Source organism: Paenibacillus sp. Marseille-P2973 (assembly GCF_018101095.1).
GTDB lineage: Bacteria > Bacillota > Bacilli > Paenibacillales > Paenibacillaceae > Fontibacillus > Fontibacillus vini.
Genome location: NZ_JAGQEH010000002.1, coordinates 1 through 230,686 on the forward strand (window position 1 = coordinate 1; position 230,686 = coordinate 230,686).

Genomic DNA, 230,686 nt, shown 5'->3' on the forward strand with positions numbered 1-230,686 from the left:
ACCGGGATGGACGCACCGCTGGTGCACCAGTTGTTCCGCCAGGAGCATAGCTGGGTAGCTACGTGCGGACGGGATAAGCGCTGAAAGCATCTAAGCGTGAAGCCCCCCTCAAGATGAGATTTCCCAACTAGTAAGACCCCTTGAAGACCACGAGGTTGATAGGCCTGAGGTGGAAGTGCAGCAATGTATGGAGCTGACAGGTACTAATCGGTCGAGGGCTTATCCAAAAGATACCCCAAAAAGTGAAGCGAGGCTTCGAAGGTAATTCCGATTACTTTTCGGGGACCCCGGTGAACCAATTAGGGGCTAACACGCAAATTCACGTTTCGTATCCAGTTTTCAGGGAGCAAGATCTGATCGATAGCAATTCAAGTAGTTGCTACGTGAAGAGTTGCTGCACGGCATTTGGCGATGCCGCAACCTGAGCAATTTTACCCGTTTGGTGGCGATAGCGGAGGGGTTCCACACGTACCCATCCCGAACACGACCGTTAAGCCCTCCAGCGCCGATGGTACTTGGACCGAAGGGTCCTGGGAGAGTAGGACGCCGCCAAGCAACGAAGAAGAGCACAGCCGATAACCTCGGCGGTGCTTTTTTTGTTGTTGGTGCTATCTAATCAACAACTTAACTGTAAAACCTGCAGTTATTTTCGCAAGACAAGCTCATTCTAGACAAATAACTGTAAAACCTACAGTTAATTCTGCAATTTTAGCTCGGAATGGCCCAAATTCTCCAAAATAACTGTAGTTTTTGTAGTTAATTTAACCCGGGAAGCCGAGGAAGCAAAATTAGATGTAGTGATTACAGTTAATTAAGCAGGGGAAAGGTGCTAAGCTGCTTAAGTGCTGGGCTACAGGGCTGCAAAGTTGCAAATGATGCAAAGAAGCAAGGCTGCAAAGATGCAAAGATGCAAAAGAAGCAAAGAAGCAAAGAAGCAAAGAAGCAAAGAAGCAAAGAAGCAAAGAAGCAAAGAAGCAAAGATGCAAAGATGCAAAGACGGCTAGCTGCTAAGCGCTAAGGATCTTAGCTGTTTAGGCGCAAGCAGCTTTGTAGACCATAAGTACTTTGTCTACAAGGGTTTCTTGAAGCGAATTACATAAGGGTCCTGGGAGAGTAGGACGTTGCCAAGCAACGAAGAAAAGCACCGCCGAGATGATCGGCAGTGCTTTTGCTATTCTATGAGTTAAGACGAAACACGCTGGCCCCGCTTAAAGCCTCAGCGCCGCAGTTGCCATGTTTACATCGTTACAAAGGAGTTGTTCTAAATTATACGCAGGATAGTAGCCCTTGGAGCACATAAAGTTAAATATCATGGCATGAAGATCGATAGCACAAATTAATTGCTTCTGGAAGGTTTCTCTCAAAATAGGGGTGGCAGTTTCGGTAATTGCAATCGAATAGTTGCGGACTGCCGTTTTGGCAAAGCCAAGCAGGCTGGCAGCATCAAAGGCGGTCATATCGGGCATATGGCTTCGATTCATCGTCGGTGCCAGTGGATAGAACTTAAGGAGTTCCTGCAGATTTTGCTCCAGCATGCAGATCGTTTCCTTGTAAAGCGAGCAAAGGACCGGGTCTTTGATGGTGGGCAGTTTTTGTTTAAATGCAACTAAATTTACGGATTGAAAAGCTACCAGTTCGTGAAGTTCCATCGTTTCATGCCAAGCCAAATGCTTCGGGCTACCTTGGTATAGGCTCACGTTGTCACACTCCAATAGAGAAATTTGATTCAATATATGCATTCGCCCAGATTTGGTGATTCCAGTAACTGAGAATTAAAAGTAAAAACTTACCTTTATCAGAAAACCTAATCGGTTCTATAAAATGATTCGAATTGACCAATTTCGCGAGCTATGATAAGTTCAAGTAAGTATAATTCTGATCATATTAGTAGGAATTGAATTTATGGAAGCTACGTGAGGTGGATATGTTGGAATTTCAAGTTACGAACAGTCCTTTTAATCAAGAGCAAGCGGAATTGTTGAACCGTCTGTTGCCTTCGCTGACGGATACGCAGCGCGTATGGCTTAGCGGGTATTTGGCTGCGGTGCAGGGAACGGCAGCAGCTGCAATCTCGGCTCCGGCTGGAGGAGCCCAAGGGTTAGCAACAGCAGGATCGACAGTAGACCCGGGTCCTGTGGTATCCAAAGAGGTCACGGTATTGTTTGGCTCGCAGACCGGAAACAGCAGTGGATTGGCCAAAAAGCTCGGCAAGCGTCTTGAAGAGCAAGGGTTTCTGGTAACGCTTAGCTCAATGGGCGACTTCAAACCTAATACCCTGAAGAAAATCGAGAATCTCTTAGTCCTGGTAAGCACGCATGGCGAAGGAGAACCGCCGGATAGCGCGATTGCCTTCTATGAGTTCTTGCATAGTAAAAGAGCACCGCAACTGGACAATTTGAGATATTCGGTGCTTGCACTCGGGGATACGTCTTACGAATTCTTCTGCCAGACCGGCAAAGATTTCGACAAACGTTTGGCGGAGCTCGGGGGTAAAGAGCTTGCTCCTAGAGTCGACTGTGACGTCGATTTTGCGGAGCCGGCTTCGGAATGGATGAATCAGGTGCTTGGCGCATTGGCGCAAGGCGCGGGGAACGGAGCGGGAGCAGTTGCTTCCGGTGCGACACCAAGCTCTGTCGTAAGCGAAGCGGAATCGGAATACTCCCGGAGTAATCCTTTCCAGGCTGAAGTCCTGGAAAATCTCAATCTCAATGGTCGTGGGTCGGACAGGGAAACACGTCATGTCGAAATCTCCCTGGAGGGCTCGAATCTTCAGTATGAGCCGGGCGACAGCCTGGGGATCTATCCGGAGAACCATCCGCGACTGGCGGATGAATTGATCGAAGCGATGGGCTGGGATGGTAATGAATCCGTATCCGTCAACAAGCAAGGCGAAACGCGGTCCTTGCGGGAAGCGCTGCTGCGGTATTTTGAAATCACGGTGCTGACCAAGCCGCTGCTAAATCAGTTGGCGGAACTGACCGGAAACTCCGGTTTAAAAGACTTGCTCGATCCCTCCAAAACAGAGGAATTAAGAACCTATCTGAGCGAACGGGATCTGCTCGATCTGGTGCAGGATTACTCTCTAAAAGGAATTCCGGCCGGACAGTTCGTATCGTTGTTGCGTAAGATTCCGCCGCGCTTATATTCGATTGCGAGCAGCCTGAAGGCCAGCCCGGATGAAGTCCATGTGACCGTTCGCGCAGTGCGTTATGAAAGCAACGGCCGCAACCGCTACGGCGTTTGCTCGGTGCAGCTGGCCGAACGTATTCAGCCGGGAGATTCTTTGCCGGTGTTCATTCAGCACAATCCGAATTTCAAGCTGCCGGACAATCCGGAAACGCCGGTTATTATGATCGGTCCCGGTACGGGAGTCGCTCCATTCCGAGCGTTCCTCAGCGAACGCGAAGAGACAGGAGCGCAGGGGAAAACCTGGCTGTTCTACGGGGATCAGCATTTTTCGACGGATTTCTTGTATCAGGTGGAATGGCAGCGCTGGTTGAAAGAAGGCGTGCTGACCCGGATGGATGTTGCTTTCTCCCGCGATACGGAGCAGAAAGTATACGTTCAGCACCGGATGCTGGAAAAGAGCCGCGAGCTCTACGAATGGTTGCAGGAAGGCGCAGTGATATACGTTTGCGGCGATGAGAAAAAGATGGCCCACGACGTGCATGCGGCGCTTGCCACGATTCTTGAGCAGGAAGGCCGGTTCAGCCCTGAGGAAGCATCGGAATATTTGACCCGGATGCAGCAGCAAAAACGTTATCAGCGGGATGTCTATTAATTCCCTGACCGTGAGAGGAGAAAGATCGAATGTCTGAGAACAATTTATTGTCGCCGAACAGTGCGCCGCACAGCGACGTGGAAGATATAAAAGTCAGAAGCAATTATTTGCGCGGCCAGCTGGAAGAGGTACTCGAGGACCGTATTACGGCCTCGATTCCGGAAGATGAAAACCGGTTGATGAAATTCCACGGCAGCTACATGCAGGACGACCGGGACCTGCGTAACGAGCGTAGCAAACAAAAGCTGGAACCGGCATACCAGTTCATGCTGCGGGTACGGGCACCGGGCGGCGTGGTAACGCCGGAGCAGTGGCTGATGATGGACCGGGTTGCTCAAGCTTATTCCAGCGGGACGATTCGCTTAACGACGCGGCAATCGGTTCAATTGCACGGCATCCTGAAATGGAATATGAAGAAGACGATTCAGGAAGTGCATAACTCGATGCTGACCACTTTGGCGGCTTGCGGTGACGTCAACCGTAACGTAATGTGTAACCCGAATCCGAACCAATCGGATATTCACGCGGAAGTGTACCATTGGGCAAGCCGGCTTAGCGAGCACCTGGAACCGCAGACCAAAGCTTATCATGAGATTTGGCTGGACGGCGAAAAGGTATTGGACAGCCGGGACAACGGAACGGAAGAGGAGCAGGAGCCGATCTACGGCAAGGTCTACTTGCCGCGGAAATTCAAGATTGGCATTGCGGTACCGCCATCGAACGATGTGGATGTATTTTCCCAGGATTTGGGACTTATTGCGATCACCGAGAACGGCAAACTAAAAGGATTCAACGTCGCTGTCGGCGGCGGGATGGGCATGACGCACGGAGACGTGAAGACCTATCCTCAAGTGGCCCAGGTGATCGGCTTCTGTACGCCGGAGCAAGTCATCGATGTTGCGGAAAAGACCGTGACGATTCAGCGGGATTACGGAGACCGTTCCGTTCGGAAGCATGCCCGGTTCAAATATACGATTGACGACCGCGGCATCGATTGGTTCGTTGACGAGCTGACCCGCCGCCTGGGATGGACGCTGGAAGCTGCGAAGCCTTATCAGTTCGACCATCATGGCGATCGCTACGGCTGGGTAAAAGGTAACGGCGGCAAATGGCATTTTACATTGTTTATCGAGAACGGCCGGATTAAAGATGAAGAAAACTACCTGCTGATGACCGGACTGCGGGAAATCGCCAAGCTGCATACCGGGGATTTCAGGCTGACGGCGAATCAGAATCTGATCATTTCAAATGTAACGACCGCAAAAAAGAAAAAGATCGATGAACTCATCGCTAAGTATGGAATTACGTCCGGCGAGCATTATACTGCGCTCAAACTCAATTCCATGGCTTGCGTGGCGCTTCCTACTTGCGGGCTGGCCATGGCCGAGTCGGAACGCTATCTGCCGACATTGTTGGGCAAGATGGAGCCGCTGCTGGAGGAGAACGGTCTGCGGGAGGATGAGATCGTCATCCGGATGACCGGATGCCCGAACGGGTGCGCGAGACCGGCGCTGGCTGAGCTTTCTTTTATCGGCAAAGCACCGGGCAAGTACAATATGTACCTCGGCGGCGGTTTTGCGGGAGAGAGACTGAACAAGCTCTACAAGGAAAACATCGGGGAGACGGAAATCTTGGATTCTCTGCGGGTCCTATTTGCCCATTATGCCAAGGAACGGCGTGAAGGAGAGCATTTCGGCGATTTCACGATTCGTGCCGGGTACGTCAAGGAAGTCCGTTCAGGTCAGGATTTTCATGCTTAATGAACATGACGAGCATCATGAAATTTTAACTATCCAAGGGAGTCTTTGCCGGGTTTTACGGCGGGGCTCTCTTTTTTATAGGCAGATGGTTTATCAGTCATTTATGAGGGTTTTATCATTGTCCGGCGATTTTGTTAAAATAGGAGATAAGCTAAGATAAACGAAGACAGGGAGTCTGGAGGGAAATAAACTGGAAACTTACGCATGTCTCTATATCATCCGCGGGGAGCCGTACCGTCCGGGTACCTGCCTCAATCTGAGCCAACCGGAGACCGAAGTGGGCAGAGGCACTAAAGATAATGCGCCGGGCATCGCCTTTACGAATATTTTTGTATCCCGGCATCATTTGAGCATTCGGCAAGAGGGAGAGAAGGCAGTACTTTATGATTTGGGCAGCCGGCACGGAAGCGAGGTCAACGGGGTTCCCGTAATTCCACATGCACCTTATGTGCTGGAAAATAACGACCGGATTCAGTTGGCGCGGGGAACCATAATTATGCACTTTTCATATGCCTCGGCTGAACAGACACTGGAATTTGAATCCATCCGGGAAGTGCCTGAAGCGGAGGAACGTGAAATAGGCCAAGTATCCATCCTATGGGAAAAACGGGAGTGTCAGGTTGACGGACGCAAAATTCCGATGTCGGAAAAAGAATTTCTCTTGCTCCGCCTGCTCCATCAGCATATGAACCGGCTCGTGACCATCGCGGAAATCAAAAGTATCGTTTGGCATGACCGGACTTGGGGGACCGACGGATTGCCGGATGTGACGGCGGATGAAATCAATGCGCTCATGTACCGCATTCGGAAAAAATACGGTAAAGATACCTTTCAGATTACCTCTGTCCGCGGAAACGGCTATATTCTCGAAAGCGAGCCGAACCATTAGATCGGATTGGAGTAGTCGTTACGTGTTTCTATTTTGGAGGACACGAAAATGAACTTGTTAAAACGCTGGATCAGACGGAAGCGGTTTTGGATCGCGGTCGGATTGCTCCTGTTCATCTGGATCAATAATACTTCGCTGTTTATTGGAAATCATCATGAGGATGAGGGTCCCAAATTGCTGGCCCACCGCGGTTTGGCACAAACCTTTTCCATGGAAAATATTCAGAATGATACCTGCACGGCGGAACGAATTTATGAACCTGAGCATCCTTATCTGGAGAATACGATTTCTTCCATGAGAGCGGCGTTTCTGGCAGGTGCGGATATGGTGGAATTGGATGTCAAGCCGACAAAAGACGGCCAATTTGCGGTGTTTCATGATTGGACACTGGATTGCAGGACCAATGGGCAAGGAAAAACCGTGGATTATACAATGGCTGAACTGAAGCTTCTGGACATCGGGTACGGCTATACGGCAGATGGAGGTGCAACGTATCCGTTCCGGGGGAAGGGGATCAATTTGATGCCCTCACTGACGGAAGTGCTAAGACAGTTTCCCGATCAGAACTTTTTGCTACATATCAAAAGCAATGATGCGGAAGAAGGAGTTCAGCTTGCGGAGTATTTTAGCGGGATGTCTCGTGAAAAGCTGGAGCGATATACCGTGTATGGCGGTGACGAACCGATCGCGGCCCTAAAGGAGAAATTACCCGATATGCGGGCCATGTCCAAGGAGACGCTCAAGGAATGCCTTATCTCCTACGAGGCTTCAGGCTGGACCGGTTATATTCCTTCGGCATGCCGGAATACGGAATTGCATATTCCCGAGAAGATCGCCCCGTGGATTTGGGGCTGGCCGGATAAGTTTCTTAGCCGGATGGAACGCGCGGATACGAGGGTTATCGTGGTGGGGGGAGACGGAAGCGACTTTTCCAGCGGTTTTGACAGTCTGGAGGATGTAAAGCGGCTTCCTTCCTCGTATAGCGGTTGGATCTGGACGAACCGGATTGATCGTCTGGCAGGCCTCAAGGCAGATTAGACAAAGGAAATCGAATGCGCTCAAACCGCAGGTGCTGTTTCTACTTGACTAATTCGGATCGATCCTGTATTTTATCCAATAATAAACTCATATTGTTAAAATGCTTAGACCAAGGCCCCATCGTTCAACAATCGCGATAACAGAGAGGAATCCCGCAGGCTGAAAGGCTTCCCGCCGCGACCGGACGTTGACCCTACCTTGTGAGCAGTAACGGAGACTGGGGATTATACCAATTAGCCGTTGCCGGCAGCTGCCGTTATTTGATGAAGGACCGTTGCTATTCCGACGGTTAAACAAGGGTGGTACCACGACACATTCGTCCCTGACGAATGTGTCTTTTTATGTTGAAAGGGGAGTTTGATCATGCGCCAAAGCCAATTATTACTGAATACACTGCGGGAATCGCCGGGCGATGCGGAGGCTGTTAGCCACCAATTGCTGCTTCGCGCCGGTCTCATCCGACAGTTGGCCGCCGGGATTTACACGTATATGCCGCTTGGCAGACGGGTGCTGCGCAAAGCGGAGCAAATCGTACGGGAGGAAATGGACCGGGCCGGAGCACAGGAACTGCTGATGCCGGCCATGCAGCCTGCTGAACTATGGGAGGAATCCGGCCGTTATGAGGTATATGGTCCGGAGTTGATTCGTTTGAAGGACCGCCATGGACGGGAATTCGCATTAGGGCCGACTCATGAAGAGGTAATCACTTCGCTGGTCAAACAAGAAATAAGCTCATACCGGAGATTGCCTGTTACTTTGTATCAAATCCAGACTAAATATCGTGATGAGCGTCGCCCACGTTTCGGACTGCTGCGTGGCAGGGAGTTCCTGATGAAGGATGCGTATTCATTCGACCCGGACTGGGAAGGATTGGACCGTTCCTATTGGGAGATGTATCATGCCTATCATCGGATATTCGAGCGCTGCGGCTTGAACTTCCGCGCGGTGGAGGCGGATGCGGGAGCGATCGGGGGCGAAGGGGGAACCCATGAATTCATGGCTTTAGCCGATATCGGTGAGGATACGATTGCCACATGTACGTGCTGCGACTATGCCGCTAATCTCGAAAAGGCAGAATCGGGTTCTAACTTCAAAACTGTTATCGGAGCTGGAACTGAGGACTTAGGGCAGCCGGAAAAGTTCCATACACCGGCCATCAAAACGATCGATCAGCTTGTATCCTCGTTAGGAGTAAGGACAGCGGAGATCATGAAAACGGTGCTTTTCGCGGTTGACGGAGAACCGGTAGCTGTAGTCGTGCGCGGGGATCAGGAAATCAATGAGCTGAAAGTAAAAAGTTTCCTGGGCGCCGAGATGATTGAAATCGCCGATCCGGAGTCGATGCAGGCTTGGACTGGAGTTCAGGTAGGTTTCATCGGTCCCTACGGTTTGACTAATATCTCTGTTCTATTAGATCACTCAGCGGCAGAAATGGAACATGGAATTGCCGGGGCCAACGAGTTGGATTATCACTACCGGCAGCTTGTTCCTTCCAGGGATTTGACGCATTCCAAGGTGGGGGATTTTCGCACGGTACAGGAAGGCGAACCATGTCCTCGCTGCGCCGATGGAACCTTGAAATTCTACCGCGGCATTGAGGTGGGACATGTATTCAAGCTGGGGACCAAATACAGTGAAAAGCTGGGCGCGACGTTTCTTGACGCTTCGGGCAAGGCCCAAACGATGATTATGGGCTGCTACGGGATCGGGGTTTCCCGTATTTTGTCCGCTGTCATTGAGCAGAACCACGACGACAACGGGATCGTCTGGCCACTGGCATTGGCGCCATACCATGTGCACCTGGTGCCGGTTTCGGTGAAGGATGAAGAACAGGCTCGGCTCGCTGAAGAACTGTATCAACGCTTGCAATCGAAAGGTGTTGAAGTGCTGCTCGATGATCGCGATGAACGGGCCGGGGTTAAATTCAAGGATGCTGATCTGATCGGACTCCCGGTGCGAATCGTGATCGGCAAGGATGCCGCAGCAGGTCTGGTTGAATATGCGGAGCGTCATTCTCCTCGTGATAAAACGTCGCTTAGTGCCGATGACGCTGTGGAACGAATTCTGGGAATGCTTAATACGGCTAATATTGGACATTAGGATGAGCCTTTCCGGGCTGGCGCTTTTTTCTCAGCTGCTATATAATTTTAAGGCGATATGGATGGAGCCCGTCCATCGATCTTAAGTTTAGAGAGGTACTGCGAAGATGAATGCAATTGAAGTGAAGGATTTGCGCAAAACGTTCAAGGTTCAGAAGAACCGCGAAGGCTTGAAGGGCGCTTTTCAAGATTTGTTCAAGCGGCAGTACAATGAGGTCGCCGCTGTAAAAGATATTTCGTTCCAAATTCCTCAAGGAGAAATCTGCGGATATATCGGCGAGAACGGCGCCGGTAAGTCGACGACGATTAAAATGTTGACCGGAATTCTAGTTCCGACTTCCGGCCATCTATCGGTCGGCGGATTTGTTCCATATGAGGAGAGAGAGAAGTTCGTTCAGCATATCGGCGTGGTATTCGGACAGCGGAGTCAGCTGTGGTGGGATATCGGGGTGATCGAATCGTTCCAGCTGCTTCGCAAGGTATATAAGGTGTCGGAACAGGATTTCAAGCGCCGGCTGGACGAATTGGTGGAACGGCTTCAGCTGCAGGATCTGCTGAACCGTCCCGTGCGTAAGCTCAGTCTCGGCCAGCGGATGCGCTGCGAGCTGGTGGCTGCACTGCTCCATAATCCGTCCATCGTGTTTTTGGACGAGCCGACGATCGGACTGGACATTGTGGTCAAATCGGAAATCCGCGAATTTCTGAAGGATATGAACCGTGAGCATGGCACAACGATCCTCCTCACGACTCATGACCTTCAAGATATCGAGGCGCTTTGCTCCCGAGTCATTATGCTGGATGATGGCCGGATCATTTATGACGGCGGGCTGGAAGAACTGAAAAACCGCTGGGGCACCGGGCGGGAAGTCCAATTCCAGTTCGGAACCGGCACGAAGCTGGCTCAGCTTCAAGCCTGGACGGCAGGACTGCCTGTGGAATGGTCGGCGGAGAATGATTTAGGCGCCAAGGTCTGGATCCCGCTAGAAATCAATGTGTCCGACGTGCTCGGACAAGTCGTCGGGAAGGCGGACATTACCGACATCAAAATCGTCGAGACAAATACGGACGATATCGTTCGCAGCATTTATCAGTCCGGTTCCGCCGAGAAGAAAACGGACGCGAACGATGTGACCGAGGACGAGAGCGTGATGACTCATGTTTAGCGGAGCCAGCGCGTATATCGATTTTATCCGAATCCGGTTCTTGACGATGCTGGCGTATCGGGTTAATTACTACACAGGCATTCTAATTTATACGCTCAATATTGGAGTGTACTATTTTACCTGGAAAGCGATCTACGGAGGCGGCGGGGAGCTGGGCGGGTTCACCGCGTCGCAGATGACAACATATTTGGCTGTTTCGTGGATGGCCCGCGCGTTTTATTTTAACAATCTGGACCGTGAAATCTCAACAGATATCCGGGACGGAAGTATCGCGATCCAGTTTATCCGGCCTTATAACTACATCATGGTTAAAATGATGCAAGGCTTCGGCGAAGGCTTGTTCCGGTTCATGCTGTTCATGATCCCGGGGATGGCGATCGCCATGCTGCTCTTTCCGGTGAAGCTTCCGACCGCGCCCGAGGCGTGGGCAGGGTTTCTCGTCATGCTGTTTTTCAGCTTTCTGATCAATTCTCAGCTTAATGTGATTACCGGACTGATGGCTTTTTTCGTGGAAAATAATGAGGGCTTCATGCGCATGAAACGGGTTGTCGTCGACCTGTTCTCCGGCCTGATCATCCCGATCAGTTTGTTTCCGGGCTGGCTTGCCGACATTATGGGATTTTTACCGTTCCAGGCGATAACTTACTTGCCGGGTTCCGTGTTTACCGGACGGATTCAAGGCGTAGGCATCTGGCATGTGCTCGGGATTCAGGTGCTCTGGTTCCTGCTATTGCTGATCCCTATGGTCTTGCTGTACCGGATGTCGCGGAAACGCCTGTTTGTGCAGGGAGGTTAAGGAGATATGTCATATTACTTAGGGCTCATCGTAGAGTATTTGAAAAACTACATTAAAACCCGGATGACTTACCGGGCGGATTTCTGGGTTGAAGTCATTTCTGATCTGCTGTTCCAGGCGACGAATCTGATCTTCATCTTCGTAATCTTCATGCATACCGACAGTCTTGGCGGCTGGAGCCAGGGCGAAGTGGTGTTTGTTTACGGATTTTTTATGGTGCCTTTTGGCGTGTTCAGCTGTTTCATCAATTTGTGGGGCTTCAGCGAACGCTATATTGTAAAAGGGGAAATGGACCGGGTTATGACCCGTCCGGCGCATAATCTGTTCCAAATCTTCTTGGAAAATGTCGATCCGCCTGCGCTGGTAGGCTCCATCATCGGGATCGTGATCATGGCGATCAGCGGATCGCAGTTGGGCCTGCCGTTTGAATGGTGGACCATTCCCGCCATGCTGGTGCTGACGATTAGCGCGGTAGCGATTTATACGGGGATTTACACGGCTCTGACGTCGCTGTCTTTCTACTCCGATGCACCGACCGGCATTCTGCCGTTGATGTTCAACGTTCAAGGTTACGGGCGTTACCCGGTAACCATTTACAACCGCGCCATTCAGGTGCTGCTTACCTGGATACTGCCGTTTGCCTTCGTCGGCGTCTACCCGGCGTCGTTATTTCTGGAGCGCGAGGAGATGAGGAACATGGCGTTTCTCACTCCGGTCGTGGGCGGGGTGTTCCTCGCCATCGGTTTGACTGCCTGGAACTATGGAGTTCGGCGGTATCGGGGCGCAGGGTCTTAATAAATGATACGGACGCCGCAGAGGTCGCATTTGATTATCTAATCTGTTATGTTCCGTTTTATAGTGGACATTGAAGAAACACATTAGTCGCAAACTGGCGTCGGTACTCTACCGGCGCCAGTTTATTTATTTTACGCTGTGGCTTGTCGTCGGTTATAAAAAAGTGCATATGCCTTTTGGCGGAACTTTTAATAGGTTGCGGGCGTCTAATAATTTGGACCAATTTCACCTAATAAAGGGAGTTGTATATCATGAAGAAGGTATTGTTGGGGGTTTTCTTTGTAATTCTTATAAGTATAACATCTACAACTACTTATGCAGCAGGCATTCAAATTAAAGTTGATGGAGTCGCCATTGCAACTGATGTGAAGCCTGAAATGAAGAACAATCGCACAATGGTGCCTCTACGGGTTATTAGTGAAAATTTAGGAGCTACTGTCAATTGGTCTAATTCTGAAGTTACTCTCACAAAAAGCAATATGAAAGTAATATTGAATATGAACAGCTCTATAGCAAAAAAGAACGGTGAAGAGATTGTTCTCGATGCAAAACCATACATTAAAAATAGTCGAATCATCGTTCCGCTTCGCTTTATCGCAGAGACGTTTGGAAGTAATGTCAGATACAGCAACTCTACAGTATCAATCGATACAAAGCCATTGGTCATCGATGGAGTAGAAGTAAAAGCACTTCAACAGGAATACCATATGACCATGGGAGGCGTAATACAGCAAATCAAAGGGAACGCGTATAACGAAGCAATTTACAATATTTTTGTAGAAAATAAAGGAAGTAAAGTCGAAGCTCCTGTAAATTATTCGTGGATGTATACTATGGACATTCCCGGAACTTATTATAAAGATGGTCAGTATGACTTTTTGGATCTGAAAGGTCAAAGCCTCAAGCGGTATGATATTTACACTTTAATTAAAGCTTTTCCCGAGGAAACTTTGGTGGGATATCCAGAAGTGTTAATTTATGATGGTACTGAAGAACAATGGTATTTATTTAGCGATACGGCAAGACAATCTATTCTTCAATTACTAGATAGCGCCGCAAAGAACGGTTTTTTATCAATCATTAGTAATACTGTCGCATAAAACGCGGCTAATGGTCCCACGATGTGACCACATTTGTATCAATAATAATGACAAAACGGCAGGCCAGAATTTGGTCTGCTATTTTATTATTAAATAGTTCAATTTATAAGGTTTTTTCTTTATATACTGTAAGGGTTGGTTGCCTTTTGGAGGAATATGGATACGGATTGACGAATGTAGAAGTTGAATGAACACGATCAATGATGAATGGAGAAAAATTAATGAAAAGGTTAGTCGTTATAACCGTCGGGAAAACCCATAGCGGAAAATCAACCTTTGCCCAAGCATTAGAACAGCAGTTGCACGAATCTCTTGTAATTGATCAGGATAACCATGCTGAATTTCTCGGCACTTATTACAGACGTTTGCTTCCTAAGCAAGGCCCTAACACAATCAAATACTCCATTACCCGAGCCATTGTTGATCACGCTGTTCGGCAAACGGACGCGCACCTTATCCTATGTAATTCTAATAGTTATGGTCAAGGTCGCTCGGAGTTACTGGAATATTTCCATAAGGAGGGTTTTATTAGCATCCTGGTCTATTTTGACTTGCCTGATCTAGTTCTTGAGGAACGGGTTGCTCACAGTCAGCGCAGTAAAACCATCTTCAGGGCAGCTTCAAGTTTCAAAGAAGTCCTCGATCGGCAACAATATGAATCTCTGAATAATCCTAACGTGACGGCACCGGCAGAAGGAGAAGCCAATCATTTATTGGTAATTAAGAATAGCGATGAAGTCAGAGAAATTATTCGAAAGATCGTTACCATCGCCAATAACTAGAAAGGACTTTATTCTATGCTTAAAAATCCATCAGGAATCATTTTAATCACAGGCATCATGGCTAGCGGAAAATCGACCGTTGCCCAGCTGCTTTCCGAGCGATTCGAAAAGTCGGTGCATGTCAGAGGAGATATTTTTCGGAGAATGGTCGTTAATGACAGAAGAGAAGTAAGCCCTGATGCGGAAAAGGACGAGCTGGAGCAGCTGTTGCTTCGATATCGTCTGGCCGCCCACACGGCGGATACTTATTTCGATTCGGGATTTACGGTTGTCGTTCAGGATGTCGTCGTGGGTCCCATGTTAAACGACTTTATTTCATTTATACAGAACCGTCCGCTATATGTCGTAGTTCTTTGCCCGGATGCTGGGGTAGTTGCCAAGCGAGAAGCGGACCGGTCGAAAAAAGGATACGGAATCTGGACCGTGGAAGCGCTGGATGAGCTGTTGCGAAACGAGACTCCTCGGCTTGGGATGTGGCTTGATTCCTCGGAACTCACCCCTGAAGAAACAGTGGATGAAATTTTGAAGAGATATCAAAATGAAGCGCTTGTTATGTAGCAGCTAGCATAATTCATTACTAATATGAAAGGGAGTACGAACATGAACAAGGGATTTATTTCTTGTTTGCAGATATTTCCGACCCCTGATTTGCACAGAACTGCCGACTACTATCATCGCCTAGGTTTTAGGTTGGTTCCCTACTTGGATTCTGTCGAGCCGCATATTTGCCTGTATCGGGATGCCATAGAAATCGTGTTGACTCAATCTCCAAATCCTTCAATTACTCCGAACAGAGCCATTCACGGATATGGTTATGATGCCTACTTCATTGCCGAAAACCAGGAAGAACTGGAGAAAGAGCTAATTGAATCGGGCGTCCAAATTGTCCGGCCTTTAGATATCACGGATTATAGCAACAAGGAATTCGTTTTTGAGGATATTGACGGCCGATGGATTGCCGTAGGAAACAAACAATAAAAAGGAGACGAGAAGATGGGTGCGATTGAATTAAAATTGGAGAGCTTAGGAATTGAACTTCCCCAAGCCAGCAGTCCGGCGGCCAAGTACGCTAACTACGTCATTGTGAATGGCTTGTTGTTTATGTCCGGAAAGGGCCCCGGCAGTCACGCCAAAGGTAAGCTTGGGCAAGAGTATACGACGGAGGAAGGCTATCAATTTGCACGGGAAGTTGGATTAGAGGTGCTTGCTGTTTTGAAGGATGCCCTTGGCACATTGGACAAAGTTAAGAGAGTAGTGAAAGTGCAAGGATTCGTCAATACGGTGCCCTTATTCGAAGAGCATCATAAAGTGCTGAACGGATTTTCAGACTTGATGTTCGAAATTTTTGAAGACAAAGGAAGCCATGCCAGATCCGTATTCGGGGCGGTTTCCGTGAGAGACAATCTGCCTATTATTGTTGACTCCATTTTCGAAGTCGAAGAGATCTAACCAAACGCTTAGCATTTGGAGGGGACAGTATGGCTACCTGGGTGACGCATTTTAGAATCGCTGAGAAATTAATAGATTTAGGGCTTGATGTAAGCCCTGAAGAATTCCTGGTAGGAAATATCGGACCGGATTGCGGGCTTGCAAACGAGGAAGGAATATTTTATCCGCCAAAAGAAATCACTCACTTCAAAGTCGACGGCAAAATAAACGCGGACCTGTTTTATCATCAATACATATTGAACAAAGAGCGTGATTTATCTAAGGAACAGCTGTCATTTTACTTGGGTTATTATTTTCATTTACTGACCGATTTGGAGTGGAGCAGTTTCTATAAACAAAAAAAGATTGAGCCTGCCTATCAAGACATCTTGGGAACTCCTGAATATTGGTACCTGGTCAAAAGAGACTGGTACGTTGTAGATTTCAAATATTTAAAAATGAATGAGCACAGCCTCTTCTTCTCCATCTTTCAAAATATTAAGTCATTTCCGGACCTCCTGGATATTTTTCCGCAGGGCCAGATCAATGAGCAGGTAAGACGGATTACACAATTTTATTTGTATACCGAGGTTCCTGACGATTACGAACTGGTATACCTGATGTTGAGTGACGTTGAAGATTTTGTTGAGTCTACCGTCACTGTGATCAAGGAAGTCTTAAATGCAAAGCAGGAGTTAATCCAGACGATTTTCCGTTAGTAAGGAGGAATAATGTGAATCAATCCTATGAAAAACAATCTATAGAAAATAACCCCATGGAGGCCTCGTACGATCGTCCCATGGGAGTGACCCTTTTAGCGATCTTGCTGGTATTCGGAGGTTTGGCAACGCTTGTTACCCAAATGATTGCATTTAATAATCTCAACGAAACAGCCTCTTTAATAGGCGTATCCGGGTATTTTTTTCAAGGAGCTATGGTTTTTTTAGGTCTGCTTGGCGTAACGGCCGGGGTAGGAACCTGGCTCGGGAAAAAGTGGGGCTGGTGGCTGGCACTATTCTATTTTGCCTATGCTGTAATTCGAAATATCAACGTCATCATTTCTATAACGAGTATGTTAGAGCTGTATGCAGGAGCCTATGACGTATTAATACCAGCTTATTTAAAATATGGAGTAAGAATTATCTGGAATGGAGCGCTGCTCGTCTACTTGTGCGGAGAAACAGTTACCACCTTTTTTAAGAATGAGGCGGTTAAAAAGTGGAAGGCTCTGCTGATCGTCTTCGGTATTTGCGTGTTCATTTACATTATTGGAACGGTATTCAATGGATTGGTAGTATGAAGAAAAGCACATTAATCTCAATGGTGCTACTCATCGGTTATACCTTTTTACTGACTTACTGGATGATTTGGGGTTTTGGAAGAGGCGTGCAAGCAGACTATATGTATAACTTGAGACCTTTCCTTACGATCGGCAGTTATTTAAGAATTGATGATGTGGGCACTAAAACCTGGGTTATCAATCTCATCGGAAATATAGGTGTGTTCGTTCCTTTCGGCGTTTTGATTCCGCTGATTTGGGGAGGACGCTTATTAAAAGGATGGGTCTTGTTTATCGTAGGGGTGTTTGTTTTGGAGATGACTCAGTTGCTATCAAGGAGAGGAAGCTTTGATATCGATGATTTTATTCTAAACTCCTTTGGATTTTTGATCGGATATGGAGTATATGTTGGGTTGAAAAGGAGAGCGGAATGAGTGACTGTATCAATTTATACTTAGTTCAAAGTAAATCCGATCTGTTGAAGTTTTGGGGTTTGTTCAATACATACATCAATGAGCTGTCTCGCAACATTTCCATAGGAGATGAGTTTGACCGGGAATATTTTTATTCGGATGAATATAGGGATGCAGTGGAGAAGTTAAGAACAAGGGCTGTTAATCCTTTAAGGATATATCTCATAGAAACGAGTGGGTTTGTTGGCTTCTGTATGTATGTTACCTATTTCGATGAGCAAGGAAAATGCTTTTTGATGGAATATTATATGGAGCCGGCATACCGTAATCTGGGGTTTGGCAAAATGGCTTATATACAGATTGAACAATACATAAAAAAAGAGGGCGCCGCGTTCATTGAGCTAACTCCTACAAATGAAGCAAATCATAGATTTTGGAGCGGTTTAGGGTTCGAGATCACCGGGGAAATGGATGAAGACCATAAGTACTTTTATAGAAAAAATCTATGAATTTAACGATCTTGAACTGTCTGAAATACGAACGAAATGAGTTGAAGACCCATGACGGATGATAGTTTCAAAGGTATTACCTGGAGGGGGAGATGCGGCGACTTCCATACTCTTATTTCGGAAGCGGAACCAAAACAAATATCTCCTATGCCGAGCGGTCTGGAGGCCGACGTATACAAGATCAGCACAACGACTGCTGATTTGGTGTTAAAGGTGTGGAACAGAGACTCTAAGCCGGACATTGCCATGCAATATGAGCTGTTGCAAGGGATATTTAATCAGGGAATTCCCGTTTCAGAGCCACTAGGCTGGGGGATTAACTCCGATAATAACCAGGTGTTATTAACCGGTTACGGCGGCACACCTGTAGCTAAATTGAACAAATTGAAACTTGAAACGCTGGCCGACATTTTAATAGGAATTCATAGTGTCCCGATTGAGTCGGTAGCTTCGCTGGATGCCTTGCCGAGATATCATTTCGTAAGCTATTTCTTTCCTAGTATTGACGGACATGCAGATATAAAAGAAGTATTACTTCCGTTAGTGGAGGATTCGCAAGTGGGTCAGCATCGACTGATTCATGGGGATTTCAATCTAGGAAATATACTTGAACTGAATGGGAAATTCACCATTATCGACTGGACAAATATCCAACTTGGCGATCCAAGATATGATGCCGCGTGGTCGGTTTTTTTGATGCGGATTTATGCAAGCGAAAGGTATGGCTCATTGTACAGATCCTTCCTTTTAGCGAAGAATACTTACTTGGATGAGGACCTGGAGAGATTTGAAGCCATAGCTTGCCTGCGATGGATCCTGCTGAACAGAATTGCGGGATTGCCAAAGGGGAAGAATACGCTATCCGTGATAAGGGCTATTATCAAGAACAATGTCTATTTGGATGAAAAGCTGCTCTGAGATTTTGTATATAGTAAGGAATTAGTTGAAAGGAATGAAAATCATGAAAAGGTACAAGTCTAGGCAAGGTGAAGAACTGATCTTTACAAGCTATGACAGGCTGCTGCTGACCTGGGGCGTTGATTATGAACAAAGAGATATCCAAACTGTCTATGGAAGCACCCATGTCATCACGGCCGGTTCACCAAATAATCCTGCGTTAGTGCTATTTCATGGGACGGCGGATAATTCGGCTATGATGTGGGTTTATAATATTCGCGAGCTTGCGGAAAACTATTACGTCATTGCTGTAGATGCGGTCGGAGGATCGGGCAAAAGTGAGCCTAACGAGCTGTACTATCGTAAATTTGATCAGACAGCTTGGATCGATGAATTGTTAAAGGCTTTAGCCCTGAAATTAGTCCATATAGCCGGCGTTTCCTATGGAGCTTATTTGGCTTATCACTATGCCATAATGAGACCCGATAACGTGCAAAAAGTGGTGTGCATGGCGGGGAGAATTCCAGGGAGTCAGTTTGAAGTCATGAGTAAGATGATGATGGCGTTCATGCCGGAAGCGCTGTTTCCGTCGGAAGCAAATTGTAAGCGATTGTTAAGGAAACTGAGCGGACCACATTATACCGTTTTTGAAAATAACGAAGAGTTAATGAAGCATTGGTATTATCTGCTCAAATATTTTAATAACAAATCAATGATGCAGCACGGGATAACGATCTTTGACGGCGAGCAAATGAATTTGATCCGGAAGAAAGCCTTGTTTTTAATAGGAGATCAAGATATATTAAGCAATTATCCGAAGGCCATCCAAAGGCTGAACCAATACCAACTGAATTATAAAATTATTAAAGAAGCAGGTCACGCGATCAATCACGAGCAAGCGGAGTTAATAAACCGGGAGATCATTCATCATCTAAACTAGTGGCTTTTGTGTAAATTAGATTCAGTGAAGCCGAAGGTTGAAATTTGAAAAGGAGCGGCTGAATTGGAGAATACAAAATTTTGCATGGGGTTTGGAGACACCAACGTAGGCACAAACTCGAATGAAACGGATTTGGTACTGAATTTCATAAAAGTGGAGGAATTCGACCAAGACGTGGAAGAAGTGTTTTGGTGTACTTATTGCTAATGAGATCAGCGGAAAGATGTATAGTTATGTAAGAGTAAAAAATCACAATCATCTTAATACACATTTACAAAAAGATTCTTGAAGGATTTGTATACATATGGGGCTCGATGCTTATGTGGAATGTAATTGCCTGAAGGAGGGAAAAGCAAAACCGCCCCCTTTTGACATTAGCTTAGTGGAATGGACGGATGAGGGGATCGATGTATCGCCTACAGTAGATGACGAAACTTATTACTTGTTTGTGAACTGGCGGAAGCATGCCTGTGAGCATGAGAATTTCAAGTATTATCATAACAGAGTGGCCAATATTGCCGGGAGCAACTTCTTGTTTGGTGTTATGCAGAGATTGGGACGCGAAGATTACCCACTGTTAAACTCGATATGGAATAAACCTGTGGATGCCGTTCAGGCGGGTAAGGCTCTAGAGGAATTGAATACTTTGGAATCAAAGATCAACGTACTTCAAGGGGTTTTTCTTGTGGAATCCCAATCGCAGAAGGAATATGTAAAGGCTCTGCCTGGTGATGACAATTGGTTCTACGCCGCAGGCAGCGAGTATACTTACCGGTTGAATGAGAGAGGTTTCTATATCTTAGACCGGAATAGCCGTGAGTTATTTCGTTCAATGGCGTTCTCCCAGGAAGTGATCGATTCGCAAGAGGAAGGCCGTGCGCACCTGTTGGTGAGGTTTCAAGATTACGTTACGGGATACATTCATGAAGCGTCACATCCCTTCAGCACAAAGACCTGGGGAGTGGACCTGCTCTATTATCCCACCTCTTTGCAGGTCGGTATCAGGGAGCTTATGAGCTCCGATCTTCCCTCGGTTGAAGTATTAAGAGAACTGTTCGAGGCTTCCCTCACGACGGGAAATCCGATCATATGGACGTAAATAATTCAAACTAAAAACTGGAGGCGTACGAAATGATGAATATGGATCAAATCTATCTGATTACCGATATACCCGGGTATTCACCACAAATAAGTCGGTTGATATCTATGATGAATTATGCGAGACACACAACCCTTGCAGCGACCAAGGATTTAACCGTAGCTCAACTGGATTATTTGATGGATGCGGAGAGCAACTCGATCGGTTCATTACTGTTGCACTTTGCGGCTGTTGAATATGCCTATCAAGCTGAAACCTTTGAAGGAAGGGATCTAACGGAAGAAGAGTTAAGTGTATGGGGGCCGGCTTTAAGTTTGGGTGACGCAGGTCGGGAGCAGATCAAAGGGAATGACTTAAACTACTACTTACAACAAATGAATACGGTTCGAGCCAGAACCCTGGAATTATTCAAGACCGTAGGTGACGATTGGCTAAGCAAAGAAGAACCCTTCTGGCATGACAAGCCGACAAATTACTATTTCATGTGGTTTCACGTCTTTGAAGATGAAATTAACCATAGAGGGCAAATCAGATTGATTAAAAAGAGATTTAAATAATAGTCGATAGAATTAAAGGTCGCTCTGAAACGTTAATATGCAAATGGGGGAGACAACATTAAAGAAGTTATAAAGATGTCATCTGCTCCCATTTGTAGATATGCTCGCCTTTCCGGCTACGGATCGCAGTCCGGTACATTGCTTCTGCAATTTTCCGTGCTTGGATAGGTTTGTATTTGTTTAACTTTCCGATAAAAAGAGGTGAGAATACCGGACTCAACACAGCCGAAACCTTCTCTCCAAAGCGGAATTCATTTCTTTTGCCAAGAATCAGAGATGGCCGGAAAATATGTAAAGAGGGGAGCTGTAATTGGCTCAAGGCCGCTTCAATTTCTCCCTTGACCCGACTATAAAAAATAGAGGACTGGGGATCTGCTCCGATAGCAGACACAATTAGAAATTGCTGAGCTCCTTGCTTCGCGGACAATTTGGCCGCCTGAAGGGGATACTCAAAGTCAACTTTCCTAAAAGCCTCTTGCGAACCGGCCTTTTTTATCGTTGTCCCCAAGCAGCAGAACACATCATTTACCGCAAACTCATCCTCATAATTGTTCAATTCATCAAAATTCACCAGACATTGTGTAAGCTTGGGATGGTCGATGGATATTGGCGTACGAACCAACACCTTTACTTTCTCATATTCGTCGGACTCCAATAAAAGCTGCAAAAGCTCGTTTCCCACTAGTCCAGTTGCACCTACGATAAGTGCGCTGCGATTCTCCACATTCATTGTATATGCCGCCCCTACATCATATTTATTCAAGTATATCACAGTCTGAAATACACAGGATGTCTATGTGTCCGCCGCCGCCAATTCGAATGGAAAGACCGTCCTATTAGTTAAAATTTAAACTAATTACAAATAATAGTAGATTCAAGCCCGGAAAATGGTCGACATTTTTTGGGCTTTTTTGTGAACAGGGATTTTAAGGGGATCATGAGGGAATTCCCTTATGGGAAGTAAGGAAGAACACTTTCATACTGTAAGTAGAAGAATGAAGGCAATTGGATTCCCCTCTAATGAATTCATTCTAGGAAGAAGGAGTGATCACTTCGCATGAAAAAGAGATCAGGTCTAAAGTTTTTTAAACCTATTGAGAGTTATTCGGGAAACTGGTCGATTCTTGAAGAAAAAAGCCGGGAATGGGAGAACATGTACCGCGGCCGATGGTCCCACGATAAAGTGGTGCGCACGACGCACGGCGTGAACTGCACCGGATCTTGCAGCTGGAAAGTGTTCGTTAAAAACGGAATTATCACTTGGGAGAATCAACAAATCGATTATCCGTCCTGCGGACCGGATATGCCGGAATTCGAACCTCGCGGTTGCCCGAGAGGAGCGTCGTTCTCCTGGTATGAATACAGTCCGCTTCGGGTGAAATACCCTTATATGCGCGGCCGTCTGTTGCGGCTGTGGAAAGATGCCTTGGCTAGACATGATAACCCGGTCGATGCTTGGGCAAGCATTGTCGAGGATCCTGAAGCCTCTAAGTCGTATAAACAAGCTCGCGGTAAAGGCGGCCATGTCCGGGTGACTTGGGAAGTAGCATCCAAGTTAATCTCGGCGCAACTGATCTATACCATTAGAAAATATGGACCGGACCGTATTGCCGGATTTACACCGATCCCGGCTATGTCGATGATCAGCTACGCTTCGGGAGCACGCTTCATCTCCTTGCTGGGCGGCGAAATGCTTAGTTTCTACGACTGGTATGCGGATTTGCCACCGGCTTCCCCGCAAATCTGGGGCGAGCAAACCGATGTTCCGGAATCGTCCGACTGGTACAACTCGGGCTATCTGATCATGTGGGGCTCCAATGTTCCGTTGACCCGGACACCGGACGCGCACTTCATGACAGAGGTCCGGTACAAGGGAACGAAGGTCGTATCCGTTGCTCCCGACCATGCCGAGAACGTGAAGTTTGCGGACAACTGGCTTGCACCTCACCCGGGAACCGATGCGGCGATCGCTCAAGCGATGACGCATGTCATTCTGGATGAGTTCTACATGCAGCGCCAGGAGTCGATGTTTATCGACTATGCCAAGCAGTATACCGATATGCCTTTCCTCATTATGCTGGAACCGCATGAAGGCAAATACAAGGCAGGCCGATTCCTGCGAGCGAGCGATCTGGGAAATACCTCTGAGCACGCAGAATGGAAGCCGGTTATCTATGATGAAGCGGCTGGAGAAGTGATCGTCCCTAACGGAACGATGGGCCAACGCTGGGAGAAAGACACGAAATGGAACCTGATCCTTGAACGGGAGGATGGAACCCCGATCAAGCCGGCTCTCTCCGTGGAACATCACGGTGCGGAATGGACAGAGATCGTGTTCCCTTATTTTGACGCCAACGGAAACGGAACGTTCAACCGGTCAATCCCGGTGAAGACGATCACCCTGGCTGACGGAAGTACCCGTCTCGCAGCTACCGTATTCGATTTGATGCTCAGCCAATACGGTGTGAAGCGGATCGACAGCGGTTTGGAAGCGAAGGGGTACGACGATGCAGATTCCCATTACACGCCAGCTTGGCAGGAAAAAGTAACGGGTGTCAAGGCTTCGCTGGTCGTGCAAATCGCCCGCGAATTTGCCCAAAACTCGCTGGATACCGGCGGACGTTCGATGATCATCATGGGCGCGGGGATCAATCACTGGTTCAACAGCGATACCATCTACCGTTCCATCTTGAACCTGGTGGTATTGACGGCATCGCAAGGTGTGAATGGCGGCGGTTGGGCTCACTACGTAGGCCAGGAAAAATGCCGTCCGATCGAAGGCTGGTCCTCGATTGCGTTCGCTAAAGACTGGCAAGGTGCGCCGCGTCAGCAAAATGCGACCTCGTTCTTCTATTTTGCGACGGATCAATGGAAATACGAAGAAATGAACAATGAATCGCTCAAATCGCCTACAGGCGGTGAGATCAAATATAGCCATCCGGCGGATTACAACGTACTTGCGGCGCGGCTTGGCTGGTTGCCATCATACCCGCAGTTCAACAAGAGCAGCTTGGCATTTGCGGAAGAAGCGGCGGCCAAAGGTCAAACGACCAATGCCGAAATCATTCAGCATGCCTATGAGCAAGTCGTATCCGGCGAAACGAAATTTGCGGTAGAAGACCCGGATGCACCTGAGAACTTCCCGCGTTCCTTGTTCGTTTGGCGCTCAAATCTGATTTCGAGTTCGGCCAAAGGCCAAGAATTCTTCATGAAGCATTTGCTTGGAACTCATAACGGACTGTTGTCGACGCCGAATGAGGAAGAGAAGCCGGAGGAACTGGTTTGGCGCGATGACGTGGAAGGGAAGCTGGATCTGTTAGTCGCTCTCGATTTCCGGATGACGGCTACCCCAATGTACGCCGATATCGTACTGCCGGCAGCAACCTGGTATGAAAAGGTGGATCTGTCCTCCACGGATATGCATCCATTCGTCCATCCATTTAACCCGGCGATCGATCCGCTTTGGGAATCCAGATCGGACTGGGATATCTACCGGACGCTGGCGCAAACCTTCTCGGAAATGGCGAAGGATCATTTGCCGGGCGTGTACAAGGACATTGTGTCTTCACCGCTGGGCCATGACTCTATCGCAGAAATTTCGCAACCGTTCGGCCAGGTCAAGGACTGGAAGAAGGGCGAAGTGGAGCCGGTCCTCGGTAAAACGATGCCGAACTTCTCCATCGTGGAGCGGGATTATAGTCAAATTTACAATAAATACGTAACGCTCGGCCCGAATCTGGAAACCGGAAAAGTCGGTGCGCACGGCGTCTCGTTCCCGGTTCATGAAGAATACGAAGAGTTGAAAAAGATCAACGGCACGTATTTCGACGAATCGATCAAAAACGGACGTCCGAAGCTTCACACCGCGAAGCAAGCGGCCAATGCGGTACTGCATATTTCCTCGGCGACGAACGGGAAAGTGTCGCAGCGGGCATGGGAAGCCGCCGAACAAGATACGGGCGTGGCGTTAAAAGACATTTCGGCCGATCGTGCCGCTGAACGGATTACATTCGCAAGCATTACGGCCCAGCCGCGCGAAGTAATCCCTACGCCGGTATTCAGCGGCTCTAATAAATCGGGACGCAGATATTCACCGTTCACGACGAATATCGAGCGGCTGGTACCGTTCAGAACCTTGACGGGTCGCCAGCATTTCTATCTGGATCATGAAATCTTTATGCAATACGGCGAGGCCCTGCCGGTGTATAAACCGACGTTGCCGCCAATGGTATTCGGTCCGCGCGACAAGCAGATTACCGGAGGCAAAGACACCTTGGTGCTTCGTTACCTGACGCCGCACGGCAAATGGAACATTCACAGCACGTACCAGGATAATCTGCACATGCTCACCTTGTTCCGGGGAGGCCCGACCGTCTGGATGAGTCCGGAGGATGCGGAACCGTATCAAATCAATGATAACGATTGGGTCGAAGTATATAACCGAAATGGCGTCGTAACCGCAAGAGCCGTAGTCAGCCACAAAATGCCAAAAGGAACCATGTTCATGTACCATGCTCAGGATAAACACATCAATGTTCCGGGCTCGGAAATTACGAAAGAACGCGGGGGCAGCCACAATGCTCCGACGAGAATCCATTTGAAACCGACGCAAATGGTCGGCGGTTATGCCCAGTTGAGTTACGGATTTAACTATTACGGCCCGATTGGCAACCAGAGAGACGTATACGTAGCCGTCCGCAAAATGAAGGAGGTCGACTGGCTTGAAGATTAAAGCACAAATCGCCATGGTGATGAACCTGGATAAATGCATCGGCTGCCATACTTGCAGCGTGACCTGCAAGAGCACCTGGACCAACCGCGAAGGCGCCGAATATATGTGGTTCAACAACGTAGAAACCAAGCCGGGGATCGGCTATCCGAAGCGCTGGGAGGACCAGGAGCAGTACAAAGGCGGATGGACGCTCCGCAAAGGGAAATTGGAGCTGAAGGCAGGGACCAAGCTGTCCAAAATCGCGCTCGGTAAAATTTTCTACAACCCGGATATGCCGGAAATGAAGGATTACTATGAGCCTTGGACATATGACTATGAGAAGCTGACCAACTCCGGCGAGAAGAAACATCAGCCCGTCGCGCGACCTAAATCGGTCGTCAGCGGCGAGACGATGGATCTCGACTGGGGTCCAAACTGGGAAGACGATCTGGCCGGCGGACATATTACCGGTCCCAAGGATCCGAACATCGAGAAGATCGAAGAAGAGATCAAATTCAACTTTGAGCAATCCTTTATGATGTACCTGCCGCGTCTGTGCGAGCACTGCCTCAACCCGAGCTGCGTTGCTTCTTGTCCGTCGGGCGCCATGTACAAACGGGATGAGGACGGAATCGTCCTCGTCGACCAGGAAGCTTGCCGCGGATGGCGGTACTGCATGACCGGCTGCCCTTACAAGAAAGTTTATTTTAACTGGAAAACAAACAAAGCCGAAAAATGTACATTCTGCTTCCCAAGAATTGAAGCTGGATTGCCAACAGTTTGCTCCGAGACTTGCACAGGCAGAATCCGTTACCTGGGCGTGCTGCTCTATGATGCCGATAAGGTTCTCGATGCGGCTTCCACGCCGGACGAGAAAGATCTGTACAAGGCACAATGCGATCTCTTCCTGGATCCGAACGATCCGGCGGTCATCGAACAAGCGCGCAAAGACGGCCTTTCCGAAGAATGGATCGAAGCTGCTCAAAATTCGCCGGTATACAAACTCGCGATTGAGTATAAATTGGCTTTCCCGCTTCACCCGGAATACCGGACACTGCCTATGGTATGGTACGTACCGCCGCTTAGCCCGATCATGAGCCATTTTGAAGGCAAGGATTCCATCCAGAATCCGGACATGATCTTCCCGGCTATTGAGGAAATGAGAACACCGATCCAATACTTGGCCAACATGCTGACTGCAGGCGACACCAAGACGGTCAAGGAAGCTCTGCAACGTATGGCGATGATGCGTCAGTATCAGCGGGCTCAATTCTCGAAGAAGCCATTTGATGATAGCCGTTTGGAAAGAGTCGGCTTAACTGCGCATCAAATTGAAGAGATGTACCGTTTGCTCGCCATAGCCAAATACGAGGATCGCTTCGTAATCCCGACTTCGCATAAAGAAGGATATATGGACCCGTACCGTGCCCAAGGCATGGAAGGCTTCGGCATGGACTGCGATGGTTGCGGACCGGCTTCACCGAAGCCAAGCGCCAAGAGCGGTAGAGAGCAGTACGAAGAAAACTTTTATGGAGGGATCTGGCGTGATTGATCTGGTAAAGCTTACCGAATACAAGGAAGCCTTCGGCTTTTTTGCACGGCAATTGGCCTATCCCGATAAACAAGCTTTTTCGGAAATGACAATGGATGGGGCACTAGCCCCTTCCATTGATTCTCTGATCGACACTTACCGGGAAGAAATGCAGAAGCTCAGTATGGATGAAATCGAGGAATTGTATGTGCAAACCTTCGATTTCCAGAAAGCGTCGACCTTGTATATGACATTCGCCAAATACGAGGACAGCAAAGAGCGGGGCAACATGCTAACTGCTCTGAAGGCGATCTATGAAATGTTCGGATTGAATATTTCGGATACGGAATTGCCAGATTATTTGCCCTTGATGTGCGAGTTTCTATATGCGGCGGAATGGCCGGACAACGAACATGCCGAAGCGAGCATTAATACTTTGGTGAACATTGTGGAAGACGGAAGCTATGGTCTGATGAAATCTTTAGAGAAGTATAACAGCCCGTACTTTTACTTGGTAAAAGCATTAAGAGAAACGTTCAAACTATGTCTCCGGAAGGAGGTTGAAATTCATGAACATGATTGATCAATTTGCCTGGGTTATTTTCCCTTATTTATGCGTTGCCGTATTTATCGTGGGACACATCTTCAGATATCGTTACGATCAATTTAACTGGACCGCCAAATCCAGCGAATTTATTGAGAAGAAGCAGTTGATGTTAGGCAGCCTGCTGTTTCATATCGGCATTATTCCCGTTATTATGGGTCATGTCGCCGGTTTAGGGATTCCGAAGGAATGGATGAACGCCATCGGGGTCAACGAGCATTTGTACCACCTTGGCGCGATGTACGGCGGAGGACTGTTCGGGGTGATCACGTTTGCGGGAATGCTGATCCTTACTTCGCGTCGAATTACGAAGCGGACCATCCGTAAATTAAGCTCGACATCCGATCTGATCGTGAATGCATTATTGTTGTTCATTGTGTTTATGGGGGTATATTCCACCTTTGTTACTAACAATGTTCAACCGGATTTCGATTACCGTGACACGATTTCTATCTGGTTCAGAAACCTGTTCCTGTTCAAACCTGAAGCTGCTTTGATGGTTGATGTTCCGCTAAGTTTTAAAATTCACATTATTACAGGATTTCTTATTTTTGCCTTTTGGCCGTTTACGCGCTTGGTTCATGTATGGAGTGTCCCCTTGAATTATGCCCGGAGAAGCTATATTCTTTATAGAAAGAATCGCGGACAATCAGCACGGCATTAAGGAGTTCAAGTTAGGGAGACATTAAAATGAGTCAATCTTCCAATCAATACCAGATGAAAATAGATCAATTGAGAGAACAACTGGGCTATGACTTCGTTTCGCTCGCTTTTGCACAATCTGCCAGCGATGGATTCGTCATTACGTGGCAGTTTGCTTCCGGCAACCTGAACAACCGGTATAAGCGGATTGTGCTCCAGTCGGGCAAAGGGATCGCAGGGCTTGTTTTTAAAACGGGCAAACCTATGCTGGTATCCAATGTGAAGGAAGAGTTGAGTCCTCAAGATCTGTTCAACGACTATCCCATCATTATTTCAGAACGTTTGAACAGTCTTGCAGCCATTCCTTTGTATCAACTGGATCGGGTCGAGGGCGTGTTGCTGGCCGGATTCCGGGAAGGCAAGACCGTGACGAAGAATAATTTCCGGCAATTGTACGATTCCCTGAAGGGACAATTCGGAGATTTTCGGATAAAGGAGTCGACATTCCGATGATCCAGCCATCTGCCAAGGTCACGACCGAGCTTTTGCTGAAAATGTACGAGAAAAGCTCGGATGCGATCCTCTTTTTTGATGAAAACAATAACGTGATTGCAATGAACGAGGCGGCTTTAAGCATCATCGACCCGGGCATGCTGACACAAATCGGCTCCGGCGAGTCCAACTCCTTCTGTTTTACTTGCCGGGGCTATACTAGCGATGATGAGCTGATGTCTTGTCTGAATTGCTATTTGTCCAATTCAACGAAAGACTTCTCTTCTTTTCAGGTATTCCTGGAGACGAAGGATCGGGGAGTTATTCCATATTCCGCTAACTTTCAAGAGATTGAAGTGGAATCGGGCATCCGGGTGCTCATGCTTCGCGACTTAACGAATCAGTTGCTGACCCAGGAAAGTTTAAACCGGAACACCATGATGAAGAGCATTATCAAAGCGCAGGAAGACGAGCGAAAACGTATTTCCCGCGAGCTGCATGACAGCGTCGCCCAGGAGATTCTCAGTTCGCTCGTGGATCTGCGCGTGCTTAAGTATTTGAATGTCCAGGACGATGCGCTTCAGAAGATTCAGCAAACCGAGGCTTCATTAACCCGGCTGCTTGATCAGATACGCAATCTGTCCGTGGAGCTTCGCCCGGCGTCCCTTGATGATTTGGGCTTGGAGGCCGCATTCCGGTCTCATTTTAAATGGGTCCAGAAAAATTACGGGGTAATCGTCCACTTTACGGCGGAATTAAATGGGGTTCGCTTTAACAGCGAAATTGAAACCGTAGTTTATCGGATATGCCAGGAATCCTTATTGAACGCGTTGAAATATGCGGATGTTGACGAAGTTTCGGTGCGGTTATTCGAATCGGAGCAGATGCTGGAAATGCTAGTGATGGACCAGGGTGAAGGTTTTAATGTCAATATGCGGGATCCTAAGGGAACGGGGCTTGGCCTGTACGGAATGAAAGAGCGTGCCGAACTGGTGAACGGAGAGCTGACGATTACCTCTGAAATCGGCAAGGGCACGACCGTGCATTTGCAAATTCCGACCGGGACTGCGTCCTCGAATCGTAAATGGCAAGCGTCTGAATGAATCCGATAGATGGGGAGGATAACAAGTGAAAATCGTGATCGCAGATGATCATGCGGTGGTGAGAAGCGGCTTCGCCATGATTATTAACTTCCAAGATGATATGGAAGTCGTAGCCACTGCCGCGGATGGGATAGAAGCTTATAAGATGGTTTCAAAGCATAGGCCGGACATCCTTCTGATGGATTTAAGCATGCCTCCCGGAGAAAGCGGACTCATCGCTACCGCTAAAATTAACGAGGATTTCCCGGAAACGAAAATTCTGATCCTTACGATGTATGATGACGAAGAGTATTTATTTCATGTACTTAAAAACGGGGCGCGTGGGTATGTCTTGAAAAATTCACCCGACGAACAGCTGGTTTCCGCCATCCGTATGGTTCACCAAGGCGGGATTTATATTCATCCCCAAATCGCGACCTCGCTTGTTCGGGAATTTATCAACAAGGATCAGCGGGTGGACGAGAGCAATCCTTACCAGCTTCTGTCGACGCGCGAAATTGAAATTTTGCCGCTGGTCGCCAAAGGATACGGGAACAAGGAAATCGCGGAGATGCTGCATATTTCCGTGAAAACCGTCGAAGCCCATAAAGCCAAACTGATGGATAAATTGAATCTGAAGACGAGACCTGAGCTCGTTGAATATGCACTCAAAAAAAAGCTGCTTGATTTTTAGCGGAAGAGGGTTACAGCAAACATGGAGAACGATAAGCTGATGAACTCGGTCCCTGCCATGCGCATTCTTGAAAATGAGCATCACTATTTGTCTCATTTAATGAATGAGTGGCATTCGATCGTGCTGAACATCCAAAATGACCGGTATACCGAGGAACAGGCCGGGCCGGAATTTGCCAGGCTGCGCCAGCTCCTGACCGATTTTAAAGAGCCGTTGGCACAGCACACAAAGAAAGAAGAGACTTATTTCTTTCCTCTCTTAGGACGCCATATCGGTTATGAGCAAGGCCCTATTATGTCTATCGAGAACGAACACGAAGAAATTGTCGCCTACATTGATCACTTTCTTCACCATTCCGACGGTGAATTTTCGCTGGCCCAAATGAAGCAAATTACACGGGATGCAGGGGAAGCTTTTGAAATCCTGACCGTACACTTTGTGAAGGAAGAATCGGTCCTGTTCCCCATGACAGCGAGGGTTGTGAAGAAAGAAGAGCAGGAACGGCTGTTTGAGGAAATGCACACATTGATCGTGTAATCGCAGATTTATATGATTTAATAAGCCCCGGATCATCAGTGATGATTTGGGGCTTTTTTGTGACCATAGGGATTTCAGGAATCCGATTAGGGGAGTTCCCTATGCGGTTAGGGGGAATGTCTGCGATACAATACGGGTGGGGAATCTAGAATTGTGTCATTCATTAATATGGAAAAGAAAAGGTGATGTCGCTTGATTAAAAAAATGCAGTTACCATTACAAACCTTGAATCTTATTACAGGATTCGCAGTGTGGGTCATTATTTCATCTCTGCTGCCTTTCATGAGCGAGGATATTCGCATTCCCGCCAGCCAAACGGCCATCATCACGGCGATCCCGGTCGTACTAGGTTCCGTGCTGCGTATCCCGCTCGGCTATCTCGCCAACATCATCGGCGCTCGTCTGGTATTTTTAATTAGCTTTATTCTGCTGTTGTTTCCTGTATATTATATTAGTGAAGCTAATTCATCCGTAGATTTGATTATCGGCGGATTGTTCTTGGGGATCGGCGGAGCTATCTTCTCGGTAGGTGTTACCTCTTTGCCTAAATATTACCCGAAGGAACGTCATGGTTTGGTCAACGGGATTTATGGCTTGGGAAATATAGGGACTGCGGTAACCACTTTTTCCGCTCCCCTGATTGCCAATCATTTCGGTTGGGAGACCACGATTAAATTCTATCTCATTCTCCTGATCGTATTTGCCGCATTGAACTTCTTGTGGGGTGACCGGAAAGAACCTAAAGTAAAAACCTCCATGATCGATCAAATCAAAGGCGTATATAAAAATGAAAAATTGTGGCTATTCTCGCTGCTGTATTTTATAACATTCGGTTCGTTCGTGGCGTTTACAGTGTATTTGCCTAACTTCCTCGTTACGAACTTTGAACTCACTAAAGTTGACGCAGGCATTAGAACTGCAGGATTTATCGCACTTGCTACATTCTTGCGTCCTGTTGGCGGATGGCTCGCCGACCGTTTTAATTCTTTATTCTTGCTTGTCGGCGTGTTCTCTCTGTTTACCGTCGCGGCAATCGTATTGGCCTTTTCACCGACAATCGCGCTTTATACTGTAGGATGCTTGGCGATTGCTGTCAGTGCCGGTATCGGCAATGGCGTCATTTTTAAACTGGTTCCGCAATATTTTAATAAACAGGCCGGGATTGTCAACGGGATTGTCTCGATGATGGGTGGGCTTGGCGGATTTTTCCCTCCGCTCATGCTCTCGCTGATTCACTCCATGACTGGACAATACTCGATCGGGTTCATGCTGCTTTCCCAAGTGGCGCTGGCGAGCTTGATCCTCGTCATCTGGATGGTGTATCAAGATAAACTGAGCATTTCCGCGGAAGTGTTCAACTGCACTGGACAAGGGATTCTGGTTACGGATCAAAAAGGAACGATTACGGCGATCAATCCTGCCTTTACGGCTTTGACCGGTTTCTCGGAAGAAGAAGCGATTGGACAAAAGCCGAACATTTTGAGAGCGAATAAACAGTCGGCCGATTTTTATAAAATCATGTGGAAGAGCATCAAAGAAAATGGCATGTGGCAGGGCGAAATTTGGAACCGCCGCAAAAATGGAGAGCTCTATCTGCAATGGCTGAACATTAGCGCAGTAAAAGACGAGACCGGTGAGGACGTCCGTTATGTAGGAGCATTTTCGGAATTGACGGACAACCGGAGAAAAAGTGGTTAATAGATAGGATAAGTCAGTTTCGAACGGATAGGGGAAAAGTAAGGGATCACGCTAGCGAAAGGAACTATATATCATGATGACGTCGAAGACCAAGTTACTTGACCAACTTCAAAGACCTCTGCGCGATTTGCGGATCTCGGTTACGGACCGTTGCAACTTCCGGTGTACCTATTGTATGCCGAAGGAGATTTTCGGGGATGATTACGCGTTTCTGCCCAAGAATGAGCTGTTATCTTACGAGGAGATCAGCCGGATGGTTGAAATCTTCGTCTCGTTGGGTGTGAAAAAAATCAGGCTGACGGGCGGAGAACCGTTATTGCGCAGTGATCTCCGGGAGCTTGTCAAGAAGATCGCCTCGATCGACGGGGTCGAGGACTTGGCGTTGACGACGAACGGCTTACTGCTGCACCGGTACGGGAAAGAACTGTTCGATGCGGGTTTAAGACGGCTGAATATTAGCCTGGATGCACTTGATCCCAAGCTGTTTGGAACGATGAACGGAAGGGGAATCGAGCCTGCCAGAATCCTTGAGAATATTGATTATGCGGCTCGCCTCGGTTTTGAAGTGAAAGTGAATATGGTCGTGCAAAAAGGGATGAATGATCAAGAGATCATTCCTATGGCCGAATATTTTAAAGACCGGAATATCACGCTCCGTATGATCGAATTCATGGACGTGGGCAATGACAACGGTTGGAGCTATGACAAGGTCGTAACGAAAAAAGAGATGTTACAAAAGCTTGGCGAAATGTACGAGTTAAAGCCGGTTGATCAAGCTTATTTCGGAGAAGTGGCTAAATACTACCGGTATGATGACAGCACGGCCAAGCTGGGCTTCATCACCTCAGTGTCCGAATCATTCTGCTCCAGCTGTACCCGGGCCAGATTGTCCTCGGAAGGAAAGCTGTTCACTTGTCTTTTTGCAACCGAAGGCTTTGATCTGCGGGCGCTGCTGCGCAGCGGGGCAACCAATGAAGAGATTACGGATGCGATCAGAAACGTGTGGGAGCGCCGAACCGATCGGTATTCGGATGAGCGGACGGAATACACCGCGAAGCATCGCAATAAAATCGGGATGTCCTATATAGGCGGTTAAACCCGATAACGAAAGGAAGATCAGGATGGCAGTCGGACCTTCGCTACGGCAATTACATGCCCATAAGGCTATTCATAACGGAGGAATGGCGGGTGCGGTATCGAAAACGGATCAAGTTCTTGAATGTCTGGAGAATGGCGATACCGAGCTTGCAAATGCACTTGCGGATGACCTGCTCCAATATTGGGAGAATCGAATTATCGGTCATGCCGATGCGGAAGAGGAAGGGTTTTACCGGGAGATTGTTAAGGGAAATGCCTACATGCAGGAGACGATTACAAAACTGACCCGAGATCATGACTTGCTCCGAATTATCGTTGCGGATATTCATCAGCTGCGGCAATCGGAGGGACTAAGCCCGGAAGTGCTGCATAAGCTCCAGTCGCTGATCGTGGTGAATGAGATTCATAGCCGGGATGAGGAGCGTTTACTGTTTTAAGTCCGATATAATAACTTGCACTAACTTAAAAGGTTCCTACCTTGCATCTAAGATGCTGGATAGGAACCTTTTTTGTTGCGTAGATCTGTAGATTAGAAGACGGACAAGGCCGTGATGGCCATAATTAAGGAAAAGGCGATTTCGAGCATACCGCTTCTCTTGACGGTAATTTTAGTCCGCGGAAACCATATCGCTCTAAGGAGCAGCAAGAATAGCGGAATTAAGATTCCCGGAGGAAATAGGATGAGTGCAATAGCTATGGAGACAACATGATAACCGATAGAGAACCGGTAAAAGGCTACGTTGTTTTTTTCGCGGATAATAGTTTTTACATAAAAAATAGTGCCGGTAAAATATAGGATGCTAAGTCCAAACAATTCAGTGGCCAGTGTCCAGTTGTCGCCACCGCCGACATGATAAGCGACAAACACGATGAGACTGAACTGGATGACGGCCGCGAGATCGTTTAGAAAAGCACGCTCGCGCTTCTTCTTCGCATAGTAGCAGTTTACGATGAAGAGCGGAATGAACCAGGGGATCCATTTCCATAGCACCGGCCGGGCCAGAAGCAAACTTACCGCAACCGGGATCAGCAGTCCTCCGTAAAGCAGCAAGGGCTTGCCGTATACCTGCCATTTCTGGGTCCGGATCCATTGCAGGAACGGGAATGAGAACAAGTACACAAGCAGCCAGCCAAGAAACAATAACGCATGCACCCCATTCGGTTTGGCCGCAAACATGCCGAACAGGAAAGGAATCAGAAGCATAGCCCATGCCCCGTGCTGGTTGGGAATATAGCCTTTTTTCATCGGGAAAATCCTCACTTTCGCACATTGAACATACATCTATAATTTTACCTTGTCAGATAAGCTAACCCTAGTGATGGTGGTCACTCCAAAAGGATTTGTTTATAATTAACAAATAGAGATAAATAGGAGGGCTACTGCATGTCCAAGCTGCTAGACCACATCATGTCAATGGAACAAAAGGACGTGATTAAACCTGAAACACTTGCGCATCTGACCGTGGTAACGGGTGAACTTATAGCGTGCGATCCTTTGGTTCCGCATACGGAGTCTTTTTCCAGAACTATTTCACCGGGTGTATACCCCGTTGTGGCCTGGTGGCTTCAAGAAGAGCAAGCCATTGCTGCCGTTGAATTAAGACTGTCGGAGACGCGGCCTGTTCGCTGGGAGATGGCAACCCGTCCGGGTCAGGACATTGGCGATTTGGAGGATGGATACATATTCGGATATCCGGTAGATACAGGGCTGGGATGCTTTGCCGATGCGAAAGCTATTGCCCAAATGGAAGAATTGGAGGAACGATTGGCCCGTGAGTTGGGCGATCAGTTTATCAGCTTTTACGATAACAAAGTGGAATTTATACTGGAGGAGAATGACGATAACTGGGGTGACCTCGTCTTGAATGCCGAGGAAGGATTGAATGTCGTGATGTTTCGTTCCGGGTTTGGAGACGGATATTACGCATCTTATTGGGGATTCAGCGCGGAAGGAGAGGTGGTATCGCTGGTTACCGACTTTGGCCTCTTCCCGGTTCTTTAAGTGTAATCTTGGAAACTACATATTTTCCCGGGTTCAGTAGTTTTTTCATCGGGCGATATGGTGCTATAATAGATAACGTAAATTTTATAAAGAAAGCAGGTACACCATGGGTCGTAAATGGAACAATATTAAAGAAAAGAAAGCTTCGAAAGATGCGAATACTAGCCGGATCTATGCTAAATTCGGCGTGGAAATTTATGTAGCGGCCAAAAAAGGCGAGCCGGATCCCGAGTCCAACCGTGCTTTGAAAGTCGTGCTTGAGCGTGCCAAGACCTATAATGTGCCAAAAGCGATTATCGACCGTGCTTTGGACAAGGCTAAGGGCAGCGCGGAAGAAACTTATGAAGAGCTTCGTTATGAAGGCTTCGGACCGAACGGTTCCATGGTTATTGTCGATACTTTGACGAACAACGTCAACCGTACCGCATCGGCTGTGCGCTCCGCATTCAACAAGAATGGCGGCAATATGGGCGTGAGCGGTTCTGTGGCGTACATGTTCGATGCGACGGCAGTTATCGGCGTGGCGAACAAAACGCTGGATGAAGTGTTCGAGCTCATGATGGAATCGGATGTTGAAGTCCGCGATATCGTGGAAGAAGAAGAGAACATCATCGTCTACGCCGAGCCGGATCAATTCCATGAGGTTCAGGAAGCTTTCAAACAAGCGGGGATCACGGAGTTTACCGTTGCCGAATTGACGATGCTTGCCCAGAACTACATCGCACTTCCGGAGGATTCCGTGCCGCAGTTCGAGAAGCTGATCGATGCGCTCGAGGACCTGGAGGATGTGCAGCAAGTGTATCATAATGTGGAGTTTGAAGAAGAATAATAATATAAATACTATTGAGTGATTTATTTAACGTGGGAGCCGCAGAAATGCGGCTTTTTTGTTTGTCTTGAGGAATAGTGGACAGGAATAGATAAGTGGTGGAAGGTGTAGGCATAAAACCTAACAAAATGAAAAAGACTGTTCTTAGGATCTGATCCCGGAAGAGTCTTGTTATGCAATAGTATACACCTAATTGTTTTAATTTTAAATACTTTAATATTAAAATATATAGGATTATAATAGATCCGAAGGAGATGTGCACAATGACAAAACTCACAAACAAAGTAGCCTTAATTACCGGGGGGGCTTCCGGAATCGGAAAAGGAATGGCGATGGCGTTCGTCAAAGAGGGCGCCACGGTTGCAATCGCGGATTTAAATGAAGAAGTGGGCCAGCAGACATTGAAGGAGCTTCAGCAATATGCTCCTGATTCCATGTTTATTCCGGCTAACTTGGCGGAACGCGATAAACTGGCCGGTATTGTGCAACAGGTTGTAGACCGCCTTGGCAAGCTCGATATTCTGGTCAATAATGCGCACGCTTCTAGAATGGTCTCAATTGCCGAGATGACACAGGAGCATCTGGATCTTTCCTTTAATACCGGGTTCTACCCGACACTATATTTGATGCAGGCAGCATTGCCTTATTTGAAAGAAACCAAAGGCAACATCATCAACTTTGCTTCCGGCGCGGGCATTAACGGGGATGTCAACCAGGGCAGCTATGCGGCGGCCAAAGAGGCGATCCGGGGGATTACCCGGGTGGCGGCCAATGAATTTGGCGAGTTCGGCATTAACGTTAATATCATTTCTCCGATTGCTAATTCGCCTGGCATTCAGCAGTGGGGCGCAGAGCATCCCGAAGAATATCAAGCGATGCTGAATCGTATTCCGCTCAGACGTTTGGGCGAACTGGAAGGGGATATTGGACGGGTTGCAGTATTCCTTGCTAGCGAGGATTCGGCGTATATTACCGGTCAAACCATCATGGTGGATGGCGGAGCGACCAAACTCAGATAATCGGTAATGAGATGGGAGGACGATCTTGGAGCAAGCCGATCTTTTTAAGTTGATTCACATTGGAGAGCTGTTTACGAACGAAGCAATCATCCGGTGGATGAAATCATTTCCTCATAATATAGGGATTTCCCCAATCATTGTGCTAGGTGAGTTGAAGGCTAACGGCGCGCAAAAGCATACGATTTTGGCGAAAAAGTTAGGCTATACTCCGGGGGCGATGACGAACATCGCCAACCGGCTCATTAGGCTAGGGCTCGCGGAGCGCCAGTATAACGAGAGCGACCGGAGAAGCGTCTTTCTGACGATTACCGAACCTGGCCGGGAAATGTTTGAGGAAGCACACCGAAGAGGGCAGGAGCTGCGCTCTGAGCTGTTTCAAGTGCTTACTGATGAAGAGGTGCGGCAGTATTTGGCGATTCACGAGAAGTTGCTGGATAACCTGCAGCGCTTACAGACGCAAGAAGAAAATCTGGAATAGAAAACGTAGCAGAAAGGATGACTATTAGGTATGGGACGAGTACAGGGCAAGGTAGCATTAATTACGGGAGGGGCTTCAGGCATCGGCTTATCGGCGGCAACGCTGTTGGCCAAAGAAGGAGCCAAAGTCGTCATCGCGGACTTTAATACGGCGGGAGCGGAGGAAGCGGCTGCCGAGATCCAAAAAGCAGGAGGCGAAGCGACCGGCATTTTTCTGGATGCTTCCAAAGAAGAATCGATCCGGGACGCCGTTGAATTTACGGTTAACCGATACGGATTGCTAAACGTGCTTTACAACAATGTTGGGGTTACGAACTTACAAAAAGATCTTGATGTCGTAAATATCGACCTGGATGAATGGGACCGTTTGATGAACGTGAATACCAAAAGTGTTCTGCTCGGAAGCCGGTTCGCCATTCCTCATATGATTAAGGCGGGCGGCGGTTCTATTATCAATACCGCTTCCATGGCGGCATTTGCAGGAGACGCTTTGCGCTCCGCCTACGGCGCCTCCAAAGCGGCCGTTGTCAACTTGACCCGCTATATTGCTGCGCAGTATGGCAAAGACCGGATCCGCTGCAACGGAGTGGCACCAGGGCTCGTGTTGACGCCTGCAGCCAAAAACAACATGCCTCCGGCCGTGCTCGATATTTTCGAAAAGTTCAACGCCCTTCCTTATCATGGAGAGCCGGACGATATCGGCTATACCGTTTTGTTCCTGGCGTCGGATGAATCCAAATTTATTACGGGGCAAACCTTCCAGGTGGAAGGCGGCCATTATATGGCGAATCCGAGCATTGCCGATTTCAATGCTTATATGGCTCAAGCCCAGTCTAAGTAAACTTGAATGGAAGCCGCAGAAATGCGGCTTTTTTTTGTTGGTTAATATTTCAAAATTTTAATTCCAAAATATTGCATTGTGTGATAGGATATTTACGAACCTTTGTTCTCTATGACTCGTCGCGGACAAAGATTAAAACATCATGAACAGTCATACTGGCTCTATCTATCCCATTCCAAGATAAGGTGGTATTCCGATGGCAGTTCAACTGAACCAGATCTTTGTCAATTTGCCAGTGAAAAACTTAGAAACAACGAAAAAGTTTTTTAACGAGATCGGATTTCAATTTAACCCTCAATTTAGTAACGAAGATGGGGCTTGTCTCGTGATCAGCGAGCATATCTATGCTATGCTGCTGACTGAACAGCATTTCAAGACTTTTATAAACAAGGAAATTAGTGATACTTCCAGACATGCCGAAGTGATTCTTGCCTTATCCGCAGAGAGCAGGGAGCAGGTAGACGAAATCGTAAACCGAGCTTTGGCGGCCGGGGGAACGAAGTATAATGATCCGGTGGATCACGGCTTTATGTACGGCTGGAGCTTCCAGGACCCTGATGGACATCTGTGGGAAGTGTTTTACATGGATCCCGCCACGATTGAGTAATGATAGTACAGACCATCGCCCTGGGGCGGTGGTTTTTTTACTTGGACATCTTTAAACCCATCGAAAGAGTTGCTGAATTAAATTCACTATAAGTTTGGTTGATACGTACAGGAATCTGGATTATGCTAATAATGTTGTACTTAAATCATATTTTTACTAGTTCTGCTTATATAGCATAATGTCAATAGAATGGAGCTAATCCCGTATGTATCGCAATATGGAAGAATGTGTACTCGATCTGGAAAAACATGGCCACCTCGTCCGGATTCAAGAAGAGGTGGACCCTTATCTTGAAATGGCTGCGATTCACCTTAGAGTGTATGAGGCAGGCGGTCCGGCGTTATTGTTCGAACGTGTAAAAGGCTCCAGATTCCGCGCGGTGTCCAACCTATTCGGCACGATGGAGCGCAGCCAATTTATATTCCGGAAGACCTGGAATAACACGCAAAATATTATCGCCTTACGCAATAATCCGTTATCGGCACTTAAAAATCCGTTTAAAAGCGTAGGCACCGGATTAGCGGCTTTAAAAGCGCTGCCTATGAAAGGGTTCAGCCGCCGTCCGGTGACAGCCCAGGAAATACATATATCCGATCTGCCGCAGATCCAGCATTGGCCTATGGATGGAGGAGCCTTCATCACGCTTCCGCAGGTGTATACCGAGGATCCGGACAAACCGGGAATCATGAACTCCAATCTGGGCATGTACCGTATCCAGCTCAGCGGAAATTCGTACGATCAGGACCAAGAAATCGGAGTCCATTACCAGATTCACCGCGGCATTGGAATTCATCAGGATAAGGCGAACAAGAGAGGGGAGCCGTTAAAGGTAAGCTGCTTCGTCGGCGGCCCGCCGGCGCATACATTGTCCGCAGTAATGCCGCTGCCGGAAGGTCTTAGCGAACTGACGGTCGCAGGAATGCTGAGCGGGCGTAGATTCCGCTACAGTTACTTGGACGGTTATTGTATCAGCCATGAAGCGGATTTTGTCATTACGGGCGAAATCCATCCAGGTGAGACCAAACCGGAAGGACCTTTCGGCGATCATCTGGGCTACTATAGCCTGGTTCACCAATTCCCGGTCATGAAGGTACACAAAGTGTACGCCAGACCGAACGCGATTTGGCCATTTACCGTTGTCGGGCGGCCTCCGCAGGAGGATACCGCCTTCGGTGAGCTCATTCACGAGCTGACTGGTGATGCCGTCCGGCAGGAAATTCCGGGCGTAAAAGAGGTTCACGCGGTCGATGCGGCCGGCGTGCATCCGCTCTTGTTCGCCATCGGAAGCGAACGCTATACCCCGTACCAGAAGGTTAAGCGGCCTGCAGAATTGTTGACGATCGCCAATCGGATTCTCGGCACAGGCCAACTTAGTCTGGCGAAATATTTGTTTATCACGGCCGAAGAGAACATCCCGCTGGATACGCATCGGGAAATTGATTTCTTGACTTACATCCTGGAACGGATCGATCTGCACCGGGACATTCACTTTCAAACCCATACTACGATCGACACGCTTGACTATTCCGGTACCGGCTTGAACAGCGGCAGTAAAGTCGTGTTTGCAGCTTATGGCGACAAGAGAAGGGATCTGTGTCGTGAAACTCCCGTGGAACTACAAAACATTCGCGAATTCGTAAATCCGAAGCTTGTTATGCCTGGAGTCGTTGCGGTTCAAGGACCGAAATTTGAATCCTACATGCAATCCAAACAGGAAATGGAAGACTTCGGTAAGGCGATTCAAGAAAAAGGCGGACTGGACTCCTGCCCGATGATCATTGTTTGTGATGACAGTTCATTCGTGAGCGAGACGCTGAGGAACTTCCTTTGGGTTACTTTTACGCGAAGCAACCCGTCGCATGATATCTATGGTGTAAACAGCTATTATCAGGATAAGCACTGGGGCTGCGATAGCGTGATTATCGATGCCCGGTCCAAACCGCACCAAGCTCCGCCGTTGATTCCGGATCCAAGTGTAGAGAAAAGCATTGACCGGCTGTTTGCTAAAGGCGGCAGCCTGAGCGGTATCAAGTTGTAGAGACGAAACGCCCTTCATTGGGCGTTTTTTTATGTAATTTTAACATCGTAAGTATTATAGATCGCAGTTTATGGGATTTCGTTTGTCGCCAATAAACCGCTATGGTAAAATTTACTGAATACGAAGTTAGACAAATAAGAGGGTTGGGAGTGATGAGCTTGCAGCTGAAATACGATTTTGATAAGGAAGAGATATTGATCCTTGAAACTGAGGGCGACTCGGATGTGGAATTTGAAATCAAATTTATCGGGGAACAACCATTAGCTTTGAGATTGAAGGAAGTACAGAAAAAATTCGCGGAGAACGACGTATATACAGATGCATTATTCTACATGTACGAGGATCAGCACCATAAAATCATAGTCCGTAAGGAATATTATATTGATTTTATTATGGCCCTGATGAAGTATCAGCTTTTGACCCGGGTTCAATGGATATAGTAACAAATCGAAGAGGGGGAATCGTATTCCCCCTCTTCTGCATTGTAATTCATCCCTTGACCGCACCTTCGGTCAAGCCTTTTTGAATAAACTTGGATATAAATAAGTAAATTATCAGCACCGGGATGACGGTTAGGGAGACGGCTGCGGCCATCAGGCCGAAATCCGTGCCGTATTGTGAACTGATTTCATTCAGCAAGGCGACGATAGGACGGACATTTTCTTTGTTGACGAAGATAAATGCCGAGAATAAGTCGTTGTACGACCACAGAAAGACAAATATACTAGCCGATGCAAATACAGGTCTCGAAATGGGCATGAATACCTTGATAAACATTTGCATACGGTTAGCTCCGTCTATGAAAGACGCTTCTTCCAGCTCTTTTGGGATCGTCGACATGTAACCGGCCATAACGAGAATGGCGAACGTCAAATTTCCTGCCGTATGGGGGAAGATGAGCCCCCAGTACGTATTCACCATGGTGGTCTTAATCAGAAGTTCGTACACCGGAACCACTGTTGCGAAAGTAGGAATCAGCAGGGTGGCGTATAAAAGGGAATAGATAGCCCTTTTCCCCGCAAAGGTGAACCTGGAGAGTACGTAAGCTGCCAAACCGCCGAAAATTAACACCAGCAGCACTGTACTTCCCGACATGATCAAACTGTTGATATAGCTTTTGCCGATATTGATACGGTCAAAAGCATTCGTATAATTGACAAGGTCTACGTTCCAGGCGATGCCGAACGAGTTGTTCATGACATCTCTGGACACCTTGAAGGAGTTGTTGACGATCCAGAATAACGGGTAAATCGTAGTCATGGCCCAGGCCGATAATACAAAGTAGATCAAGGCCTTGCCGATTCTAAATCGCCTGAATTCACCCCGCTGGACATTGCGTTCCGCAGAAATCGTTGGCTGCATAACTGTACACCCCTATAAGGTTAGTAAGTAATCTCTTCTCTTTTCAACAAACGATTGGCAAGTAAAGCCAGAAGTACACCGAATACGACCATATAAATGGCAATCGTCGATCCATATCCAAAGTTTTGGTCAACCATCGCTTTTTTGTACATATAAGTGCCAAGCACTTCCGTGCCGTTCTGTCCGCTCGTAATAACCCACACGAATTCAAACACTTTAAGCGTACCCGTAATGGCCAGCGTGATAACAACCTTGATGTCGCTCATGATCAGCGGAATCGTGAGCATGGTCGTCCGCTTAAAGGCGTTAATGCCTTCCAGCTTGGCGGCTTCGTAATAGTCGGAAGGGATTTTTGACATCGCGGTAAGGAACAAAATGAAGTAAAAGCCGACATAATGCCATACCGTAGGGATGGATACCGCCGCGAGTGCATTTGATTCGCTCAGCCACAGTACCTTTTCAATGCCGAAATTAGCCAGTATGCCGTTCAAAAGACCAAAATTATAGTTGTAAAACAGAACGAACAGGAGAGAGATGGCCGTTCCGGAAATGACTACAGGGAAAAAGAATACACTGCGGTAAAAGTTCTGCAATCGGCCGATGCTTTCCACCAGGACGGCGAGAACCAGGGCAATTCCGACCTGAAAAATGATAACAAAAAGCATGATTTCCAACGTATGTAGCGTCGCCGCGCCTAATAACTTATCCGAGAATAAGCGGCTGTAGTTATCCCAGCCTATAAACTTCTTGTCAAAGAAGCCCTTGGTACGATAGAAGCTCAAGTACAAGCTCTTGAAGAACGGATAATATAAAAAGACAGCCATTAACACCGCGGACGGCAGGAGAAACATGAAGATATACTTACGATCACCCTTCATAATCATCACCTTTGTTGTGAATTTGTGACTTTGGCGGATAAACGGCTACGCCGCCCGAAGAAATCTTTCGGTGCGGCGCTGATCCGTTTATGAGCTCTGCCTTCAAAAATGAGATTACTTCTTGTTGGCATCCTCGACTTTTTTGGCGCTCTCGATCGCTTGAGTCGGCGTTTTCTTGCCGGTGACCACTTGTTGAACGCTAGCGCGAAGATCGGAGAAGGTTTCCGGAGCAACCTTACTGTCAACCGGAGCGCTGATTACGTTTGCTTTGGCAGCCATTGCGAATCCGTCAAGAGCAACTTGTGCAAGCCCTGTGACTTCAACGTCCGCGGCAGGAGTACCGCCGTTGGCGCTGGCGATCTTTTGGATGCTGGCAGGGGATGTCAGATGCTTCAACAGTTCAACTACCGCATCTTTTTTAGCAGCGTTGTCATATGCAGCTTTAGAGAGATAGAAGCCGGATCCGAAGCCGCCAATGATGTCGTTACCGCTTCCCACACCGCCAGGGACAGTCGGGAACGGAATTACCGTCGAATTGTTACGAGTTTCCTCGGTCCAGCTTCCAACTGCCCAGGAGCCTTCGAGGGTCATTGCGGCGAGACCTTCACTGTAGTAGTTTCCGGACATCCCCAGGTCAATCGTAGCTGCATCTTTCGGGAAAGCTCCGAGGTCATACAGTTCCTTCATAGCGGCATAAGCTTTTTCCCAGTTCGGATCGATGCCGTCAAGCAGGCCTTTGTTCTGACCTTCCGGGCCGGCAGCCGATAGAATCGTATGCTCAATCAGGTAATGCGATTGGTCGAAAGGTACGGAGAGCGGAATGATCCCTTTCGCTGAGAGCGTTTTCACGGCAGTCGTCAGCTTATCCCAATCTGTTGGAAGCTCCAGGCCGTTATCTTCGAAAATTTTCTTGTTTACGAATAATCCTTCATAGTATCCAGTAAGCGGAGCAGCGTAGATGTTGCCGTCTTTTTGTGTAGCCAATTTCAGAGCATCCGGAATAAATCCGTTCTTCCATTCCGCATTGGCATCCAGAATTTCATTCAATGGAACTACTTTACCGGCATTCACGAAGCCTTCCGCATCCGTTCCGATAAAGTAAAACAGCAGATCGGGCTCGTTACCGCTTGTCATATCGGTATTGACTTTGGTACGGAATCCGTCGTCGTTGGCCGACAGTGTGTCATTCTCAACGGTGACGTGAGGGTATTTGGCGGTAAACTCGTCGATTACACCTTGGAACGCCTCACGAGCAGCATCCGTGCCGCCGAACGTCGAGAACACGCGAAGCTTGACCGGATCAGGTGCTTTAGTTTCCTCAGGCTGCGGTTCAGTCGTGGCCGCGGAATTGTTTGTAGGTTCGGCCGGCGCTGGATTGTTAGCGCTTTTATTTCCGCACGCGGCAAGAAACATGGAGAATACTAACATGATACTGAGCAGTACTAATGAAGACCTTTTCAATTCAAATCCCCCCAGCGAAATATTAATAATTTATGTAATTCTGGTTGGTTACTAAAAGATTAATCTACGTTTCCAAATCCAGACAGGGGGATAATTCTATAATTCAGGGATAAAATTTTACAATTTGGATGTACTGGTACAATTTTCAACATTTATCGACAAAATGGAACAAGATCTCCTCGGTCACAGATTGCAATCTGGATAAGCAGCCTACATAATATACATTGTTGTATGTTAATGTAGGCATTTATTGTTTGCGCCTAGCATCAGGAAGGAGTTTCAAATGACATCTATGGAACTTGCATGTATTCAAAAGGACCAGCCCTTATCCCGATATTCAACCTATGAGATAGGCGGTAATGCAAGGTTTTTGGCATTGCCCCGTAAGGATACCGATGTGCTGGAAGTGTTGGAAGCCGCATGGAGACATGGTCTGAATCCGTTGTTTTTCGGAATGGGGTCCAATTTGCTGTTTCCCGACCACCCCAACCCGGATACCTTATTTATATCCACACGTTCCCATATAGAAATCACTCTGAATCAGGACCGGCTCCATGTAGCTGCGGGGACGCCTATGTCTTTATTGGCCCTGATGGGCGCAGTCGTCGGGACATCCGACTTTGATTTCTGTTTCTTGCTCCCCGGAACCTTAGGCGGCGGGATATATATGAATGCGAAATATTTCAGCAGCCATATCAGCGATTATATAGATAGGGTTTACTATGTGGATCTTGACGATCCCCGGCAAGGGATCAGAACGATAAGCGTAGAGCAGTGCGAATTTGCCTATAAGCGATCGATTTTTCAAAGAAAAAACTGGTTCATCGTGAGCGCCGATTTGAAATTGAAGCAGTTTCCGGTCCGCCCGGAAGCTCTCCAACCGTTTCTGGCCGAATTGGATAGCGGAATTCTCGAGAATTCCAGTTTGCAAGTATTCTCTAACTTTTATATGAGATGTTTAAATCGGCTTAAGCAGGAGGACGATCCGACAGCGACTCCAATGCGAGGCATCATTGCTGACCGGACCGGGAAAATGCATTTTGAATATCCTTCGTGCGGGTCGGTCTTCAAAAACAATTATTCCATTGGCGAACCCATCGGAAAGTTGGCGGATCGATTGAATCTTCGAGGCACGCAGCATGGCAACGCCATGATTTCACCTGTTCACGGCAATGTTATCCAAAACCGGGGTGGAGCCAAGGCGGAGGATGTCATTTACCTAATTCGGATAGTGCAGGAATCGATAGACAAGCATTTCGGCTTTGTTCCGGAAGCGGAAGTAGTCATTGTGTCATAAAATTTATCGGGATAATAAGCGAGCCTGGATCAACTGTGCTGATCCGGGCTTTTCTGTTATTGGAGAACAGGAGAATTCCTTGGAATATGAATGAATCAAATATACGGTACGGGGGTTTCGTAAATTGGTGTTGACGAATTATAGGGTAGGGGGGTATACTATGAACAAGAAATGAATGGAAGCCAGAATAAAGTCCAACATTAGAAATAAAACAATAACCCTTAGGATTAGGAGGAAGTGACGTGAACGATAGCACTGCAAATACAGCGAATCCCAGTAAGCAGGCCAATTTTCAAATTACAGGTATGACCTGCGCCGCTTGTGCCAACCGGATTGAGAAAGGTCTGAACAAACTGGAGGGAGTATCGGCGGCCAATGTCAACTTTGCTTTAGAGAAAGCAAGCGTAACTTTTGACCCGGCCATCGTTAATATAAACCGGATGGAGGAAACGATCAAAAAGCTGGGTTACGGGACAGCGAAAGAAGCCGTCGACTTTAAACTGGAGGGCATGACCTGCGCCGCTTGTGCGAACCGGATCGAAAAAGGGTTGCAGAAGCTTCCGGGGGTAACCGGAGCCTCCGTCAACTTCGCCCTGGAAACCGCGCATGTGGAGTATTCACCTGGTGAAATCTCCGTTACGGATATGCAGAACAAAGTCAAACAGCTCGGTTATAAGGCAATAACGAAACAGGAAAATGAAGAGAAGGGCGACCGGCGGGGAAAGGAAGTGCGGCGTCAGAAGCTGAAATTGCTCATTTCGGCGATCCTCTCTTTCCCGTTGTTGTGGACGATGGTCGGCCATTTCTCGTTCACTTCCTGGATTTACACGCCAGAGCTCTTCATGAATCCCTGGTTCCAGTTGATTCTGGCCACGCCTGTTCAGTTCATCATCGGAAGAACGTTCTATATAGGCGCTTATAAAGCGCTCCGTAACGGCAGTGCCAATATGGATGTGCTGGTATCTCTGGGCACCTCGGCCGCCTACTTCTACAGCTTATACCTCACGATCGTCTGGGCCGCTGAAGGGGGCGGTATGCATCACGGACCTTCGTTGTATTACGAAACGAGCGCAGTGCTGATTACCCTGGTCATCATGGGGAAATTGTTCGAATCGCTGGCGAAAGGGCGCACTTCCGAAGCGATCAAATCGCTGATGGGCCTTCAAGCCAAGACCGCTTTGGTTGTACGTGACGGCCAGGAGCTTACGTTACCGGTGGAAGAAGTTGTAGCCGGTGATATCGTCCTTGTTCGGCCCGGCGAGAAAATTCCGGTGGACGGTCAGGTGCTGGAAGGTTTGTCGTCCGTAGATGAATCGATGCTGACCGGCGAAAGTCTTCCCGTAGAGAAGAAACCGGGCGACACCGTCATTGGTGCGACCATTAACAAGAACGGGATGCTGCGAGTTCAAGCAACGAGAGTGGGCAAAGAAACGGCCCTGGCCCAAATTATCAAAGTTGTAGAGGAAGCCCAAGGTTCGAAGGCTCCAATTCAACGGGTAGCAGACGTAATTTCCGGAATTTTCGTGCCGATTGTTGTAGGCATCGCCATAGTTGCTTTCTTAGTGTGGTACTTCATGGTAACGCCAGGGAACTTTGCGGAAGCATTGGAAAAAGCGATAGCCGTGCTCGTTATCGCCTGTCCTTGTGCGCTTGGCTTGGCTACGCCAACCTCCATTATGGCGGGATCCGGTCGGGCTGCCGAACTCGGAATCCTGTTCAAAGGCGGCGAGCATCTGGAGCAAACCCACAAAATCGATACCATCATTCTCGACAAAACCGGTACGGTAACGAACGGGAAACCGGAGCTTACGGATGTATTGCCGGAAGGCGACGAGCAGGAATTCCTTGCTCTGGTCGGTGCGGCCGAGAAAAATTCGGAGCATCCGCTTGCCGAAGCGATCGTAGCGGGAATCCGGGAGAAAAATATTGAATTGGCAGAAACGGTCACTTTTGAAGCGATTCCGGGTTACGGCATTCAGGCGACCGCAAACGGTAAAACCATCCTTGTAGGGACTCGCAAACTGATGGAGAAACACGGGGTAGACGCCAAGCAGGCTTATGATACCATGTCCCGGTTAGAGGAAGACGGTAAGACCGCTATGCTGGTCGCGTTCGATAACCGTTATGCAGGTATGGTAGCTGTCGCGGATACGATCAAGGAAACATCCAAAGCCGCGGTAAGCCGTTTGAAAGAGATGGGTATTCAGGTCATCATGATTACGGGAGATAATGAGCGGACAGCCAAATCCATCGCCGCGCAAGTAGGTATCGATCATGTCCGCGCGGAAGTGCTGCCCGAAGGCAAAGCGGAAGAAGTTAAGAAGCTCCAGGAGCAAGGAAAGATCGTTGCCATGGTGGGAGACGGCATCAATGATGCTCCTGCACTGGCGACGGCAGATATCGGGATGGCCATCGGAACCGGTACAGATGTGGCTATGGAAGCTGCGGATGTAACTCTGATGCGCGGTGATCTGTCCAGCATTCCTGACGCTATCTATATGAGCCGTAAAACCATGACAAACATTAAGCAAAACTTGTTCTGGGCGCTTGGTTATAACACGCTGGGCATCCCTGTTGCAGCCATCGGTCTGCTTGCCCCTTGGGTTGCAGGTGCGGCAATGGCGCTCAGCTCAGTATCCGTTGTACTGAATGCACTCCGCCTGCAACGTGTCAAAATTCGATAATTAATGCAGTTAATTAACGGGATGAATTAATATGATTAATTATTTATTTAAAAGATCAAGTTAGGAGGCGCATATGGGAGAACACACAAGAATTGCGGTAGCCCCGGCAGTTCAGTTAGGCGGCAGCCTGTTTACTCCGGAGCAGCTGATGAAGATCGGAAGTCTTGCAGAACCTGATGCCATGATCGAAATGACTAATTTCAGACAGATCTATATCGAAATCGCCGAAAATGACATGAGGACCATCGAAGAGGAGCTTCAGCAATCTGGGCTTGAAGTTTACCCTGCCGGTTTTGTAAGCAAGAGCCTGATTGCATGTCAATTTTGCAGAGGAGCGGAGGAGGCCGGGCTGGATACGGCCCGGGCTTTAAACGAAGTCATCGCGGGAATCGAGACTCCGGCGCCGCTCAAGATCGGTTACGCCGGCTGTGCACTCGGAACTAGCGAACCATTGCTCAAAGATATCGGCGTAGTGAAGATGAGAGATACCTTCGACATTTATGTCGGCGGTGATCCTAAGGGAATCAAACCGAAGTTCGCCAGCAAGCTTATGACCGGCCTATCCGCAAATCAGCTCATTCCGGTCGTTAGTGCCCTCATCTATTTTTATAAAGAGCATGCGAAGCCGAAAGAGAAATTCAGTAAATTTGTCGACCGCATCTCGCTGGAAGAATTGCGGCAAGCTGCAGCGTAATTCAGAAATGATCCAAGAAAGGGGATATTCGTAATGACCAAACCGGTGAAGATTTATACGATTCCGACTTGCAGTGATTGTAATAACGCCAAACGTTTTTTTAAAGAACAGCAGGTGCCTTTTGAGGAATTCAATTGTGAGGAAAACGAGGAGTATCCGAAAATCATTTGGGAACTGACGGGTAAACAGATCGTACCAACCATCGTGATCGGCGATCAGGTATTCGTCGGGTTTGCGGATCATTTCTCCGAAATTCGTGAATTGGTAAGCCAGCAATAATATGAATATCATTATTCTTATAACCCGGATCGGTTTCGATCCGGGTTATAGTATGTTCAATCAATTCTAATAGTTTACATAATAATTATTTTGTAACTAAATTAAGCTCCTTACAAAGTTCAATCAGTTGATGTAGGCCAAAATATTGTTGTCTGTTGCGCTCATTTATTGAGAAGATGGCCTGCTCGGTAATTTTATTGCCTTGTCTATGGACTGGTTTTCTACTGCCTGAACGATTTCCTTCATGCTTTTCAGGAAATAAACCGTACCTCTCAGTGTTCGAATGAGCAAAATTTTACGCGCGTCTACCGGCGAGAAGAGACGATACCCGTTTTCAGGATCACGTTCGGGTGCGATTAATCCTTCCTTTTCCCAGTGGCGAATCGCAGATGGGGCTGAACCGGTAAATGCAGCAATTTCTCCGATAGTCATGCGCTGCTTCAATCTCCTGTTCGGCAAAGGAGGGAGTTCCAGTGTATCCATCATGGCCAGCGTCTGGTCGGCGGCGGCTTTTTCATGATGGAGAATAGCCTGCTCCTTGTTGACCAGCCAGAAGGCCGCATCGATATCACTCTTCTGGATGAGTCGAAGCACTTCACAAGTCACTTGCACTCCAAACCCCGGAAACATCGCGCGGAGACATCGGAAATAGGCCAGATGGATTCCGGTATAAAGCCGATAACCGTTTGCAGCGCGTTCGGGGGCCGGGACAACGCCCCAGGATTCGTAATGGCGGAGTGCGCTCGTACTGATTTGAAGTTCCCGGGCAATCTCGACGGGCTTGTAGTAATCCACGTTTCGCACTTCCCTTCCTGGCATCCTCTTGTCTGTCTGATCATGCTCACTATATCAAAAGCATCAATCCGGGACAAACATTCACAAAGAACCTTCAAGAAGCATGATAAGGTTGCTCTAAATCTAGTTCAGCTTTCCGATACTCTCAGGCTCAAATCTTCGCACTTGCATGAATGTTGTATATTCGTGGTATAACCTGGCCCAAAAGGAGAGATTCAAGATGAAGAACACATTTCATGAAACACCGACAGTAAAAGAATATCAGGAATTACGTCAGGAAGCCGGTCTTACTTCCCCGGTTGAAGAATTTGCAGCTACGGCCTTGTCGAATTCACTATTTTGCGTGACACTTCGAGGAGAAGACTCTGAAATTATCGGGATGGGAAGAGTGATAGGAGACGGTGCCTGCTACTTTCAAATTGTGGACGTGCTCATTAAACCGGCATTCAAGGATACAGATGCAGGCGATTTGCTGATTCTTGAAATTTTGGATTACCTTCATCAAAACGCTCCCCTGGAGGCGAATATCTTAACAGTTTCGGATGTTCCAGGCCTTAAGTTGTATCAAAAACATGGATTTAAGCTGATTTATCCTGACTTCTACGGCATGTCTCTGACTCGATGACTCCTTAAAAAGAGTATCTTTAACTCTGGTTCAGCCATGTTATCAAACCCGGGAACCACGCCTCCGTCAAAAACGGAGCACTGTGGTTCTTTTCATATCTTCCCCGAATGTGTCATGATGTTGTTGGAGGGAGTGCTGTTATGTTTAACGACTTCGAAATTCTGGAGGAGGACGTTCCGGTCCATCTTCAGGTTAAGCAATATATAAAAAGATTAATCCTTAAAGGCGCACTGCACGGAGATCAGAAGCTCGCGTCCACGCGCGAGATGGGCCAGTTGCTCGGCGTAAGCCGTAACACGGTCATTGCCGCTTATGAGGGTTTGGAAGAGGAAGGCTTTGTATATACCCTTCAGGGGAAAGGCAGTTACGTGGCGCCCTTGTCTGCGGCAACCGGCGATGCCGTTCCTCCCTGGAAGACCGATTGGTCTTCCCGCTTGAACGACTACGCGCGGCAGGCCGTGGATCTGGACCGGATGAAGAGCGGAATTCGCGCCGGCAGGAATACGATCTCTTTTACGAGCATCGCTCCGGACGATCACCTGTTTGACCTTGACCATGTGAAGCGGGCCTTTCTGGACAGGATGGCTATCGAGGGTAATGTGCTGCTGAATTACGGATATGCGAAAGGCTATAAGCCGCTGATTGAGTTGCTGATGAGATATATGGAACAAAAGGGCGTAGATCTGCAAGGCAAAGATATGCTCATCACCAGCGGGTTTACCGAAGGTTTCGATATGATTCTCGCTGCACTCGGGAAGAACAACGGCGGAGCTGTCCTTTGTGAAAATCCTACGCATCATACGGCCATCAAGAACCTCAAGCTAAACGGCTTCGAGATTAAGGGGATTCCGATGGAGCATGACGGCATTAACCTAAGGGAGCTGGAGCGGGCTTTGTCCGAACGGGCTTACGATTGCGCCTATTTCGTTCCGTCTTATCATAACCCGACAGGGATTGTAACCTCCCCCGGCAAAAGAATCGCTCTCATGAAACTGATGGCCGAGCATCAAATCCCGGTGATTGAAGACGGTTTTAATGAAGAGCTGCGCTATTCGGGCTCCCATGCTCTCCCCCTGATCGCTACGGCCGGACGGGGCAATGGCGTCATCTATATCGGCAGCTTCTCAAAAGTGCTGTTTCCCGGTCTACGGGTCGGGTGGGTACTGGCCGACAGGGAGCTTATCGATTATTTGGAAAGCATAAAGCGGGCCCGGAACATCCATACTTCGACGCTGGACCAGTCGGTGTTGTTTCAATATCTGCATAATGGTCATTTGGAGAAATACTTAAAAAAGGCACGGGCCGAGTATAAAAGGAAATATGAATGGACGCGGCTATGCTGCGAAAAATACATTCCGTTTGCCCGTGTAACGGGGGACGGAGGGCTTCATTTGTTCCTTGAATTCGAGGAGAACTTCGATACGCACCAACTGCTGGAGGCTTGCTCTGAGAATGGTGTGATTTTTACTCCGGGAGACCTGTTCTTTACGGACGGTGGCGGAGTCAATACGATGCGGGTCGGCTTCTCGCGGGTGAGTGATGAAGATATTGATAAAGGGCTTAGAATCATAGGCGGATTGGCCGCCAAACAACTTGAGGGGTAGAGGGGTGCAAAATATGATGAAGGTTGGCGTTGTGATGGGAGGCATGTCCTCGGAACGTGAAATATCGTTGATGACCGGAAAAGAAATGCTGGCTCGACTGGATCGCAGCAAGTATGAGGTGGTTCCGATCGAGATCGTGAAGCAGGAGGATCTTAGCGAGCAAGTCCAAGGTATCGATTTTGCGCTGCTTGCGCTCCACGGCGCATACGGGGAGGACGGAACGGTTCAGGCGGCATTGGAATCATTGAGCATTCCGTATTCGGGAAGCGGCGTAGAGTCCAGTGCTCTCTGTATGGATAAAAATAGATCCAAGCAATTACTTCGCGCTGCCGGAATCCCGACGCCGGATTGGCTTTGTTGGAGCGGAATGGAGGAATATGACGCGGAAGCCGTAGCACAGCTGGGATACCCGGTGTTTGTCAAACCGAATTCGGGCGGATCAAGCGTCGGAACGCTGCCGGTTTCCGATGAAGCTTCTTTGAAAGCAGCCGTTCAGGAGGCGCTGCGCTGGGACTCTTCCGTGCTCATCGAACAATTGGTGGAGGGAGAAGAGATCACCTGCTCCATTGTCGGCGAGGATTTGTTGCCAGTCATCGGCATCCGCTCTAAAGCCTCGGCGTGGTTTGACTATCATGCCAAGTATCAGGACGGGGGAGCGGAGGAACAGGTGGTCATTTTGCCGACAGAAATTCAAACAAGTGTGCAGGATGCTGCGATAAGCAGTTACCGGATTTTGAAATGCAGCGTGTATGCCCGCGTAGATATGATTTTGCGCAACGGGATTCCGTATGTTCTGGAAGTGAACACGCTGCCGGGTATGACGCCGAACAGTCTGCTGCCGAAAAGTGCGCAAGCGGCGGGCCTCAAATTTAACGAATTACTGGATCGGATCATCGAGCTGTCGCTGCAAGAACGGGAGCAGAACGGGATTCACAACTTGAGTCTGCAAAAGGAGAGTGTGACCGCTTATGGGAAGTGAGAGGATTGCACCTTTAGTTCGCGATATTCCGCCATCCGGCATCCGCGCTTTTTTTGAGACTGGCGCCGGCCGGAAGGATACCATCCAGTTGGGTGTAGGGGAGCCGGATTTTGTAACGCCGGAGCATGTTCGCGAGGCTTGCATTCGCGCCTTGAACGAAGGGAGAACAAGCTACACGCCAAATGCGGGTTTGCCTGAACTGCGGGAAGAAATCTCATACTATTTGAATGGGAGCTTCCGGTTAAAGTATGAGCCAGAACATGAAATCCTAGTCACTGTCGGGAGCAGCGAAGCGGTCGATTTGGCACTCCGAACGTTCCTGACGCCAGGGGACGAGGTGCTGATTCCGGCGCCCGGTTATATCGCTTATTCGCCGATCGCCCGCCTGCATGGGGCGGAGGTCGTAGAAATTCCTTCCTCCGCGGAGCGAAACTTCAAGCTGGAGGCGGATGAGCTGGCTGCACGGATTACGCCGCGATCCAAGATATTGGTGGTGAACTATCCGTGCAATCCGACAGGCGCAGTCATGACGGAAGAAGACTGGCTGCCGATTGCTGAGCTTGTCACCCAGCATGACCTCCTGGTCATCTCGGATGAAGTCTACGCCGAGCTAACATATGGCCAGCGGCATTTCAGCATCGCCGCGCTCCCGGGCATGAAAGATCGTTGTATTGTGATCGGAGGATTCTCCAAGGCGTTTGCCATGACGGGCTGGCGCATCGGATATGCGTGCGGCGACCGGGAGTTGATTGCCGGGATGCTGAAAATCCATCAGTATACGATCATGTGCGCACCGGTACTCGGCCAAATCGCGGCGCTGGAATCGCTGCGCAGCGGACTTGACGCCAAGGACCGGATGAAAGCGGAATATGACGGGCGCAGAGTCATGTTTGTTCAAGGGCTGAATGAACTTGGGATGAGATGTCACATCCCGGAGGGCGCTTTTTACGCCTTTCCTTCCATTGCGGATACCGGCCTTAGCTCCGAGCAGTTCGCCAGGGGACTATTGCAGGAAGAGGGAGTTGCCACCGTACCGGGTCATGTTTTTGGAGTCGGCGGCGAAGGGCATATCCGTTGCTCTTACGCAGCGTCCCGGGAGAAACTGTGCGAGGCGCTGGAACGAATTGAGCGTTTTAAGAAAGCTATCCAAAAGACATCGTTTACGCTTTGCCATTAAACTTGGCGATAAACAAAAACAGTCGTTTCCTCTCGGGAATCGACTGTTTTTTGGTAATTTGTAAAATACAAGTAATGACAATTGGACTTTAACCTGAAACAGGATTGCAGTTCATCTCCAATTTTGCCAAAACCTCATTAAACAAACGGACGGACCGCAATACCGTCTCTTTCTCGAATACCGTCAAGTGAGAAAACACTTCGTCCAGGTAATCGTTCATTTGTCGCTCAATCGAATCGGCGACAATCTGTCCTTCGGTTGTTAAAGAAAGGGTGTATACCCGGCGGTCTGTTGAATCCGGCGTCTTCTGAAGCAGGTTCAGCTTCATCAAGGACTGGACCTGGCGGCTAAAAGTCGTAATGTCCGTGCCCAGCGTTTCCGCGATTTCCTGCATCGACGGCTTATGCTGGCGGCTGACCTCGAACAGAATATGGCTTTGTACCGGGGAGATGTCGAGAGATCCGACACTGCAGCAATTTTTATTAAGCAGTGCGAACTGACGTGTCATAATCTGAAACAATTCGCGAGTATTTTCCATATTCGTTCACCTCATAAATCAGTTATATCTCTTTATGTTGCAGTTTGCAAATATCATTTCTTTCATTTAAGGACATATGTCCTTCCCAACTCTAAGGCGATAGCGATATCTTTTAATTAAGATAACTTAAGCTAACATTAGAGATATTAAGGGAGAGAAACCAACGATGAGAGGGTTGTTATTTGCATTCCTGGGAGGGGCTTTGATTACTTTGCAGGGGGTAGCCAATTCCCGAATCAGTCAGAGCATCGGGACCTGGCAGGCGGCCACGCTTACCCAATGGACCGGGTTTGTAACGGCGCTGCTGATCCTGCTATTTATCCGCGACCGCAAGTTGCGGGAGTTTAAGCAGGTTAAGCCTTTATACTTGACGGGAGGCGCATTGGCGGCGATTATTATTTTCGGCAACGTAACGGCGATTCAACAGATGGGGGCTACCTTTACAATATCCGCACTGCTGATTGCCCAACTGAGCCTCACTTTTCTTATAGACAGTAAAGGATGGTTTGGTGTAGCCAAGCAAAAAATGCAGGCACCTCAGTTTATCGGCATACTATTGATGGTGGCAGGCGTCATAATTTTAAGATTTTGAGGTGAGAAGAACCATGAAAGAGATTTTGGACATGGAAATCCTGAACTCGCATTTACAGGAATTTGATTTGGAACCGATCTTTACGGAATCGTTGAAACCTCATATGGCACTATACAGTTATGATGCAGGTGAACTCGTATGCTCACAAGGAGATCCATCGGGAACGCTTTACGTACTTGTTAAAGGGAAACTCAAAATTTATACGACCTCGGCGGAAGGAAGAACTCTGGTTCTCTGCTTCAAAACACCGCTTGAGCTCGTAGGAGACATAGAATACGTAAAAAACACGGACATCGTTAATACCGTTGAGGCAGTTACGCCGGTTCAACTGATCGGCATCCCATATCGCCAGTTAAAGAAGTATGTAAACGACCATGCGCCATTTCTTCAGTTTCTGCTGGACATTATAACTCAGAAGTTTTATATCAAATCCAATTCGTTCAGCTTCAATTTGATGTACCCCGTAGAAGTGCGGCTGGCAAGCTATCTTTTGTCGGTCTCTTCGGGCGAGTCGGATGAACTGCTTCATGAACAGTTAAGTACGGCGGGCCTGAAGGATGCGGCGAATCTGATCGGTGTCAGCTACAGGCATTTGAACCGGATCGTGTATCAGTTTTGTTCGGAAGGTCTGGTCGAGCGGAGCAAGGGCGGGATTATCGTCAAGAATCGTGAAGGGCTGCGGGCACTAACCAGTCATAATATCTACGAGTAAAAGGAAGGAGATTAAAGCCATGTTAATAGGTATCTTTTGGGCGCTGCTCGCCGGTGCGCTGGTGGGTCTGCAAAATATTTTCAATAGTAAAGTCAATGAACGCGCGAACTCCTGGGCGACGACCGCGTTAGTGTTGGGGTTGGGATTTTTAGCTTCCCTGGTGATCGGATTGATTGTAGAAGGAAAGAAGCTGTTTGCCGTTCAACATATGGAGCTATGGTTCTGGTTTAGCGGGATCATCGGCGTAGGGGTTGTCGTCTGCATGGTAAACGGAATCAAGCTGCTTGGACCGACCTATGCCATTTCGATCGCGATGACCTCACAGCTTGTTTTCGCCCTGTTATGGGACTCTCTTGGCTGGTTCGGATTGGAGCAAGTGCCGTTCACCTTCAAACAGTTCATTGGTGTTATAGTGATTGTATCGGGTATATTTGTCTTCAAATTCGGAGGGTTGCTGCAGGGTCGAAAGCCGTCAGTACAAGGGGAATAATTCGTACTATATAATTGTTATAAAACTAAAGATTGCGGAGGAATTGTGTTGGAAATCAAAATCGATGATTTATCCGGAGATCAGGTAGCCAGGTTAATAGAGGAGCATCTGCAAAGTATGGAATTGCATTCCCCGCCGGAAAGCATTCACGCCCTTAATCTTGAAAAGTTAAAAAAACCGGATATTACGTTCTGGAGTGTCTGGGAGCAGGAGGAATTGCTCGGATGCGGAGCCTTGAAAGAGCTTGACGCTCACCATGGGGAGATCAAGTCGATGCGCACTTCTTCGCAGCATTTAAAAAAGGGAGTTGCAAGAAAGCTGATGGAATTTATAATTCAGGAAGCCAAACGCCGAGGCTATCGCAGGCTTAGTCTGGAGACGGGCCCCATGGAAGCATTCGCTCCGGCCAGAAAATTGTATGAAAGTGTTGGATTTCAATATTGCGGTCCCTTTGCGGAGTATGTGGAGGACCCGTACAGTTTATTTATGACGAAGGAACTGTGAATCGGGTCCAAATTAATGATTAAAGGATCAAGGAGTAGGTGTTATTTATGTCTATTTGTCTAAAGCCTTATAACGACGATGAGACCGAAGCGTTGATTGCGTTTCTTGCGGGTGAAACCTGGCCGTATCATGGAATAGCGACGTTGACGGAAAGTAACGTGCGCGAGCAAGTTGCACAAGGAAGATATAACTCGACCGACGAGAAGAAAACATTCTGGATTCTGAACGATGAGGATACAAAACTCGGATTGCTGCGGGTATTTGATCTTCAAGATCCGACCCCAATGTTCGATATTCGCATTTCTGCGAAGTATCGCGGCCAAGGCATTGGTTTACAAGCGGTTAAGCTGCTTGTCGAATACGTGTTTACGAAGCATGACGATAAAATTCGGCTTGAAGGCCATACAAGGGTCGACAATTACGCAATGCGCAAAACATTTCACAATGCAGGCTTTGTGAAAGAAGCGGTACACCGATTGTCTTGGCCGTCGGAAGACGGGAAGCTTCATGATTCTATCGGATATGCAATTCTTCGAGAAGATTGGGCGGAAAACAAAACCACGCCAATTAACTGGGACGATTTCCCGTTTTGAGTGTGACGAAACATTGTCCATTTTAACAAAATTAACGCGATGACCTCCTAATCATGAACATTCTTCGAACAGCCTAGGCATAGGAACGAATGTTTGTTAATGTTATGGTAATTTGTAGGAGTGGAGGTGTACGCAATGAGTGTAAAAGAGCAAGTGCTTGAAGCGATGAAGGCGGCAGGTAAGCCGGTTAGTGCAGGCGAAGTGGAGCAGCTGTCCGGCTTGGACCGCAAGGAGGTCGACAAGGCCTTTAAAGAACTGAAGAAGGAAGAAGCGATTACTTCCCCGATTCGTTGCAAATGGGAGCCGTCTGTTAAGTAAGTGCTATCCTGACCTACATAATAATATCTGGAGACCTTGGACCGTTTGTATCGGGTCCGGGTCTTTTTGCCGTTCATTGTAATATTGACCTGGATGTTTCAATATAATATTATATCTACATACCATTCGGTATCTATATAACACAACTATCTATTTTTCATAAGATCCAGGGGTGAGCTATTGAGCGTTCGAACTCAAGTATTGAAATCGGCGGAGGAATTGGTGAAAAGCAAACCGTTCGATCAGATTACGTTTGCGGAAATCGCTAAAATGGCGGGAGTACATTGGACTGCCGTGCGCAGACATTTTGGAGATAAGCAGGGCCTGCGAAGCTGGCTGGCGGAGAGACAGAGTGACAATAACGGACCGCTCGCAGATACCCGAACCCGAATTTTAGAAGCCGCTGCCAAAGTGTTTGCGGAGCAGGGATATGCCACCGCTTCTTTGGAGAAAGCTGCGGCCGAGGCTGGAATGACCAAGGGAGCCGTCTATTGGCATTTTTCAAGCAAACAGGATTTGTTCCTTGCGATTATGGAACGGAATTTAATTCAGCAAAACCGGCAATTGCCATTGCAGATCGAAGATCTTCTGGAAGCGGATGATCCCGAATCGGCTTTGTACGCTTGGCTCAAATCACAGTTTGATTGCCTGGAAGCCGGAGACGGCGGTCCGCAGCTATTTCTTGAATTCATCACATCGAGCAGGGAACCGGAAGTACGCCACAAACTGCAAGCGATGTTCGGCCAAAGTCTAGAAGCTTTAGGCGGCTTTCTGGCACAAATGCAGCAGAAGGGCTATATCGCACAAGGATTGGACCCTCAATCTCTCGGCATTATGGTGGATGCGTTGATGAAGGGCATTGTCATCGAATGGTTAATCGATCCGGTGAGCTGTCAGCTGGAGCCATTATTGCAGACTGCAGCGAAAGTATTATGGCGGGGGCTAGCACCCGGCAAATAGAGAAATCATCCCGTAAAGTCGGCAGCCTCGACATATTTGCGGGTTAATTTTTGGATACAACATACCATGCAGTATGCGAATATTATATTTGAAGTACATAGTAAACAAGGGAGTGATAAGATGAAGGTAGAACGGCGTATTAAGAAATTCGATAAGCAAGCCAACATGTATGATAAAAAAAGAGAGAAGCTCGAGCTCGCAAGTTACCGCAAAAGCTTGCTGGGTTTTGCCAGAGGTCACGTATTGGAGCTGGGTATCGGGGCGGGAAGCAATTTGCCTTTTTACCGTTCAGACGTGAAGCTGACGGCGGTGGATTTCAGCCCGGCCATGCTTGAAAAAGCTAAATTGGCAAATGAAGCGCAATACGGGCTGGAAGCGGAATATATTCAAGGAGATATCGACGCGATAAGCCTTGAGGAAGACGGGTTCGATACTGTCGTATCCACACTCTCTTTGTGTGCTTACAGCGATCCCGGTAAAGTGCTGACTCATATAAGCCGGTGGTGCAAGCCGGAAGGGCAAGTACTATTACTGGAGCATGGCATTAGCTCGAACAAATTCCTTGCTGCTGCCCTTAAGGTTACCGATCCTTTAGCTTATCGGATCGCCGGCTGCCATTATAACCGCGATATTATGAAGTTAATTGCGGAGTCACCGCTCGATGTGATTAAAGCGGAGCATTACATGTCCGGGATGCTTCATTTAGTCTGGTGCAAACCGGGATCAGCCGTTTTGTTGTGAAGCCGTTTCCTGAAGTGATATACTTTTGCTGTCAAGACGAATACATAAAGATAAAGGAGCGATAACCCAAATGTATAGATCGATCAACGACTTTTTGGAAGACTGGAGTCAAGAGGAGGCTCTCACGCTCAAGGTGCTTGAGGCGCTTACAGATGATTCCCTGAAACAATCCGTCTCGGCCGCACAGCCAAGATCGCTTGGAGATTTGGGATGGCACCTGGTTGGCAGTCTGGATATCATGCTTGGTGCTGCAGGGCTGGTCATCGCCGGTCCGGAATATAAGCTGCCTACTCCTGAACGTGCTTCGGACATCGTTCAAGGTTATCGCCAAATGAGCGATGCTGTTACTAATGCGCTAAAACAGCAATGGAATGACGAGAAGCTGTCACAGGGGATTCTGTTATTCGGTTTTATTGATACGACCTACGGCGGTGTACTGAAAACCGTGGTACGTCATCAAATACATCACCGGGGGCAAATGACGATTCTTATGCGTCAAGCCGGCGTGGTACCCCCTGGCGTTTACGGCCCTAATGAAGAAGAGAGTGCGGCGGTACGGGCTGCTAAAGGCTAATCATAGACTAATGCAATGAATTCAGGCCATTGGAGAGGTTGATAAGGATGAGAGAGCGGATTCAAGAAATGGAGCTGGAGGAGCAGGAGCTTCAATTTCGTCAATTTACGAATGAGACGGCGCTTGAAGTCGGACTGGCAATCATTGAGGAGGCCAAGAGCCGGGGGAAGAGCATTACGACGGAAATATACCGCTCGGGCCAGCGTTTATTCGCTCATGCCATGGAAGGCACGTCGAAGGACAATGAGGATTGGATTCGGCGGAAGAACAATGTGGTAAACCGTTTCGGAGAGAGCTCCTGGCACGTCACGCTGCGGTTGCGGGAAGAAGGGAAGTCCTTGGATCAGGATTACGGCTTGCCGATTGAGGATTATGTGGGCGCCGGCGGCGGGTTTCCGCTTATCATTGAAGGGGAAGGACTGGCTGGTACCATCACGGTATCGGGTTTATCCGACCAAGAGGACCATGATCTGCTTGTGGCGGCGTTAAGAAGAATTAGGGTTTCTGCAACTTAACCGGGACGACTTTTTGAACAACCTCTAAAAGATTCAAAAATTAGGTTTACCTCTGACCGATAATTTGATAATATTATCGCAATATCAAATGCGATGAAGAGAGAAGTAAATAAATCGAATTCTTTCTCAGAGAGCTCCTGCTGTGCTGAAAGGGAGTAAAGAATGGTTTATCGAAAAAAGACTCAGAGCAGCACACCGGAACCGAATAGATCGGGGATGCTGTGCCAGGAGCTCCTGTTACAGAGCTAGAGTATAAGCATTGAGATTCAATGCCGTACTTGAAGAGGTCAATATGGCGACATATTGGCGAATCTAGGGTGGTACCACGGGTATACAATATCTCGTCCCTAAGACTAATAAGGTCTTGGGGGTGGGTTTTTTTTATTACTGTAAAGATAAGGAAACTTAGCAAGCGTGCATCATATAGTACACTAAATCTTACTTGAAGGGATTTGAATAGGTTATGTCGCAAAAGCTGAAAGTCGGAATTGTGGGCGGAACGGGTATGGTGGGCCAGCGGTTTATGCAGCTTCTGGATCAGCACCCTTGGTTTCAAGTAACGTCGATCGCCGCGAGCGCCAATTCTGCGGGCAAAACTTACGAGGAAGCCGTGCAAGGCAGATGGAAGCTGGCCGGGCCGATTCCTGAAGAAGTGAAGAATATCGTAGTCCAAGATGCTGCTCAAGTAGATAAAGTTGCCGGAGAGGTCGATTTTATTTTCTGCGCCGTTGATATGAAGAAAAATGAAATTCAGGCCCTTGAAGAGGCTTATGCCAAAACAGGTACACCGGTTATCTCCAATAACTCGGCACACCGCTGGACACCTGATGTCCCAATGGTTATTCCCGAGGTGAATCCAGGCCATATTGAAGTCATCGCTGCACAACGGAAACGACTGAATACTTCGACCGGATTTATCGCCGTCAAGCCGAATTGCTCCATCCAGAGCTACGTACCGGCGTTGAACGCGCTGCTCGCTTACAAGCCGACTACTGTGGTTGCCTCCACGTATCAGGCGATCTCCGGCGCCGGCAAGAACTTCACCGACTGGCCGGATATGCTGGATAACGTGATTCCCTATATCGGCGGAGAGGAAGAGAAGAGCGAACAGGAACCGCTTCGTATCTGGGGAAGTGTTGCAAACGGAGAGATTGTTAAAGCAAGCTCGCCTTTAATTACAACTCAGTGTATCCGTGTTCCTGTAACGGACGGACATTTGGCTACAGTATTTGTATCTTTTGAGAAGAAGCCTTCGAAAGAAGAAATTCTTCAGCTGTGGCAGCAATTCAAAGGACGTCCGCAAGAGCTTGAACTGCCTAGCGCGCCAAAGCAGTTCATCACCTACTTCGAAGAAGAGAACAGACCGCAAACGAAACTGGACCGTGACATTGAGCGCGGCATGGGTGTCTCTGTGGGAAGATTGCGTGAGGACTCTCTTTACGATTATAAATTTGTCGGTTTGTCCCACAATACTTTGCGCGGAGCTGCCGGTGGTGCCGTATTGATCGCCGAGTTGCTTAAAGCGGAAGGATACATCCAACCCAAAGCTTAAAACTTGAAATGCCGAACAAGGAATATTTAGCGAAATAGCTATCGTTTGCTAATTCATCCAACAGAATATGTAAAAGGGGCTTTCTCCAGGACATCCAGGTGCCGGAGAAAGCTCTTTTAGTATCGTTGTTCCCGCTCATAGAAACCCAACGGATTTAACTGCGTAATAAGATAAGACATGAATTTAAATCGCCGAATAAATCCTAAAGAGAAGTTGAGGTAATTCATCGAATGAATGAGTTATATACAGAGCGTGCCGATGCGGGATACCAGCGTGCTAAGCGGAAAGCTGAAGAATATTTTACATCGCTCTACAAGCAAGTAACGGAGAAAACATACGTATCCGCCCTGACGGAAGATTTTCACTTATGGAAACGAAACCATATCCACCGTCCTGCCTGGCTGTCTCTTTTCTCGCGGAAGAACAACAAGCCGGATTCTAAAGATTACCACAGATATATCAGTTGGTTGAATTATACAGGGAAGCTGGACGATTACTTAGAGCGGAGCGTTTCCTATATTTATATGAGGGATCTGGGTAAAGCCCTGGATTCCGCGCATACGCAGACCCGGATTCAACGTGTAATTGACGACGTTAAGAAGTTATTGCTCCGTTCCAATGATGCAAGCCGCGGATTTCAACCGGATTTTATAAGTTTATCCGGGATGTACCGATGGGCTCAAAAGGAAGGTGTAGAGAGCGCGGCGATCTGGGTGATCCATAAACTGAACCAAGTGGCCATACATATTCCGAAGGAAATGAACGCAGAGCATGCCCAGCGCAAATTAATCAAAATCATGATCGGGGTCATTATGCACGCGATCGAAGAGATGGATGAGGACACTACTGCTATCGAACGTGCACGAAGACTAGATGCCGCGATCCGGCTTGGTTATTCCTACGGCCTGACGTATCCTTTCATAGACGATCTATTGGATTCCGGAGCCTTGGATGCCGAGGAGAAAAAGCAATATACTTCACTGATCCGCCGCGCGCTGCTTACCGGGACTGTACCCGAGCCTGGCGAATGGTCCGGAAGTAATTCGGAGACGATGCAGTATATCCACTCGGAGCTTAGTGAAGCTTTTGAGTGTATTAAGGCTTATCAGGAGCCGGAAATGCAGCAGACATTTTTCGAGCTGTCGTACATGTTTTTTCATTCCCAGGAACTGGACCGAGATAAGGAGCTTTCCCATGCGGATTATACCAATGAAGAGCTGTACATCCCCGTCATTTTGAAATCTGCTGCTTCCCGCCTGATCGTCCGCTCGGTCATAAGCGCGCCCGAAGACGAAGGGTTTGATCAACGTTCGTTCTATTACGGGATCTATAATCAGCTGGCGGATGATTTTGCGGATATGTTTGAAGATATGAGAGAGGGTGCGGTTACCCCTTATACCTATTATTTAAAGTACCGTGATAGCCGTCCTGATCTGATTAATCCGTTTGAATTATACTGGGCGGTCATCTCTAATTTGATTCATAATGTCTATCATAATGACGCCAAGACGAGAGAAGTGATATTGGATCGGGCCATTAACGGATTAAAACGCTGCAAGGCTCGTCTCGGGTTGGCAAAATATACTGAAATTATGGGTATATTCGCTTCCGGAAACCCGGCATTCTATCGTCTAGTGGAGCAAATGGTTACAAAAGCGGAGGATGTTGACTTCTTAGACAAACTGCTTCGGGACCAGATGGTTAATGTTCTAATCAACGACCGGAAGGAAAAAGAATACTTTGCAGAGACGGTCAACAATGTCCGCGAGCAAATCAACAATCTGATGCGGATTACAAAGACCAGCGGGATGGCCCCGATTCAAGAGTCTCTAATCGATGCAGCAAATTATAGTCTCGAAGGGGACGGTAAGCGATTAAGGCCGATATTGGCTTGGGTCATGGGTGTAAACGAATATGGACTCTCTGCATCGGCAATTGAGCCGCTGTTGAGATCCTTGGAATATATGCATACCGCGTCTCTGATTTTTGATGATCTGCCTACCCAGGACAATGCCTCCTCACGCAGAGGACGTCCAACACTGCATCAGGTGCATAATAGCGCTACGGCTGAACTAACAGGGCTGTTTCTGATCCAGAAAGCGATCCAGGAACAAGCGTCGCTGCAGAAGTTCGATCCCGAAACCGTACTGGAGTTGATCCGATACTCTTCTCAAAAAGCAGGGGAGATGTGCATGGGGCAGGAGATGGATTTGCATTCAAGAGGAAAGGCTTTGACGCTGGAGCAATTGAATAGGATGTGTTTTTACAAAACAGGAATTGCTTTTGAGGCTTCTCTCGTTATGCCGGCTATTCTTGCTCAGGTGAAAGAGACGGAAATTGAGATTCTGAAAAAGTATGCTTACCATGCAGGCATTGCCTTTCAGATCAGAGATGATTTGCTTGATTTTGAAGGAGATACGAATTTGCTCGGCAAGCCTGTCGGCAAGGATGCCCAAAACAATAATTCGACATTTGTGAGCATCCTTGGCGTGGAAGGAGCCAAGCAAGAAATGTGGGAACATTACTGCCTAGCGATGGAATCGTTACAAAAGATGCCCCGTAGCCCCGTTTTCCTAAGGCATTTATTGACTTATATCGTAAGTCGGAACAGTTGAGACAGCCGGAAATCTCTTTCACGATTTTGTCATCTTCCAGTTCGTTATATTATGGTATGATCATTGGGAATAATTTACTCTATGAACAACATTTTTATAGAAAGGGTGTTTTAATATGCAGCGAAAACCAATAATTATAGGCATTGGACTGGTAGCCGTAGCCCTAGGAGTCTTCTTATTTACCGGGGGTAACGAAAAAACAGTGAAGAATGAAACTGCGAAAGACATCAAGCAAATGGTCCAGGATTACAGTCTGCGCAAAATCACCGCTCAATCGGCTTCCATCACTTCGCAGCAACTGATCGTGACCGACGAGAATTCAGCCAAAACTACGTATGAACTGCCTGAGGATGAGTTTTTTGTATCGATAGCTCCGTTCGTCGAAAATACCCATCCTTGTGAAATTCACAGTTTGACGGGATGCCAAGGCGAAATGGTTGAGCAAGAGTTTGATATCAACGTTGTCGATGAGAAAGGAAAGACCGTTCTGAATCAAAAGATGAAGTCTCAGTCCAACGGTTTTGTAGACCTTTGGCTTCCTCGGGATCAAACCTATCAAGTAACGATCGAATATGACGGGAAGACGGCGAAGTCCGAGGTCTCCACGTTTAAAGACGATAACACTTGCATTACGACCATGCAATTAAGTTGATTTTTTTCTTCGGAATTTCCCTCGTACCAGCGCCAGTAGCAAGTAATATAAGGGGATACTGTTGATGATTACCCAAAATGAGATAAAGCCGAGCTCGGAAAGATCCTTTTGATATTGCGTCGTATTTTGGGAATATTGAAAAGCGGCAACGGTCGCGGTCCCGGTTAGTATGGATATTAGCGGCCGGGTCTCCTTTAACTTGAAAAGATGACCGAGGCAAGAAACCCCGACATAAACGAGGAACGCATCGTGAATGATCATGGATATAGCCCAAATCCCGATAAATAGGGGGTCGGCATTGCCTAGCAGCCCGGTAAAGGAAGTTCCTCGGATTAATTGCAATATCGGGTATTTGACCTGACTCCCGTAATGAACACCAAAGTTGAGCAGGACGAGCAGCCAGGTCAATAGTACGGCAACCGTGACCATCGTATTGGCCAGCAAAAGGTTCCGAAGCGTCTTTTTGTCAAAATTAAGGTGGGGAAGGAGAAAAAGGAATATAAACCATTCTCCGATCCAGGAAATGACACTAAGCACATCCGTAAACAAGTTGGTAAAATTACGGTGGTTCAGCAAGGCAGGCAGCATCTGATAGTCCGCATCGCCGATGAATAGCAACAGCAAGAAGAGAACCCCTATGAGGATGAGGATAAAGGTACCATCCGCAATATAGATAAGGGTTGAGAACCCCCACCGGGCCGTAATCATAATCACCAAGCCGACCAACAGCAGAATGAACCATGGGGGCGTATCTTTCATATAGATGGAACCGTAAAACAAGGTGAACTGTTCCATATCCAAGGATACATAATAGATGCTCCAAAATGAGAGCAGGAGCAAAACTGCCCTATGTCCCCACTTACCTGCGATTTGTTCCCCGTAAACGACCCAGCTTTGCCCCGAATTTGAAGCTAATTTGCCTACGAAGTAGGTGCAGGAAATAAGCACGACATTGACGGCCCCTCCAATGAGCATGGCAATCCATCCCTGATAGCCGGATGTACTGATTAACGGCGGAATCATAAAAGCGAGCGGGATGGTGAGCATATAAATGCTGGAAAACCGGAATGTTTGAAATGATGTCGTTCGCATTTATGCACCATCCTTATTTATTGTCGTTGACTAGCACGGCGGAGTTAAATCCATCCTAACAAGTACAAGATAAAGCGATTCGGATTCGGCCACCAGGAAATGAAATTAGCCCCGATGTTCCAGACGAGCGTAAGAGAGAAGAGCCACCAGAAGGCTTTCTTTCCTTGAGCAGGCTTATTATGAAGCTGTTTCCATTCGAACAGGGCGATAGCCGCAAAGCAGATTGCCAGCATCGGACACCTCGCTTTCTTGAGCGATAAACTCTTTTCCGAAAAGTTATGGCTTGTTCGTAATCACGGATATTTCGACTTTGCTTTCCGTTTGAATGTGCTCACGGTCCTTATAATATTCCGGCCAATTCTCCCGGACCTTCCTCCAATAATCGGGGTAGTTCCATTCGAGAAGCAAACCAAGCCTCAGCACATCGGTGCCTAGTATTTTGGACTTATAAAGCGCGGAATTCAGTTCTTTATCAACTTTGACATTCAGCAGTTCGGTAACAATTCGTGATAGTTCGGTGTCGCTGCGCTGCTTCGCATCTTTCTTGTAAACTAAACTACCTACACCTTTTAGATGGATCGTGAATACCGGGCCTTCCCGGGTCATCCTTACTTTTCTCTCGGCTTTCAAATTATAGAACAGGACGCTGGCCCGGCTGCTGCCCCCGTCCCATTCGACGGTGTAGGCCTGTTTTCTTAATCGATCCGCTGCCCATGCTATTGTCCTTGCTTCATTTGTAGGCAGGGTTCCCGTCATTTTATCATCCTGGTATAGAGCTGTTCCCTGAATTCCCGCCCAATTTTCTTTCGCTTCATTTTCGTTGGGCAACGCTTTGGCTTGGATCGACATATAGTTCGTGGCAAAGCCGACCTTCGAATAATGCGCAATCAGAGACTCTTTCACTGTGGTTGTATACAAGGTGCGCTGCAAACTCATTCTCCTTAAAACTTCTGAAGGCATTTGTTCATACAGGGGTACCAGTTCGGCAATCTTTCTGGCTTTGCCAGGTGCCGTGATCAGAAAAGAGCTGATATGGAAAGTGGGCTCCCGGTCTGCCCAATCGAGTAAATCCCCGATGCCGGCCTCGGCATACTCCCGGCCGATTACCACAACACTGGTATGTCCGAAATTGATTTGGCGGCTAAGATCCTTCTGGATTAGTCGTATCGTGTCCGGCACCGATTCTCCGGTTTTGGAAATCATGGCATAAAATCTCCCGTTTGAAGATCCGCTCCCGGCTTGCTGACCGGACATCATCCGGTTGGGCAATGGACTGCTGATCGTCACCTCTACCGTTCCGGGTTGATCTCCTTTATCGATATATAGGGCAAATACAAAGACTTGTTCATCGACTTCCAGTTTGGACCAGCATCCCGAGAGCAAGAAGAGGGGGAGAAGAATCAACGGCCACTTTAAGCGTGTCATTTCGATTTTTGTCTCCTTAAGTTCCGGTTCGCATACGAGGTCGGTCTGGACTTCATTTCAGGGGAAGGAACGCGGACAAAAACATCCTTCCAGTCGCTAAGAACTAGCGGGGCAAGAGGTTGCATGTATGGCGTACCGAACGAATTCAGATTCACGAGATGCCCGAAAACAATGAAGGTCAGGATAAACACACCAAAGAGACCCGTCGTTCCCCCGATGATCAGAAGCGGAAATCTGAGCAATCGAAGCGCCAATCCCATTTCGAAGTGGGGAATGATATAGGAGGCAATACCGGTTATAGATACGACAATGACCATTGGCGAAGATACGATCCCGGCTTGTACGGCCGCTTGTCCGATAACGATTGCCCCAATGATGGAAATGGTTTGGCCCACCGGTTTGGGAATCCGGGTCCCCGCCTCTCGCAGGCCTTCAAAGGTCAGCTCCATAATAAAGGCTTCCGTCAAAGCGGAGAAGGGAATGTTCTCCCGCGCCGCGGCGATGGTCAGAAGAAGATCGGTAGGGATCATTTCAGGCTGGAACGTGGTGATCGCGACATAGAGTGAAGGAAGCAGCATGGAAAGAACGCCGAAGAACATTCGGACCATACGTACCCAGCTTGCGGCCATATAGCTTTGGTAATAATCTTCCGAGGATTGCATCAGCGAAAATAGCGTAACCGGTACGAGGAGTGCGGAAGGCGTTCCATCCTGCAAAATGCCGACCCTTCCCTCCAGCAGGGAAGCAGCAACGGAGTCAGGACGCTCCGTATACTGGAACTGGGGAAACGGCGTGTGATTGCCTTTTTTCATTTGCTCAGCCGTGTAACTGATGCCCAAAACACCGTCGATGGATATGGCCTGGATTTCCTTATCGAGCTCCTCTACAATGTTGGGGTCGCACAACCCTTCGATATACACGATATAGATTATCGTTTTCGAATATTTCCCGGCTTCGTATCGGATCGTTTTAAGATCCGGATGCTTGATTTTATGTCTTAGCAAAGAGAGATTTGTGGCTATATCCTCGATAAATGCCTCTTGCGGGCCAATGACCACCAATTCGTTTTTGGATTCCGAAACCGCACGTTTTTCATACTTAGCCAGGTCGAACAGATAGATTTTTCGGGCATCGTTGAAACAAAAAAGCGCTTTGCCCTGGACCAATTGATCGATCGCTTCCTCTAGGGTGGCCGCGGGAACATAGGGAAGAGGAAATAAGGTGCCCTGATCGAGCCGGGCGGCCAGTGATTCCCAATTATCCGCCTTTCCGGCTTGTTCGATAAAAACCTTGGAGACTTGGTCTTGTAATATAGGTATATTTATGATGGACTCGATATAAATCAGGGCGCAAGAGTGGCCATGGATCAGAAAATGCTGATACACGACATCCTCATTTGCCGACAACTGCTCCTTGATTTGTTCGAGAATTGAATTTTGATTATTCATGATGTTTCATTGCTCCTGACACAAATCGGGATTCTGTTCTTTATAGGGTGCCGGGAAATATTAGAAGTTATTCAGGTTCCGAGACGTTGAAATTACAAATGGGTTCATGTTATGATACAACTACTTTAATGACTGGAGTTGAAGAGGATAATGTAGATTTCTTGCTAAGAAATAAAACAAAAAAGCGATCTTTTTCGCAAGTTTTATTTTGTTATGCAAGAAAGTTACTTTACCTTTTTAACTCAACGGTATATCCTGATCTGACTCCGGTACTGGGGGCGGATTTGCTGTATATTTTTGAGCTACAAGAAAGTAACTTTCTTGTAGCTCTTATTTTTTTGTACAGGAGGTTATATTTCATGTCATTAATAAATGTTTCGAAACTGACGTTTGCCTATGAGGGCAGTTATGACAATATTTTTGAGAAGGTTAGCTTTCAAATCGATACCGACTGGAAACTAGGGTTTACGGGAAGAAACGGACGGGGTAAAACTACATTTATGAACTTATTGCTTGGAAAGTATGAGTACAGCGGAACGATTTCGGCCGATGTTCAGTTCGAATATTTTCCTTACCCTGTAAAGAATAAGGAGAATAATACGATTGACGTTATCGACGAGATTTACCCGGACTATGTACACTGGGAACTCATGCGAGAATTATCCTTCTTGCAGGTGTCCGAGGATGTACTGTACCGGCCATTCGATTCCTTATCCAATGGAGAACAGACAAAAGTGTTGTTGGCCACCCTGTTTCTGAAAGAGAATCGGTTCTTGTTAATTGATGAACCTACCAACCATCTGGACATGAACGCAAGAAAGCTTGTCAGCGAATATCTCAACAGCAAGAACGGCTTTATTCTGGTGTCTCATGACAGAGCGTTTCTCGATCACTGCGTAGATCACATTTTGTCCATCAACAAGACAAACATCGAGATCCAAAAAGGGAACTTTTCCGATTGGTGGGAAAATAAACAGAGACAAGATCAATATGAGTTAGCCGAGAACGATAAGCTTAAAAAAGATATCAAACGTTTGTCGAAAGCGGCAAAGCGAACGAGCGACTGGTCTGATGAAGTGGAGAAAAGTAAAAACGGGACGAGAAACTCCGGTTCCAAACTGGATAAAGGGTACGTAGGCCATAAAGCGGCCAAAATGATGAAGCGCTCGAAATCGATGGAGCAGCGACAGCATTCCGCGATTGAGGAAAAGTCAAAGCTTCTTAAAAACGTGGAGAGCTCCGATAACCTGAAGATTTCGCAGCTTGTTTATCATAAGAACCAGCTTGCCGAGCTTGAACATATTTCGATTTCTTACGGAGATAAGACCGTTTGCGAAGATATAAGCTTTACGATTGAGCAGGGGGAGCGAATCGCGCTGGAAGGGAAAAACGGCTCCGGTAAATCCAGCATCATCAAACTGATCTGCGGTGAGGACATCCCATATTCGGGCACGTTCAGAAAGGGAAGCCAGCTTAAGATTTCCTATGTGTCGCAGGATACCTCTCATTTACAAGGCAATCTAACGGACTTCGCCAGAGATCAAGATATTGATGAGAGCTTGTTCAAAGCGATTCTAAGAAAGCTTGATTTCTCCAGAATTCAATTTGAAAAGGACATGTCCGCATTTAGCGGCGGCCAGAAGAAGAAGGTTTTAATCGCGAAAAGTCTCTGCGAGAAAGCCCATTTGCATATTTGGGATGAGCCGCTTAACTTTATCGACATTTTTTCACGCATGCAAATTGAAGAATTGCTGCTTGAATATTCACCGACACTGCTGTTTGTGGAGCATGATCTTGAATTCTGCAACAATGTGGCAACGAAGGTCGTAAAGCTTTAATTGATACAAAATGAATCCCTTTCATCCCTTTAACAAGACAATTATTATTGTCCTGTCGTGGATGAAGGGGACTTTCTTTATTGGAGAGAATTTGATTTTTATAAGAAAATCAGTTATCTTGGTTATAAAGTATCTTGATGGTCAAGATATTATATTGAAAAGAGGAGCGGTGTCCTTTGTCCATTGAGAGGCAAGATCATGTTACAGAATTGCAGGAAGCCTTCACACTTCGTATGCGCGGGTTAGGAAACCGAACCATTCTCTATCAGCAAAATGTGGCCAGCTCTTTAGGGCTATACAATAATGATTTCTTATCTATCGATATCCTGCATGAAAAAGGTCCTGTCACTGCGGGGGAGCTTGCGAAACTAACCGGACTTACAACAGGGAGCATTACCGCATTAATCGATCGACTCGAAAAAAACGGGTTTGTTCGCAGAGAGCAAGACCCTAATGACCGAAGAAAAGTAATTATCGTCCCATTGTACGAAAATAATGAAGAGGTCCGAAAAACGTATCTTGCGCTTCACGCGGCCATGGTCAAATTGGCTTCTTCTTACAAAGTAGAAGAGCTTGAGCTCATAACGCAGTTTCTAAGCAAAGCCAGTACCTTATTGGAGGAGCAGATCCGGGATCTCCAATCGAATCCTCGCGGCGAAACTTCTTCTTAATGGTTTTCATCGACATTAAATGAGATAGGATATGGAGGTTATTTTATGGCTGTGCTGGTTCTTTACGCTACAAAAACAGGTGCGGCAGAACGATGCGCAAAAGTATTAACGGATGAACTTCCACAAAGTACGATGTGCAATATCGAAATGGACAAGCCAGATCTTGGGCAATTTGATGGAATTATTCTCGGTGCCGGAGTTAGAGATGGCAAGATATACAAACCGATCCGTGATTTTATCAAAAAAAATCAGGACGAGCTGCTGAAGAAGAAAATGGGGTACTTCATTTGCAATGAGAAACCGAAGGAAACCGAAGCGATTATTGAGCGAAACATTCCCGTCGGCTTAAAGGATTCGGCAGTCTGCATCGATTCGTTTGGTGGGTATAAAGCCTATGCAGCACCTAAGGAAGGCACCGACCTGTACAAGGGAATTTTCGTGGATCGAATCAAAGCTTTTTCCGATAAATTCGTTACCAGTACTCCTGATGATTGATATGAATATGTAATAACCTACAGCCCCATCAGAGATTTCACAATCTTTGACGGGGCTTTCTTTGTTAAACTTGACATTTTGCCAAACTATCGTATACATTTGTATACAAAGATAGTTCGTATACGAATGTATACGACAAACTCTGAGGAGGCGTTGTTAAGTTGCGCGAGGGAAGACATAAACATAGAGAGAATCACGGACATCGAGAGCATCCGGAAACCCGCGGTGGACAAGATCAAGATGCGACTGGCAAGCAACGGCCCCATAGCGCGCAAACTTTTCGCCGGGGCCGGGCCATAGCTTTTCTTGAAAAACTGAACATCAAGCGTTCGACTTTGCAGCGGCAGCTCGAGCAACCGGAATTTGAATCCATTAAGCAGGTCATCAGCGGAGAGCTGAAAGCGACCGATGCGATTATTCAGGAATTCATCCACACTTTCGAGCTTCGCGAAGCTATTTCAGATAACGATCCCAACAATAAAGGAGCCGATGAATCCCATGACAATAACTGAAGCCATCAAAAACCGCAGAACCATCAAAGCCTTTAAACCGGATTCCATTTCGGAGGATGATTTGCTCTCCTGGTTGGAAGCGGCAAGCTACGCGCCAAACCACCGCTTGAACGAACCGTGGGGAATTCTTGTCATTGGTCCAGAGACGAGATCCAAACTGAACCATAAAAAGGACTTTGGCGGAGCGCCTGTTGTCCTTGCCATCGTATCCAAGCCTGCAGGGACTCCATTCGAACGGGATGAAAATATTATGGCCGTTTCATGCTTCGTGCAGAACTTTATGTTAGCCGCGCATGAAGCCGGGGCGGGCGTCTATTGGTCTTCGATGGGGAACTTGCCGCAAAATCGCGAGATTCTCGGCGTGGAGCAAGATTATGATGTCGTAGGCGTTCTTGGTGTCGGTTATCCGGCGGAAGTACCGGCGGCCAAACCGAGAACTCCGATCTCTTCCAAGATCACACATTTAGCATAACGGCCGTACATGTGAGAAGGCCCGTCCGAACAACGAATCGTTCGGGCGGGCCTGATTTATGATTTGGATCAAATGACCTGAAGTACAAAATGAAGAACGAAGAGAAGGGATATAAAATAGAACAGTGGCTTCACTTCGCGCCATTTGCCAACTGCCACATGAAATAACGAGTAGCTGATGAAACCGATCGCGATTCCGTCCACGATACTATGCATGAGCGGAATGAAGGCGATGATGAAGAAGGCAGGCAATCCCTTTTCCATATTTTCAAAGGAAATGTTGCGCACCGAAGGCATCATCAAACCGCCGATGAAAATAAGGATCGGTGCGACGGCCTGATCCGGAACGAGCGTGATCACGGGCATCGCAATCAGCGAAATCAAGAACAGAATTCCCGTGAACGCCGATGTCCAGCCTGTTCTACCTCCGGATGAAATCCCTGCAGCGGCTTCAACAGTGGAGACGGTAGGACTTGTTCCAAAGATACCGCTTAGAAAAACGGAGAACGAAGTAGCTTGCATGGCTTGCTTAAAGCGTTCAGGTTTTTCGCTCATGTTCAGTTGAGCGTTAATGAGTCCTACATTCTCGAACACGATAACGAGAGTGAGTGAGAAGACGGCGACAATCAACGTGGTGACAGGCAAGCCTTTAAATGTCAGATGCCCGAAAACTTCACCGTAGGATGACCAGGTAAAGCCGCCAAGGCTGCTTCCTGCCGATGGCTTAATGCCGAACAAAAAGGCAAGCACTGTTCCGCCGATAATGGACAGCAGCAAATTTCCGGGCACCTTCCGCATGTACAAAATGCAGGTCAAGGCTAAAGTAGCAAGTGTAACGATGACACCGGGGTTCCCGAACGATTGCACGGCGATCACTGAAGCGCTATCCGGTAGAATTACGCCGCCTTTATGCAAGCCGATCAGGACCAGCATAAGTCCGATACCTACAGAAATTGCTTCTTGCAACGATGCGGGGATGGCTTCACGCAACTTCCCGACGAGAGAGGTCAAGCTAATAGCTAAAAAACAAATGCCCGACATCATAGACACCGCCAAAGCTTGCTGCCAAGTTAAACCCATACCTTGAACAAGCGTGTACGTGAACATGGCATTAATCCCCATGCCCGGAGCGATAATCAGGGGAGCTTTACCCCATAAAGCCATTACAAAACACCCAACCGCCGATGCAAGAATTGTTGCGATAATTCCCGCTTCCTGCGGGATGCCGGCATCCGCCAATATCGATGAATTGACGATTATAATATAGACGATCGCAAAAAAAGAAACGGTTCCTGCCAAAGCTTCCCGTCGCCAAAAGCTTGGGGCAAAGCGGGGAGTTGAATTAGGTGATACAGGCTCCTTTGTGTGCGATGGTGTCTGTTTCTTTTGGTGGACCAACCATAAACCTTCCTTTCATTGTAACCCCTCACCCAACCCTTTCAAGAAATATGAAAGAAAGACGGCTAAAAGCCGCATGAGATATATCATACCATATTAAATTTAGTCTTGACACTTCGGGGATATGTCGTATACATTTGTATACATAAGCGATTGTATACAAATGTATACATCCGAATAAAGGAGCGAAATGATGTACATAGAAGGTGAAATGAATGTGGAAGCTTAAGCGATTTATGAAGCCTTATTGGCTGTGGTGCTTATTGGCGCCTCTTCTGATGGTGGTCGAGGTGATTATGGATTTGATGCAGCCGGCGTTGATGGCGAGTATTGTCAATCAAGGACTCTTAACGAACAATTTGGAGCATATCAAATCCACGGGACTGATGATGCTGGGTGTGGCCCTTGTCGGCCTGATCGGCGGGGTAGGCTGTACCGTGTTTTCGAGCATCGCCTCCCAAAGTTTCGGCAACGATTTGCGAATCACGCTGTTTGAGCACATCCAGACCTTCTCGAATCGAAATCTGGACCGTCTGAAGACGGGTTCACTGATTACCCGATTGACGAACGATGTGGGGCAACTTCAGACGTTTGTGCAAATGATCCTGCGCACGTTAGTCCGTTCACCGCTCCTGCTTGTCGGCAGCCTGGTGATGGCGATAAGAATCAGTCCGTCGTTGACGCTTATCCTGTCCGTATCCGTCCCGTTGTTATTCATCATTTTGTATGCAATCATTCGGCTTTCCTTTCCTTTATTCTCAAAAATGCAGGAGAAGTTAGATAGCGTCAACACGGTGTTACAGGAAAATCTGTCGGGCATCCGGGTGATCAAAGCCTTCGTTCGGGCAAAAGAAGAACAAAAGCGGTTTAATGCGGCTAATACGGCCTACACCGGCAACGCGATCAAAGCGATCCGCCTCATGGCGCTGAATATGCCGCTTATGATGCTGGTCCTGAACGCCAGCATTGTAGCGGTATTGTGGTTCGGCGGGCTTAAGAATTGGAATGGAGAGCTTCCTGTCGGTGATTTGATTGCTTTCATTAATTACGTCACACAGCTATTGATGTCGATGATGATGCTGAGCAATTCGCTTACCTTTGTGTCCAGGGCGAAGGTGTCGGCGGACCGGGTGAACGAAGTGCTCGCCGCCGTCAGCGAAATTTCCGATGCGCCGTCGGCGAAGACCGAAGTGATCCGCTCCGGCCGGATTCAATTCAATCATGTATCTTTCGCCTATAACTCAACGGACGAAAATCTAGTTTTGGAGGATATCCACTTTACGGCCGAACCCGGCAAAACGGTGGCCATTCTTGGCGCTACCGGGGCAGGGAAGTCAACGCTCGTAAGCCTCATCCCCAGGCTCTATGAGGTTTCATCCGGTTCCATTATGATTGATGGAACCGATATCCGCGATATTAGCCTGGACCATCTCCGCAGCGAGATCGGGTTTGTGATGCAGCAGAGTATTCTGTTCAGCGGCACCATCCGCGACAATATCCGGTATGGCCGACCGGACGCTACCGAAGAGGAAGTGGTGCAAGCGGCTATAAGCGCCGAAGCTCACGGTTTCATCACCGGACTTCCTCAAGGGTACGATACCTTGCTTGGTCAGCGAGGCATCAATTTGTCCGGCGGGCAAAAGCAGCGGCTGTCCCTTGCGCGGGCTCTGTTGATCCGTCCTAGAATCCTCATCATGGACGACAGCACAAGTGCCCTGGATGCCGCAACCGAGGCCCGAATCAGGCAACTGCTGAGAGAGCAGATGCAAAACAGCACGAATATACTGATCGCTCAGCGGGTTTCTTCGGTCATCGACGCCGATGACATCCTGATCCTGGAGAATGGCCGCATCGTATCCCGAGGCACTCACGAAGAGCTGATGCAAAGCAGCGAAATTTACCGGGATATCCGGCAGTCGCAGCTGAAAGGAGAGGAGACGTCCCATGTCTAGCGTAAATAACCGCGCGGAGATCCCGATCCCCGGGCGTCCCGGCGGATTCGGAGGAGGTCCGCATGGCGGTCCTGGCGGAGGACCGGGGCGAGGTGCCGTACCGATTGTAAGAGCCAAAAACCGCGGAGCTACGATCAAGCGAATTTGGGCTTATTTAAATCGTCAGCGGGCAGGGCTGATTGTGGTATATGTGTTCACAGCGCTTAATGCGATCGTTTCCCTCGTCGGACCCTATCTGCTTGGAACCGCCATTGATACTGCGGTCATTCCCGGTGATTGGGACAAACTGGTCCGGTTTTGTCTGCTCCTGATCGGCATTTATTTGTTAGGGAGCGTTGTGGCTTGGGTGCAGGCGTATGTCATGACTTCCGTATCGCAGAATACGGTGTTTGAGCTGAGGCGCGATCTCTTTGCCAAGTATCAGGAGTTGCCGGTGCAGTTTTTCGATACCCATTCGAGCGGGGAACTCATGAGCCGGGCCACCAACGATATCGATAACGTATCGAATACGTTGAACCAAAGCGTGACCCAGCTGCTAAACAGTCTCATCACGCTGAGCGGCTCACTCGTGATTATGCTCACGTTAAGCCTCCCGCTTACGGTTGTCGCCTTGATTACGATTCCGCTTGTTCTGCTGGCGAGCCGAAAAATTACGGGATTGAGCCGGGTCTATTTCAAAAACCAGCAACGGCATCTGGGCGAGCTTAACGGATTTATCGAAGAGACGATTAGCGGTCAGAAAGTGGTGAAACAGTATCGCAGGGAAGAGATCGAGGTTCGGCGGTTCCGCAGCATCAGCGGGGAGCTGAACAAGGTCGGCATCAAAGCGCAGATCGTATCCGGCCTTGTAGGCCCGGTTATGAACCTGATCAACAATTTGAACTTTGCCCTCATTGCCGGGGTCGGCGGATGGATGGCGTTTCACGATATAGTCACTGTGGGCGTAATCGTCAGCTTCCTTAACTATTCCAGGCAGTTCGGCAGGCCAATCAATGAGCTGGCTAACCAATACAACCTGATCCAGTCTGCCATTGCCGGTGCGGAGCGAGTGTTTGAAGTCATGGATATGCCGTCCGAATACGGGGGTGACAAGGATAGCGAACTGCCTCGACTAAGCGGGGAAGTTAAATTCGACAATGTATCTTTCGGCTATAAGGCGGATGCGCCGATTCTGCGCGGGGTGACATTCGAAGCGAAGCCGGGCGAGAAAATCGCGCTTGTCGGACCGACAGGAGCAGGGAAAACGACGATCATCAATCTGTTGACCCGGTTTTATGAAATCGATGGAGGCAACGTGTTCATCGATGGCCGGGAGATCCGGGATCTGGACAAAAATGCGCTGCGCAGACAGCTCGGGATGGTGCTTCAGGATGCGCATGTATTCTCGGGAACGATCCGTGAGAATATCCGCTTCGGTCGGCTTGATGCGACCGACCGGGAAGTAGAAGAAGCTGCCCGGCTTGCCAATGCGGAGAGATTCATTGCAAGGCTGCCGCATGGCTATGATACGATGCTCGAATCGGAGGGCAGCAATCTGAGCCATGGACAGCGCCAGCTTCTGACGATTGCTAGAGCGATTCTCTCCGATCCGGCTATCCTGATCCTGGACGAAGCAACGAGCAGCGTAGATACGCGGACGGAAATGCAGATCCAGCATGCGATGAAGACCTTGATGAAGGGGCGCACCAGTTTCGTAATTGCACACAGGCTTAGCACGATCCGTGATGCGGACCGTATTCTGGTCATCCAAAACGGAGAGATTGCTGAGCAGGGCAACCATGAACAGCTGCTAGCTTTGTCGGGAGTTTATCACGAACTATACAACAGCCAGTTCAAGCAGGCGATTCAGGCTGACGCCATATAATGATCGCGCTCGCTTAAGTTTAATTATAGGAAGGACGGAAACGGCGCACAGCCGATTACCGTCCTTTTTTGCGTTAAATTCTTCATTTAAGTTTGGTTAAAGGTTTCGGACTTATTATACAAACATGGATGGAAGAAAGGAGGTGAAAGATATGAAACGTACTTCAATTCTAATCTCAATCGCAGTTGGTCTTGGTTCCATCCTTCTCCTTGCGGCATTGTTAAAAGTGAACATAGTCCCTATTAATGAAGGCATGCAGCATCGTCAAGCATGGCATGAACCTATGAGGTATGGACACCATGGTGTTCCCTTGCACATGAATTCCAACAATGCTGCAACTCCAGCTTCTGGTGCGAAACCGGTTTGGCACTTTGTGCTTCAAATCGCCGTTCTGCTCGGCGGGGTCGCACTTTTCCTCAAGGGGAAAGGAGGGCTTAAATGGACAGGCGCTGTATTCGCCGTTCTGAGTGCGATGAGTTTACTTACACCCCTTTGGGGCGTGGTTGTGTTGATCATCGCTTTCTTACTGTACAGAAGGATCGTAAACAACCGTAAATATATATCCCCTCAAGCTATAAACGTATACCCGTCTTACGTGGAAACCACGAAAAGCCGGGGCCGGTTTTTGGATGAGTGGGAACGCAAACAACATAAGGAGGAATGAATTTCATGGGTATTTTTACAAGAATAAAAGATATCGCCGCAGCCGATACACACCGCTTGCTTGATTTGGTGGAAGATCCGGTCAGTATGGCTAAACACTATATTAGACAGCTTGAGGAGCAAATCGACCAGGCCCGATTAGCGCTGGAGAAACAGCTCGCCGCTGAACAACAATACGATCTGCTGGTTGCCAGAACCGGACAAATGATCGATAAACGTACCCGCCAGGCCGAGCTCGCCGTCGAACGGGAGGAAGAAGATATCGCCAGGCTGGCCATCCAGGAGAAATTAAGCCACTCAAAACTGATGCAAACCTATTTGGAGCAGCGCGAAGTTATTCGGAAACAGGTCCAGGCCTTACAAGAGGAGATCGCCCGCCTATTGGATTTGCATAAAGAGCTGAGTGATAAGCTGAACTTCCTGCTGGCACGCAGTCAAGCGGCAGCCGCCTTAAGGGCAACGGTCGCAACGGCTTCGCCCGGCGACATTAGTAAGATTTCGCGCGGATTTGACCGCATGGAACAAAAAATCATGACCCTCGAATCCGGCGTACTTGCCTATCGGAGTATGGATCAAAGCAATGCACGGCTGACAGGTTGGTCGGACCAGAATGAAGTGGAAAGTGAGCTGGCAAGACTTAAAGCCGTGAAACAGACTCAATAATAAACTTGAAAAATCAGGAGGATTTTCATGAAAAACAAAGCGATAACAGCAAGTGCGCTGGCATTGGCTATTACACTAGGCGGAGGAGCGGTGCTTGCCGGACAAGCGTTTGCCGCTTCGGATTCAAACACTACGAGCTCAACATCGTCCGCAACACAAAGAGCTGATAAGGGAACATTAAAAGGGAAAGGCGGGCATCATGGAAAAGGAGTAAAACTTGACGATACGGCGATTGCCGCCCTTTTCGGTATGACTGAAACTGAATTGGAGACGGCAGAGCGTTCGGGGAAATCTCTGGCTGCGGTGGCTGAAGAAAAGGGGATCTCGCTTCAATCGGTGATTGATCTTGTAGCCAAACAGCTTACGGCGCGCCTTGATCAGAAGCTGGCGGACGGAAGCTTAACCCAGACTCAATATGATACCGAAAAGGCTAACGTTACGGAGAAAGCAACCAAGCTTGTGAACCGTGAGTTGACGGGTAAAGCAAGCCTTGGCGGACACGGCGGTGCAAGAATCGATGAGGAAGCCGTTGCAGAACTGCTTGGTATATCAACCAGCGACTATGAGACCGCCAAGCATGCCGGTAAGTCGATGGCGGCATTGGCTGAGGAGAAGGGCGTTGCTTTGCAATCGGTCGTGGAGCTCGTAACGAGCCAGCTAACTACGGCGCTGGATAAGCAATTGGCAGATGGCAAGATAACGCAGTCTCAATATGATACTGCCAAGACCAAACTCGCGGCAAAAGCACTCGAAATCGTGAAGGGAACGCGTTCGGATAAAGCCGGTCATCACGGTCACGGTTCCCGGTCAGGCACAGTGAATGAAACTGAGAAGACAACGGAAGGCTGAACCTCAAACCTCAAACCTCCATCCTCCTGCTTATTACAAGGCAGGGGGATTGTTTTTGATTATGGACTTTATATTATGGCAGCTAATTCGATCTACACAAATAGCATCAGTTGCATTTTGACAGATTGATGTAATTGGGGTTATTATAGATATATTAAGTCTTTTATTGATCCTTAAATAATTCGAGAGTGATTAGGTTTGTCTAATTAAAGATATTTTATATCTATAATGTCTACAAAAAGAAATGGAGGTTTCAAGTTATGAACTATCATTGTGCCATTATCGGCGGCGGTCCGGCAGGATTAAACGCAGCGCTCGTGCTAGGCAGAGCAAGAAAGGACGTTGTTTTGTTTGATGACAGCCAACCGAGGAACGGGGTAACTCATGCGTCGCACGGGTTTATTACACGGGATGGGGTTACGCCCGCCGAGTTTCGGCGGATCGCCTACGAGGAGGTGCTCAAATACCCTTCGGTCCGGCATTGGAATACCCTGGTGACCGATATTCAAAGAAACGATCATGGTTTCGCTCTTCGTACTTCATCGGGTGAATTGGTTCAGACGGAGAAAGTGATTTTAGCGGCTGGCTTAATAGAAGTATTGCCCGAAATTGAGGGGGTTGCCGAATTTTACGGGAAAAGCCTTTTTAATTGCCCCTTCTGCGATGGATGGGAGTTGCGGGATCAACCGCTCGTAGTCGTCTCGGAGACACCGGGAATATTTCATAAGGTAAAATTGCTGCTTAACTGGAGTTCAGATTTGGTCGTGTGCACGAACGGTCATGATATCTTGACGGACGAACAGCGAGCACAGCTTGCTTCAAAAGGAATTGCCGTCGTCGATACTCCGATCACCGCATTTTCCGGGGAAAACGGATTGCTGGCAAGGGTGAAATTCGCAGATGGATCGCAGCTTGAACGAAGCGGAGGTTTTATCGACCCTGCATTACTTCCTAAAGCCGATTTTCATGAAGCGCTGGGGTATGAAACTGCTCCGGATGGAGGGATTGCAACGGATGCAATGGGCAGAACTACCGTATCCGGCATATACGCGGCCGGGGATTCAGCGTATGTGATGCCTTCGCAATTGATTTATGCCGCAGCCTCAGGCAGCAAAGCGGCAGTTGCTGTCATAGCGGACATGACGGAAGAGGAGTGGAAATAGCAAATGAGTTATGAAAAGCGCCTCAGGATGCCTGGTCTCACCGGTAAGCCGGGGCTGGAAGTATTAGCTATGCTGAATCCCCAACCCGGAGAACGAATTCTGGATGTGGGCTGCGGGACAGGGGACTTGACCTCCGCCATCGCGGCTGCGGGCGCAATCCCTACCGGAATTGACCTGTCCGAGGAAATGGTAGGCCGAGCCAGACTGAAGTACCCGGGGCTGGATGTTTTGGTCGAAAACGCATGCCAATACAGGACGGATGTCCAGTTTGATGCCGTCTTCTCGAATGCAGCCTTACACTGGATTCAGGATGCACCGGCTGTGGTGCGTACGATCTGGTTAGCACTGCGGGAGGGCGGCCGATTTGTGGCCGAATTCGCCGGCAGCGGTAACGTCGCTGTGCTCACTTCCGCGATAAAGCAGGCGCTGGAGGAGCATGGTTACACCTGGGAGGGACGGAATCCGTGGTATCATCCTACCATTGGAGAATATGCGAGCCTGCTGGAGCAGGCCGGTTTTCGCGTCGCCTCTGCCCAGCACTTTGACAAACTCACGCCGCTCAAGGGGAGTTTAGGAATCCGGAACTGGCTGGACAGTTTCGCCACCTATTTTTTCCCGGACGTTACCCCATCTGATAAAGAATCTATCTATAGCTTCATAGAATCTGCCGTAAAGCCGCGTCTTGAACTGGATGGACAGTGGATGATAGATACAAGCCGGTTGCGTGTATCAGCAATCAAAGTTTGATCCTTCGGTCAAAACTTTGTAAGATGAGGGAGAAGGAACTCCCCACGGCGGCAATGGAAGTTCTAGTCTACTAAGGAACTCAGGAAATGTGGGGAACTTTCGGTAGGTTCCCTTATTTTCAACCGCGCTCAGCGCGGTTTTTTTGAAGCGTTTACTACATATTAGGAGTGATATTTTTGCTAACCAAGATCAGCCTTGAAGGCGAATGGAAGCTGCAATTAGATGAGAGAAAACAGGGACTGAATCTGCCGTTTCAAGATGTCATCAATCTGCCTGGTACGACGTCGCATGCCCGCAAGGGAGCGAAAAACGAAAATGTATTGATCGGCGCCTTGACGGATGAATACTTGTTTGAAGGACAGGCGTGGTATTCGAAGGAAATCACGATTCCGGAAGAGCTTGCAGGAAAGAACTGTTCTTTGTATTTGGAACGCACCCGGATGACGACGGTTTGGCTGGACGGCCGGGAGATCGGCAGCCGCAACAGTCTGAACACCGCACATATTTACGAGTTGGAGAAGCTTGAAGCAGGCAGCCACACCATTACCGTCCGGGTTGATAATACCGATTATCCGACCAAAGGCGGGCACTTAACTTCCCCGGATACGCAAACAAACTGGAACGGCATCACCGGTCGCCTGGAGCTTCAATTCTTCGGTGACTCGTCTTTGAGCGACATTCGCCTTACTCCGGATTTGGCTGCCCGCTCTGTGCGGGTCACCGGTTTGTTGAAAGGGGCAACGGAGGGAACGGTTGATGTTGTTGCCGAAAGCTTTAACAGCAAGAAATTACACTCGGCTCCGCAGCAAGAGTTTGCCATATCGGAAGGGGAGTTCTCCTTCGTCTATGAGTTGGGTTCCGATGCGCTGCTTTGGAGCGAATTCGAACCTAACCTTTATAATGTAAGTCTTGTCTTGAAAGATGGAGAAGCGGGAGTAGCCGACCGTCATGAGTTGATATTTGGTCTTAAGGAATTTAAGGCGGCTGGCGACAAGTTTACCATTAACGGAGAGAAGACATTTCTTCGCGGCAAGCATGACGGCCTGATTTTCCCATTGACCGGATACGCGCCTACGGACGTAGAAGAATGGCTGAGGATCCTTGGAATCGCTAAATCTTACGGCATGAATCATTATCGTTTTCACACTTGCTGTCCGCCGGAAGCGGCCTTTACCGCCGCGGATATGCTCGGGATTTACATGGAACCGGAGTTGCCGTTCTGGGGAACGATCACGGAAGAAGCCGATGAGGGACATAACCAGGCGGAACAGGATTATCTGATCAGTGAGGGGTATGAGATTCTGCGGGCTTTTGGCAATCACCCATCCTTTGTGATGATGTCACTGGGCAACGAACTCTGGGGGAGCAGAACGAAGATCGATTCCATTCTAAAAGAATACAAAGCATTCGACGACAGACATTTGTACACGCAAGGCTCCAACAACCACCAATTCATGCCGGAGATATTGGAGCATGACGATTTCTTCTGCGGCGTGCGCTTTTCACGGGACCGGTTGTTCAGAGGCTCCTATGCGATGTGCGATGCTCCGCAGGGTCATGTGCAAACCGATTATCCAAGCACGATGAAGGATTATGACGATCAGATCGTTCCACCGAACTTCGGAAAAGAGGCGGACTCGGACGAAAAGGCCGGAGGGTCGATTCAGATCCAGTACGGCACCGAAGCCAAGACGGTGGAAGCCGGGGACGTCTCCGGAGAATGGATCCCGCAAATGCCGGTGGTCTCTCATGAGATCGGGCAATATGCGACGTTTCCGAATTTTGAGGAGATCGACAAATATCAAGGCTCGCTCAAAGCCGAGAATTTCAAAATCTTCCGCGAACGTCTGGAGAGCAAGGGGCTGGGTCATCTTGCCGGTAAATACTTTGAAAGCTCGGGACAGTTGGCGGTTGCCTGCTACAAGGAAGAACTGGAGGCCGCGTTCCGTTCCCGGAGACTTGCCGGGTTCCAACTGCTGGATCTACAGGATTTTAGCGGTCAAGGAACCGCATTAGTAGGCGTGCTGGATGCTTTTATGGATTCCAAAGGAATGATCACGCCGGAGGAATGGCGCACATTCTGCAGCGACGCCGTCCTGCTGGCCAGGTTCCCAAAATACAACTATGTCGCAGGGGAACGCTTCATTGCCGCCGTCGAGCTGAGCTGGTTCCGGAGCGGGACGCCCGGCAATCTGTCGTTACATTGGGAGCTCTCCGCGGAAGACGCAAGACTTGCGGAAGGATCCGCTGAAGCGAACATTCAGGCGGGATCAAATTACATCGACATCTGCCAGTTGACGGTTGACCTGCCCGTGGTCCACCGGATGACTCCTGCGAAATTATCCTTATGGATCGAAGGAAGTGACATCCGCAAATCATACGATCTTTGGATTTATCCGCAGCTCATCGGAAGCAGAATTGACGAAGACGAAATCAACTTATTCGAGGAGCTTTCCGATGAAGCACTGGCGCTTCTGGAGCAAGGTAAGAACGTGTTGCTGATGCCGAAGCCGGAATCTCTCGAGAATGCCATTGAGGGGACTTACTGTACGGATTTCTGGTGCTATCCGATGTTCCGGTCCATCTCCGAAAGCATGAACCGTCCGGTGCCTGTCGGTACCATGGGTCTGTTGATTGAGAATACTCATCCTGTGTTCCGTGATTTCCCGTGCGAAGAACATTCCACTTACCCTTGGTGGAGCATTGTCCAAAATTCGAAGTCGATCATCATGGACGGAACCGACCGTGAATGGAACCCGATCGTACAGACGATCGACAACTTTGAGCGCAATCACAAACTTGGCTTCCTGTTTGAATGCAGGGTAGGTCAAGGTAAGCTCCTCGTTTGCGCCCTGGATGCAAGTAAGGCGGGCGAAACGCCGGAGGGAAGACAGTTCTTGTCGAGTTTGGCCGGTTATATGAGCTCGAACGAATTCAATCCGCAGTATAATGTCAGTGCTGCCGAGCTTCGCGAGTTGATCCGATAAGACGGAATCTTCTGCTTAAGCTTTCAGACTAAGATAATAGAAACAGCCCGGTAGAACGAATCTATCGGGCTGTTTTCTATGCATTTCTATCATTTCCCAAGACAAAGCCCCATGCTTCGACGACAGATACGGGCGCTTTCCGGCTCTTGTCTCCGCCGCCTTCTTCCGTCCAGAGCGGAGGATAATAAGCAAATACTTCGCCTTCCCGGAGCCGGCTTGTATTCTCTCGCCATTCTTGCCAACGAAAAGTTTGATAGAACTGCTCCAGATCGCCTTCCGCGAGCCAGCCGAGGAACCCGAAATATGGAAGCTCCGTAGATTCCCACTCCAACGTATCCGGCGCGAAATAGTGGATTAATCCGCTGCCGCCAAATTTGCCCGTATCCAGCGCAAAAAAACCGCCTGCCGCATCATAAGCGACCACAAGCATTCCTTCAAGCGGTTCGACTACGTTGTTGTCCGACAATCCATTCCACGTATTCAAACTGCCGAAGATTCCTGGACTCCCCGATCCGAGCAAATGAATCCAGCCCCCGTCCCACAATATGCCACCCGCCTCGAAAGCAACCGCTCCTAAATAGGACTTTGTGCTTACTTGTAGCTGATATAGCGTGTCCTCCGCGGATGACCGCTCGGCGGGGAGAATGACATATGGATTAGTCCCTTTGCCCAAAAGCTCAACAATTTCTTCCCATGCGTGATGTTCCTTATCGATCAGTTCCGCCGACGTTAATGCATGCAAAGTCAACATTCCTTTCCTAATTTCTGCATATTTCGTACCTTTCGCTTCCTTGCTTTTCCAGTGTATCATGAATAGAATCGCGGTTTAAATATATGATGGAAGGAAGAAACTGATGGATCCCAAAGCCAAGAAAATACTGATGAACGCTTTTTGGACCTCCGGACGTTGGAGAAACGGCGGAGCTTTTTATACAGAAGAAGAGTTCCAGTATGCAAAAAGTAAAGGAGTCATGTTTGACCCGTTCACTTGTAGTCATGATGAATGCGTTAGCAGGATCAGTGAGTTGCATAAGGGGCAGATCACGAAAGAGAAGGCGGTACGATCCTTTCTACATAGTCTTTCCACGCGCAAGGTCTATTTGCGGAGCGCTTTGTCCAGCTTTGCGCTTACGCGAGATTTACCTATACATACATATGCACAGCGGCCGGCGGAGCAGCCCGGATATAGTGCTTGCGGTGATTGCAATGACAGTAGGCTAATGGCGGATGAACAGTATATCGACGAAGATTTAAACGTACTTAATTTCGAACGGATCAAATGGGGAGGCGTCCGCTTAAATTGGTTAGCTTATTGCTTGATGGACCTTGAGTTTCTCGCCAAGTCAGATGAGTTTGAGGTCACAGGCGAAGACGTGGCGATCTTAAAGCAAATGTTTGATGCGGTAGATGCTTGCGGCGATAAGGAAGCGGCAAGGCAGTTAGAGAAGCGCTGGAAGCTTGTTCTTCCTTCCAATCAATATGAGAGAGACGTCGTGATGGAAATTTGGGGATACATAGGCTTGCTGGAGTCCAAAGACGATTACCGTAAAGAACGCGGGCGGGGAACCGATTTTAATTCGATGGCCACCTGGAGAGGTGAGGACGGTTACTCCAGTGAAATAGCGGAGGATTATTTTGGCGAGTATTTGTGAGGTCCCATGCTTGTGAATGCATTTCTTTTCTTTGATTCATAAGAAAGTTTGCGGCTGTGTGTTTTGTAGGAGGAGGAGAGAGAATGAAAAAAATAAAATCCGCAATTATTGCTAACTTGGTCTTTTTTATTCCGGCCATCATTTTAAGCACGTTTGTTTGGAAAGATTACAGTGGTTACATGACAAATATTGATGACCATCTACCATCCATGTCGGGCATTTTTATGATTGACGAGGGAAAAAGGGTGGTCGGGGTATCCGACGAAAATGACGGAGGCTATACTACGGCTTATTTGTTTGATGCGACAAACGGGATATTGCTCAAAGAGGTGAAACTGCGCACCAATATTCATGGTGAGCTAGGGGCTGTTTCTTATCAGCAGAACGGGGTGATCCTTCCGACTTATGACGACAGCTTAGGACTCCAACTCAATTATTTTACGCGGTCAGGGGAAATGGAGGAGCTCGCTCAAGGCAAGCTTCGCATTCCTGCATTTTTGAGCTCGGGTACATATGAATGGCGTGGAAGACTGATCATTTCGGGTGAGACGGCGGAGTCCGTCCCGTACATAGCCCAAGTGAAAGCCGGGCAGCTTGAAACGAAACTATTGGATTCTCCTTCACTGCTTCCGGCCCGACCTGTCCACGTTATGGAGGTCCATGGAAGCTTTGAGAACGACAAAGCGGTTCCTATGTTTGAAATAGATTTAAAAGACGATAGAACTGCGCTCGCCAGCGGGATTTTCGACAAGGCAAATCTGCCGTCCGTGGTCATGAAGAAAGAGGAGGAAGGTTCCTTCGCCGCTCAGGATCGGGCCGCCGCAGAGTTCGCCAAGCAGTTTGGAATCAATAATTCGAAGCTGATTCGGGAGGATTCTAATTACCCGGGAACGGCCAAGTTTTATGATGCCAATGAGAATCAATGGGGAGCGGAAGTCCCTACCCCACAACCTGTTTATCAAGCGCGTGTATTCTTGCTGAATGATCAAGAAGTAATGATTGCAGGTTCGACGACGGAAGATGAAATGAACGGTACCTTGCTGGGATATCTCTACAATGAGAAGACCGGAAAATTCAGCGACGTTACTAGTCTTCTGGAACAGCTTACATACGAGGATTTAACAAATGAAGATACCTCATTTTTTAAGGAACCGGAAAGTAACATCCTCTACTTAGCGGAACGAGAATCACCTGCTTCGGGCGCATTCGATTTGGAGGCCCGGGAATTGAGGTTTCTGAAGGGAGAACATGTTGAAGGTTGGCTGGTCGGAATAGGCGAGGATGTAAAATCGCTGCAAAGCTTCTGGAGTTACGTCAAAGAGGGAGGACCGCTTATCCTCAATTGGGTGATTTGGCTTTTGATACCCATTCTGTCCATCCTTGCGCTTGTCTTGCTTCCAATGATATCGATAAGGTCGAATGCCCGAAAGATCTCTCAGGGGCAGCAGCTTCCGGGTACGATCTCCCGGATGGAAGAAACGGGCACGTACATCAACGAATTGCCGCTGGTCCGGTTTACTGTCCGTTTTGAGGATGAAGGGCAGATGAAAGAAGTCAAGATCAAGAAGGTTATTTCATTCTTGAATGACATTAAAGTCGGCGATTCCGTACTTATCAGCTACAATCGTAAGAAGCATAAAGCCGTGTTTGTAACCGGGGACAACGTCCAAGAGCAACCGAGCCCGGACCTCATTAAAGACGCGGAGTTGAGTCGCATCGAGGCGTTGGGCGCAGTAAACCGCGGCCATGCGCTGCAACTGCATTTTAAAGCTGAAGGACGCGACTATGCCGTTCCGGTCGTGCAGCCTCCCGGGTTTGAATACCGCGTTGGCGAAAGAGCGAATCTGGTGCAGATTCAAGGGATAACGAGAATTCATAGCTACGGTAAGATAAACGCCGGTTTCGCGGAGTCGGAGCAAATTACGCTGGAAGGCGAAGTGATTGCTACCGAAGAATATCCGGTGACGATCGGAAATCGGCAGCTTATGATCCTGGAGGTTATGGTTTCCGAGGGAAATGTAAGCTTCCGAAAGGTCAACAGCCTGTTTGTACCAAAAGGGCTGCCTGTGAAAGCAGGGGTGGTCATCCCGGTTACCATGAGAAAGGACGACTTCAAGAAAGAGTTTGCCCTGCAAAAAGGAAAGCAGGGAGCGGCCAAAGTCGTGTCCGTCCAATTCTTCGGAACGCTTGGCGAACGGCCGTTGGCGGAGATCACCGTTGAGCGCGCCGGGATCGCATACCGTATCAACCAGACGATTGAGCCGGTTTACGGAGTCGAGCCGGGCGATGAGTTGTGGATTGCCTATGACGAAGTTACCAGAGATGCAATCATTATTAATTATGAATCGAAGTGATCCAAAGGGGAGCTGGACGTGAATTGGGCGGAAGTCAGCAAGACGACCCTGCGCTCGATGGAACGACGGAAAGCCAGCGTTGGAAGGAACTTGCCGCAGCACTAAAAGAAAGACTGGAACAAATTCATCCAATTTAAATTCTATATTGATTGCAGGAGGTGTCGATCATGAACCCGACTTCGGAAGTTTTCTTAAAGGACATATGGGATAGAATCATGGAGATTTACTTCAAGGAGAGTCAAAGAATACGCGATCTGAAAAACCACAGCAAGCTGCAGGCAGGAATCATGAACTATGTTCGGGTAGCCTGGAGAAAAGGAAAAACCAACTGGGAGCAAGGAAGGCTGCATATTGATGTTTACGAACCTTTCTCTTGGAGCGACGACTCTTATAAGTTTGAAGCAGGAGAGTATATCGAGGAATTGACCGATGAACAACTGACGGAAGAGGTATTTCCAGCTTTGTGCGAGCGGGTGGATCAACTGTTCAGGTCGGAGGAGCTCGGTCCCCGTTTTTTTGATTACCGGTTTGAAGTCGTGTTTGAATATGAGCGCGATCAATCCATAATCACTTTGCACCGCAATTTGTTGAATGAAGCGAAGCTGCAGCAACTTCGGCGGTCGCTGGAGAATTTTATTCAGACCAAGATTCTTTCCGAACCTCCGGTTTTGCCGAATGAGCATGACATGTTCTTCTTCGCTCAGCATTTGATTAATCCGGATATGATGAAACAGGAAGAAGCAGTTATTGAGCCTTTGATCGGCCGGCTTTCGGACAAACTGAACATAAGTCAAAAACGTAAGAACGAGTGGATCCGGCAATATACGTCAGCTTTTAACACCTGGGCCAAGGAACAATTTTTGCCGCAGCATTTTGATTCTTCAGGTGATTATGGATTCGATTGGATTTTAAAGGAGGAGAAGGACCGCCAATCCGTTGACGAAGGGGAACTGGATTTCTTCCTCTATGTCGCATTGAAGGTCGGTTTTACCGAATCGGATACCCGGAAAAAGTATCTGGATTTAGCGGTCAAGCTGGGATCGCAGCGGGCGGCGAATTATTTGAAGGTCGGCAGTGGTAAGTTTGAGAGTGTCTTGCGAAGTGAGCGGGTGGAGTGCACTAACAACGACGTCACGCAGCTGATCGAAGTCCGTATTCTATCCGAAGAAGAGGCGGCTTACGGTGAAGCCTTGGATTATATCATCGACCTTTTGCGCAAAGGGTTTCCTAAGAGCTACAACCTGAAGCTGAAGAGCAGTCAAAAGCATTTGCTTCCCTTAAAAAAGCTGGCGAAGTCGAAGCTGCACCAGTTTTTCGCTAATGCGCTCACCTATCCGGAACTTTTTCCAAAAATTGAGGAATATGCAGATGTTGTAATGGAAGAGTATGCGTGGTACGGGGACGTGGAACCTGGAGAGAAATCAGTAATGCCGGGGACTTACGCGGTAATGGGCCTCGGTTTATATAGTGAATCTTATTTCTCATTAGTGTGCCGCTATATGGAGCTGGTGGATACGGAACATCAAATGGTGCAGGATGACTATGCGGAAGCTTTTATTGAAGCCCATGGTCTAACAGCGGAGAATGTGCCAGTATTGGTTACGATTTTGCTCGGCGGCAATGAGGAAGGGAAATATGTAAAAAATGCAACGATTGACGACCCCGAGCTTGCAGGCGCGCTTGTCGATGTACTGAAAGAGAAGAAGGATTATGAGCGGGAGCTGGTGCTGTACCGACTGTTTAAGAGCGCGGATAAGATTGCCGGAATTGCAAGAAAGTCGAAGCCGCCTTTAAAGGAAAAATTGGAGCAACTTCTGGCGCTCTGGGAGCAATAGTCGAAGATAGAAAGAAGCCCGCGTTTTGCGCGGGCTTTCTTATTTATGGTCACATTCATGAAAGCCAGGCAGCAATGCCGTTTGTTATCGTGAAGATGAATCCGATTGAAATTCCCCAGATATGCTTCTTCTCCAAACCAAGTTCCCCGATTAAACGCGGCAGCAGCCATTTCATTGCAACGAACGAGAAAAGTCCTTGTACGATGCCCAAGCAGGTCAGCTTCTTCGCCTGATTTAAGAGGGAAGAGGAGGGATCGGAAAGGGAAAAAGCCAAAGTTCCTGCGGTCCTCGAACTCCAGTAGGCGATGATCATATATAGAATCAAAGTTAGCAGCGTCACACAAATAGGAAACACTTCTTTGAGCAGGTTTCTGTTTATTTTCTTGCCGCTGGATTTGAACTGTGGAACTCCAATCAGGAAGAACACTACGCCTACAATAAAAACAGCGCCTCCAATAGTAGCGAGAATAGCATTGACTATAGCTCCAGCCATCAAAAATACAAATAGCATACGTACCTCCAAAAGTCTCAACTAGTTGCAAAATTCCGCTATAATGCGCTGCTTTAATTCTTCAACCGGAAAATTCTGCGGGTAGGTTGATAACATCAACATAGCACCTTGTAACACTGTTGAAAAATATAACGAACGTTTTCTGGGATCTTCATCACCCATTTTTTTAAATATTTCGCACTGTAATTCAAACTGTTTCGCATTTCCCTCGATGAGGAGACGGCTGTATTTAACCAATTCTTCATCTGCCTCTGGCTGAGTTTGCAAGTGCAAATAGAATCGATGAATCTCCGGGTTTTTATGAATATTATCAATGGCACCATGGATGATGTATTTAATCTGCTCATTTGGCGTCTGTAAACTAGCTGCTTCGGCCATTACTTCAACGACTTCCCTTATTCTGGCCTCGACCATTTCAGAAAGCAACTCTTCTTTTCCTTTGTAATAGCTATAGAGTAAGCCTTTGGAGATGCCCGCTTGTTTGGCAATATCGCTTATTGTAGTAGCGTAGTAACCCTTCTTCATGAATAACTCCATAGCTGCAGCACGAATTTTTTCTTTGGATGCCTGACGGATACGGTCATTCTCTTCAGGTGTACGTGGCATTTAATTTCAATCCTCCATAAACGCAATGATTTCTCGATATAGATCTTCGGAGTGAGTAAGGGGCAACATATGGTCGGCATTTGTCATTACGCTAAAACGAATGTTGGGAACCACTTTACCAAAGTAATCCGCAACCCGATAATTATCCGGCAAGTCCTGATCACCGATAAAAAATAACGTTTCTGGCTTCAATTCTCCTAATCTTTCTATTGCTGGCGGGTGAGGCCATGTAATGTGGAAATCAGAAGGCCATTTGAGCATGCGCTCGAAATGGTGCTTAAGCATCTGAGCATTTAGATCTTTGTTCTGACTATTGTTTACGACCTGGTAGGTTGGTGAATGAAGCGCTACTTCTAACATTTTATCTATATCAGGTGCGGCTTTCGAAACTTCGATGTGGTATTGTACAAACTCTTCTGAATAAGGAAAACCGGTCAAAGAAGGGGCCAATAATACTAGCTTGGATACTCTTTCGGGGTAACTTAAAGCGAATTCGGTTGCAATCTGTCCGCCCATGGAGTGACCTACAATGGTTGCTTGATTAAGATCGTGATCATCCATGAGGGCCAGCAGATCTTCAACATAATTTGCTTCTGTTACAGGGGAGGGAGATTTGCCTGCACCCCGGCCATCGAAAGCGATCACTTTGTAATTCTTGGATAAAAGAGGAGCTAAATACGTCCAAAGCCTTGAGTCCGCACCGCCGCTATGAACTAGAACAACAGGATGACCATTGCCAGTGACCTCGAAGTATAGATCCATTGCAATCCCTCCAGAGTAAAATGAATTTTCTGGTATCATTTTATTATTGAATGAACGGTTGGTCAATAGAAAAGGAATGCTTCTTTTTATGGTTAGTGGAATTAGTGATACGGGGATTAATGGAAATGGATTATAATGAGTAGGAGGTAGCCCAGCGAAGATTTGGGGGCGTTCTTTTTAGAAAATAAGGAGTGGTCTTTTGAAAAAGCTGATAACAGCAGTAGCAGTGCTGAGTGTGATGATTTTTGCATCATCCGCTTATGCCGCCGAACCCGTAAAACTGCTTATGAAAAATCAAACCGAGGGCGCAACCACTGAGATTTCCACCGATGTAAGTCCCGAAATTAAGAACAGTCGAACCATGGTGCCCCTGCGTGTGATCAGTGAAAATTTGGGAGCTACGGTTAAGTGGTCGGATTCAAAAATCACACTCACAAATAGTAATGTCGAGGTAATATTACACCAGAATAGCAATAAAGCCGTGAAAAATGGAAAAGCAGTACTTTTAGATGCCAAGCCATATCTGAAGAATAATCGGGTTATGGTTCCGCTTCGTTTTATTGCAGAAACGTTTGGGTGTAAAGTCAGTTATAGCAACTTTGCAGTAACTGTGGAAACCAAACCGTTGATCATCGATGGTGTAAAGGTGAAAGCATTGCAACAGGAATACCACATGATTTTGGGTGGCGTAGTCAATCAAATCCATGGGAATACCTATAATGAAGCAATCTATAATATTTTTGTAGAAAACAAAGGTAAGAAAGTCGAAGCACCTCCTAAATATTCCTGGCGTAGTCACCTCCCACCTGGTTACTACTATAAAGCTGGACAATATGACTTTTTAGACCAAGAAGGGAATAGCATATTACGGTTTGATGTTTATTCCTTAATTCGTTCGACGGATAGTGATCGTGACCCCGAGGTTTTAATTCATCAAGCGAATGAGAACCAATGGTCTATGTTAAACTACAAAGCGCTTTTAAATATTCTAAAGTTAATTGATACAGCAGCAATGAACGGCTTTCTAACGGAGATTAGCAATGACGTTCCATAAAAGCAGCGGCAAACCACAGACTTTATTTAACAGTCTTGGTTTGCCGCTGCTTCTTTTAATACTCTATTTTGACCGACTGCTAACGCTGCAAACTTAGTCCATTAGAAGCGATGACATCTTTGTACCAGAAGAAAGATTTCTTGCGATAACGCTCCAGGGTACCGGTATGGTCATCGTTGCGGTCTACATAAATGAGACCATAACGTTTGCTCATTTGTGCAGAGGAGGCGCTCACCAAGTCTATACAACCCCAAGAAGTATACCCTATCACTTCAACTCCGTCTTTGATCGCCTCACCGACCTGAACCAGGTGATCGTTCAAGTACTTGATCCGGTAATCATCGTGAACAGTGGGCTTGCCATCTTCACCCGTAATTAACTCATCTTTGGCTCCAAGGCCATTCTCAATTACGAAGAGCGGCTTCTGGTACCGATCGTAAAACATATTGAGTACATAGCGCAGACCTTGGGGATCAATTTGCCAACCCCAGTCACTTGTCTCCAGATACGGGTTAGGCACCCCGTTGAACAAATCGGTTGGTTTGCGATTGCTTTTATCCGACGATTCACAAATGCTCACATAATAGCTGAAGGAAATGAAATCTACCGTGTGTTTTAGAATTTCGGCATCTCCCGGTTCCATATGAATCTCAATATTATGTTCCCGGAAAAAGCGCTTCATGTAGCCAGGGTAATAACCTCTGGCATGGATGTCGGCGAAGAAGTAGTTCTTATGTTCAGCCTCCATGACAGCGATGACATCATCCGGTTTGGGTGTGAGAGGGTACGTTGGTATACTAAGAACCATGCAACCGATTTTTGCGTGCGGATTAATCTCATGCCCGATTTTTACGGCCAGCGCACTTGCAACGAATTCATGATGAATCGCTTGATACAGATCTTGTTTGCTTAACTCCTGCTTCGGAGTATAAATGCCGCCGCTCATGAACGGCTCTTCCAGAATGGAATTGATCTCATTAAAGGTCAGCCAATACTTCACTTTATCTTTGTAACGCGTGAATAACGTTCTTGCATAACGTTCATAGAAGCCGATCATTTGCCGATTGACCCAGCCGTTATATTGCTTGGACAAATGCAGCGGGGTTTCGTAATGCGATATCGTCACGAGCGGTTCAATCCCATATTTAAGGCATTCGTCAAACAAATCATCGTAGAATTGCAAGCCCTTCTCATTGGGCTCGAGCTCATCTCCATTCGGAAAGATCCGGGACCAGGCTATCGAGGTACGGAATACCTTAAAGCCCATTTCAGCAAATAACTTGATATTTTCCTTATAACGATGGTAAAAGTCGATACCGATCAGCTTCAGATTATCGTCAGTAGGAACTTCTGTAATGGGGCCTCTGATACCTTGCGGAGCAACGTCCTGAGTGGACCAGCCTTTGCCATCCTCCTGATAAGCGCCTTCGCATTGATTCGCAGCCACGGCGCCGCCCCATAAGAAGTCCTTGGGGAATATTACGGTCATGTTCAATCCCGCCTTTGAATGTTATTGGATGCATACCAGGTACCCTTGCGGTGTCATTTAGCATTATTCCCAGAATGGCTTATCCTACGTTTAGATAAAATAACAAATCAGGTCAGCGAAGGGGGAGACCTAGGCTGACCTGATTGGCTGGAAATATATTGTTATCTATTTATAAACTTAAAATCTGATTCCAAATCTAATATCTATACCTTGGGTCGTGCAAAACGTCCAACAATTTCTGTGGATTGTACCACGTTCATAAATGCTCGGGGGTCGGTTTGAAGAACCGCTTTCCGCACCGCTACCAATTCATACCGAGTGGTGACCGTCATTAATGTATAGTTTTCTTGCTCACTGTACCCGCCCTCCGAATGGATGCATGTTATTCCATGATGAAGTTTGCGGAGCTGGCAAAGCATCTTCTCTTTTTCTTTCGTAATAATAAAGCAAGTGACTTTGATATGTCCGATATGAATCATGTCGACCACTTTACCTTTGACGTACGTGGACAGCATGGAGTACAGGGCCAGGTCCCAGCTCCGGAAAAAGCCGAGTGCTAAAATCACAGCGCCGTTTAAAATGAACAGAACATTTCCCATCGCAACATCCCGTCTGCGAGTTACGATGGAGCCGAGTATGTCGAACCCGCCGGTAGAGCCGCCTACTCGGAGCGAGAATCCGATGCCTCCCGCTGAGATGAGGCCGCCGAATACCGCAGCCAAAATAGGGTCTTTGGTTAGTTGGATGACGGGAATAAGAGCCATAAACCAAGTCGTGCAGATGACCGAGATACAACTATATACGATATATCTTCGTCCAACCGCCTTCCAACCCCAGATAATGAGTGGGACATTAAGCAAAAAATACACGATTGAAATATTCCACCCGGTAATATAACCAATGATGGATGCGACCCCCGTAAGTCCACCGGATAAAAGCTGATGGGGAATCAAGAATAAATTAAGACCAGCCGCGACAAGCAAGGCGGAAAGGATAATAATTCCAACCTCCTGCACGGGTTTTAGTGAAGATTTGATCGGTTTACCGATGATTGCAGCGTATGGATTTCGATTCATCTCCGAACCTTCTTTTCTCACATAATGGGTTATAAAAATATATTATCGGTTTAAATTATCTTTTTTATCAAGAATTTCGACTATGACAAATGATATAGCTTTTGTTTTTTTAGAATGTTGTAAATGCAACAAAAATAATATAACATGTATAACGAGTATCGATTAGCATAAGAAATTAAGGAGTTATCTATGAAAGAAATTCTACGTGAAATCGGAACGATTGCCAGAGCATTGGATTCCATCAGCAATATCGAGTTTAAGGAATATGAGCTTACAAAAGGACAGTATTTGTACCTGGTACGGATCTGCGAACACCCTGGAATCATCCAGGAGAAATTATCCGAAATATTGAAAGTGGATCGGACAACCGCCGCACGTGCCATACAGAAACTTGAACTTAACGGATTTATTGAAAGGAGAGATGATCCTTATAACAAAAAAATCAAAAAACTCTTTCCTACAGAAAAAGGGGAGAGTGTCTATCCTTATATAAGAAGTGAACATATTCATTCCGATTATGTCGCGCTAGCCGGATTTTCCGATGAAGAAGCAGAAACTCTGTTTCAGTTAATTCAAAGAGTTAGAAAGAATATTGAAGTAGACTGGGAGTTTGTAAAAAAGGGAAATAAGCGAAAGTATTGAGTTATAATCTTTTCTAAAGGAGCTACCTATTCAAATGTCTGTGAAAATACAAAAGTGTGGGATCGAAGATGTAGAACTACTCCAAGAAATAAGTATTGAAACCTTTAACGATACCTTCAAGGATCAGAATTCGCCTGAAAATATGAAGAACTATATGGATCGGGCATTTAACTCTAAACAGTTGAATATGGAATTGACCCATATCCATTCGGAATTCTTTTTGATTTTCTTAGATGAAGAACCTGCCGGGTATTTGAAAATTAACAGTCAGACTGCCCAATCGGAAAAAATGGGGGATGATGCACTCGAAATTGAGAGGATTTATATAAGAAATAAGTTTCAGAAACAGGGGCTTGGAAAATATTTAATTAACACTGCGATAGATATAGCTTTAGGAGAAAAGAAAAATAGAGTCTGGCTGGGGGTTTGGGAAAAGAACGAGAACGCGATTCAATTTTACAAGAAAATAGGATTTGTCCAAGTTGGTGCCCATTCTTTCTTTATGGGGGATGAAGAACAAAGAGATTATATCATGTGTAAAACACTGATGGCAGGAAGATAAGCCGCGAAAGGGATGCGTAATGTCCGATAATCAGCTTAGTCAAAATAATAAACTGAAGGCTGTGTTTGAAGTATTAAGAGTTTCCACGAAACTTGGTTTAACCTCGTTCGGTGGGCCCGTTGCACATTTAGGTTATTTTCATAATGAATATATAAGGCGCAGAAAATGGATGGATGAGCGCAGCTATGCAGACTTGGTTGCTCTTTGTCAGTTCCTGCCCGGGCCGGCCAGCAGCCAAGTCGGTATTGGGATCGGGGTGATGCGCGCAGGATTAATGGGAGGGGTTGCAGCCTGGATTGGCTTTACTCTTCCTTCGGTAATTGCTCTTGTTCTTTTTGCTTATCTGTTACAGGGATTTGATATAGGGAACTCCGGATGGATTCACGGTTTAAAGCTAGTCGCTGTCGCAATTGTTGCTCATGCGGTACTGGGTATGGGGCAGAAACTGACTCCGGACCGGAACCGTGCGACGATTGCCATTATAGCGGCAACGGTCACACTACTTTGGCAAACGGCGATTAGTCAGGCGTTGATCATCGTATTAGCGGGTATTATCGGTTTATTTTTATATAAAAACACGAAGATACCTGAGTTGCCGGATATCCGTGTACCGATAAAGCGTTCGTTAGCCGTGATTTGTCTAGTCCTATTCTTTGGATTATTGATCATCTTGCCTTTCCTACGAGGAATTACTTCGCTCCAATGGCTTCCCATGTTTGACAGTTTCTATAGATCGGGTTCGCTTGTGTTTGGCGGAGGACATGTTGTATTGCCTTTACTGGAAAGGGAAGTAGTACCCATGGGTTGGCTTTCCAAAGAAGACTTTCTGGCGGGTTATGGGGCTACCCAAGCGGTTCCGGGTCCTTTGTTTACATTCGCTGCCTACCTGGGAGCTATAATGAATGGATGGACTGGTGCGATCATTGCAACTTTAGGGATTTTCCTACCAGCCTTTTTATTGGTTGTTGGAGCTCTGCCTTTTTGGGATTCACTCCGAAGGAAGCCAATAATTCAAGGTGCGCTGGTAGGTGTTAACGCAGCGGTTGTAGGTATTTTGCTGGCTGCTCTATATGATCCGATCTGGACCAGTTCCATACTTGCACCCGCTGATTTTGCCCTCGCGTCCATCTTGTTTATAATGCTAGTTTTCTGGAAAACCCCACCATGGGTTGTTGTTATTGCAGGCGCATTAGGCGGAGTGATCATCAACTACATATAACTTGAACCTGTTCAATGGAATGCGGCAGGCAGTTGAAAGGAGACGGCTGCCTTTCCGGTTTCTTGAAGTCCGGAGTCGCTGAGGAACTGTTCCCGCAGTTCCTTTTTGTTTTTTCCCAAGGCATACCTCACCGTGATATCGACAACATTTCCTTGTTCTTCAAGAGCAGAGTACTCGTCCAGTGAAAATATTACCGCGTATGCTTCATATGAAGTCGGATCGCCGCTGTCGCAAGGAGAATCGGATTCGGTGCGGCATGCGTTTACTTGAAACGTTTTATGGCGCGGTCTGAGTTCGCGAATTTCCCCGTTGAGAGATCCACCTATGTACTGGACACTAATTTCCCGGTTTTCCTGTGTATTTTCGACTGCTGTAACAATATACAGCTGGTTTGCAATATCTTTATTTTCCTGGTCGACCGCACCTTTAAGCAAAATAGCGTATTGATAATAGATACGGATGCCTTGTTCGATTTCCGAGCTTTTATTTAACGGTTCTATGATCGCCGATTTCACCGACTTGATGTGTTCGGCCGTATATAAGGACTGCAATAGGGAATCAGGGTCCGTATCTTCAGGCACCGTTTGTTTATGGGATACATTGCAGCCGGCAAGCAGGGCAAACAGCGCTATGAAGATCATAATCACTATACTTCTCTTAGCTTTCATCATGGTTGACTAACCCCCTCATTAAAATAACTTAATAGAAAGATTATTAAATTTCAAGTTTCCAGCGGCTTAAGCTAGTATGATAAACTAACTCAAGAAGATTTTTCGTGCAAAGAGGAGGAGGGGGCCTATGGCAAAAAAACAGCAGAAAAAGAAGAATAAGCGAAACGGCTCCGGTTCATTCTGGCTCGGGTTCTTGAAATTTCTTGGTTTCTTTGTTTTATTCGGCCTACTGTTACTATATTGGGATTCAGCCAGACTTACAAAGATCATAACTAACGCGCGCCCGGTGCTAGAGTTGACTCCCGATATCGACGAAATTGTCCGGCTTGATGGCAGTGTTGAAGGCATAGCTGCCGTGACTGATGAGGGCAAACTTCGGAATACTTATGCGTTGCTGCAAAAGGAAACATTTCTTTGGGGATGCAGCAAAAGCAATTGCGATTACAAAAGATCCGAAGACCGCCGTCCGGAGGTTTTAGGCAGCTTCGTGATCAATGGCGTAGTCGTGCAAGCGGAGTGGTTCCGCTTCTACACGAATTGGCTCCCGCTGGATTTTAGCACCGTTGATCCGAGTCAACTGTCTAATATATATGAAGGAGGGACATCCCGGCCGCTGTTGGTGGAGAGTCCGAAGAAAAGGGCATATGGCTACTATGCAGTGTCCCCAGGGGAACAAATCACGGTCATCGGACGCGCCAGAGAGGGAAGATTGGAGCCGTTCACCTTACCCGGCAAGGAAGAGCACAACGTGATTTTGATCGGAACAAATATGGAGCGAATGTTATCTGAGGAGAGGGAATCTCAGCTCGGATATGGGATTGTCTCCGGAATTGTTCTACTGTTTCTGCTTCCGACCATAGTAGGCTGGGTAAGGAAACTATTGCGCAGATTCAAACCTGAAAGATAGGATTGGAGTCTTCTGGATAAATCTTCTTGTCAATTTTTCAATAGAATCTTGGTATGGTAGAGGGTAGCTATTGATGAGAGGTGATGAGTTGTTATGATGAAGAAGCAATGTTTGTTCTGCGATCAGATTGTCCCTATAGCCACGGAAGCCGAATTCGATAAATATATGGGTTGCTCCTGTTCTCCCGGCGGGTTTTATAGCTTGGAGAGAGGCAGTTATGAGACGGTTCGTTCTTTCCCGCACCAGAAGAAACGGAATATGCTGCATTTGGTATCGGCATATATCCGGGAGCAGACCGATCGCGATGAAAAGGTCGTAATATCCGCCGACGATTTGGATTCCATCGCAAATTCATCGGATATCCCTGTAACCATGGAGGATAAGGGAAATCGGCTGTTGCAATATTTGTACAGACATTCCGAAGCGCCGGGTGAAACGGTAATCATTCATCCGCTCTCGAGCAATTATAACTTGACGTATTCTCCTAATTTACAAGAGTTGGTATATCTTATAGATACACTGAGCACCGCTGACCTGCTGATCAGGGAAGGGACGGCCTTTAAGCTTACGGAAAAAGGTTGGAGCATCGCTGCCGCCAGCGCAGGAGGGAAGAAACTTAAACCTTGTACCGTTCTCGTCGGAGATGGGAACATGCTGCTTGCGGAATGGACGGAGATCCTGCTGCCTAAAATTGAGCAATACGGTTATTTGCCGCAGTTGGTTGCCCATGCGAAGACAAATCACTCCGAGAAGTACTCCTTGGAGCTCATTGCGGACAGTAAACTGATTATCGCGGATTTAACCGGTCAGTCCCCTGAGGTGTATATGGCGGCGGGATATGCACTAGGTTTGAACATTCCTGTAATCTGGACCGTTCATAGCGGGGATGCCGATCTGCTTCCCGGACAAATCAAAGAGATCCGTCCGATTGTTTGGAATACAGCAGAAGAATTGGCCGTCATCATCCAACAGAGATTGAATTTGTAAGCATGAACATGTGAAGTTTCTCCTAATGCATAACAAGACGGCAGCCAATGAAGGGGCTGCCGTCTTGTTCAGGTTAGTGAAGCTTTTGATATCTCGCTACTTCCCTAGTGGGGTAAAGCTATCCTTCAGCGTTATGTTAGAGAATTTAGCATAATTCAGTTGTTCAATCTTATTGGCGACATCATTGCTGTCAACGGCAAATCCGATATAAACAGAATCTTGCATGACGATTGTCCGTTCGCCGATAGGTGTCCAATCCTTTCCGTCGGTTGACCCGTAAGCGCAGAAGGTATCCCCGTTTCGTCCTAGTTTTAGCCAATATCCTTGCGGGACGCCGTTTGTTTTAAATGGAACATCCGGAAGTAATTGAATGCCGGCCTTAGCGGCTGCAGAAGCACTGTCTAAAGTTTCCGTCAATTCGTCAAATGGACCGCCTTGCTGGTTTCTGCCCGCCAGATAAGCGGACCAGCTGGTTGCTTTGGACAGCTTGACCCAGGAGAGACCGAGGGCTGCCGCGGCACTGTCATCTTTTAATTCATCGCGAATCATCAGCCCGGTGAAGGCATGGTTATCAACGGCTCCGATCTCCTCCAACTTCGCTGTAAGTTCAAAATCACCGTCCATTTTTTTATATACAAAGTGGAAATCGTCTTTAGCTTCATTGTTTGCTTCGGATTGTTTTGTACTGCCTTCACTCATACCAAGTTTTCCGTTACCCTTCACGGTGATCATCCCATCCGTCATACTTCCGGAACCCTTAATATCCGGGTTTCCGATATCCGAGGATGTCCAGCCCTCATTACCGAGGGTAGCGGAGGAGGTATTGACATGAATGTTTGCCGAGGTAGTCTGTGTCTCATTTCCCGCGGTATCCGTGACTCTTGCCGAGATATAGTGGGATGCATCCTTTAATCCCTTGATCGTATAGGAGTAAGTGCTGCCTTTCTTCACAGCATCTCCGATATATTGGGATCCATTATAGACAGCGACTTTATTGATTTTGTGCCCGAATTTGGAAGAGGCTTTGATTTTAACTTCAATCTCTTTGCCTGTAACGAATTGTGCATTGTTAGCCGGTGACATGATCACAGCTTCTGGATTTTCCGCTTTGTGATCCATATCAACAAGCCCGTTAATATAAAGTTCCAGCCAGGTATAACCGCTATGGGTAACCGTCTTATAAGCATCCTTGATATCCCATATATTGTTCTTCTTTTCCCATTTGTCGTCAATTCCGTTTTGATTGATATCAAATTGGTCATTGCGCTGTTCCTCAGTGACGCCAAAGTTCGTGATGTAGCCACCAACCTCATGTTCCGTATTGATGTATCTTCCCAAACCTTGTTCCACCTCCGCCACGATTCTTGCATCGATCGCATCGCGTCGCGGATAGGTTGCGCCTGCTTGTTGCAGTATGCTTCTCAGTAAGGGCTCATTCGCATGTTTGATGCCGGATTTAATGTAATTATCAAACGCCTGATTGGTGATGCCATGATTTACTCCCGTGCTGTCCGCCGAAAGATAGGGCTTTGCCGCAATGGTTGTCATTTGATCCCCGCTATTGACACCGGAAAATTTCACGTAATCCGAGGATTCATCCAGCAATCCCGTAAGCTTGCCGTTAATCCGGTTCCCGTCGATGTAGAATCCCCCAAGCTTCGTGGATTCCCCTGCATCAATTACTTGGTTAATTACATTATCCCTTGTTCCCGGACCGGCAAGCTCGATATTGTTCATATAATTCGTGTAGGTAAAGCCACCGCCGTAAGTACCGTTAAAGCCCCAGTTATAAATGACGTTGTTGGAGAACTGGACTACTGCCACATGGTCTGCGTCCGCCGCACCGGCATATCCGCCACCGAGTCGAGGGTTTCGCGATGTATGGTTGGCGTACAGATTGTGATGGAACGTGGTCTTATCTCCGCCGGCAATGCCGCCGTAGCCGTGTCTCCCTTTGGAATGGCCGGAAAGGGTCAGGCTCTCCGAAATGATGGACCACTGAATTGTACCGTTTTCTCCTCTATACAAGGACAGGGTCTCATCCGTATTCCAGCTGAAGGAACAATGGTCAATGATAAAGTTGTCGTTGTCTCTTCCCCAAAGCGCATCCATAGAATCGCTGCCGTTATAAACATTGGTTGCGCCCGGACGGAAGGAGAGGTACCTGAGGATAATATTTTCGGAATTGCTAATGTTGGTATCCCAGCCCGCAATCGTAATTCCGTTGCCCGGTGCGGTTTGCCCGGCGATTGTCAGATTTTTAATGTCTTTGAATCGAAGGGTGCTTTGGAGCTCGATCGTACCGGATACATGAAAAACAATCGTACGTCCTTCTTTAGGGGTAGAAACGACCCCATACCGCAGTGATCCTTCAATAGGTTGATCCTTTTCTCCATAATCCTTCAAGGTTGTTACGATATAAACGTCGCCGCCCCGGCCGCCGCTGGCATAAGCGCCGCCGCCTTCCGCGCCGGGAAAAGCAAGGATTGGGGCACCTTCCGATATACTATGGTCTCCAGTTGCTTGTCCTGAGGCATCCAAAGGAGATCCCCCTAAAACTGAAAGCGCTACCGTAAAACTCAACAAAAGAGCTGCTGCCTTGCCGGATCTTTTATTTCTTAGCCTCATCGCTTGACGTATAACATGGATAGGGATGCAGACTTATTGTCCGATAGTGATCCTGTTATACTTCCTCCTTTCAGGGTAAAGTGGTTGGTATGCCTGCAGCTATTACTTTAAAACTTTAAGGCCGTATTTTCCTGCCAAAAAGGATGCTTTTTTGTGCCAACTATTGCTTAGGGACCTTGTGTGCAAGAGATCAGATCGGTATTATCTTCTTAGAATTCTATTAACTTGCTGCATGGCAGGCCGATAGGGGAGAAAGAGATGAAGATGAAATATCAGCATCGCGACAAGGCGTTTCACTCCTTTATTTCCACCAATAACACCTATCCGCTTCATCTGCATAAAAATGTTGAGATAACCATGGTTATGTCCGGCAAAATCAATATTTTCATTAATGGAGAAGACTATGAATTGTCCGAAGGGGAAGTGGCCATCATTTTTCCCAATCAGCCTCACAGCTACAAAACCACAGAAAGCAATCAAATTTTGCTGATGTTCTTCGAGGCCACATTTCCGGGAGATTTTACGGGGGATTTGCTTCATTATGTTCCGGACAAGTCCGTAGTTCCCAGGAACAAGGTAATTACGGATCTCATGGCAACCTTGTATAAACTCTATATAGAAAAAAGCGACGATCGATTACTTAGAGCCTATGTTTCCGCCATCTTAGGGCACGCTCTACCGTTAATGTACATGAAGAGAGTGGACTACAAGAACGACATGGATATGATTCTGAAAATCCTTGCTTACATCGACATGCACTTTTTAGAACCCATTAACTTGGATGCGCTTTCAAAGGAACTGGGCATTAGTAAATTTATGATCTCCCGGATTTTCTCCGAGCAATTCCAAGTTTCTTTTCGCGATTACATCAATAGCCAGCGGGCAGCTTATGCACACATGCTGCTGTTATCTACAATCCATCCGGTCACCGACATCGCCTTTGATTCCGGGTTCAACAGCTTGCGATCATTTTATCGGGTCTTTAAAAAACAATATGGGGTGGCCCCCAACGAATTCCGTTGTAAATCACCGGCTTTATCTTCACAATGACGAAGAGGCTGATTTGACACAAAGGAGCTTAATAGTTATCATGGGCAAATAAAGTCTTTGATTGAGGTGGACACTCCGCTATGAAATTTTCTAAAGCGACGAACTATGCTCTTCATACCATGCTCTTTCTTGCTGTCGTCCCCCCGAATAAACTCATCGGCGTACAGCAGCTGGCGGAACGACAAGAGGTTTCACCGACGTATTTATCCAAAATCCTGACCAAGCTGGTCAAGGCCGGAATGATCGAGTCGACTTCAGGCGCCAATGGGGGATACCGCTTAAAGCGAAATTGGGAAGAGATCTCGTTCCTGGACATCATTCATGCCATTGAGGGCAACGCTTCCTTATTTGAATGTGACTTAAACCACGGTCAAGATTGTATGATTCAGAAAATCATGGTAACGGCGGAAGAGAAGATGGAGGATTATTTACGAAATCAAAAAATATCCGAGCTTGCCAAGAAAATGACGGCCGTTCTGTAAAGGACTGACTATGGACAAGAAGATAGTCTCATTGAAAGTCGCTATTTTAGCGGCTTTTTTTTATCGGAACAAGTTCTTGTCCCGAGCCAAGGACAAGAACTTGTTCCTATTGCCGGAATGTACAAGAACATAGTCCGAATACCGATTAGATGAATATCAAACTACAATTCCCATTAAGCTAACGGGCAGGTTAGTTCAAACAACATCTCAAAATTCTGAGGTATTGCCTTTGAGTTAGTAGAACATCTTTGTGTATGAGGTCTGGTCAACAAACCATTCTTTTCGGATAGTCCCTCTTAACAAACTATTATATAATTAACTTTAAGAATACAATTTCAACGAACGAGGGAAGCATATGAAACTATTGATTGTAACCGTTTCATGCATAGCCAATAGGACAAGGTGCATGAAACGATAAATTTTGTCCTACTCATGGCTTTTTCCAAAATTCAAATCAAGGAGAAAAGCTAAATGAACTATAACTATAGAGCTGCTTTTTCGCAGACGGATATTACCCCGGATTTTCCTGTAGAAATGATTGGCCGTTCGCGTGAGAAGAACAAAGTAAACGGTATTCATTATCCATTGAAAGCACAAATAGTACTGTTTGAACATCAAAATGACCGCTATTGCTTGATTGCAATAGATAGCTTAGGCTTTACAACAGCTTTATCAAATGAATTGCGGGAAAGGGTTGCGGAAGCATTGGGCACTACTGCCACTAATGTTATGCTCAATTTTTCCCATACCCACTCGGCACCTGATCCTTTGTCGCCGCTTAATGGACAAAAGTATTATTCGCTCTTATGTGATAGAGTGATTTCCTGTATAACAAATGCGCTAGTAAATTTACAGCCATGCCTCGTCTCCTGGGCAGTTGGCGAAACAGATATAGGTGAAAACCGGCGGGATGGGTGCAGCGTTGTTGATAAGCGCCTTGGAGCATTGCAAATTGTTAATTCTACTACTCAAAAATCGATTGTAATGCTATTACGGGTTTGTGCTCATGCCAATATCTTAATGAGCCATAGTAACAAACTGTCAAGCGACTATTTCGGTGCGACGCGGGAAAAAATTGCAGAACATTACGGTTGTCCAATTATGATGATACAAGGTGCTGCAGGAAACATTAAGCCTGTTGGTGTAGATAAAATTGATGGCGGCACTACATCCGATGTTGATCGCATAGCAGATGAGCTTCTGCAATCTGCGACAAAACTTCGATTTACCCCCAAAAAAATAACACGTTTGCATATGGTGGAAACAGAGATTCAAATGTACTCTGATGTTCCAGAAGTTGATGAAGCAAGACAAATTGCGGAAAAATCAGGCTTGAATGCGACGGGTTGGCTTAGTGAATGTGAACAGTTAAGAAACGCCGGGATAACCACTCAAACGCAGAACCGTAGCATCCATTTTCTATTGTTGAATGAGGGCAGTTTGTGTGGTGTGCCAGATGAGATTTTCTGTGAGCTTTCGCTTGCGGTTACGGAACAAACAGACAATCCACTTTTATTTTTCAATGGGTATACTAATGGCTGCACGGGCTATCTTCCGAATAGAGAAGAATGGATAAAAGGCGGCTATGAAACTCATGACAGCTATATAATCTACTATATGTTTCACGGCCATGTCATGCCTTTTCGAGCAGATACAGCAAAAAGACTTGTAAGAGCAGTAGTTGATGAATGGAAGAGAAGTAATTAGTAGCTACAGGAACATAAGACTATGACAGCAGAAAAAAGAGCACTCGAGATAACTTCGAGTGCTCTTTTTTCGTATGTGACTTGATAAATCCCTTAAATGTGCCGTGAGCATTTTTTTGTTATACCAGGTATTGCTTTTTGAAGTTCGCTGAATCTCATAATTCCATTTTGAAAAAGATGTGCTAAAATGACAGGTTTCCACTTATCAACTAGAATTTCGGGGCGCGGGTTTTCTGTTTAGGCTTTAGCCAGCCTGCCAAGCAATGTTTCCTTCAGGGAACATATGTGCTAAAATAAGTACGCCAAACACGTATTTTGCGCACTTTCAATTCTAAGCGATTTGTTTAAAGGAGAATGGCCACTTGCCTATTAAGTTTAGTGCTAGAATCTAGCATATTATACATTAAATAGTGAGGGATTGCGTTGACGAATAAATATGACATCGAAGAAATCTACTCCGAGCCGATTCAGGCTTTTACGATTTGGATGAAGCAGTCCGGTTATACCGAGGCCACTAGAAAAGAATATAAGAGGGAAGTATTCGATTATCTATCTTCTTTAGATGAACTTCCGGTGCAGCAGGCTGGTAAGTTACATGTTGTCAGTTTTCTTGTATCCAAACAGGAATCGGCCGGAGATCGAACGAGGAACAGAACGCTGTCCGCCATCCGGTCGTTTTACACGTCGTTGATCGATTTTGAGCTTGCAACAAGAAACCCCGCTTTAGAGGTGAAGAAATCCAAGACCGAGAAAAACAAGATACCCGTCTACTTGGAAGAGCAGGAACTAAAGAAAGTGCTCACTTATGTGGAGGGGCGGTTTCGGGATCGGAACTTGGCTATTTTCCTGTTGATGGGGTATTGCGGTCTACGGGTGGGGGAAGTGCATCGCTTGAATCTTTCTCATTTTAAGAAGGAAAAGGGAACGCTTGAAGTGTTGGGGAAAGGGCGCAAGTGGAATGAGATTCCGTTGCCGGAAATGGTTGTAGATGTACTTGTAAAAGTGGCGGAGGAACGTATTCAGCCTTATAGCTCCAAAGAAGAAGCATTTTTCGTGTCCCAAAAAGGAAGAAGGCTATCGATCCGTCAGATTCAGAAGATCGCCGCTCAAGTCTTCGATGCGTTTAAGCAGGATCATCCGCAAATGACCGATATGAGACTTTCTTGTCATAAGCTGAGGCACTCCTTTGCTACGATGCTGCTAAATAATAATGTGGATATCCGCGTCGTCAAAGAGCTTCTGGGCCATGCATCGATCGAAACGACTATGATTTATACGCATATCAATGACGAGCAGAAGAGGAGCGCGATGACTACGATAGAGATACCCGTGATATAAATGGAACGGCTGCCCTTGAAAGGCAGCCGTTTCTGATTCAGTCATTGGAAGACCCGAAATCCGTTATATTCATGTCGACTTCATAGGTAATCGGGAATACAAAAATCTAGCCCGCTCTAAAGAGCGGGCTATGATCAGGCGGGTTCTAACTTTCTGAGGATCGCTTCCGGAATTGCCAATAATAACGCTATAGTGCCATAAACGCCTATGGTGTAACCGGTGACGTATTGAAATCCAAATCCCTGATGAAACAGACCGGTGACGAGATGAATCGACAGATTCGTAAAACAAAAGGCATAACTGCGAACCATCCAGTTCCGGTGAGCTTGTATCCGCTTTTTTTTGATTTGAACTAGCGCTGTAGCAGTGATGATCAGCCATATCATATTGATCGCGTTGAATCCGATGCTTGCTATTTTTCCTCCTGTGGCGTAAGGCGCCATGTATCCGGATGTCAATACGACGACAAGAACGGATATCAGATAGACATAACCGTTAATGCGATGAACTAAAATACTGCGATCACGTACTCGCTTTAAAAAGTTAATCAGTCCTGTTGCCATCGCGATACAGGCTAATGCCACATGAATACGCATCACATTTAACCAGACCGCGGGTTTAAGTTCGCGCCTGAGTCCGGTTTTATGACTTAGAAATTGTTTAGCCTCGGGATCAAAGATAAAGTTATCCGCCAAGGCGTACACGATAAATATAAAACTGACACCCGCCAATGCTCCGTATAACCATTTTCGTTTTTTCATAGTAAGTAATCACTCCTTGGGGCTTCGACCTTATCAGGATGACGCCCCTGAAATGCGTTTGCCCGTTAATTTGGATGCAGGCAGCAAGCCCGCTTTTGCGACTCCGGTCATGAGTTCACCGTCCGCGGATACTTCGAATTTAAGATTTAAGCGTAACGGTTTTGTAACTCGCAGATTCCAGGCCAGCTTATCCTTAAGAAGTACGGGATTTATGAAAGGAATTTTATCGTTTCCTTGGGTTGCCGAACCCTGGATGATCCCGTCATTCGTTGAAATCGAAAGTCTGACTTCTAACTTTCCGACCGGCGTTACGATCGTCGTATCCCAATCGCCAACAAAGACGGAGGCAAAAGTATCTTTGCTGTTCAGGGAATCATCGAGAATAGAGGGGATGTTCGCACTCTCATCCGCGGGTGTCATTTGAGTGTTTGGTGCCATTCCCATCGCCCGCCAGACCGTTCCTCTCCGCTCAAATTCAAACAATTGCTCAACCGCGTGGGCGATTCGAGGTCCGAGCTCACGTTCCAGAAGATACAACGCGACATCGAGCCCTGAAGTAACTCCGCCGCCGGTAACCAGATTGCCGTCGTCCACTACACGCGCTGAGACGGGAATGGCACCTGTTGCTCCAAGCAAATCCATGCCCAGATGATTCGTGACCGCCGATCTGCCTTCCAATAACCCTCCCATGGCTAACACCAGAGAGCCGCCGCATACCGTGGCGACTATAACATCGTTCCTTCCCAGGGCTCGCTCTATCAGTCCGGTAAGATCCGAATTCGCTGCTGCTCCCAGAATCGACGGGACCGAAGCAGGCCCGTGGCCATCTATTTGTCCGGAAGCTCCGGGGACGACAATAATCCCTGCAAGTTCCGGGTTCAACTTGCCGTGCGCTTCAACTTTTAATCCGTTAATGCCGCTAGTCACGAATCTTGGCCCTTCGGCGGTGACCAATTCCACGTTTAACGTGTTTTCCGTAAACAAAGTCGCTGCACAAAACACCTCATAAGGCGCAATGGCATCCAATAGGTCGAATCCATCAAAGAGTACGACTTGAACCGATATCATGATTTATCCTCCTAAACTCATTTTTTGCAGGTAGATGTTTAACCCGGTATGTAGACATTCCGACTCAACTGCATCAATCTTAACAACGGAACATCTCAAATGAAGCTAGGAAAAGGTCACAAAACTATAAACAACTCATCACAAAACATACGGTCATGCTTGCTGATGCGAAAAAAATGGTATATTAGGATGCAAGGTGGGATGTTCATGAGTTCATTACATACGATCCTGGTGGTAGACGATGACCAAAGTATCGTCGAGCTGCTGAGAGACTTTTTGGAGAACGATTATTTTCAAGTAATTACCGCTTGTGACGCTGAGCAGGCCTGGGACGCATTTCAGAGCGAGCCGATTCATTGCATTGTTCTGGACATTATGATGCCTGGACAAAACGGGTTTGAGTTGTGCCGCCGAATTCGTGCGGAGAGCGATGTCCCTATACTTTTCTTGAGTGCCCGCAGTGATGATGTAGACAAGATTCGAGGATTGACGCTCGGCGGTGATGATTATATTGTTAAAACCGCTTCACCTGGAGAGATCGTTGCTAGAGTAAAGGCTGTTTTGCGGCGCGCCGGTACCGGGGAGCCAAAGGCAGAGCAAATATTGGATTATGGCCGTATCAAACTAAACCTTACCGCGAGAGAGGTTTTTGTAGAAGGTAACATCGTCGTACTTACACCGAAAGAATATGAACTGCTGCGCTTATTTGCTGAACACCCCAGACAAGTTTTTACATATGACCAGCTGCTTGCGAAGTTCTGGGACGGAGTCGGCGACAGACACACGATTCGGGTTCATTTAAGCCGGCTTCGCGAAAAGATTGAAGGGGATCCGAACCAACCGCAATATCTGGTCAATGTATGGGGTATCGGGTATCGTTTTGAGGGAGGATGAGATGAGAACATTCCGCATTCGTACTTTTACCTTGCTTTGTTTCTTTTTCATCCTATCAGCGCCCTGGATATTCTTCGTAATCTCTAATTTTATGGAAACAAATACGCTCGGCTTTTCAAGAAGTCAGGCGCATAATGAGCTAATACAAGAACAGTTGACCGAGACGACTCAACTGATCGAAGCGGGTGCTGGCAAATGGAACGATCCTCAATGGATTGACCAATTGCAAATCAAATTGCGCGAAACGGAGATGGAAGCTGTGATCCTGGATGCTTCGGGTCAGGTGATTTTTCGATCCGCTTTGAAGGGCATGGACGCTTCTGCGCCGATTGAACGATTATCGATTCTGGAGGACGGTCGTAAGCTTGGCGAGGTTGTCATTTATCTGCCGAAGACAAGAACGGTTCAAATGATTGCTGCGATAACCGGACTGCTGTTAGCTTTCTTTATAGTTGGATTTGAGATGCGCAGATTTCTTCTTAAGCCCCTCGAAAAGATGGGCTATGCCGCAAGACAAATTGCAACTGGAGATTTGGATGTGCAGCTGCCATCGACCAAAATCACAGAAATTGCTGAGGTGCGAGACGGATTTGAGTTGATGGTTAAGGGACTCCGTCAATCCAATCAAAAGCAAGTGGAGCTGGAAGAGCAACGACGCTTCGTGATTTCGGCTGTAGCGCATGATTTACGGACACCGTTGTTCGCATTGAGGGGTTACCTGGATGGCTTGGAGCAAGGCGTGGCTCAGTCCCCGGAGAAAATGAATAAGTATTTGGCGGTTTGCAAAGAAAAATCGGCGCAATTGGACCGGTTGGTGGAGGAATTGTTCACCTTTTCAAAGATGGAATATTTGGAATCAAAACTGATCACAGAGACTTTGGATTTAAATCTAATATTTCGAAAATCGATAGATAGCTTGAGCCTGCAAGCCGAACAAAAGCAAATTACGATTTCATTGGGCTCCCAGGGCGTATGTTCCCTTAAAGGTGATCCGCACTTGTTGGAACGTGCCATGAACAACCTCTTAGATAATGCTGTAAGATATACCCCCATCTATGGGAAAATTGAAATGGATTGTTATTTGGAGGAAGATAAAGTACTGTTTAAGATCAGGGATACGGGGCCTGGCTTCACTGAAGAGGAGATGCAGCATGTGTTTGAACCGCTATATCGCGGTGAACAATCCAGAAATCGTTCGACCGGGGGGAGCGGGCTTGGTTTAACGATTTCACAGCGAATTGTAAGAATGCACGGAGGGGATCTTGCCGCAAGTAACCATCCGGAAGGAGGAGCACTGCTAACGGGCTGGATCCCTGCAGCTGTTCCGTAATAACGGTAGATAGGGGAAAAGGAAATGAACAAAACAGAACGGCAGCTCGCGATCACGCTTGAGCTTCAGCACAGCAAGATGCTTCGCGCAGAGGATTTGGCGGCCCGATTCGAGACGAGCGTACGCACGATATACCGCGATATTCAAGCGCTTAGCGAAGCGGGGGTTCCGATCGTCGGGGCTCCGGGTCAGGGTTATTCCTTGATGGAAGGGTATTTCTTGCCGCCGGTAGGTTTTACGGCTGAAGAGGCTGTGGCTTTGTTAATGGGGGCGGATTTTATTGAGCAGCGGCTGGATGCTGATTATGATAGGGTTGCCAAGACGGCCAAAGTAAAAATTGAAGCGATTCTTCCGGAGCCAATTCGTAAAGAGTCCGTACGTATTCGGGATACGATGCGGCTCCTTCATGCCGGCGAACAGGTAACCGCGCGGAAAGAAAAGGACTATCTTGAAAAAACGCGACGGGCCATTCTGGATCGCCGCAAATTAAGCTTTACCTATCTGAAAAAAATACCTGAGCCGGACGGTAATCGGGAGAGCAGGCGGAATGTCTCGCCATATGGACTTGCGCTCGTTCAGGGAAATTGGACTTTAATCGCACGCTGCGATCTTCGGCAAGATATCCGCCATTTCCGTTTGTCACGGATGGCGGATCTTGCGGTGTTAGAGGAGAGCTATTCCATGCCGCCCGGATTTAATCTGCGCGACTATCGCCCGCAAAACGAACGTAAACTTGAAGTGCTGCTTAAGGCGAGTCCCGAAATTGCCGATAAAATCGCCGAAACCGGAAGATTTTATATGGAAATGACAGAGGAATCGGACGATGGACTCTTGGTCACCTTTCGCGTATGGCAGTCGGAAGAGCTGCTCCCTTATATTCTTGGATGGGGAGCGGACGTGGAGGTAATAGAACCGGAGTCTCTGCGGAACCGGGTTCGGGAAGAAGCTGAAAAGATATTCAAACGCTACTGACACACTGTTGTCAGTAGCGTTATTTTATATTGGGATTATACCCAAGACGAAAGAGGAGTTGTTGTTCTAGTGAGAAACACAGCGGAAGCATTACATGAGTTTGAAACTACAGTGGACCGGTATTTGATTAAACTGGATAACCTTGAAATGGAACAATTGCTTAGGAAAACGGATGAAGATGAATGGTCCATCGGGCAAATGTATATGCATTTGATTCAATCGGCACAATTCATGCAGCTAAATAATGTTGATCAATGCTTGGCCGGAAATGAGGCAACGGTGGTCGTTTCGGGCATCAAGACGGAACAAGGCAGGGAGGTATTCGAACTTGGAAGTTTTCCGCCCGTTCGGATCCGTGTCCCGGCTTCGCCGCAATACACCCCGCAGCAACCGGAGAGCAAGGAGCAGCTTGCGGAAGGTCTCCGAAGTGTTGTGGAAAGGATGAAACGTACTGAGTCTGCCTTGAGTCAGGCGTCTGAAGCATATAAGATCCCGCATCCCAGATTAGGTGCGTTAAACGCTAAAGAGTGGTTTTTGCTGGTCGAAATGCATTATCGGCACCATTTGCTGCAATTGGATCGTTTATCTCAGCTTTTATAAAATCTGAGTTTGTGACATTTGAAAGTGGAATAAATCGAAATGGTAACAGAAATATAATTATGTAAACCAAATAAATTTTATGAGATCAAGAGAGGAAGGGAGCCGGGTTTCCCTTCTTTTTTGTTTAAATTTTACAGTCCCTTTTTCAAATGTCCCATTAGAGAGTATAGTAAAGTATATTAGCGCTACAAGGAGCAACAATGCCATGTCCATTGAGATAAAAGATATCATTTCAAAAAAAATATTGAGCGAAGCCAAGGGGTACTTGGACGTAGGTTTCACTCATTCATTAAATCCTTACAGCGGCTGCGCATTTTCTTGCAAGTATTGTTATGTGAGGGAAATGCCGATTCAAAAATTCAAGGATATTCCTTGGGGAGAATGGGTCGACATTAAAATCAATGTCGCAGAAAATTACCGCAATGAAATCATCAAGCTTCATAAAAAAAGCAAACCGGTTCATATTTTCATGTCTTCGGCTACGGACCCTTACCAACCTATTGAGCGCAAAGCGGAGGTCACTCGGCGGGTATTGGAGGAAATGATACAACATCCACCCGATTTTCTCCAGATCCAGACTCGCAGTCCGCTTGTTACAAGGGATCTTGAATTAATTTCAGTTCTAAAGGAAAAATGTGAAGTTCTGGTATCCATGACGATTGAAACCGACCGTGAAGATATAAAGCGGATCTTTGCACCTTATGCTCCTGGCATTCAACTGCGGTTAAAAGCGCTAAAACAAATCCATGATGCCGGAGTAACCACCCAGGCCGCCATCTCTCCCGTGCTGCCCTTTACGCCTGATTTTCCAAAGGCGCTGGAGGGAATCGTCGATCGAATCTGGATCGATACGCTTAATATCGGAGACGGTTCTATGGGTAAAAGATCGGAGCGATTGGGGATGCCAAGTCTGTTTGAAAACCATCAACTAACGAAGTGGAATGATAAGGATATCCATGTGCGGGTGGAAAAGTATTTTAGGAAGTTTTTCCCCGAAGAGATGATCCGTGTGTCAAAACACGAAGCGTTTCCGAAAATCACAATTTGAAAAAGAAAGATGTTGACCTCAAATGACTAAGGGGATTTGAATCATGATTGAGACTTTCGTATCCTCCAAAAGCACGTGTACGCATATGTGCAGAACAGTAGTGTTTTTTGTGGCCGGTATACTAACCTATCGGAATAACTTTGAAGCTGCTGCCGGCGAGTTCGCCAAGCGATATCCCCATATCAAAATCGTAATGATCTTTCCCTATGGGATGGCGGACGGAACTAATCGTTCCTCATTATCCCGTCTATTGGCACGGCAGATTGCTCCAGTCGGGTATGATCTGATCCATGAGGAATCTCGGCGGGTGAAAGCTGCAGTGGAAATCATTCGTGAGCATGGAGCGGCCGCAGATCAACTCATCCTGGTCGGGCATAGCGCCGGCAGCGTGATTGCTTACCGGGCAGGGCTGAACTTGGAGGAAAAGCACGGTTTTCGGGAGGTTCAAGTATTTGCGGTAGGCAGCCCTAAATTCTTTTTGAAGGATATCTCATTCAATAAGCAATTCACTTATATTACCGGTCAGAAACAGGACAAAATCACCCGGATCGGCAGATGGCGCAAGCCGGGGTCGCGGAAGTTCCGCGGAAAGCCCGGACGGGAAATTCAACTGGATTTCAATCCGGATCATCCGGGATGGAAGTTTCACGCGTCATATTTTCTAAATTCAGCTTGGAGTGACGCTAACCAGGTTTTTCATTCCAACGTAGAGGATCTCGTCTCCAAAATCCATGAGCTATGCCCGGATAAGTAGGTTGTATCCCATTATTTTAAGGAGAATGATCATGAATAACCACACCGCCTTATTGGTCATTGACGTACAGGAAGGAATGTTTGATCCGGATTATCCCGTGTTTCAGTATGAGGGCAAGTCAGTTGGGTTATGAAGTCATTGTCGTCGAAGACGCACACACCACCTATAATCAAGGTGACCGGACAGCTTCAGAAATCATTCAGGAATATAACGATAAATTCCGTTCATTTGCTGAGGTTAGACCCGCGGAGACGCTTCTGTTCTAAGGAACAGATCGCATCAAAGCGCGTGATGGGCTCCAGTAGAATCGTCTGCTGTTTTCTAAAAATTGCCAAGAAAGGAGGGATATGGAGATGAAGTCTCAACCTTTTGAACGAATAAAATTCCCGCCAGGATTTTGGGACGGATTGCGAACCTTAGGGATCTCCGCTCAAGACGTAGCTCGCAAAGCGGGACTGCCCCTGACCATTATTACTGAAACGGAAGTTTCCACCGCCCAATATTTTGATATCTGGCAGGCCTATTCCGATCTCATTGGCGACACGGCCAGAGGAATCATTGAGCTTGCAACCGCCTTTGAAACGTCCAAGTATCCGCCCAACGTTTTAGCGACTTACCACGCTCGTGATTACCGCGATGCCCTTTATCGAATGGCAAGGTACAAGCGATTGTGTCCTCCCGAAAGCTTGCGAATTACCGAAGAAGCAGAGAATTGCACGATTGAGCTGGAGTGGCTAAATCCCGATCAATCCGGTCCGCCTTTACTGGTTGGTATCACGCTGGCATTTTTGCTGGAGCTAGGGCGAAGGGGAACGGGGGAACACTTGACAGCAAAGTGCGTTGAATTTACAAATTCCATGGGCGATGTCCAGGCTCTGGAGGAATTCTTTGGTTGTGAGATCGTCATAGGCGCCGATCATAACCGGCTGATATTGCATCGGAAAGATTTGAATCTTCCTTTTAAGTCGTTTAACGAAGAGCTGCTAGAAATATTGACCCCCGCCCTGGATCAATCGCTTAGTGAACAACAGCGAACGCTCACCATAACGGAGAAGGTTAAATGGATCCTGAAACGCAGTCTTACGGGAGGACGACCCGACATTCAGGTTGTCGCAAAAGAGCTCGGAATGAGCGATCGGACGCTGCAAAGACGGCTGACAGACGAGAACACAAGCTTCAAGCAACTGTTATCGGAAGCTAGACATGAACAGGCACGGGAGTATTTATCTGACCCCTCACTCGAAATTAAAGAAGTAGCATTCCTGGTTGGCTATGAAGATCAGAACTCATTCTACCGTGCCTTTCGTCTATGGGAAGGGGATACTCCATCGCAATGGCGTACGGAGCACTTGGGGACAAACTGATTTATTAAATGTGGCGTGTTAAACAAGAAGATTGGCGTATGGCGCTAGTTACCGAATGATTCAGACAAGGTAAGATAATCCCTATCCGAAGCATAAGACTGCTTTGAAATTTACTGATATAGGAGAAATGCAGGATGGATATGGGATTAAAGAATAAAACAGCGTTAATTACAGGATCAACCAAAGGAATAGGTAAAGCAATTGCCTTGGAGCTCGCCAAAGAAGGGGTCAATGTCCTGATCAATGGGCGAAATGAGGAAGAAGTGCAGCGAACCGTTAATGAAATAAAACTGGCATTTCCGGAAACCAATCCTCAAAATGCTGCTGCTGATATCGTGGATATCGGGCAAAGAGAGGCTTTATTCGCTAAATTCCCGAGTGTTGATATTTTGATTAACAATGCGGGCATATACGAAATCATGTCATATGAAGATGTCGACGATGAAGTATGGAATAAATATTTCCAGACCAATGTTCTTGCGGCGAATGGGTTGTCAAAATATTATTTGCCTCACATGCTGAACAACAATTTTGGCCGCATTATCTTTATTTCGAGTGAAGAAGCCGTAATGCCTTCGGGACAAATGCCTCAATATTGCATGACTAAATCCATGTTATTGTCTCTGTCGAAGAGCTTGTCCAAATTAACAATCGGAACGGAAGTTACCGTCAACACGATTATGCCGGGACCGACGCTCTCCGAAAATGTACAGCAAATCATTGAAGGTATCTTTGCTGATGGCAATATGACTTTTGCTGAAAAAGAGAAACAGTTTATGGCTTCAAACCTGCCTCAATCCGAAATTCAGCGATTTATCCGTCCAAGTGAAATAGGCAGGCTAGCCGCATTTATTTGCAGTCCCTATGCATCTGCATTTAAAGGTTCACCGATTCGCATGGATGGGGGCATGGTACCGACTATTTTTTGACCACTACAAGATGCGTGTCTATTAATTCAGTAAGGATACTTCCTTTGACGGTATGGGTTATAATAAACTGGATGAAAGTATTTAAAAGTTAAGGGAAGTGCTATTTCATGAATTTGGACATGGTCATGCAGGAGCTTGAGTCGCTTGGTAAGGAACGTACGAAGAAAATATATTTATCCAATGGCGCGCATGAACCGTTATTTGGCGTGGCTACGGGTCACATGAAACCCATCTTCAAGAAAACCAAAATAAATCAGCCATTAGCTGAGGAGCTTTACGCTACCGGCAACTACGACGCCATGTACTTTGCCGGGATCATTGCCGACCCCAAAGCCATGACGGAAGACGATTATGATCGTTGGATGGATGCGGCGTATTTTTATATGTTATCCGATTATGTCGTTGCGGTAACCTTGTCCGAAAGCGATATTGCCCAAGAAGTAGCCGATAAATGGATCGCGAGCGGGGAAGAGCTGAGGATGTCCGGGGGTTGGAGTTGTTATTGCTGGCTTTTGGGTAATCGGCCTGACAGCGAATTTGCCGAAGATAAAATCTCCGCAATGCTCGATATGGTGAAAAGCCGGATTCATGATGCTCCTGAGCGAGCCAAATATGCGATGAATAACTTTATTTACACCGTGGCGGTTTCCTATATGCCGTTGCACGATCAGGCCGTCGAGACGGCAAAAGCAGTCGGCCCTGTTGAAGTCAACAAGGATAAGACAAAAAGTAAATTCCTTAATGCTTCCGACAACATTCAAAAAGCAGTAGACAAACAGCAGCTGGGCTTCAAACGGAGACATGTAAGGTGTTAAAATCAGCAGCCGGTCATAACGACCGGCTGTTGTTTATTTTTGCCTCCATCGAAGATATGATAAGTTTAGTTGATAAACGACGAAGGGGAATGGACATGTTTATCGTTATCGGAATCATCGCCATCTTAATTTACGGCGGGATAGTTTATTATATCGGTTGGCGCGGGTACCGCTGGCTTCGACCGACTAGTTCGTCCTGGAAATTCAAGACTCTCTACATCCTCGTGGTCGGACTGGCCGCCTGCTCGTTCATCATCGCACGAATTCCGGGACTAAAGATCCTGGGGATTCTCGGGGCTTATTGGATGGCCATATTTTATTTGCTGATATTGCTGGTACCGCTTGCTCATATAACGGTCATTCTGTTACGTCTCACCCGGTTACCACGGCAGAGAACTCAGTTCTGGGCGGGAATGGCGACACTGGTATTGGTGATTTCTTTAATGGGCTACGGTACTTTCAATGCCTACAGCCCGATCATAACTACATATAGAATTAAGATGGAAAAAGGTTCATCATCGCTCTCTTCACTTAACATTGCGATGGCGGCGGATACGCATTTTGGGTTGTTATCGGGCAAAGATCATGCGGAGCGGTTGGTCAAGGAAATGAATGCGCTCAAGCCGGATCTCATTTTGCTGCCGGGTGACATGTTCGACGACGATATTCAGCCCTTTATCGATCAGAAGATCGATGTGATATTGGCTAAACTTGATGCTCCGCCATACGGTGTTTACGCTACGCTGGGCAATCATGATAAACATAAGGGCACGATGCAGGAATTGATTGATACTTTAGAACACAGCGGAATTAATGTTCTATATGACGAAACGAAAACGATCAATGACCAGCTTACGATTGTTGGGCGCAAAGACATGAGCGATCCCGAGCGGCTCCAGGTAGACAAGCTGATGACCGATACCGACCCGGAGAAGCCGGTAATTCTATTGGATCATCAGCCTACGGAATTGGGGCTCTCCGAACAAGCGGGAGTGGATCTTGTCGTTTCAGGCCATACTCACCGTGGTCAGGTATTTCCCGGTAACTTGATTACAAATGCGCTTTTCGAGAATGATTGGGGTTATCTCAAAAAAGGAAACATGCAATCCATAGTTACGTCCGGTTTCGGTTTCTGGGGACCCCCGATTCGGATCGGCACGAGGTCTGAAATTGTCAATATAATGGTGAGGTTCGAATAAAGTTAATCGTAATGGTAGAATTGGCATTACATACAACCATTAAGGAGTGATAGTAATGGAGCAGTTCTTGTTCAATCAATTATCCTTTGTAAGAGGCCAAACCTTAAAATTGTTGGAGGGAGTCACGGAGGAACTTGCAGACCGGATCCCCGAAGGATTCCGAAATAATATAAGGTGGAATTTAGGGCACATTTATGTCGTATGTGAACGGTTTGCATTTAAACAATTGAATCTTCCGCAACAACTGCCGAATGGATTCAGCGAACAATTCGAAAACGGATCTTCACCGTTAAATTGGCCCGCATCCTTTCAAGTGCCAACATTGCCGGAGCTTGAGACTCTGCTGAAAGAACAGCAAGAGCGGATACGAACTGCTTTGGGTCATCGTTTGCAAGACAAGATTGTCCCGCCATATACTACGTCTGCGGGGATGGTTCTGGAAACGCCGGAACAATTCCTCAGTTTCAATTTATACCATGAAGGCATGCATCTCAGCGTTATTAAACTTTATAAGAAATTATTATCCCGTTAAAGAAAGAAGGACCTTGCCTTGAAGGGCAAGGTCCTTCTTTCTTTAATATAAATTTTCCAATTTATCGTTTAAATGGTAGTCCCTCGGAGATGTCGCATTTCATTAAAAATACAGACTCTGAATGAACAGTCGCCTAATGATCCACTTATGAATATATCTTAAGTATAAGATGATTCAGGAGAGGATGTTGGCCGTGCAAGCTGTTCCTCAAGATTTCGTTCAAGGATGGATTGCCTACACGTCAGACCGCGGCGGAAAGTTCGACATTTGGCTGTACCGACCGCAGAACGGTCGTAATATTCAACTTACACAGGGGCTTGGTTCGGAATTTTCCGTTCCCTATTGGTCTCCGGACAGCCGTAGAATCGCTTTTATCGGCATTGGTAACGTGCTTCACCTGCTGGATACAGTCACGAACGCCGTCGCCAGGATCGACCAAATCGAACCCTACACGCTGCTGGACTGGTCCCCGGACAGCCGGTATCTCGCATATGTAAAAAACTCGCGTATCATAATTTATGATACTTTTTCACATAGAAGTTATGCTATCCCGGAGCCGGGTGCCAGCGATGTCCAGTGGTTCCCTTCGGGTGCGGAACTTCTTTTCGGGGCCCCGGATTCCACAGGCAACACACAGCTCTTCCGCATCCGGGCCGATGGCACAGACCGAAGACAAATCACGCAAAATACGGACGGACCGCTCCATGACGTTCGGATTTCCCCGGACGGAACCTTCGCACTTTATACATTCCCTGGCGCAAGCATCTCCATCATTTCCACGGTAGATTTGGCCACGGGCGCCGTCTTTACGTTGGAAGGCGGACCGCTCGCCAAGAACTATTTTCCGGCCTGGTCGCCTGACTCCAGGAGCATCGCCTACAGCGCAACCGCCTATAGGGAGCCAAATTATTATTCTCTTATTCAAGTCGATAGCCGTACCGGTCAGAGTCCAAGGACTTTGGCGCTTTCAGACTGCTTCGCCACTCCTGTCGACTGGTCTCCGGACGGTTCTAAAATCGCTTACTTATCTGGATGTGCAGGGTTAGAAAGCGCAAGTCAGCTCTGGATTGCCAGTTTCAGTGAGCAGATGCCGGTGAATGTTCTTAGCGGCGGCCGGATTACCGCTTTCCAGTGGTCTCCGATAGTCAGAAGGGTTCCGGAAAGCATCTTCACAAGTTTCGTATACCGGGTATCCTTTCCGTATCCCGCAAACTGGCGCCGGGTAAGCGAAGAGAGGTACGAAGGGGAGGATGGTTTTTTCCAGGTATCCGCGATATCTGCGGGCGACCGGATTGCCGATGTATGCCGCTCAGAAGCTTCTCATCCATTGAAGCCTTACGGCTCTTCTCCTAGAATAGTTATGACGAGAATACAAAGCCGTGAGGCGTGTTTCATTTTTCCGTCAGCCGACCAACCGGCAGAGATGAACAAACAAGCCGCCCTCATCGTGAAATATCCCCGCCCTGTGCAAATCGGGGAAATGTTCTACAATTATTTTATTCTGTGGGCCGACGTTTACCACATTCGGCAAATGGGTGGACAGCTGTCGTTCATATAGTCATCATTTAGATCGGCTAAGTTAAGCCAGGTTATTAGCACGAACGCTGATTTTCATTGCGGAACGCTTGAGCAACAACGCACAACCTGCTATACGATTGAAGTCAGCATGTGAAGGGATGGGGGTGACTGAGGCGGTTATTTTTTTGGACCGACATGGGTCATTCCCTTCAAATGCAATACAGCGATAGAATCCGGAAAAAGATTACGAAAAGCTTGGCGAGTATGATAAGAGGCGGTTCGTAGCAACCGTCACTATTACTGAAGAACATTTCAAACAAAAACCGATTCACCTATATTGCTGGTCAAAATCAGGACAAGTTCACCCGGATTGGCACTCTCCTTCGAAGGGGGAGTATTTTGTTGACATCAAGTTATGGGCTGCGCTTAATCGGGTACTGCAAAGTTAGCCTATCATTCTCAAATTAAGCTTGACATCTACTCATTTTCCTTTAAAATCACACTTATTATAAGTATTTTAATAACTCATGAAGAAAGGACATGCCGCCGTGAATCCGACAACCCATAATACGCTGCAAGTGAAAAAGATCAATGTTGAGTTAGTGAAAAACACATTGAAGGCCGTTGGTACGGGGACGAAGGCTTCCATTGCGAATATGACGCGATTAAGTGTCGCTACTTGCGGCACGATCCTTAATGAACTGGTGCAAAGCGGGGAGGTTCTGGAGAGAGAACTGGAAGAATCGAGCGGCGGACGCCCGGCCAGACAGTACATGTTCAACGCCGATTATGCGTATGTTCTTTGTTTATTGGTAAAAACGGAAGGAGGCCTTCATTCAATAGTTTATGCGCTCGTCAATTTACTTGGCGAGAAAATGGAAGAGGGAACAAGAAGCTTGGATTTCATTGATGTTGAAACCATTGATCAGTTGATCGAGGAATTCACGGTTAAATATCACAACATAAAAGCGATCGGGATTGGTATACCGGGAGTTGCCCATCAAGGAATCATCGGAATTTGCGATGTGGCTCCTCTGGCAGGTGAACCTTTGGGTCCGCGGCTTGAAGAAAAATACAACATAGACGTCATTATAGAAAATGACATGAATCTGACGGTCTATGGGTTCTATAATCTGCAAAATTTTGAGGAAGATAAGACGTTTGCTATTGTCACTTTTCCCAAGAATCATTATCCCGGCGCAGGTTTTATTGTAAACGGACGTATGGTCACCGGGAATACCAACTTTGCAGGCGAAATTTCCTATTTCCCCTTTGGAATTACGCGGGAAGAGCAATTGGAACGACTGCATAATAAAGATGACTTTATTGCATTGGCAGCCAAACTGTTAAGTTCGATTATAACGATCATCAACCCGGTTTCTGTTGCCATCACCGGGGATTTAACGCATCCTTCCATGTCGGAGGAATTGATAAAGGGTTGTCTTCAATATATTCCAGAAGAACATATGCCAAGTCTCTTAATAAAGAACAATACGCAAGACGAGTATTTGACCGGCATTATAGCTATTACTTTGGAAAGTTTAACTTATCGTTTGCAATTGGTGGAGAGAAGATAGTGTAGAATTTTCGTAACTCGCTGATTGATTTAGGAGGATTAACAGTTTGAAGCAAACATCCAAAAAATTTAATAAGATCTATGCTATGCAACTGGCTACCATCTTTCTGGGATTTATCATTTTTGGAATCTCGGAGAATATTAAAGGACCTGCCATTCCAAGGATTCAATTTGATTTCCATCTAAATGAAGAACAACTGGGTAGTCTGTTATCTTTGAACGCATTGGGTTATCTGATAGCCTGCTCATTTACCGCTGTATTGGTTAGAAAATGGGGGATCAAAGCCGCAAGTATTCTGTCTTTTGCCTCCATGCTGATTTCAGGCGTATTTATCTTCATATCGCATACGTACCCGCTGTTTGCCGCTTCCTATTTTTTGATGTATATCGGAAACGGGATGCTTGAGATTGCGTTGGCCATTCTGGGAGCGCGGATCTTTGTCAAGAATACGGGAACCATGATGAATTTATCGCATGCCTTCTACGGATTAAGTTCCACGGTCGCGCCTTTGATTGCAACAGGAGTCATGTCGGTTCAAGTATTCGGTCATGCGCTGGATTGGCGCGGAATGTATCTGGTCATGCTTTCATTATCTTTGCTTCCGATCCTGACTGCCCTGCGCAGTACTTTTCCTGGAGATGATCTTGCGAATGAGAGCCGGACTCCCCTAAAGGAATTGATGAGAGATCCCGCATTGTGGTGGATGGTGCTCATACTCTCCTTCGGCGTTGTATCCGAATTAGCTGTAGGGGGCTGGCTGGTCAATTTCCTGGAAAAAGCATACCACTGGGACACCGTAAAAGCCTCGGGTATGCTGTCCGCCTTTTTCCTTCTATTCGCTCTTGCCAGACTCTTCTTGGGACCTGTAACCGATAAAATCGGATTTACGTTTTCCCTAATTATATTCTCCGGCATGTCTGCGCTTTGTACATTTGCCGCTATTGTCGGGGGAGAATCGTGGTCTTTCCTGTTTGCGGCGGCGGGGATTGGGATTGCCATGATTTATCCGACCGTGATGGCCTTTATTGCGAAACGTTACCCGCGCGGAAGCGACACCGCGATTACTTTTACGGTCACGTTAATGGGACTGGGCAGTGTGATCGGCAACTACGTTATCGGATTTGTCATCGAAATTGTGAAAAAAATGTATGGGGCGGGCAATGCCAACGGATTGCTGCGAGGGCTGCAGGCGGGTTACGGATTTATTGCCTTATGTGCTCTTTTATGTTCCGTCTGCGGTTGTATTTTATATCGTTATTTGAAAAAGCGCGGGGAATTAATTTAATCTATCTTTGATTAAGGAGTCCAAAACTATGATGATTAAGAAAATGGATTGGGAGGCGGGGGAATGGCTCAATAAGCCCTTGTCTGCCCGGATAGAAGATCATTTCCTGAAGGTGGTGCCCGAAAAGGGAAGAGACTTCTGGAAAAAGACTTTTTATGGTTTTGAGTATGAGGATGGAGCCGCCTTGTTGGCGGATTGGAGTAACGACAAGGCTGTGGAGGTCTCGTTCCAACTCTCTTCCTTCACGGAGTTGTACGATCAGGCAGGCATCCTCTTGTATCATGGCCCGGGCCAATGGATTAAAGCGGGCATTGAAATCAATGACGGAATTCCGCAGCTTTCCGCCGTCGTAACCGACGGTTATTCCGATTGGTCGCTTGCCGCCGTGCCGGAATGGGCCGGGGAAGAGGTTACGCTTCGCGCTTCGATTATGAAGGACGCGGTGATCATCCGCGCACGTACGCGGCATCATGCATGGCGCACTATTCGCGTAGCCCGGTTTCCTTATCCGGCTGGGAATCAGGCAGGACCGTTTGCCTGCTCTCCAACCCGGGATGGACTCGAGGTAACCTTTACCCGTTGGGATTTTACAGAACCGGATCAAGACCTCCATACCGATCCAGCAGGAGAATAAATGAACAAGACAGAAAGCCGCGATATCCGCGGCTCTTTGCTTTAAATTGCATACTATCATAAGTGTTAATTCACCACATTAAATATTGAATCATCAGGAATAGACGATGCTAAATCGTTTGAACTCCGCATGGCAATCTCGTTCTTTTCCCGTGGCATACAAACCGATAAGGACCCCCGTAAATCCGCCCGCAACTTCCGATGAGAGATATCTCGATTGTGCAGCTCCGAGTAAATTCTCCGTACCATTATCCGTCCGGACATAGAAATGATAATGAGTAGGGGTTGATTTAATCACCAATGTGGCATGATTGCACTGTCCGAGATCGATCGCTCTTTCCACGGATTTGATATCTCCTACATTAAGCCGCTCGATGACCTCGTATCCTTGCGGGCCGTTGCGCAAGGCCAAATCATAATGGTGGTTTTCGTCCATATAGACCGAAATTCCGGCTTCGCCGCCCTTTAGGCTGATGTCGCAGGAAATGACTGCGTTGAAATCTTTTTGACGGATTCCTATAAATGTTGGTGACAATGGAACATCCAGATTCACTTCGGTTCCTTTCAACGTCACTTTATCGGGTTCGAGCAGATAGTTTTCCGTAGCCGGATGGCGCAGATAACACCAGTCCAGATTCCAATCCGTGTTTTCGAATGTAAAAGACTTTTTCTCTTGTTGAATGATACTGTCAGGGAACCGATCCGTTTCAAAGCTCATCAGCGTAGTGCCGTTATGGCCTGCCGTAAACCAACCATCTTCCGCGAAAGTAACCGGGGTAAGAAAAACCTCGCGACCCAAGTGATGATACGTAAGCCATTGGCCGGTTTGCCGGAAGCCGAGATGAAGGAGCCACCAATTCCCTTCGTGATCCTGAATCAGATCACTGTGACCAACGCCTTGCAGCTCATAACCGCCTAAATTACGATTGGTCAGTACGGGATTATTCGAATAAGCTACGAACGGGCCGGAAAGAGATTCTCCCCGCGCATAAGTGACCATATGGCCGTATTCGGTCCCGCCTTCGGCTGCCAGCAGGTAATATCGGCCGTTGATTTTATACATATGAGGGCTTTCCAAATAGCGCCCGCCGGTTCCTTGCCATATCGAACGGCTAGGCGTCAACTTGCGTCCGGTTTCAATTTCGATTTCGCACTGAACGATTCCGTTGACTCCGAAATCGTCTGTTCCGTTACTCATGAAATACGTTCTGCCGTCTTCAAAATATAAATCCGGATCGATTCCTCCCTGATCGACAGGGATCGGATCCGACCATTCGCCGTAAATATTATCAGTCCAGACATAGAAATTCTGACGGGTGGTATCGTTGGTTGTCGTCATGTAGAAACGACCGTCATTGTAACGAAGGGTAGGAGCAAACACACCTCCGGAACTGCCCACCGTCTCCAGCTGGATTTGGCTTTTTCGGGTCAAGCAATGCCCAATTTGGGTCCAGTTTAACAGGTCTTTGCTTTCAAAAATCGGTACCCCGGGGAAATACTGAAAAGTACTGCAAACCAGATAATAGGTATCGTTTACTTTGCAAACACTTGGGTCTGGGTAAAAACCTTTAATAACAGGATTATTGTACTTCATTTGTACACCTCTTCTTTAAAATTACATATATATGAATTCAGTTTACATGTGAGCTAAGAAAATTAAACACCAACGGGTTGTTTATTTCAATAATCCAGTGTTGATGCTCTATATTAAATCCGTTAAATTAATATATATGTGATTTCAATATGTGCATGCGCGGTAAGGAGTTTAATGGTCAATATGATAAAAGCGAACGGGGAACCCCAATTCATGGCTTTATATGAGGCGCTGGCAAGCGAGGTCCGATGGAAAATTATGAACCTCATTGCCGATAGGGAAATGAATGTGAAAGAGATTGCGGGAAGGTTGGAGCTAAGCCCATCCATTGTTACCATGCATATCCGAAAACTCGAGGACGCCGGTCTCATTGGCAGCCGCAGGGTACGCCAAAATGGAGGCACGCACAAATTGTGTTTTCTTAAGCAAAAAACGATTGAAATCGAGCTGCCCACTGCCGGCCGAAACGCAAAGATTAGGGAACAGAGCATTTCAGTCGGTCATTATACCGCCTTTGAAGTTCATCCTACCTGCGGGTTAGGTACGCGTGAGAAGGAAATCGGCGTTTGGGACGATCCGCGCTATTTTCTGGACCCAGAGCGGGTTCACGCTTCGATCCTGTGGTTCGGAAGAGGCTATGTCGAATACAAAACGCCAAATTATTTGCTTCCTGACGAAGTCGCTGATGCTATTGAAATCTCGATGGAAATTGCTTCGGAAGCGCCCGGCTTGAGAGATCATTGGCCTTCGGATATTCGGTTCGAGTTTAACGGCATATCCCTTGGAACCTGGACAAGCCCGGCGGACTTCGGAAGGGCGGCGCGCGGCAAATATACGCCGAAGTGGTGGCACAGAAATGTGAATCAATACGGGTTATTGAAGACGATCCGCATCGATGCTTCAGGAACCTTTATAGATGGGGAACGGATGTCGGATGTGACTGTAGCGGATATCAAGTTATCGGAACCGTTCTGGACGCTTCGTTTCGCAGTGGATGAGCAGGCCGTCAATATAGGCGGTTTGACGATTTATGGGGCCGGTTTTGGAAATCATGACCAGGATATTCTGATTCGTGTGCACCTTAAAGGATAAAATTTATGGTATATTATGGATTGGTGTAGTTAAGTAAAGTAGTTAATAACCAATCGGAAGGATGTTAGCATGAGCCAATCCAATCAGGAGTATATCGTAATCTCGGGTGCCCGGGAGAACAACCTCAAGAATGTATCCTTGCGAGTTCCTAAACGGAAAATCACGATTTTTACGGGAGTATCAGGATCCGGCAAGTCTTCGATCGTATTCGATACGATCGCCGCGGAATCAACGCGACTGCTGAATGAGAATTTCAGCATGTTCGTGCGCACATTCCTGCCTCGGGTTCCGCAGCCGGATACGGATGTCATCGAGAATCTGAGCATGGCTGTGATCGTGGATCAGAAGCGCCTGGGCGGAGGCTCTCATTCCACAATGGGGACGATTACCGATATTTCTCCTATTTTGCGGCTTCTCTTTTCCCGAGTGGGTAAACCTTATGTCGGACAAGCGCACATGTTTTCGTTTAACGACCCGCAAGGCATGTGTCCCGAATGTAACGGAATCGGCCGCAAATTAGGCGTCGATATGAGTAAGGCCGTTGATATGTCCAAGTCGCTGAATGAAGGGGCCCTGATGCTGCCGGACTATTCCGTAAGCGGATGGGAGTGGAACATGATCGTACAGTCGGGAGACTTCGATCTCGACAAGAAGCTCAGCGATTATACGGATGAAGAATTGGATCACCTGCTATACTCCAAAGCCAGAAAAGTAAAGATGGATTTTGCCGGTAAGGCCACGAATATTACAGTAGAAGGCGTTATTGAGAAATTCACCAATAAATATATCAAGCAAGATTTAAAAGCGAAGTCGGAGCGAACGCAAAAAATAGTTGCACCTTACATTTCCGAAGGACCTTGTTCGAGCTGCCGCGGTGCGAGACTCAGTCAGGCCGCGCTGAGCAGCAGAATCCATGGGCGGAACATTGCGGAGATGGCGTCCATGGAGATCGGCGAGCTGCTTCGCGTCATTCGGGAAATTGACGACGCTGTCGCTGCGCCAATCGTTAAGTCACTGACGGAAAGGCTGCAGCATTTGGTCGATATCGGGCTCGATTACCTGACGCTGGACCGGGAGACGGACACTTTATCCGGCGGTGAGTCACAGCGCGTCAAGATGGTGAAGCACCTGAACGGCAGTCTGGTGGATGTCACTTACATCTTTGATGAACCCAGCGTCGGATTGCATCCCCGCGATGTGCACCGGTTAAATGAATTACTGCAGAAGCTGCGCGACAAAGGCAATACCGTAATTGTCGTCGAGCATGATCCGGATGTAATCAAAGTGGCGGACCATATCGTCGATGTCGGGCCTTTCGCCGGCAGCCGCGGCGGTACTATTGTTTTTGAAGGAAGCTACGAAGACTTACTGGATTCGGGTACGCTGACAGGCAACTATATGAAGCGGCCGATCCAGTTGAAGGAAGACTGCAGGCAGCCTTCCGGTAAGCTGTCCATCAAGGATGCCACATTACACAACTTGCAGAATGTGAGTGTTGATATTCCAACAGGCGTATTGACCGTTGTGACGGGTGTTGCCGGCTCGGGCAAGAGCACGCTGATTAACGAAGTGTTTCTCGGCAGCCATCCGGATGCGATCGTCATCGATCAGTCGGCGGTGGGCGTATCAACACGTTCGAATCCTGCGACCTACACAGGGATTATGGATGATGTACGTAAGGCGTTTGCTACTGCAAACAAGGTGAATCAAGGCTTGTTCAGCTTCAACTCCAAGGGGGCTTGCGAGAATTGCCAAGGGCTTGGTGTCGTATATACGGATCTTGCATTCCTGGACAGTGTGAAGCTGCCATGTGAAGTATGCGGAGGCAGACGATTCAAGGAAGAGGTGCTCGAGTACAAGCTGAACGGCAAGTCCATAGCAGAAGTACTGGAGATGACGGTGGAGCAGGCGCTGGAATTTTTTCAGCTCAAAGAGGTAGTGCGTAAACTCCAAGCCATGAGTGATGTGGGCCTGAACTATATCACGCTAGGGCAACCGCTCAGCACGTTATCGGGAGGGGAATGCCAACGCATCAAGCTGGCCAGCGAGCTGCATAAGAAGGGCAGCATTTATGTGATGGACGAGCCGACCACCGGCCTGCATATGTCGGATATCGGCCACCTTCTGGAGATCATGAACCGTCTCGTGGATGCAGGCAATACGGTCATCGTAATTGAGCATAACCTGGATGTGATCTGCCAAGCGGATTGGATTATCGATATGGGGCCGGACGGGGGAAGCAAAGGGGGGCAGGTGGTATTCGAAGGCACCCCTTCGCAGATCATCCATGCGGAACAGTCGATTACGGGGAAATACTTGGCATAATCATCTCGCAAATCAATCGAAGAACAGCCTGTGAAAGGCCAAGTGACTTTTTTCTTTCCTGAACTCTCCCGGGGAACACCCTACAATACCATGGAAAACTTTAATAAAATAACTGCCCCCGGAAAAACCGACATTACATGCAATGTCCTCTATGCTGTGGTCGGTTTCGCGCAGCAGACGGATCGCATGACCGATGCGGACTTTTGTCAGGTATTGAAGAGGGGTTATTCCTACCGTAGAGGTAAACCGGCGGATGAAATGGAACTTGGACAATCCCGAAGCCTCCGCGATGGCTTCTATTCCGGATACGGATGCGTAGTTCTTTTCCATCCAATCCAAGGCCGTACGAATCGCTTCCGGCTGAGTCCCGGTTCCGTCTACTTCGTCGGCAAAGCGCCTTAACTCCATCATAAACCGGTATACGGAGGAGGAAGCCCGGAAAGCATCGGGGAGTTGTCCGTCCCTGGCATCCAGGTAGATCAGTTCCAGTGTCCGGATGACAGAATGCTCCCGCGGGATGGCGACAATAGTGCCGCATCGGCTCTTGATGGCATTCCAGTGGTCCGATAAGCCGTTAGGACGGAACAGCAGAAAGATGAATTCCCATGGCTCATCCTTCTCCGCAAAGTAATAACCATGGTCTCCCGGGATTTCTACCAGAAAGGCGGTTTCCTCTGAAAGAAGATGCTCCTTGCTGCCGATTCGAAGGCGCCCGTTCCCGGATATTGTATATTGGAAAAGAAACAGCGGTCCATCGGACCGCTGTTGGCCTTCCCATCGGTAAGAAGGGGAGGATATCAAATCCCTGCCTACGGCAAATAATTCGTATAAACCCATGGAAGAAGCTTCTGAGAACCGGAATCCGATGGTGGAATAGTCTTGAGTATTGGATTTGGGTTTGCTCATAATTGGATCTCCTCCATAAGTGGTTTAGTACATCTTCTTTAAACAGAATATTTCAAATTAGGGTTCAAGTCTATACAAGGCAGCGCCGTGAGGAGGCAGCTTCGCGGAAAGTTGCCCGTCTGTTAAAGTTATAACCTCGCCAGTCCAGAGTTCTTTTCCCCTAGGGCTAGGAGTCAATCCAAGCTGCTCCATGGAAACGGATACGATGGCTTCCTCGTCACCCGCATTAAATAGAGCTGCATAAACGGCTCCGTTATCATCTTGTGCCTTCCATACGATCTTATCCGTCTCCCGTGATACTTGATGAGCACCGGAACCGTTTCTATGCAGATGCAGCACGTCACGGTTGGTCAGTAGAGAAAGCGTCCATTCATCGTTGTCCCGCATTTCTCCGCCAAACATGAGGGGGGAACGGAAGATCGACCATAAGGTCATCATCGTCAGTTGCTCGTCCTTTGTGAAACGTGTCCAACGATCGCTGCCTCCTCCATCAACGGAACGGATACCCAGATGTCCGAGGGGCAGCATATCGCAGTCCGGCCATTGACCGGGTGCCACATGTTCGGCCCATTTGTCGCAGCGCTCAAACATACCATGCAATAAAGGCCAAAGATCCCAGAAATCGTCCGTCATACGCCACATATTGGCATTGGCCTTTAATTCCTCCGCATGTTCAAGAGGCGCAGGTCCGGGTGACAGACTGAGAACCATGTCTCTTCCGCAGCGGTCTATCGCTTTTCGGATCATTTCGATTTCAGGTACATGAATCTGATATAGGCGAGATGCCGCTATATCATCTACCTTCACAAAATCAACACCCCAGGAAGCATACAATTCGAACAAGGAGTCGTAGTAAGCTTGAGCACCTTCCTTGGATGCATCCACCCCATACATGTCAGTGTTCCATGGACAGATGGAATTCGGATGCGCAATGTCCCGGGCCGTGGCCGAAGTACCGAGTATCGGTGTAGCTGCATGAACGGCCTGGCGGGGGATGCCTCTCATGATGTGGATACCGAATTTCAGGCCCAGACTGTGGACGTAATCCGCAAGAGGCTTGAATCCCTTGCCGTCCGCAGCAGAGGGGAACCGATTTACGGCGGGCATTAACCGGGAATAGGAATCCATTTCTAAAGGAACGAAGGGGCGATATTGAGAGGATATTGCTCCCGGTTCGTACCATTGGATATCTACTACTATGTAATCCCATCCATAATCCTTGAGGTGTTTGGCCATATATTCAGCGTTCCCTCTAATTTCTTCTTCACGCACGGCAGCACCGTAGCAATCCCAGCTATTCCAACCCATTGGAGGGTGTGTTGCAAACAGATGATGATTCATGTCATTCATCCCATCCTTCGTCTTAAAGTAGGTTCTGGCTCTATCTTAAAAGACTGCGATGATGGCGGCAATCATAAAGTATTGCGTAGGTTGTAAAATATTGCTCTTATTGAGGAAGCATGATGTAGGCAAGACTTTTCACTGGGCCAGGCTTATAGTATGCTAACCATAAAAGGGAGGAGAGGTAATTTATGGGGAAACAACTGATACTCGGAGACTTCATGCATGAACTGGCCAATACGCGCCGCATCCTGGAGGTTCTGCCCGAAGATCATATGTCGTGGAAGCCGCATCCGAAATCGATGGCTTTGAGCGGACTGGCCACCCATCTGGTCAATCTGTTGAACTGGCAAGTGGCAATTTTTGATAGCTCGGAATTAGATCTTTCGACCCTGCCGCAGAAACGGGAAGCATTGACGAGACGGGAAGATCTGTTGGCGGAATTCGACGCAAATGTCGTGAAGCTTCAACAGCTGCTTGGTGAAAGCGACGAGATCACACTCAGCGAGAAATGGACGCTGCGGAATGGCGATTACGTCATCCTGAGTCAACCGCGGGCGAATGCGCTTCGCTCCTTCGGAATAAGCCACATGGTCCACCACCGGGCACAGCTCGGGGTTTATCTGAGGCTTCTCGATATTCCGATACCCGGTTTCTATGGGCCCTCGGCCGATGAAGTGGTTAGCTCATCATAGTTACATATAATATACAAGGCAAAAAGCCGTCTCTGGTGAAGAGGCGGCCTTTGTTATTTCAATTTAACTCATTACCTCGAAATCATCATACAATCTGCGTAGGTGATAAGCGTTCATGGCGTATTCACGAAGCTCCTCAAGAATCGTGTAGTTTGCCCAGGCGCCTGCAAACGCGCCGATTCCAGGCATCATCTGCAGCATTTTCCGGAAGTCCAAAGCGTCACGATACTCGATCTGAAAAGTCTCCCAATCCATTTCTCGATAGTATTCAGTGTCAGAGAGCCATTGTTCCTTCTCGATATGCCAATGCTTGAGGGAACTGAGCAGTTTGGCTCGATTATCGGGCCCTGAGTATGTCATTTGAAATACCTTTAGAATGAAAACCCGCTCGGAAAAATGTTTGGTGTCATATCCATAAACATGCGCCAGCTCAAACATAAATTTCATCTTGATCGCAATGAGAGCCGGGAAATCTACCATGCTAAACATAATACCGCCCGCACCGGTACCTGCGCCTTCGGCGACCGCGATTTTTTGATACAGCGCAAACAACTCTTTCGCGTCTTGATCGGAAGTCTCCAAATTCAGTGTACGGTGTACTGGACGGCTTGGCGTATATTCCGCACCGAATAGCGCCGTGCGCACAATCGATCGAATGGTGGTCGTAATGATGTTGTTCACCTTGGCGGGAATCAAGTGATTGATTTGGTTGCTGATTGTTTTCGAAGTTTTTTCCAGCCATCCCGGAGGTTTGAACATTTTTTGTTCCCAGTCGGCAAGTTCTTTCCGTACTTTATGTTCGTAATTCATCATTAATCGCTCCTCCAGCAGTCTTAGCTATATTGTATCGAAGGTCTCCAGGATCCGGACCGGACTGCGGCAGGTATCAGACCTCGACTAAAGTCCAGTATCATCTGCAATTGGGTTCCTAATTCCTGAAATCGATAATAACTTATTCATAAGGAGGGAGGATTTCAGTGAATTTTAACTTGTATATCTACAGTGAGTAGAGGAAGTTCCATGAATTCAACATACTTTGAGGCGGCGGCCATCAGGTCGTTCTCCCGGTCATCATATGCGTAAAATAACTCCAGCACGATGTCCAGCCCTTTGGTTTTGATCTTGCGCTTCCATATGCCGGCAACTTGTCCATCGATGACGATGGTTGGCATGAATACGCCGTTCCCGCCGGGAATGATGTATTTTGCATACTCCGCAAGTAATACATCGGAACGGTCCTTATAGCCAAGCACGTATTCATCAAAACCCGGAAGCAGATAGACGCCAGGGGTGATCTCTTTGTTGCCGGCTGACAGTGACGAATGATACCAAAGCTCCCGGTCGTCGATCTTCGCGGATTCGAGCTGATTCCCAGCCAATTCTAATCCCTTGCGGGCATCCGTTAGTGTTAATCCGGTCCACCAGGCGAAGTCATGAACGCTCGCGGGACCATGCGAGATATAATATCGTTTGGTGAGCTGCGACAAAACTTCCTCCCGCGAAATGTCATCTCCCGGCGGCACCCATTCATCAAGAAGGACGAATGTCTGCTGCTTGCCTTCCCGCGGCCCCATACAAATCAAACCGATTTGCGCCGAATGCCAAAGCAGATGATAACCCCGTTGACCCGTCGTACGAATACCCGCTTCCTCAAACAGTTCCATCAGGACCGGACGCGAGATTCTTTTATTCCCTTTCAAAGCATGGATCAGGATTTCCTTGCTTTGCTCGATAATTTCCGGTGTCAATTCCAACTCTTGGAGCCTGCGCTTGTCGCTTGCCAGTATGCGCGGAGTCAATAATTGGAGCATCCCCCTTATGGATTCCGGAGGTACTGCGTGAATCGTTCCGCGCATCGGCCAGGTCAGCACAATATTGCGGTCTTCAATACTTCGCTCAATATCCGCAGCCACTCCATGCTGCATTCGACAGCCGATCGCCCAAAGCATTTGATGATAATCCTGAGCCTGTATAGCGCCGAGATAGCGTACTACATCATCCGGCTTCTCGCACTTGTCGCCAGCAATTCGCTGATTCTGTAATCGTCGATAACCGATTTCTGATTTTATCACGTTGTTCCTCCTATAATTTCCGCCTCATACCGTCATCGTGTTTTTCTTTCTGGAAGTATTTTGAAAACATTGTACCACAGTCGGGCATTTACTGAGAATGCAGGGGGATTCGGCAGCTCGGCGCATCTCCCAGTTCATATACCGATGGAACTCGGCATAGAACAGACATCGCTTCATTGCAATACGGCCTAATAATGATGCTTGTTCTTAAGTTTTTCATATGGGTAATAAACTGGTAACACTAGTATTAATTTGTGTATCGAATTGCCGACAGAAAGGCGTGATCAAATATGAAAAGAAAATATGTATCCTTTATAACAATCCCGATTTTAGTTATGGTTCTATCGTTTACCGCTTGCTCAGAAGCAACCGAGCCTTCCGCCGGTTCTGAAACTGTAACACCGGCTAATGAAACGGTCACGACTCCGGAGCCGGAGAACAACAAAGCTCCCGAGCCGACGCGGCCACAGACCGAAAGTTTTGATTTGATGACGGGTGAGGGGGATCAGCCGCTTACGGCTGCTTTGCAACAAGGGGACGGTTTTTCTTTATACGTATTCGAAAAGTTTGATTTCGACGCTTCCGAAGGACGTCTGTTTCTTACCAGCAATCCGGAATACAATGTCGAGATCGAACCGCTTCCGGCGGATTATGATCTGACGCAGCTTAGAACAGCAGGAAAAGAAGAATTGGAAGCGTTCGGGGAAGTATCCGATTATAGTGGCGAGCTTGTTGAACATCCATTGGGTTACGCCGAGGTCTATCTTCAAGTGTCGAATGGGGAAGGGATTAGGGATTACATGGTGTGGAAGTCTGAATCGGGAGACGCTTACCTGTTTCGTCTCCGCAATCCAAAGGGTGAGGAAGCATCGGATTTTGCCGGTCCGGTTCTTGTTTCGTTATCTACGGTACAAAAGTAGACAGAAATAAAAAAAGAACCTGGATATTATTATCAGGTTCTTTTATATTGCCTATGAACAGACATGATGCTATAATCAGACCACGACTGTCTATATTATGTAGACATAATTATATCATCTTATACTTTAACTTTATCATGTCGCTAAACTCTTGTCAAATGTTTTTTTCAAAATGACTGGTTAGGAGAGATGTGGAATGAGTTCATTGGTTCTCGGTTTTGAGGAAATAGGAAAGGAGCAGCTATGGCTTGTTGGCGGAAAAGGGCTGAATTTAGAGGAATTATCAAAAATGGAAGGAATACATGTTCCCGAAGGGTTTTGTGTGACAACTACAGGATTTCAAAAAGCCATCGAACACAACGATTCATACCATGCTTTGCTGGATCAACTAACCATGCTAAAAGCGGAAGACCGGGAACAAATCGGCGAAATCAGCGGAAAGATTCGTCAGACTATAACGGAGTCCGAAATTCCTTCCGAGGTTGTCAAAACGGTTACTGATTATCTCACCCGGACTGATGAAGAACAGGCCTATGCGGTGCGTTCCAGTGCGACTGCCGAAGATTTGCCGTATGCTTCCTTTGCAGGTCAACAAGACACCTATTTAAATATCATCGGCGTCGATGACGTCTTACGGCATATTAGCAAATGCTGGGCATCCCTATTTACGGATCGCGCGGTCATCTATCGTATCCATAACGGCATCGACCACAGACATGTTTATTTATCCGTTATCGTTCAAAGAATGGTTTTCCCACAGGCTTCGGGGATTATATTTACCGCGGATCCGATGAGCGGAAACCGGAAGCTGCTATCCATCGATGCCGGATTTGGGCTTGGGGAAGCGCTGGTGTCCGGTTTGGTATCCGCTGATGGTTATAAAGTACGGGAAGGTGAAATCGTCGAGAAGCGAATCGCAACCAAAACATTGGCGATCTTTGGACGGAAGGAAGGGGGAACAGAAACCAGGCAGATCGATCCTGATCTGCAAAAGAAGCAAGCTGTTACGGATGAGCAAATTTTAAGATTGGCAAGCATCGGAAGGCAAGTCGAAGACTATTTCGGCCAGCCGCAAGATATTGAATGGTGTTTGGCCGATGGCACTTTTTATATGGTTCAGAGCCGCCCGATCACAACCCTATATCCCATCCCTCAAAGTAATGATCAAGACAATCACGTCTATATATCCGTCGCTCATCAACAGATGATGACGGATCCCATGAAACCACTAGGATTATCCTTTTACCAGTTAATTACTAACGCGCCTATGCGTACAGCCGGTGGCAGGTTATTTGTTGACATTACATCTATGCTGGCTTCACCAGTCGGACGGGAAACTTTAGTAAATACCCTCGGACAATCCGACCCGCTTATACGTGGAGCCCTCATGACTATATTAGAGCGGGATTTCATAAAATTGGTGCCGAATGATCAAACCGCACCGGTTCCGCGGAGTAATAATACAGAGTTGATGGCGCAAATCGAGAGTAATCCGGCGATCGTATCTGATTTGATTAAGCGTAGTCAAGCCTCGATTGAAGAGTTAAAACATAACATTCAAGTCAAATCGGGATCGGATTTGTTTGATTTTATTCTGGAAGATATCGTGGAGCAATTGAAGAAGATTTTATTTGATCCGCAAAGTTCCGCTGTGATTATGTCTGGGATGGAGGCTTCGTCATGGATCAATGAAAACATGTTCCAATGGCTCGGTGAAAAGAATGCGGCAGATCCAATTTCTCAATCCGTACCGAACAATATTACTTCGGAAATGGGCTTGGCGCTGTTGGATGTCGCGGATGTGATTCGCCCGTATCCGGAAATCATTGATTATTTACAGCATGCAAATGAAGATGACTTTTTGGATGGGCTGTTGAAGTTTAAGGGCGGACAGGAAACTCATGATTCATTCCTTGATTTTCTCGGTAAATATGGAATGCGGTGCACCGGAGAAATCGATATTACGAGAACCCGATGGAGCGAAAGGCCAATCACGCTTGTCCCGTTGATCCTTGGCAACATCAAAAACTTGGAACCTAATGCCAGCAGCCGGAAATTTGAACAAGGGCGGCAGGAAGCTTTGGCAAAAGAACAAGAGTTATTGGATCGATTGAAGTCGTTGCCGGATGGCGAACACAAGGCAAAAGAGACTAAACAAATGATCGATCGAATCCGGAATTTCATCGGCTACAGGGAGTATCCCAAATACGGCTATGTCAGCCGCTATTTCGTTTATAAGGGGGCTTTACTTCAAGAAGCCGAGCGACTACTGCAGGCTGGCATTATTCAGGAAAAGGAAGATATCTACTATCTGACTTTTGAGGAGCTTCATGAGGTCGTACGCACCAATAAACTGGATTACAAGATAATCGGCATACGAAAAGACGAGTACAAACTATATGAAAAACTGACTCCCCCACGCGTTATCACGTCCGATGGCGAAATTATATCCGGCAAGTACAAAAGAGATCATTTACCCGCCGAAGCCATTGCAGGTCTGGCTGTTTCTTCCGGAGTCATTGAGGGTCGAGCGCGCGTCATCATAAACATGGAAGAGGCCGATCTGGAAGACGGAGATATCTTGGTCACCCCCTTTACAGATCCTAGCTGGACTCCACTGTTTGTATCCATAAAAGGTCTGGTCACCGAGGTGGGCGGCCTGATGACCCATGGAGCCGTTATCGCACGTGAATATGGCATTCCCGCCGTTGTCGGAGTGGAGAACGCGACCACACTGATCAAAGACGGACAAAGGATTCGCGTGCATGGAACGGAGGGGTACATTGAAATTTTACAATGAATTACGATCGACGTATCCTTCTTCAAACTTGGATTAAGTAAGGGGAAATAATTTTATCCGTCCCTGTATTTGGTCCAAGACTTCTTCCGGCATCTCCTTGACCTGAATATCCTCCCCCAGGAAGAGCAGCCAATTTGATATTTCGGCCAATTCTTCGGCATTATCGACATGGACAAAAGTCTTCAGGTTTGCAGTGGTTTGATATGGATTCGTGTAGGAAATAGATAGATGTAAGGGATGATACTTTTTGAACTGGGCAATTGCCTTAGGACCAAGTTCAAGGGCAAGGTTGATGATTTCTTCCTGGCTGCTTAGCTGTTCCAGAATCTTTTTCTTACTGACTCTCTTTTTCGCAGGGTATCGTTCTATTTGGGTGAGATTATCGACGGAAATAATCCGCCTTTTCTCTTCCTCCAGATCATAACCTTCAATTTGCCAGAAGCTTTTTTCACGGTAAAGATGCAAAAGATAGATAGGGTAAGTCTTCATTTCCTTTCCTTCTTTAACGGTGATGAGTAAATAGCTGTCCGAAAGCAGGATTTGGATGAGCCTTTCTAAGATCGGATGGGGCAGGTCCGAAAGATCAAGCAGGTCGGGGTTATGGGGGTTGGTCCCTTCAAATAGCAATATCTGATTTAATAAAACAAGGTCATCCTGCTGGTTTTCCGAAATGAGGCCCAGTAATTTCTCAGCCAAAGACTGGCGACTCTTTAGATAAGGAAGTTGCTGGTTTCTTGTGGCCATAAAGGCGATAAAAAGAGCTTTAATCTCATTATCGGTAAAACGGACCGTAGGGAGGACGGAGTTATTCATGACAAAATAACCTCCATCTCTTCCGACTTCAGCGACAAGCGGCATCCCCATGGCTTCAATTTCCCGGATATCCCGAATCGCTGTCGAGCGGGAAATGTTAAATTCACGCATAATTTCCGAAATGGTAAAATGGGCGCGGTTGTTGATATATCGCATAATGATATTAATCCGTTCAACTTTTTTCATGGGGCACCTCTAAACAGTATCATTTTTTGACATGATTTAAAGTTATTATAAACCTATCAAGTGGAAACACAAATCATTTGAAAAAATAATAAGAGGATGGGATTGAATATGGCGAACTATAACCTTGAGAAAAAAGAAAGCTTTATCGTTTTGGGAATCGGTACGGAGCTTCAAAGCCATTACACCGACTATGCCGGAATTAACAAGGAAAAGGCGGAGTTTTGGGAGACCGTGAAACAAGACGGAAGGCTCGACACTTTAAAGAGTGTAGCATCTAACGACTATATCTTTGCCGTGAACGAAGCCGTGAATAACAAGATGATGTATTATGCCGGCGTAATGACAGATGCAACGTTACCGGAGGCAACCCGGGTAATTCAGTTTCCAAAAGGGGATTATCTGGTTGTAAAAGGGGAGGGGAATTCGGCTGAAGAGTTAAGCAACACCCTTACCGGGATTGCCTTTGGTCAAGTCTTGCCTGAAGTGACGGATTTCGCCTATGTCGGCGGGCCGAATGCGACGGTGGAGATGGGGCAGGAAAACGGCCGCGTAATCGGTGAGGTATGGATTCCAGTCGTTGGGAAATAAAACAAACCAAAGGAGCAATGAACATGCCACATATCGTTGATTTTAAAAATGTGTCCACGGCAGGTTTGGAATCTTCGCCTGTAGCGGAGGCACTTGCTGGTATGCGAGCGAATGAAGCCCGTTACTTTATGAACAAATACAGTCATGAATTTACGGTTGTACCGGCTGAGGAAAGCCAGGAGACTCTGGATTATGTGAACCGGATATTGAAAGAAGAGCGTGGTATTGAATTTGCGGCCAAACCTTTGGAAACGTCGCAATTTCAAGTGGAAAACATTCAATTTTCCTACGTTTTTTATGAAGATGGGCTTGGGCTCAATGTCATGTATACGGTGGATGACCCTAAGAAGCGGGCCGTCGGTTTTAAACTTTCCGAGGGGATGGAGGTACCGCAGGAATTAGAAGGGAAGTTTAAGTTTGCCAGACAGAAGTCCAAATTGGCCGGAACCATCCGGGGCTCGTTCTTTGTAATTAAAAAAGAGTATTAGAATAGTCCCCGCAAAGCAGCATAGAAACACATAATATTATCAAAGCCTCGATCCAAACAGATCGAGGCTTTGGCGTATATCATTACGGTAGAAGTTGTTTCCTAAAATTTATCGGGAAACTGTTTCACAATGCCTTCTGTCAAAATATCTGCAAAATGGATCATATGAATCTCATTTTTGTCGGTAGCTGCAATGTCCGCCTTCCAATCTCCCTTGAGGCAGCTGAGGACGATATCAGTAATTAGCTGAAGGTGCGTGTACAGCATGTCTTGCAGCTCTTTAAACTGCCAGTTCGGATTCGCTGCGCTTAGAAATTTGGCGATTTCATCCGCGTTTTTATGCCAATCGACCTCTAACTTTTTAACTTCCTCTTGATTGCCCGCCTTGGCAGCCGCAACAATTTTGCCTGCAATCAGAATATGTTCTCTCAGGAGATCGGCCAGCTTATTGCCGAAGGCTTCCCCATAATAAGGCTTGAACACATTGCCGATGTCCTGCTGGTTCCGCAGAAGCCGGTCCAACACATCCTTCTGATCCGCACGATCAGAGATGGCGCTGACAATATAGCTTCTTGTCCAAATCGTATGGTCAATCCAAACCTTCTGCATGTCGCTTCTGAGCTTCACCATTTTGGGACTCAGGCAAACCGTATCCTTTTTATCAGCCTTGTTTGCTTGTGCAAATACTGCCAATGGCGTCACACTAAAAACAAGCGCCACGGCTAACATCAACGCCAGTAATTGTTTATTTTTCAAACTGTTCTTCTCCTTTGTACGGTTGGAATAAATTAGGCAGTCTTATTATGGTTGATGATCCTGAAATTATTCAAACCGTATTTAGAGAGAGACATCATAGAAAGGCTCTTCCGGCAATACAGTGGAGGAGCCTTTCTTATAGTTACCTAATTCACTTCATTACCTGTAGTTCCATTATACATATGTCTGTGTGGTGTTCTTCCATTTATAGTGGTGTACCCTTGGAAGTAATGATAATGACCACATGTCTGTAAGGGAATAGCCGGACCTGTCGTTCCGATGATGGTGTGAGTATGACCATCGTTAAAGGACGTTTCGGTCCGGTAATTGTGCACGTGCTGGACACCTGATGGAGCGGGTTCAGTCATGCCGGCATAATGATGATTGTGTCCTACATCAAAGGATGTGTTTCCAGAAAAATGATGCGTATGCGTAGTGGGGCGGCCATCCCAGGAGGTTATATAAAGTTTATGAGAGTGGGACGAATCCGGACCTTCGGAGTGAACGATAAAACCTGTAACTGGTATTTCCATTCCAAACTTCCCTTCTTCATTAAATTTGTGTTCTTAAATTTTATGCTGAGTAATATTAGGTGGTTCTGAACATAAAGAGGCCTCGCATTATTCTGAATGCGAGGCCTCTTTATTGAGTTGTTCTATTTGGGTTTTTATTGCTCTGTGATCTGAATTTCTTTAATTTGAACAGTTTCAGTCGGCGAGCTTAGTTCACCCATAGGGCCGCCTGGTTCGACGGGGGTGGCAGCGATATTTTTAACGACATCCATACCATCGGTGACTTTACCGAAGATGGTATAATTCGGTGTGTTGTTTAGTCCGACGCTATTTTCACCCGTACAGATAAAGAATTGACTGCCGTTTGTATCCGGCCCTGCGTTAGCCATCGCAACAATGCCAGGTTCATATTCATAATCCGTTTGTTCATCTTCAAAGCTGTATCCCGGGCCGCCGCTTCCATTTCCCTCAGGGTCACCGGTTTGGATCATGAAGGACTCGATAATCCGGTGGAAGATGACGTCATTATAGAAGCCTTGCCGGGAAAGAAAAACGAAGTTATTCACGGTTTTAGGAGCATCTTTAGCAAACAGCTCAATGGTGAAGTCTCCCTTATTTGTCGTGAATTTCGCCGTGTAGGATTTGTTTGTATCGATCTCCATGGCAGGAGGGCTGTCCCAGCTCATGGTTTCTTTCACGGACTCTGGCGCAGATTCCGATTCTTGCGGGGTCTCTTTGGTTTTGCCGCATCCGCCAAGGATCAATACAGCGGAAATCAGCAGAATAAGCGATCGTATAACCTGTGTCTTTTTCATTAGTGCTCGTCCATCTCCTTATCTTACAAATCATTTTTTTATAATACCGATTTTCTAATAGAAATGCCAGCTTGTTCTTATGCGTCCTTTTTAACCCCACCCTTGATGACGACTTCGCTTCTTCGCAGGCATGTCCCTCACCACGCATATGCGGCATGTCTGAGCATTGCCACGGCCTTCTTTGCCACTGGGCAGATTATCGGACCTGTCATTGGAGGCGTGGTGGTCGAACGGTACGGCTTGCAATTCAGTGTAGCATACCAGTGCAATCTTTATGGCGATTGCCGCAGCATTGGCCGGTTTGTATGGACAACAGCAACGAAAGTCTGATTCTCACTAATATAACTTTAATATATGTTTTCCCATGAATACGATCTAAATGGGGAAGGAGTTACATATAGAGCCCCGTCTATTTTCACAAATGTAATGTAGGCTTCACCCTTTTCCAAGGACGAACTCCATTTGTATTCCTCGCGAAGGGTGCCTTTCCCAGATAGTACACCAGGACCGCCAAAGATGTTGACTACTTCATCATAGGTCATGCCCTCTTTAATAGTAGTCGTGCTTTCGGCAGAAACTTCAGGGTAGCTTAATTTCGGCAGATCCTTACCCTTATATATCATCATAGTTAGATAATTAGGTTGAATGGGGCCTGAGATTACAATTTCATTGAAGCCATCGCGATAAGCTTCGGGGGCTCCGAACAAGTCAACGCTAGGCTTTCTGGCAAACAGATAATCAAGATCAACGGAGTTGAAATGATCCGCATCAAAGGCCAGAAATTTCTCATAAGTGACGGTAGGTTTACCAAAATCTTTCACCTTACGCAATTCCTCATCATAAACATCTTTCTCAAAATCAGATGGAATGAAATTCACGCCTAAACTGGATACATAGATATCTTTGTTTTTGGAATCCCAGCGTACATCAATACCTAGCAGTTCACCTACAAATTTTAAGGGGACAACCGTTCTTCCGTTAATAATCTGGCTAGGTACATCGGATTGAAGTTGCACTATGTCTTCTTTCGTGTAGTTGTGCAAATAAGAGCTGGTAGTTTTAGTTGCCGTTTTTTGACCAATTGGCAAGGAAACCGAGTAGTTGGTGTGTTCATTGGAGTAAACAATAGTAACTTCTTTCTTTTTCGAATCCCATTTGACTTCATTGCCTAAATACTCAGATATAAATCGTACCGGCACCAGCGTGCGCCCATGTTGAATACCAGGTCTCTGATCCAATGCTATTTCTTTAGTGTTTACAAATAATTTAAGGGGGTCATTGGCGCGGGCCGTATTATTAGCTGTAGAGAAAAGAGCTGCAGCCATGAAAGTGATTATTATGAAATTAATTTTTTTGTACATATCTCTACTCCTTTAATAAATATTTATTATTAATGAGTTTAATTATTAATTATATCAATCCAAGATTTATTAAACCAATATAAAGGGACTGACCAACAAACTCCTGATATTTATGATCCTGATGGAGGGGTTATCATATTGGAACAAGCCATTCCCATAATATCTGATAAGAGTCAATAATTGAATGGGAGGGATACGGTTGTCAGATCCTTTTGTGATTCGCTCTTTAGATGAAATCCGATTTTGGTCACGTATTATGAAGGAACATTCATTCTTTCTTCGCTTGGGTTTTAGATGTGAAGACACTCAATTAATAAATGAGGCCAATCAATTTCAGGCAATCTTTGAAGACATTGAACGAAGAGCTCATGCTTATTCAGAGAATACGGATCCTCAAACCATCAGACAATTCAACTCGGAAGTTCACAATGCGGCAGCACAGATCTGGGCGTTTAAGAGAAAGGTACTTGGGCTGATCTTGCGTTGCCAGCTTCCCGGAGGCAACAACTTCCCTTTACTCGTAGATCATATTAGCCGGGAAGCAAGGTACTTCACGAACCGCCTGGATGAACTTAATAATGGAAGACTTGAACCATTGGCTGATGCCATCATCGATGAAAATGTATTTTTCCTGAAAATCATGGCCGATCACGCCAAATTTATTGGTCATTTACTTGATCCGTCTGAACGAAAACTGGTAGAGCAGGCAAGAGAATTTAGCCAGGAATTCGACACTCTAATGTATCAGGCTATCGATTTAAGCTCAATGCGTCCTCAGTCGCAAACGCATCCGCTTCTCAGTCAACTTGTTGATGAAAATCGGGTTTCCGTAAAATCATTGCGTGATTTTAAGAAAACAGCGCGTGATTTGATTGAAGAGTGCCGAATAAAGAGTATTATTCATCCTTTGTTAGCCGATCATGTTTTTCGTGAAGCGGAAAGATTCCTGTTTATTCTTGATATGTTTGAGCGGTCATTGTCCGGTATGAAGGTGAACAAGCGAGAGATTTTATTTTAAAAATGACTAGCGAAAAGGTAGGTATGCAAGTCAAGTTGAAGTCACCCGTTCCGGGTGGCTTTTATTCTTTTTACGATAGGACCGAACCAGGTTACGCTGAAATAGGGCAGGGGAGAGCTTATCGGCGCTACCTCCGCAGATATTAATTGACAGACAGGAACATAGGAATTAATCTCTTCAATAAATTCATTGAATTTTTGGAAGTGTGGTTTTCATCCACCGTGGAAGGATGTCGTGAGTAGATGATTTCAAAATTTGGTTCAAACAAGCTGCCAGACCCTTTGTATAGCTATGTGAATTCTCCGGAGAAGCAACGCAAATTATACCGAAGAACCTTGTTCACCGTCATCCTTTCGCAAATTTTCGGAGGCGCCGGACTTGCGGCCGGTATCACCGTAGGTGCTCTATTGGCTCAGGATTTGCTCGGAACCGATAATTTCACAGGTATTCCAACTGCCTTGTTTACTTTAGGTTCGGCAGGGGCAGCATTGCTGGTTGGGCGGCTTTCTCAACGTTTTGGACGCAGCTTTGGATTGGGGCTGGGATTTCTGGCCGGAGCTTTAGGCGCAATTGGAGTCGTAATAGCAGCAATAGCTGGCAGTATTACGCTGCTGTTAATATCACTACTCATTTATGGAGCCGGCTCGGCAACGAATTTACAAGCTCGTTATGCAGGTACGGACTTGGCCAATGCAAAACAGCGGGCAACAACGGCCAGTATGGCTATGATGTTCACGACATTCGGTGCAGTCGCAGGTCCCAATTTAGTGAATGTCACAGGAGAATTTGCGCTATCGATCGGAGTGCCAAGTTTGGCAGGTCCTTTTTTACTGGCTGCAGCGGCATATGCGCTCTCGGGAATGGTCCTGCTTTTTTTTCTACGCCCCGATCCTTTGTTGATAGCAAATGCAATTGCGGAACAGAGAGCAAGAGATCGATTTGATTCCTCAGCCAATGAAGCGGTGGATATGGAGTCGGGAAAACGGGGAGTCTTGATTGGGGCAACAGTCATGATATTAACGCAAATTGTGATGGTAGCCGTCATGACAATGACACCTGTACATATGAAGCACCACGGACATGGATTAAGCGAAGTTGGGCTTGTTATTGGTTTTCATATCGGAGCGATGTATCTTCCATCTCTGATTACCGGTGTCCTTGTAGATAAAATAGGGCGCACCGCGATGGCGATCGCTTCAGGAGTTACGTTGCTCCTGGCAGGAATTGTGGCTGCGCTGGCTTCGGCAGATTCGATGGTCCAATTGATTTTAGCTCTGTCTCTATTGGGATTGGGTTGGAATTTTGGTTTAATCAGCGGTACCGCTTTAATCGTGGATTCAACTACTCCAACCAACCGAGCAAAAGTACAAGGATCTGTCGACGTTCTCATCGCTCTCGCCGGAGCATCGGGAGGAGCACTATCGGGTTTGGTAGTTGCTCATTCGAGCTATGCCACGCTTTCCTTTGCCGGGAGCGTTATCTCCTTGTTGCTTATACCGGTAATGTTTTGGCCTAATAAACAGAAGAGTGCAAAGCAAGCTCAATTATAATATAGAAGAACGACTCGAATTATTAAGTGGTTTTCAAGGAGGTAAGGCATGGACTACTTTTCGTCCAAAGTTGCGGCTTCGCAACTGAAACGGTGGCCCAAATATACTATAGCGGCGGGCCGTCGTCATACTGTTGGACTTAAATCGGACGGAACGGTGATTGCTTCGGGGGATAATAAATATGGCCAATGCGATGTCACCGACTGGTGCGATATGATAGCTATAACCGCAGGGAATGTCCATATGGCTGCAAACACAGGCAATGCTCATACTATCGGTCTTAAATCCGACGGAACAGTGAAGGCTGTAGGGTGGAACAAGCATGGCCAATGTAACGTAGACAGCTGGCGGGATATGATATCGGTGGCGGCAGGTTGGTGTCATACTGTCGGTCTTCAAGCGGATGGGACGGTGGTTGCCGTGGGCCGCAATAATGCAGATGAATGCAATGTCAGCAGTTGGCGCGATATGGTAGCGGTGACGGCAGGCGACTGGCATACCGCCGGTCTTCAATCGGACGGGACGGTGATAGCTTCCGGTAATAATCGATATGGTCAATGCCATGTTGACGGCTGGCGAACCATAGTGGAGGTGTCGGCAGGGTACCTTCATACGGTTGGGCTTAAATCGGACGGCATGGTGGTAGCGGCAGGATTGAATAAACATGGTCAAGGCGAAGTCAGCCATTGGCGCAGTATTGTTGGTATAGCAGCGGGGAGTTATCATACCATTGGCCTTAAATCGGACGGAACGGTAGAAGCAGTAGGTTTGAATGAATATGGCCAGTGCAATGTAAGTGATTGGCACGATATCGTGGCGATAGCTGCAGGCTGCGCTCATACTCTCGGTCTTAAATCCGACGGTACGTTGGTAGCTGTGGGTGACAATGCATATGGCCAATGCGATGTAAACGGCTGGCATTGCATCCAGCTGCCAGGCAATTAGAGGTACAGAAACATACGAGGGAAATCTGCAATCTGAGCAGGTTTCCCTCTTTTTAGTTCTACAATCGGTTTAATTTCATTTTTTTTACAAGACCTATTGTGTGCTCCACTAATACGTGTTACTATGTAGTGGTAGTAAGTAATACTGAATATCGGTTATACAGAATAGCAAGGTGGTGGTTGTGTTGGAAAACTTAACAGAAATGCTCAAAGGCGTGCTTGAGGGCTGCGTACTAGAAATTATTAGCCGCAACGAAACCTACGGTTACGAAATCACACGGCAGTTGAACGCTCTCGGCTTTCCGGACGTTGTAGAGGGAACGGTGTACACGATCTTGGTTCGATTGGAAAAAAACAAGCTTGTAGAAATCACCAAAAAACCCTCCGATATGGGGCCTCCGCGAAAATTTTTCGCGCTTAACGATGCCGGCCGTGAGGAACTGCAAAGGTTCTGGGAAAAGTGGGAGTTTGTATCATCAAAACTTAACGAGTTAAAGGAGAAATGAGCATGAATCTTTGGGAGAAAATCACCGGAAGCGATATGACCCGAGAAATGAAAGCTTTTGAATCCCGAGTCAAAAAATTGCCGGCTGATTATCAAGCGTCATGGGATAAAATTAAAGCCAATCTTTGGATGCACTCGGATTTCACCGGTCGCAATCTCATGCCGATCCTTGCAGGGGTGGTTGGCCTACTCGAAGAATCGGCAGCGGAGGGCCAGAGTATCCAGGAGGTGCTTGGTGACGATATCAATGGCTTCTGTGCAGCATTGGCCGGCGAAGAAGGGGCAAAGTCTTATCGCGACAAGTGGCGCGAGCAGCTCAACAATACGATCGCTAAAAAACTAGGTAAATAGGAGGGATAAAATGAAACTGCAAGATATCATGCAAGGCAAAAAAGAATGGCGGGCGCACATGGCCCGTGTTAAAGCTCTCCCGCAAGATTATCAGATCGTTTATAAAGAGATTCAGAAATATCTCTTTAAGGTCGGCCCTGTTGAATTAAATGAAAGTACGGGTTTACTGACGGGAATCGTTGATCTTTTTGAAGAGGGCGCGGCCATGAAGAAAGGCGTTCTCGAGGTGACGGGAAGAGATGTAGCGGCTTTCTGCGACGAATTAATCAAAGACTCCAAAACTTATACGGACCTTTATCAAGAATCTGTCAAACAGGCAGTTAGCAAGGCTATAAAAAAGGATATAGATAAGCAAAAGCCGTAGAACCTACCGACTGAATAGCTGATTACGAATGTGGATTGCCCTTTCGCTATTCAGTTTTATTTTTAACCCGGTAGTAAGTTATACAGGTTACCAGTCACACTAAATAGTTAATTATAGGGGGAGAAAAGAATGGGCAATGCAGCGATTTCCGTAAAAGGGCTAAAAAAATCTTATAAAGACAAGGAAGTCTTAAAGAGCGTGGAGTTAGAGGTGGAAAAAGGCAGCATTTTCGCCTTGCTTGGCTCCAACGGTGCAGGTAAGACGACGATTGTGAGAATCCTCAGCACGCTGCTCAAACAAGACGGAGGCACCGCTATCGTAAACGGCTTTGACGTTGCGTCAAAGCCGGAAGCCGTACGGCAGTCGATCAGCCTGACCGGACAATTTGCCGCGGTGGACGAGATTTTGACTGGGCGGGAGAATCTGATCATGATCGCCAAATTACGACACCTCGCCAATCCGCGTCAAGTGGCTGATGATTTGCTAAAACGCTTCGGTTTAACCGACGCTGCCGACCGCAGGGCGTCCACCTATTCGGGCGGGATGCGCCGAAGACTCGACATTGCCATGAGCCTGATCGGAAAACCGCAGCTTATTTTTCTTGATGAGCCAACAACCGGGCTTGACCCTGAGGTACGAATTGAGGCTTGGAAGGTTGTTAAGGAGCTTGCTGATGGGGGAACGACGGTATTCCTGACCACGCAGTATTTGGATGAAGCCGAACAACTTGCAGATCGAATCGCCATTTTGCATGAAGGTATAATTATTGCTAATGGTACGCTGGACGATCTGAAAAAGCTGTTTCCACCCGCTAAGGTGGAGTATGTGGAAAAACAGCCAAGTTTAGAAGACATATTCCTTGCCATCATCGGCAAGAAGGAGGACAAATAAATGGAAACCGTAAAGAAACATTTTTTCAGCGATATGGGGGTTATGCTTGGACGTTCCATGCGCCATATTATGCGCAGTATGGATACCATCATCACCGTCTGCTTCACTCCGATTGCCATGATGCTGTTGTTCGTCTATGTGTTTGGCGGTGCAATCCAAACCGGAACGGATAACTATGTGAATTATCTATTGCCCGGGATCCTGCTAATTGCGATAGCAAGCGGAATTTCTTATACGGCATACCGACTATTCTTGGATAAACAACGGGGCATCATTGAGCGGTTCCATTCCATGCCGATTGCCCGTTCCGCTGTGCTGTGGGGGCATGTGTTGACCTCGGTAGTATCGAACGTCATTTCTGTTGTCATCATCATTCTTGTAGCGCTCATTATGGGCTTTCGCTCATCTGCAGATGTTCTGTCTTGGCTTGCCGTTGCCGGTATCCTCGTCTTGTTTACGCTGGCTTTGACTTGGGTCGCGGCCATTGTCGGATTGACCGCCAAATCGGTGGAAGGTGCAACCGCCTTTTCTTATCCGCTAATCTTCCTCCCATTTATCAGCTCGGCGTTTGTGCCGACAGACTCGATGCCAACGGTTGTTCGTGCTTTTGCCGAGAATCAGCCGGTGACCTCCATTGTGGAAGCCATCCGCGCGCTTCTGTCAAAGCAGCCTGTCGGAAGTGATATTTGGATTGCGCTCGCCTGGTGCTTTGGGATCCTGATTGTGTCATATCTGTTTGCGATGCGCGCTTTTAAACGGAAAGTGTAATGTTTGCAGGCATAACGTCCTCCATCCGGACGCAAAACGCAGAGCCTATAACCGTTAGTGAAACCACTGTTGGAGGCTCTTTTTTTTACCGATTTCTCCGGTAGTTTTGTGACTGGCGAAATCTGGAGAAGAGCTGAAAAAGCAACAAATCGCACATTCATAGCGTCTAATCCTTCATACAACAACAAGTGAGGTACAACTGATGAATGTAAAAATGGTGACGATTTTAGGTGCAGTGCTCGGTTCCATGCTTATTTCGGCAGGAAGTGCGGCAGCGAGCGAACGTTTTTCCGATCTGCAGCATTCCAAATGGGCCGAGGACAGCATCAACTATATGGCCAAAAGAGGTACCGTTGCCGGATACGGCAATGGCAAGTTTATGCCCGAGAAGCAGGTAACCAGAGCTCAGGCCGTGACTTTCATGGTCCGGGAGCTGTATCCTCAGGAGCTGAAATCCGGTGCGGGAGCTTCCAATTATTCCGATGTTCCGGCAACCCATCCTTTTTTTCGTGAAATTGCTATTGCGGCGAAACACGGGCTGGCCAGCGGATTTCCTGACGGCACCTTTCATCCGGATACAGCAATGAGTCGCGCGGAGACGGCGGCATTCCTTACACGCGCCTATTCGCTTGTGGCAGGAAGTCAAACCGTAAGTTTGAATGATACCAAAGATCATTGGGCGGCAGAGCCTATTCTCATCATGAGCTCCAACGGTTTGATCGGCGGTTATACGGATGGCAGCTATCGTCCGAATCAATCTGTAACACGGGCGGAGTTTTCCGTATTTATGACCCGGGTGATTCGATTCGAGCGCGAATCAGCCATTCAGGCGCACGATTGGGATAAGCTGATATCCTATATGACGGTCAGCGAGCAGGTCGGTCAAATGCTGATGCCTGATATCAGGCAATGGAATGGTCAAGTGACAACGACCGTCAATGAAGGTATAAAAAGCAGCATCCACGATCAGGATTTGGGCGGACTTATTCTGTTTGACAAAAATATTGTAGACGCACGACAGGTAACAACACTAACGCATAACCTGCAACTGGAAGCAGGGGACATTCCGCTCTTTCTCGGCATCGACCAGGAGGGAGGCGTTGTTAAGCGAATCCCAGGCGGGACGAATCTACCGGGTCAAATGGCGCTCAGCGCATCCGGTGACACGGCACTGGCTGAAGCTGCAGGAAAGCTAACAGGAGAAGAACTGAAGGCGCTCGGGCTGCAGGTCAATTTTGCCCCGGTTCTCGATATTAACAGCAACCCGGACAATCTGATCATCGGGATGCGCTCATTCAGTTCCGATGCGGATCTGGTATCACGGCTGGGGACCGCCACCATTAAAGGGTTGCGTCAATCCGGAGTCATCGCGGCAGTGAAGCATTTTCCGGGGCATGGAGATACGACAGTAGACTCTCATCTGGGAATGCCGGTGTTGAACCACAACCGTGAACGCCTCGATGCGGTCGAACTGAAACCGTTTCGCGCTGCGATTGAGAACGGCGTGGAGATGATCATGACTGCTCATATTGCTTTCCCTGCAATAGACGACGAGCATGTTACTTCACTGAAGGACGGAAGCAGCGTACCGATCCCTGCCACGTTATCAAAAAAGGTGCTGACCGGGCTGCTCCGGGAAGAGCTGGGCTATAAAGGCATCATCATTTCCGATGCTTTCACTATGAATGCGATCGCAGAGCATTTTGGGGAGAATAAAGCGGTGGAACGTGCGGTCTCCGCAGGCGTGGATATCATCCTTATGCCGCAAGATCCGGCAGCTGCACATCAAACACTGGTAAACGCGGTGAAGAACGGAACAATTCCGACTGAAACCATTCATAATTCGGTGAAAAAAATCTTGGAACTTAAATCGGAATATGGCTTGTTTGACCGCAGCGAAAGCCTGACTCATAAGTTGAACACACTTAACAGCGTCATCGGTAACAAGGAGCATCGCGCGGTGGAACAACAAATTGCAGAAGAAGCGGTTACCGTATTGGCCAGCCGTGATGGTGCGCTTCCGGATCAGATTCATCAAGGGGACCGTGTCGTTATTGTCGCAGCCGAGCAGGAGCAGGCCAAGCAGCTTGAGAAACAGCTGATCCAAGCCCAAGGCAACCTGTCGCTTAAGACGAATATTTCCGTATTCGGTCCAGGCAAAACGACGGAGGCGCTCAAAGCTGTGAATCAGGCGGATTATGTGATTCTGGCTAATTACCAATTCCGTAACGTGGCCAGTCAATTCGGATGGAGCGAAGTTCAAACGTTGATCAATGAGATAAACAAGAGTAATAAACGATACACTCTTTTATCGCTTGGCAACCCGTATGAGATGATCTTTTTGCAGAACGTGCAGTCGGGACTCGCGGTTTACGGAAAGCAGGAACCTAATACGGCCGCCGGGATCAAAGTACTGCTTGGACAATTAAAAGCCGGGGGCGTATTGCCTGTGACAACGGCTCAAAGCTTGGTCAGCGTTAAATAAATATTCCGGGTAGAAGATGATAGTCATATGTATCTATTAATAAGCAGGCCTCTCGATTCCTTTCCAGGATCAGGGGCCTATTTTTAATTCAGAAGTAAACTTGAACACCAAAAAGTCTACTTTCTTCATAAGAAATTACATCGTGATTATGAAAAGACGCAGTTATAATGAGTGCAGAAATTCAGGAGAACAGGTTAGCAGAAGGGATATTACGGGCGAAGAGGGGGGAATTTATATCATTTGAAAATTTATTACGCGCAAATATTAAAGCGCTATCATTTGTAACTATAGTAAAAATAGGAATTATGTCGTAATTGGTCAAAGCCTGAATGGGAGGAATTAAATACGATGTATAAAAAGTGTTTGGTACTCGTTTTGGTTTGTTCTTTCTTCATAAGCTTTCTACCAGGTAAATCTATCTATGCTGCGGGTGAAACCGCCAAGAACCCGATTATTTGGGCGGATGTTCCGGATGTTAGTGTAATCAGGGTTGAAGATACCTATTACATGACCAGTACAACGATGCATATGAATCCGGGTATTCCCGTTATGAAATCCAAGGATCTCGTAAACTGGGAAATCGTCAATTATGTATATGACATCCTGGCAGCAAATGACAAACAGACGCTTACCAATGGGCAAAACATATATGGGCAAGGCTCATGGGCCAGTAATATCAGATATCATAACGGCATGTTTTATGTCGTATTTGCTTCCAATGATATCGGCAAGACGTATATCTTCCAAACCACCAACATTGAAAAAGGCCCTTGGGAAAAGTATGAGCTGGCCGGCGGGGTCTATCATGATATGTCCCTGTTGTTTGACGACGACGGACGTGTATATCTCGTTTACGGCAATGGAACCATTCGGGTTATCGAGCTTACTTCGGATGCCACGGCGGTCAAACCGGGAGGAATGAACAAAGTCATTATTCAAAATGCAAGCGCTCCCGGAGGTTCGGGCGGTTTAGGTGCCGAAGGGTCGCACATTTATAAAGTGAACGGCAAGTATTATATCTTTAATATTTCATGGCCGACCGGGGGAATTCGGACTCAACTGGTCCACAAGGCGGATCAGATCGACGGTCCCTATGAAGGCAAAATTGCGTTAAAATCCGGGAGTAACACAAGTGGAGCCGGCGTGGCCCAAGGCGGCATAGTTCAAGCGGTTGACGGGCAATGGTACGGAATGCTGTTCCAGGATTATGGCTCGGTAGGACGTATTCCTTACATTGTTCCCATGACTTGGAGCGAGGATGACTGGCCTGTTTTCAGTGATGTTAATGATACGGGGATTCCTGCAGAGCTTTCGAAATCCTGGGTGTCCTCCGACAACTTTGATCAGAGTACAGAGAGAGTTGGTGCCTATCATACCGAGGTAGCCGGTGGAGAAAATGACTATAACGGCTCCAACCTTGATTACGTTTGGCAATGGAACCATAATCCCGACAACAGATATTGGTCACTGACTGACCGTCCCGGCTATTTAAGATTAACGACGGGGAGAACAAGCACCGGCATCCTGGATGCCAGAAATACGCTTACTCAAAGAACGTTCGGTCCGGAAAGTTCAGGGACCGTCGCTATTGATGTCAGCCATATGAAAGACGGCGACGTGGCCGGAATTTCCGCATTCCAGAAAAACTACGGTTATGTCGGCGTTAAAATGTCAGGTTCTGAAAAATCGATTGTGATGGTAAATGGAAGCTCCGGGTCGGCTGTAGAAGCGGCTATTATTCCGATCAATCAGGACATCGTCTATTTACGGACTGAGCTCGATTATAAGAACCGGACGGACAAAGCGTCCTTCTATTACAGTCTGGATGGAGACCGCTGGGCGGCGATCGGGAACACACTGCAAATGTCATATACCTTGCCGCATTTTATGGGCTACCGATTCGCTTTATTCAATTATGCAACAAAAACCGCAGGCGGTTATGTTGACTTTGACTATTTTTTAATCGGCGACAAGTTGGAAGGTCCTAATGATGATGCGAATTTAAAAGAACTTCGTCTGGACGGCGTTCCTTTGAAGGGCTTCAGTCCAAATATATATTCCTATGATATAGATGTTCCGGAAGGATCCTCTCCGCCTCAAGTTTCCGCGGCGGCAAACGATCCCAAGGCTACGGTGAACATCACCCAAGCTACGACAATCCCCGGAGAAGCGAGGGTGAAAGTCTTAAGGGACGGAGTTGAAGCAGCTGTCTATACTCTTCGTTTCAGTTCGCCGGTCTTCGTAGCGATTGAGGCCGAAAAAGCGGCGGACAACTCGGAGGAAGCTTACGTGCACGGTACGATCGACGGCCATACCTGGTCGCTTGTCGACGGACAATCCACAGAAGCGATGTGGTTTGGACCCGATACCGGCTTCAATATGTCCGGAACGGATGCTGCGACCCTCGCCTCAGGCTCCAGGCTTGGATATAAGATCAACATTCCGGAAGCAGGAGCTTACCAGCTTTGGATCCTCGCCAAGAGTGTGGATTTCAATTCCGATTCTCTCCATGTCGGAGTGGATCAGCAGTATAAATTCACTTCCAACGGGATTGAGGGAATCAGCGGCGGACAATTCAAATGGGTGAATCTCAGTAACGGCGGTTCTGTCGTGCCTGGGGGAGCGCCATTGAATTTAACGGCCGGCGAGCATGAATTAAATTTCTGGGGCAGGGAGGACGGATTGGCGATTGACCGGATTTATTTGACAACAAGCACCTCCACGGCGGATCCTGTCTGGCCGTCCACGGAAGAGCCAGAACCGACGGAACCTGCAGTTGTCCTGTCGGCAACGGACAGTGTGAAGCCCGGAAGCAGCTTTACCGTCGGGGTGAACCTGAACAACCTGGAAGAAAGCATATATGCTCAAGACATCACGTTGACTTATGATGCCGGCGTATTTGACTATATGAGCGCAACATCCGCAACGTACAATGTGGAGCTGATGACAGAGGAGAAAGACACCTTGGGTGAAGTCCGATTGATCTCCGCCAATATCGGAGGCATCACGGGAGATAGCACGCCGGTTCTGGATCTGACCTTCAAGGTGAAATCCGGGGTTCAGAACACGAGCGGTGCGATTGCCGTGACCCGGGCGGAGCTTGGAACGTCGGAAGGTACCGTGATTCAAGCGGCTACGGACCGGAAGGTCATTTCTGTAGGAAGCATCGATGTTGGCGTTGACAAGACGGCATTGAACTCTGCGATTACAAATGCGCAGAACTTGTATGACGCTGCAGTCGTAGGCACCCTGCCTGGTCAATATCCGCAAGCGGCCAAGGATGCCTTCGGCATTGCGATTAAGGCGGCCAAAGCGGTTAAAGACAACTCGAGTGCGACCCAGTCTCAGGTTGACGGCGCCGTCACCGACCTGCTCCGTGCGGTCGATACCTTCAAGTCCGCAGTCATTAAGGAAGTATCCGCGGACCTGAACAACGACGGAATCATCAATGTGGGTGACCTTGCGATCGTTGCTTACCATTACGGCAAGGATTCCACCAGCCCGGATTGGGCGAAAGCGAAGATCGCCGATCTGAACGGCGACCAGAAGATCGACATTACGGACCTCGCGTTCGTAGCCACCAAAATCCTGAATTAGTTAATTCATTTGTTAAATTATCTCTCAGTACGCCCTGTCCCGCTTAGAAAGGCGAAGGGATGGGGCGTGCTGAAATAAGGAGAGCCCTATGAGAAAAAGAAAACTAGCCATCTTGATCTGTTTTATTGCAGTTATAACAACGGCTTTCATGCCCGTTAAGGGATATACAAAAGCGGAGACTGGGTTTTCACTAACGAAAAGCTCAGATCAAGCTCTTCCTGACAAAACTCTGACGGTAACATTGAATGGAGATAACCTGAATGGACTCTATGCTTATGAAGCTTCCATCAAGTTCGACCCTAAAATCGTTGAGTTGGATAAAGCCGAGTCGAAGTTAGATGGTTACTTCATCACTCCGAAGGCCGAAGACGGAACCGTGACGATCGCGTTCACGAAAATCGGAAAAAAGGCAGGCGAGCAAGGGAATACAGCCTTAGCTTCTATTCAATTTAAAGGGAAAACCAAGGGAGATGCCGGCATTAAACTGGTATCCGTAAAGGCATTGGACCCGGCATTGAAAGAAACCGTTTACCAAAACAAGACGACTTTCAACGATCTTGCTGGCTATGAATGGGCAAGGATGGAGATCGAGGCTCTAGCCACATCGGGAATCATCAAGGGAACTTCATCAACCACTTTTAGCCCGGGAGCGAAGATTACCAGAGCGGACTTCGTTAGCTTGCTGGTCAGGGCGTTGGAGTTGGATGCCGAAGTCGAAGGTAACTTTAAAGATGTCAAACAGACCGATTATTATTTCAAGGAAGTTGGGATCGCCAAAAAACTCGGAATTGCTCTGGGTACAGGCGACGACAAATTTAATCCGAAGCAAACAATTACCAGACAAGACATGATGGTGACGGCTGAACGCGCTATGAAAATTGCAGGAAGAATGCTTGATGAGAAAGACTCGGATTTGAGCAGTTTCAGCGACTCCGGGGATGTATCCGCTTACGCGGTAAACGCCCTGTCCCGGTTGGTCAAGAAAGGAATCATTGAAGGCTATAACGGCATGATTATGCCTAAAGAGACAGCGATCCGGGCGGAAGCAGCCGTCATTATTTACCGGTTATTGAACATCTAAACGTCATACCTCTCATGAGGTTGTTCAGGCTACTGAACTGCCGGGAAAGGAGGTGTCAACGTTCTAATTAAGCAGCATGAAGCTCCTACATAAAAGTTAAGCGTCTTTTAACCTATTTATGAAAGGGTGGAATTAATAAAATGCGAGTATGGAGTAAACTGCTGTCCATGATTATGGTTCTAACGCTTGCCATCGCGTCAAGCCCGATAAATCCAAAGGTTCAGGCGGCGGAAGGAACTCCGCTTACCCCGGCTTTTGCCAAGACTCCCGGCAACACTAATCCGCTATTTTCACACAAGTTTGGGGCTGATCCCTATGCCATGGTTTATGACGGCAGAGTTTATATTTACATGACCAATGATATTTTTGAATACAATGCGAACGGTACAATTAAGGATAACGGATATAGTCGTATCAACAAGATTACGGTGGTTTCATCCGATGATATGGTGAACTGGACAGACCACGGAGAAATTCCTGTAGCGGGCCAGCAAGGGGCGGCCAAATGGGCAAACAATTCATGGGCTCCTGCCGCCGCTCATAAAACGATAAACGGTAAAGAGAAGTTTTTCCTGTACTTTGCGGATAGCGCAAACGGGATCGGTGTTCTTACCGCGGACAGTCCGATTGGACCGTTTACGGATCCGATCGGTAAAGCTCTGATCAGCAGAAGCACTCCAGGCGTAGAAAACGTTACATGGCTGTTCGACCCTGCCGTGCTTATGGATGATGATGGAAGCGGATACATTTATTTTGGCGGGGGAATTCCGGCCGGGAAGGATGAAGACCCGGGAACCGCGCGGGTTGCAAAGCTAGGCGATGACATGATCAGCCTGGATTTGGCAGCCAGCGGCGGGAAGGCTAAACCGATTAATCCGCCATGGCTGTTTGAAGATTCGGGAATTAACAAGTACAACGGAAAATACTACTACTCCTACAGCACAAACTTTTCCGGTCAACATCCGCCGGATATTCCAACCGGAACTATCGCATACATGGTGAGTGATCATCCGCTCGGTCCATTCACCTACGTGAAAACTATATTGCCGAATCCTGCTGTTTTCTTCGGAGTCGGAGGCAACAATCACCATGCCATGTTTGAATTTAACGGCCAATGGTACATGACTTATCATGCCCAGACCGTGGCTAAGGCCATGGCGGAGAGCGGTCTGGTACCGGAATTGGGCGGCCAGCCGCATGGGTATCGTAATGCACATATTAATAAGGTCAGTTTTGATGCAAACGGAGTGATCGAAACAATCACGGGCGATTACGCCGGGGTTCCTCAACTGAAAAATTTGGATCCTTATAAAAGAGTTGAGGCAGAAACGATCGGTTGGAACGGGGGAATATCCACCGAAACTACGACCCAGCCGGGAGGAATGGTTAACAGCATTAATCTGGCTGTAAGCAGCATCAACAATGGGGACTGGACGGCCGTTTCCAAGGTTGATTTTGGCACGGAGGGTGCAGGAACATTTACGGCAAATGTGGCTAGCGATTCCAGCGGCGGGACGATCGAACTGCATATCGATCGTGCGGATGGTCCGCTGATCGGAGTTCTGCCGATTTCCAGTACGGGCGGCGAAACCGCCTGGAAAACGAAGACAGCCAGTATTTCCGGCGCAACGGGAGTTCACGATTTATACATGGTTTACAAAGGCGCATCTACAGGTAACCTCTTCAAGGTAGATTATTGGCAGTTCGGAAAGAAGAATGCGGTTCGCGATCTTGTAGCCATCAATGCATCCGTAGATAAAAACAAAATCGATCTGGTTTCCGGAACCAACACGGCAAAAATGGAGGTTGTAGCCGTTTATAGCGATGGAACAAGTGAGGATGTTACTGCTCAGGCAAGCGCAACACCTACCCAAAGCGGTATTGTCGACATTAAGAACGGAGTAATCACCGGCGTGGGATATGGGTCAACAACCATCGATATCAGCTTCGGCGGAAAAACGGATTCGATAAATATACTCGTAAAAGACCTGAACAGTGAACTGTCGGTCAAACAGATTACGGTCGACAATCCTTCATTTGCTCTGGATACCGGGCAAAAGGCTACTTTTAAAGTCATCGCCGAGTATCAAGACGGACATAAGGAAGACGTAACCCAAAAAGCAACTTACAACAATCCAAGTCCGAATATAGCAGATGTTTCAAACGGTACGATTACTGCAAAAGCCAGCGGAACGACTCAGGTCGTCGTAAGTTATCGGGGAGAATTGGGCGAAGCGGCAACAACTGAAATTAGCGTAACCGTTAATACTCCCGCGATTGTAGCTATTGAGGCCGAAAAAGCGGCGGACAACTCGGAGGAAGCTTACGTGCACGGCACCATTGATGGCCACACTTGGTCGCTTGTCGACGGGCAGTCCTCGAAGGCGATGTTCTTCGGACCCGATACCGGCTTCAATATGTCCGGAACGGATGCAGCGACCCTCGCAACAGGCTCCAGGCTTGGATATAAGATCAATATCCCGAAAGCTGGGGCTTATCAGCTTTGGATCCTCGCCAAGAGTGTGGATTTCAATTCCGATTCTCTCCATGTCGGAGTGGATCAGCAGTATAAATTCACTTCCAACGGGATTGAGGGAATCAGCGGCGGACAATTCAAATGGGTGAATCTCAGTAACGGCGGCTCCGTCGTGCCTGGGGGAAGTCCATTAAATTTCAACACCGGCGAGCATGAATTAAATTTCTGGGGCAGGGAAGACGGACTGACGATCGACCGGATTTATTTGACGACGAGCACCTCCACGGCGGATCCTGTCTGGCCGTCCACGGAAGAGCCGGAACCGACGGAACCTGCGGCTACACTGTCGGCAACGGACAGCGTGAAGCCGGGAAGCAGCTTTACCGTCGGGGTGAACCTGAACAACCTGGAAGAAAGCATATATGCTCAGGACATTACTCTGAGCTATGATGCCGGCGTATTCGACTATATGAGCGCAACATCCGCAACGTATAATGTGGAGCTGATTACAGAGGACAAAGACACCTTAGGTGAAGTCAGACTGATCTCCGCCAATATCGGAGGCATCTCGGGAGATAGCACGCCGGTTCTGGATCTGACCTTCAAGGTGAAATCCGGGGTTCAGAACACGAGCGGTGCGATTGCAGTAACCCGGGCGGAATTGGGCACATCCGAGGGAGCCGTGATCCAGGCGGCCACGGACCGGAAGGTCATTTCCGTAGGAAGCATCGATGTGGGCGTTGACAAGACGGCACTGAACGCCGCGATTACGAATGCACAGAACTTGTATGACGCCGCAGTCGTAGGCACCCTGCCTGGTCAATATCCGCAAGCGGCTAAAGATGCCTTCGGCATTGCAATTAACGCGGCCAAAGCGGTTAAAGACAACTCGGGCGCGACGCAGTCTCAAGTCGACAGCGCCGTCACCGACCTGCTCCGTGCGGTCGATACCTTCAAGTCCGCAGTAATCAAGGAAGTATCCGCGGATCTGAACAAAGACGGAATCATCAATGTGGGCGACCTTGCGATCGTTGCTTACCATTACGGCAAGGATTCCACCAGCCCGGATTGGGAGAAAGCGAAGATCGCCGATCTGAACGGCGACCAGAAGATCGACATTACGGATTTGGCGTATGTTGCCACTAAAATAACCGACTAAAACTACCATAAGTGAGGAGGGATGGGGTGTTTTGCATGCCATCCCTCGTTCTCACACCAGCTTTGATTACGCTCAATTCCTCATATAAAACGCAAGGAGAGATGTATATCAATGAAACGGCTAAAAGGTAAAAAAGAGTCGAGGAAAAAAACGGTAATTCATATCGTATCGGTAACATTGGCGGCGAATCTGATGTCCGGTTTTTTAGGCTCCACAATTCCGGCATATGCTGCAGGGTTGGATGATTCAAAACAGCTGGAATTAAAGTTTGAAAATAATATTGCAGATTCCTCCAGTAACAGAATTCAAGGAATATTAAATGGGACGGCAAATTATGTGGATGGCAAGGTCGGTAAGGCATTACAACTAAACGGAACCAATAATTATATTGATTTAGGCACTTCAGCAGCATTACAACCACAGAACCTGACGGTTTCTTTCTGGGTGAAACCCGACTCTACGTTAAAAGGCGAACACATGATCATGTGGAACAAGCCAAGCGGAAACTGGATGGGAGAGGGATGGTATTTAAGCATCTTGAGTGATACAGTTCCGTTAAAGCTTTCAACGGGAACTGGCGTACAGGAATCGTATGTTACAGGGGATCGAAGCACCTTCTTTCCCGTTGGAGAGTGGACGCATATTGCGGTCACCTATGACAATGCAACAAAAAATGTTGGGATTTATCGTAACGGTCTAGCTCAAAAGGTTTTATATAATAAACAGGGCGGCAGCATTGCAGCAAATAATACGGATCACAAATATTTAGGATTCAACTCTCCGCTATATGGCGGAGGCTACTCCAAACTGAACGTGGACGAATTCAAAATATATAGTGTGGCAGCTACAGATGAAGCTATCCGGGGCGTTTATAAAGCGGAAGGCGGCATAATAGACGAAAAGAGGATTGCACAACAAGATTTGGATGCGATTTCTCTGCCGGAAACAACAAGGGGCAATCTTACTTTCCCGACTAAAGGCATAAACGGAAGTACCATTTCGTGGAACTCATCGAATACGGACGTGATATCAAACACAGGAGTGCTTACAGATCCAGGGGTAGATACTCCGGTCAGTATACAAGCCACTGTAACGTATGGTTCAGTCACCTTAACAAAAACATTTTCTGTTGTCGTGAAGACAAGTATATATTTAGGTGATTCGGCCAAAATCAAAAATTTCGACATGGATCAGGTAGAGGTTACCGACCCGTTTTATGTGAATGCCTTCAATAAAGATGTTGAGTATTTATTAAAGCTTGATCCGGACCGTCTTTTGTCGGGATTTAGAACCGTAGCGGGTTTACCTAAGAAAGCGGAGCTTTACAACGGTTGGGAAGGCAACTGGAGCTATCTTAGAGGGCACACCTTGGGACATTATTTGACAGCGCTATCACAGGCCTACAAACAAACGAAAGAGAATCCGGCACAGCATGCACAAATCAAGAGCAGAATTGATTACGTGATCAGTGAGCTGAAAGCATGTCAAAATGCAAGCAGTAACGGGTATGTTTTTGCAACACCGGAAACCCATTTTGATGTGATTGAAGGAAAGATCGAGGGACAAAGCTGGGTACCATGGTACACCATGCATAAAATAATTATGGGGCTTGTGGATGTTTATAAATACGAAGGAAATGGAGACGCCTTGGATATTGCGAGTAAATTGGGAGATTGGTCGTATAACAGAACTCAAACATGGAACGATTCAACGCATACAAGAGTATTGAATATTGAATATGGCGGTATAAACGACGCATTGTATGAATTATATAAATATTCCAATAATCAGAATCATTTAACAGCAGCCCATATGTTTGACGAAGATTCCCTGTTTAAGTCCATTGTCAATGGGCAAGACGTATTGGCGAATAAGCACGCGAATACACAAATCCCTAAGTTTATCGGCGCACTGAATCGCTATCGTACATTAGGTGAGGCAGAATCGTTCTACCTTGAAGCGGCGGAGAACTTTTGGGAAATGGTGGTCAATGACCATACCTACGTAACCGGCGGGAATAGCGAAAATGAGCATTTTAGAGAACCCGGGCAGTTGGATAATTACAGGAATAACATTAATGATGAAACTTGTAACGCTTATAACATGTTAAAGCTGACTAGAGAGTTGTTCAGGCTTACCGGAGATATTAAATATGCAAATTATTATGAGAAAACATTGCAAAATGAGATTATGTCCTCCATTAATCCGGAGACCGGCATGAGTACGTACTTTAAACCGATGGGTACAGGTTATTTTAAAGTATTCTCTACCGAGTTCGATAGTTTCTGGTGCGATACGGGAAGCGGGATGGAGAATTTTACGAAACTGGATGACAGTATCTATTTTCACACCGAACAAGAACTTTATGTCAACATGTACTTGAGTTCGAAATTGAACTGGACCGAAAAGGGTCTTCAATTGACTCAGGCAACGGATATTCCCCAAAGCGACAAAGCAACGTTTACAATTAATGCCGCACCTTCCGAAGCCGTTACGATTAAATTCAGATCGCCGGAGTGGGTTGCAAAAGGCCAAAAAGTAGCTATGAAGATCAACGGAGAAACAATGAGTGCGGAAGCATCCGAAGGATATATGGATATCCACCGAGTATGGAAGACAGGGGATGTTGTTGAATTGACGTTTCCTTTAGAAGTCCAAGTCTCAACTCTTCAAGATAATCCTGAAGCGGCAGCATTTACTTATGGTCCTCTTGTTTTAAGCGCGGGACTTGGAACAGAGCAAATGGTCGCCATTCCGCATCTTGCTTCACAGAAAGCAAATTTACCTGCGGGCGTTACCTTCAAGGATTACATCCTTATTAAGGATGGCAATGTTAATGATTGGGTCCGTGATATTAACAATAATTTGGTTAAGACGGAAGGTAAACTGGAATTCACACTGCGGAATACAGATGAAGATAACCACTTGAAATTTACGCCCTACTATACTTTGTACAAGGAAAGATACGGGATTTACTTCTATTTATCCGCATTGGATTCACCGACTTTCCAGAAAAACATTTTGAATAAAAAGACGGCCGCGAAAAAGGCGATTGCCAAGATCGATGAGGTACAAATTACGAATGATCAGCACGAATTGGCACATAATCTGCAAGGAAATACGGGAGGAGGTTCCTTCGGGGGCGAACAATACCGGCAAGCTTGGAGCGGGACATCCGGAGCCGCCTGGCTTAGTTATGATATGGCCGTCGATCCTTCCGTAACGAATTATATATCTACCAGATACCATAGCGGTGATAAAGGAAGAACCTTTAATGTTTATGTGGACGGTAGTCTTATTAAGGAAGAAACCATAGAAGCTAAAACCCCTGATCAATTCTATGATGTTAGATATCAAATCCCGGCAAATTTGTTGGCGGGAAAATCTAAAGTAACCGTAAAGTTTGCCAATAGAGGCTCGAGCTACGTCGGCAGATTATTCGGTACGGTTTCCATTTTGAAGGATTATAACAATAGCACGAACCTCCAAAGTGTCACAGCCGATGGAACACCGGCGACATTAAAGGATAACCATTATTCCGTTTCTGTTCCCAAAAATGCTGCCGAGTCATTCGTCAAATTCACTCCTGAGAACGCAAATGCTTTGGTATATGTTAATGATGTATTAATTGACGATACCGCAGAAAGAAAAATCTCCTTACCAACCGATTTGACCACTTTGAACATCAGAGTGGTAGCTGAAGATGGAGTAACAGAACGGGCTTATACTGTTAGCATCAATAAGCAAGCACAAGAAGTAACGGCTGCACTTTCAGCAGACAGCAGTGTGAAGGCTGGTAGCAGCTTTAAAGTTGCAGTTCATCTGAACAGCGTTACCCAAAGTGTTTATGCCCAAGACTTCACTTTAACCTATGATGCCAAAGTGTTTGACTATGTAATTGCGGCAGGTGCGAACAACACCATCCAAGTTGTAAAAGAGGATAAGGCGAATGCCGGGGAACTTCGACTGATCTCCGCCAATATCGGAGGCATTTCAGGAGCGAGCACGCCAGTTCTGGATCTGACTTTTAAGGTGAAATCCGGTGTTCAGAACACAAGCGGTGCGATTGCAGTAACCCGGGCGGAATTGGGAACATCCGAGGGAGCCGTGGTCCAGGCGGGCACAGACCGGAAGGTCATTTCTGTTGGAAGCACCGATGTTGGCGTCGATAAGACGGCACTGAACACTGCGATTACGAATGCACAGAACTTGTATAACGCCGCAGTCGTAGGCACGCTGCCTGGTCAATATCCGCAAGCGGCCAAAGATGCCTTCGGCATTGCGATTAACGCAGCTAAAGCGGTGAAAGACAACTCGGGCGCTACGCAGTCTCAGGTTGACGGTGCCGTCACTGATCTGCTGCGTGCAATTGACATCTTCAAGTCCGCAGTCATTAAGGAAGTATCCGCGGACCTGAACAAAGACGGAGTCATCAATGTGGGCGACCTTGCGATCGTTGCTTACCATTACGGTAAGAATTCCGCCAGCCAGGATTGGGCGAAAGCGAAGATCGCCGATCTGAACGGCGACAACAAGATCGACATTACGGATCTTGCGTTCGTCGCTACTAAAATATTGGATTGATTTACAGTTGATCGTTAGGTTATATTGACTGTATAACCATTGTAAAATTTTGTTAAGTGAATTATAGGAATTGCATTTATCTTAACTTAGGGGATAATTTATCGATGATTCATCAGCGTGAATGTCCCGTGGAGACGCTCATCCATGTTTTAGGCGGCAAATGGAAGCCCATGATTTTATGGAATTTAATAGAATCAACGAAGCGATTCAACGATCTTGAGAAGCTTATTCCTAATGTTTCACAAAAAATGCTTTCCCAACATCTCCGGGACTTGGAACGGGAAGGCATTGTCGATAGAACAGTCTACCCTTCGATTCCTCCAAAAGTCGAATATTCGCTCAGTGAGTATGGAAGAACTTTAATTCCAGTAGCTGAAGTGATGTGCGCTTGGGGAGAAAATCACAATAAGCGGAAATATGAAGAGCCGGCCTCTTAAAGCTGGTATGTAAACTCTTCACGAATTTAAAACAATACCAAACAAGCTGCCAGGAGATGCCGGGCAGCTTTGTTTGGTTTCCTTTTTTTCCTGATCATCCCTTATGCCCCGTAAAACTTACTTTTAAGTAAGTATCCCACTTATTAGTGGGTTCTTAACATCATTTGGAAGCGATGCTAAGCTTGCATTAACCAAATATTAGGGGCTACTAAAGAGGAGGTAAAACAATGAAAATTATTGTTTTCGGAGCTACGGGGAATACAGGGAGAAGAGTGCTGGTACAAGGAATAAATAGAGGACATGAAATGACCGCTTTCGTGCGAAATGCCGAGAAGCTTTATGATCAACTTGGAGAACTCGCCTCAAGTCGGGTGAGAGTGATTGAAGATGATATTTTGGATCCGGTCAGCGTCAGTGAGGCACTTGCGCATCAAGACGCCGCTATTATTGCAGCCGGTCATGCGGGCCAAGGAGAAGAGTTTGTCCGTATCGTCGATAATATTGTAAGCCAATGCGAATCCCAGCGAAGTTTCTCCGGCCGGGTATGGGTGATGGGGGGCGCCGGTCTCTTGAATATTCCGCATACGGAGCTGATCGGCAACAATTTACCCGGCTTCCCTCCCGAGTACAAAAATCATAACCGGAACTTCGAAAGGCTGCAAAGATCTGAACTCGATTGGTCCGTGATGTGTCCGGGAACCATGATCGATTCAATAGAGCATCCTGGTCCAGTTAATCTACATGTAACAACGGAAATCCTTCCCGTTCCGGTTCCTGAGGTAATCAAGGAATATTCCGAGGCAGAAATAGCCGGCTACCTGTTCAGCCGATTTCAGGAGTTAAATGTTGCTTATGACGATGTCGCAAAGTGTATGCTGGACCACATTGATCTCGGAGGACCGTTTAAAAGAAAAAGGGTCGGTCTAGCCTATCTAAATAATATTCCGGTGCGCTAAGGAGAATGGGGATTATGGGTTTGTTTAGTGTACTGCTCGTTTTGCATATATCGGCTTCGATCGCTATCATTGGACCCGCATTTCTGATGCCTTTTATTCGAAGATCCGCTAGAACTGTCGGCCAGATGCAATTTACATTAGGTATAACGACCAAACTTGCGATCCTGCTTAAAATTGGCGGAGTTGTCCTTGGTATAACCGGGGTTGGCCTTATGATCACCACCAAGATGGGGTTATCCCAAATTTGGTTAAATGTATCAATTCTTTTATCGCTGCTTATGGTCGTCAAGCCATTTTAATGATGCCGAAGTTATTCAAGATCATTCCGCCTATAGAGCCCGTGCCCAGCACGGGCTATTGGTCTTGGTTTTGTCATGTTCATAAGATGGGCAAGCTGATGAGAACGGCTTGGAATAAAATTGACGGGCCACTGAATTGAAGTTAAAGCCGCTAATGTATTTTAAGGAGGTAATGTTGCTATGGCAGATGTAAGTTCTATGATTGCTATCACTGGAATCGGCACCGCGTTGCCGCCTTATCGGATGGACCAGGCTGATACGGCACGACGGATCGTTGACGCGCTGAGTAATAACCCGGATTCAGGCCGTTGGGCCAGAAGAATATTCAAACAGTGCGGTGTCGAAAGCCGCTATACATGCGAGCCTGATCTTTTGCTGGAAGCATCGGTATGCCGTTATTTGCCGCAAGAAGATTCTTCGATGGTACCGTCAACGGCTGAACGGATGGCAGTTTATAAACGGGAATCTGTCCCTCTCGCTACATCTGCCGCGAGAGCGGCCTTAGCAGATGCAAAGATGGATGCAGATCAGATTACACATCTGATCACGGTTAGCTGCACCGGGCAATTTCTTCCGGGTATCGATGCGGCCTTGATTCGAGAGCTAGGGCTTGTGCCTTCGGTCATGCGAATTCCACTTACTTTCATCGGATGCGCAGCCGGGATGAAGGCGATATGTTTGTCGAAGCAGCTGGTGTCCGGAGATCCGAAGGCGAACGTACTGATTGTGTGCGTGGAACTATGCACCTTACATATTCAGCCTTCCGGGGATCGGGAAGCTTTGTTCGGAGCATCTTTCTTCGGCGATGGAGCTTCGGCTTGCGTAATCGGCGCGTCCTCTTCGCAGCATCAACATGTTTACCAACTGGGTGATGAGCGTTCGGTGCTGCTGCCTGAAAGCGCCGATGAAATGATTTGGGAGATCGGCAATGATGGGTTCGACCTATATCTGTCCCCGAATATTCCGAGATTGATTGGCAATCATGTTCCAGCCGAAGTAGCTCATCTCGGTGGGGACGAGCCTCCTGAATTATGGGCGATTCATCCGGGAGGCAAAGGTATTATTGAAGCGTTGCAATCGAATTATGGTCTAAGGGATGAACAGGTTGCGCCAAGTCTCGGTGTCCTTCGAGAGATTGGAAATGTGTCATCCGCAACGATTTTGTTTGTATTGAAGAAGATGAGGGAACAGCTGCAGGAGCAAGGTACGGAGCGTGCATCCGGTCTTGCGTTAGCCTTCGGACCAGGTTTGACGGCGGAGATGATCAAAATTACTTACGTTGCTTCCGACGTGCCATCCAAGCTCAGTACGGAGAATACGGAATATGTTTCCTAAACTGCATCAGCGGGCATCGGCGGCTGAACTGATGGACGATTTCACAAGTGGCGGGGAGGAGCTTCGTGAGGCATTACGCGAACTTCGCCGTTTAAATAGGCTGTTCGCGGCCAGCGCGCCAACACTATATGGAGTAAAACAGCTGTGGCGCGAGGCGGGCAAACCGAAGCAGCTCTCCATTACAGACGTCGGCGCCGGCTCCGGTGATGTGAATCGACGCGTTCTGCAATGGGCATCGAAGCAAGGCGTTACGGTGATGATTACACTGGTCGATATGACGGAAGAAGCCTGCGCCGAAGCGCGACAATTGTATATGGATGAGCCGCGCGTTCAGGTTGTGCGCGGCAATTTGTTTACACTCCCTGAGGCGAGCACGGATATCGTGACTGGCACACAGCTTCTGCATCATTTTTCAGAGGAAGAGCTGCCCCATGCCGTTGCAAGCTTGCTGCGGGCGGCTCGGCTTGGCGTTGTCGTAAATGATATCCATCGGCACTGGATCGCCTGGACAGCGGTATGGCTTGCGACCCGGGCGATTTCATCGAACAAGTATATCTTGAATGACGGACCTTTGTCCGTGGCGAAAGGCTTCCGCTCGCAGGATTGGAAGCGTCTTAAGCAAGCAATGGGAATCAATCAGATGTTGTATTCATGGCGGCCGTTGTTTCGTTATGCCGTCGTAATCGGTAAGCCTGATTCATACTTAAGCGGACGGGAATGATCGAATTGGAGCATTCTGTAGATGTCGTCGTTCTCGGGGGAGGAATCTCGGGAAGCTGTATCGCTAAGGCACTCGCGGATAAGCAGTGGGATACGGCCTTGATTGACCGGAGGAATTTCCCGCGTCATAAGGTGTGCGGGGAATTCCTCTCGCCAGAAGCGCAGAGCACGCTGAACGCTCTAGGATTAACCGATTCGCTCGAATCTCTAAATCCAACGCGGATTGAAAGGGCACAGCTCATCTTCGAGCAGGGCCGTGAAATTGAGCTTCCGGTCCCTGGTGCTGCCTGGGGACTTAGCCGATACAGAATGGATGAGGCGTTGCATTCAGCCGCGATGCAGGCTGGAGCACAGCTGCACCTATCGACCACGGTTACGGGAGTTGAACAGCATGGGGAAGGTTATATCGTCCGAACGAAACGGGGAACGGATACGAACCTGTTCCATGCCAGAGCTGTCATTGCGGCTTGGGGAACGAATTCACGGGTTGCGAATCCAGGACATCGTCCCGATGCAGCCGCTTCGCGCCAGCAAGCTTACATTGGCGTTAAAACTCATTATGCTGGATTAAGGATGGGGCCGGTGATTGAAATGTACTTCTTCCAAGGTGGTTATTTAGGGTTATGTCCGGTTGATGATGGCCGTGTAAATGCTGCGGCGCTGTTGAACCGCAGCGAATTTGGGAAGACGGGCAAATCGGTGATGTCAATTCTGGAAGCAGCGATTCAGCGCAACCGGAGACTCGCCGAGCGGCTAGCGACAGCTGTGCCTGTCCCTGATTCGCAAGCTGCCATTGCTCCCGTCTATCTTCAGTATAAGCCATCGCCATGGAACGGGCTTCCCCGAATAGGCGACGCCGCCGCGACGATCGCTCCGCTGTGCGGTGACGGCATGTCGATGGCGCTGCGCTCCGCTGCTTTATGCGCTCCGCTCGCCGACAGTTATTTGCGGGGATGCATTTCACTTCTGGAATGGGAACAACGATATACGCAAGTGATCCAGCAGGAGTTCGCCAGTCCATTAAGATGGGGCAGCCTGCTGCAATGGCTTGTGAGCAAGCCTGTCGTTCATCAGCTTGTGCCAAGCGCGGCCCGATTGGCGCCTCTGCTGGAAAACAGTTTATTCCGAGCGACAAGATTAAAGCCGATGGAACCGCTGGAATAAAGAAATATAACATCAACTATTCGGAGTTGGAAGGCTGTCGAGAAAATCTCGACAGCCTTCCTTTTCATATGTCGGGCTCACGGAAAAGGTAATAAACGATTTAAACAATTGTCTGCCTTTCATCATGGTCTGCATGTCAGCTATGATTTAAATAATCAGATCCTTATACCGGATAATTCGATAAGGGTGCTAACGGCACATGCAGGTTTCACATTGATAAATGGATCGGGGGAATTCTTTATTAACGATATAATAGCCGAAACTCTAACACAGGTATTAAGCAAAATGCTTAATACAGAAATAGCTCACGTTGATTTCCAGACCAAACAGTTACATGGCGGAACAGTGGGTGAGGTACAACTTGTATCAGGCAATGCAAAAACCGCTGACGGCGGGACATTGCCCTATAAAATCGTAGTAAAAACGCAAAAGAAGTGGGAACGCTATGGCGATCCCCAATCTTGGCGCAGGGAATATGATTTTTATAAATCCAATTTCGGTGCTCTGTTCTCCGAATCGTTTCGTTGGCCTGAATGTTATCATGCTGAAATGAGCGAAGAAGAAAACGAAACCCAGATTTGGATGGAGTATATCGAGGGTATATCAGGCTTAGACTTGACTGGCGATATGTATGAACATGCAGCCGAGGGATTAGGACGGTTCCAAGGTCAGTTATATGCCGAACAGCCTGCTTTTTTGCAGAACATGACCAACCTGAGCAAAGTGGATTATATGAAGAACTTCTATTTTCATTATCGGTCATGGAATAGAGTGTATGATTATATACGCTCCGACGATTGTGAAATTCCGAAACACATATGTAATATGCTCATCGAAATTGATGAAAGCTCTGACGAAATAATCAATCGTATAGGAAAACTGCCCATCGTACTGTGCCACAGAGATTTTTGGGTAACGAACTTAATCTATTCGGACGGTAAAATTACACTCATCGATTGGGATACTACGGGTTGGGGCTATCTAGGCGAAGATATGGCAAGTCTTATCGCGGACGAAGCGGATATTGAACACATGGTTGAATACTACCATAGATGTATCCCGGCGTATTACAAAGGCTTTTCGGAATATGCGGATATTTCACACATAGCGGATAACTGCATTTATGAGATGATTTTACTTATGTTCGGATACAGGCTTGTAGAGTGGTTTATGGACGCAGCATCAGGAAACAAACTTCAAGAAACGAATGACGAAAGAACACTGCATCTTCTTACCTTGCAGAAAATCTTTGAGATGCGGAATGAACAATGATTGATACTTAATAAGAACATGTAGCAGCGGCAGCCTGGTGGCTGTCGTTGTTTTTGTATGATTTTATTGACTGTAATATTACACCGGTGTAATATATCAATATAGGATAATTATGGAAGGATACTTTTATGGACATTACTAATGTTGAATTTATGCTTTTACAGATTATCTGTGAGCGGAAGGAGGCTTCCGGTTATGAAATCAATCAGTTAATCAAAGAACGGGGTTACAGGGAATGGGTAGATATGGGTACTACTTCTATTTATGTCGGTCTAAAAAAATTAAGCAACAAGCAACTTGTTAATTCCTATTTAGATACAACCAAACAAGGAAAAGGGCCCATGCCAAAGAAATTTGAAGTAACAAATCATGGTGTGGCATTACTTAAACAAATTACCTTGGAGTACTTATCTACTTCACGTGAAAGAGATAATAAATTCGATTTAGCTCTTGCAGCCATTCCGTTCTTGACCACTAATGAAGTTGTGACAGCACTTCAAAAGAGAAATGATTTCCTTACTCATGTTGCTAGCAACATTAATGAAAAGTTTGAATCACAAGGCGGATTAAGACTGCCTTTGCACGTTCAAGCATTATTCAGACATCCTCTTTTGCTAATTAAACATGAAATTGAGTTTATGGAAATCTTAATCAAGGACTTATTAGAAATAAATGATGATAGGAGAATGGATGAATGATCATAAAGAATTTCTCTCCTTTTTCTGGCGAACACTGTGAAACCACAGCTACCGGAACCTTGCTAAAAAGTTTAGGAATTGAACTGTCTGAGGCGATGTTGTTTGGTATTGGCGGAGGGTTGGGCTTTATTTATTGGGATATGAAAAATATGGACTTTCCGTTCATCGGGGGAAGGATTAAACCTGATCTGCTGACCCGTAATATTGTCAACAACTTAAATCTTCAGATGGAAGTAAAAGAGACTTCATCCCCGAAAAAGGCATGGGAAAATGTTAAGGAGAACGTAGACCAAGGAAATATAGTAGGATTAAAGCTTGACTGTTACCACTTGGATTATTTCACGAACAAGGTGCATTTTGCCGGCCATTATGTCGCCATGTATGGATATGACGATCATTATGCGTATTTAGTTGACACAAGACAACAGGGCGGAATGGAGGGTTTGGTAAAAACAAGTCTTGAGAATTTGGCATTAGCAAGAAATGAAAAAGGCCAAATGTCTTCAAAAAATCTATCTTATACTATCCGGAAAATAGAGGACGTACCTGATTTAAGAAATGTGATTATAAAAGCGATCCTAGAGAACGCTAATGATTATATTAACCCGCCTATCAAAAATTTGGGCTATAAAGGTATTAAGAAAACAAGTGTTGAGATCAATAAATGGCTTGAAAGAAGTAAAAACATCGAAGATGATTTAGTACTAACAGCTACCTTAATGGAACGCGGAGGAACCGGGGGTTCTCTCTTTAGAAATATGTACAGAGACTTCTTAAAGGAGTGTTTGACTATATTTGATTATGCTCCACTACAAAATGCATATGATCTCTTTTCCGAGATTGCTCCAATGTGGGAGGAGGTATCTGAACTGATCCGAAAAGCCGGGGAAAGCCAAGAAATACGATGTTTAAATCAGGCTTCAGATCTTCTTTTGGAATTATCAAATAAAGAATATGAGGCGATGAATCAACTATCCAGAATCAGTTAAAGTAGCTATTCCACTGCGTGTATTTTGCAAAAAAATAATAACTGGGATATTACTGAAATAGCAGCCGGTAACGGTTGCTTTTTCTTTTTTGCGAGCATGATTAAGCTTGTAACTTCGCATGTTAGTCATGTCACATAACATTCACAATAAATTTGATATCTATGAAAAATATCACTCGAATGAGCTATATCATACCGTATTGGTTTGATTTATTCTTTTTGTGGAGAGAATTATTAAAAATACTCTACTGAAAAGGAGGATAACTATCCATTTCACTAACCTAAAATATACATTTATAAGAAAGAGCCCATTCATTTGCATTGCTTTTGCAGCTATATTAATTAATCTATCTTGGGATTTAACAGAAGTAGATGCTGATGAAGGATCTATTCCTTCACTTCAGGAAATTGTCGACAGGGCGAAGCCTGGGGAACGCATTGTGTTATCGGATGCGGAATTTTCCGGACCAATCTTGATTAATAAGAAATTAACTATTCAGGCCTTGGAGGGTGTTTCGCTAATCAACGAATCTCTTGAACCTGCAATAACCATACAAGCTGAAGGGGTAACCGTTCAGGGAATCCGAGTCTTACAAAAGCAAACAGGCGAAGAATCCACAGCCGTTTCAGTTCAAGCAAATGGAGTCGTTTTAAGAAATTTAAAGATCACAACACGCGGATATGGAATTCTTTTACGCGATTCCGTTGATGGCGTATTGGAAGATAACTTGATCTCTTGGGATAGTAGTCAAGGACCTTCCACCTTAGGAGAGAAGGGAAATGGAATTGACCTTTTCAACTCAAGTGATACCCGAATCGAAAACAATAGGATCGTGAATATGCGGGACGGAATTTATCTGGATAACAGCAAGGATTTGAACATCTTTAAAAACAAAATATTGGGATCACGTTATGGCATTCATTGCATGTATATTGATGGAACAAAAATTATCGGAAATATCGGCGAATACAATGTCACCGGAGCAATGATTATGGGTGTACGCGATGTAGTAGTTTCGGACAACTCCTTCGTCAAGCAAAGGAACAATGTAAATTCGCAAGGCATTCTGCTTTATGACGTTCAAAGATCTATCGTTGAAAAGAATGATATTGAAGGGAACCGTGTCGGAATCTATCTTGAACGTTCCAGTCAAAACGAACTGAGAAACAACTCCATTTACAGAAATTTTGTAGGCATCCAATTTGTAAACGCAGAGAAAAACTTCATTCATGACAATGATTTTGTTGCCAATGTTATTGAGGCGGAAGCAATGGATAGCGAATCAAATCAAATTGAGCAAAACTTTTGGGATACTGCCCAGGTTCTCGATATGAACAATGATGGGAATAGCGATATCCAATATTCAATCAACCCGTTCTACCGCAATTTAATTTCTGAAACTCCGGCCTTTCAACTTTTTTTTCAATCGCCTGGAATCAGTTTCTTAAGCGGAATGTATGAGCAAGATAATCAGCATAGCTGGACCACGGACAGTTCGCCGAGACTGAAACTGAATCAACCCGTACTGACATCGAACTCTATCGTTGAGGACAAACCGCTTCCAGATAAAGTTTTCTTGATGATAGTTTCTTCAATGCTGTTGTTGATATCCATATTAACCATACTCTATTCAAGGGGGCAAAAAACATGAAAAAGGGAATCTTTGCTTTGAGTTTAGTTTTAGTCTTAATTGCCATCACCGGCTGTGGAAAGAAAACGTATCAACCTCAAGCTATCAATGAGGATGTCGATGTATGCGTAATCTGTAACATGCAGGTCAAGGATGATGCTTTTGCAACCCAAATCGTAACGAAGGAAGGCAAGAGCCTCAAGTTTGACGATATCGGATGCATGAATGAATGGAAATCGAAAAATGGCACCAGTGAAATCGGAATGGCGTATGTCCGTGACTACAATGATAAAGAATGGATCGAATACGGCAAAGCAGCTTATGTCTATGACGCCTCCATTCGTACGCCTATGGCATATGGGCTTATAAGTTTTAAAGACCAAAAATCCGCGGAACAATTTATTCAGGAGCAGGGTGTGGGCCAAATGCTGAGCTCGGAGGAACTCGCTAACCATACATGGGAACAAAGTAATGACATGATGGACATGCATAGCGACGGAGAAGGCCATGATCATTCCCACACCCATGATGAAAATATGAGTGAAGACAAATCGGGACATTGATCATTATGTCGGATATGCTGCAAGTTGCAAAGAAAGAAATAAAAATTGGATTTAGAAATCCTTGGGCATATTCATTTTTAATATTGTTCTCCGTGTTCAGCCTGAGTTTATTATTAGTCAATTCTCAAAATGAGATCAGCGGATATTCCGGTGTTACAGGTTCGATGTTAAGTTTAACCTTATATTTACTTCCCTTAATGTCACTATTTCTGGGATCCTTCTCATTAACCGCCGAAAAAGAAGAGGGAAGCTGGCAGTTGCTATCTACCTATCCACTGGGGACAATCTCCTTTATGTTGGGCAAGTACATCGGTTTGTCCGCCGTATTGTTGACTATCATTTCCTTTGGTTATGGATTAATAGGATTAATTACCGCACTGATTGGTAAAATGTTCGATATTAATACATATTTGCTCTTTTTATCATTTTCATGCGGACTGGTTCTACTATTCTTAACGATCGCGCTATGGATCGGCTCTTTGGCAAAAAATCGTTGGCAAGCATTGACGATATCCGTCATGATCTGGTTCTTTACGGTCATTGCTTGGCCGACGATTTTAATCGCTGTCCTGGGGCTGCTTCCATACTTATGGATCAAACCGCTTCTCATTATATTCACGTTCTTAAATCCAGCGGAATTTGTAAGACTGTTTGTCGTGATCAAGCTTGGGGGCGGCGCTGTTCTTGGACCTGAATATTACAAATGGGTAAGCTGGATTCACAGTTCTGGCGGCAGTTTTTCATTTTTTGTCCTCTTCTTCATCTGGCTGCTTTTCACCTTAACATGCGTTTGCTGGATCTGGGAAAGGAGGAGGTCCTGTGTCTGAACCCTTTGTTATTGCTTCAAATATATATAAAACGATAAAAAGTCAAAAGATTGTTCAGAATATTTCCTTTGAACTTGAAAAAGGTAGTATTGTTGGATTATGCGGCGGTAATGGGGCAGGAAAAAGCACCGTTCTGCGCATGGTTGCGGGGATTCTTCAGCCCTCCTCCGGGGAAATCGTAGTTAATGGGCTACAATGGAAAGATAACAGGAAAAAGTACGCTGAACAAATCGGTTATATGCCTGATGATTTTCAGTTTCCACAAGGAATGACGGCGCAAGAGATTTTGTCTTTCTGGGCCTCATTACGTAAAACGCCTGAACAAAGGGTTCATGAAGTTTTAAGCCTTGTTGGTCTGGCTGATAAAAAAAACAAACTGGTCAGCACTTTTTCCAAAGGGATGCGGCAGCGCGTCCTCTTTGCACAAGCCATTCTGTCCAAGCCCGCATTGCTGATCATGGACGAGCCGACCAATGGTCTTGACCCTTATTGGATGAAGGAATTTGTGAACCTTGTGAAAGTCGTTAAAACGGAAGGGCAGACGGTTCTCTTTTCCACCCACCAACTGGATATTGCCGAAGAACTGGCGGACTATGTCATCTTTTTGAATGAAGGACAAAACTGCGGTGAGGGTTCAGTAGAGGAGTACAGTCAGTTGTTTGGTGAATTTCCTTTACATAAAGCATTTCAGTATAGTATGGAGCTCACCACAAAGAAAGAGAAAGTAAAAGATGAAAATGAAGATTAATTTTCGATTTGGATTGACCTTTTTCATCGGCCTATTTGCATTATTAGCAGTTATTTGGGTTGTTGTATCCACAAGTCAAAAGAATGAGGACAAAGCATCAACCGAACGTCTGAGTATCGGAGCGACCGCACCTGATTTTCAAGCTACAAATACACTTGGAGAAAAGGTCACACTCTCAGATTTTCGCGGAAAGTTCGTTGTGATCAATTTTTGGGCGTCCTGGTGTGGACCCTGCGTGAACGAAATGCCGCTCATTAATCGTGTATTCCAAGATAGCGATTCCGATGTCGTAACCTTGTTTGTAAATGTTGGGGAATCCAAAGGAACCGTGAATGAGTTTTTGACCCAGCATCAATTCGATTTCCCTGTCATTATTGACGTTACCGGTAAAATATCAGGAATGTACGCAGTTACAGGCTTGCCGGTTACTTATATCCTTGAAAAGGAAGGTAACATCGCGCACTCGATTATTGGTGAAATAAGCAGCGAAAATCAACTGTATAATTATCTTGAAACCGCAAAAGAGGATTAAATTTAATTTAATCCTCTTTTCCTTGAGATTACGATATGCTTTGATATAAATATAAATATAGATTAGATGTTTGAGGAGTGTTCGGGCGTGACTTATAAACAAATCAAGTGGATGATTTTATTCGTACCGACTTTGATAGTAGGATTATGGGAATATGTCCGACACCAATTTCTAATGCCGTACATTTCCATGGATTTGGGGAACTGGCTTACGCCAATTTTAGTATACCTTGTTAGTGTGACTCTTCTCAACCAATTGTTCTCTCAACTGGAAAAGATTCAACAAGAACTTCAGGCTGAGCGGGCACAAAAGGCAGCGCTCCAGGCGCGTGAACAGCTGGCCAAAGAGCTTCACGACGGAATAGCCCAGTCGCTTTTTTTACTATCCGTTAAGGTTGATCAACTTGAATTTACAACAGATCGAAATAAGCATGAAGACGCAGTCTATGCAGTTCGAAAGACTGTTCATGAAGTGAACAGATATGTAAGACAAGCCATAGCGAACCTTAAATATTCGACCAATACCAATAGTGAAGTTGTTCTGAAGGAAACTTTAGAAGATAAAGTCAAGCAAATTGCTGATGAAGTACTTATTCCAATCGAATTAGATTGGAACATTAAAGAGAATGTTATGACTCCGAAGGAAAAAATTGAAATATTAGCCTGTATTCGTGAAGCTGTTGTAAATATCCAGAAGCACGCTCGTGCATCGAAGGGCTGGATTGTTGCACAAGGAGATGAAGCGGGGTGGGTAGTAACCATTAAAGATAATGGAGATGGATTTCGAGAAGAAATTATAGATTCAAAAGAAAGTTACGGTTTGAACATTATGAAGGATCGTGCAGAAGATATGAAATGGCAGCTTCGAATTTTTAATCATCATGCGTTGACAACACTTGAGATACAAAAAGGAGGAGGGGAGGATTGAAGACACGAGTATTAGTCGTTGATGACCATGCCCATGCAAGGGAAGCGATATGTGAAATCATTGCTACGGACGACAGGTATGAAATTGTAGGCGTTGTCGCAAGCGGCCAAGAAGCTATAGATTTCACGGAACAATGGATGCCTGATTTGATATTAATGGATATTCAAATGCCTGACATGGATGGGTTGGAAACAACGCAGCGCATCAAGCTGCGTTTTCCTTACGTGAAAATTGTCATGATCACCGTTTCGGATGACATGTTTCATCTTTTGGAAGCTTTAAAACGAGGAGCGCAAGGTTATCTGCTCAAAAATCTGGCACCCTCAACCTGGATCAAGTACTTAAACTCCATCGTGAATGAAGAAACTCCTTTAAGCCGGGAGCTTGCTTTTGAAATTTTAAAGGATGTATCACTTGCTAATAATAAAGAAGTTGATGAATCTTTGACGTTTAGAGAACAAGAAATATTAAGTAATGTTGCGGATGGCCTGACCAATAAAGAAATTGCAGAAAAACTGGTGATTTCGGAGCATACCGTCAAAAATCACTTGAAGAACATACTTCAAAAGCTGCAACTTCAAAATAGAGTCCAGTTAACACGCTATGCGTTTGAACAGGGGCTCCTCTCCCGTAGAGATAAAAAGGAATAGTTAGACTTCTTATCAGGAAGCCGCAGGAAAATGCGGCTTCCTATTTCCTAATCCGGATAGCTTTCGCTATTTATAACGTCCATATTGCTTCCCGTAAGACAGAATTTTTTTATAAATGCTCTTATCTTTTAATGCTTTAAGCGGGTATATTTGCGGCCGAGTGTTCACTTCCAGAATCCAGGCTTTACCTTTGGAGTCAATTGCCACATCCAGACCGAGTTCTTTGAATCCTTTATAATTTCGATCAAAATTTTTGCCAACGGCAACGCCAAGTCTTTTGAGATCCGACTCGAGCTGTGGAGTGAAGGCGGAACTGAATTTGGCACCATTCATTGTATTGTGGAATGTTCCGATAGTGCCGCCTTGATTATAATTGGTGGCTACCTTTTTCGGATTGCCGACTTTGGTGAAGAGGGCGGTGCTGGTCCAAGTTCCTTGTTTGGTTTTCTGAACCATAACCCGGACATCGAATGGCTTTCCATTACTTTTAGCTAAGCGAATTCCTTTTTGCAAAAGATAAGGTCTGGTCCCCGCAAAGCGGTTCAGATCACGATACAACTGCGTTGTAGTTGAGTACGATTTTTTAGTTGTGTTCAACTGGGTTTGGTAGCCACCGGCGGTTTTACTGATACGAATAATGTTATTTCCGCCCGATCCATTTGTGGGCTTAAAGAAGACGGTGGTGTAGTCGGCAAGCATGCTGGAAAGATTTTTTTTGTTAAAGGGTAAGGTGATTGGGATATACTTTTTAATATAGCTATCTTTAAGCAACCATTGGGTTTTCGTCCACTTACTCTTGATCGTGCTGCTTCTGTATTTCATTATGAAGAGTATCACCTCTTATTTTTGATTAGCATATGCGGAAAAATCGAACGAGTCACCCTGATGGCATTGAACCAGTATATAAGCCTACGACCATTTTTATATAAAAATAAGTTGAAATTAATATTAGCTACTTTTCCGGAAAAGTTCTTGATTTTCTGTAAAGAATGTTTTATCATTGACCCATCAACCATTGATGGGTCAATGAGTCGAAGGAGGTTAATATCATCTCTACATGTCATACGGATGATCTGCTTTACTTGCTTATGCATTTAAACAAGCATATTGCGACCCGGTTTGAAAGATGTGCTGGAGTTAGTCCCAACCGGCTCGAACTCCTTTGCAAGCTGACGGGTGGCCAAATTAGCCAGTCGGATCTGCAGAAAGCCGTGTCTATAGATCCAGCTGCAGTGACCCGCCATGTTCAGCAATTGGAAGCGGAAGGGATTCTTCTGCGGACTAGGTCGGAGAGCGACAACCGGATTACGTTAGTTCAACTGACCGAGGAAGGCAGGAGTAAGGTAGTGAAGTTTAAAGAGGAGAAAGAGCGGTTTCTGGAGGAATTGCAGGCAGACCTCACGGAATCGGAACGACTTGGATTAATTCAAGCTCTGCAGAAGCTGAACAGCCAGATTCAACAAATGAAATAAACCAGTAAAACCAATTAACTATAGAGATTAGGAGAGAATAACATGACTGCAACTACCCTAAGCAATGATTTTAAAGAAATTATTTCTACCCGGCACTCTGTGCGCGTATACGATCCATCGGTCAAAATTAGCCGCGAGGAAATGACCGAAATGTTGGAAGAAGCGACTTTGGCCCCGTCGTCCGTTAATCTTCAACCATGGAGATTCCTTGTCATTGATAGCCCGGAAGGTAAATCAACGCTTGAAGAGCTTGCGCCAGGCAACAAAAACCAAGTTACAACCTCATCTGCAGTCATTGCTGTGTTCGGCGATATGAACGCCTTTGACAATGCTGACTATATTATGAGTACTGATGTGGAAAAGGGCTTTATGCCACAAGAGATTAAAGAACAAATCATGGCTAACTATACTGATCTTTTCGGCCGTATCCCGGCCCAGGCTTTTCGCGAAATGATTCTTATTGACGGCGGCCTGGTATCCATGCAGCTTATGCTTTCTGCTCGTGCCCACGGATATGATACAAACCCGATTGGCGGATATGACAAATCCCGTATTGCTGAAGCCTTTGGTATGGAAAAGGACCGCTATGTACCGGTTATGCTCATTTCCGTAGGTAAAGCGGCTAAAGAGCCGCGCAAGACCAGTCGTCTTCCTATTGACCGAATTGCGCAGTGGAAGTGAGGCTCTGACTACGATGATTATTATTCATGCAGAAATGAAAGTTAATCGCGAAGTAGAAGCGGAATTTCTGGAGTCCGTACAAGAACTTATTGAAGCATCCCGCGCGGAAGCAGGGAACGTATCGTATAAGCTCCTGAAGGATACGGATCAGGATGATACCTATCTCATGATCGAACAGTGGAAAGACCAAGAAGCAGTAGCGGCTCACAATGCAAGCAGGCATTTTCAGGCGTTCGTTGCTCAAGCAGCAAAATTCCTGACAGCTCCGTTACAGGCTCAAGCTTTTGCAGGTCAGCCCATCATTAAATAATTTATGATCAAAAGGGATAGCTGAATATAATAAGGGAGGCAGCCGGAAACGGTTGCCTTTTTTTATGCCAGTGTTGCGCGAGATCAATGACAATGATATGCTGGAATTTTTAAAGATTGAACGACTAGGTATGAGAAATTAATTGAACCTTAGGAGCAAGAAAGCAGAGGTAGTTAAACACGTGGAATCTTACCCATTTACTTATGATTCTGGAACACCATTTATTCAGCAAGCTGCGGACTGGGTGGCGGACGTATTTTACGAGCTGTTGCCGGAAGCGGGCTTTGAAGTTCGGGACGAGCAGATCTATATGGCGTTTCAATTGGAAAAAGCATTCGCCGACAAAAAGACGATTTTCGCCGAAGCGGGGGTAGGCACAGGGAAAACGCTGGCGTATCTTCTGTATGCGGTATGTTACGCACGATACACACGAAAGCCCGCGATCATTGCCTGTGCGGATGAGTCTTTGATTGAGCAGCTGGTCAAACCGGAGGGTGATATCGCGAAGCTGGCCAGACACCTGGATCTGAACATCGATGCGCGGCTAGGTAAATCGCCGGATCAATATTTGTGTCTTAAGAAACTGGATCAGGCGAGAATTCATGCCAAGGCAGATGAGAATTGGGAAGAAATCGCGGCAAGCCTGCCCGGTTTTGTCTATTCCTCCGCACCAATGCAGGCATTTCATGCTTACGGAGACCGCAGAAATTATCCGCAGTTAAACGACGAACAGTGGAATACGATCAATTGGGATTCCTTCCAGGACTGCTTCACCTGCGACCGCCGTCACCGCTGCGGCCAGACATTGTCCCGGGATCATTACCGGCGCTCTACCGATATCATCATCTGCTCGCATGATTATTATCTGGAGCATGTCTGGACCTATGATGGCCGCAAACGGGAGGGACAGCTACCGCTCTTGCCCGAGCATTCCTCCGTTGTGTTCGATGAGGGACATCTGTTGGAATCGGCGGCCATGAAGGCGTTCGGCTATAAAATGAAGCATGCAACCTTTGAAGAATTAATTACGCGCCTCCTGCAAAATGAAATCCGCGAATCTCTGGCCGTACTGATCGATGATTCAATCGTGCAGAGCGAAGTGATGTTTCATGCGTTCGGACGATACAATCATTCCGTTGCGGGATCGGACCGCAGAGAAATCGTCTTGAACGAAACGCTGCTCAGCGAAGTGCGACGGTTCCGTGACTTGCTTTCGGCGATAGAAGAGGAGCTTGTCTTTGAAGGTGAGCTGTATACGCTGGACCATTATCAGCTTCGCATCGTCGAGGAACATATGGAAATGATGCAAAAAGCGCTCCTCCTGTTCGAGCAATCGGAATCAACGGTGATCTGTTGGGTGGAGGACAGCCCGGAAGGGCTTATGCTCTCTGTCATGCCGGGTACGGTTAAAGAGCTGTTGAAAACGCAGGTTTTTCATCTTAAAATGCCGGTCATTTTCTCTTCGGCGACCATGTCGGTGGACAGCTCTTTCCGTTATATGGCGGACAGTCTTGGCGTTGAAAGCTTCCTGTCCTTTTCAGTGGATTCACCTTATGCCTATCAGGAGCAAATGGAGGTACTGGCACCGACATGGCATCTTTCCGAAGGCTTCGACGGGAAGATGAAGGAGGCGGTACGGCTTCTTCAGCAAACGGGTGGCAGAGCACTCATTCTTTTCCGGACCCGAGAAGAGCTTCGTTTGTTCAAGGAACACGTGAAGGCCGAACCGAAGCTGGTTGGGATGTCGTTCTATTATGAAGGCGACGGAGAAATCAGCCATCTGATCTCGGCATTCCAGCAGGAGGAAGAAAGCGTCTTGTGTGCGGTCAGCCTTTGGGAGGGTCTCGACGTTCCGGGGCCGTCGCTCATGAACGTGATTATCTGGTCGCTGCCTTTTCCGCCGCATGACCCTGTATTTAACGCCCGGCGAAAAGCTGTAACCGACCCCTTTAATGAGGTGGACATGCCTTACATGCTGCTGCGGCTTCGCCAGGGCATCGGCCGTCTGATCCGCTCGCGGGACGACTCCGGTATCGTCGTACTACTGGGCGAAGAATTGCGGACCCATCCTGAGGTAAGGGACAAAGTGAAATCCGTTCTTCCCAAGGGCGTTGAGCTGAAGTCATAATCCATGCAACACGGAAGGGCGGCAATTGAGCGTACAACGATAGATGTGATTAGCAGAATACAAAATCATTGGTTCCATAAAGGTTCATGGCATTAAACGTCATGAGCCTTTTTCTTTTAGTACAATCCGTCTGCGGTCAAAAACGAGTATTCAACCTGGAGTTGCATCTCTTCCGTTTACCCATTGCGACTCACGCGAAAGCCCTGATCGGGACCAAAGCCGTTTGCTTCAAACTTGCCCCGAAATGATATCTCACTGCTTCCGATGTCGCCAATCCAACCACCGCCTTTAACACTTCGGAAGGAACCGGCGTCATTATCCATATTCTCTCCGTACCAGCTCCAGCACCACTCCCTGACATTGCCTGACATATCGTAAAGCCCCAATTCATTGGGTTTCTTGAGCCCGACGGATTTTGTCTGGTTATGGTTGTTTTCTATGACCGGCCAATTCCAATCTCCCTTCAGGTATTTATCACCGGTATTTCTCCAGTACCATGTCACATCATCCGCTTTATTGCTTCCGCTGTAGGTGTAACTTTTGCTCGTTTGGCCTCCGGCTGCGGCATATTCCCATTCCGCTTCCGTCGGTAAGCGGTATCCATCAGCTTCCGCATTGATCGTTACAGTCCATTTTAAATTATCGTTCTCACTCTTATTGTTCGGGTCTTTTGAACTCTTATCTATATTGTAATAAGGTTTTAAGCCTTCTTTTATGCTCCTTGCATTACAGTACTCCACAACGTCATACCAACTTACCATTTCTACCGGCAAATCATCGCCGATGAATTGGGATGGATTGCTTCCCATGACCTCAACCCATTCTTTTTGGGTCACCTCGTATTTTCCGATATAAAAATTCGATAAACTGATGCTTTTTCCATAGAAGTTAGACTTTGTGTTTTTAACGGTTCCGCCTTCGACGAATACTAGGGAATTGTCCTTATCCTGCTTGTCCAGGGAACAAGCGATGGCAACAAGCGTTATAGCGATCAGCAGTAAAAAGAGTAGCTTTCTCATCGACAGATCTCCTTTAAAATGATGGGAACAGCAATATTCCGGTAGTAAGAAGGGGAGGGGCTTTTGAAATGAATGGAGGCCGTTGGCCGTGAGACCAAACGGCCCCAGCAAAATCAAAGATTAACCCGTTACCACACCGTTACGTTTGAACTCCCGCTGCTCTGATATCCCTCAGTCGCCAACACTTGGTAAGACCAACTGCTTCCCAAATTCATTCCTTTACTCTTCCAGGCGTTCACATGGTTGCTGAAAGTGATGGCGACGTTACTTCCGGTCGCTCTTTTCGATTGTCTTACACTCCAGAACTGTTGGAAGGTTTGCGTGCCGTCAATAGAAGGAGCGTTGTACCGCATCGTGGTATATATGTCATAGGTGCCTCCATCGCTAGTCACGGTGCCTTTATACGTTCCGGTAGGTCTATAGGTGCCCCAGCTATCGACAACGTAGTATTCGATGAGCGAGTTTCTCGTCCACCCATAGAGTGTTAAATACGCATTGCCTGACGGTGCCCAGACACCGGCATTGTAGTTAATGGTTCTGGTTGGAGATCCGGTAGCCCAACCTTTGCCGACAACAAAATTCCCGGTATTTTGCCATGAAACACTGTAATTGCCGCCGGACCCGTTGACCGCATTTACCGTCCCGCCGCCGTCGGTCCAATTTTGCCAATAGGTGTTCGCACTTGCGGTTATTGCAAACATACTGAAACTCATTGCAACCGTTAATACTAGCGTCAAGACTTTCCTATTAAACTTGATCATGTCATTACCTCCTGAATTTTTTTGTCCCTACTTTTTACCTACCTTTTACCTACCTGATCCTTCTTGGCATGTGTTTTCATGAGGCCCAAACTAATTCTGTGAAACTATGATTCTATCTTTCCTTTTACCTCCTTTCATAGAAAATTATAGAATGAAAACGCATACATTTTAACTTCTCAAATTAAAGGTTTTATCTTCTAAATTTTACATAAATACACATTTATGCACTTGAAAATCGCTTTCAAGTCTGGAAGCGATATGGGAAGAGGAGAGGCTTGTTACAGCCTTGAAATAGTCGTTTGAGGAACCGACCTGGGCTTATGTGCATATACTTCCAACAAATAAATGTTGGGAGGTATTAAACTTGTATCCATTTCCTTCTGGTTGGGGAAGATACTATTATATGAGGTCCGAATTCGTTCCAATCTGGAACACCGGATTTCCGCAAGCATTACAAATGATCAAGGAAGCGGTACAGGGGGAGCGTAACGATGAATTGTTTTATGATGAATTGATCAATTTGGCTCCTACCAAAGAACAAGTGGCTATTATCGAAAGCATTCGTAACGATGAGCGCGGCCATAATAAAATGTTCAGGGAGATGTACCGGGCTCTCACAGGACAAGAAATTACAGGCATTAGCAATGAGCAATATGTGAAAGTCCAATCTTATAAGGAAGGGCTACAGCGTGCTTTGATGGGCGAGCTGGGCGCAGTGGAACGGTATCGAAACATTTGGTTTGGTTTACCTGTCGGCATTTATAAAGACACGGTATACGGAATCATATTGGATGAGCTTAAGCACGCTGCCAAATACAATTATTTGATTACATTAAATCTCAAGTAGCTGATGAAGTTTCCTTCAATAACAAGCTCATTTTTTAAATTGTAACAAAAGACCTGCAATCAAATGCAGGTCTTTTTCAACGCCACCTGTTTTTAAATTTCTCTTTAGTGAAATTAAAGTTGGTATTTTTTGCTATGGGGTCTTAGATTGACAATAGTTTTTTATCTTTGTATTATACCCATAGGGGTATACGTATTATATAATTTAAATTCTTTACGAAAGACATCATCATTTAAAAGGAGGTTCTTTATATTGCCGGAAATTACAGCCGATATGACACTTGATTGTAAAGGACTTGCCTGTCCCATGCCGATTGTAAAAACCAAAAAAGCAATCGATCAGCTTGATGCCGGTCAAGTCATAGAAGTACAAGCTACCGATCAAGGTTCAATTGCAGATATTCAAGGTTGGGCCAAAAATACAGGCCATCATTATCTCGGTACTGTTGAAGAATGTGAGGTGCTAAAGCATTACATTCGCAAAGCCAACCCCAATGAAGTGAATGAAGAAAAGAAATACCCCTTAATCATTTCAAGTGATGAGCTGCAAAAAAAGTTGAGCGAAAACGAAAAGGTTACCGTAATTGATGTACGGGAAACGGCTGAATTTGCATTCAACCGAATTGCAGGTGCCGTATCTTTTCCTTTAGGTGAGCTAGAGCACCGGATAAGCGAGCTTAACCCGGACGATGAAATTGTTGTTGTCTGCCGCACAGGAAACCGCAGCGATATGGCATGCCAATTGCTTGCCGGAAAAGGCTTTAAGCATGTGAAGAATTTGGAATCAGGCATGTCGGGTTGGAATGGGTCCACGATAAATTACGATTCACAAAATTAAATTTCAATAATATGGAGGTCATTTATATGAATACAAAGGTAGCAATTATTGCAAGTAACGGTGGTTTGTTTGATGCTTATAAAGTTTTTAATATCGCGACAGCTTCGGCAGCAACGGATGCTGAAGTAGCCATTTTCTTCACATTTGAAGGTTTGAATTTGATCCATAAGGAGGCGCACCATCAATTACCATTGCCGGCAGGTGCCGAACATTTGGCGGAAGGCTTTCATAAAGCGAATATACCGACCATTCCCCAGCTAGTGGAAATGGCTCAGGAGATGGGAGTAAAGATCATTGCTTGTCAAATGACGATGGATGTCATGAATCTGAAGAAAGAGGATTTTATTGAAGGAATCGAGGTCGGCGGAGCTGTCACTTTCCTGGATTTTGCAAAGGATGCAAACGTCAGCCTGACATTTTAACTAAAGGAGGAACCATCTTGAATACAGATGCCAATCGTATGAATATGATGACGGCCAAGGAACTGACGCGGATCATTTTGGCGAAAGAAGAGATTTTTATTCTGGATGTCCGCAACGAAAATGATTATAACGACTGGAAGATCGAAGGTGAGAGTGTCGAGATAATCAACATTCCATATTTTGACCTCCTGGACGGCGTGGACGAAGCTCTTGATAAACTACCTGATGGGAAAAAGCTGCTCGTTGTCTGTGCAAAAGAAGGCTCTTCCAAATTTGTTGCTGAACAAATTGTTGATGCCGGCCGAACCGATGTGCATTATCTGGAAGGCGGAATGAAGGCATGGAGCGAATATTTGGAACCTGTCAAGATTGGCGACTTAAAAGACGGGGGCTCCTTGTATCAGTTCGTCCGAATCGGTAAAGGTTGCCTGTCATACATGGTCCTATCCAAAGGTGAAGCCGCGGTTATTGATACGCTTCGGATGACGGATGTTTTCGAGCAGTTTGCCAAGGAGCAGGGGGTACAAATAAAACATACCCTGGATACTCATTTGCATGCCGACCACATCTCCGGCGGAAGGAAACTGGCGGAACAATCCGGCGCAACTTATTGGCTTCCGCCAAAAGATGCGACTGAAGTGACATTCGATTATGAAAAGCTCGAAGAAGGCCAAGGCATCACGATAGGGTCTACGACACTCCGAATCCAACCGATTTACTCGCCTGGGCATACGATCGGAAGCACCTCTTTTATTATAGATGATCAATATCTGCTAACCGGGGATATCCTTTTCATTGAGTCGATCGGACGTCCTGATTTGGCCGGTAAGGCGGAGGATTGGGTGGGAGATTTGCGAAATACGCTCTATAACCGGTATAAAGAGCTTTCACAGGATTTGATTGTCTTGCCGGCCCACTTCGGTAAAGTGACTGAGTTAGGTGAAGGAGGCCGGGTCATGGCCAAGCTATCCGATTTGTTCCTTCATAATCCCGGATTGAATATCCAGCAAGAGAAGGACTTTCGGAGCGCTGTCACCGAGAACTTGCCGCCCCAGCCGAATGCTTATCAAGAAATACGTCAAACGAATATGGGAAAAATAACGCCTAGCGAAGAGGAGCAGCGGGAGATGGAGATCGGTCCTAATCGCTGTGCCGTGCACGACAAATGACAGGAGGAACCGAATTACTATGAAAACAGACATTTTAGTAGATACAAAAGGAATGGCCTGCCCAATGCCTATTGTGAAAGCAAAAAAAGCGCTGGACGGACTCCTTCCAGGTCAAGTGATGGAAGTTCATTCGACAGATAAAGGCTCCGTTAATGATTTTCAAGCATGGGTGAAGCAAACGAAGCATGAACTCTTAAAACATGAGGAAGAAAATAATGTATTTAAGTTCTTTGTAAAAAAAGTTTAGAAATCCAATAAAGCGAGCTGAGCTGAACTGAAAGGAGGAGGAGGATGGAAACCTTGCTAATGATCACGATGATCGCGCTTGGTTTTGTCGGTTCATTCTTTTCCGGATTGCTTGGAATTGGAGGAGCCATCATTAATTTTCCTCTGCTGCTTTATGTACCACCTATGCTGGGCGCCGCTCAATTTAGCGCACACGAAGTTTCGTCAATCAGCATGATTCAGGTTTTTTTCGCATCGCTTGCAGGAGTACTGGCATTCCGAAAAAAGAGCAAAACAGAGACGTCTTTGTCTTTAGTTAATAAAAGACTCGTACTTTATATGGGAGCCGGTATCCTGACAGGCAGCCTGATTGGTGGGTTTGTGTCGGGTATGCTGGATGGGGACCTTATTAACTTGATATATGGGGTTTTGGCGATAATTGCAGTAATCCTGATGCTCATACCGGGTAAAGGAACAGATGAAATAAGGGAAAACCTTCAGTTCAACACTTTTATTGCGGTCATATCAGCATTTCTCGTAGGAATTGTATCCGGGATCGTCGGCGCAGGGGGAGCTTTTATTCTAATACCGATTATGCTGACAGTCCTCCATATTCCAACACGTACAACAATTGCTTCATCGCTTGCTATTGTATTTATTTCTGCTGCCGGCGGTGTAATAGGCAAAATTTCCGGGGGAGCCATCCCCATTTGGCCGACGATTTTTACCGTCATCGGGAGTTTGATCGGGGCTCCATTAGGATCTAAAGTCAGCACGAAAATGAATGTGGATTTCCTAAGATACGGTCTGGTTGTCCTTATTGCCCTGACAGCTATCAAGGTCTGGTCATCTATCCTGTTTATCTGACTAAGTGTAAAATTCATCTATTTACTCTATACTATCCCTAGACAGGTATTGCGAAAATGGGGAGATGGTATCAATGGAATATAATTATCCGGATGAAATCAAAACACGTTTACGGAGAATAGAGGGACAAGTTCGAGGGGCACTTAGATTGATGGATGAAGGTAAGCCCTGCAAGGAGGTAGTTGCCCAGCTCTCTGCCATCAGGAACGCCTCCGACAGAGCGCTTGCTCAAATCGTGGCGGATAATCTCCAGCAATGTATTTTGGCTGATCAAGCAAACGGAAATCCTGATCCAGCTAAACTAGTCAAAGAAGCCGTGGAACTGCTTGTTAAAAGCAGATAATTTATAGCATTAATATATAAGATGAGCAGGAGGATGGATATAGCATGACTATCAAGGAAACAACACCAGAAGAAGTGGCAGGTCGCCTCAACAAGGGTGAGGCATTGAACCTTCTCGATGTTCGTGAACAGGACGAATGGAATGAAGGTCATGTTGCCGGAGCCAAACATATCCCCTTAGGACAACTGGATATGAGACTGGACGAGCTGGATCCTGATCATGAATTTATCGTAATTTGCCGAAGCGGAAATCGCAGCGGAATGGCATGCGAGTTATTAAGTAAAAAAGGACTTAAAGTCGTCAATATGACTGGAGGACTCCTTGCCTGGACTGACAATTTGGTTCGGGATTAGAGGTGAAGGAAGAATGAATTATCTACTTTATTCAGTACTATTGATATTTGTAATTTGGATGCTCTATAAACAGTTTGCTCCAGTGAAAGGTTTGCGAACCCTGACTGCGGAACAGTTTCAAAGTGAATCAAAGGGGAGTAAGGTGATCGACGTTCGGGAGTCTCATGAATATAAGCGGGGTCATATCAAAGGCGCGGTCAATATCCCACTTAGTCAGCTACAGCAGCGTATGAGCGAAATTCCCAAAGATCGGGCGGTTTTGGTCTACTGTCAGAGCGGCATGCGAAGCAAACAGGCCGCAAAGGTTCTTGGACGCCATGGTTATTCCAATGTCGCGGATTTACGAGGCGGAATTATGTCATGGAAGGGTTCGATTCAAAGATAAGCACTTATAAGCATTATTCTATCTAAATTAAAACCAATGAGTTCAAGCTCATTGGTTTTTTTATTGTATAAAGCTGAGGTTGGCTCAAATTAAAATAATCTTAGAGGCAAACCATTTTTTAAGTTGTATGTGTTACTCTGTCTAATAGAGAACCCGATTTAGAGAGAGGGATGTTACTTGAAAAGAAGCGTGTTATATATTGAAGATAATGAGAAGATAGGCAGCCTGCTAAAAGAAGAATTGGAGCAGCGAGGGTTTTCAGTACAATGGCTGCTTTCCGGTGAAGGTGCCGAAAAAGAAGTAAATCGTCATGAAGTCGTTATTTTGGATATCATGTTACCTGGATTAGACGGTTTTACGGTGGGAAAACGTTTAAAAAAGGCGGCTCCCGCTGTTCCTATCTTGCTGTTATCTGCTCGAACATCGATCGATGATAAGGTAGACGGATTACAATTTGCTGATGACTATGTAACGAAGCCCTTCCATACGGATGAATTGGTTGCAAGATTAGAAGTATTAATCCGTAGAAAAGGTGGTACACATTCCGAACGAATTTCATTAGGAAATCAGATTGAAGTAGATCCGGAAGGTCAAATGATATTTGACAAAGAGACAGGAGAAGAAATTATATTGACGGGGAAACAGCATCAAATATTAATGTATTTCCTGCGCCACCCGAATCAAGTTTTAACAAAAGAACAAATCTATGAAGCCATTTGGGAAGAAGTATACATAACCGGTGATAAGACATTAATGGTGCACATCCACCGGCTGCGTCAAAAGCTGGAACGTCATCCCGATTCCCCGGAGATCATTGAAACGTTGAAGGGAATAGGCTATCGGGTGAAAATATGAAGCAAAACAGATCCTTATTTCGCCGTTTTTTAAAAGTACATTTTCTATTTATCTTTCTTCCTCCTATTCTGCTTATTTTCATCAGTGCATTTTTTGGGGTTTCTGATATCCATGAAAATAATGTAAATACGTTACATTTGTTTTACGTTACTGTTCTATTGTTTGTTTTTATTATTGTTGCATTTGTGGCCTTATCTTGGCTGTTTTTCTTGAAACTTCAAAAGCGTCTCGCCAGTTTGCAGGAAGTCATGTCATCTTCAGCAATAACTAACTCCTTTCCTAAACCCATATCTGTTCAAGCGGATCGTATGGATGAGATAGACCAGTTAGGGAGCTCTTTTAATTGGATGATTCAGCAGCTGAAGGAAAGCCGCAAGCAAGCATATGAAGAGGAATTACTGAGACATCGACTCATTGCAAATTTATCTCACGACCTGCGAACGCCGCTTACTATTATGAGAGGGCATGTCACCAGACTAAACAAAGAACCCATAAGTTTAGAAGGTCAACACTCATTAACAGAGATCAACCATACGATCACAAGGGTCGGAGACCTAATGGATGATCTACTTTCCTATACCTTGCTTACCTCAGGGAAACAACCTTTTGAGCCCGTTTCAACGGATATTGGACGTTTAGTAAGGGCAGCTGTTGCTGCGTGGTATCCCGTATTTGAAGAACATGGAATTCAGCTTGATGTGGATTTACCGGCTGATGAAACTTTTTATTGGGAAGCAGATCCGAAATGGATGACAAGGGTTCTGGATAATTTGTTTCAGAATATTGTTCGCCATGCAGCAGAGGGGAAATACGCACACATTGCGGTGGATGTTAAAAGAGAACTGATTATTGTTGCGGACAGAGGTCCCGGTTTGGATAAATCTTCCCATGGGGGTGGAGCGGGGATTGGTTTATCAACTTGTGATTATATGTTAAATAAAATGAATCTGAAGGCTGACTTTACATCCAATGAAGATGGTACAAACGTAGCTATCAGCAGAGCTTAACCTAAAGGTAAACCTGAAGTAAACGACAGGATAGCCGTAATGTTACTTTGCATCTCTATAATTGGAACCATAACAGAAAGGAAGTGTTATGGTTGCTTGAAATTAATAACTTGGTCAAACATCGCGGAACTCATAAAATCTTATCGGGCATCAGCTTTAAGGCTAGAGCTGGTAGAGTAACTGGTTTTTTAGGTCCGAATGGGGCAGGTAAAAGCTCTACACTTCGCATCCTGCTTGGATTGGATCGCGCCACCTCAGGGAGTGCACTCATTAATGGCAAGCCATTCGCAGAATTACATAATCCTCTAGCTACCGTAGGCGCCGCACTTGATGGATCAGGAGCACATCGTAAGCGGACAGGACGAGCTCATTTACGCTGGATTGCTCGTGCCGCAGGTTTGCCTAACTCACGTGTCGAGGAAGTTTTGGAAATCGTAGGTCTTACTGATGCAGCGGGTCAAAGAGTAGGGAAGTATTCCCTGGGTATGGGGAAGAGACTTGGAATGGCGGCTGCGCTTCTGGGTGATCCCCAAATACTGGTTTTAGATGAACCCGTAAATGGACTCGACCCGGAAGGAATTCGATTTATTCGGACATTTTTACGTGAACGTGCCGAATCCGGGAATACGGTGTTACTATCCAGTCATCTAATGGGAGAGCTTGCGGAGACGGTTGATGACGTGGTGATTATTAAGCATGGGAAAATCGTTGCCGACGGAACCCTGGAACAAGTAATAGGTAACCATTCTTCGCTGGAGGAAGCTTTTTTTGCCCTGACATCTGAAAAAGCGGGTGACACGGTATGAGGGCATTCAACTCGGAACTATCTAAATTGTTCTCTCTGCCGGGCATTTGGCTTGCCTATCTTATTGGAGCAATTGCCCCGGCGGCCATAGCTGCCTTGGACAGTATGGCACAAAAAGAAGAGATCCTTGCTGGAGTCAGCACACGGCTATCGGAAGTTGGATATATCGGATTAGCACTTGGTGTGCAAGGTGTCATTATTCTCGGAGTGCTTGCCGTCAGCAGTGAGTATTTGACAGAGAGCAGTGAATCTGGTGGAGGACAACAGATTACAACAAGCTTAACGGTTGTCTCATCAAGGCTTCATTTATTGCTGGTCAAAGCAGGGGCAGTGACCGTGACCAGTATACTGCTTAGTGTGGTTGCTATTATGACCACTATTTCAGCCACTCATTTTGTTCTTGGTGAGTACACCCCTGCATTTGAAGTGTCCAAACTGATCGGTGCAGTTTGTTACTGGACATTTACCGCACTTTTGGCATTTGGGATTACTGTTCTGACTAGGAACGGCATTATTCCACTTGCTGTGCTGATCATAAACACCTCCGTTGTATCATTCAGTTTCCTGCTTTCTAAGGTTACGAAGTTGGCGTTATACTTACCGGATCGGGTTGGTATTGAAATGTTTATGTTTACTGGCGACAGGTTTCTCACCCCCTTCACAGGCGGTTTAGTCATGTTTGCCTGGGTATTTGTCCTTTTCATTGTTGCAGCTATTGTATTTCATAGGAGGGACGTTGCGGCATGAGGGTCCCTTCAAGTAAAAAGATAACTCTAATTCTTGGTGCTGAACTAGGCAAATTAATTACACTACCTTTGACGTGGCTCACGCTTATAGGCACTTTCATTCTCAATTTATTTTTAGCCGCAGCATTTACTTCGGTTGGTCTGCAAGAGACAGCAGGGACGCTAAGTATATTGAATATAGGTCTTGCTTCTATGGGATATCTTCAAGCAGGGTTTATTATTCTGGGAATCTTAGCTGCTTGTTCGGAGTATACCGGCGGACAGATTCGAACAACTTTAACTACCGTACCTTGGCGTGGGCTGCAATTATCCATGAAGCATTTAGCCTTGGCAATCGTAACCATTCCCGCTGCGTTTATAATCGCTGCATCCGGTGTGTTTTATACTTTTATAAGAATGAGAGACACAGCAACAGGGCTTGAAATAGACACCATGTTAGCAGCAATAGCAGGTGCGACAGGCTATCTAACCTTAACCACACTTCTCAGTGCAGCTATGGGAGCTTTAATCAGACGAACTACACCTGCTTTAGTGATATTGCTTGGTTATTATTTTGTGGTCAGTCCTTTGACGAGAGACCTTCTGCCTGGGTTGAAAAGGTATCTTCCGGATACGGCAGGATCTTATATGTATATGCCGCTTTCACCTGATGAAATAAATGCCTTTTCGGCGTTGCAAGGTACAGGTATTTTAATGTTATGGACCCTGCTCTTTATTATAGTAGCTATTATATTTTACCGGAGGCGAGATGCCTGAAGAGCCGCGAACAACGCGGTTCTTTTTGTTTTATTTGCTGATTTGAGAAATGATGCCTGCTTAGGATATGATTAGAAATGACTCATCACTCTGCCGATCAGCGAAAGAGGAGAGGTACATATGAATAAACCTTCTTATGCAAGATTCTTGTTTACGTATTTATGAAATGGTTCAAATTCTGCCTCATGGATCCATCGAAATATTGGACGAGGCGTATTACTCGATTGCCTGCGATTACTGGATTTCCTATTATCTCCAATGGCATCGTTATGGGCTCAAAGGAGATCCGTTCGCACCGTATTTTGAGTTGTATCGATTAGGATACTCAGCCGTCTTTGCGGAAAACAAACTTTATATTGGGTCGTAAAAGGAGAGTGTAAGAATTGCTAACTGAAAATCATCAGAATAAACTTGAGCGGGTCGTTCACGAATACCAGTTCGAACATGCCATGGATTATTTTAAAGAGTCTATACGCCAAGGTATTCGCTTATCCAAGAAAGAGATCGAAACCTACAACGAAACATGCCTTTCCCGTATAGGAGGCGATCCGGATTTGCCTGCTATCGTAGAATGGCCGGTGAATTCTGACGGTACTCCGATGACGTTCTTGGCTCAGCTTCGTTTAAATGAATTGGTACCTCATGATGTATCAACACTATTGCCAGCAAAAGGCATGCTGTACTTTTTCGTAGGGGTGGATGAACCCGCCTATGGAATCGAGCACAAGGTATTATTTTTGCCGGAAGAGAAGCTTCAGGAAGCTAAACGTTACCATTCACCAGAAGAGACAGCTCTTGAGGGTGAGTTTACCGGTTATCGGGTAAGTGCCAGGTCCACAATGGAACCACCCAATTATGGTTATGTAGATTATGACATTATAGAAGACGATGAGCATGATTATGAACTCTATGAGGAGCTATGCTTCGAATTGAATGATGAGAATTCAAGCGATCTGGCCATGATGTTCGGTTATCCCTCAACCCAGCACGGAGATTGCGAATACGAAGCGGCACTTCATCTGTTGACCGGCCAAAAGTATAACTATTCCATGGAATCTGCGTTAAAGACGATCACGGATCATTTCAAAGGAGATTCCGATCGAGCGAAGCAGGAAGTGCAGGATACGTTGTTATTGCTCGCGCTGGATTCTGATCAGGACGTGGGATTCTGCTGGTGGGACGCTGGAGAATTGCAGTTTTTTATTCGAAAAGAGGATCTCCTCGCAGCCAACTTTGCAAACACGTATTGCTCCCTATATTCGAGTTAAGGGGTCACCAGGAATTCATCAATGAGAAAGGAGTAATAAATGTCAATCTTACTAAAAGCATCATTTGTATATTGTGGTATTGAGGATGAGACTATACTAATTGGATTTGCAGATGATGAATTTGAAACCAAAGAATATGTTTTATTTCAAAAATCTTTATATATAGAGGACAACCCCCTCCTAAATAAAATTCATATTACGCTTAATAGTGAAAATAGATCCCAGTACGGGGGGATATTAAGGATCGTACTTCGTCGAAAATTAATTTCTATCTTTTTATCGGAAGAGACCGCAAGATCACTTGGCGTAAATGATTCAATAGACATTGAATATGATATCGATGAAAAAGGGTATAACTCCTTAATAAGTCATTTTAATAGGTTAAATGCCGATCAAGAGATTGAAATTGAGGTAAATTATGATCTACAAATTTAATGAAGTGCTGAATGACCTTATCAATTATTTCATTGTCGGGGATATTTTGCGGCTGGAAAGCTGGAAACAAGCCCATAGTCTTTCAGATGATTTAGCAATGGAGTTTACAACAAACGAGAGCGGCGATCAGGTTGTGCTTGATGGTATTATCCTTCCCATGGTAGGGATTGAGAACTATCCATATACCATTATATTTAATCTTTCCGGGGATACCCCGGAATTGTTGAAAACAGACAGTCGTTTGCAATTCAGACGTGACGGCTATTCGCTTCAAGTTGAAAACAACATCCTCATGCTGTTTACTTGGCGAATATTAGAAAAATTCACGAACGAACGAGTCCAAGCTTTACTTCATCATTACCGCCAAAACAATAAGCCAATGATTGAAATTGAAAACGGCTGGTACAGCATAGAGATATTAGGCGGGGAAACTTTGCAGGATTCCTATTATGAACCCACATTTGAGTTTGTTTTGCGAAAGACAGAAAGTAAGGGGTCAGCTGAATTTGATATCCATTCAGATTTTAGGATTGAAAGTTCCACCTACTAAAGCAGAATTTTCTCATCTGATTGGAGTGACTGTTTTGAAATATTTAGAAGATATCCAGGAGCCTGGAATGGGAACCTGGTATTTTGAAATTGATGACAACGGTGTAGCATACAGACAGATGGTTTATCAGGATGACGATAGCTGTATCACATCGAATCGAAGACATGATCACTATCATTTCATGCTGGCAGAACATCCACTAGATGCGCAGGAACCCTTTTACAAGGAAATAAGCCAGGCGGAATTCGAGGAACTATGGCACGAGCAGCTTCAGCTCGGTATGGAAGACTGGCATCGAACCCAAAGTCTGTTTCCGGTTGGAACTCGGGTGGAAGGGTGTATAGAAGCCTTTTTTCCACAAGGTACCTTGATTAACTTACTGGAACCTCGGGGTTGTCGGTATAACGGACACATCCGCTCTGAAATCTGTAACCCCTGCTGAGTTGATGTATCCACGCTCTCGTGTGATCGCCGAAGTTTCCGGATACGATGAAGTAAATCAGTGGGTACTTCTTACCCGTGCTGAAGTTATGGGAAGTTGAAGGAGGGATTGGAATGGACAATAAGTTACTGGACCGCATCAAGGGCGGGATGTATGGTGTCGCTGTAGGAGACGCTCTTGGCGGAACAACCGAGTTTATGAACGAACAGGAGATTAAGGCCCAGTATGGCTATTTGACGGAAATCATCGGCGGCGGGGTATGGAACCTGGAACCGGGAGAAGTAACCGATGATACGATGATGACGCTTTGCGTAGCCGACGGGATCCTCGAAAATCCGGAGGACCTTCGGGAAGCGATCGGGCATTATTTTATGGAATGGTACCAATCCCGGCCTAAAGATATCGGAAACATCATTCGCCATGTTTTTGAAAAATATCAAGGAGACTGGTTTGAAGCCGCTTTTATTGCTCACATGGACATGGGACAAAGCGGCGGGAATGGTTCGCTCATGCGATGCCTGCCGGTGGCGCTGGCTTATGAGGAGCTGGCTGACGTTGAACGAGTGACGACCATGCAGTCCAGAATGACGCATTATGATCCCAGATGTGCCGGAGTCTGCGTCATGTACAACCGAATCGCTCACCGTCTACTGCAAGGGGAGGATTTAAGAACGTCAATAAAGGCAGAGGTTGCAAGAAGTGAATACGAAGAACATTTAGAAGCGCTGCCGGATTGTCCGCCAAGCGGTTTCATCGTACATACTTTTCGGTGGGTGCTGCATATCCTGCTTCATACTTCCAGTTTCGAAGAAGTCGTGCAGAAGGCGGCAAATCTAGGGGGAGACTCTGATACCATTGGTGCTATTGCCGGAGGGTTGGCAGGTATTTATTACGGCTACGAAGGTGTTCCAGCTCGATATGCTAATGCAATTCTCATTAAAGACAGACTTGACGAAACGATTTCGCAATTATATGAAATGAGGACATCATTTGGAGGAGTATCATGAATATATCCACAAATCAAAAAAAGTTAGAAGATTTGAGCGAAATTGAATACGAAGTTCATATTGGTAGCTCTAATGAAGTCAATTATCTCAAAATTATGATACTTAAGTTTATTGGGGAGTATGGATTTGGTTCGGCAGGTAATTCAGACGCAAAATATATGAGAGCCATGGGTGAAGCAGTTTTAGAAGCTTGGAATCCTGGCGGACTAATACTGGATTTAAGTGATTTGTCTTACGAGTGGGGAGATCAACTGGAAGATGTATTTTATATTGGCAGCTACAAATACAGAGATAAACCCTTTCCCGTTGCATTAATAGTCGGTGATAAATCTGAGGAAGCGGTTAAAACCCTAATTGTAGGGATTAACAGTACTAAAGCTTTAAATGAAATTGGTTGGGTATTTAGGGACCTTTCGAGTGCTTGGGAATACGTAGAATCAAAATTGAAAGAGTATGATTTACAGAAGCTGTTATAAAAAAGTGGTGAGGGATTTATGATCCAAGAATCAATTTCAGAGCTAATCCATTTACTTCAATTACAACTAGATGAACCAGAAACCTCCTCTACAAGGGTTCAAATCAAATCTTTAACTGGAATGAGTGGGTTTTTGGATGCAATCGGTCTTGTTTGCGATCACTGTGGAGATGTATTGTTTAGATCGTATTATGATGAAAGCGAAATCCCCAGATGTAGTTGTGCAGGAGAGTACAGATCTGGCTGCAAGAATTGTAATGATAAGCCTTCGAAACTTATTAAAGAGATCTCACCTTATGAATACTTTCTAGATCATAAAAATATACGAGGTTTGGCGGTCTAAACCTAATGGTTTCAATAAGATAAAGAGAAGTTTAAGTCGTCAAGATAAAGGAAGTGGCATCAGCACAATGACAAATCGAAACCTGTTGATTAAATTCAATAGATTCTCCGTAAATGAAGTTTTGGCGGAATGGGAAAAAGCCGATAAGTCAAAAGAGGTAGTAGTATTGGAATCCGCTAATTCGGATTGGTCTATAGAAGTGGACGGGATCCAAAATATTTCACACCAAGTATTTGAAACTTTTTTATTTAAGCTGGACGAATTCGATAATGAAGTGCAGCTATTTTGTAAAGAAGCCTATGAAAAAAGTAATTACGGTATAGAAAATTATTTAGTGACACTTGAGTGGATTTCAGTCCTTGAAAACTCGATCACAATGGGGTATTGGGGCGACCATGTAAATGTGGAACTGAGAGCCGTTATAGAATATGAAAATGGTGGATGGAAGCAGAAAGAGATCTATTATCAGTAGCGCACTATGAAGTTCTGTTCGGATTTTGGCCAAGAGGTTTACGAGTCCCGCCATGCCTGACTACAAATAAATACTCTTTGCTTCCTCGTTGAAATAATCAGTTATCTTTTTATACTTGGTTATGCCGATACGACGTTGCCGTAGAATCTTCTGAATAAAGATGGCATCGGTAAAAATGGTATTGATGATTTTTTCGCAAAAGGACGGAGTATGGTTGAAGTAATCCACCAGCTCATTAAGTTCATCAAAGTTAAAGAAAAGGATATACGTGACATAATTCTGCAACAGCATTCTAAAGCAATGATCTTGATAAGGGCTAGGTCGCTTAACAGATAAATAATCCTCCATTATTTTATAAACCTCTGATTTATTATCCAGATTCTTATATATCAGTTGATCAACGTTGTTGATGAGCTGTAATACATCCTCCAAACCTTCTTCCGGCGGCATGACCAGCTTGGATTTTCCCTCGATAATTCGTAGCAGCTCCATCGTTAAACTTTTGCACAAAACGATTTCCCGAGGGGAAATGCCGATCTGATCCTTATACTTGTCGAAATGGTCTCGGTAGTAATCATGAAATTCAGAAAAATAGTGTTCCACCCTGATCCCTGTGCTCGTATGAATTAAGTCCTGCTCACGAAATGAAAAGGAGTTGAGGGTTTCCTCATTAACCGGATGCGTATAGAGATAGAAAAAGAAGAAAAAGTCTCTAAGCTCAGCTTGTTGTTCTTCATTTAATGCGGTAACACCAGTCAATTGGGATAACTGAAAAAAAGAATAACTCTTCATAAAGTCATTCATAGCATTGTATGGGTTGATCTTCATAATTGACGTTGTCGTATTCATCGTAAACAACAGGTAGTAGAAGATTAGCTCATCGTATACATTTAACTGAGTAAAGCTCTTCGATAGTACGGGTTTCCAGTCAGGATTTGCCGTGTAATTGGGATCCCTCGGTTGTAATTCAGAGATCCATCCGCTGAACGATTCTTTCTCATTGCCGATCAAGAACAGCTCTGAACTCTCATCTTCACATAAGCCATACTCGAAGCAGTCCATGTGAACGGGTGTTAATTTTCTATTGAATTTTATATTAATATATTCATCATATAGCGACTGAAGCATCATAGCTCTGATCCCTCGATTCATTGATAAATAGAATTCAATAACACGCTATTGAAATTATACATCAACTCTGCCGCGGACTTGCTACTATATTCATTCTGATGTAAGTAATTTTCATCCTTACCATGGATCCAGTTTACACATTTTTCTCATACATTTGTAGGGAAAAGTGATAAATCCAATCCTATGTTTGATTGGGGGAAATTCTATGAGAAAGACGGGAAAATATCACTTCCATTTTCTATTCAAGTGCACCACTCTTTTATAGATGGCTTTCATGTAGGGAAATTTGTTGAGCATATACAGAAACAGCTATATAATTGCTAAATTTTATGTATGTAGTAACTCATGAATAAACTGAAGATTGCAATTTAAGAAACGGTGGAGAGACGTATGGGAAACTTCATCGTTAGTTATGAAGTATATTCATGCCGGCAATGGACAAAGCTTTAGGTTAAGTTTCCTATATGGGAGGTCAGCGCTTCATGAAATTCGAACTTGGACGTTGCTTACTGAATGAACGATTAATGGAATCCGGAAAATCAGCGGAATGTCTGGCAAAAGACTTACTAATAAAACCGGAACGAGTTTACGACTTTATTGAAAACAAAAGATTGATGCCGCTCAAAATGGCCATATCGATTGCCGACTCCATTGGTTGTGAAATTCGTGACCTTTATGAGATAATTCCGAACGATACTGCATAAGAACGATGACTCAATTGGGGAAATTGTATAAAATAATAAGGTTATATTATAATACAATTATATAAGCATATAATTACATAATTGGAGGTGACCAGATGGATACATTGGACACTATGGCAGAGACATTTAAACTTCTTAGCGATAAAACCAGACTTACCATTCTTTCGTTACTAAAAGAGAGAGAATTATGCGTCTGTAATATTGTAGATATGCTGCAAATGTCTCAACCAAGTATAAGTCAGCACCTTCGTAAAATGAAAGCTGGGGGACTGGTGAGTGAAAGTCGAAGAGGTAAGTGGACTTACTATGCCTTAACAATCGATGATAAGCCATTTGTAAATGAAATTCTTAGTCACATACCATCCCAATCTTCTAAAATTGAATGGCTTGATAATCAGGAATCAGTTTGCGATTAATGTTGCTTTATACGCGTTAAATTGGTACAAAATTTAATTACTCGTCTAAGATCCCCGTCGTTTTTCGAACGGGGCTTATATGTCGTTAAGGAGTCAATGTTGAATCATTGATGAAAGTGATCAACACCACGCATAAACATATAATTATTTACTTATATAATAATGTATGTATAATTTAAATTATAATACAACAATGATACTGAATGATGGGGAGCGTAGCGAAATGAGTCAAGGATCAACAAAAAGGTTATCCTTTCTGGATCGTTATTTGACTTTTTGGATCTTTGGAGCCATGGGTGTTGGCCTGATACTGGCTACATTAATTCCTAATTTCTCCGAAGTTTTATCTAAAATGCAGGTCGGAACAACCTCAATCCCAATAGCCTTCGGACTAATCGTAATGATGTATCCACCTCTAGCTAAAGTAAAGTACGAAAAACTAGGGCGAGTTTTCAAGGATTGGAAAGTTCTTTTGCTGTCCCTAGTCCAAAACTGGATTATTGGACCGATTTTAATGTTTTTGTTAGCCATTCTTTTTTTGAGTGATATGCCTGAATATATGATCGGATTGATCATGATCGGTCTTGCGAGATGTATTGCAATGGTACTGGTATGGAGTGACTTAGCAAAAGGGGATCCTGAATATACTGCAGGTCTTGTCGCATTTAATTCCATCTTTCAAATTTTGTTTTACTCTGTATTTACGTATGTTTTTATTACCGTCCTACCTGGGTGGTTTGGTGTTCAAGGCGCTGAAGTGGATATATCCATGGGGCAAATAGCCAAAAGTGTTTTGATTTATCTGGGTATTCCATTTCTTGCTGGATTGTTGTCGCGAATTATTGGTATCAAAGTCAAGGGAAAAGAGTGGTATGAGAAGGTGTTCATTCCAAAAATCAGCCCATTAGCCTTAATTGCATTGTTATTTACTATCGTCTTAATGTTTTCACTTAAAGCTGATCTGATTATTACCTTGCCACTTGATGTCGTTAGAATAGCAATTCCCATGGTCATATATTTTGTTGTGATGTTTTTGTTGTCGTTCTTGATTTCAAAAAAATCAGGCACATCTTATCCGGTAGCTTCGTCTCTGTCATTTACCGCAGCTAGTAATAACTTTGAACTAGCAATTGCAGTTGCGATTGGCGTGTTTGGATTGGAATCAGGTGTAGCATTTGCCGCGGTTATTGGGCCCTTAGTTGAAGTTCCAGTCTTAATCGCACTGGTTAATGTTTCGCTACGTATCAAAAGCAAATATTTTGATTCTTCATTATCAGGAGAATAAAGGAGACTAGATGACAATGGAAAAAAAGACGATTTATTTCTTATGCACAGGAAACTCATGCCGCAGCCAAATGGCCGAAGGATGGGCAAAAAAACACTTAGGAGACAACTGGAATATCTATAGCGCTGGCATTGAAGCCCATGGGCTGAATCCGAATGCCGTCAAAGCTATGAATGAAGTAGGGATAGATATTTCCCAACAAACATCCGATATAATCGACCACCAAATACTAAACAGTGCAGATTTAGTAGTTACCTTGTGTGGGGATGCGGCAGATAAATGTCCAATTACTCCTCCAACCGTGCGTCGTGAACATTGGGGATTTGATGATCCGGCAAAAGCACAAGGAACGGATACTGAAAAATGGGCTGTATTTCAAAATGTCCGGGATCAAATTGGAGAACGCATCAAGAAGTTCGCTGAAACTGGAGAATAAATATATGCTAAGCCGAGAGTTTGCTTCTCGGCTTATAAAACTGATACAATTTTCCCATCAAATAAAATTGATTTGTATGAGAAGGTGAAATCATTGAACCATTCAACTATTGATGATGCAATGCTCAGTAAATACGAGCAAAAATTCAATGCTCTCTCCGATAAGAATCGGTTAAAAATAATCCATGAATTAAACAAAAAAGGGAAGGTTTGCGTTTGTGAATTGACTGACCTTCTTGATTTGCCTCAATCTAAGCTTTCTTACCATTTGAAAATACTATTAGATGCAGAGTTGATTTTAATGGATCGAATCGGTAAGTGGAATTACTATGAATTAAACAATAATGAAATCCAGAATTTAATTTCTGGAGAGCTCTGCTGTGTATTTTTACAACAATAATATTCTGTTTTTTTAACATATACATCAAAAAAAATTGATGCGATGAAATGCTAAAAGCTGTTTAAAATGTATGAAAGAAGGGTCCGGAGATGGCTTCATTAAATCAGGAATTTGTGAACTTGATCATCGAACAACATTTGAATCGTGAAATTCTTAAAGGTCAATTTGGGTTAGAAAAGGAGAACGTAAGAGTTGACCAAGACGGCAACCTTGCCTTAACCCCTCACCCTGCGGTGTTTGGCGACAAAAACGAAAATCCTTACATCAAAACCGACTTTTCTGAAAGCCAAGTTGAACTGATTACTCCGCCATTCAATACTATAGAAGAAGCGTTCTCTTTCCTTGAAGCGCTACAAGATATTGTTACTCAGGAATTGACGGATGAATATTTATGGCCCAGCAGCAATCCGCCGGCATTGCCTTGCGAAGAAGAAATTCCTATCGCTCATATGAACGATCCGTTCGAAGACCAATACCGAATCGAGTTAGCTAAAAAATATGGCCGAAAAAGACAATTGCTCAGCGGGATTCATTTCAATTTTTCGTTTGATGATGGATTTCTACGAAAGTTATATGAAGTATCCAAAAGCCATGATGAATTCAAGACGTTCAAAGATCAATTATATCTAAAAGTAGCGAGAAATACGCTGAAATACCGCTGGCTGCTCATTTTTCTAACAGGCGCTAGCCCGGTATTCAGTAAGTCTTACATTGAACAATGCGTATCCTTAAGCGATCATTTAGATACCGAGAGCCGTTTTTTTCCTAATATGAATTCACTTCGAAACAGTGTGTGCGGATATCGGAACGAAAAACCGTACTATGTTTCATTTAACTCCATTCATGAATATATTCAGGATCTGCAATATTTGGTTCAATCCAAGGATCTGCTGAGTGCGAAAGAGTATTATAGTCCCGTTCGAATCAAGTCGGCAAAAGGGGATAATCAACTGCAAAGCCTTCTTGAAAACGGAATTGATTATCTTGAACTTCGCATGTTCGATCTAAATCCACTTTATAAAAATGGGATAAGTCTTCAATCCATGAAATTCATTCACTTATTCCTGATATATATGTTGCTTAAAGAAGATGAGCCGTTTAACAAGGAAGAACAACACAAGGCGAATCTCAATGTGGATACCCTTATGATCCAGGGCATTTGCGGTAAATGGGGCGGGAGCGATTCTTCAGCAACAATGCAAGAAAGGGCGCTGGAACTCCTTAATAACATGCAAGAAATGATGAAGACGATATTTCCGGAAAGTCAGCAACAAGTCGATTTGATCGAGGATCAAAGAAAAGTTATATTCAATCCTGATCTTGGTTTTGCGTCTATCTTGAAATCTGAAATCAATGGGTCAAATTTCTTGCAATATCATCTAACTAAAGCTAAGGAATATGCAAAACAAAGCATAGAAACAGGCTATAAGTTTGCCGGATTTGAAGATTTGGAACTGTCGACACAGTTACTATTAAAAGCAGCGGTCAAACGTGGAATCCATTTTGAGATCATGGATCGCGATGAAAACTTCATCCTTCTACAAAAAGGAGACCATAAGGAGTACGTTAAGCAAGCAACCAAGACATCGTTAGACTCGTTCAGTACAGTACTGATTATGGAGAATAAAATCGTTACTAAACAAGTTTTGAGGGGGCAAGGGATTCAAGTACCTGAAGGTACTTCATACCGAAATATTGACGATGCAATTCATGATTATGAAATGTACCGGGAGAAACAAATAGTAATAAAACCAAAGTCGACGAACTTCGGACTTGGCATCACGATTTTCACTAACCAGTTCACTAAGGAAGATTTCGAGCAAGCATTTAAAATAGCGTTTGAACATGATCGAACCGTACTGCTTGAAGAATTCGTGATGGGGAAGGAGTATCGATTCCTGGTCATGGGTAATGAAGTCGTCGGTATTCTACATCGGGTACCTGCTAACATCATTGGTGACGGAATCTCTACAATCGAGCAGTTAATCCATGATAAGAACAAAGATCCGTTAAGAGGGAAGGGATATAAAACTCCACTTGAAAAGATTCAGTTAGGCGAAGCCGAGAAGATGTTTTTAAAAAATCAATCCAAGAGTCTTATCGATGTTCCTGACAAAGGAGAGACCGTGTATTTAAGAGAAAACTCCAATATTAGTACCGGTGGGGACAGCATTGATTTTACGGACGAAATCGATGCAAGTTATAAGCGGATCGCAGTTCTCGCCGCCAAGGCTTCCGGTGCTACATTTTGTGGCGTAGACATGATGATAAAAGATATTAACGTTGAAGCAACGCATCAGAATTACAGCATCATCGAGATTAATTTTAATCCGGCCATTCACATTCATTGTTACCCATATCAAGGTGTTAATCGAAAAGCGGATGATAAAATACTCGATTTGCTTTTCGGAAATAGATCGTAAGTTATGCCACCGACATTAGATCGGTGGCTATTTAAAATATATTGTTAAATTTTAGTATAATAGATTCAGGTGGAATTAATACAAGCCGAGATGGAGGGATAATCATGAGCGACGAAAACACGACAGGATGGGATGCAATTGAAGAAGCGGTAACAAAACTATACGGGGAACAGAAACCGAAGCATTATATTAACTCACTTCCTTATTTTCTTGGAGGTCAAGATCCCTTGGCTGGTCTAAGTGCTTATAAAGCGGAAAAGCCTTTACCGCACTGGCATATTGTAACCTTTGGTTTCTCCGAGCTCTATGAGAAGGAATCGAAAGATCTTAACTTTAGCGGTTATGGATTTGAACTTACTTTTCGCGTGGTCCGCGGTAAGGACGAGGAGGAGCCTCCGGCATGGGCGATAAACCTGCTTCAAAATATGGCGCGATATGTATTTAACAGCGGTAATATATTTTCTGCAGGTGATTTTTTTGATGCAAATGGACCTATATGTTTGGGAGCCGATACAAAGCTGACTGCTCTTGCTTTTATACCCGATCCAGAGCTGGATGCATTGCATACGCCTAATGGATTCGTTGAGTTTCTTCAAGTGGTCGGGATCACGGAGGATGAGCTGGAAGCTATGAAAATATGGAGTACAGAAGGATTACTTGAAGCTGCAGAAGGAGAACTTCCGGGTTATGTTACCGACTTATCCCGTAATTCTGTTCTCCAAGTTCCAGCTGTTCAGGAAAGTGTTCAAGTAGGAATAGATCGTGATGGATCGGGCACCGGATTTTTATTTGTGGATCAATTGGCATGGGAATCGGGGAAGAGTGGTATCTTCAGTAAGAAGCCGTCTGTACTCACATTAGGAGCGAAGCAAGCCGGTACGATTGGAAAGCTGCTGCGCGGCCGTTTGCTTAAAGGTAAAGATTTGATTCTTATGAGCAGAGAGTTAAGCATAACCTTAGTGACCGCTTCATCGACCGGTTTTGAAATAGACGAGAACAAGATCACTGTGAAACTTGATGAAACGGTTGTCAACGAGCTGATACACAAACTTCAGTCGAAAGAAGGAGAACTTACTTTGTCTTCGAATAAAAATTTAATTCTGCGAGTCCTCAAAACATACATCAAGGATCAAGATGGAAATGTGGTATCTACAATCGGATAAAAAAACGATCGATATGATTAACAATTCTAAAAATAACAAGGAAAAAAAGCCCGCTTTGAAAGTGAGCCTTTTTCCTTGTTAGTCTTGGACTTGATTTGCAATTAGGTGGGGGGTGAACCGCTACACTTTTACTATATTGTCACTGACGAATCTGTTAGTTCGAAATACCATTCTAGAAAAGAGTTAAAGCTTTTCCATTGCGAATTCAATTTACCGGCAAAAAAATCTTCTAACTGCTGACCTAATCCTAAGCCTAACACTTCGTCTGTGTTCTTATTATAGAAAAAGCCGAACTCCCCATCAAAATTATCCAAAGGAATATATTCTTCAGGTAATTTTAAAACCGCGTGAGTCCGCTCCATGCCTAACCTATAATCTGAAGAGTTGACCATAAACCAACAAATCTGATAGATTTCACGTCGTCTATGAATGAAAGTCGGCCCGTCCTCTGCATGCAAATAGAATGCAGCAAAATCTGAATCCAAATCGATGCCTAACTTTATTAAAGCATTTTTATACTCTTCTAATATGTCTTCAAACCACCAGTTTTTGCTTTTGCAATAATTGACTACTTTTTCTGATAGCATCTCGACGGCTCCTCCAATATAAAAATAATATGACACCTAGGGGAAGTATTTTATTGCAGAGAATGATAGAGTAATTGTCTTCATTTATCTTAATTGGAAAAGAGGTTAAAAATCAATGAACAATAGCTATGTGATTTGGGGAACAGTGTTATTAATCCTGAGTTTGTTTCTCAATCCACTATTGGCGATTGTGGGGCTGGATGAAAGTTTGTTCGGATTGCATTTGCAAGGTGAAACGTTGTTTTCACTGAGTCCATTCTTAGTGCGGATTATTCTAGCAGTAATTGGGATTATCATGCTGATCATCGGCGGTATGCAAGTTGCAAAGCAGAAGAATAAATAGTTGAAAAATATTAGCCGTCGAATGGGATATGGACAGTTAAGTGAATTCGCATCGGACGTCGAAGCTTATCGAATTATTACTATGGATGATCGTGAAATATTTCATCCCGAACGTACTGATGAAGTCTACCTAAGCAAATTAACCTTTGATCAGGTATTTAACCATCCAACTGTTATTGGAGACAGATAAGAAACGTGCAATAAAAAGCAGTGCACACGATATCGAGCATATGAGCTATGCAGCGGGGACGGATCTTTTTGTCACCATGGATAAAAAGTTAAAGGAACGTTCGATGTTAATCTATCAAAGACTCGGTATTAGCACTGACGTTATGGACTGGGACCAATATAAGAATTACTTAGATTCCTTGGTTCGTAATAAAGTCCTGAACATTATTAATAGATGTTATCCAATAAAAATCTGTAGGATTTGTCCGGTAAAAATATGAATCTCTTTACTTAGACAATGATCGAGGCGTATAATCCGTTAAGACATCGAAGTGAGAAGAGGGAATGTGATTATGAATAACGGATTGATCAATGCTATTATCGCGTATATCATGTGGGGGATTCTCCCGCTTTATTGGAAGTTGTTTAACGATGTGCCAGCAGGCGAGATTCTGTCGCATCGGGTTGTCTGGTCGTTCGTCTTTATGGGGATTCTCGTCGCAATCCAGCGACGCTGGGGAGACATGAAGCGGATTGCGTCTAGCCGCTCGCTCCTGCTGTCGCTCACCGCCAGCGGACTGCTGATCGCTGCAAATTGGCTCATCTTCATTTGGGCTGTCAACAACGACCATGTCGTCGAGACAAGTCTCGGCTATTATTTGAACCCGTTGCTGAACGTGCTGCTTGCGGTTGTCTTCCTTCGTGAGAAGCCAAACCGTGGCCAATGGCTCGCGATTGCCATCGCCGGCGCCGCGGTGCTCATCATCGCCATCGACTACGGAAGATTCCCGTGGATCTCGATCTCACTGGCCGCAACGTTTGGCTTGTACGGCCTCGCGAAGAAGAAGATCGGACAAGACGCTACTGTAGGCCTGCTGTCGGAGACGGCTGTAGTCCTGCCAATTGCGCTCGGCTACTGGATCTACTTGGCCGCCGCGGGAAAGACGACGGCATGGACGCTACCCGCGTCCACATTCGTTGAACTGCTTCTTTCAGGCGTAGTAACAGCGCTGCCGCTGCTTTTCTTCGCGCGAGCAGCAGCCCGGATGTCTCTGTCCACGCTCGGCTTCGTACAATACATCGGACCGACGATCATGCTGTTACTGAGCATTTTCGTGTTCAAGGAATCGGTCTCGCCGGTTCTTCTCATCGGCTTCTCACTTATCTGGACAGCGCTTGTCGTATACGCCACGGCATCGGTTCGCGCCACGAAACTCGCGAAGGCGAGCTGACGGCAAGCCCGTCCATCCGGTAACTTCATATCAGCCATTTCCGCCCACTGGGGAGGAGGTGGCTGTTTTCTTTTTGTGGTCAAATTAACTAAATGGCTAACTTGAAAATACGTTCTGATGGAATATGGGTTGCATTATTGGAAAAGATAACATACAATATCAACATGTTAGTGATTGATCAATCACTAATTGTAGAGACAACCTCACCTTGAATAAGGTCAAACCATTCCCTTTGATCCTTGTTGTGGACCATTCATTTTTTTTCACTGACTCAGGTTTACTGATGTTATCCGTTAAGAACGTATCAATGGAGAAAAGTGTTTTAACCATAAATTAAGGTAGAGGCTCACTACAGATTTTCATTATCAATAATTGTGATTGATCAATCAATAACCAATTTACTAAGCTTGCAAATTGAAAGGAGACATCCCTATGAACCATTTGATTGTGTATGCCCATCCGAGAAAAGAAAGCTTTAACCATGCCATTCTAGAGACCACAGTCCGTAGCCTTCAGGAAAAAGGGCATGAAGTTGTCGTGCGCGATTTGTACGCGATGGAGTTTCAAGCCGTCATCAGTAGCAGTGAAATTTTGGGTGGAATCGGCGAGGACATTGAACAGGAGCAAGAATATTTGAAGTGGGCGGACGTCATCACTTTCATCTATCCAATATGGTGGACCGGATTACCTGCTATCGTCAAAGGCTATATTGAGCGTGTCTTTACTTACGGATTTGCCTACCGTTACGTGAATGGGGAGCAGAAGGGATTGCTGAAGGGCAAAAAAGTCGCCATTATTAACACGCAAGGGAAATCTCATGACCAGTATGCAGCCATTGGCATGGATAAGGCGCTACTATTAACTTCCGACAAAGGCATCTTTGAATATTGTGGCTTAGAAGTTTTGCACCATATATTTTTCGAGTCTGTACCGAGCTCGGACGAGATGACACGAACGGCTTGGTTGAAGCAGATCGAGGAGTTAATAGGTAAAGCGTAAGTATTAATATTATTGAAAAAATGGGTCCGGATTCTTCGTCCGTTTATTACGGAAAGATATTAGTTTCTCCAACTGTGCGCATTGAAATGATTCTTCGTCCTTAGTATAATAGTCTTTTATTGATCAAATCACCTTCGATAGGGAGGAACATGAAATGGGAAAATCCGATACTACATCGGTCAATAGAAAAGCGGATATTGTTTCCGCAGCGATCGAAGTATTCTCGGAATTAGGCTATTACCGGGCGACGACAGCACAGGTGGCGAAAAGGGCGAACATCTCCCAGCCTTATGTGTTCCGATTCTTCGCGACAAAGGAGCAGCTACTGTTGACAGCGATTGAGGTGTCCTGGACTCGGGTCATTGAATCGTTCCGTAAAATAGTGGAGACGGCGCCTTCCGAAACGCTTGAGCAGCTATTAATCCAAGAGTACGAGGGCATTCAGATGAAACACCAAAATGAGATGTTTTTGCAGTTACAAGCGCAGTGCATTCGGGAGGAAGCCATTCAAGAGGCGATGCGTGAAGGGTTTAAACAAGTACGAGAGATGGTCCTTAAGGCTTTTTACAACGCCGGCATAGCAAACCCTGAAGAGCGCACCATGCTGTTCCTTGCCCGTGGAATGCTGTGCAATGTCGCAGTGGCTATCGAAATGCCGGAATTGATGAAACGTTGAGGCAGAAATTAGTTTTAGATGATTAATAATTCCTAGTTAGTGATTGATCGATTAATTTTAGGTATACGGATTATGGTAAAGAACTGGTTCAACTATATTCGGCAGCAATATATCCTACGAGCTGTTGTTATTTGAGTTATTGACAGAATATAGCGCATATCTATATATTTAACTTAATTATTAATTACCAAATGCGATGAAGAGGACAAGTAGATCCGGAAACGCCGTTCAGAGAACTGCCGGTTGGTGCGAGGCAGCGGATATCCGAATCAAAAAATCACCTCAGAGCTGGCCCCCGAATTATAGTAGATGGGCCCGGGATTCTACCGTTACAAAGAAGCATCGTTGTTGGACGATGGCTAAGAGGGCGTTTATTATAAACGTCAATCAGGGTGGTAACGCGGAGCAGCTCCGTCCCTTAATGGGATGGGGCTTTTTTGCGTCTTCATAAATGTAATATTTAATTGGGGGGTTATCGAATGAGAAAATTGATCTTTGGGTAGGAATTAGTACAGTTCAACAGGCTTGGTTAAATTTCAGAAGTAAACTCTAGAGAATGAAAGGGTGATATTGCAATGCAATTCAAGTTGTATTCGAATGTGCATGAATTTTACAATGATACCTACGATGTGCTGATGCGTCATGAAGCACAAAATTTGATTCCTCTTGGCAATATCATAATTGGGCATGAAGGAAAAGACAAAACAGACTGGCGTGACCCTGTAAATTGGCTTATGGCAACTATTTCGGATGCAAACGGCATACAACTTACCGCCAATATGACACCGCCACACAACATTACGCTTTATGCAACAGACAACATAATTAACCCGGAAGCTATAAACTGTCTGATAGATCGGCTGAAGGACCGTGAAATTCCAGGTGTGATAACGGAAAAAACCTTGGCAGAGTATTTTGCCAAAGATTATACCTTGCGTAAGGGAATAACCTTTAAAACAACCATGAGCCAACGTATATATGAACTTACGGCAGTAAACCCGGACATTCCAAAGGTTGGTATCGTTCGATTGCTGGATGAAAAGGATATTCACTTTTTCCCATACTGGGCTGAAGCATTTTATGCAGCGGGGAGTTATGGCAAAACAGAAATGTCCATCCCGCAACATGCAGACCCATACCTCTACCGAATAGCATCGAAAAAACTCTATATTTTAGAGGACAACGGGATCCCCGTTTCTATGGCAGGATATACAAGGGAAATGCAGACGGCTATTGGCGTTGCGTTTGTATATACTCCTCCATATGAGCGCAGGAAGGGTTACGCTACTTCAATTGTGGCGCAAATGAGCCAACTTGCATTGGATAGAGGGTTTACTAAGTGCGTCTTATATACGGACTTAGCAAATCCCACATCAAATAGCATCTATCAAAAGATAGGCTATATGCCGATTTGCGATTCGCTCCAGCTAAAATTTGAATAGTAGAATGATGCGGACAGAATGCACATTGACTCATTTCGGTACAATTTGACATGCTGTCATAACCGTACGTAGCCATGCATATATATCCCCGTGAATGTAGGTATGGGAGGCGGATCAATGGACGGTAACAAAGCTAACAATCAGGCAAACGGTCGAAGCTGGCAGGGAGGCAATGCTCAATCACAATGGAATGCAAAGCAGTCGCCGGAACACCATTCGCAAACGGTAGGGGAACGGGGACCGATTCTGGAACAGGACAGCATGCTGCATGAAACACTTGAAACATTTGTCCACGAAAAGATTTTAGAGCGTCCGGTCCACGTTAAGGGGTTTGGTGCCTTGGGTTATTTTGAAACCCTTAACTCGATGGCCAATTATACGAACCTGTGCTTTTTGCAGCAGCCGGGACAAAGGGTACCTGTTACAGTTCGTTTCTCATTTGCGGTCAGTAACAAAGGGACACCAGATACATCCCGTAACGTGCGTGGTTTCTCGACGAAATTTTATACCGAGCATGGCGTCTTTGATCTGCTCTGTAATCATATCCCTGTGTTCCTCGTACGAGACCCGATCCGGTTCCCTGAGTCAATTCATGCTATTCTACCATCACCGGTCAACAATCTCATTGATCCGAATCGATTTTGGGGTTTCATTGCTACAGCACCAGAGGCAACCCATTTCGTTGTACGTCTATACTCGGACGAAGGGACGCTCAAAAGTTTCCGCCATATGCCAGGACACAGTGTTAACACCTATGTTTGGAAAAATGCACAGAACGCACGTTTCTACGTCAAATATCACTGGATTCCGCTGGCTGGGGAGCAATATATCGATGCGCAAGAAGCGGCTCGCTTGGCCTGCGAGAACCCGGATTATTCGGGTAAAGATCTGTATGACACGATTGCTAAAGGCACACCCGTCCAATACGGGCTATATGTGCAGTTGATGAACCCACAGGATGAGGCGACGCTGTCGTTCGATCCGCTGGATGACACGAAAGTGTGGGATGTGCGTCAATACCCGCTGCTGCCAGTTGGTCGACTCGTATTGGATAAGAACCCCACTAATTATCAGGAGCAGGTCGAGAAGCTGGCATTCTCCCCGTCAAATCTTCTTGATGGTGCCGAGCTGTCCGATGATAAAATGCTGCAAGGCCGCAGTAATATTTATTGGGATTCACAGCGGCATCGCCTTGGATCGGATTTCCGCAAAATTCCGATTAACCATCAAGCAAACTGGTCACCGACTGATCAGGTAACGAGCGGGGCAGGGCGCTATGTTGCCGGCCGGCTCGTTCGATCCGAAATACCGAATGCCGATAATTTCACGCAAGCGGGACAATTCTACCAATCGCTCACACAGGTTCAGCAGGATCATCTTGTTCAGAACCTCGCCGGTGATTTATCGGCGGCTTCTCCTGAGATTCAGAGGGTTGTGTTAGGCTATTTATACCAGGCTGATGCAACATTAGCCGAAAGGGTAGGACGACAAATCGCCGCACCGAAGAAGGGATGATTCGCGGAATTACATGAAGGTGAAGGAGGTCAACCCATCCATAGGTTGACCTTTTTTGTCGAGGAACAAGAAGATATCTAAACAGGAAATGTTATATGCGCGGATCCTAGCCTCGAAATTTGTGAGAATAAAACAGTCATATCTGTTGGTGATAAATCGAAATCTCGTTGAATCCAAAATTGTATTGTCCCGACATAGGCTGAAGCAAGATAAGCAAATAAGTATTTTTGTTTCACAGGAATATCCGCTGACTTCATCTGTTGATGATTTGCGCGATAGGCATTAATAAACTGTTGATTGATTAGCTCAGTCATTTGAAATGAAATATTAGTGTCGCCTCCAAAACCCATGAATATTTTGAAAAATTGTTTTTCTTCAAGGACGTACTCGAATGGGCGTACAAAACCTGAAGGGGGATCCATAAAGGGCTTCGTGGTTTCACGAGTGTGGCCAAGCTTCTTTATAATGTTGTTAAATTGTTCCAATATCTCATTTTTATACAGTTCATAAAAATCATGAATGTCCTGATAGTGCAAATAAAATGTCCCTCTATTTAGTCCGGCTGTATCCGTCAGTTCTTTTACAGTGATGCTTTTCAGTGGTTTTTCGGAAGCCAAATCAAGCAAAACTTTTCTTAAAAGTGTACGAGTCCTAAGAACCCTTCGGTCAATTTTTTCATTCACAGCGATACCTTCTCCTATACAAAATAGTAACTTTACTTATCATTTTATAACTTGCCGTTGATTAATGAACATTACGATTATTTGTGATCATCGATTTTTTTGTTGTTCTCATTATAATCAGCAGATAGAAGTTAATCAACACGATGTTTAGTAAAGGAGACTTGATATGAAGAATCAGTATAGAGGCACAGGGGCATCTTCAAGACTACAGAATGAGCTGTCTCAACGGAGGTCGTTCTTACTTACGCTTGTGGCCATTATCCCTGGAATGATGATGGTGATGATAAATAGCACCGCCATGAATGTAGCCATTCCCAGCTTGACTAGTGATTTTGGAGTTTCTTTTGATACCTTACAATGGGTAATTACAGGTTATATGTTAGCAATGTCGGTAACTATTCCGCTAGCTGGATGGTTCTCGGACAGATTCGGTTCAGCAAAAGCTTACATCATAACAATTATCTTTTTTGTAATTGGATCGTTGCTATGTGCTATGGCACAGAACCCCTTGCAATTAACTGTCTATCGAATAATTCAAGGGTTTGGAGGAGGTATGGTTCAACCGATCGGAATGGCTATGGTTTTTCGCCTCGCACCGGATAACATGAAGGGGCGGGTCATGGGCATGCTCGGTATTCCGATGCTACTGGCACCGGCCTCAGGGCCTGTTTTATCTGGTTGGCTGTTAGAATCTATCGGTTGGCAATGGATTTTTCTCATCAATCTTCCTTTAGGAATGATTACTGTTTATTTAGGAACACGTTATTTGCTTAAGGCGAATTCACTAAAACCATCTAGATCCTCTTACGATAAGCCATCCTTAGATTTAGTTGGCTTGTTTTTAGCGCCCGTAGCCTTTGTATTACTAGCTTTAAGCATAAATATGGATGCTTCACAATGGTTTCTTTGGTTATTGGGGGGAGTCAGTGTCATTTTACTAATTTGGCTGTGGTTTCATGAGATAAGACATCCACATCCACTTCTAGCTCTTCAGGCATTCAGAAAAGTCAGCTTTCGAAGAGGAGTATTTGTGAGTTGGATTCAATATATAGCATTAAACGGATCACTAGTATTTATCCCGCAGTATCTTCAAAATTTTAAAGGGTATAGCCCATTCCAGGCAGGTCTGGTCATGAGTATGCTGGCTATAACATCTGGCCTACTTATGCCGATCAGCGGAAGACTTTTTGATAAGGTTGGTATACGTCCACTTGCTTGTTTGGGTTTAGGGACGATTTCCCTGGCTTTATTACTGCTTTCACAAATCGGCCAGAACATAGGAGGGGGGCTGACTGGGGGAATTGTAGGGTTGCTCGGAATTGGAATGGGACTTTGTATGATGTCTCTTAATACTTATATCCTGGAATCAGCTCCATCGGATTTAATCAGTCGGGTAACACCTTTAACCTCAGCAAGTTCCAACTTAGTGATTCCTATCGCAATTGCTGGTTTGAGTAACTTTTTGGCAATCCGAGCCAACGTGCGAATAACGATGGTAGGCGGTAATACACCATTGGCAGAAATGAAAGCATACTCTGATACCTTCTTATTAGCGGCTTGCATTGCTTTATCAGGAGCGTTGTTCAGTCTGCTGCTCAAGTCAAACCGCCATTTTAAGTGAGATTGAATAGCCTATTACCTTTCCATTAATGAAATGAATGATACTCCAGGTATTTCTCTTACTTCTCTAAATCCTTCATTTTAACAATAGGCAAAAATATTGTAAAGCGGTTTCCTCCAGGTAACTACCCCACGGCAAAGTGCCTACTTCCTAAGATGAAACTAAGGTTCTACAATGTGTGGTGTTGATAACAATAAAAACTTTTAAAGGAGACATCATCATATGGAACTTCAATTGGCATTGGATCTTGTAGACATTCCTGGAGCAAAACAAGTAGTTAAGGAAGTGGCGGAGTATATAGATATCGTCGAAATCGGCACGCCGGTCGTCATTAACGAAGGGTTGAGAGCGGTAAAGGAGATCAAAGAAGCATTTCCGTCTTTGCGTGTTTTGGCCGATCTGAAAATTATGGATGCGGGTGGATATGAGGTCATGAAAGCATCCGAAGCGGGAGCGGATATTATTACCGTTCTGGGAGTATCGGACGATTTGACGATTCAGGGCGCCGTCGCAGAAGCAAGAAAACAAAACAAAAAAATAATGGTCGACATGATTAATGTAAAGGATATTGAAGGCAGAGCCAAAGAAATCGACGAGCTTGGTGTAGATTACATCTGCGTCCACTCTGGTTATGACCATCAAGCGGCAGGCAAAAACTCTTTTGAGGAGCTATCTGCAATCAGACGAGTGGTCAAAAATGCTAAAACGGCAATTGCAGGCGGAATCAAGCTAAGTACGCTGCCTGAAGTTATCGATGCTAATCCAGATCTGGTTATTGTAGGTGGCGGCATTACCGGTCAAGAGGACAAGAAGGCAACTGCAGCTGAAATGAAAAGATTGGTTAAGCAGGCATAACCTAATGAAAACAACTAATTATGCAGTCGAAATCGTCAATGAGCTGCATCGATCGGTTGAACAGATTGCCGATTCGGATGCCGAAACTTTTGCCGATATCATTATACAATCCGACAAAGTGTTTGTCGCCGGTGCAGGAAGATCAGGTTTGATTGGACGGGCTTTCGCCATGAGGCTGATGCATGTCGGAATAAATGCCTATGTAGTAGGGGACACGATAACTCCTGGAATCGACAAGGACGATGTCCTGATTATCGGGACGGGCTCAGGGGAAACAAGAAGCTTGATTCCGATGGCTCAAAAAGCGAAAAGTCTGGGGGCGTCTGTTACTGCAATCACAATCACCCCAGAGTCGACGATCGGGAGTTTGGCGGATGCTGTTGTTAAACTGCCAGGTTTGCCTAAGGATCAAGCAAGCGGCGACCATTCAACTATACAACCGATGGCATCTTTGTTTGAACAGACTTTACTGATATTTTATGAGGCCATCATTTTGAGGTTGATGGATAAAACGGGACTGGATTCCAGCCGGATGTACGGCAGGCATGCCAACCTGGAGTAATTGGATCTCTAATAAAATTTCTTGGAAGTCCTCGCTGTTCTGGTGAGGACTTCCATTCATAGTAACTACATTGTGACTATGGGAGGGTGTGCAGACACTTTATGGTATACTGTCCGGGGGTGATGATTATGGCAAACGAGGTAAAGGATCGAATCGATTTGATGAAAATTAACTGCGAGAAGGAATTGACACTGGCCGTCATCGGTGGCAAGTGGAAATTAATTATTCTGTGGCATCTTGGGATGGAAGGAAAGAAACGCTTTAGCGAACTGAAAAGATTAATTCCTCACATTACGCAGAAGATGTTGACGAATCAGCTACGCGAATTGGAAGAGGATCAGTTGGTAATTCGTAAAGTGTACCCTGAAGTTCCGCCTCGGGTCGAATATTCGTTGACTGAGCACGGCGAGAGTCTCGTGCCCATTTTGAAGATGATGTACAACTGGGGGAAAAATTACGGGGAGCAAGTCATTTGGAAAGACGGGAGAACTTGCAAGGAACCTGCATTATAATCGTGCCTTCCACGTTAATTTAACATATTTAAATTTATTAGAATCAAGTTCTTGTCATTTCAAATGCGACAAGAGCTCGATTCTTTTTGCGTTTGAAAGCAACCATAGGGAAACACGCAAGATAGAATACCTCAAACTACATTAATGGGGCATTACATGCCCTTGCCACTCATTTATTCCTTCTTCCATACGGTATGCTTTATAACCATTTTGTTGTAATTTTTGAACTGCAAGGGCCGAATATACACAAAGTGGTCCCTGGCAGTAAGCGATGACCTCCGCATCTTTGGGTAGTTCTGACATCAATGTATCGAGTTCCTCCATAGGAAGTGAAATCGCTCCGGATATATGTCCCATTTCAAATTCTTCTTTAGGACGCAGATCTACTAATACAATAGAATCATTATTCACTTTCTCCATAACTTCATTAATGGAAAGCGTTTGAATCCCCTCAAGGTTATTTAGAAAATCGTTTTTCAACTTTGCGATATCGGGAAGTTGCTTCTCGCTTATGCGCCAAAGGGATGACATGAAATCGATGATCTCCGGGTCTGCCAATGAGTAAATGGCATAGGTTCCTCTTTTGGAAAACTTAACAAGCTTTGCATCAAGCAGAATTTGAAGGTGACGAGATACATTGGCGATAGTCATGCCTGTACAAGCAGCCAATTTTTCTACGGATTTAGGACTTTGAGACAATACGTTCAGAATCTCCAGTCTTTTGTCACTAGACAGACATTTTCCAATCCTTGCAAGTTGTCTATACAGATCTTCTTTTAATTCTTTTGCTGAATCCAATGAACCTTCCACAATGATCAACCTCAATTCTACGATATACTCTTTCGCATTTATCGCGACAACATTTATCTTCAATCATTAGCTTTAATTCATTAAACATGAATCAATTGATTACTAAAATTGTAACATGATCTTAAATGTAATCAAAGTTTCACGATGGATGATTACTTGACGAAAGAAACAACCATGAAATATAATTCAATTGATCGATTGAATAATAGAATTTGTATAAATCGATACATTTATCAATGGAGGAGAAATCATGGCAAACGCTTATCTTCAAATTACATTGAGAATTAACTCATCGGAACGAGAGGCGGCTACAAAGGTTTATACAACTTATAAGGAACCATTTCTTTCAGGTATTTCTGGCGCGGTGTCTAAAGAATTGTTAGTACGTGATGAAGATGTTCAAGTTTTGCATGGTTTTAATAACGAGGCTGACGCAAAAGCATATCTTGAGAGCGACCTATTTACTAATGACGTTGTAGTTGGACTTAAAGACTTGCTTCAAGCTGAACCAGAAATCCGTATATATAGTACATTTTAGTAACGATGTCACGGTAACAACTATTCAATTAGAGAATTATACAACAGACTTGGGGAGGTACTTATAATGAGTGCAACAGCGTTGACAAAAGAAACGTTTCATAACTCTATCCAGAAGGGTGTAAGTTTAGTTGATTTTTGGGCTCCTTGGTGCGGGCCATGTAAAATTCAACTTCCTATCGTACATGAATTAGCAGATGAGTTGAAGGAGCAAGCTACGATCGCCACAGTCAATGTCGACGAAAATACTGAATTGGCTGCACAATTTGGTATTCAGAGCATTCCGGCTCTGCTGGTGTTTAAAGATGGTAAGCTTGTGGATCAAATGGTAGGTATAAATCAAAAACTTACACTTAAAACAAAAATCCTAAATCTAATCTGACTGAGCTGCGGAGGGAGTCAACCTGTAAGGTTGGCTCTCCTTTTAAATTAGCCAACTTTCCATAGCTTGATTAACATAATCAAGAGTATTGCTTTCGTGGGACGAGGAGAGATACAAATGATAAAGGAATCAGCGGAAGTTAGTAATAAGGATAAAGACAGGCATTCCTTTTCCATTCTGGAATATGTGAATTCAGAAGAGAAACAGCGTCAGCTACACGCAAAAACAATGAGGATCGTTATTTCTTCACAAATTCTAGCTGGAGCAGGGTTAGCGGCTGGAATCACAGTAGGAGCATTGCTTGCGCAAGACATGCTTGGTACAGATAGTTATGCGGGAATTCCTACAGCGCTGTTTACGTTGGGATCTGCGGGAGCAGCCTTTGGGGTGGGTAGGCTTTCTCAACGTTGGGGACGCCGAGCAGGACTTGCTACAGGATTCATCATAGGCGGCCTAGGAGCCATCGGAGTTGTTTTTGCGGCGCTTTTAAACAGTATTTTTTTACTATTGTTTTCTATGCTGTTTTATGGTGCAGGTACGGCAACTAATCTACAGGCACGTTATGCAGGTACAGATTTGGCGCTGCCTAGCCATCGGGCAAAGGCGATAAGTTTGGCTATGGTATTCACTACGTTTGGCGCAGTTACCCGGCCCCAATCTGGTGAATTTAACCGGACGGCTAGCTACTTTCTTCGGTGCCCCTCCTTTGTCGGGACCATTCATGCTGGCAGCTGTAGCGTATATTTTTGCCGGCCTTGTTCTCCTGATATTTTTACGGCCAGATCCTTTCATAGTCGCTAAGGCTATTGCAGAAGGACAAAAGGTCAAGGCATTCCGCGATCATGGGGAACTGTTACGAGCTCAAGAAAATACCGTGAATAAGAAGGGGGTTATTGTTGGTGCAACAGTCATGGTACTTACCCAAATTGTGATGATTGCTATTATGACGATGACCCCTGTTCACATGCAGCATCATGGTCACGATCTGAGCAAGGTTGGAATTGTTATCGGAATTCATGTTGCTGCGATGTATCTGCCCTCCGTAATCACTGGCGTTCTCGTCGATAAATTAGGATATACTATTATGTCATACGCCTCTGGATTTACTTTGTTGTTATCAGGTTTATTAGCTGCATTTGGTCCTGGCGATTCCATGGGAGTGCTTATTCTTGCACTTGCACTTCTTGGATTGGGATGGAACTTTGGGTTAATCAGCGGCACGGCGGCCATCGTTGATGCAACGCCTCCACAGACTCGTGCAAAGACACAAGGCACAGTGGATGTTTTGATTGCTTTAGGGGGAGCCTCTGGAGGGGCATTGTCGGGTATGGTTGTAGCACAGTCCAGTTATTCAGCACTTTCTTTAGCCGGAGCTATCACATCCTTTCTTTTGATCCCACTTGTGATTTGGTTCCATAAAAAATAGCTTGGTTTTCAAAAAATAGGGATGTATCGCTTATCGAATAGATGAAGGAGTACAGGAGTGGAATTTTTACATGAATAAAAATGATCCCGTGATTATTGTTGGAGCGGGCTTAAGCGGCCTTCGGGCTGCTTCTTTACTCGTCATGAGAGGAATTCCGTGCCGCGTACTCGAAGCAAGAGATCGTATTGGAGGGAGAGTCTTGAGCCAAGAGGTAAAGGGCAGACCTGATCTGGGAAGCTTTGACCTTGGTCCTACTTGGTTTTGGCCACAATATGAGCCTGCCATCAGAGATCTTGTGAACGAACTTGGATTAGAAACGTTTGAACAGTATAACCAAGGGTTCTTTGTTTCAGAGCGGTCTCAACATGCACTTCCTCAGCGCCATCTGTTGCCGGAAGGAGCGGTAGAAAGCTCTCTGAGAATAGTAGGCGGTGTCCAGATGCTCACGGATGCCGTAGCCCAAACATTACCTAAAGGTATAGTTGAACTGAACACAAAAGTGTCTTCGATTCATATGAGGGCGGATGGTTCCCTTGCGATTAAGGCTGAAGGAAGAAAAGAAGAGATCCTTGCTAGCTCCATTATACTGGCCTTACCACCCCGAATTATTGCCCGGAATCTTATCTTCGTTCCTGAATTGTCAACTGAGTTAAAGAAGAGCCTAATGAACAAGCCCACCTGGATGGCAGCACAAGCGAAGGTAGTAGCAATCTACGAACGTCCTTTTTGGCGTGAGCAAGGGTTTTCCGGTTTCGCGACAAGTTGGGTGGGCCCTTTACAAGAAATCCACGATGCTTCGCCCGTAACCGGGGCGGGTGCGCTTTTCGGTTTCTTTGGCATACCTGCGAAGAAGCGTATTGAGCTGGGAGAACAAAGTCTTCTGAAATCTGTTCAGGAGCAATTAACACGACTTTTCGGACCGCTCGCAGAAAATAACATAGCTTTACTTTATAAAGATTGGTAGAGTGATCAAGAAACGTCTTCTGCAGGAGACACCGATCCTATCAGAGATTATCCAAGATATGGTCTACCTGGTGACTTACAAGACTGGAATAATAAAATCATATTTGCAGGCTCAGAAACAACTTCTGTACAAGGCGGGCACCTTGAGGGCGCACTTCAATCGGCTGACCGAGCGGTCTTTGAACTTATACAGCGGTATAAAACAGATAATAAGCATCGATAAGTCGCAACTCCATGCCTTAGTAACAGAACGCTTTGGGATTGAATCTTACTTCGGAGCTAGCGAGCGGGACCGGCAGATTTGTTCAATATTTGTGCAGGAATCTTTCGAGCGGTGAGAAAAGAAATAAGCGAATGAGGCACCTAAACAATTCCAATTATCGGGGTACTTTAAATGATATAATTTAACGAATAGAGCAATGTGGGATATGCGGGAGGCGTTCGAGCTGTTATTCTGATAGGGTCAAACCGAGACAGTATCATTCGAAATTCAAGGAGTGATTGAAGTTGTCGAATATGTTGCAGCAACAATACGATTTGATCAGATCCGCTAGACAAAATATGTTTGCATTCTTGGAAGAACTGCCGCCTCAAATCTTGCATCAACCAGTTCATGAATTTGGGCGTGGAACGATCATTCGAACCTATGCTCATGTCGTTGAAAGTTATACGTTCTGGTTAGGATCTTTTGCGTTCCACAAGATAAACGAACATAGGGATATTCCCGTACATGAAGTTGAAAGCGCCAATGTGAAATTCATCCGTGAGAGATTTGCGGAAGTGGATGAACTGGTGCAACGGTTCTTTCACGAATACGACGATCGTTGGTCTGAACCGATCGAGCAAGACGAGAGCTGGCAAGGTTACCCGAAGGCACCCACTCCATTGCTACTGATAACTCATGTGGAGACTCACGAATTTCATCACAAAGGACAAATCGTCTCGATGGCGAGAAGTCTGGGTTTCCCGCCTCCTGCCGATGATCGATTAGGCGGGATCTTTACCTAAATTCCTAAAAATCATGAAGAGGTGAAGCGATGATTACTCTAGGGTCCATGAGTATTAACGTTATAACATTGTTTGTAGAGGATTTACACGCCGCGAAGTCTTTTTACCATGAGATCTTCGGTCTTTCCGCCGCTTATGAGGATGAGAACTCTGCTGTGTTTGACTTTGCAAACATGAGTATTAACTTGCTTGATGTTACTGCTGCGCGGGGGCTTATAGCTCCTGAAGAGGTCGCAAATCAAAAGGCAGGGTCGCGGTTTCAATTCACCATTCGGATAGACGACGTGGATGCTGTCTGCGCCGAGCTTAATTTGCGCGATGTCACTCTACTCAACGGTCCAATGAACCGTCCATGGGGAGTGCGGACTGCAAGCTTCGCCGATCCGGGCGGACATATTTGGGAGATTGCGCAACAATTAACATAATATGAGCAGCCGGTAAGATTGATCTTATGCCCTTAAACGTACATGATTAAGGGAACACGATCTTGCTTGTATGCTGATAGTGGCTTCTTTGATCCAAGTGTGGCAGAAGCCGCTAGATAAAATTCATTTAGCCTGCTCATCAGAGCAGGCTTTTTTTGTGGAAATATGAACCATATTATCTGGTGAATCGTAATACATCATAGTTTCTAAAATAGGGAGGTTTTTGCATGAAAAAAAGGTTGGTCTGGATTCTTAGTGCTGCTGTTGCACTAACACCGGTTATCCCGACAGCGGCACTGGCATCTAATGAGACTGTTGCAACCTCAACTTCTGGTCAGACACAGGCGGCAAGCGCCTCGGAGAAAGCGGCATTGCTGACCGAGCAGTACGGTACGACCAGCGTACAGTATGCCCTGATCGACAACGGCAAGATTACAGTGTCAGGACAGACGGGATTAAACGACCAAGAAGGGAAAATCCCTTTGACCTCGGAAACCATGTATGGGATAGGATCAACGAGTAAAATGTTTACGACGGTTGCGGTCATGAAATTGGTGGATGAAGGGAAAATCAATCTGGATACCCCGGTTGCAAAGTACTTAACTGATTTCACAATGGCAGATGAACGCTATAAGCAAATTACGCCGCGTATGCTGCTGAATCATTCTTCCGGACTTCAAGGGTCAAGCCTGGGTAATGCATTTCTGTTCAATGACAATGACACCTACGCGCATGATAATCTGCTGGAGCAGTTGTCTACACAAAGTTTGAAAGCCGATCCGGGGGCATACTCGGTTTACTGTAACGATGGATTTACTTTGGCCGAGATTCTTGTAGAGAGAGTCAGTGGGATGAAATTTACCGCATTCCTTCAAAAACATATCATTGGACCGCTGGATATGGAACATACGAAGACAACTCAAGACAAATTGGAAGCAAACGATTTTCCTGGACTTTATTATCCAACCTACCAAAAGCAGCTTCCAAATGAAACCGTTAATGTGATTGGAACGGGCGGGATCTACTCCACAGCAGAGGATTTGGTACAATTTGCGCAAATCTTTATGAGACAAGGAGAAGATATTCTCTCGGACAGCGCGGTACTGGCTATGGAGCAAGAGGAATTCAAGAAGGGAATCTGGCCCGAAGAAGCGGATAATATAATTGACTACGGACTCGGTTGGGATAGTGTTAGATTATTTCCTTTCAGCGATTATAAAATAAAGGGCCTCAGCAAGGGCGGAGACACAATTCTTTATCATGCTTCACTCGTGGTGCTCCCTGAGCAGAACATGGCTGCTGCTGTTTTGTCATCAGGCGGAAGCAGTTCGACAAACGAACTTCTGGCACACGAGCTGCTTCTTCAGGCCTTGAAAGAGAAGGGCGCAATCAAAGACATTAAACCGGAGAAATCATTCGGTACTCCTGTTAAGGCTGACATGCCGGACGATATTTCAAAATACTCAGGCTATTATGGCTCAACCGGCCAACAAATTAAAATTGCTATACAGGATGGAGAGCTAACATTATCGGTGCCGCTTGTCCCAGGGTATCCAGAGCAGAAATTTGTATATACTTCGGATGGGTCCTTTGTTAACCAAGAGGGAACTTCAAAGGTTAGTATCGTAAGCGATCATGGACGCACCTACGTGTGGAGTAGAGAATATGCAACCGTTCCGGGGTTAGGGCAACTGGCAATATCACAGTACGTAGTCGAGAAGCTGGAGAGTCAGCCTCTCTCTAAAGAGACGGAAG

The 230,686-nt window shown here is 46.1% G+C and carries 231 protein-coding genes, 2 rRNA genes, 4 pseudogenes and 2 other annotated features (1 of these 239 cut by a window edge); of the genes and pseudogenes, 196 read left to right on the forward strand and 41 right to left on the reverse strand.

The genetic code is table 11. The annotated features are described in order from the left end of the window. Together KB559_RS03385 and rrf are read left to right on the forward strand one after the other, a co-directional pair. Positions 1-227, forward strand: a 23S ribosomal RNA gene (locus tag KB559_RS03385); the annotation flags it as partial. Between the two features lie 211 nt (positions 228-438). Further along, positions 439-555, forward strand: a 5S ribosomal RNA gene (rrf, locus tag KB559_RS03390). A gap of 653 nt (positions 556-1,208) precedes the next feature. Here rrf and KB559_RS03395 read toward each other — a convergent pair. Then, entirely contained in the window at positions 1,209-1,649 is a 441-nt protein-coding gene (locus KB559_RS03395; protein ID WP_247681603.1) for a spore coat protein, read from the reverse strand. 278 nt (positions 1,650-1,927) lie between these two features. On the opposite strand from KB559_RS03395, the gene KB559_RS03400 reads away from it, so the two are divergent. The 23 genes from KB559_RS03400 (at position 1,928) to KB559_RS03510 (ending at position 21,325) form a co-directional block, all read left to right on the forward strand. Beyond that, complete coding sequence (locus KB559_RS03400) at positions 1,928-3,781, forward strand: assimilatory sulfite reductase (NADPH) flavoprotein subunit (RefSeq protein ID WP_211020938.1); 1,854 nt, start codon at positions 1,928-1,930, stop codon at positions 3,779-3,781. A 29-nt stretch (positions 3,782-3,810) separates the two neighbouring features. Further along, positions 3,811-5,541, forward strand: a complete 1,731-nt coding sequence (gene cysI, locus KB559_RS03405) for an assimilatory sulfite reductase (NADPH) hemoprotein subunit (protein ID WP_211020274.1) — start codon at positions 3,811-3,813, stop codon at positions 5,539-5,541. Positions 5,542-5,818: 277 nt separating this feature from the next. Further along, a complete protein-coding gene (locus KB559_RS03410) occupies positions 5,819-6,430 on the forward strand; it encodes an FHA domain-containing protein (protein ID WP_348772880.1) in 612 nt (203 codons plus the stop codon). Positions 6,431-6,478: 48 nt separating this feature from the next. Next, entirely contained in the window at positions 6,479-7,468 is a 990-nt protein-coding gene (locus KB559_RS03415; RefSeq protein WP_211020275.1) for a glycerophosphodiester phosphodiesterase family protein, read from the forward strand. Between the two features lie 14 nt (positions 7,469-7,482). Further along, positions 7,483-7,608, forward strand: a complete 126-nt coding sequence (locus KB559_RS25535) for a hypothetical protein (protein WP_373316863.1) — start codon at positions 7,483-7,485, stop codon at positions 7,606-7,608. Between the two features lie 223 nt (positions 7,609-7,831). After that, positions 7,832-9,568 (forward strand): proline--tRNA ligase, encoded by a 1,737-nt coding sequence (locus KB559_RS03425; RefSeq protein WP_211020278.1) that lies wholly within the window; start codon positions 7,832-7,834, stop codon positions 9,566-9,568. 106 nt (positions 9,569-9,674) lie between these two features. Further along, on the forward strand, positions 9,675-10,730 hold the full coding sequence (locus tag KB559_RS03430; RefSeq protein WP_211020279.1) for an ABC transporter ATP-binding protein: 1,056 nt from the start codon (positions 9,675-9,677) through the stop codon (positions 10,728-10,730). Further along, positions 10,723-11,526 (forward strand): ABC transporter permease, encoded by an 804-nt coding sequence (locus KB559_RS03435; protein WP_211020280.1) that lies wholly within the window; start codon positions 10,723-10,725, stop codon positions 11,524-11,526. The genes KB559_RS03430 and KB559_RS03435 overlap by 8 nt, the downstream gene beginning before the upstream one ends. Positions 11,527-11,532: 6 nt before the next feature. Beyond that, positions 11,533-12,321, forward strand: coding sequence for an ABC transporter permease (locus KB559_RS03440; protein ID WP_211020281.1), 789 nt, complete (start codon positions 11,533-11,535; stop codon positions 12,319-12,321). Between the two features lie 251 nt (positions 12,322-12,572). Then, positions 12,573-13,421, forward strand: a complete 849-nt coding sequence (locus tag KB559_RS03445) for a copper amine oxidase N-terminal domain-containing protein (RefSeq protein WP_211020282.1) — start codon at positions 12,573-12,575, stop codon at positions 13,419-13,421. 221 nt (positions 13,422-13,642) lie between these two features. Next, entirely contained in the window at positions 13,643-14,203 is a 561-nt protein-coding gene (locus KB559_RS03450) for an ATP-binding protein (protein WP_211020283.1), read from the forward strand. A 15-nt stretch (positions 14,204-14,218) separates the two neighbouring features. Continuing rightward, positions 14,219-14,761 (forward strand): AAA family ATPase, encoded by a 543-nt coding sequence (locus KB559_RS03455; protein WP_211020285.1) that lies wholly within the window; start codon positions 14,219-14,221, stop codon positions 14,759-14,761. A gap of 42 nt (positions 14,762-14,803) precedes the next feature. Further along, on the forward strand, positions 14,804-15,181 hold the full coding sequence (locus tag KB559_RS03460) for a VOC family protein (RefSeq protein ID WP_211020286.1): 378 nt from the start codon (positions 14,804-14,806) through the stop codon (positions 15,179-15,181). Between the two features lie 15 nt (positions 15,182-15,196). Continuing rightward, on the forward strand, positions 15,197-15,652 hold the full coding sequence (locus KB559_RS03465) for a RidA family protein (RefSeq protein WP_211020287.1): 456 nt from the start codon (positions 15,197-15,199) through the stop codon (positions 15,650-15,652). 29 nt (positions 15,653-15,681) lie between these two features. Further along, complete coding sequence (locus KB559_RS03470; RefSeq protein WP_211020288.1) at positions 15,682-16,350, forward strand: zinc dependent phospholipase C family protein; 669 nt, start codon at positions 15,682-15,684, stop codon at positions 16,348-16,350. A 14-nt stretch (positions 16,351-16,364) separates the two neighbouring features. Next, a complete protein-coding gene (locus tag KB559_RS03475) occupies positions 16,365-16,931 on the forward strand; it encodes a hypothetical protein (RefSeq protein WP_211020289.1) in 567 nt (188 codons plus the stop codon). Next, the gene (locus KB559_RS03480) at positions 16,928-17,344 is read left to right on the forward strand and encodes a VanZ family protein (protein ID WP_211020291.1); all 417 of its coding nucleotides are present in this window, start codon (positions 16,928-16,930) and stop codon (positions 17,342-17,344) included. Before KB559_RS03475 ends, KB559_RS03480 begins: the two co-directional genes overlap by 4 nt. Further along, complete coding sequence (locus KB559_RS03485; RefSeq protein ID WP_211020293.1) at positions 17,341-17,832, forward strand: GNAT family N-acetyltransferase; 492 nt, start codon at positions 17,341-17,343, stop codon at positions 17,830-17,832. The genes KB559_RS03480 and KB559_RS03485 overlap by 4 nt, the downstream gene beginning before the upstream one ends. A 51-nt stretch (positions 17,833-17,883) precedes the next feature. Next, a complete protein-coding gene (locus KB559_RS03490) occupies positions 17,884-18,750 on the forward strand; it encodes an aminoglycoside phosphotransferase family protein (RefSeq protein ID WP_211020295.1) in 867 nt (288 codons plus the stop codon). Positions 18,751-18,793: 43 nt separating this feature from the next. Continuing rightward, a complete protein-coding gene (locus KB559_RS03495; RefSeq protein ID WP_211020297.1) occupies positions 18,794-19,669 on the forward strand; it encodes an alpha/beta fold hydrolase in 876 nt (291 codons plus the stop codon). 63 nt (positions 19,670-19,732) lie between these two features. Beyond that, a complete protein-coding gene (locus KB559_RS03500; RefSeq protein WP_211020298.1) occupies positions 19,733-19,876 on the forward strand; it encodes a hypothetical protein in 144 nt (47 codons plus the stop codon). A gap of 175 nt (positions 19,877-20,051) precedes the next feature. After that, the gene (locus KB559_RS03505) at positions 20,052-20,768 is read left to right on the forward strand and encodes a hypothetical protein (RefSeq protein WP_211020300.1); all 717 of its coding nucleotides are present in this window, start codon (positions 20,052-20,054) and stop codon (positions 20,766-20,768) included. 32 nt (positions 20,769-20,800) lie between these two features. Continuing rightward, on the forward strand, positions 20,801-21,325 hold the full coding sequence (locus KB559_RS03510) for a DinB family protein (protein ID WP_211020302.1): 525 nt from the start codon (positions 20,801-20,803) through the stop codon (positions 21,323-21,325). A 67-nt stretch (positions 21,326-21,392) separates the two neighbouring features. On the opposite strand, the gene KB559_RS03515 is transcribed toward KB559_RS03510, so the two are convergent. Next, on the reverse strand, positions 21,393-22,055 hold the full coding sequence (locus KB559_RS03515) for an oxidoreductase (protein WP_211020304.1): 663 nt from the start codon (positions 22,053-22,055) through the stop codon (positions 21,393-21,395). Between the two features lie 327 nt (positions 22,056-22,382). Between KB559_RS03515 and KB559_RS03520 the strand changes: the two genes are divergently transcribed. The 11 genes from KB559_RS03520 (at position 22,383) to KB559_RS03570 (ending at position 34,851) form a co-directional block, all read left to right on the forward strand. Continuing rightward, entirely contained in the window at positions 22,383-26,057 is a 3,675-nt protein-coding gene (locus tag KB559_RS03520) for a nitrate reductase subunit alpha (RefSeq protein WP_211020305.1), read from the forward strand. Next, complete coding sequence (gene narH, locus KB559_RS03525; RefSeq protein WP_211020306.1) at positions 26,047-27,588, forward strand: nitrate reductase subunit beta; 1,542 nt, start codon at positions 26,047-26,049, stop codon at positions 27,586-27,588. The genes KB559_RS03520 and narH overlap by 11 nt, the downstream gene beginning before the upstream one ends. Then, positions 27,581-28,150, forward strand: a complete 570-nt coding sequence (narJ, locus tag KB559_RS03530) for a nitrate reductase molybdenum cofactor assembly chaperone (protein WP_211020307.1) — start codon at positions 27,581-27,583, stop codon at positions 28,148-28,150. The genes narH and narJ overlap by 8 nt, the downstream gene beginning before the upstream one ends. Beyond that, complete coding sequence (narI, locus tag KB559_RS03535) at positions 28,137-28,835, forward strand: respiratory nitrate reductase subunit gamma (RefSeq protein WP_211020308.1); 699 nt, start codon at positions 28,137-28,139, stop codon at positions 28,833-28,835. Before narJ ends, narI begins: the two co-directional genes overlap by 14 nt. Before the next feature lie 26 nt (positions 28,836-28,861). Then, positions 28,862-29,326 carry a GAF domain-containing protein gene (locus KB559_RS03540; protein ID WP_211020309.1) on the forward strand — a complete coding sequence of 155 codons (465 nt, stop codon included), beginning with the start codon at positions 28,862-28,864 and terminating at the stop codon, positions 29,324-29,326. Next, positions 29,323-30,408: a sensor histidine kinase gene (locus KB559_RS03545; protein WP_211020310.1), complete on the forward strand. Its 1,086-nt coding sequence runs from the start codon at positions 29,323-29,325 to the stop codon at positions 30,406-30,408. Before KB559_RS03540 ends, KB559_RS03545 begins: the two co-directional genes overlap by 4 nt. Before the next feature lie 25 nt (positions 30,409-30,433). Then, positions 30,434-31,081 (forward strand): response regulator, encoded by a 648-nt coding sequence (locus KB559_RS03550; protein WP_211020312.1) that lies wholly within the window; start codon positions 30,434-30,436, stop codon positions 31,079-31,081. Positions 31,082-31,102: 21 nt separating this feature from the next. After that, positions 31,103-31,618 (forward strand): hemerythrin domain-containing protein, encoded by a 516-nt coding sequence (locus tag KB559_RS03555; protein ID WP_211020314.1) that lies wholly within the window; start codon positions 31,103-31,105, stop codon positions 31,616-31,618. Between the two features lie 192 nt (positions 31,619-31,810). Further along, a complete protein-coding gene (locus tag KB559_RS03560; RefSeq protein ID WP_211020316.1) occupies positions 31,811-33,316 on the forward strand; it encodes a nitrate/nitrite transporter in 1,506 nt (501 codons plus the stop codon). A 76-nt stretch (positions 33,317-33,392) separates the two neighbouring features. Then, entirely contained in the window at positions 33,393-34,412 is a 1,020-nt protein-coding gene (gene moaA / locus KB559_RS03565) for a GTP 3',8-cyclase MoaA (RefSeq protein WP_211020940.1), read from the forward strand. Positions 34,413-34,437: 25 nt separating this feature from the next. Next, positions 34,438-34,851, forward strand: coding sequence for a hemerythrin domain-containing protein (locus KB559_RS03570; RefSeq protein WP_211020318.1), 414 nt, complete (start codon positions 34,438-34,440; stop codon positions 34,849-34,851). A gap of 92 nt (positions 34,852-34,943) precedes the next feature. Here the strand turns inward: KB559_RS03570 and KB559_RS03575 are convergent, their stop codons facing one another. Beyond that, positions 34,944-35,660, reverse strand: a complete 717-nt coding sequence (locus tag KB559_RS03575) for a YwiC-like family protein (RefSeq protein WP_211020320.1) — start codon at positions 35,658-35,660, stop codon at positions 34,944-34,946. A gap of 138 nt (positions 35,661-35,798) precedes the next feature. Here KB559_RS03575 and KB559_RS03580 point away from each other — a divergent pair, with 138 nt between their 5' ends. From KB559_RS03580 to KB559_RS03615, 8 genes are all read left to right on the forward strand, one after another. Further along, positions 35,799-36,416 carry a DUF4241 domain-containing protein gene (locus tag KB559_RS03580; protein ID WP_211020322.1) on the forward strand — a complete coding sequence of 206 codons (618 nt, stop codon included), beginning with the start codon at positions 35,799-35,801 and terminating at the stop codon, positions 36,414-36,416. A 106-nt stretch (positions 36,417-36,522) separates the two neighbouring features. Beyond that, positions 36,523-37,245, forward strand: coding sequence for a YebC/PmpR family DNA-binding transcriptional regulator (locus KB559_RS03585; RefSeq protein ID WP_211020325.1), 723 nt, complete (start codon positions 36,523-36,525; stop codon positions 37,243-37,245). Positions 37,246-37,508: 263 nt separating this feature from the next. Then, on the forward strand, positions 37,509-38,264 hold the full coding sequence (locus KB559_RS03590; RefSeq protein ID WP_211020327.1) for an SDR family NAD(P)-dependent oxidoreductase: 756 nt from the start codon (positions 37,509-37,511) through the stop codon (positions 38,262-38,264). A 25-nt stretch (positions 38,265-38,289) separates the two neighbouring features. Then, the gene (locus KB559_RS03595; protein WP_211020329.1) at positions 38,290-38,742 is read left to right on the forward strand and encodes a MarR family winged helix-turn-helix transcriptional regulator; all 453 of its coding nucleotides are present in this window, start codon (positions 38,290-38,292) and stop codon (positions 38,740-38,742) included. Positions 38,743-38,772: 30 nt separating this feature from the next. After that, positions 38,773-39,582 carry an SDR family NAD(P)-dependent oxidoreductase gene (locus KB559_RS03600; RefSeq protein WP_211020332.1) on the forward strand — a complete coding sequence of 270 codons (810 nt, stop codon included), beginning with the start codon at positions 38,773-38,775 and terminating at the stop codon, positions 39,580-39,582. Positions 39,583-39,778: 196 nt separating this feature from the next. Beyond that, the gene (locus KB559_RS03605; protein WP_211020334.1) at positions 39,779-40,189 is read left to right on the forward strand and encodes a VOC family protein; all 411 of its coding nucleotides are present in this window, start codon (positions 39,779-39,781) and stop codon (positions 40,187-40,189) included. Positions 40,190-40,394: 205 nt separating this feature from the next. Continuing rightward, a complete protein-coding gene (locus tag KB559_RS03610) occupies positions 40,395-42,227 on the forward strand; it encodes a UbiD family decarboxylase (protein ID WP_211020336.1) in 1,833 nt (610 codons plus the stop codon). Between the two features lie 152 nt (positions 42,228-42,379). Continuing rightward, entirely contained in the window at positions 42,380-42,667 is a 288-nt protein-coding gene (locus KB559_RS03615; RefSeq protein ID WP_211020337.1) for a hypothetical protein, read from the forward strand. Between the two features lie 49 nt (positions 42,668-42,716). On the opposite strand, the gene KB559_RS03620 is transcribed toward KB559_RS03615, so the two are convergent. From KB559_RS03620 to KB559_RS03630, 3 genes are all read right to left on the reverse strand, one after another. Continuing rightward, positions 42,717-43,589 carry a carbohydrate ABC transporter permease gene (locus tag KB559_RS03620; protein WP_211020340.1) on the reverse strand — a complete coding sequence of 291 codons (873 nt, stop codon included), beginning with the start codon at positions 43,587-43,589 and terminating at the stop codon, positions 42,717-42,719. 20 nt (positions 43,590-43,609) lie between these two features. Continuing rightward, positions 43,610-44,467 (reverse strand): carbohydrate ABC transporter permease, encoded by an 858-nt coding sequence (locus tag KB559_RS03625; protein WP_211020342.1) that lies wholly within the window; start codon positions 44,465-44,467, stop codon positions 43,610-43,612. A 114-nt stretch (positions 44,468-44,581) separates the two neighbouring features. Continuing rightward, entirely contained in the window at positions 44,582-45,928 is a 1,347-nt protein-coding gene (locus KB559_RS03630; protein ID WP_211020344.1) for an ABC transporter substrate-binding protein, read from the reverse strand. A 283-nt stretch (positions 45,929-46,211) separates the two neighbouring features. On the opposite strand from KB559_RS03630, the gene KB559_RS03635 reads away from it, so the two are divergent. The 4 genes from KB559_RS03635 to KB559_RS03650 all read left to right on the forward strand — a co-directional run bounded on the left by KB559_RS03635 (position 46,212) and on the right by KB559_RS03650 (position 50,882). Beyond that, positions 46,212-47,225, forward strand: coding sequence for a UDP-N-acetylmuramate dehydrogenase (locus KB559_RS03635; protein ID WP_211020346.1), 1,014 nt, complete (start codon positions 46,212-46,214; stop codon positions 47,223-47,225). A gap of 242 nt (positions 47,226-47,467) precedes the next feature. Continuing rightward, positions 47,468-49,909, forward strand: a complete 2,442-nt coding sequence (locus KB559_RS03640) for a heavy metal translocating P-type ATPase (protein WP_290407062.1) — start codon at positions 47,468-47,470, stop codon at positions 49,907-49,909. A 73-nt stretch (positions 49,910-49,982) separates the two neighbouring features. Beyond that, positions 49,983-50,603, forward strand: a complete 621-nt coding sequence (locus tag KB559_RS03645; RefSeq protein ID WP_211020348.1) for an NAD(P)/FAD-dependent oxidoreductase — start codon at positions 49,983-49,985, stop codon at positions 50,601-50,603. Positions 50,604-50,636: 33 nt separating this feature from the next. Next, entirely contained in the window at positions 50,637-50,882 is a 246-nt protein-coding gene (locus KB559_RS03650) for a glutaredoxin family protein (RefSeq protein WP_211020350.1), read from the forward strand. An 85-nt stretch (positions 50,883-50,967) separates the two neighbouring features. On the opposite strand, the pseudogene KB559_RS03655 reads toward KB559_RS03650, so the two are convergent. Further along, positions 50,968-51,677: pseudogene (locus KB559_RS03655) on the reverse strand (TioE family transcriptional regulator). 220 nt (positions 51,678-51,897) lie between these two features. Between KB559_RS03655 and KB559_RS03660 the strand changes: the two are divergent. From KB559_RS03660 to KB559_RS03675, 4 genes are all read left to right on the forward strand, one after another. Continuing rightward, positions 51,898-52,302: a GNAT family N-acetyltransferase gene (locus tag KB559_RS03660; protein ID WP_211020352.1), complete on the forward strand. Its 405-nt coding sequence runs from the start codon at positions 51,898-51,900 to the stop codon at positions 52,300-52,302. 140 nt (positions 52,303-52,442) lie between these two features. Beyond that, positions 52,443-53,906, forward strand: coding sequence for an aminotransferase-like domain-containing protein (locus KB559_RS03665; RefSeq protein ID WP_211020354.1), 1,464 nt, complete (start codon positions 52,443-52,445; stop codon positions 53,904-53,906). A 16-nt stretch (positions 53,907-53,922) separates the two neighbouring features. Then, the gene (locus KB559_RS03670; protein ID WP_211020942.1) at positions 53,923-54,885 is read left to right on the forward strand and encodes a D-alanine--D-alanine ligase; all 963 of its coding nucleotides are present in this window, start codon (positions 53,923-53,925) and stop codon (positions 54,883-54,885) included. Continuing rightward, a complete protein-coding gene (locus KB559_RS03675; RefSeq protein ID WP_211020356.1) occupies positions 54,875-56,062 on the forward strand; it encodes an aminotransferase class I/II-fold pyridoxal phosphate-dependent enzyme in 1,188 nt (395 codons plus the stop codon). The genes KB559_RS03670 and KB559_RS03675 overlap by 11 nt, the downstream gene beginning before the upstream one ends. 88 nt (positions 56,063-56,150) lie before the next feature. Here the strand turns inward: KB559_RS03675 and KB559_RS03680 are convergent, their stop codons facing one another. Beyond that, positions 56,151-56,600, reverse strand: coding sequence for a MarR family winged helix-turn-helix transcriptional regulator (locus KB559_RS03680; RefSeq protein WP_211020359.1), 450 nt, complete (start codon positions 56,598-56,600; stop codon positions 56,151-56,153). A gap of 166 nt (positions 56,601-56,766) precedes the next feature. Here KB559_RS03680 and KB559_RS03685 point away from each other — a divergent pair, with 166 nt between their 5' ends. The 13 genes from KB559_RS03685 to KB559_RS03745 all read left to right on the forward strand — a co-directional run bounded on the left by KB559_RS03685 (position 56,767) and on the right by KB559_RS03745 (position 67,418). Further along, complete coding sequence (locus KB559_RS03685; protein ID WP_211020361.1) at positions 56,767-57,192, forward strand: DMT family transporter; 426 nt, start codon at positions 56,767-56,769, stop codon at positions 57,190-57,192. Between the two features lie 13 nt (positions 57,193-57,205). Then, on the forward strand, positions 57,206-57,904 hold the full coding sequence (locus KB559_RS03690) for a Crp/Fnr family transcriptional regulator (RefSeq protein ID WP_211020363.1): 699 nt from the start codon (positions 57,206-57,208) through the stop codon (positions 57,902-57,904). A gap of 19 nt (positions 57,905-57,923) precedes the next feature. Then, a complete protein-coding gene (locus tag KB559_RS03695) occupies positions 57,924-58,394 on the forward strand; it encodes a DMT family transporter (RefSeq protein ID WP_211020365.1) in 471 nt (156 codons plus the stop codon). A 48-nt stretch (positions 58,395-58,442) separates the two neighbouring features. Beyond that, positions 58,443-58,898 carry a GNAT family N-acetyltransferase gene (locus tag KB559_RS03700; RefSeq protein WP_211020367.1) on the forward strand — a complete coding sequence of 152 codons (456 nt, stop codon included), beginning with the start codon at positions 58,443-58,445 and terminating at the stop codon, positions 58,896-58,898. A 47-nt stretch (positions 58,899-58,945) separates the two neighbouring features. After that, a complete protein-coding gene (locus KB559_RS03705) occupies positions 58,946-59,491 on the forward strand; it encodes a GNAT family N-acetyltransferase (protein ID WP_211020369.1) in 546 nt (181 codons plus the stop codon). Positions 59,492-59,626: 135 nt separating this feature from the next. Continuing rightward, positions 59,627-59,809 (forward strand): transcriptional regulator, encoded by a 183-nt coding sequence (locus tag KB559_RS03710; RefSeq protein ID WP_211020371.1) that lies wholly within the window; start codon positions 59,627-59,629, stop codon positions 59,807-59,809. Between the two features lie 180 nt (positions 59,810-59,989). After that, positions 59,990-60,769, forward strand: coding sequence for a TetR/AcrR family transcriptional regulator (locus tag KB559_RS03715; protein ID WP_211020373.1), 780 nt, complete (start codon positions 59,990-59,992; stop codon positions 60,767-60,769). Positions 60,770-60,889: 120 nt separating this feature from the next. Then, positions 60,890-61,510, forward strand: a complete 621-nt coding sequence (locus KB559_RS03720) for a class I SAM-dependent methyltransferase (RefSeq protein WP_211020375.1) — start codon at positions 60,890-60,892, stop codon at positions 61,508-61,510. A gap of 70 nt (positions 61,511-61,580) precedes the next feature. Next, entirely contained in the window at positions 61,581-62,084 is a 504-nt protein-coding gene (locus KB559_RS03725; RefSeq protein WP_211020377.1) for a DinB family protein, read from the forward strand. A gap of 47 nt (positions 62,085-62,131) precedes the next feature. Further along, on the forward strand, positions 62,132-62,599 hold the full coding sequence (locus KB559_RS03730; protein ID WP_247681566.1) for a heme-degrading domain-containing protein: 468 nt from the start codon (positions 62,132-62,134) through the stop codon (positions 62,597-62,599). 84 nt (positions 62,600-62,683) lie between these two features. After that, positions 62,684-62,951, forward strand: a binding site (T-box leader). Positions 62,952-63,062: 111 nt separating this feature from the next. Continuing rightward, a complete protein-coding gene (gene asd, locus KB559_RS03735; protein ID WP_211020381.1) occupies positions 63,063-64,151 on the forward strand; it encodes an aspartate-semialdehyde dehydrogenase in 1,089 nt (362 codons plus the stop codon). Positions 64,152-64,381: 230 nt separating this feature from the next. Continuing rightward, the gene (locus KB559_RS03740) at positions 64,382-66,766 is read left to right on the forward strand and encodes a polyprenyl synthetase family protein (RefSeq protein WP_211020383.1); all 2,385 of its coding nucleotides are present in this window, start codon (positions 64,382-64,384) and stop codon (positions 66,764-66,766) included. A gap of 115 nt (positions 66,767-66,881) precedes the next feature. After that, positions 66,882-67,418: a CueP family metal-binding protein gene (locus KB559_RS03745; protein WP_211020384.1), complete on the forward strand. Its 537-nt coding sequence runs from the start codon at positions 66,882-66,884 to the stop codon at positions 67,416-67,418. On the opposite strand, the gene KB559_RS03750 is transcribed toward KB559_RS03745, so the two are convergent. Genes KB559_RS03750 through KB559_RS03765 form a run of 4 tightly spaced genes read right to left on the reverse strand, consistent with a single transcriptional unit; the run spans position 67,410 to position 71,383 of the window. Continuing rightward, positions 67,410-68,510 (reverse strand): GerAB/ArcD/ProY family transporter, encoded by a 1,101-nt coding sequence (locus KB559_RS03750; protein WP_211020385.1) that lies wholly within the window; start codon positions 68,508-68,510, stop codon positions 67,410-67,412. The two genes, KB559_RS03745 and KB559_RS03750, sit on opposite strands and share 9 nt — an antisense overlap. Positions 68,511-68,554: 44 nt before the next feature. Continuing rightward, the gene (locus KB559_RS03755) at positions 68,555-68,743 is read right to left on the reverse strand and encodes a hypothetical protein (RefSeq protein WP_211020386.1); all 189 of its coding nucleotides are present in this window, start codon (positions 68,741-68,743) and stop codon (positions 68,555-68,557) included. 43 nt (positions 68,744-68,786) lie between these two features. After that, complete coding sequence (locus KB559_RS03760) at positions 68,787-69,935, reverse strand: Ger(x)C family spore germination protein (protein WP_211020388.1); 1,149 nt, start codon at positions 69,933-69,935, stop codon at positions 68,787-68,789. Next, a complete protein-coding gene (locus tag KB559_RS03765; protein ID WP_211020390.1) occupies positions 69,932-71,383 on the reverse strand; it encodes a spore germination protein in 1,452 nt (483 codons plus the stop codon). Before KB559_RS03765 ends, KB559_RS03760 begins: the two co-directional genes overlap by 4 nt. A gap of 359 nt (positions 71,384-71,742) precedes the next feature. On the opposite strand from KB559_RS03765, the gene KB559_RS03770 reads away from it, so the two are divergent. The 5 genes from KB559_RS03770 to KB559_RS03790 all read left to right on the forward strand — a co-directional run bounded on the left by KB559_RS03770 (position 71,743) and on the right by KB559_RS03790 (position 75,371). Further along, on the forward strand, positions 71,743-73,221 hold the full coding sequence (locus tag KB559_RS03770) for an Lsa family ABC-F type ribosomal protection protein (RefSeq protein ID WP_211020391.1): 1,479 nt from the start codon (positions 71,743-71,745) through the stop codon (positions 73,219-73,221). A gap of 176 nt (positions 73,222-73,397) precedes the next feature. After that, complete coding sequence (locus KB559_RS03775; protein WP_481856420.1) at positions 73,398-73,892, forward strand: MarR family winged helix-turn-helix transcriptional regulator; 495 nt, start codon at positions 73,398-73,400, stop codon at positions 73,890-73,892. 45 nt (positions 73,893-73,937) lie between these two features. Beyond that, the gene (locus KB559_RS03780) at positions 73,938-74,387 is read left to right on the forward strand and encodes a flavodoxin domain-containing protein (protein WP_211020392.1); all 450 of its coding nucleotides are present in this window, start codon (positions 73,938-73,940) and stop codon (positions 74,385-74,387) included. Positions 74,388-74,548: 161 nt separating this feature from the next. After that, the gene (locus KB559_RS03785) at positions 74,549-74,899 is read left to right on the forward strand and encodes a hypothetical protein (protein WP_211020393.1); all 351 of its coding nucleotides are present in this window, start codon (positions 74,549-74,551) and stop codon (positions 74,897-74,899) included. Beyond that, on the forward strand, positions 74,886-75,371 hold the full coding sequence (locus KB559_RS03790) for a nitroreductase family protein (protein WP_211020394.1): 486 nt from the start codon (positions 74,886-74,888) through the stop codon (positions 75,369-75,371). The genes KB559_RS03785 and KB559_RS03790 overlap by 14 nt, the downstream gene beginning before the upstream one ends. A 68-nt stretch (positions 75,372-75,439) precedes the next feature. Here the strand turns inward: KB559_RS03790 and KB559_RS03795 are convergent, their stop codons facing one another. Then, on the reverse strand, positions 75,440-76,669 hold the full coding sequence (locus KB559_RS03795; RefSeq protein ID WP_247681567.1) for an NCS2 family permease: 1,230 nt from the start codon (positions 76,667-76,669) through the stop codon (positions 75,440-75,442). A gap of 314 nt (positions 76,670-76,983) precedes the next feature. On the opposite strand from KB559_RS03795, the gene KB559_RS03800 reads away from it, so the two are divergent. From KB559_RS03800 to KB559_RS03835, 8 genes are all read left to right on the forward strand, one after another. Beyond that, a complete protein-coding gene (locus KB559_RS03800; RefSeq protein ID WP_211020396.1) occupies positions 76,984-78,720 on the forward strand; it encodes an ABC transporter ATP-binding protein in 1,737 nt (578 codons plus the stop codon). After that, complete coding sequence (locus KB559_RS03805; protein ID WP_211020397.1) at positions 78,713-80,584, forward strand: ABC transporter ATP-binding protein; 1,872 nt, start codon at positions 78,713-78,715, stop codon at positions 80,582-80,584. The genes KB559_RS03800 and KB559_RS03805 overlap by 8 nt, the downstream gene beginning before the upstream one ends. Positions 80,585-80,735: 151 nt before the next feature. Then, positions 80,736-81,248 (forward strand): hypothetical protein, encoded by a 513-nt coding sequence (locus KB559_RS03810; protein ID WP_211020398.1) that lies wholly within the window; start codon positions 80,736-80,738, stop codon positions 81,246-81,248. A 5-nt stretch (positions 81,249-81,253) separates the two neighbouring features. Then, the gene (locus KB559_RS03815) at positions 81,254-81,910 is read left to right on the forward strand and encodes a PspA/IM30 family protein (protein WP_211020399.1); all 657 of its coding nucleotides are present in this window, start codon (positions 81,254-81,256) and stop codon (positions 81,908-81,910) included. Between the two features lie 27 nt (positions 81,911-81,937). Continuing rightward, entirely contained in the window at positions 81,938-82,759 is an 822-nt protein-coding gene (locus tag KB559_RS03820; RefSeq protein WP_211020400.1) for a hypothetical protein, read from the forward strand. Positions 82,760-83,019: 260 nt separating this feature from the next. After that, positions 83,020-83,922: an NAD(P)/FAD-dependent oxidoreductase gene (locus KB559_RS03825; RefSeq protein ID WP_211020401.1), complete on the forward strand. Its 903-nt coding sequence runs from the start codon at positions 83,020-83,022 to the stop codon at positions 83,920-83,922. 3 nt (positions 83,923-83,925) lie between these two features. Then, a complete protein-coding gene (locus tag KB559_RS03830) occupies positions 83,926-84,669 on the forward strand; it encodes a class I SAM-dependent methyltransferase (protein ID WP_211020402.1) in 744 nt (247 codons plus the stop codon). Positions 84,670-84,836: 167 nt separating this feature from the next. After that, on the forward strand, positions 84,837-87,656 hold the full coding sequence (locus KB559_RS03835) for a glycoside hydrolase family 2 TIM barrel-domain containing protein (protein WP_348772881.1): 2,820 nt from the start codon (positions 84,837-84,839) through the stop codon (positions 87,654-87,656). Between the two features lie 76 nt (positions 87,657-87,732). Here KB559_RS03835 and KB559_RS03840 read toward each other — a convergent pair whose 3' ends face one another. Continuing rightward, a complete protein-coding gene (locus tag KB559_RS03840; protein ID WP_211020944.1) occupies positions 87,733-88,398 on the reverse strand; it encodes a DUF2625 family protein in 666 nt (221 codons plus the stop codon). Between the two features lie 112 nt (positions 88,399-88,510). Between KB559_RS03840 and KB559_RS03845 the strand changes: the two genes are divergently transcribed. The 4 genes from KB559_RS03845 to KB559_RS03860 all read left to right on the forward strand — a co-directional run bounded on the left by KB559_RS03845 (position 88,511) and on the right by KB559_RS03860 (position 93,497). Continuing rightward, complete coding sequence (locus tag KB559_RS03845; RefSeq protein WP_211020404.1) at positions 88,511-89,308, forward strand: hypothetical protein; 798 nt, start codon at positions 88,511-88,513, stop codon at positions 89,306-89,308. A gap of 83 nt (positions 89,309-89,391) precedes the next feature. Further along, complete coding sequence (locus tag KB559_RS03850; RefSeq protein WP_211020405.1) at positions 89,392-91,662, forward strand: hypothetical protein; 2,271 nt, start codon at positions 89,392-89,394, stop codon at positions 91,660-91,662. Then, positions 91,659-91,799, forward strand: a complete 141-nt coding sequence (locus KB559_RS03855; protein ID WP_211020406.1) for a hypothetical protein — start codon at positions 91,659-91,661, stop codon at positions 91,797-91,799. The genes KB559_RS03850 and KB559_RS03855 overlap by 4 nt, the downstream gene beginning before the upstream one ends. A gap of 30 nt (positions 91,800-91,829) precedes the next feature. After that, positions 91,830-93,497: a DUF6138 family protein gene (locus KB559_RS03860; protein WP_211020407.1), complete on the forward strand. Its 1,668-nt coding sequence runs from the start codon at positions 91,830-91,832 to the stop codon at positions 93,495-93,497. 55 nt (positions 93,498-93,552) lie between these two features. On the opposite strand, the gene KB559_RS03865 is transcribed toward KB559_RS03860, so the two are convergent. The 3 genes from KB559_RS03865 to KB559_RS03875 are packed head-to-tail and all read right to left on the reverse strand — an operon-like array spanning position 93,553 to position 95,376. Continuing rightward, on the reverse strand, positions 93,553-94,008 hold the full coding sequence (locus KB559_RS03865) for a hypothetical protein (protein WP_211020408.1): 456 nt from the start codon (positions 94,006-94,008) through the stop codon (positions 93,553-93,555). Positions 94,009-94,029: 21 nt separating this feature from the next. Further along, positions 94,030-94,614 (reverse strand): TetR/AcrR family transcriptional regulator, encoded by a 585-nt coding sequence (locus KB559_RS03870; RefSeq protein WP_211020409.1) that lies wholly within the window; start codon positions 94,612-94,614, stop codon positions 94,030-94,032. Positions 94,615-94,620: 6 nt separating this feature from the next. Then, complete coding sequence (locus tag KB559_RS03875; RefSeq protein WP_211020410.1) at positions 94,621-95,376, reverse strand: alpha/beta fold hydrolase; 756 nt, start codon at positions 95,374-95,376, stop codon at positions 94,621-94,623. A 199-nt stretch (positions 95,377-95,575) separates the two neighbouring features. Here KB559_RS03875 and KB559_RS03880 point away from each other — a divergent pair, with 199 nt between their 5' ends. Further along, a complete protein-coding gene (locus KB559_RS03880) occupies positions 95,576-96,430 on the forward strand; it encodes a copper amine oxidase N-terminal domain-containing protein (protein WP_211020411.1) in 855 nt (284 codons plus the stop codon). 79 nt (positions 96,431-96,509) lie between these two features. Here KB559_RS03880 and KB559_RS03885 read toward each other — a convergent pair whose 3' ends face one another. Beyond that, complete coding sequence (locus KB559_RS03885; RefSeq protein WP_211020412.1) at positions 96,510-97,919, reverse strand: glycoside hydrolase family 1 protein; 1,410 nt, start codon at positions 97,917-97,919, stop codon at positions 96,510-96,512. Between the two features lie 203 nt (positions 97,920-98,122). Beyond that, positions 98,123-98,995 (reverse strand): YitT family protein, encoded by an 873-nt coding sequence (locus tag KB559_RS03890; protein WP_211020413.1) that lies wholly within the window; start codon positions 98,993-98,995, stop codon positions 98,123-98,125. 189 nt (positions 98,996-99,184) lie between these two features. On the opposite strand from KB559_RS03890, the gene KB559_RS03895 reads away from it, so the two are divergent. From KB559_RS03895 to KB559_RS03905, 3 genes are read left to right on the forward strand one after another with little or no spacing between them, the layout of a single operon-like run. Continuing rightward, the gene (locus KB559_RS03895) at positions 99,185-99,637 is read left to right on the forward strand and encodes a MarR family winged helix-turn-helix transcriptional regulator (RefSeq protein ID WP_211020414.1); all 453 of its coding nucleotides are present in this window, start codon (positions 99,185-99,187) and stop codon (positions 99,635-99,637) included. A 34-nt stretch (positions 99,638-99,671) separates the two neighbouring features. Beyond that, a complete protein-coding gene (paiA, locus tag KB559_RS03900; RefSeq protein WP_211020415.1) occupies positions 99,672-100,199 on the forward strand; it encodes a spermidine/spermine N(1)-acetyltransferase in 528 nt (175 codons plus the stop codon). A 19-nt stretch (positions 100,200-100,218) separates the two neighbouring features. Next, a complete protein-coding gene (locus KB559_RS03905) occupies positions 100,219-101,418 on the forward strand; it encodes a chromate transporter (protein WP_211020416.1) in 1,200 nt (399 codons plus the stop codon). An 11-nt stretch (positions 101,419-101,429) separates the two neighbouring features. On the opposite strand, the gene KB559_RS03910 is transcribed toward KB559_RS03905, so the two are convergent. After that, positions 101,430-102,089, reverse strand: coding sequence for a hypothetical protein (locus KB559_RS03910; protein WP_211020417.1), 660 nt, complete (start codon positions 102,087-102,089; stop codon positions 101,430-101,432). Between the two features lie 127 nt (positions 102,090-102,216). On the opposite strand from KB559_RS03910, the gene KB559_RS03915 reads away from it, so the two are divergent. Both KB559_RS03915 and KB559_RS03920 read left to right on the forward strand, forming a co-directional pair. Then, positions 102,217-102,996 (forward strand): hypothetical protein, encoded by a 780-nt coding sequence (locus KB559_RS03915; RefSeq protein WP_211020418.1) that lies wholly within the window; start codon positions 102,217-102,219, stop codon positions 102,994-102,996. Between the two features lie 93 nt (positions 102,997-103,089). Further along, positions 103,090-103,983 carry a hypothetical protein gene (locus tag KB559_RS03920; RefSeq protein ID WP_211020419.1) on the forward strand — a complete coding sequence of 298 codons (894 nt, stop codon included), beginning with the start codon at positions 103,090-103,092 and terminating at the stop codon, positions 103,981-103,983. Positions 103,984-104,079: 96 nt separating this feature from the next. On the opposite strand, the gene KB559_RS03925 is transcribed toward KB559_RS03920, so the two are convergent. Then, the gene (locus tag KB559_RS03925) at positions 104,080-106,524 is read right to left on the reverse strand and encodes an Ig-like domain-containing protein (protein ID WP_211020420.1); all 2,445 of its coding nucleotides are present in this window, start codon (positions 106,522-106,524) and stop codon (positions 104,080-104,082) included. Between the two features lie 351 nt (positions 106,525-106,875). Here KB559_RS03925 and KB559_RS03930 point away from each other — a divergent pair, with 351 nt between their 5' ends. The 3 genes from KB559_RS03930 (at position 106,876) to KB559_RS03940 (ending at position 109,850) form a co-directional block, all read left to right on the forward strand. Beyond that, positions 106,876-107,661 (forward strand): AraC family transcriptional regulator, encoded by a 786-nt coding sequence (locus tag KB559_RS03930; RefSeq protein WP_282103125.1) that lies wholly within the window; start codon positions 106,876-106,878, stop codon positions 107,659-107,661. Between the two features lie 80 nt (positions 107,662-107,741). Next, positions 107,742-108,143: an Rrf2 family transcriptional regulator gene (locus tag KB559_RS03935; RefSeq protein ID WP_211020422.1), complete on the forward strand. Its 402-nt coding sequence runs from the start codon at positions 107,742-107,744 to the stop codon at positions 108,141-108,143. A gap of 471 nt (positions 108,144-108,614) precedes the next feature. After that, positions 108,615-109,850 (forward strand): hypothetical protein, encoded by a 1,236-nt coding sequence (locus tag KB559_RS03940; RefSeq protein ID WP_211020423.1) that lies wholly within the window; start codon positions 108,615-108,617, stop codon positions 109,848-109,850. Between the two features lie 92 nt (positions 109,851-109,942). Here KB559_RS03940 and KB559_RS25540 read toward each other — a convergent pair whose 3' ends face one another. Further along, complete coding sequence (locus tag KB559_RS25540; protein WP_481856432.1) at positions 109,943-110,065, reverse strand: winged helix-turn-helix transcriptional regulator; 123 nt, start codon at positions 110,063-110,065, stop codon at positions 109,943-109,945. 207 nt (positions 110,066-110,272) lie between these two features. Here KB559_RS25540 and KB559_RS03950 point away from each other — a divergent pair, with 207 nt between their 5' ends. Then, positions 110,273-111,187: a tyrosine-type recombinase/integrase gene (locus tag KB559_RS03950; protein WP_211020424.1), complete on the forward strand. Its 915-nt coding sequence runs from the start codon at positions 110,273-110,275 to the stop codon at positions 111,185-111,187. A 134-nt stretch (positions 111,188-111,321) separates the two neighbouring features. Here the strand turns inward: KB559_RS03950 and KB559_RS03955 are convergent, their stop codons facing one another. Both KB559_RS03955 and KB559_RS03960 read right to left on the reverse strand, forming a co-directional pair. Beyond that, positions 111,322-111,948: a DUF2306 domain-containing protein gene (locus tag KB559_RS03955; RefSeq protein WP_211020425.1), complete on the reverse strand. Its 627-nt coding sequence runs from the start codon at positions 111,946-111,948 to the stop codon at positions 111,322-111,324. 33 nt (positions 111,949-111,981) lie between these two features. Continuing rightward, positions 111,982-113,016 (reverse strand): DJ-1/PfpI family protein, encoded by a 1,035-nt coding sequence (locus tag KB559_RS03960; protein WP_211020426.1) that lies wholly within the window; start codon positions 113,014-113,016, stop codon positions 111,982-111,984. Positions 113,017-113,223: 207 nt separating this feature from the next. On the opposite strand from KB559_RS03960, the gene KB559_RS03965 reads away from it, so the two are divergent. The 16 genes from KB559_RS03965 (at position 113,224) to KB559_RS04040 (ending at position 128,467) form a co-directional block, all read left to right on the forward strand. Next, positions 113,224-113,910, forward strand: coding sequence for a response regulator transcription factor (locus KB559_RS03965; protein WP_211020427.1), 687 nt, complete (start codon positions 113,224-113,226; stop codon positions 113,908-113,910). Position 113,911: 1 nt separating this feature from the next. Further along, positions 113,912-115,240 carry a sensor histidine kinase gene (locus tag KB559_RS03970; RefSeq protein WP_211020428.1) on the forward strand — a complete coding sequence of 443 codons (1,329 nt, stop codon included), beginning with the start codon at positions 113,912-113,914 and terminating at the stop codon, positions 115,238-115,240. Between the two features lie 24 nt (positions 115,241-115,264). Then, on the forward strand, positions 115,265-116,212 hold the full coding sequence (locus KB559_RS03975; protein ID WP_211020429.1) for a helix-turn-helix transcriptional regulator: 948 nt from the start codon (positions 115,265-115,267) through the stop codon (positions 116,210-116,212). A 69-nt stretch (positions 116,213-116,281) separates the two neighbouring features. After that, complete coding sequence (locus tag KB559_RS03980) at positions 116,282-116,812, forward strand: DinB family protein (RefSeq protein WP_211020430.1); 531 nt, start codon at positions 116,282-116,284, stop codon at positions 116,810-116,812. A gap of 205 nt (positions 116,813-117,017) precedes the next feature. Further along, the gene (locus KB559_RS03985) at positions 117,018-117,860 is read left to right on the forward strand and encodes an SPL family radical SAM protein (protein WP_211020431.1); all 843 of its coding nucleotides are present in this window, start codon (positions 117,018-117,020) and stop codon (positions 117,858-117,860) included. Positions 117,861-117,903: 43 nt separating this feature from the next. Beyond that, complete coding sequence (locus KB559_RS03990; protein WP_211020432.1) at positions 117,904-118,614, forward strand: alpha/beta hydrolase; 711 nt, start codon at positions 117,904-117,906, stop codon at positions 118,612-118,614. 107 nt (positions 118,615-118,721) lie between these two features. Next, the gene (locus KB559_RS03995) at positions 118,722-118,880 is read left to right on the forward strand and encodes a cysteine hydrolase family protein (protein ID WP_211020433.1); all 159 of its coding nucleotides are present in this window, start codon (positions 118,722-118,724) and stop codon (positions 118,878-118,880) included. Positions 118,881-118,967: 87 nt separating this feature from the next. Beyond that, positions 118,968-119,978, forward strand: coding sequence for an AraC family transcriptional regulator (locus KB559_RS04000; protein ID WP_211020434.1), 1,011 nt, complete (start codon positions 118,968-118,970; stop codon positions 119,976-119,978). A 134-nt stretch (positions 119,979-120,112) separates the two neighbouring features. Then, positions 120,113-120,907 (forward strand): SDR family NAD(P)-dependent oxidoreductase, encoded by a 795-nt coding sequence (locus tag KB559_RS04005; protein ID WP_211020435.1) that lies wholly within the window; start codon positions 120,113-120,115, stop codon positions 120,905-120,907. A 107-nt stretch (positions 120,908-121,014) separates the two neighbouring features. Then, positions 121,015-121,722 (forward strand): DNA alkylation repair protein, encoded by a 708-nt coding sequence (locus tag KB559_RS04010; protein ID WP_211020436.1) that lies wholly within the window; start codon positions 121,015-121,017, stop codon positions 121,720-121,722. A gap of 95 nt (positions 121,723-121,817) precedes the next feature. Continuing rightward, positions 121,818-122,921, forward strand: a complete 1,104-nt coding sequence (locus KB559_RS04015) for a metallophosphoesterase (RefSeq protein WP_211020945.1) — start codon at positions 121,818-121,820, stop codon at positions 122,919-122,921. Between the two features lie 55 nt (positions 122,922-122,976). Next, the gene (locus KB559_RS04020) at positions 122,977-123,453 is read left to right on the forward strand and encodes a DinB family protein (protein WP_211020437.1); all 477 of its coding nucleotides are present in this window, start codon (positions 122,977-122,979) and stop codon (positions 123,451-123,453) included. A 184-nt stretch (positions 123,454-123,637) separates the two neighbouring features. Then, positions 123,638-125,011 (forward strand): PD40 domain-containing protein, encoded by a 1,374-nt coding sequence (locus tag KB559_RS04025; protein ID WP_211020438.1) that lies wholly within the window; start codon positions 123,638-123,640, stop codon positions 125,009-125,011. Between the two features lie 508 nt (positions 125,012-125,519). Beyond that, positions 125,520-126,548 carry an ROK family protein gene (locus KB559_RS04030; protein WP_290407126.1) on the forward strand — a complete coding sequence of 343 codons (1,029 nt, stop codon included), beginning with the start codon at positions 125,520-125,522 and terminating at the stop codon, positions 126,546-126,548. Positions 126,549-126,633: 85 nt separating this feature from the next. Then, a complete protein-coding gene (locus tag KB559_RS04035) occupies positions 126,634-127,833 on the forward strand; it encodes an MFS transporter (RefSeq protein WP_211020946.1) in 1,200 nt (399 codons plus the stop codon). Positions 127,834-127,861: 28 nt separating this feature from the next. Next, on the forward strand, positions 127,862-128,467 hold the full coding sequence (locus KB559_RS04040) for a DUF1349 domain-containing protein (RefSeq protein WP_211020440.1): 606 nt from the start codon (positions 127,862-127,864) through the stop codon (positions 128,465-128,467). Positions 128,468-128,560: 93 nt separating this feature from the next. On the opposite strand, the gene KB559_RS04045 is transcribed toward KB559_RS04040, so the two are convergent. Beyond that, entirely contained in the window at positions 128,561-130,060 is a 1,500-nt protein-coding gene (locus tag KB559_RS04045; RefSeq protein WP_211020441.1) for a glycoside hydrolase family 43 protein, read from the reverse strand. Between the two features lie 183 nt (positions 130,061-130,243). On the opposite strand from KB559_RS04045, the gene KB559_RS04050 reads away from it, so the two are divergent. Together KB559_RS04050 and KB559_RS04055 are read left to right on the forward strand one after the other, a co-directional pair. Beyond that, the gene (locus KB559_RS04050; RefSeq protein ID WP_211020442.1) at positions 130,244-131,152 is read left to right on the forward strand and encodes an ArsR/SmtB family transcription factor; all 909 of its coding nucleotides are present in this window, start codon (positions 130,244-130,246) and stop codon (positions 131,150-131,152) included. Positions 131,153-131,221: 69 nt separating this feature from the next. Continuing rightward, positions 131,222-133,477: an ATP-binding cassette domain-containing protein gene (locus KB559_RS04055; protein WP_211020443.1), complete on the forward strand. Its 2,256-nt coding sequence runs from the start codon at positions 131,222-131,224 to the stop codon at positions 133,475-133,477. A 12-nt stretch (positions 133,478-133,489) separates the two neighbouring features. On the opposite strand, the gene KB559_RS04060 is transcribed toward KB559_RS04055, so the two are convergent. Next, positions 133,490-134,383, reverse strand: a complete 894-nt coding sequence (locus tag KB559_RS04060) for an AraC family transcriptional regulator (RefSeq protein WP_211020444.1) — start codon at positions 134,381-134,383, stop codon at positions 133,490-133,492. Between the two features lie 57 nt (positions 134,384-134,440). Continuing rightward, entirely contained in the window at positions 134,441-135,724 is a 1,284-nt protein-coding gene (locus KB559_RS04065; protein WP_211020445.1) for a glycoside hydrolase family 27 protein, read from the reverse strand. A gap of 191 nt (positions 135,725-135,915) precedes the next feature. Between KB559_RS04065 and KB559_RS04070 the strand changes: the two genes are divergently transcribed. Beyond that, entirely contained in the window at positions 135,916-136,419 is a 504-nt protein-coding gene (locus tag KB559_RS04070; RefSeq protein ID WP_211020446.1) for a DinB family protein, read from the forward strand. 63 nt (positions 136,420-136,482) lie between these two features. Here KB559_RS04070 and KB559_RS04075 read toward each other — a convergent pair whose 3' ends face one another. Both KB559_RS04075 and KB559_RS04080 read right to left on the reverse strand, forming a co-directional pair. Next, complete coding sequence (locus KB559_RS04075; protein ID WP_211020447.1) at positions 136,483-137,229, reverse strand: EcsC family protein; 747 nt, start codon at positions 137,227-137,229, stop codon at positions 136,483-136,485. 164 nt (positions 137,230-137,393) lie between these two features. Then, a complete protein-coding gene (locus KB559_RS04080) occupies positions 137,394-138,491 on the reverse strand; it encodes a winged helix DNA-binding domain-containing protein (protein WP_211020448.1) in 1,098 nt (365 codons plus the stop codon). A 290-nt stretch (positions 138,492-138,781) separates the two neighbouring features. On the opposite strand from KB559_RS04080, the gene KB559_RS04085 reads away from it, so the two are divergent. Together KB559_RS04085 and ppsA are read left to right on the forward strand one after the other, a co-directional pair. Then, entirely contained in the window at positions 138,782-139,411 is a 630-nt protein-coding gene (locus KB559_RS04085) for a hypothetical protein (protein ID WP_211020449.1), read from the forward strand. 196 nt (positions 139,412-139,607) lie between these two features. Next, positions 139,608-142,211 (forward strand): phosphoenolpyruvate synthase, encoded by a 2,604-nt coding sequence (ppsA, locus tag KB559_RS04090; RefSeq protein WP_211020450.1) that lies wholly within the window; start codon positions 139,608-139,610, stop codon positions 142,209-142,211. 33 nt (positions 142,212-142,244) lie between these two features. Here the strand turns inward: ppsA and KB559_RS04095 are convergent, their stop codons facing one another. Then, entirely contained in the window at positions 142,245-143,210 is a 966-nt protein-coding gene (locus KB559_RS04095; RefSeq protein WP_211020451.1) for a helix-turn-helix transcriptional regulator, read from the reverse strand. Positions 143,211-143,318: 108 nt separating this feature from the next. Between KB559_RS04095 and KB559_RS04100 the strand changes: the two genes are divergently transcribed. Together KB559_RS04100 and KB559_RS04105 are read left to right on the forward strand one after the other, a co-directional pair. Continuing rightward, entirely contained in the window at positions 143,319-143,798 is a 480-nt protein-coding gene (locus KB559_RS04100; protein WP_211020452.1) for a GyrI-like domain-containing protein, read from the forward strand. A gap of 23 nt (positions 143,799-143,821) precedes the next feature. After that, on the forward strand, positions 143,822-144,286 hold the full coding sequence (locus tag KB559_RS04105; protein WP_211020453.1) for a phage tail protein: 465 nt from the start codon (positions 143,822-143,824) through the stop codon (positions 144,284-144,286). A gap of 101 nt (positions 144,287-144,387) precedes the next feature. On the opposite strand, the gene KB559_RS04110 is transcribed toward KB559_RS04105, so the two are convergent. From KB559_RS04110 to KB559_RS04120, 3 genes are all read right to left on the reverse strand, one after another. After that, positions 144,388-145,041: a glycosyltransferase gene (locus KB559_RS04110; protein ID WP_211020454.1), complete on the reverse strand. Its 654-nt coding sequence runs from the start codon at positions 145,039-145,041 to the stop codon at positions 144,388-144,390. A 146-nt stretch (positions 145,042-145,187) separates the two neighbouring features. Further along, positions 145,188-145,574, reverse strand: a complete 387-nt coding sequence (locus KB559_RS04115; protein ID WP_211020455.1) for a YmaF family protein — start codon at positions 145,572-145,574, stop codon at positions 145,188-145,190. Positions 145,575-145,708: 134 nt separating this feature from the next. Next, positions 145,709-146,368 (reverse strand): peptidylprolyl isomerase, encoded by a 660-nt coding sequence (locus tag KB559_RS04120; RefSeq protein WP_211020456.1) that lies wholly within the window; start codon positions 146,366-146,368, stop codon positions 145,709-145,711. A gap of 63 nt (positions 146,369-146,431) precedes the next feature. On the opposite strand from KB559_RS04120, the gene KB559_RS04125 reads away from it, so the two are divergent. Next, positions 146,432-146,698: a hypothetical protein gene (locus tag KB559_RS04125; protein ID WP_247681570.1), complete on the forward strand. Its 267-nt coding sequence runs from the start codon at positions 146,432-146,434 to the stop codon at positions 146,696-146,698. A 17-nt stretch (positions 146,699-146,715) separates the two neighbouring features. Here the strand turns inward: KB559_RS04125 and KB559_RS04130 are convergent, their stop codons facing one another. After that, positions 146,716-147,729, reverse strand: coding sequence for a copper amine oxidase N-terminal domain-containing protein (locus KB559_RS04130; protein WP_211020457.1), 1,014 nt, complete (start codon positions 147,727-147,729; stop codon positions 146,716-146,718). Between the two features lie 199 nt (positions 147,730-147,928). Between KB559_RS04130 and KB559_RS04135 the strand changes: the two genes are divergently transcribed. The 30 genes and pseudogenes from KB559_RS04135 (at position 147,929) to KB559_RS04275 (ending at position 183,249) form a co-directional block, all read left to right on the forward strand. Further along, positions 147,929-148,747, forward strand: coding sequence for a DUF2935 domain-containing protein (locus KB559_RS04135; protein WP_282103120.1), 819 nt, complete (start codon positions 147,929-147,931; stop codon positions 148,745-148,747). Between the two features lie 242 nt (positions 148,748-148,989). Beyond that, positions 148,990-150,297: an MFS transporter gene (locus KB559_RS04140; RefSeq protein ID WP_211020459.1), complete on the forward strand. Its 1,308-nt coding sequence runs from the start codon at positions 148,990-148,992 to the stop codon at positions 150,295-150,297. A gap of 48 nt (positions 150,298-150,345) precedes the next feature. Then, positions 150,346-151,242 (forward strand): RCC1 domain-containing protein, encoded by an 897-nt coding sequence (locus KB559_RS04145; RefSeq protein WP_211020460.1) that lies wholly within the window; start codon positions 150,346-150,348, stop codon positions 151,240-151,242. A 202-nt stretch (positions 151,243-151,444) separates the two neighbouring features. Then, positions 151,445-151,747, forward strand: a complete 303-nt coding sequence (locus KB559_RS04150) for a PadR family transcriptional regulator (protein WP_280520384.1) — start codon at positions 151,445-151,447, stop codon at positions 151,745-151,747. A 2-nt stretch (positions 151,748-151,749) separates the two neighbouring features. After that, on the forward strand, positions 151,750-152,097 hold the full coding sequence (locus KB559_RS04155; RefSeq protein ID WP_211020462.1) for a DUF1048 domain-containing protein: 348 nt from the start codon (positions 151,750-151,752) through the stop codon (positions 152,095-152,097). A 10-nt stretch (positions 152,098-152,107) separates the two neighbouring features. Beyond that, positions 152,108-152,461: a DUF1048 domain-containing protein gene (locus tag KB559_RS04160; protein ID WP_211020463.1), complete on the forward strand. Its 354-nt coding sequence runs from the start codon at positions 152,108-152,110 to the stop codon at positions 152,459-152,461. A 129-nt stretch (positions 152,462-152,590) separates the two neighbouring features. Next, a complete protein-coding gene (locus KB559_RS04165) occupies positions 152,591-153,352 on the forward strand; it encodes an ABC transporter ATP-binding protein (RefSeq protein ID WP_211020464.1) in 762 nt (253 codons plus the stop codon). Then, positions 153,353-154,120 carry an ABC transporter permease gene (locus KB559_RS04170; protein WP_211020465.1) on the forward strand — a complete coding sequence of 256 codons (768 nt, stop codon included), beginning with the start codon at positions 153,353-153,355 and terminating at the stop codon, positions 154,118-154,120. Positions 154,121-154,322: 202 nt separating this feature from the next. Further along, the gene (locus tag KB559_RS04175) at positions 154,323-156,605 is read left to right on the forward strand and encodes a glycoside hydrolase family 3 N-terminal domain-containing protein (protein WP_211020466.1); all 2,283 of its coding nucleotides are present in this window, start codon (positions 154,323-154,325) and stop codon (positions 156,603-156,605) included. A 348-nt stretch (positions 156,606-156,953) separates the two neighbouring features. Further along, entirely contained in the window at positions 156,954-160,202 is a 3,249-nt protein-coding gene (locus KB559_RS25445; RefSeq protein WP_211020467.1) for a family 43 glycosylhydrolase, read from the forward strand. 88 nt (positions 160,203-160,290) lie between these two features. Then, positions 160,291-161,283: an S-layer homology domain-containing protein gene (locus KB559_RS04185; RefSeq protein WP_211020468.1), complete on the forward strand. Its 993-nt coding sequence runs from the start codon at positions 160,291-160,293 to the stop codon at positions 161,281-161,283. 140 nt (positions 161,284-161,423) lie between these two features. After that, positions 161,424-162,998, forward strand: a pseudogene (locus KB559_RS25545) (glycoside hydrolase family 43 protein); the annotation flags it as partial. Positions 162,999-164,228: 1,230 nt separating this feature from the next. Beyond that, positions 164,229-164,918 carry a dockerin type I domain-containing protein gene (locus tag KB559_RS25550; protein ID WP_481856433.1) on the forward strand — a complete coding sequence of 230 codons (690 nt, stop codon included), beginning with the start codon at positions 164,229-164,231 and terminating at the stop codon, positions 164,916-164,918. A gap of 111 nt (positions 164,919-165,029) precedes the next feature. Beyond that, the gene (locus tag KB559_RS04195) at positions 165,030-169,502 is read left to right on the forward strand and encodes a beta-L-arabinofuranosidase domain-containing protein (RefSeq protein ID WP_211020470.1); all 4,473 of its coding nucleotides are present in this window, start codon (positions 165,030-165,032) and stop codon (positions 169,500-169,502) included. Between the two features lie 104 nt (positions 169,503-169,606). Further along, positions 169,607-169,939, forward strand: a complete 333-nt coding sequence (locus KB559_RS04200; RefSeq protein ID WP_211020471.1) for a winged helix-turn-helix transcriptional regulator — start codon at positions 169,607-169,609, stop codon at positions 169,937-169,939. A 227-nt stretch (positions 169,940-170,166) separates the two neighbouring features. Next, entirely contained in the window at positions 170,167-170,895 is a 729-nt protein-coding gene (locus KB559_RS04205; protein WP_211020472.1) for an NAD(P)-dependent oxidoreductase, read from the forward strand. A 14-nt stretch (positions 170,896-170,909) separates the two neighbouring features. Next, positions 170,910-171,194, forward strand: coding sequence for a hypothetical protein (locus KB559_RS04210; RefSeq protein WP_247681571.1), 285 nt, complete (start codon positions 170,910-170,912; stop codon positions 171,192-171,194). 180 nt (positions 171,195-171,374) lie between these two features. After that, on the forward strand, positions 171,375-172,529 hold the full coding sequence (locus KB559_RS04215) for a type III polyketide synthase (protein ID WP_211020473.1): 1,155 nt from the start codon (positions 171,375-171,377) through the stop codon (positions 172,527-172,529). Then, entirely contained in the window at positions 172,519-173,250 is a 732-nt protein-coding gene (locus KB559_RS04220) for a methyltransferase domain-containing protein (RefSeq protein WP_211020474.1), read from the forward strand. The genes KB559_RS04215 and KB559_RS04220 overlap by 11 nt, the downstream gene beginning before the upstream one ends. A 5-nt stretch (positions 173,251-173,255) precedes the next feature. Further along, positions 173,256-174,413, forward strand: coding sequence for an NAD(P)/FAD-dependent oxidoreductase (locus KB559_RS04225; protein WP_211020475.1), 1,158 nt, complete (start codon positions 173,256-173,258; stop codon positions 174,411-174,413). A gap of 285 nt (positions 174,414-174,698) precedes the next feature. Beyond that, positions 174,699-175,685, forward strand: coding sequence for an aminoglycoside phosphotransferase family protein (locus KB559_RS04230; protein ID WP_211020947.1), 987 nt, complete (start codon positions 174,699-174,701; stop codon positions 175,683-175,685). Between the two features lie 128 nt (positions 175,686-175,813). Then, complete coding sequence (locus tag KB559_RS04235; RefSeq protein ID WP_211020476.1) at positions 175,814-176,383, forward strand: PadR family transcriptional regulator; 570 nt, start codon at positions 175,814-175,816, stop codon at positions 176,381-176,383. Continuing rightward, positions 176,380-177,372 (forward strand): BtrH N-terminal domain-containing protein, encoded by a 993-nt coding sequence (locus KB559_RS04240; protein ID WP_211020477.1) that lies wholly within the window; start codon positions 176,380-176,382, stop codon positions 177,370-177,372. The genes KB559_RS04235 and KB559_RS04240 overlap by 4 nt, the downstream gene beginning before the upstream one ends. Before the next feature lie 220 nt (positions 177,373-177,592). Next, positions 177,593-179,023, forward strand: coding sequence for a right-handed parallel beta-helix repeat-containing protein (locus tag KB559_RS04245; protein ID WP_348772882.1), 1,431 nt, complete (start codon positions 177,593-177,595; stop codon positions 179,021-179,023). Continuing rightward, positions 179,020-179,565 (forward strand): nitrous oxide reductase accessory protein NosL, encoded by a 546-nt coding sequence (locus KB559_RS04250; protein WP_211020478.1) that lies wholly within the window; start codon positions 179,020-179,022, stop codon positions 179,563-179,565. Before KB559_RS04245 ends, KB559_RS04250 begins: the two co-directional genes overlap by 4 nt. A 5-nt stretch (positions 179,566-179,570) precedes the next feature. Next, positions 179,571-180,392, forward strand: coding sequence for an ABC transporter permease (locus KB559_RS04255; protein ID WP_211020479.1), 822 nt, complete (start codon positions 179,571-179,573; stop codon positions 180,390-180,392). After that, positions 180,385-181,140, forward strand: coding sequence for an ABC transporter ATP-binding protein (locus tag KB559_RS04260; RefSeq protein ID WP_211020480.1), 756 nt, complete (start codon positions 180,385-180,387; stop codon positions 181,138-181,140). The genes KB559_RS04255 and KB559_RS04260 overlap by 8 nt, the downstream gene beginning before the upstream one ends. Next, positions 181,124-181,672, forward strand: coding sequence for a TlpA family protein disulfide reductase (locus KB559_RS04265; RefSeq protein ID WP_211020481.1), 549 nt, complete (start codon positions 181,124-181,126; stop codon positions 181,670-181,672). The genes KB559_RS04260 and KB559_RS04265 overlap by 17 nt, the downstream gene beginning before the upstream one ends. An 87-nt stretch (positions 181,673-181,759) precedes the next feature. Next, positions 181,760-182,599 carry a sensor histidine kinase gene (locus tag KB559_RS04270; RefSeq protein WP_211020482.1) on the forward strand — a complete coding sequence of 280 codons (840 nt, stop codon included), beginning with the start codon at positions 181,760-181,762 and terminating at the stop codon, positions 182,597-182,599. Beyond that, the gene (locus KB559_RS04275) at positions 182,596-183,249 is read left to right on the forward strand and encodes a response regulator (RefSeq protein ID WP_211020483.1); all 654 of its coding nucleotides are present in this window, start codon (positions 182,596-182,598) and stop codon (positions 183,247-183,249) included. The genes KB559_RS04270 and KB559_RS04275 overlap by 4 nt, the downstream gene beginning before the upstream one ends. A gap of 66 nt (positions 183,250-183,315) precedes the next feature. Here the strand turns inward: KB559_RS04275 and KB559_RS04280 are convergent, their stop codons facing one another. Then, positions 183,316-184,071, reverse strand: coding sequence for a YheC/YheD family protein (locus tag KB559_RS04280; RefSeq protein WP_211020484.1), 756 nt, complete (start codon positions 184,069-184,071; stop codon positions 183,316-183,318). A 266-nt stretch (positions 184,072-184,337) separates the two neighbouring features. On the opposite strand from KB559_RS04280, the gene KB559_RS04285 reads away from it, so the two are divergent. The 4 genes from KB559_RS04285 to KB559_RS04300 all read left to right on the forward strand — a co-directional run bounded on the left by KB559_RS04285 (position 184,338) and on the right by KB559_RS04300 (position 187,840). After that, positions 184,338-184,721: a MarR family winged helix-turn-helix transcriptional regulator gene (locus tag KB559_RS04285; protein ID WP_211020949.1), complete on the forward strand. Its 384-nt coding sequence runs from the start codon at positions 184,338-184,340 to the stop codon at positions 184,719-184,721. 42 nt (positions 184,722-184,763) lie between these two features. Further along, positions 184,764-185,402 carry a nitroreductase family protein gene (locus KB559_RS04290; RefSeq protein ID WP_211020485.1) on the forward strand — a complete coding sequence of 213 codons (639 nt, stop codon included), beginning with the start codon at positions 184,764-184,766 and terminating at the stop codon, positions 185,400-185,402. A gap of 13 nt (positions 185,403-185,415) precedes the next feature. Continuing rightward, the gene (locus KB559_RS04295) at positions 185,416-185,712 is read left to right on the forward strand and encodes a putative quinol monooxygenase (RefSeq protein WP_211020486.1); all 297 of its coding nucleotides are present in this window, start codon (positions 185,416-185,418) and stop codon (positions 185,710-185,712) included. Between the two features lie 181 nt (positions 185,713-185,893). After that, complete coding sequence (locus KB559_RS04300) at positions 185,894-187,840, forward strand: ATP-dependent DNA helicase (RefSeq protein ID WP_211020487.1); 1,947 nt, start codon at positions 185,894-185,896, stop codon at positions 187,838-187,840. Positions 187,841-188,016: 176 nt separating this feature from the next. Here KB559_RS04300 and KB559_RS04305 read toward each other — a convergent pair whose 3' ends face one another. Next, entirely contained in the window at positions 188,017-188,859 is an 843-nt protein-coding gene (locus tag KB559_RS04305; RefSeq protein ID WP_211020488.1) for a formylglycine-generating enzyme family protein, read from the reverse strand. 128 nt (positions 188,860-188,987) lie between these two features. Beyond that, on the reverse strand, positions 188,988-189,620 hold the full coding sequence (locus KB559_RS04310; RefSeq protein WP_211020489.1) for a glycoside hydrolase family 11 protein: 633 nt from the start codon (positions 189,618-189,620) through the stop codon (positions 188,988-188,990). Between the two features lie 403 nt (positions 189,621-190,023). On the opposite strand from KB559_RS04310, the gene KB559_RS04315 reads away from it, so the two are divergent. From KB559_RS04315 to KB559_RS04415, 21 genes are all read left to right on the forward strand, one after another. Further along, complete coding sequence (locus KB559_RS04315) at positions 190,024-190,467, forward strand: ferritin-like domain-containing protein (RefSeq protein WP_211020490.1); 444 nt, start codon at positions 190,024-190,026, stop codon at positions 190,465-190,467. Positions 190,468-190,740: 273 nt separating this feature from the next. Then, positions 190,741-191,304, forward strand: coding sequence for a sulfurtransferase TusA family protein (locus KB559_RS04320; protein ID WP_211020950.1), 564 nt, complete (start codon positions 190,741-190,743; stop codon positions 191,302-191,304). 26 nt (positions 191,305-191,330) lie between these two features. Next, on the forward strand, positions 191,331-191,726 hold the full coding sequence (locus KB559_RS04325; RefSeq protein ID WP_211020491.1) for a DsrE/DsrF/DrsH-like family protein: 396 nt from the start codon (positions 191,331-191,333) through the stop codon (positions 191,724-191,726). Positions 191,727-191,764: 38 nt separating this feature from the next. Beyond that, a complete protein-coding gene (locus tag KB559_RS04330; protein WP_211020951.1) occupies positions 191,765-192,895 on the forward strand; it encodes an MBL fold metallo-hydrolase in 1,131 nt (376 codons plus the stop codon). A gap of 19 nt (positions 192,896-192,914) precedes the next feature. Beyond that, positions 192,915-193,142, forward strand: a complete 228-nt coding sequence (locus tag KB559_RS04335; RefSeq protein WP_211020492.1) for a sulfurtransferase TusA family protein — start codon at positions 192,915-192,917, stop codon at positions 193,140-193,142. A gap of 44 nt (positions 193,143-193,186) precedes the next feature. Further along, entirely contained in the window at positions 193,187-193,987 is an 801-nt protein-coding gene (locus KB559_RS04340; protein ID WP_211020493.1) for a sulfite exporter TauE/SafE family protein, read from the forward strand. Positions 193,988-194,060: 73 nt separating this feature from the next. Further along, complete coding sequence (locus KB559_RS04345) at positions 194,061-194,330, forward strand: metal-sensitive transcriptional regulator (RefSeq protein WP_211020494.1); 270 nt, start codon at positions 194,061-194,063, stop codon at positions 194,328-194,330. A gap of 44 nt (positions 194,331-194,374) precedes the next feature. Next, positions 194,375-194,683 (forward strand): rhodanese-like domain-containing protein, encoded by a 309-nt coding sequence (locus tag KB559_RS04350; RefSeq protein WP_211020495.1) that lies wholly within the window; start codon positions 194,375-194,377, stop codon positions 194,681-194,683. Between the two features lie 40 nt (positions 194,684-194,723). After that, complete coding sequence (locus KB559_RS04355; protein ID WP_348772883.1) at positions 194,724-195,068, forward strand: rhodanese-like domain-containing protein; 345 nt, start codon at positions 194,724-194,726, stop codon at positions 195,066-195,068. 177 nt (positions 195,069-195,245) lie between these two features. Then, positions 195,246-195,923, forward strand: coding sequence for a response regulator transcription factor (locus KB559_RS04360; protein WP_211020497.1), 678 nt, complete (start codon positions 195,246-195,248; stop codon positions 195,921-195,923). Beyond that, positions 195,920-196,930: a HAMP domain-containing sensor histidine kinase gene (locus tag KB559_RS04365; protein WP_211020498.1), complete on the forward strand. Its 1,011-nt coding sequence runs from the start codon at positions 195,920-195,922 to the stop codon at positions 196,928-196,930. Before KB559_RS04360 ends, KB559_RS04365 begins: the two co-directional genes overlap by 4 nt. 83 nt (positions 196,931-197,013) lie before the next feature. Next, positions 197,014-197,736 carry an ABC transporter ATP-binding protein gene (locus tag KB559_RS04370; RefSeq protein WP_348772884.1) on the forward strand — a complete coding sequence of 241 codons (723 nt, stop codon included), beginning with the start codon at positions 197,014-197,016 and terminating at the stop codon, positions 197,734-197,736. Continuing rightward, positions 197,733-198,482 carry an ABC transporter permease gene (locus KB559_RS04375; protein ID WP_211020500.1) on the forward strand — a complete coding sequence of 250 codons (750 nt, stop codon included), beginning with the start codon at positions 197,733-197,735 and terminating at the stop codon, positions 198,480-198,482. Before KB559_RS04370 ends, KB559_RS04375 begins: the two co-directional genes overlap by 4 nt. Further along, positions 198,479-199,237 (forward strand): ABC transporter permease, encoded by a 759-nt coding sequence (locus KB559_RS04380; protein ID WP_211020501.1) that lies wholly within the window; start codon positions 198,479-198,481, stop codon positions 199,235-199,237. The genes KB559_RS04375 and KB559_RS04380 overlap by 4 nt, the downstream gene beginning before the upstream one ends. 383 nt (positions 199,238-199,620) lie before the next feature. After that, positions 199,621-200,505, forward strand: coding sequence for a YwqG family protein (locus KB559_RS04385; RefSeq protein WP_247681573.1), 885 nt, complete (start codon positions 199,621-199,623; stop codon positions 200,503-200,505). A 39-nt stretch (positions 200,506-200,544) separates the two neighbouring features. Continuing rightward, a complete protein-coding gene (locus tag KB559_RS04390; protein WP_211020502.1) occupies positions 200,545-200,940 on the forward strand; it encodes an Imm10 family immunity protein in 396 nt (131 codons plus the stop codon). Next, entirely contained in the window at positions 200,924-201,490 is a 567-nt protein-coding gene (locus tag KB559_RS04395) for a hypothetical protein (protein WP_247681574.1), read from the forward strand. Before KB559_RS04390 ends, KB559_RS04395 begins: the two co-directional genes overlap by 17 nt. Continuing rightward, the gene (locus KB559_RS04400) at positions 201,471-201,932 is read left to right on the forward strand and encodes a hypothetical protein (RefSeq protein ID WP_247681575.1); all 462 of its coding nucleotides are present in this window, start codon (positions 201,471-201,473) and stop codon (positions 201,930-201,932) included. Before KB559_RS04395 ends, KB559_RS04400 begins: the two co-directional genes overlap by 20 nt. Positions 201,933-202,045: 113 nt before the next feature. Further along, a complete protein-coding gene (locus KB559_RS04405) occupies positions 202,046-202,939 on the forward strand; it encodes an ADP-ribosylglycohydrolase family protein (protein WP_211020503.1) in 894 nt (297 codons plus the stop codon). Continuing rightward, positions 202,936-203,415 (forward strand): hypothetical protein, encoded by a 480-nt coding sequence (locus KB559_RS04410; protein ID WP_211020504.1) that lies wholly within the window; start codon positions 202,936-202,938, stop codon positions 203,413-203,415. Before KB559_RS04405 ends, KB559_RS04410 begins: the two co-directional genes overlap by 4 nt. 409 nt (positions 203,416-203,824) lie before the next feature. Beyond that, positions 203,825-204,229 (forward strand): hypothetical protein, encoded by a 405-nt coding sequence (locus tag KB559_RS04415; protein ID WP_211020505.1) that lies wholly within the window; start codon positions 203,825-203,827, stop codon positions 204,227-204,229. Positions 204,230-204,289: 60 nt separating this feature from the next. On the opposite strand, the gene KB559_RS04420 is transcribed toward KB559_RS04415, so the two are convergent. After that, the gene (locus KB559_RS04420) at positions 204,290-205,360 is read right to left on the reverse strand and encodes a hypothetical protein (protein ID WP_211020506.1); all 1,071 of its coding nucleotides are present in this window, start codon (positions 205,358-205,360) and stop codon (positions 204,290-204,292) included. A 123-nt stretch (positions 205,361-205,483) separates the two neighbouring features. Here KB559_RS04420 and KB559_RS25555 point away from each other — a divergent pair. The 8 genes and pseudogenes from KB559_RS25555 to KB559_RS04460 form a co-directional block, all read left to right on the forward strand. Then, positions 205,484-205,684: pseudogene (locus KB559_RS25555) on the forward strand (CatA-like O-acetyltransferase); the annotation flags it as partial. 158 nt (positions 205,685-205,842) lie between these two features. Further along, entirely contained in the window at positions 205,843-206,064 is a 222-nt protein-coding gene (locus KB559_RS04430) for an XRE family transcriptional regulator (protein WP_211020507.1), read from the forward strand. A 95-nt stretch (positions 206,065-206,159) separates the two neighbouring features. Then, positions 206,160-206,480: an ArsR/SmtB family transcription factor gene (locus tag KB559_RS04435; protein ID WP_211020508.1), complete on the forward strand. Its 321-nt coding sequence runs from the start codon at positions 206,160-206,162 to the stop codon at positions 206,478-206,480. Between the two features lie 223 nt (positions 206,481-206,703). After that, positions 206,704-207,765 (forward strand): ACR3 family arsenite efflux transporter, encoded by a 1,062-nt coding sequence (arsB, locus tag KB559_RS04440; protein WP_211020509.1) that lies wholly within the window; start codon positions 206,704-206,706, stop codon positions 207,763-207,765. A 16-nt stretch (positions 207,766-207,781) separates the two neighbouring features. Next, entirely contained in the window at positions 207,782-208,201 is a 420-nt protein-coding gene (arsC, locus tag KB559_RS04445) for an arsenate reductase (thioredoxin) (RefSeq protein ID WP_211020510.1), read from the forward strand. Positions 208,202-208,294: 93 nt separating this feature from the next. Further along, positions 208,295-208,600 carry an ArsR/SmtB family transcription factor gene (locus tag KB559_RS04450; RefSeq protein ID WP_282103121.1) on the forward strand — a complete coding sequence of 102 codons (306 nt, stop codon included), beginning with the start codon at positions 208,295-208,297 and terminating at the stop codon, positions 208,598-208,600. Between the two features lie 89 nt (positions 208,601-208,689). Then, positions 208,690-211,023, forward strand: coding sequence for a bifunctional glutamate--cysteine ligase GshA/glutathione synthetase GshB (gene gshAB, locus KB559_RS04455; RefSeq protein ID WP_211020511.1), 2,334 nt, complete (start codon positions 208,690-208,692; stop codon positions 211,021-211,023). 104 nt (positions 211,024-211,127) lie between these two features. Beyond that, positions 211,128-212,186, forward strand: coding sequence for a suppressor of fused domain protein (locus tag KB559_RS04460; protein ID WP_211020512.1), 1,059 nt, complete (start codon positions 211,128-211,130; stop codon positions 212,184-212,186). Between the two features lie 131 nt (positions 212,187-212,317). On the opposite strand, the gene KB559_RS04465 is transcribed toward KB559_RS04460, so the two are convergent. Continuing rightward, on the reverse strand, positions 212,318-212,773 hold the full coding sequence (locus tag KB559_RS04465; RefSeq protein WP_211020513.1) for a hypothetical protein: 456 nt from the start codon (positions 212,771-212,773) through the stop codon (positions 212,318-212,320). A gap of 115 nt (positions 212,774-212,888) precedes the next feature. Here KB559_RS04465 and KB559_RS04470 point away from each other — a divergent pair, with 115 nt between their 5' ends. The 6 genes from KB559_RS04470 to KB559_RS04495 all read left to right on the forward strand — a co-directional run bounded on the left by KB559_RS04470 (position 212,889) and on the right by KB559_RS04495 (position 219,147). Continuing rightward, a complete protein-coding gene (locus KB559_RS04470) occupies positions 212,889-213,116 on the forward strand; it encodes a hypothetical protein (RefSeq protein ID WP_211020514.1) in 228 nt (75 codons plus the stop codon). Positions 213,117-213,636: 520 nt separating this feature from the next. After that, a complete protein-coding gene (gene rarD / locus KB559_RS04475; RefSeq protein WP_211020515.1) occupies positions 213,637-214,515 on the forward strand; it encodes an EamA family transporter RarD in 879 nt (292 codons plus the stop codon). Positions 214,516-214,947: 432 nt separating this feature from the next. Then, positions 214,948-215,514, forward strand: coding sequence for an NAD(P)H-dependent oxidoreductase (locus KB559_RS04480; protein WP_211020516.1), 567 nt, complete (start codon positions 214,948-214,950; stop codon positions 215,512-215,514). Between the two features lie 154 nt (positions 215,515-215,668). Further along, positions 215,669-216,190 (forward strand): TetR/AcrR family transcriptional regulator, encoded by a 522-nt coding sequence (locus tag KB559_RS04485; RefSeq protein ID WP_211020517.1) that lies wholly within the window; start codon positions 215,669-215,671, stop codon positions 216,188-216,190. A 187-nt stretch (positions 216,191-216,377) separates the two neighbouring features. Further along, positions 216,378-216,612 (forward strand) — a binding site (T-box leader). Positions 216,613-216,765: 153 nt separating this feature from the next. Continuing rightward, positions 216,766-217,632 carry a GNAT family N-acetyltransferase gene (locus KB559_RS04490; RefSeq protein ID WP_211020518.1) on the forward strand — a complete coding sequence of 289 codons (867 nt, stop codon included), beginning with the start codon at positions 216,766-216,768 and terminating at the stop codon, positions 217,630-217,632. A gap of 117 nt (positions 217,633-217,749) precedes the next feature. Beyond that, complete coding sequence (locus tag KB559_RS04495; RefSeq protein WP_211020519.1) at positions 217,750-219,147, forward strand: catalase; 1,398 nt, start codon at positions 217,750-217,752, stop codon at positions 219,145-219,147. Between the two features lie 77 nt (positions 219,148-219,224). Here the strand turns inward: KB559_RS04495 and KB559_RS04500 are convergent, their stop codons facing one another. Then, the gene (locus tag KB559_RS04500) at positions 219,225-219,830 is read right to left on the reverse strand and encodes a TetR/AcrR family transcriptional regulator (RefSeq protein WP_211020520.1); all 606 of its coding nucleotides are present in this window, start codon (positions 219,828-219,830) and stop codon (positions 219,225-219,227) included. Between the two features lie 166 nt (positions 219,831-219,996). Here KB559_RS04500 and KB559_RS04505 point away from each other — a divergent pair, with 166 nt between their 5' ends. The 4 genes from KB559_RS04505 (at position 219,997) to KB559_RS04520 (ending at position 223,380) form a co-directional block, all read left to right on the forward strand. Continuing rightward, positions 219,997-221,451 carry a DHA2 family efflux MFS transporter permease subunit gene (locus KB559_RS04505; protein WP_211020521.1) on the forward strand — a complete coding sequence of 485 codons (1,455 nt, stop codon included), beginning with the start codon at positions 219,997-219,999 and terminating at the stop codon, positions 221,449-221,451. A gap of 222 nt (positions 221,452-221,673) precedes the next feature. Beyond that, complete coding sequence (gene hxlA / locus KB559_RS04510; RefSeq protein ID WP_211020522.1) at positions 221,674-222,306, forward strand: 3-hexulose-6-phosphate synthase; 633 nt, start codon at positions 221,674-221,676, stop codon at positions 222,304-222,306. A 4-nt stretch (positions 222,307-222,310) separates the two neighbouring features. After that, positions 222,311-222,868: a 6-phospho-3-hexuloisomerase gene (gene hxlB / locus KB559_RS04515; protein ID WP_211020523.1), complete on the forward strand. Its 558-nt coding sequence runs from the start codon at positions 222,311-222,313 to the stop codon at positions 222,866-222,868. A gap of 128 nt (positions 222,869-222,996) precedes the next feature. Further along, the gene (locus KB559_RS04520) at positions 222,997-223,380 is read left to right on the forward strand and encodes a winged helix-turn-helix transcriptional regulator (RefSeq protein WP_211020524.1); all 384 of its coding nucleotides are present in this window, start codon (positions 222,997-222,999) and stop codon (positions 223,378-223,380) included. Positions 223,381-223,521: 141 nt separating this feature from the next. On the opposite strand, the gene KB559_RS04525 is transcribed toward KB559_RS04520, so the two are convergent. Continuing rightward, positions 223,522-224,190 (reverse strand): ArsR/SmtB family transcription factor, encoded by a 669-nt coding sequence (locus tag KB559_RS04525; RefSeq protein WP_211020955.1) that lies wholly within the window; start codon positions 224,188-224,190, stop codon positions 223,522-223,524. A gap of 250 nt (positions 224,191-224,440) precedes the next feature. Between KB559_RS04525 and KB559_RS04530 the strand changes: the two genes are divergently transcribed. From KB559_RS04530 to KB559_RS04560, 7 genes and pseudogenes are all read left to right on the forward strand, one after another. Next, complete coding sequence (locus KB559_RS04530) at positions 224,441-224,728, forward strand: hypothetical protein (protein ID WP_211020525.1); 288 nt, start codon at positions 224,441-224,443, stop codon at positions 224,726-224,728. A 66-nt stretch (positions 224,729-224,794) separates the two neighbouring features. After that, positions 224,795-225,109 (forward strand): thioredoxin, encoded by a 315-nt coding sequence (trxA, locus tag KB559_RS04535; RefSeq protein ID WP_211020526.1) that lies wholly within the window; start codon positions 224,795-224,797, stop codon positions 225,107-225,109. A gap of 117 nt (positions 225,110-225,226) precedes the next feature. Further along, positions 225,227-226,535: pseudogene (locus KB559_RS04540) on the forward strand (MFS transporter). Positions 226,536-226,605: 70 nt separating this feature from the next. Further along, positions 226,606-227,499 carry a flavin monoamine oxidase family protein gene (locus KB559_RS04545; protein WP_348772885.1) on the forward strand — a complete coding sequence of 298 codons (894 nt, stop codon included), beginning with the start codon at positions 226,606-226,608 and terminating at the stop codon, positions 227,497-227,499. Positions 227,500-228,014: 515 nt separating this feature from the next. Next, entirely contained in the window at positions 228,015-228,506 is a 492-nt protein-coding gene (locus KB559_RS04550; protein ID WP_481856434.1) for a DinB family protein, read from the forward strand. Positions 228,507-228,553: 47 nt separating this feature from the next. Further along, positions 228,554-228,931 carry a VOC family protein gene (locus KB559_RS04555; protein WP_481856422.1) on the forward strand — a complete coding sequence of 126 codons (378 nt, stop codon included), beginning with the start codon at positions 228,554-228,556 and terminating at the stop codon, positions 228,929-228,931. Between the two features lie 227 nt (positions 228,932-229,158). Beyond that, a protein-coding gene (locus KB559_RS04560; RefSeq protein ID WP_211020529.1) for a serine hydrolase domain-containing protein crosses the window boundary here: on the forward strand, positions 229,159-230,686 show its 5' portion. The gene runs 542 nt beyond the window's last position; only the first 1,528 of its 2,070 coding nucleotides appear in the window; it begins with the start codon at positions 229,159-229,161; the stop codon falls past the right edge of the window.

Bases quoted from the DNA above. Each gene is read 5' to 3' on its own strand.
- KB559_RS03395 (WP_247681603.1), bottom strand. From the start codon at position 1,649: ATGGAACTTCACGAACTGGTAGCTTTTCAATCCGTAAATTTAGTTGCA.
- cysI (WP_211020274.1), top strand. From the start codon at position 3,811: ATGTCTGAGAACAATTTATTGTCGCCGAACAGTGCGCCGCACAGCGAC.
- KB559_RS03415 (WP_211020275.1), top strand. From the start codon at position 6,479: ATGAACTTGTTAAAACGCTGGATCAGACGGAAGCGGTTTTGGATCGCG.
- KB559_RS25535 (WP_373316863.1), top strand. From the start codon at position 7,483: ATGCGCTCAAACCGCAGGTGCTGTTTCTACTTGACTAATTCGGATCGA.
- KB559_RS03425 (WP_211020278.1), top strand. From the start codon at position 7,832: ATGCGCCAAAGCCAATTATTACTGAATACACTGCGGGAATCGCCGGGC.
- KB559_RS03430 (WP_211020279.1), top strand. From the start codon at position 9,675: ATGAATGCAATTGAAGTGAAGGATTTGCGCAAAACGTTCAAGGTTCAG.
- KB559_RS03435 (WP_211020280.1), top strand. From the start codon at position 10,723: ATGTTTAGCGGAGCCAGCGCGTATATCGATTTTATCCGAATCCGGTTC.
- KB559_RS03440 (WP_211020281.1), top strand. From the start codon at position 11,533: ATGTCATATTACTTAGGGCTCATCGTAGAGTATTTGAAAAACTACATT.
- KB559_RS03445 (WP_211020282.1), top strand. From the start codon at position 12,573: ATGAAGAAGGTATTGTTGGGGGTTTTCTTTGTAATTCTTATAAGTATA.
- KB559_RS03450 (WP_211020283.1), top strand. From the start codon at position 13,643: ATGAAAAGGTTAGTCGTTATAACCGTCGGGAAAACCCATAGCGGAAAA.
- KB559_RS03455 (WP_211020285.1), top strand. From the start codon at position 14,219: ATGCTTAAAAATCCATCAGGAATCATTTTAATCACAGGCATCATGGCT.
- KB559_RS03460 (WP_211020286.1), top strand. From the start codon at position 14,804: ATGAACAAGGGATTTATTTCTTGTTTGCAGATATTTCCGACCCCTGAT.
- KB559_RS03465 (WP_211020287.1), top strand. From the start codon at position 15,197: ATGGGTGCGATTGAATTAAAATTGGAGAGCTTAGGAATTGAACTTCCC.
- KB559_RS03470 (WP_211020288.1), top strand. From the start codon at position 15,682: ATGGCTACCTGGGTGACGCATTTTAGAATCGCTGAGAAATTAATAGAT.
- KB559_RS03480 (WP_211020291.1), top strand. From the start codon at position 16,928: ATGAAGAAAAGCACATTAATCTCAATGGTGCTACTCATCGGTTATACC.
- KB559_RS03485 (WP_211020293.1), top strand. From the start codon at position 17,341: ATGAGTGACTGTATCAATTTATACTTAGTTCAAAGTAAATCCGATCTG.
- KB559_RS03490 (WP_211020295.1), top strand. From the start codon at position 17,884: ATGACGGATGATAGTTTCAAAGGTATTACCTGGAGGGGGAGATGCGGC.
- KB559_RS03495 (WP_211020297.1), top strand. From the start codon at position 18,794: ATGAAAAGGTACAAGTCTAGGCAAGGTGAAGAACTGATCTTTACAAGC.
- KB559_RS03510 (WP_211020302.1), top strand. From the start codon at position 20,801: ATGATGAATATGGATCAAATCTATCTGATTACCGATATACCCGGGTAT.
- KB559_RS03515 (WP_211020304.1), bottom strand. From the start codon at position 22,055: ATGAATGTGGAGAATCGCAGCGCACTTATCGTAGGTGCAACTGGACTA.
- KB559_RS03520 (WP_211020305.1), top strand. From the start codon at position 22,383: ATGAAAAAGAGATCAGGTCTAAAGTTTTTTAAACCTATTGAGAGTTAT.
- narI (WP_211020308.1), top strand. From the start codon at position 28,137: ATGAACATGATTGATCAATTTGCCTGGGTTATTTTCCCTTATTTATGC.
- KB559_RS03540 (WP_211020309.1), top strand. From the start codon at position 28,862: ATGAGTCAATCTTCCAATCAATACCAGATGAAAATAGATCAATTGAGA.
- KB559_RS03545 (WP_211020310.1), top strand. From the start codon at position 29,323: ATGATCCAGCCATCTGCCAAGGTCACGACCGAGCTTTTGCTGAAAATG.
- KB559_RS03555 (WP_211020314.1), top strand. From the start codon at position 31,103: ATGGAGAACGATAAGCTGATGAACTCGGTCCCTGCCATGCGCATTCTT.
- moaA (WP_211020940.1), top strand. From the start codon at position 33,393: ATGACGTCGAAGACCAAGTTACTTGACCAACTTCAAAGACCTCTGCGC.
- KB559_RS03570 (WP_211020318.1), top strand. From the start codon at position 34,438: ATGGCAGTCGGACCTTCGCTACGGCAATTACATGCCCATAAGGCTATT.
- KB559_RS03575 (WP_211020320.1), bottom strand. From the start codon at position 35,660: ATGAAAAAAGGCTATATTCCCAACCAGCACGGGGCATGGGCTATGCTT.
- KB559_RS03580 (WP_211020322.1), top strand. From the start codon at position 35,799: ATGTCCAAGCTGCTAGACCACATCATGTCAATGGAACAAAAGGACGTG.
- KB559_RS03585 (WP_211020325.1), top strand. From the start codon at position 36,523: ATGGGTCGTAAATGGAACAATATTAAAGAAAAGAAAGCTTCGAAAGAT.
- KB559_RS03590 (WP_211020327.1), top strand. From the start codon at position 37,509: ATGACAAAACTCACAAACAAAGTAGCCTTAATTACCGGGGGGGCTTCC.
- KB559_RS03600 (WP_211020332.1), top strand. From the start codon at position 38,773: ATGGGACGAGTACAGGGCAAGGTAGCATTAATTACGGGAGGGGCTTCA.
- KB559_RS03605 (WP_211020334.1), top strand. From the start codon at position 39,779: ATGGCAGTTCAACTGAACCAGATCTTTGTCAATTTGCCAGTGAAAAAC.
- KB559_RS03610 (WP_211020336.1), top strand. From the start codon at position 40,395: ATGTATCGCAATATGGAAGAATGTGTACTCGATCTGGAAAAACATGGC.
- KB559_RS03615 (WP_211020337.1), top strand. From the start codon at position 42,380: ATGAGCTTGCAGCTGAAATACGATTTTGATAAGGAAGAGATATTGATC.
- KB559_RS03620 (WP_211020340.1), bottom strand. From the start codon at position 43,589: ATGCAGCCAACGATTTCTGCGGAACGCAATGTCCAGCGGGGTGAATTC.
- KB559_RS03625 (WP_211020342.1), bottom strand. From the start codon at position 44,467: ATGAAGGGTGATCGTAAGTATATCTTCATGTTTCTCCTGCCGTCCGCG.
- KB559_RS03635 (WP_211020346.1), top strand. From the start codon at position 46,212: ATGACATCTATGGAACTTGCATGTATTCAAAAGGACCAGCCCTTATCC.
- KB559_RS03645 (WP_211020348.1), top strand. From the start codon at position 49,983: ATGGGAGAACACACAAGAATTGCGGTAGCCCCGGCAGTTCAGTTAGGC.
- KB559_RS03650 (WP_211020350.1), top strand. From the start codon at position 50,637: ATGACCAAACCGGTGAAGATTTATACGATTCCGACTTGCAGTGATTGT.
- KB559_RS03660 (WP_211020352.1), top strand. From the start codon at position 51,898: ATGAAGAACACATTTCATGAAACACCGACAGTAAAAGAATATCAGGAA.
- KB559_RS03665 (WP_211020354.1), top strand. From the start codon at position 52,443: ATGTTTAACGACTTCGAAATTCTGGAGGAGGACGTTCCGGTCCATCTT.
- KB559_RS03670 (WP_211020942.1), top strand. From the start codon at position 53,923: ATGAAGGTTGGCGTTGTGATGGGAGGCATGTCCTCGGAACGTGAAATA.
- KB559_RS03675 (WP_211020356.1), top strand. From the start codon at position 54,875: ATGGGAAGTGAGAGGATTGCACCTTTAGTTCGCGATATTCCGCCATCC.
- KB559_RS03680 (WP_211020359.1), bottom strand. From the start codon at position 56,600: ATGGAAAATACTCGCGAATTGTTTCAGATTATGACACGTCAGTTCGCA.
- KB559_RS03685 (WP_211020361.1), top strand. From the start codon at position 56,767: ATGAGAGGGTTGTTATTTGCATTCCTGGGAGGGGCTTTGATTACTTTG.
- KB559_RS03690 (WP_211020363.1), top strand. From the start codon at position 57,206: ATGAAAGAGATTTTGGACATGGAAATCCTGAACTCGCATTTACAGGAA.
- KB559_RS03695 (WP_211020365.1), top strand. From the start codon at position 57,924: ATGTTAATAGGTATCTTTTGGGCGCTGCTCGCCGGTGCGCTGGTGGGT.
- KB559_RS03705 (WP_211020369.1), top strand. From the start codon at position 58,946: ATGTCTATTTGTCTAAAGCCTTATAACGACGATGAGACCGAAGCGTTG.
- KB559_RS03710 (WP_211020371.1), top strand. From the start codon at position 59,627: ATGAGTGTAAAAGAGCAAGTGCTTGAAGCGATGAAGGCGGCAGGTAAG.
- KB559_RS03720 (WP_211020375.1), top strand. From the start codon at position 60,890: ATGAAGGTAGAACGGCGTATTAAGAAATTCGATAAGCAAGCCAACATG.
- KB559_RS03725 (WP_211020377.1), top strand. From the start codon at position 61,581: ATGTATAGATCGATCAACGACTTTTTGGAAGACTGGAGTCAAGAGGAG.
- KB559_RS03730 (WP_247681566.1), top strand. From the start codon at position 62,132: ATGAGAGAGCGGATTCAAGAAATGGAGCTGGAGGAGCAGGAGCTTCAA.
- asd (WP_211020381.1), top strand. From the start codon at position 63,063: ATGTCGCAAAAGCTGAAAGTCGGAATTGTGGGCGGAACGGGTATGGTG.
- KB559_RS03740 (WP_211020383.1), top strand. From the start codon at position 64,382: ATGAATGAGTTATATACAGAGCGTGCCGATGCGGGATACCAGCGTGCT.
- KB559_RS03745 (WP_211020384.1), top strand. From the start codon at position 66,882: ATGCAGCGAAAACCAATAATTATAGGCATTGGACTGGTAGCCGTAGCC.
- KB559_RS03750 (WP_211020385.1), bottom strand. From the start codon at position 68,510: ATGCGAACGACATCATTTCAAACATTCCGGTTTTCCAGCATTTATATG.
- KB559_RS03755 (WP_211020386.1), bottom strand. From the start codon at position 68,743: ATGCTGGCAATCTGCTTTGCGGCTATCGCCCTGTTCGAATGGAAACAG.
- KB559_RS03760 (WP_211020388.1), bottom strand. From the start codon at position 69,935: ATGACACGCTTAAAGTGGCCGTTGATTCTTCTCCCCCTCTTCTTGCTC.
- KB559_RS03765 (WP_211020390.1), bottom strand. From the start codon at position 71,383: ATGAATAATCAAAATTCAATTCTCGAACAAATCAAGGAGCAGTTGTCG.
- KB559_RS03770 (WP_211020391.1), top strand. From the start codon at position 71,743: ATGTCATTAATAAATGTTTCGAAACTGACGTTTGCCTATGAGGGCAGT.
- KB559_RS03780 (WP_211020392.1), top strand. From the start codon at position 73,938: ATGGCTGTGCTGGTTCTTTACGCTACAAAAACAGGTGCGGCAGAACGA.
- KB559_RS03790 (WP_211020394.1), top strand. From the start codon at position 74,886: ATGACAATAACTGAAGCCATCAAAAACCGCAGAACCATCAAAGCCTTT.
- KB559_RS03800 (WP_211020396.1), top strand. From the start codon at position 76,984: ATGTGGAAGCTTAAGCGATTTATGAAGCCTTATTGGCTGTGGTGCTTA.
- KB559_RS03805 (WP_211020397.1), top strand. From the start codon at position 78,713: ATGTCTAGCGTAAATAACCGCGCGGAGATCCCGATCCCCGGGCGTCCC.
- KB559_RS03810 (WP_211020398.1), top strand. From the start codon at position 80,736: ATGAAACGTACTTCAATTCTAATCTCAATCGCAGTTGGTCTTGGTTCC.
- KB559_RS03815 (WP_211020399.1), top strand. From the start codon at position 81,254: ATGGGTATTTTTACAAGAATAAAAGATATCGCCGCAGCCGATACACAC.
- KB559_RS03820 (WP_211020400.1), top strand. From the start codon at position 81,938: ATGAAAAACAAAGCGATAACAGCAAGTGCGCTGGCATTGGCTATTACA.
- KB559_RS03825 (WP_211020401.1), top strand. From the start codon at position 83,020: ATGAACTATCATTGTGCCATTATCGGCGGCGGTCCGGCAGGATTAAAC.
- KB559_RS03830 (WP_211020402.1), top strand. From the start codon at position 83,926: ATGAGTTATGAAAAGCGCCTCAGGATGCCTGGTCTCACCGGTAAGCCG.
- KB559_RS03845 (WP_211020404.1), top strand. From the start codon at position 88,511: ATGGATCCCAAAGCCAAGAAAATACTGATGAACGCTTTTTGGACCTCC.
- KB559_RS03850 (WP_211020405.1), top strand. From the start codon at position 89,392: ATGAAAAAAATAAAATCCGCAATTATTGCTAACTTGGTCTTTTTTATT.
- KB559_RS03860 (WP_211020407.1), top strand. From the start codon at position 91,830: ATGAACCCGACTTCGGAAGTTTTCTTAAAGGACATATGGGATAGAATC.
- KB559_RS03865 (WP_211020408.1), bottom strand. From the start codon at position 94,008: ATGCTATTTGTATTTTTGATGGCTGGAGCTATAGTCAATGCTATTCTC.
- KB559_RS03870 (WP_211020409.1), bottom strand. From the start codon at position 94,614: ATGCCACGTACACCTGAAGAGAATGACCGTATCCGTCAGGCATCCAAA.
- KB559_RS03875 (WP_211020410.1), bottom strand. From the start codon at position 95,376: ATGGATCTATACTTCGAGGTCACTGGCAATGGTCATCCTGTTGTTCTA.
- KB559_RS03885 (WP_211020412.1), bottom strand. From the start codon at position 97,919: ATGACCGTAATATTCCCCAAGGACTTCTTATGGGGCGGCGCCGTGGCT.
- KB559_RS03890 (WP_211020413.1), bottom strand. From the start codon at position 98,995: ATGAATCGAAATCCATACGCTGCAATCATCGGTAAACCGATCAAATCT.
- KB559_RS03895 (WP_211020414.1), top strand. From the start codon at position 99,185: ATGAAAGAAATTCTACGTGAAATCGGAACGATTGCCAGAGCATTGGAT.
- paiA (WP_211020415.1), top strand. From the start codon at position 99,672: ATGTCTGTGAAAATACAAAAGTGTGGGATCGAAGATGTAGAACTACTC.
- KB559_RS03905 (WP_211020416.1), top strand. From the start codon at position 100,219: ATGTCCGATAATCAGCTTAGTCAAAATAATAAACTGAAGGCTGTGTTT.
- KB559_RS03910 (WP_211020417.1), bottom strand. From the start codon at position 102,089: ATGATGAAAGCTAAGAGAAGTATAGTGATTATGATCTTCATAGCGCTG.
- KB559_RS03915 (WP_211020418.1), top strand. From the start codon at position 102,217: ATGGCAAAAAAACAGCAGAAAAAGAAGAATAAGCGAAACGGCTCCGGT.
- KB559_RS03920 (WP_211020419.1), top strand. From the start codon at position 103,090: ATGATGAAGAAGCAATGTTTGTTCTGCGATCAGATTGTCCCTATAGCC.
- KB559_RS03930 (WP_282103125.1), top strand. From the start codon at position 106,876: ATGAAATATCAGCATCGCGACAAGGCGTTTCACTCCTTTATTTCCACC.
- KB559_RS03935 (WP_211020422.1), top strand. From the start codon at position 107,742: ATGAAATTTTCTAAAGCGACGAACTATGCTCTTCATACCATGCTCTTT.
- KB559_RS03940 (WP_211020423.1), top strand. From the start codon at position 108,615: ATGAACTATAACTATAGAGCTGCTTTTTCGCAGACGGATATTACCCCG.
- KB559_RS03955 (WP_211020425.1), bottom strand. From the start codon at position 111,948: ATGAAAAAACGAAAATGGTTATACGGAGCATTGGCGGGTGTCAGTTTT.
- KB559_RS03960 (WP_211020426.1), bottom strand. From the start codon at position 113,016: ATGATATCGGTTCAAGTCGTACTCTTTGATGGATTCGACCTATTGGAT.
- KB559_RS03965 (WP_211020427.1), top strand. From the start codon at position 113,224: ATGAGTTCATTACATACGATCCTGGTGGTAGACGATGACCAAAGTATC.
- KB559_RS03970 (WP_211020428.1), top strand. From the start codon at position 113,912: ATGAGAACATTCCGCATTCGTACTTTTACCTTGCTTTGTTTCTTTTTC.
- KB559_RS03975 (WP_211020429.1), top strand. From the start codon at position 115,265: ATGAACAAAACAGAACGGCAGCTCGCGATCACGCTTGAGCTTCAGCAC.
- KB559_RS03985 (WP_211020431.1), top strand. From the start codon at position 117,018: ATGTCCATTGAGATAAAAGATATCATTTCAAAAAAAATATTGAGCGAA.
- KB559_RS03990 (WP_211020432.1), top strand. From the start codon at position 117,904: ATGATTGAGACTTTCGTATCCTCCAAAAGCACGTGTACGCATATGTGC.
- KB559_RS03995 (WP_211020433.1), top strand. From the start codon at position 118,722: ATGAGGGCAAGTCAGTTGGGTTATGAAGTCATTGTCGTCGAAGACGCA.
- KB559_RS04000 (WP_211020434.1), top strand. From the start codon at position 118,968: ATGAAGTCTCAACCTTTTGAACGAATAAAATTCCCGCCAGGATTTTGG.
- KB559_RS04005 (WP_211020435.1), top strand. From the start codon at position 120,113: ATGGATATGGGATTAAAGAATAAAACAGCGTTAATTACAGGATCAACC.
- KB559_RS04010 (WP_211020436.1), top strand. From the start codon at position 121,015: ATGAATTTGGACATGGTCATGCAGGAGCTTGAGTCGCTTGGTAAGGAA.
- KB559_RS04015 (WP_211020945.1), top strand. From the start codon at position 121,818: ATGTTTATCGTTATCGGAATCATCGCCATCTTAATTTACGGCGGGATA.
- KB559_RS04020 (WP_211020437.1), top strand. From the start codon at position 122,977: ATGGAGCAGTTCTTGTTCAATCAATTATCCTTTGTAAGAGGCCAAACC.
- KB559_RS04025 (WP_211020438.1), top strand. From the start codon at position 123,638: ATGTTGGCCGTGCAAGCTGTTCCTCAAGATTTCGTTCAAGGATGGATT.
- KB559_RS04035 (WP_211020946.1), top strand. From the start codon at position 126,634: ATGCAACTGGCTACCATCTTTCTGGGATTTATCATTTTTGGAATCTCG.
- KB559_RS04040 (WP_211020440.1), top strand. From the start codon at position 127,862: ATGATGATTAAGAAAATGGATTGGGAGGCGGGGGAATGGCTCAATAAG.
- KB559_RS04045 (WP_211020441.1), bottom strand. From the start codon at position 130,060: ATGAAGTACAATAATCCTGTTATTAAAGGTTTTTACCCAGACCCAAGT.
- KB559_RS04050 (WP_211020442.1), top strand. From the start codon at position 130,244: ATGATAAAAGCGAACGGGGAACCCCAATTCATGGCTTTATATGAGGCG.
- KB559_RS04055 (WP_211020443.1), top strand. From the start codon at position 131,222: ATGAGCCAATCCAATCAGGAGTATATCGTAATCTCGGGTGCCCGGGAG.
- KB559_RS04060 (WP_211020444.1), bottom strand. From the start codon at position 134,383: ATGAGCAAACCCAAATCCAATACTCAAGACTATTCCACCATCGGATTC.
- KB559_RS04065 (WP_211020445.1), bottom strand. From the start codon at position 135,724: ATGAATCATCATCTGTTTGCAACACACCCTCCAATGGGTTGGAATAGC.
- KB559_RS04070 (WP_211020446.1), top strand. From the start codon at position 135,916: ATGGGGAAACAACTGATACTCGGAGACTTCATGCATGAACTGGCCAAT.
- KB559_RS04075 (WP_211020447.1), bottom strand. From the start codon at position 137,229: ATGAATTACGAACATAAAGTACGGAAAGAACTTGCCGACTGGGAACAA.
- KB559_RS04085 (WP_211020449.1), top strand. From the start codon at position 138,782: ATGAAAAGAAAATATGTATCCTTTATAACAATCCCGATTTTAGTTATG.
- ppsA (WP_211020450.1), top strand. From the start codon at position 139,608: ATGAGTTCATTGGTTCTCGGTTTTGAGGAAATAGGAAAGGAGCAGCTA.
- KB559_RS04095 (WP_211020451.1), bottom strand. From the start codon at position 143,210: ATGAAAAAAGTTGAACGGATTAATATCATTATGCGATATATCAACAAC.
- KB559_RS04100 (WP_211020452.1), top strand. From the start codon at position 143,319: ATGGCGAACTATAACCTTGAGAAAAAAGAAAGCTTTATCGTTTTGGGA.
- KB559_RS04105 (WP_211020453.1), top strand. From the start codon at position 143,822: ATGCCACATATCGTTGATTTTAAAAATGTGTCCACGGCAGGTTTGGAA.
- KB559_RS04115 (WP_211020455.1), bottom strand. From the start codon at position 145,574: ATGGAAATACCAGTTACAGGTTTTATCGTTCACTCCGAAGGTCCGGAT.
- KB559_RS04120 (WP_211020456.1), bottom strand. From the start codon at position 146,368: ATGAAAAAGACACAGGTTATACGATCGCTTATTCTGCTGATTTCCGCT.
- KB559_RS04125 (WP_247681570.1), top strand. From the start codon at position 146,432: ATGCCAGCTTGTTCTTATGCGTCCTTTTTAACCCCACCCTTGATGACG.
- KB559_RS04130 (WP_211020457.1), bottom strand. From the start codon at position 147,729: ATGTACAAAAAAATTAATTTCATAATAATCACTTTCATGGCTGCAGCT.
- KB559_RS04140 (WP_211020459.1), top strand. From the start codon at position 148,990: ATGATTTCAAAATTTGGTTCAAACAAGCTGCCAGACCCTTTGTATAGC.
- KB559_RS04145 (WP_211020460.1), top strand. From the start codon at position 150,346: ATGGACTACTTTTCGTCCAAAGTTGCGGCTTCGCAACTGAAACGGTGG.
- KB559_RS04150 (WP_280520384.1), top strand. From the start codon at position 151,445: ATGCTCAAAGGCGTGCTTGAGGGCTGCGTACTAGAAATTATTAGCCGC.
- KB559_RS04155 (WP_211020462.1), top strand. From the start codon at position 151,750: ATGAATCTTTGGGAGAAAATCACCGGAAGCGATATGACCCGAGAAATG.
- KB559_RS04160 (WP_211020463.1), top strand. From the start codon at position 152,108: ATGAAACTGCAAGATATCATGCAAGGCAAAAAAGAATGGCGGGCGCAC.
- KB559_RS04165 (WP_211020464.1), top strand. From the start codon at position 152,591: ATGGGCAATGCAGCGATTTCCGTAAAAGGGCTAAAAAAATCTTATAAA.
- KB559_RS04170 (WP_211020465.1), top strand. From the start codon at position 153,353: ATGGAAACCGTAAAGAAACATTTTTTCAGCGATATGGGGGTTATGCTT.
- KB559_RS04175 (WP_211020466.1), top strand. From the start codon at position 154,323: ATGAATGTAAAAATGGTGACGATTTTAGGTGCAGTGCTCGGTTCCATG.
- KB559_RS25445 (WP_211020467.1), top strand. From the start codon at position 156,954: ATGTATAAAAAGTGTTTGGTACTCGTTTTGGTTTGTTCTTTCTTCATA.
- KB559_RS04185 (WP_211020468.1), top strand. From the start codon at position 160,291: ATGAGAAAAAGAAAACTAGCCATCTTGATCTGTTTTATTGCAGTTATA.
- KB559_RS25550 (WP_481856433.1), top strand. From the start codon at position 164,229: ATGAGCGCAACATCCGCAACGTATAATGTGGAGCTGATTACAGAGGAC.
- KB559_RS04195 (WP_211020470.1), top strand. From the start codon at position 165,030: ATGAAACGGCTAAAAGGTAAAAAAGAGTCGAGGAAAAAAACGGTAATT.
- KB559_RS04200 (WP_211020471.1), top strand. From the start codon at position 169,607: ATGATTCATCAGCGTGAATGTCCCGTGGAGACGCTCATCCATGTTTTA.
- KB559_RS04205 (WP_211020472.1), top strand. From the start codon at position 170,167: ATGAAAATTATTGTTTTCGGAGCTACGGGGAATACAGGGAGAAGAGTG.
- KB559_RS04210 (WP_247681571.1), top strand. From the start codon at position 170,910: ATGGGTTTGTTTAGTGTACTGCTCGTTTTGCATATATCGGCTTCGATC.
- KB559_RS04215 (WP_211020473.1), top strand. From the start codon at position 171,375: ATGGCAGATGTAAGTTCTATGATTGCTATCACTGGAATCGGCACCGCG.
- KB559_RS04220 (WP_211020474.1), top strand. From the start codon at position 172,519: ATGTTTCCTAAACTGCATCAGCGGGCATCGGCGGCTGAACTGATGGAC.
- KB559_RS04230 (WP_211020947.1), top strand. From the start codon at position 174,699: ATGCTTAATACAGAAATAGCTCACGTTGATTTCCAGACCAAACAGTTA.
- KB559_RS04235 (WP_211020476.1), top strand. From the start codon at position 175,814: ATGGACATTACTAATGTTGAATTTATGCTTTTACAGATTATCTGTGAG.
- KB559_RS04240 (WP_211020477.1), top strand. From the start codon at position 176,380: ATGATCATAAAGAATTTCTCTCCTTTTTCTGGCGAACACTGTGAAACC.
- KB559_RS04250 (WP_211020478.1), top strand. From the start codon at position 179,020: ATGAAAAAGGGAATCTTTGCTTTGAGTTTAGTTTTAGTCTTAATTGCC.
- KB559_RS04255 (WP_211020479.1), top strand. From the start codon at position 179,571: ATGTCGGATATGCTGCAAGTTGCAAAGAAAGAAATAAAAATTGGATTT.
- KB559_RS04265 (WP_211020481.1), top strand. From the start codon at position 181,124: ATGAAAATGAAGATTAATTTTCGATTTGGATTGACCTTTTTCATCGGC.
- KB559_RS04280 (WP_211020484.1), bottom strand. From the start codon at position 184,071: ATGAAATACAGAAGCAGCACGATCAAGAGTAAGTGGACGAAAACCCAA.
- KB559_RS04285 (WP_211020949.1), top strand. From the start codon at position 184,338: ATGCATTTAAACAAGCATATTGCGACCCGGTTTGAAAGATGTGCTGGA.
- KB559_RS04290 (WP_211020485.1), top strand. From the start codon at position 184,764: ATGACTGCAACTACCCTAAGCAATGATTTTAAAGAAATTATTTCTACC.
- KB559_RS04295 (WP_211020486.1), top strand. From the start codon at position 185,416: ATGATTATTATTCATGCAGAAATGAAAGTTAATCGCGAAGTAGAAGCG.
- KB559_RS04305 (WP_211020488.1), bottom strand. From the start codon at position 188,859: ATGAGAAAGCTACTCTTTTTACTGCTGATCGCTATAACGCTTGTTGCC.
- KB559_RS04310 (WP_211020489.1), bottom strand. From the start codon at position 189,620: ATGATCAAGTTTAATAGGAAAGTCTTGACGCTAGTATTAACGGTTGCA.
- KB559_RS04315 (WP_211020490.1), top strand. From the start codon at position 190,024: ATGAGGTCCGAATTCGTTCCAATCTGGAACACCGGATTTCCGCAAGCA.
- KB559_RS04320 (WP_211020950.1), top strand. From the start codon at position 190,741: ATGACACTTGATTGTAAAGGACTTGCCTGTCCCATGCCGATTGTAAAA.
- KB559_RS04325 (WP_211020491.1), top strand. From the start codon at position 191,331: ATGAATACAAAGGTAGCAATTATTGCAAGTAACGGTGGTTTGTTTGAT.
- KB559_RS04330 (WP_211020951.1), top strand. From the start codon at position 191,765: ATGAATATGATGACGGCCAAGGAACTGACGCGGATCATTTTGGCGAAA.
- KB559_RS04335 (WP_211020492.1), top strand. From the start codon at position 192,915: ATGAAAACAGACATTTTAGTAGATACAAAAGGAATGGCCTGCCCAATG.
- KB559_RS04340 (WP_211020493.1), top strand. From the start codon at position 193,187: ATGGAAACCTTGCTAATGATCACGATGATCGCGCTTGGTTTTGTCGGT.
- KB559_RS04345 (WP_211020494.1), top strand. From the start codon at position 194,061: ATGGAATATAATTATCCGGATGAAATCAAAACACGTTTACGGAGAATA.
- KB559_RS04350 (WP_211020495.1), top strand. From the start codon at position 194,375: ATGACTATCAAGGAAACAACACCAGAAGAAGTGGCAGGTCGCCTCAAC.
- KB559_RS04365 (WP_211020498.1), top strand. From the start codon at position 195,920: ATGAAGCAAAACAGATCCTTATTTCGCCGTTTTTTAAAAGTACATTTT.
- KB559_RS04375 (WP_211020500.1), top strand. From the start codon at position 197,733: ATGAGGGCATTCAACTCGGAACTATCTAAATTGTTCTCTCTGCCGGGC.
- KB559_RS04380 (WP_211020501.1), top strand. From the start codon at position 198,479: ATGAGGGTCCCTTCAAGTAAAAAGATAACTCTAATTCTTGGTGCTGAA.
- KB559_RS04390 (WP_211020502.1), top strand. From the start codon at position 200,545: ATGTCAATCTTACTAAAAGCATCATTTGTATATTGTGGTATTGAGGAT.
- KB559_RS04395 (WP_247681574.1), top strand. From the start codon at position 200,924: ATGATCTACAAATTTAATGAAGTGCTGAATGACCTTATCAATTATTTC.
- KB559_RS04405 (WP_211020503.1), top strand. From the start codon at position 202,046: ATGGACAATAAGTTACTGGACCGCATCAAGGGCGGGATGTATGGTGTC.
- KB559_RS04410 (WP_211020504.1), top strand. From the start codon at position 202,936: ATGAATATATCCACAAATCAAAAAAAGTTAGAAGATTTGAGCGAAATT.
- KB559_RS04415 (WP_211020505.1), top strand. From the start codon at position 203,825: ATGACAAATCGAAACCTGTTGATTAAATTCAATAGATTCTCCGTAAAT.
- KB559_RS04420 (WP_211020506.1), bottom strand. From the start codon at position 205,360: ATGATGCTTCAGTCGCTATATGATGAATATATTAATATAAAATTCAAT.
- KB559_RS04430 (WP_211020507.1), top strand. From the start codon at position 205,843: ATGAAATTCGAACTTGGACGTTGCTTACTGAATGAACGATTAATGGAA.
- KB559_RS04435 (WP_211020508.1), top strand. From the start codon at position 206,160: ATGGATACATTGGACACTATGGCAGAGACATTTAAACTTCTTAGCGAT.
- arsB (WP_211020509.1), top strand. From the start codon at position 206,704: ATGAGTCAAGGATCAACAAAAAGGTTATCCTTTCTGGATCGTTATTTG.
- arsC (WP_211020510.1), top strand. From the start codon at position 207,782: ATGGAAAAAAAGACGATTTATTTCTTATGCACAGGAAACTCATGCCGC.
- gshAB (WP_211020511.1), top strand. From the start codon at position 208,690: ATGGCTTCATTAAATCAGGAATTTGTGAACTTGATCATCGAACAACAT.
- KB559_RS04460 (WP_211020512.1), top strand. From the start codon at position 211,128: ATGAGCGACGAAAACACGACAGGATGGGATGCAATTGAAGAAGCGGTA.
- KB559_RS04465 (WP_211020513.1), bottom strand. From the start codon at position 212,773: ATGCTATCAGAAAAAGTAGTCAATTATTGCAAAAGCAAAAACTGGTGG.
- KB559_RS04470 (WP_211020514.1), top strand. From the start codon at position 212,889: ATGAACAATAGCTATGTGATTTGGGGAACAGTGTTATTAATCCTGAGT.
- rarD (WP_211020515.1), top strand. From the start codon at position 213,637: ATGAATAACGGATTGATCAATGCTATTATCGCGTATATCATGTGGGGG.
- KB559_RS04480 (WP_211020516.1), top strand. From the start codon at position 214,948: ATGAACCATTTGATTGTGTATGCCCATCCGAGAAAAGAAAGCTTTAAC.
- KB559_RS04485 (WP_211020517.1), top strand. From the start codon at position 215,669: ATGGGAAAATCCGATACTACATCGGTCAATAGAAAAGCGGATATTGTT.
- KB559_RS04490 (WP_211020518.1), top strand. From the start codon at position 216,766: ATGCAATTCAAGTTGTATTCGAATGTGCATGAATTTTACAATGATACC.
- KB559_RS04495 (WP_211020519.1), top strand. From the start codon at position 217,750: ATGGACGGTAACAAAGCTAACAATCAGGCAAACGGTCGAAGCTGGCAG.
- KB559_RS04505 (WP_211020521.1), top strand. From the start codon at position 219,997: ATGAAGAATCAGTATAGAGGCACAGGGGCATCTTCAAGACTACAGAAT.
- hxlA (WP_211020522.1), top strand. From the start codon at position 221,674: ATGGAACTTCAATTGGCATTGGATCTTGTAGACATTCCTGGAGCAAAA.
- hxlB (WP_211020523.1), top strand. From the start codon at position 222,311: ATGAAAACAACTAATTATGCAGTCGAAATCGTCAATGAGCTGCATCGA.
- KB559_RS04520 (WP_211020524.1), top strand. From the start codon at position 222,997: ATGGCAAACGAGGTAAAGGATCGAATCGATTTGATGAAAATTAACTGC.
- KB559_RS04530 (WP_211020525.1), top strand. From the start codon at position 224,441: ATGGCAAACGCTTATCTTCAAATTACATTGAGAATTAACTCATCGGAA.
- trxA (WP_211020526.1), top strand. From the start codon at position 224,795: ATGAGTGCAACAGCGTTGACAAAAGAAACGTTTCATAACTCTATCCAG.
- KB559_RS04545 (WP_348772885.1), top strand. From the start codon at position 226,606: ATGAATAAAAATGATCCCGTGATTATTGTTGGAGCGGGCTTAAGCGGC.
- KB559_RS04550 (WP_481856434.1), top strand. From the start codon at position 228,015: ATGTTGCAGCAACAATACGATTTGATCAGATCCGCTAGACAAAATATG.
- KB559_RS04555 (WP_481856422.1), top strand. From the start codon at position 228,554: ATGAGTATTAACGTTATAACATTGTTTGTAGAGGATTTACACGCCGCG.